General features: G+C 51.2%; 209 protein-coding genes and 1 tRNA gene (2 of these 210 only partly in view). 93 read left to right on the forward strand and 117 right to left on the reverse strand.

Going from position 1 to position 230686, the window contains the following annotated elements:
- The 21 genes from DFER_RS17160 to smpB form a co-directional block, all read right to left on the reverse strand.
- A protein-coding gene (locus DFER_RS17160; protein ID WP_015812915.1) for a glycosyl hydrolase crosses the window boundary here: on the reverse strand, window positions 1–2129 show its 5' portion. Its footprint begins 394 nt before the window's first position; the window shows 2129 of its 2523 coding nt (coding positions 1–2129); the start codon lies at window positions 2127–2129; its stop codon lies off the left edge, out of view.
- Window positions 2130–2255: 126 nt separating this feature from the next.
- Entirely contained in the window at window positions 2256–2537 is a 282-nt protein-coding gene (locus tag DFER_RS17165; RefSeq protein ID WP_015812916.1) for a CAMCR motif-containing small membrane protein, read from the reverse strand.
- Window positions 2534–3073 carry a DUF420 domain-containing protein gene (locus DFER_RS17170; protein WP_015812917.1) on the reverse strand — a complete coding sequence of 180 codons (540 nt, stop codon included), beginning with the start codon at window positions 3071–3073 and terminating at the stop codon, window positions 2534–2536. Before DFER_RS17170 ends, DFER_RS17165 begins: the two co-directional genes overlap by 4 nt.
- Before the next feature lie 6 nt (window positions 3074–3079).
- Window positions 3080–3676 carry a hypothetical protein gene (locus tag DFER_RS17175; protein ID WP_015812918.1) on the reverse strand — a complete coding sequence of 199 codons (597 nt, stop codon included), beginning with the start codon at window positions 3674–3676 and terminating at the stop codon, window positions 3080–3082.
- Between the two features lie 9 nt (window positions 3677–3685).
- Window positions 3686–4021 (reverse strand): cytochrome C oxidase subunit IV family protein, encoded by a 336-nt coding sequence (locus DFER_RS17180; protein WP_015812919.1) that lies wholly within the window; start codon window positions 4019–4021, stop codon window positions 3686–3688.
- Between the two features lie 30 nt (window positions 4022–4051).
- The gene (locus DFER_RS17185; protein WP_015812920.1) at window positions 4052–4822 is read right to left on the reverse strand and encodes a cytochrome c oxidase subunit 3; all 771 of its coding nucleotides are present in this window, start codon (window positions 4820–4822) and stop codon (window positions 4052–4054) included.
- 16 nt (window positions 4823–4838) lie between these two features.
- A complete protein-coding gene (locus tag DFER_RS17190) occupies window positions 4839–5426 on the reverse strand; it encodes a cytochrome c oxidase subunit 3 (RefSeq protein ID WP_015812921.1) in 588 nt (195 codons plus the stop codon).
- A 17-nt stretch (window positions 5427–5443) separates the two neighbouring features.
- A complete protein-coding gene (gene cyoE, locus DFER_RS17195) occupies window positions 5444–6337 on the reverse strand; it encodes a heme o synthase (protein WP_015812922.1) in 894 nt (297 codons plus the stop codon).
- An 18-nt stretch (window positions 6338–6355) separates the two neighbouring features.
- Entirely contained in the window at window positions 6356–7384 is a 1029-nt protein-coding gene (locus DFER_RS17200; RefSeq protein WP_015812923.1) for a COX15/CtaA family protein, read from the reverse strand.
- Complete coding sequence (locus DFER_RS17205; RefSeq protein WP_015812924.1) at window positions 7359–9242, reverse strand: cytochrome c oxidase subunit I; 1884 nt, start codon at window positions 9240–9242, stop codon at window positions 7359–7361. Before DFER_RS17205 ends, DFER_RS17200 begins: the two co-directional genes overlap by 26 nt.
- 29 nt (window positions 9243–9271) lie before the next feature.
- On the reverse strand, window positions 9272–10384 hold the full coding sequence (locus tag DFER_RS17210) for a cytochrome c oxidase subunit II (RefSeq protein WP_015812925.1): 1113 nt from the start codon (window positions 10382–10384) through the stop codon (window positions 9272–9274).
- 21 nt (window positions 10385–10405) lie between these two features.
- Complete coding sequence (locus tag DFER_RS17215; protein ID WP_015812926.1) at window positions 10406–11773, reverse strand: hypothetical protein; 1368 nt, start codon at window positions 11771–11773, stop codon at window positions 10406–10408.
- Window positions 11774–11807: 34 nt separating this feature from the next.
- Window positions 11808–12431 (reverse strand): c-type cytochrome, encoded by a 624-nt coding sequence (locus tag DFER_RS17220; RefSeq protein ID WP_015812927.1) that lies wholly within the window; start codon window positions 12429–12431, stop codon window positions 11808–11810.
- The gene (locus DFER_RS17225; RefSeq protein ID WP_015812928.1) at window positions 12431–12961 is read right to left on the reverse strand and encodes a DUF3341 domain-containing protein; all 531 of its coding nucleotides are present in this window, start codon (window positions 12959–12961) and stop codon (window positions 12431–12433) included. The genes DFER_RS17220 and DFER_RS17225 overlap by 1 nt, the downstream gene beginning before the upstream one ends.
- A gap of 47 nt (window positions 12962–13008) precedes the next feature.
- Entirely contained in the window at window positions 13009–14442 is a 1434-nt protein-coding gene (nrfD, locus tag DFER_RS17230) for an NrfD/PsrC family molybdoenzyme membrane anchor subunit (protein ID WP_015812929.1), read from the reverse strand.
- A 51-nt stretch (window positions 14443–14493) separates the two neighbouring features.
- On the reverse strand, window positions 14494–17589 hold the full coding sequence (locus tag DFER_RS17235; RefSeq protein WP_015812930.1) for a TAT-variant-translocated molybdopterin oxidoreductase: 3096 nt from the start codon (window positions 17587–17589) through the stop codon (window positions 14494–14496).
- Between the two features lie 45 nt (window positions 17590–17634).
- Window positions 17635–18912 (reverse strand): c-type cytochrome, encoded by a 1278-nt coding sequence (locus DFER_RS17240; RefSeq protein ID WP_015812931.1) that lies wholly within the window; start codon window positions 18910–18912, stop codon window positions 17635–17637.
- Window positions 18913–19206: 294 nt separating this feature from the next.
- A tRNA-Cys gene (locus DFER_RS17245) sits at window positions 19207–19277 on the reverse strand.
- Between the two features lie 87 nt (window positions 19278–19364).
- Window positions 19365–21161 (reverse strand): 30S ribosomal protein S1, encoded by a 1797-nt coding sequence (gene rpsA / locus DFER_RS17250; RefSeq protein ID WP_015812932.1) that lies wholly within the window; start codon window positions 21159–21161, stop codon window positions 19365–19367.
- A gap of 407 nt (window positions 21162–21568) precedes the next feature.
- Complete coding sequence (locus tag DFER_RS17255) at window positions 21569–22078, reverse strand: HNH endonuclease (protein ID WP_015812933.1); 510 nt, start codon at window positions 22076–22078, stop codon at window positions 21569–21571.
- 147 nt (window positions 22079–22225) lie between these two features.
- Window positions 22226–22684, reverse strand: coding sequence for an SsrA-binding protein SmpB (gene smpB / locus DFER_RS17260; RefSeq protein WP_015812934.1), 459 nt, complete (start codon window positions 22682–22684; stop codon window positions 22226–22228).
- A gap of 59 nt (window positions 22685–22743) precedes the next feature.
- On the opposite strand from smpB, the gene DFER_RS17265 reads away from it, so the two are divergent.
- A complete protein-coding gene (locus DFER_RS17265) occupies window positions 22744–23223 on the forward strand; it encodes a nuclear transport factor 2 family protein (RefSeq protein WP_015812935.1) in 480 nt (159 codons plus the stop codon).
- A gap of 95 nt (window positions 23224–23318) precedes the next feature.
- Here DFER_RS17265 and accD read toward each other — a convergent pair whose 3' ends face one another.
- The gene (accD, locus tag DFER_RS17270; protein WP_015812936.1) at window positions 23319–24161 is read right to left on the reverse strand and encodes an acetyl-CoA carboxylase, carboxyltransferase subunit beta; all 843 of its coding nucleotides are present in this window, start codon (window positions 24159–24161) and stop codon (window positions 23319–23321) included.
- Window positions 24162–24470: 309 nt separating this feature from the next.
- On the opposite strand from accD, the gene DFER_RS17275 reads away from it, so the two are divergent.
- Entirely contained in the window at window positions 24471–24956 is a 486-nt protein-coding gene (locus tag DFER_RS17275; protein ID WP_015812937.1) for an NADPH-dependent FMN reductase, read from the forward strand.
- Window positions 24957–24993: 37 nt separating this feature from the next.
- Here DFER_RS17275 and ftsZ read toward each other — a convergent pair whose 3' ends face one another.
- The 15 genes from ftsZ to DFER_RS17350 form a co-directional block, all read right to left on the reverse strand.
- Window positions 24994–26439: a cell division protein FtsZ gene (gene ftsZ / locus DFER_RS17280; RefSeq protein ID WP_015812938.1), complete on the reverse strand. Its 1446-nt coding sequence runs from the start codon at window positions 26437–26439 to the stop codon at window positions 24994–24996.
- A gap of 35 nt (window positions 26440–26474) precedes the next feature.
- Window positions 26475–27821, reverse strand: coding sequence for a cell division protein FtsA (gene ftsA / locus DFER_RS17285; protein WP_015812939.1), 1347 nt, complete (start codon window positions 27819–27821; stop codon window positions 26475–26477).
- 14 nt (window positions 27822–27835) lie between these two features.
- Entirely contained in the window at window positions 27836–28612 is a 777-nt protein-coding gene (locus DFER_RS17290; RefSeq protein ID WP_015812940.1) for a cell division protein FtsQ/DivIB, read from the reverse strand.
- Between the two features lie 25 nt (window positions 28613–28637).
- Window positions 28638–29981 (reverse strand): UDP-N-acetylmuramate--L-alanine ligase, encoded by a 1344-nt coding sequence (locus DFER_RS17295; protein WP_229206030.1) that lies wholly within the window; start codon window positions 29979–29981, stop codon window positions 28638–28640.
- A 78-nt stretch (window positions 29982–30059) separates the two neighbouring features.
- A complete protein-coding gene (gene murG, locus DFER_RS17300) occupies window positions 30060–31157 on the reverse strand; it encodes an undecaprenyldiphospho-muramoylpentapeptide beta-N-acetylglucosaminyltransferase (protein WP_015812942.1) in 1098 nt (365 codons plus the stop codon).
- Between the two features lies 1 nt (window position 31158).
- The gene (locus DFER_RS17305; RefSeq protein ID WP_015812943.1) at window positions 31159–32313 is read right to left on the reverse strand and encodes an FtsW/RodA/SpoVE family cell cycle protein; all 1155 of its coding nucleotides are present in this window, start codon (window positions 32311–32313) and stop codon (window positions 31159–31161) included.
- Window positions 32314–32390: 77 nt separating this feature from the next.
- Window positions 32391–33761, reverse strand: coding sequence for a UDP-N-acetylmuramoyl-L-alanine--D-glutamate ligase (murD, locus tag DFER_RS17310; protein ID WP_015812944.1), 1371 nt, complete (start codon window positions 33759–33761; stop codon window positions 32391–32393).
- Window positions 33762–33888: 127 nt separating this feature from the next.
- On the reverse strand, window positions 33889–34221 hold the full coding sequence (mscL, locus tag DFER_RS17315) for a large-conductance mechanosensitive channel protein MscL (RefSeq protein ID WP_015812945.1): 333 nt from the start codon (window positions 34219–34221) through the stop codon (window positions 33889–33891).
- A 26-nt stretch (window positions 34222–34247) separates the two neighbouring features.
- Window positions 34248–35180 carry a DUF3078 domain-containing protein gene (locus DFER_RS17320; protein ID WP_015812946.1) on the reverse strand — a complete coding sequence of 311 codons (933 nt, stop codon included), beginning with the start codon at window positions 35178–35180 and terminating at the stop codon, window positions 34248–34250.
- A gap of 97 nt (window positions 35181–35277) precedes the next feature.
- A complete protein-coding gene (locus DFER_RS17325) occupies window positions 35278–35880 on the reverse strand; it encodes an RNA polymerase sigma factor (protein WP_015812947.1) in 603 nt (200 codons plus the stop codon).
- Between the two features lie 133 nt (window positions 35881–36013).
- On the reverse strand, window positions 36014–36850 hold the full coding sequence (gene tsf, locus DFER_RS17330; RefSeq protein ID WP_015812948.1) for a translation elongation factor Ts: 837 nt from the start codon (window positions 36848–36850) through the stop codon (window positions 36014–36016).
- A 182-nt stretch (window positions 36851–37032) separates the two neighbouring features.
- Window positions 37033–37851: a 30S ribosomal protein S2 gene (rpsB, locus tag DFER_RS17335; protein WP_015812949.1), complete on the reverse strand. Its 819-nt coding sequence runs from the start codon at window positions 37849–37851 to the stop codon at window positions 37033–37035.
- Between the two features lie 79 nt (window positions 37852–37930).
- Window positions 37931–38317 carry a 30S ribosomal protein S9 gene (gene rpsI, locus DFER_RS17340; protein WP_015812950.1) on the reverse strand — a complete coding sequence of 129 codons (387 nt, stop codon included), beginning with the start codon at window positions 38315–38317 and terminating at the stop codon, window positions 37931–37933.
- A gap of 3 nt (window positions 38318–38320) precedes the next feature.
- Entirely contained in the window at window positions 38321–38764 is a 444-nt protein-coding gene (rplM, locus tag DFER_RS17345; RefSeq protein ID WP_041736497.1) for a 50S ribosomal protein L13, read from the reverse strand.
- Window positions 38765–38889: 125 nt separating this feature from the next.
- Window positions 38890–39594, reverse strand: a complete 705-nt coding sequence (locus tag DFER_RS17350; protein ID WP_015812952.1) for a hypothetical protein — start codon at window positions 39592–39594, stop codon at window positions 38890–38892.
- A gap of 96 nt (window positions 39595–39690) precedes the next feature.
- On the opposite strand from DFER_RS17350, the gene DFER_RS17355 reads away from it, so the two are divergent.
- From DFER_RS17355 to DFER_RS17380, 5 genes are all read left to right on the forward strand, one after another.
- Window positions 39691–40395, forward strand: coding sequence for a 3-keto-disaccharide hydrolase (locus DFER_RS17355; RefSeq protein ID WP_015812953.1), 705 nt, complete (start codon window positions 39691–39693; stop codon window positions 40393–40395).
- Window positions 40396–40460: 65 nt separating this feature from the next.
- Window positions 40461–40703: a hypothetical protein gene (locus DFER_RS17360; RefSeq protein ID WP_015812954.1), complete on the forward strand. Its 243-nt coding sequence runs from the start codon at window positions 40461–40463 to the stop codon at window positions 40701–40703.
- A gap of 291 nt (window positions 40704–40994) precedes the next feature.
- Window positions 40995–41798: a Rossmann-like and DUF2520 domain-containing protein gene (locus DFER_RS17370; protein ID WP_015812955.1), complete on the forward strand. Its 804-nt coding sequence runs from the start codon at window positions 40995–40997 to the stop codon at window positions 41796–41798.
- 64 nt (window positions 41799–41862) lie between these two features.
- Window positions 41863–42384, forward strand: coding sequence for a KdsC family phosphatase (locus DFER_RS17375; protein WP_015812956.1), 522 nt, complete (start codon window positions 41863–41865; stop codon window positions 42382–42384).
- A gap of 11 nt (window positions 42385–42395) precedes the next feature.
- Complete coding sequence (locus DFER_RS17380; RefSeq protein WP_229206031.1) at window positions 42396–43514, forward strand: acyltransferase family protein; 1119 nt, start codon at window positions 42396–42398, stop codon at window positions 43512–43514.
- On the opposite strand, the gene DFER_RS17385 is transcribed toward DFER_RS17380, so the two are convergent.
- The gene (locus tag DFER_RS17385; protein WP_015812958.1) at window positions 43515–44342 is read right to left on the reverse strand and encodes a polysaccharide deacetylase family protein; all 828 of its coding nucleotides are present in this window, start codon (window positions 44340–44342) and stop codon (window positions 43515–43517) included.
- Between the two features lie 44 nt (window positions 44343–44386).
- On the opposite strand from DFER_RS17385, the gene DFER_RS17390 reads away from it, so the two are divergent.
- On the forward strand, window positions 44387–45607 hold the full coding sequence (locus tag DFER_RS17390) for a metallophosphoesterase family protein (protein ID WP_015812959.1): 1221 nt from the start codon (window positions 44387–44389) through the stop codon (window positions 45605–45607).
- A gap of 284 nt (window positions 45608–45891) precedes the next feature.
- Here the strand turns inward: DFER_RS17390 and DFER_RS17395 are convergent, their stop codons facing one another.
- From DFER_RS17395 to DFER_RS17415, 5 genes are all read right to left on the reverse strand, one after another.
- Window positions 45892–46278 (reverse strand): TraR/DksA family transcriptional regulator, encoded by a 387-nt coding sequence (locus DFER_RS17395; protein WP_041735245.1) that lies wholly within the window; start codon window positions 46276–46278, stop codon window positions 45892–45894.
- A gap of 190 nt (window positions 46279–46468) precedes the next feature.
- Window positions 46469–47449 carry a pyruvate dehydrogenase complex E1 component subunit beta gene (locus DFER_RS17400; protein WP_015812962.1) on the reverse strand — a complete coding sequence of 327 codons (981 nt, stop codon included), beginning with the start codon at window positions 47447–47449 and terminating at the stop codon, window positions 46469–46471.
- A 207-nt stretch (window positions 47450–47656) separates the two neighbouring features.
- The gene (locus tag DFER_RS17405) at window positions 47657–48532 is read right to left on the reverse strand and encodes a transglutaminase family protein (RefSeq protein ID WP_015812963.1); all 876 of its coding nucleotides are present in this window, start codon (window positions 48530–48532) and stop codon (window positions 47657–47659) included.
- Window positions 48522–51074, reverse strand: coding sequence for a circularly permuted type 2 ATP-grasp protein (locus DFER_RS17410; protein WP_015812964.1), 2553 nt, complete (start codon window positions 51072–51074; stop codon window positions 48522–48524). Before DFER_RS17410 ends, DFER_RS17405 begins: the two co-directional genes overlap by 11 nt.
- A 27-nt stretch (window positions 51075–51101) precedes the next feature.
- On the reverse strand, window positions 51102–54527 hold the full coding sequence (locus DFER_RS17415) for a transglutaminase family protein (protein WP_015812965.1): 3426 nt from the start codon (window positions 54525–54527) through the stop codon (window positions 51102–51104).
- A 223-nt stretch (window positions 54528–54750) separates the two neighbouring features.
- Here DFER_RS17415 and proC point away from each other — a divergent pair, with 223 nt between their 5' ends.
- Window positions 54751–55554 (forward strand): pyrroline-5-carboxylate reductase, encoded by an 804-nt coding sequence (proC, locus tag DFER_RS17420; RefSeq protein ID WP_015812966.1) that lies wholly within the window; start codon window positions 54751–54753, stop codon window positions 55552–55554.
- Window positions 55555–55663: 109 nt separating this feature from the next.
- A complete protein-coding gene (locus DFER_RS17425; protein WP_015812967.1) occupies window positions 55664–56575 on the forward strand; it encodes a DUF1338 domain-containing protein in 912 nt (303 codons plus the stop codon).
- Here DFER_RS17425 and DFER_RS17430 read toward each other — a convergent pair.
- The 3 genes from DFER_RS17430 to DFER_RS17440 are packed head-to-tail and all read right to left on the reverse strand — an operon-like array spanning window position 56572 to window position 59106.
- Complete coding sequence (locus DFER_RS17430) at window positions 56572–56868, reverse strand: hypothetical protein (RefSeq protein WP_015812968.1); 297 nt, start codon at window positions 56866–56868, stop codon at window positions 56572–56574. The two genes, DFER_RS17425 and DFER_RS17430, sit on opposite strands and share 4 nt — an antisense overlap.
- On the reverse strand, window positions 56868–57161 hold the full coding sequence (locus DFER_RS17435; protein ID WP_310586720.1) for a DUF4160 domain-containing protein: 294 nt from the start codon (window positions 57159–57161) through the stop codon (window positions 56868–56870). The genes DFER_RS17430 and DFER_RS17435 overlap by 1 nt, the downstream gene beginning before the upstream one ends.
- A 7-nt stretch (window positions 57162–57168) precedes the next feature.
- The gene (locus tag DFER_RS17440; RefSeq protein WP_015812969.1) at window positions 57169–59106 is read right to left on the reverse strand and encodes an SGNH/GDSL hydrolase family protein; all 1938 of its coding nucleotides are present in this window, start codon (window positions 59104–59106) and stop codon (window positions 57169–57171) included.
- 101 nt (window positions 59107–59207) lie between these two features.
- Between DFER_RS17440 and DFER_RS17445 the strand changes: the two genes are divergently transcribed.
- A complete protein-coding gene (locus DFER_RS17445; protein WP_015812970.1) occupies window positions 59208–59492 on the forward strand; it encodes a hypothetical protein in 285 nt (94 codons plus the stop codon).
- Window positions 59493–59588: 96 nt separating this feature from the next.
- On the opposite strand, the gene mraY is transcribed toward DFER_RS17445, so the two are convergent.
- The 5 genes from mraY to rsmH all read right to left on the reverse strand — a co-directional run bounded on the left by mraY (window position 59589) and on the right by rsmH (window position 65880).
- Window positions 59589–60803 (reverse strand): phospho-N-acetylmuramoyl-pentapeptide-transferase, encoded by a 1215-nt coding sequence (gene mraY / locus DFER_RS17450; RefSeq protein ID WP_015812971.1) that lies wholly within the window; start codon window positions 60801–60803, stop codon window positions 59589–59591.
- A gap of 71 nt (window positions 60804–60874) precedes the next feature.
- Window positions 60875–62350 carry a UDP-N-acetylmuramoyl-L-alanyl-D-glutamate--2,6-diaminopimelate ligase gene (locus DFER_RS17455; RefSeq protein ID WP_015812972.1) on the reverse strand — a complete coding sequence of 492 codons (1476 nt, stop codon included), beginning with the start codon at window positions 62348–62350 and terminating at the stop codon, window positions 60875–60877.
- A gap of 7 nt (window positions 62351–62357) precedes the next feature.
- Window positions 62358–64502: a PASTA domain-containing penicillin-binding protein gene (locus DFER_RS17460; protein WP_015812973.1), complete on the reverse strand. Its 2145-nt coding sequence runs from the start codon at window positions 64500–64502 to the stop codon at window positions 62358–62360.
- Window positions 64503–64526: 24 nt separating this feature from the next.
- Window positions 64527–64937, reverse strand: a complete 411-nt coding sequence (locus DFER_RS17465; protein ID WP_015812974.1) for an FtsL-like putative cell division protein — start codon at window positions 64935–64937, stop codon at window positions 64527–64529.
- A gap of 25 nt (window positions 64938–64962) precedes the next feature.
- The gene (rsmH, locus tag DFER_RS17470; protein WP_015812975.1) at window positions 64963–65880 is read right to left on the reverse strand and encodes a 16S rRNA (cytosine(1402)-N(4))-methyltransferase RsmH; all 918 of its coding nucleotides are present in this window, start codon (window positions 65878–65880) and stop codon (window positions 64963–64965) included.
- Window positions 65881–66020: 140 nt separating this feature from the next.
- Here rsmH and DFER_RS17475 point away from each other — a divergent pair, with 140 nt between their 5' ends.
- The 4 genes from DFER_RS17475 (at window position 66021) to DFER_RS17490 (ending at window position 70842) form a co-directional block, all read left to right on the forward strand.
- The gene (locus tag DFER_RS17475; RefSeq protein ID WP_015812976.1) at window positions 66021–67268 is read left to right on the forward strand and encodes a peroxiredoxin family protein; all 1248 of its coding nucleotides are present in this window, start codon (window positions 66021–66023) and stop codon (window positions 67266–67268) included.
- A 146-nt stretch (window positions 67269–67414) separates the two neighbouring features.
- Complete coding sequence (locus DFER_RS17480) at window positions 67415–67882, forward strand: MarR family winged helix-turn-helix transcriptional regulator (RefSeq protein ID WP_015812977.1); 468 nt, start codon at window positions 67415–67417, stop codon at window positions 67880–67882.
- A gap of 36 nt (window positions 67883–67918) precedes the next feature.
- On the forward strand, window positions 67919–70324 hold the full coding sequence (locus DFER_RS17485; protein ID WP_015812978.1) for a 3-hydroxyacyl-CoA dehydrogenase/enoyl-CoA hydratase family protein: 2406 nt from the start codon (window positions 67919–67921) through the stop codon (window positions 70322–70324).
- 74 nt (window positions 70325–70398) lie between these two features.
- Window positions 70399–70842: an RrF2 family transcriptional regulator gene (locus tag DFER_RS17490; RefSeq protein ID WP_015812979.1), complete on the forward strand. Its 444-nt coding sequence runs from the start codon at window positions 70399–70401 to the stop codon at window positions 70840–70842.
- Window positions 70843–70849: 7 nt separating this feature from the next.
- On the opposite strand, the gene DFER_RS17495 is transcribed toward DFER_RS17490, so the two are convergent.
- The 7 genes from DFER_RS17495 to dctA all read right to left on the reverse strand — a co-directional run bounded on the left by DFER_RS17495 (window position 70850) and on the right by dctA (window position 78363).
- Entirely contained in the window at window positions 70850–72469 is a 1620-nt protein-coding gene (locus DFER_RS17495) for a hypothetical protein (protein ID WP_015812980.1), read from the reverse strand.
- A 4-nt stretch (window positions 72470–72473) separates the two neighbouring features.
- Window positions 72474–73421, reverse strand: coding sequence for a glycosyltransferase (locus DFER_RS17500; RefSeq protein WP_015812981.1), 948 nt, complete (start codon window positions 73419–73421; stop codon window positions 72474–72476).
- Between the two features lie 54 nt (window positions 73422–73475).
- Window positions 73476–74552, reverse strand: a complete 1077-nt coding sequence (locus DFER_RS17505) for an NAD-dependent epimerase/dehydratase family protein (RefSeq protein ID WP_015812982.1) — start codon at window positions 74550–74552, stop codon at window positions 73476–73478.
- 240 nt (window positions 74553–74792) lie between these two features.
- Window positions 74793–75047, reverse strand: a complete 255-nt coding sequence (locus tag DFER_RS17510) for a hypothetical protein (RefSeq protein WP_015812983.1) — start codon at window positions 75045–75047, stop codon at window positions 74793–74795.
- 77 nt (window positions 75048–75124) lie between these two features.
- The gene (locus DFER_RS17515) at window positions 75125–76858 is read right to left on the reverse strand and encodes a M3 family oligoendopeptidase (protein WP_015812984.1); all 1734 of its coding nucleotides are present in this window, start codon (window positions 76856–76858) and stop codon (window positions 75125–75127) included.
- Between the two features lie 30 nt (window positions 76859–76888).
- Window positions 76889–77083: a DUF433 domain-containing protein gene (locus tag DFER_RS17520; RefSeq protein WP_041735247.1), complete on the reverse strand. Its 195-nt coding sequence runs from the start codon at window positions 77081–77083 to the stop codon at window positions 76889–76891.
- An 8-nt stretch (window positions 77084–77091) separates the two neighbouring features.
- Entirely contained in the window at window positions 77092–78363 is a 1272-nt protein-coding gene (gene dctA, locus DFER_RS17525) for a C4-dicarboxylate transporter DctA (RefSeq protein ID WP_015812985.1), read from the reverse strand.
- Between the two features lie 221 nt (window positions 78364–78584).
- Here dctA and DFER_RS17530 point away from each other — a divergent pair, with 221 nt between their 5' ends.
- The 6 genes from DFER_RS17530 to DFER_RS17555 all read left to right on the forward strand — a co-directional run bounded on the left by DFER_RS17530 (window position 78585) and on the right by DFER_RS17555 (window position 85594).
- Window positions 78585–78932 (forward strand): DUF6686 family protein, encoded by a 348-nt coding sequence (locus DFER_RS17530; protein ID WP_015812986.1) that lies wholly within the window; start codon window positions 78585–78587, stop codon window positions 78930–78932.
- A gap of 9 nt (window positions 78933–78941) precedes the next feature.
- Window positions 78942–79772 (forward strand): heme/hemin ABC transporter substrate-binding protein, encoded by an 831-nt coding sequence (locus tag DFER_RS17535; RefSeq protein WP_015812987.1) that lies wholly within the window; start codon window positions 78942–78944, stop codon window positions 79770–79772.
- 6 nt (window positions 79773–79778) lie between these two features.
- Window positions 79779–80885, forward strand: a complete 1107-nt coding sequence (locus tag DFER_RS17540; RefSeq protein ID WP_015812988.1) for a FecCD family ABC transporter permease — start codon at window positions 79779–79781, stop codon at window positions 80883–80885.
- Window positions 80882–81676: a heme ABC transporter ATP-binding protein gene (locus DFER_RS17545; RefSeq protein ID WP_015812989.1), complete on the forward strand. Its 795-nt coding sequence runs from the start codon at window positions 80882–80884 to the stop codon at window positions 81674–81676. The genes DFER_RS17540 and DFER_RS17545 overlap by 4 nt, the downstream gene beginning before the upstream one ends.
- A gap of 27 nt (window positions 81677–81703) precedes the next feature.
- Window positions 81704–82750: a hemin-degrading factor gene (locus DFER_RS17550; RefSeq protein ID WP_015812990.1), complete on the forward strand. Its 1047-nt coding sequence runs from the start codon at window positions 81704–81706 to the stop codon at window positions 82748–82750.
- Window positions 82751–83041: 291 nt separating this feature from the next.
- Window positions 83042–85594 carry an adenosylcobalamin-dependent ribonucleoside-diphosphate reductase gene (locus tag DFER_RS17555; RefSeq protein ID WP_015812991.1) on the forward strand — a complete coding sequence of 851 codons (2553 nt, stop codon included), beginning with the start codon at window positions 83042–83044 and terminating at the stop codon, window positions 85592–85594.
- 82 nt (window positions 85595–85676) lie between these two features.
- Here DFER_RS17555 and purB read toward each other — a convergent pair whose 3' ends face one another.
- On the reverse strand, window positions 85677–87032 hold the full coding sequence (gene purB / locus DFER_RS17560) for an adenylosuccinate lyase (protein ID WP_015812992.1): 1356 nt from the start codon (window positions 87030–87032) through the stop codon (window positions 85677–85679).
- A gap of 154 nt (window positions 87033–87186) precedes the next feature.
- Between purB and DFER_RS17565 the strand changes: the two genes are divergently transcribed.
- The gene (locus tag DFER_RS17565; RefSeq protein ID WP_041735248.1) at window positions 87187–87927 is read left to right on the forward strand and encodes an MIP/aquaporin family protein; all 741 of its coding nucleotides are present in this window, start codon (window positions 87187–87189) and stop codon (window positions 87925–87927) included.
- Between the two features lies 1 nt (window position 87928).
- Here DFER_RS17565 and DFER_RS17570 read toward each other — a convergent pair whose 3' ends face one another.
- Together DFER_RS17570 and DFER_RS17575 are read right to left on the reverse strand one after the other, a co-directional pair.
- Window positions 87929–93388: an alpha-2-macroglobulin family protein gene (locus tag DFER_RS17570; RefSeq protein WP_015812994.1), complete on the reverse strand. Its 5460-nt coding sequence runs from the start codon at window positions 93386–93388 to the stop codon at window positions 87929–87931.
- 140 nt (window positions 93389–93528) lie between these two features.
- Window positions 93529–94752 carry a 4-hydroxy-3-methylbut-2-enyl diphosphate reductase gene (locus DFER_RS17575; protein WP_015812995.1) on the reverse strand — a complete coding sequence of 408 codons (1224 nt, stop codon included), beginning with the start codon at window positions 94750–94752 and terminating at the stop codon, window positions 93529–93531.
- Between the two features lie 182 nt (window positions 94753–94934).
- Here DFER_RS17575 and DFER_RS17580 point away from each other — a divergent pair, with 182 nt between their 5' ends.
- From DFER_RS17580 to DFER_RS17590, 3 genes are all read left to right on the forward strand, one after another.
- Window positions 94935–95498: an RNA polymerase sigma factor gene (locus tag DFER_RS17580; RefSeq protein WP_015812996.1), complete on the forward strand. Its 564-nt coding sequence runs from the start codon at window positions 94935–94937 to the stop codon at window positions 95496–95498.
- 81 nt (window positions 95499–95579) lie between these two features.
- On the forward strand, window positions 95580–96188 hold the full coding sequence (locus DFER_RS17585; RefSeq protein ID WP_015812997.1) for a restriction endonuclease subunit S domain-containing protein: 609 nt from the start codon (window positions 95580–95582) through the stop codon (window positions 96186–96188).
- On the forward strand, window positions 96148–97212 hold the full coding sequence (locus DFER_RS17590; protein ID WP_083769135.1) for a hypothetical protein: 1065 nt from the start codon (window positions 96148–96150) through the stop codon (window positions 97210–97212). The genes DFER_RS17585 and DFER_RS17590 overlap by 41 nt, the downstream gene beginning before the upstream one ends.
- Window positions 97213–97220: 8 nt before the next feature.
- Here the strand turns inward: DFER_RS17590 and bshC (DFER_RS17595) are convergent, their stop codons facing one another.
- From bshC (DFER_RS17595) to DFER_RS17630, 8 genes are all read right to left on the reverse strand, one after another.
- Window positions 97221–98525 (reverse strand): bacillithiol biosynthesis protein BshC, encoded by a 1305-nt coding sequence (gene bshC, locus DFER_RS17595; RefSeq protein ID WP_050774706.1) that lies wholly within the window; start codon window positions 98523–98525, stop codon window positions 97221–97223.
- Between the two features lie 153 nt (window positions 98526–98678).
- A complete protein-coding gene (gene bshC, locus DFER_RS17600) occupies window positions 98679–100229 on the reverse strand; it encodes a bacillithiol biosynthesis cysteine-adding enzyme BshC (RefSeq protein WP_015813000.1) in 1551 nt (516 codons plus the stop codon).
- Between the two features lie 250 nt (window positions 100230–100479).
- Window positions 100480–102294, reverse strand: a complete 1815-nt coding sequence (locus DFER_RS17605; RefSeq protein ID WP_015813001.1) for an acyl-CoA dehydrogenase FadE — start codon at window positions 102292–102294, stop codon at window positions 100480–100482.
- Window positions 102295–102462: 168 nt separating this feature from the next.
- The gene (locus tag DFER_RS17610; protein ID WP_229206033.1) at window positions 102463–105321 is read right to left on the reverse strand and encodes a putative Ig domain-containing protein; all 2859 of its coding nucleotides are present in this window, start codon (window positions 105319–105321) and stop codon (window positions 102463–102465) included.
- Window positions 105322–105352: 31 nt separating this feature from the next.
- Entirely contained in the window at window positions 105353–106468 is a 1116-nt protein-coding gene (locus DFER_RS17615; protein ID WP_015813003.1) for a glycosyltransferase, read from the reverse strand.
- Entirely contained in the window at window positions 106465–107472 is a 1008-nt protein-coding gene (locus DFER_RS17620; protein WP_015813004.1) for a glycosyltransferase family 2 protein, read from the reverse strand. The genes DFER_RS17615 and DFER_RS17620 overlap by 4 nt, the downstream gene beginning before the upstream one ends.
- Window positions 107473–107578: 106 nt before the next feature.
- Window positions 107579–108757, reverse strand: coding sequence for an acetyl-CoA C-acyltransferase (locus tag DFER_RS17625; protein ID WP_015813005.1), 1179 nt, complete (start codon window positions 108755–108757; stop codon window positions 107579–107581).
- Window positions 108758–108918: 161 nt separating this feature from the next.
- Entirely contained in the window at window positions 108919–109152 is a 234-nt protein-coding gene (locus tag DFER_RS17630; protein WP_015813006.1) for a PspC domain-containing protein, read from the reverse strand.
- Window positions 109153–109435: 283 nt separating this feature from the next.
- Between DFER_RS17630 and secA the strand changes: the two genes are divergently transcribed.
- A complete protein-coding gene (gene secA, locus DFER_RS17635) occupies window positions 109436–112780 on the forward strand; it encodes a preprotein translocase subunit SecA (RefSeq protein ID WP_015813007.1) in 3345 nt (1114 codons plus the stop codon).
- A 270-nt stretch (window positions 112781–113050) separates the two neighbouring features.
- The gene (locus tag DFER_RS17640) at window positions 113051–113710 is read left to right on the forward strand and encodes a phosphatidylserine decarboxylase family protein (protein ID WP_015813008.1); all 660 of its coding nucleotides are present in this window, start codon (window positions 113051–113053) and stop codon (window positions 113708–113710) included.
- Here DFER_RS17640 and DFER_RS17645 read toward each other — a convergent pair.
- Together DFER_RS17645 and DFER_RS17650 are read right to left on the reverse strand one after the other, a co-directional pair.
- Window positions 113702–114322 carry a rhomboid family intramembrane serine protease gene (locus DFER_RS17645; RefSeq protein WP_015813009.1) on the reverse strand — a complete coding sequence of 207 codons (621 nt, stop codon included), beginning with the start codon at window positions 114320–114322 and terminating at the stop codon, window positions 113702–113704. The two genes, DFER_RS17640 and DFER_RS17645, sit on opposite strands and share 9 nt — an antisense overlap.
- Window positions 114323–114348: 26 nt before the next feature.
- Entirely contained in the window at window positions 114349–115323 is a 975-nt protein-coding gene (locus DFER_RS17650; RefSeq protein ID WP_015813010.1) for a polyprenyl synthetase family protein, read from the reverse strand.
- A 151-nt stretch (window positions 115324–115474) separates the two neighbouring features.
- On the opposite strand from DFER_RS17650, the gene DFER_RS17655 reads away from it, so the two are divergent.
- Window positions 115475–116305: an aminotransferase class IV gene (locus tag DFER_RS17655; RefSeq protein WP_015813011.1), complete on the forward strand. Its 831-nt coding sequence runs from the start codon at window positions 115475–115477 to the stop codon at window positions 116303–116305.
- 97 nt (window positions 116306–116402) lie between these two features.
- Here DFER_RS17655 and DFER_RS17660 read toward each other — a convergent pair whose 3' ends face one another.
- From DFER_RS17660 to DFER_RS17670, 3 genes are all read right to left on the reverse strand, one after another.
- On the reverse strand, window positions 116403–117260 hold the full coding sequence (locus DFER_RS17660) for a hypothetical protein (protein WP_041735251.1): 858 nt from the start codon (window positions 117258–117260) through the stop codon (window positions 116403–116405).
- A gap of 139 nt (window positions 117261–117399) precedes the next feature.
- Window positions 117400–118422 (reverse strand): thiamine-phosphate kinase, encoded by a 1023-nt coding sequence (gene thiL, locus DFER_RS17665; protein ID WP_015813013.1) that lies wholly within the window; start codon window positions 118420–118422, stop codon window positions 117400–117402.
- Window positions 118423–118503: 81 nt separating this feature from the next.
- Window positions 118504–118959, reverse strand: a complete 456-nt coding sequence (locus DFER_RS17670; RefSeq protein ID WP_041735253.1) for a hypothetical protein — start codon at window positions 118957–118959, stop codon at window positions 118504–118506.
- A 139-nt stretch (window positions 118960–119098) separates the two neighbouring features.
- On the opposite strand from DFER_RS17670, the gene DFER_RS17675 reads away from it, so the two are divergent.
- The 6 genes from DFER_RS17675 to folK all read left to right on the forward strand — a co-directional run bounded on the left by DFER_RS17675 (window position 119099) and on the right by folK (window position 123193).
- Window positions 119099–119335, forward strand: a complete 237-nt coding sequence (locus tag DFER_RS17675; protein ID WP_015813015.1) for a cytochrome b5 domain-containing protein — start codon at window positions 119099–119101, stop codon at window positions 119333–119335.
- A gap of 32 nt (window positions 119336–119367) precedes the next feature.
- Entirely contained in the window at window positions 119368–120237 is an 870-nt protein-coding gene (locus DFER_RS17680) for a hypothetical protein (protein WP_015813016.1), read from the forward strand.
- Between the two features lie 105 nt (window positions 120238–120342).
- A complete protein-coding gene (locus DFER_RS17685; RefSeq protein ID WP_015813017.1) occupies window positions 120343–121593 on the forward strand; it encodes a sensor histidine kinase in 1251 nt (416 codons plus the stop codon).
- Window positions 121593–122279, forward strand: coding sequence for a response regulator transcription factor (locus DFER_RS17690; RefSeq protein WP_015813018.1), 687 nt, complete (start codon window positions 121593–121595; stop codon window positions 122277–122279). Before DFER_RS17685 ends, DFER_RS17690 begins: the two co-directional genes overlap by 1 nt.
- 92 nt (window positions 122280–122371) lie before the next feature.
- The gene (gene rpmB / locus DFER_RS17695; protein ID WP_015813019.1) at window positions 122372–122611 is read left to right on the forward strand and encodes a 50S ribosomal protein L28; all 240 of its coding nucleotides are present in this window, start codon (window positions 122372–122374) and stop codon (window positions 122609–122611) included.
- 90 nt (window positions 122612–122701) lie between these two features.
- Window positions 122702–123193, forward strand: a complete 492-nt coding sequence (folK, locus tag DFER_RS17700) for a 2-amino-4-hydroxy-6-hydroxymethyldihydropteridine diphosphokinase (RefSeq protein WP_015813020.1) — start codon at window positions 122702–122704, stop codon at window positions 123191–123193.
- On the opposite strand, the gene DFER_RS30175 is transcribed toward folK, so the two are convergent.
- Window positions 123190–123345, reverse strand: coding sequence for a hypothetical protein (locus DFER_RS30175; protein WP_187293391.1), 156 nt, complete (start codon window positions 123343–123345; stop codon window positions 123190–123192). The genes folK and DFER_RS30175 overlap by 4 nt on opposite strands.
- A 138-nt stretch (window positions 123346–123483) precedes the next feature.
- Here DFER_RS30175 and DFER_RS17705 point away from each other — a divergent pair, with 138 nt between their 5' ends.
- The 22 genes from DFER_RS17705 (at window position 123484) to tssD (DFER_RS17810) (ending at window position 146349) form a co-directional block, all read left to right on the forward strand.
- Entirely contained in the window at window positions 123484–125847 is a 2364-nt protein-coding gene (locus DFER_RS17705) for a TonB-dependent receptor (RefSeq protein WP_015813021.1), read from the forward strand.
- A gap of 37 nt (window positions 125848–125884) precedes the next feature.
- Window positions 125885–126817, forward strand: coding sequence for a DUF4249 domain-containing protein (locus DFER_RS17710; RefSeq protein WP_015813022.1), 933 nt, complete (start codon window positions 125885–125887; stop codon window positions 126815–126817).
- 90 nt (window positions 126818–126907) lie between these two features.
- Window positions 126908–128026 carry a DmpA family aminopeptidase gene (locus DFER_RS17715; RefSeq protein ID WP_015813023.1) on the forward strand — a complete coding sequence of 373 codons (1119 nt, stop codon included), beginning with the start codon at window positions 126908–126910 and terminating at the stop codon, window positions 128024–128026.
- Between the two features lie 235 nt (window positions 128027–128261).
- Window positions 128262–128912, forward strand: coding sequence for a response regulator transcription factor (locus DFER_RS17720; protein ID WP_015813024.1), 651 nt, complete (start codon window positions 128262–128264; stop codon window positions 128910–128912).
- Window positions 128913–129059: 147 nt separating this feature from the next.
- Window positions 129060–129242, forward strand: coding sequence for a response regulator transcription factor (locus DFER_RS17725; RefSeq protein ID WP_041735254.1), 183 nt, complete (start codon window positions 129060–129062; stop codon window positions 129240–129242).
- A 21-nt stretch (window positions 129243–129263) separates the two neighbouring features.
- Complete coding sequence (locus DFER_RS17730; protein WP_015813025.1) at window positions 129264–130427, forward strand: hypothetical protein; 1164 nt, start codon at window positions 129264–129266, stop codon at window positions 130425–130427.
- A gap of 3 nt (window positions 130428–130430) precedes the next feature.
- Entirely contained in the window at window positions 130431–131378 is a 948-nt protein-coding gene (locus DFER_RS17735; RefSeq protein ID WP_015813026.1) for a hypothetical protein, read from the forward strand.
- A 35-nt stretch (window positions 131379–131413) separates the two neighbouring features.
- Window positions 131414–133888 carry an ATP-dependent Clp protease ATP-binding subunit gene (locus tag DFER_RS17740; RefSeq protein ID WP_015813027.1) on the forward strand — a complete coding sequence of 825 codons (2475 nt, stop codon included), beginning with the start codon at window positions 131414–131416 and terminating at the stop codon, window positions 133886–133888.
- Window positions 133889–133930: 42 nt separating this feature from the next.
- Window positions 133931–134398, forward strand: a complete 468-nt coding sequence (locus DFER_RS29280) for a hypothetical protein (RefSeq protein WP_015813028.1) — start codon at window positions 133931–133933, stop codon at window positions 134396–134398.
- A 43-nt stretch (window positions 134399–134441) separates the two neighbouring features.
- A complete protein-coding gene (locus tag DFER_RS17750; protein ID WP_015813029.1) occupies window positions 134442–135281 on the forward strand; it encodes a hypothetical protein in 840 nt (279 codons plus the stop codon).
- Between the two features lie 43 nt (window positions 135282–135324).
- Entirely contained in the window at window positions 135325–136473 is a 1149-nt protein-coding gene (locus tag DFER_RS17755; RefSeq protein WP_015813030.1) for a fibronectin type III domain-containing protein, read from the forward strand.
- Between the two features lie 45 nt (window positions 136474–136518).
- Complete coding sequence (locus tag DFER_RS17760) at window positions 136519–137343, forward strand: hypothetical protein (RefSeq protein ID WP_015813031.1); 825 nt, start codon at window positions 136519–136521, stop codon at window positions 137341–137343.
- A 4-nt stretch (window positions 137344–137347) separates the two neighbouring features.
- Window positions 137348–138463 carry a hypothetical protein gene (locus tag DFER_RS17765; RefSeq protein WP_015813032.1) on the forward strand — a complete coding sequence of 372 codons (1116 nt, stop codon included), beginning with the start codon at window positions 137348–137350 and terminating at the stop codon, window positions 138461–138463.
- On the forward strand, window positions 138460–139560 hold the full coding sequence (locus DFER_RS17770; protein WP_015813033.1) for an OmpA family protein: 1101 nt from the start codon (window positions 138460–138462) through the stop codon (window positions 139558–139560). Before DFER_RS17765 ends, DFER_RS17770 begins: the two co-directional genes overlap by 4 nt.
- Window positions 139561–139576: 16 nt before the next feature.
- The gene (locus DFER_RS17775) at window positions 139577–140587 is read left to right on the forward strand and encodes a hypothetical protein (protein ID WP_229206034.1); all 1011 of its coding nucleotides are present in this window, start codon (window positions 139577–139579) and stop codon (window positions 140585–140587) included.
- A 70-nt stretch (window positions 140588–140657) separates the two neighbouring features.
- Window positions 140658–140957, forward strand: coding sequence for a PAAR domain-containing contractile injection system baseplate protein (locus DFER_RS17780; protein ID WP_041735255.1), 300 nt, complete (start codon window positions 140658–140660; stop codon window positions 140955–140957).
- A 32-nt stretch (window positions 140958–140989) separates the two neighbouring features.
- Window positions 140990–141439, forward strand: a complete 450-nt coding sequence (locus tag DFER_RS17785) for a hypothetical protein (protein ID WP_015813036.1) — start codon at window positions 140990–140992, stop codon at window positions 141437–141439.
- Between the two features lie 217 nt (window positions 141440–141656).
- Window positions 141657–143024, forward strand: a complete 1368-nt coding sequence (locus DFER_RS17790; protein ID WP_015813037.1) for a DUF5458 family protein — start codon at window positions 141657–141659, stop codon at window positions 143022–143024.
- A gap of 111 nt (window positions 143025–143135) precedes the next feature.
- On the forward strand, window positions 143136–143543 hold the full coding sequence (tssD, locus tag DFER_RS17795; protein ID WP_015813038.1) for a type VI secretion system tube protein TssD: 408 nt from the start codon (window positions 143136–143138) through the stop codon (window positions 143541–143543).
- A 3-nt stretch (window positions 143544–143546) separates the two neighbouring features.
- Window positions 143547–144047 (forward strand): type VI secretion system tube protein TssD, encoded by a 501-nt coding sequence (gene tssD / locus DFER_RS17800; RefSeq protein ID WP_015813039.1) that lies wholly within the window; start codon window positions 143547–143549, stop codon window positions 144045–144047.
- Window positions 144048–145886: a type VI secretion system Vgr family protein gene (locus DFER_RS17805; RefSeq protein WP_015813040.1), complete on the forward strand. Its 1839-nt coding sequence runs from the start codon at window positions 144048–144050 to the stop codon at window positions 145884–145886.
- A 46-nt stretch (window positions 145887–145932) separates the two neighbouring features.
- A complete protein-coding gene (tssD, locus tag DFER_RS17810) occupies window positions 145933–146349 on the forward strand; it encodes a type VI secretion system tube protein TssD (RefSeq protein ID WP_015813041.1) in 417 nt (138 codons plus the stop codon).
- A 102-nt stretch (window positions 146350–146451) separates the two neighbouring features.
- On the opposite strand, the gene DFER_RS17815 is transcribed toward tssD (DFER_RS17810), so the two are convergent.
- Window positions 146452–147219 (reverse strand): TssN family type VI secretion system protein, encoded by a 768-nt coding sequence (locus tag DFER_RS17815; protein ID WP_015813042.1) that lies wholly within the window; start codon window positions 147217–147219, stop codon window positions 146452–146454.
- A gap of 77 nt (window positions 147220–147296) precedes the next feature.
- Between DFER_RS17815 and DFER_RS17820 the strand changes: the two genes are divergently transcribed.
- The 6 genes from DFER_RS17820 (at window position 147297) to DFER_RS17845 (ending at window position 156044) form a co-directional block, all read left to right on the forward strand.
- Window positions 147297–147725, forward strand: coding sequence for a GPW/gp25 family protein (locus DFER_RS17820; protein WP_015813043.1), 429 nt, complete (start codon window positions 147297–147299; stop codon window positions 147723–147725).
- 1 nt (window position 147726) lies between these two features.
- Window positions 147727–149532 (forward strand): type VI secretion system baseplate subunit TssF, encoded by a 1806-nt coding sequence (locus tag DFER_RS17825; RefSeq protein ID WP_015813044.1) that lies wholly within the window; start codon window positions 147727–147729, stop codon window positions 149530–149532.
- Window positions 149533–149602: 70 nt separating this feature from the next.
- A complete protein-coding gene (locus DFER_RS17830) occupies window positions 149603–150493 on the forward strand; it encodes a hypothetical protein (RefSeq protein WP_015813045.1) in 891 nt (296 codons plus the stop codon).
- A 307-nt stretch (window positions 150494–150800) separates the two neighbouring features.
- Window positions 150801–151154: a hypothetical protein gene (locus tag DFER_RS17835; RefSeq protein WP_015813046.1), complete on the forward strand. Its 354-nt coding sequence runs from the start codon at window positions 150801–150803 to the stop codon at window positions 151152–151154.
- Between the two features lie 125 nt (window positions 151155–151279).
- Complete coding sequence (secDF, locus tag DFER_RS17840) at window positions 151280–154270, forward strand: protein translocase subunit SecDF (protein ID WP_015813047.1); 2991 nt, start codon at window positions 151280–151282, stop codon at window positions 154268–154270.
- 124 nt (window positions 154271–154394) lie between these two features.
- Window positions 154395–156044, forward strand: a complete 1650-nt coding sequence (locus DFER_RS17845; RefSeq protein ID WP_015813048.1) for an amino acid permease — start codon at window positions 154395–154397, stop codon at window positions 156042–156044.
- 109 nt (window positions 156045–156153) lie between these two features.
- Here DFER_RS17845 and lhgD read toward each other — a convergent pair whose 3' ends face one another.
- The 5 genes from lhgD to recQ form a co-directional block, all read right to left on the reverse strand.
- Complete coding sequence (gene lhgD / locus DFER_RS17850; protein ID WP_015813049.1) at window positions 156154–157353, reverse strand: L-2-hydroxyglutarate dehydrogenase; 1200 nt, start codon at window positions 157351–157353, stop codon at window positions 156154–156156.
- Window positions 157354–157376: 23 nt separating this feature from the next.
- The gene (locus DFER_RS17855; RefSeq protein WP_015813050.1) at window positions 157377–158618 is read right to left on the reverse strand and encodes an anhydro-N-acetylmuramic acid kinase; all 1242 of its coding nucleotides are present in this window, start codon (window positions 158616–158618) and stop codon (window positions 157377–157379) included.
- A gap of 68 nt (window positions 158619–158686) precedes the next feature.
- A complete protein-coding gene (locus DFER_RS17860) occupies window positions 158687–160213 on the reverse strand; it encodes a PSP1 domain-containing protein (RefSeq protein ID WP_015813051.1) in 1527 nt (508 codons plus the stop codon).
- A gap of 117 nt (window positions 160214–160330) precedes the next feature.
- Window positions 160331–161620, reverse strand: coding sequence for a phosphoribosylamine--glycine ligase (gene purD / locus DFER_RS17865; protein ID WP_015813052.1), 1290 nt, complete (start codon window positions 161618–161620; stop codon window positions 160331–160333).
- A 57-nt stretch (window positions 161621–161677) separates the two neighbouring features.
- On the reverse strand, window positions 161678–163891 hold the full coding sequence (gene recQ, locus DFER_RS17870; protein WP_015813053.1) for a DNA helicase RecQ: 2214 nt from the start codon (window positions 163889–163891) through the stop codon (window positions 161678–161680).
- A gap of 93 nt (window positions 163892–163984) precedes the next feature.
- Between recQ and DFER_RS17875 the strand changes: the two genes are divergently transcribed.
- On the forward strand, window positions 163985–164959 hold the full coding sequence (locus tag DFER_RS17875; RefSeq protein WP_015813054.1) for a KpsF/GutQ family sugar-phosphate isomerase: 975 nt from the start codon (window positions 163985–163987) through the stop codon (window positions 164957–164959).
- Between the two features lie 85 nt (window positions 164960–165044).
- On the opposite strand, the gene DFER_RS17880 is transcribed toward DFER_RS17875, so the two are convergent.
- The 6 genes from DFER_RS17880 to rpmG form a co-directional block, all read right to left on the reverse strand.
- Window positions 165045–165521 (reverse strand): DUF4293 domain-containing protein, encoded by a 477-nt coding sequence (locus tag DFER_RS17880; protein WP_041735257.1) that lies wholly within the window; start codon window positions 165519–165521, stop codon window positions 165045–165047.
- Between the two features lie 72 nt (window positions 165522–165593).
- A complete protein-coding gene (gene rimO, locus DFER_RS17885; protein WP_015813056.1) occupies window positions 165594–166904 on the reverse strand; it encodes a 30S ribosomal protein S12 methylthiotransferase RimO in 1311 nt (436 codons plus the stop codon).
- 116 nt (window positions 166905–167020) lie between these two features.
- Window positions 167021–167632, reverse strand: a complete 612-nt coding sequence (locus DFER_RS17890; RefSeq protein WP_015813057.1) for a PH domain-containing protein — start codon at window positions 167630–167632, stop codon at window positions 167021–167023.
- Window positions 167633–167735: 103 nt separating this feature from the next.
- Window positions 167736–168698: a signal recognition particle-docking protein FtsY gene (gene ftsY / locus DFER_RS17895; protein ID WP_015813058.1), complete on the reverse strand. Its 963-nt coding sequence runs from the start codon at window positions 168696–168698 to the stop codon at window positions 167736–167738.
- An 89-nt stretch (window positions 168699–168787) separates the two neighbouring features.
- Complete coding sequence (locus DFER_RS29650) at window positions 168788–168940, reverse strand: DUF4295 domain-containing protein (protein WP_015813059.1); 153 nt, start codon at window positions 168938–168940, stop codon at window positions 168788–168790.
- Window positions 168941–169038: 98 nt separating this feature from the next.
- Window positions 169039–169221: a 50S ribosomal protein L33 gene (rpmG, locus tag DFER_RS17900; RefSeq protein ID WP_015813060.1), complete on the reverse strand. Its 183-nt coding sequence runs from the start codon at window positions 169219–169221 to the stop codon at window positions 169039–169041.
- A gap of 274 nt (window positions 169222–169495) precedes the next feature.
- On the opposite strand from rpmG, the gene DFER_RS17905 reads away from it, so the two are divergent.
- The 4 genes from DFER_RS17905 (at window position 169496) to DFER_RS30590 (ending at window position 172809) form a co-directional block, all read left to right on the forward strand.
- The gene (locus tag DFER_RS17905; protein ID WP_015813061.1) at window positions 169496–170038 is read left to right on the forward strand and encodes a c-type cytochrome; all 543 of its coding nucleotides are present in this window, start codon (window positions 169496–169498) and stop codon (window positions 170036–170038) included.
- 96 nt (window positions 170039–170134) lie between these two features.
- Window positions 170135–171625 carry an Asp-tRNA(Asn)/Glu-tRNA(Gln) amidotransferase subunit GatB gene (gene gatB, locus DFER_RS17910; protein ID WP_015813062.1) on the forward strand — a complete coding sequence of 497 codons (1491 nt, stop codon included), beginning with the start codon at window positions 170135–170137 and terminating at the stop codon, window positions 171623–171625.
- A 31-nt stretch (window positions 171626–171656) separates the two neighbouring features.
- Window positions 171657–172595 carry a DUF4369 domain-containing protein gene (locus tag DFER_RS30930; protein ID WP_374754545.1) on the forward strand — a complete coding sequence of 313 codons (939 nt, stop codon included), beginning with the start codon at window positions 171657–171659 and terminating at the stop codon, window positions 172593–172595.
- Window positions 172477–172809, forward strand: a complete 333-nt coding sequence (locus tag DFER_RS30590; protein WP_374754566.1) for a peroxiredoxin family protein — start codon at window positions 172477–172479, stop codon at window positions 172807–172809. The genes DFER_RS30930 and DFER_RS30590 overlap by 119 nt, the downstream gene beginning before the upstream one ends.
- 78 nt (window positions 172810–172887) lie before the next feature.
- Here DFER_RS30590 and DFER_RS17920 read toward each other — a convergent pair whose 3' ends face one another.
- Window positions 172888–173766 carry an NAD(P)-binding domain-containing protein gene (locus tag DFER_RS17920; RefSeq protein WP_015813063.1) on the reverse strand — a complete coding sequence of 293 codons (879 nt, stop codon included), beginning with the start codon at window positions 173764–173766 and terminating at the stop codon, window positions 172888–172890.
- 18 nt (window positions 173767–173784) lie between these two features.
- On the opposite strand from DFER_RS17920, the gene DFER_RS17925 reads away from it, so the two are divergent.
- Together DFER_RS17925 and DFER_RS17930 are read left to right on the forward strand one after the other, a co-directional pair.
- Window positions 173785–174795, forward strand: a complete 1011-nt coding sequence (locus DFER_RS17925; RefSeq protein ID WP_015813064.1) for a gliding motility protein GldB-related protein — start codon at window positions 173785–173787, stop codon at window positions 174793–174795.
- A 46-nt stretch (window positions 174796–174841) separates the two neighbouring features.
- Complete coding sequence (locus tag DFER_RS17930; RefSeq protein WP_015813065.1) at window positions 174842–175927, forward strand: complex I subunit 1/NuoH family protein; 1086 nt, start codon at window positions 174842–174844, stop codon at window positions 175925–175927.
- Here DFER_RS17930 and DFER_RS17935 read toward each other — a convergent pair whose 3' ends face one another.
- The 3 genes from DFER_RS17935 to DFER_RS17945 are packed head-to-tail and all read right to left on the reverse strand — an operon-like array spanning window position 175928 to window position 178356.
- On the reverse strand, window positions 175928–176380 hold the full coding sequence (locus DFER_RS17935; RefSeq protein ID WP_015813066.1) for a hypothetical protein: 453 nt from the start codon (window positions 176378–176380) through the stop codon (window positions 175928–175930).
- 59 nt (window positions 176381–176439) lie between these two features.
- A complete protein-coding gene (locus DFER_RS17940; protein ID WP_015813067.1) occupies window positions 176440–177684 on the reverse strand; it encodes an ABC transporter permease in 1245 nt (414 codons plus the stop codon).
- Window positions 177685–177729: 45 nt separating this feature from the next.
- Complete coding sequence (locus tag DFER_RS17945) at window positions 177730–178356, reverse strand: ABC transporter ATP-binding protein (RefSeq protein WP_015813068.1); 627 nt, start codon at window positions 178354–178356, stop codon at window positions 177730–177732.
- 306 nt (window positions 178357–178662) lie between these two features.
- Here DFER_RS17945 and DFER_RS17950 point away from each other — a divergent pair, with 306 nt between their 5' ends.
- The 4 genes from DFER_RS17950 to DFER_RS17965 are packed head-to-tail and all read left to right on the forward strand — an operon-like array spanning window position 178663 to window position 181800.
- On the forward strand, window positions 178663–179610 hold the full coding sequence (locus DFER_RS17950; RefSeq protein ID WP_229206036.1) for a DUF6089 family protein: 948 nt from the start codon (window positions 178663–178665) through the stop codon (window positions 179608–179610).
- A gap of 33 nt (window positions 179611–179643) precedes the next feature.
- Window positions 179644–180336, forward strand: coding sequence for a type IX secretion system protein PorG (gene porG, locus DFER_RS17955; protein WP_015813070.1), 693 nt, complete (start codon window positions 179644–179646; stop codon window positions 180334–180336).
- 1 nt (window position 180337) lies between these two features.
- Complete coding sequence (locus tag DFER_RS17960) at window positions 180338–180880, forward strand: DUF2911 domain-containing protein (protein WP_015813071.1); 543 nt, start codon at window positions 180338–180340, stop codon at window positions 180878–180880.
- Window positions 180881–180906: 26 nt separating this feature from the next.
- Window positions 180907–181800: a trypsin-like peptidase domain-containing protein gene (locus DFER_RS17965; protein WP_015813072.1), complete on the forward strand. Its 894-nt coding sequence runs from the start codon at window positions 180907–180909 to the stop codon at window positions 181798–181800.
- A gap of 11 nt (window positions 181801–181811) precedes the next feature.
- Here the strand turns inward: DFER_RS17965 and DFER_RS17970 are convergent, their stop codons facing one another.
- Window positions 181812–182507, reverse strand: a complete 696-nt coding sequence (locus tag DFER_RS17970; protein ID WP_015813073.1) for a YjjG family noncanonical pyrimidine nucleotidase — start codon at window positions 182505–182507, stop codon at window positions 181812–181814.
- Between the two features lie 383 nt (window positions 182508–182890).
- Between DFER_RS17970 and DFER_RS17975 the strand changes: the two genes are divergently transcribed.
- From DFER_RS17975 to DFER_RS17990, 3 genes are all read left to right on the forward strand, one after another.
- On the forward strand, window positions 182891–183490 hold the full coding sequence (locus DFER_RS17975; protein WP_015813074.1) for an RNA polymerase sigma factor: 600 nt from the start codon (window positions 182891–182893) through the stop codon (window positions 183488–183490).
- A 365-nt stretch (window positions 183491–183855) separates the two neighbouring features.
- Window positions 183856–184518, forward strand: a complete 663-nt coding sequence (gene nth, locus DFER_RS17985; protein ID WP_015813076.1) for an endonuclease III — start codon at window positions 183856–183858, stop codon at window positions 184516–184518.
- A gap of 71 nt (window positions 184519–184589) precedes the next feature.
- Complete coding sequence (locus DFER_RS17990; RefSeq protein ID WP_015813077.1) at window positions 184590–185450, forward strand: FKBP-type peptidyl-prolyl cis-trans isomerase; 861 nt, start codon at window positions 184590–184592, stop codon at window positions 185448–185450.
- A gap of 2 nt (window positions 185451–185452) precedes the next feature.
- Here DFER_RS17990 and DFER_RS17995 read toward each other — a convergent pair whose 3' ends face one another.
- The 4 genes from DFER_RS17995 to DFER_RS18010 are packed head-to-tail and all read right to left on the reverse strand — an operon-like array spanning window position 185453 to window position 190162.
- Window positions 185453–186571: a DegT/DnrJ/EryC1/StrS family aminotransferase gene (locus DFER_RS17995; protein WP_015813078.1), complete on the reverse strand. Its 1119-nt coding sequence runs from the start codon at window positions 186569–186571 to the stop codon at window positions 185453–185455.
- A 15-nt stretch (window positions 186572–186586) separates the two neighbouring features.
- Window positions 186587–187177: an acetyltransferase gene (locus tag DFER_RS18000; RefSeq protein WP_015813079.1), complete on the reverse strand. Its 591-nt coding sequence runs from the start codon at window positions 187175–187177 to the stop codon at window positions 186587–186589.
- Window positions 187171–187743, reverse strand: a complete 573-nt coding sequence (locus tag DFER_RS18005; protein WP_015813080.1) for a sugar transferase — start codon at window positions 187741–187743, stop codon at window positions 187171–187173. Before DFER_RS18005 ends, DFER_RS18000 begins: the two co-directional genes overlap by 7 nt.
- 4 nt (window positions 187744–187747) lie before the next feature.
- Window positions 187748–190162, reverse strand: coding sequence for an alpha-ketoacid dehydrogenase subunit alpha/beta (locus DFER_RS18010; protein ID WP_015813081.1), 2415 nt, complete (start codon window positions 190160–190162; stop codon window positions 187748–187750).
- A 207-nt stretch (window positions 190163–190369) separates the two neighbouring features.
- Here DFER_RS18010 and DFER_RS18015 point away from each other — a divergent pair, with 207 nt between their 5' ends.
- Window positions 190370–190765 carry a DUF1573 domain-containing protein gene (locus DFER_RS18015; protein WP_015813082.1) on the forward strand — a complete coding sequence of 132 codons (396 nt, stop codon included), beginning with the start codon at window positions 190370–190372 and terminating at the stop codon, window positions 190763–190765.
- 71 nt (window positions 190766–190836) lie between these two features.
- Here the strand turns inward: DFER_RS18015 and DFER_RS18020 are convergent, their stop codons facing one another.
- On the reverse strand, window positions 190837–193587 hold the full coding sequence (locus DFER_RS18020; RefSeq protein WP_229206037.1) for a putative LPS assembly protein LptD: 2751 nt from the start codon (window positions 193585–193587) through the stop codon (window positions 190837–190839).
- Between the two features lie 243 nt (window positions 193588–193830).
- Between DFER_RS18020 and DFER_RS18025 the strand changes: the two genes are divergently transcribed.
- The 4 genes from DFER_RS18025 (at window position 193831) to DFER_RS18040 (ending at window position 198268) form a co-directional block, all read left to right on the forward strand.
- On the forward strand, window positions 193831–194628 hold the full coding sequence (locus tag DFER_RS18025) for an N-acetylmuramoyl-L-alanine amidase family protein (protein ID WP_015813084.1): 798 nt from the start codon (window positions 193831–193833) through the stop codon (window positions 194626–194628).
- Window positions 194629–194675: 47 nt separating this feature from the next.
- A complete protein-coding gene (locus DFER_RS18030) occupies window positions 194676–195641 on the forward strand; it encodes an MlaD family protein (protein WP_015813085.1) in 966 nt (321 codons plus the stop codon).
- A gap of 105 nt (window positions 195642–195746) precedes the next feature.
- The gene (locus DFER_RS18035) at window positions 195747–197360 is read left to right on the forward strand and encodes an acyl-CoA carboxylase subunit beta (RefSeq protein ID WP_015813086.1); all 1614 of its coding nucleotides are present in this window, start codon (window positions 195747–195749) and stop codon (window positions 197358–197360) included.
- Window positions 197361–197383: 23 nt separating this feature from the next.
- Window positions 197384–198268 carry an NAD(P)-dependent oxidoreductase gene (locus tag DFER_RS18040; protein WP_015813087.1) on the forward strand — a complete coding sequence of 295 codons (885 nt, stop codon included), beginning with the start codon at window positions 197384–197386 and terminating at the stop codon, window positions 198266–198268.
- A gap of 85 nt (window positions 198269–198353) precedes the next feature.
- Here DFER_RS18040 and DFER_RS18045 read toward each other — a convergent pair whose 3' ends face one another.
- Together DFER_RS18045 and aroB are read right to left on the reverse strand one after the other, a co-directional pair.
- On the reverse strand, window positions 198354–198929 hold the full coding sequence (locus tag DFER_RS18045) for a DUF4136 domain-containing protein (protein ID WP_015813088.1): 576 nt from the start codon (window positions 198927–198929) through the stop codon (window positions 198354–198356).
- Window positions 198930–199011: 82 nt separating this feature from the next.
- A complete protein-coding gene (gene aroB, locus DFER_RS18050) occupies window positions 199012–200046 on the reverse strand; it encodes a 3-dehydroquinate synthase (protein WP_015813089.1) in 1035 nt (344 codons plus the stop codon).
- Window positions 200047–200315: 269 nt separating this feature from the next.
- Between aroB and DFER_RS18055 the strand changes: the two genes are divergently transcribed.
- Window positions 200316–201374: a VOC family protein gene (locus DFER_RS18055; protein WP_015813090.1), complete on the forward strand. Its 1059-nt coding sequence runs from the start codon at window positions 200316–200318 to the stop codon at window positions 201372–201374.
- Window positions 201375–201478: 104 nt separating this feature from the next.
- Here the strand turns inward: DFER_RS18055 and DFER_RS18060 are convergent, their stop codons facing one another.
- Window positions 201479–202483, reverse strand: a complete 1005-nt coding sequence (locus tag DFER_RS18060; protein WP_015813091.1) for a 1-acyl-sn-glycerol-3-phosphate acyltransferase — start codon at window positions 202481–202483, stop codon at window positions 201479–201481.
- A gap of 135 nt (window positions 202484–202618) precedes the next feature.
- On the opposite strand from DFER_RS18060, the gene DFER_RS18065 reads away from it, so the two are divergent.
- Together DFER_RS18065 and DFER_RS18070 are read left to right on the forward strand one after the other, a co-directional pair.
- Window positions 202619–203659: an aminoglycoside phosphotransferase/kinase family protein gene (locus tag DFER_RS18065; RefSeq protein WP_015813092.1), complete on the forward strand. Its 1041-nt coding sequence runs from the start codon at window positions 202619–202621 to the stop codon at window positions 203657–203659.
- A gap of 41 nt (window positions 203660–203700) precedes the next feature.
- Window positions 203701–204549: a TIGR01459 family HAD-type hydrolase gene (locus tag DFER_RS18070; RefSeq protein WP_015813093.1), complete on the forward strand. Its 849-nt coding sequence runs from the start codon at window positions 203701–203703 to the stop codon at window positions 204547–204549.
- A gap of 3 nt (window positions 204550–204552) precedes the next feature.
- Here DFER_RS18070 and DFER_RS18075 read toward each other — a convergent pair whose 3' ends face one another.
- A complete protein-coding gene (locus DFER_RS18075) occupies window positions 204553–205551 on the reverse strand; it encodes an N-acetylmuramoyl-L-alanine amidase family protein (RefSeq protein ID WP_015813094.1) in 999 nt (332 codons plus the stop codon).
- Window positions 205552–205684: 133 nt separating this feature from the next.
- Between DFER_RS18075 and DFER_RS18080 the strand changes: the two genes are divergently transcribed.
- Together DFER_RS18080 and DFER_RS18085 are read left to right on the forward strand one after the other, a co-directional pair.
- Entirely contained in the window at window positions 205685–207226 is a 1542-nt protein-coding gene (locus DFER_RS18080; protein ID WP_015813095.1) for a YifB family Mg chelatase-like AAA ATPase, read from the forward strand.
- 34 nt (window positions 207227–207260) lie between these two features.
- Window positions 207261–207944, forward strand: coding sequence for a Uma2 family endonuclease (locus DFER_RS18085; protein WP_229206038.1), 684 nt, complete (start codon window positions 207261–207263; stop codon window positions 207942–207944).
- Between the two features lie 8 nt (window positions 207945–207952).
- On the opposite strand, the gene DFER_RS18090 is transcribed toward DFER_RS18085, so the two are convergent.
- The 3 genes from DFER_RS18090 to DFER_RS18100 all read right to left on the reverse strand — a co-directional run bounded on the left by DFER_RS18090 (window position 207953) and on the right by DFER_RS18100 (window position 210875).
- Window positions 207953–208768: a hypothetical protein gene (locus tag DFER_RS18090; RefSeq protein ID WP_015813097.1), complete on the reverse strand. Its 816-nt coding sequence runs from the start codon at window positions 208766–208768 to the stop codon at window positions 207953–207955.
- Window positions 208769–208913: 145 nt separating this feature from the next.
- A complete protein-coding gene (locus tag DFER_RS18095) occupies window positions 208914–209744 on the reverse strand; it encodes an enoyl-ACP reductase FabI (RefSeq protein WP_015813098.1) in 831 nt (276 codons plus the stop codon).
- A gap of 111 nt (window positions 209745–209855) precedes the next feature.
- Window positions 209856–210875: an alpha/beta hydrolase gene (locus tag DFER_RS18100; RefSeq protein WP_015813099.1), complete on the reverse strand. Its 1020-nt coding sequence runs from the start codon at window positions 210873–210875 to the stop codon at window positions 209856–209858.
- Window positions 210876–211058: 183 nt separating this feature from the next.
- Between DFER_RS18100 and DFER_RS18105 the strand changes: the two genes are divergently transcribed.
- From DFER_RS18105 to DFER_RS18115, 3 genes are all read left to right on the forward strand, one after another.
- A complete protein-coding gene (locus DFER_RS18105) occupies window positions 211059–211745 on the forward strand; it encodes a response regulator transcription factor (protein WP_015813100.1) in 687 nt (228 codons plus the stop codon).
- 208 nt (window positions 211746–211953) lie between these two features.
- Complete coding sequence (gene hemB / locus DFER_RS18110) at window positions 211954–212937, forward strand: porphobilinogen synthase (protein ID WP_015813101.1); 984 nt, start codon at window positions 211954–211956, stop codon at window positions 212935–212937.
- An 89-nt stretch (window positions 212938–213026) separates the two neighbouring features.
- Complete coding sequence (locus tag DFER_RS18115) at window positions 213027–214547, forward strand: M28 family peptidase (RefSeq protein WP_015813102.1); 1521 nt, start codon at window positions 213027–213029, stop codon at window positions 214545–214547.
- Between the two features lie 53 nt (window positions 214548–214600).
- Here DFER_RS18115 and DFER_RS18120 read toward each other — a convergent pair whose 3' ends face one another.
- The 5 genes from DFER_RS18120 to DFER_RS18140 form a co-directional block, all read right to left on the reverse strand.
- A complete protein-coding gene (locus DFER_RS18120; protein WP_015813103.1) occupies window positions 214601–215347 on the reverse strand; it encodes a hypothetical protein in 747 nt (248 codons plus the stop codon).
- Window positions 215347–217527, reverse strand: a complete 2181-nt coding sequence (locus DFER_RS18125) for a S9 family peptidase (protein WP_015813104.1) — start codon at window positions 217525–217527, stop codon at window positions 215347–215349. Before DFER_RS18125 ends, DFER_RS18120 begins: the two co-directional genes overlap by 1 nt.
- Window positions 217528–217581: 54 nt before the next feature.
- Window positions 217582–217764: a type II toxin-antitoxin system antitoxin gene (locus DFER_RS18130; RefSeq protein ID WP_015813105.1), complete on the reverse strand. Its 183-nt coding sequence runs from the start codon at window positions 217762–217764 to the stop codon at window positions 217582–217584.
- A gap of 1 nt (window position 217765) precedes the next feature.
- A complete protein-coding gene (locus DFER_RS18135; RefSeq protein WP_015813106.1) occupies window positions 217766–218629 on the reverse strand; it encodes an SPFH domain-containing protein in 864 nt (287 codons plus the stop codon).
- Window positions 218630–218764: 135 nt separating this feature from the next.
- Window positions 218765–220234, reverse strand: coding sequence for an energy transducer TonB (locus tag DFER_RS18140; RefSeq protein ID WP_015813107.1), 1470 nt, complete (start codon window positions 220232–220234; stop codon window positions 218765–218767).
- A gap of 173 nt (window positions 220235–220407) precedes the next feature.
- Here DFER_RS18140 and DFER_RS18145 point away from each other — a divergent pair, with 173 nt between their 5' ends.
- Both DFER_RS18145 and DFER_RS18150 read left to right on the forward strand, forming a co-directional pair.
- Window positions 220408–221274, forward strand: coding sequence for a UDP-2,3-diacylglucosamine diphosphatase (locus DFER_RS18145; protein ID WP_015813108.1), 867 nt, complete (start codon window positions 220408–220410; stop codon window positions 221272–221274).
- Window positions 221275–221276: 2 nt separating this feature from the next.
- Window positions 221277–222398, forward strand: coding sequence for a glycosyltransferase family protein (locus DFER_RS18150; protein WP_015813109.1), 1122 nt, complete (start codon window positions 221277–221279; stop codon window positions 222396–222398).
- Between the two features lie 16 nt (window positions 222399–222414).
- Here the strand turns inward: DFER_RS18150 and DFER_RS18155 are convergent, their stop codons facing one another.
- From DFER_RS18155 to DFER_RS18180, 6 genes are all read right to left on the reverse strand, one after another.
- Window positions 222415–222888 carry a hypothetical protein gene (locus DFER_RS18155; RefSeq protein WP_041735263.1) on the reverse strand — a complete coding sequence of 158 codons (474 nt, stop codon included), beginning with the start codon at window positions 222886–222888 and terminating at the stop codon, window positions 222415–222417.
- 11 nt (window positions 222889–222899) lie between these two features.
- On the reverse strand, window positions 222900–223481 hold the full coding sequence (locus DFER_RS18160) for a hypothetical protein (RefSeq protein WP_015813111.1): 582 nt from the start codon (window positions 223479–223481) through the stop codon (window positions 222900–222902).
- Window position 223482: 1 nt separating this feature from the next.
- A complete protein-coding gene (locus DFER_RS18165) occupies window positions 223483–224655 on the reverse strand; it encodes an LVIVD repeat-containing protein (protein WP_143828757.1) in 1173 nt (390 codons plus the stop codon).
- Between the two features lie 305 nt (window positions 224656–224960).
- Complete coding sequence (locus DFER_RS18170) at window positions 224961–226157, reverse strand: serpin family protein (RefSeq protein ID WP_229206039.1); 1197 nt, start codon at window positions 226155–226157, stop codon at window positions 224961–224963.
- Between the two features lie 128 nt (window positions 226158–226285).
- Complete coding sequence (locus DFER_RS18175) at window positions 226286–227851, reverse strand: outer membrane beta-barrel protein (RefSeq protein ID WP_229206040.1); 1566 nt, start codon at window positions 227849–227851, stop codon at window positions 226286–226288.
- Window positions 227820–228389, reverse strand: a complete 570-nt coding sequence (locus tag DFER_RS18180) for an RNA polymerase sigma factor (protein ID WP_015813115.1) — start codon at window positions 228387–228389, stop codon at window positions 227820–227822. The genes DFER_RS18175 and DFER_RS18180 overlap by 32 nt, the downstream gene beginning before the upstream one ends.
- Before the next feature lie 245 nt (window positions 228390–228634).
- Between DFER_RS18180 and DFER_RS18185 the strand changes: the two genes are divergently transcribed.
- Window positions 228635–228931: a muconolactone Delta-isomerase family protein gene (locus DFER_RS18185; RefSeq protein WP_015813116.1), complete on the forward strand. Its 297-nt coding sequence runs from the start codon at window positions 228635–228637 to the stop codon at window positions 228929–228931.
- A gap of 91 nt (window positions 228932–229022) precedes the next feature.
- Here the strand turns inward: DFER_RS18185 and msrC are convergent, their stop codons facing one another.
- Window positions 229023–229508 (reverse strand): free L-methionine (R)-S-oxide reductase MsrC, encoded by a 486-nt coding sequence (gene msrC, locus DFER_RS18190; protein WP_015813117.1) that lies wholly within the window; start codon window positions 229506–229508, stop codon window positions 229023–229025.
- A 171-nt stretch (window positions 229509–229679) separates the two neighbouring features.
- On the opposite strand from msrC, the gene purU reads away from it, so the two are divergent.
- Window positions 229680–230489, forward strand: coding sequence for a formyltetrahydrofolate deformylase (purU, locus tag DFER_RS18195; RefSeq protein WP_015813118.1), 810 nt, complete (start codon window positions 229680–229682; stop codon window positions 230487–230489).
- Window positions 230490–230630: 141 nt separating this feature from the next.
- On the opposite strand, the gene DFER_RS18200 is transcribed toward purU, so the two are convergent.
- On the reverse strand, window positions 230631–230686 hold the 3' portion of the coding sequence (locus tag DFER_RS18200) for a 2-isopropylmalate synthase (protein WP_015813119.1). It continues 1099 nt past the right edge of the window; only the last 56 of its 1155 coding nucleotides appear in the window; the start codon falls outside the window, past its right edge — the gene reads right to left on this strand; it ends in the stop codon at window positions 230631–230633.

A 230686-nucleotide genomic window follows, 5' to 3' on the forward strand; every position in this document is an offset into this window, starting at 1 on the left:
AGTGTCGTCCAGGATTGAAGCGTGGACAGTTTTGCGGGAGCGGGTAGTGAAGGTTTTCCTGATAGAAATGTAACCTCCCAATTGCCTTTTATCTCCAGTTCCTTTTTTGAAGTAGTCGAGAAAGGCAAGTCAGAACCATCTGCCGCACCTTCCAGGAAGCAAGATTCTCCGGGGTGTAGGTCTAAGAAAACCTCATCGTGCCCATTCAAGGTCCGAATGCTCATTAGCGACTCCCCTCGCAACGGTGAATTTCTGGACATCGTTTTTCCCTCCCCGATGCGCACCCAGCCGTACTGAATGGTATTCCCCAGGTTAGCTACAAAATATAGCGGCGAGCCATTTGCATCCTTCTTCCGAATGAATGTGAGTCCTTTTTCTGCCAGTTGCTCCCTTATCACGCCATTTTCAGCCAGATCGGCATTCAGGTCATTGGAAACCTTCACATTACTTTTCTTTGACAATGTGCTCAGGCTTTCAACAAACGACTTCTGCCGCTGCGCGTGGTCCGCATGGCCGGTAACAGTCTTGGGCAGTTGCTGCTCGAAAACGATTTTCGCACCTGCATTCGCAAGTCGTTCCAGCTCTTTCAATGTTTCTTCGGGCAGATAGGTCGCCGAAGGAATCACCAAAGTCTTGTAAATGGCGCTTCCGGAATTTAATGTGCCGTCATTCCCTGCCGACAGCTTTTTCAATTGCAAATCCGACACAAAATCGAATGCATAGCCTTCTTTCCACAGCCTTTCCGACAGCTTCCCGAACGGCAAATCGAGCAGCCATCGATCCACGTGGTGTACTTCCAGCAAATGCACCCCGCCTCCGGATCTCGCTTTGGTAGCCCACAAATCGTGGATCGGGAAGTAAACGAGCACGTCGTTGTCCGGCTTGCTGCCCTGCAACAATCGCTGGCACCATTCCACATAGGCATTGAGCAGCGGGAAATGCTCAGAGAAATGCGAGCTTTTGCCAAAATTCGTCGAGGCGTAGAACAGCCAGCCGGGGAAAGCTTCCTTTTCAGGCGAATAAGTAGAACCGTGGTAAAAAATGTGGTTGATACCCGCCGTAAAAAGCTCGTCGATCTGCGGCTTCACCTGTGAAAGCGACACTTTAAAATGATTCGCCAGCCAGGTGCCGGTTTCGGAGCTCACGAGCTTTTTGCCCGACAAATGCGCCGCTGACGAAGCGAATTTCATCGCCAGCGGATTCGGCGTACCGAACTGGTCGATCGAATAATCGGGATCGATACGCAAACCGGGAATATCGAAGCGGCTGGTCCCGAACGACTCGGTTTCTGGAATATCCGCAGCCTCGTACAGATCGAGCAGGTTACCCGGCGATCCGTGCGCCTGGTAGCGCGTCACAAAGCCGTGCTGGCGGCTCCAATCGGTCCACGGACGGGCATAGCGTTCGAGAAGCAGCTCAGCGAGCGTCTGGTGATAATCTATTTTGACTAATGTAGCTTCGGCGTTTCCGGTGGAGTCGGCTAGCAGGGCCAATTTGGGCAGCAAATCATACTTCCTCCGCGACTGGAACTGCGCCGCGAAATCCGCCGTCCAATTCGCGCCGTACGCTTCGTAGGAATCGTTGTACATTGAGCGCGGTTTTTCCGCTGACTTGGCAAATGCGGAAACGAAGCGGGAAAGGTATTGCTGCATGCCCGCCGCATTGAACGGATCGAGTACAAAACCTTCGCCTCCCGGCGCCGCGCGTTTTACCTTCTGCCCGGTTGGTTTTACCGATGGCTTTCCGTCTACGACCGTCATCGTTTGTGCGGCCATGGCAGGCGTTACATTCGGCCCGCCGAAAGGCCAGCCGGTGCCGGTGGTCATGTCCACACCGAGCCCAAGCCGCTTACCCTCACCGATGGTGTGCTGCATTATTTCCAGCCATTGCGGGGTGAGGTAGGAGATGTTTTCCTTTTCATAGCCTTTCACACCATAAATGGGAATGATATGCACGCCACCGACACCCGATTTGCTGAAATATTCGAGCTGGGCGGTAATGTCGGCCTTGTTCACGGCGCTGCCCATCCACCACCAGTACGTCCATGGCTTGGCAGTGGAAATGCCTTGTGCATTTGCATTGACGAATTGGCATAACAGCAAGGCAAAACAGAGAAAGAAACGGCGCATGATTCGGAAATTTGTTTTTCTTTAAAGACGCGTAAAGCATTATCTACGCCATTACGCGGGATGAATTTATCCACAAAAAAAGGCGAAGCCGCATTGGCCTCGCCCTTACATTTCTTTGTCGTCGGATCAGCTATCGTACGCCGACCGCACGCGCGCGGCTACGAACTGGCGTTCTGCCTGAGCCCTTTTAGAGTTCCGGTACCAGAAGTAGCCAATCGCCGCCACAAGCAGGTAAGGCATCACAAAAAGGAACATAATGCCGGTATTCAGGCCTACGCCCACATTATTACGGCCATTGCCCATCGAGCTTTCCACCGCTCCGCGGCACATTGCACATTGCGCAAAGGCACCCGCGCTGTTCATCACGAACAAAACCACCAATCCGATTATCGCTAAAAACTTTTTCATACGTAATAAGGACTAATCATCAAATAAACGATCACACCGGTAACACTCACATACAGCCAGATCGGCATTGCCCATTTTACGGCCTTCCGGTGTTCGGCGATCCGGTTGGTATAACCAAAATACACCGCACGCAATACAAACCAAACGACCCCGATCGACAACACGATATGCGAGATCAACAAAAAGTAATATAGCGGGCGAACAAAGCCCGTTCCGCCAAACTTCGTCGCCTCGTTTGAAATGTGATAAAGTACATAGCAAACTAGGAACACCGCGCCGAGCAGGAATGCGCCCGTCATAGCCTGGCGGTGCGCAGAAATGTTCCGCTGTTTGATAAAATAAAAGCCCATGATCAGCAGCATGGATGTGAGGGTATTAATTACCCCGATCACATGCGGCAGCGTTTTCGTCCATTCGCCAAGGTCGATTTTCTGCCGGATACCCAGCAGTAATGCCACCACCACCGGAATGACGATCGCCAGGACATTGATAATACGTTCGTATTTTGGTTTTCTTTCGATTGTTAATGTAGCCATACCCGCTTATTTCTCATTCTTCTTTTCATAATCGAGGATCTTGATCTCGGCCATCAGCCGGTCGGTTTCCTCCGCGTCTCCCGCTTTATAAAAGCCTCTCACATGCCTGTTACCGTCGATCAGTACGATTTGACCGGCCGGGCCGTTCGCGGCGTCACTTCCTTTCGCAGCATCGCTGAGGTCTTCTGAAAAGCAGCTAGCAATGGTGGCGCTATCCGCTTTCACCGACTGCCATTCGCCACGCCTTACCGAGTCCGTAGAAACGATGAGCATTTGCAGCGCCGGGATCGAGGTTTTCAATCCGGCAATGCGGCTCAATTCGTCAGCCGCCTTTTCACACGGCTCTCCGCAATTTGCCGGCATACGCGTCACGATGGTAAAGCGGCCTTCCAGGTTCATTCCGCCGAACACTCCGCAGTCCGCAGAAACCTGCCGGAACAGCGTATCGCCGTTCTGCACGATCGCCGAGCCGTTAGCGTCCTTTGCCGGTACAAAATACGGCAGGTCGTAATGGTTCGTTCCGAACAGTTTCAGTAAAGCAAAAATCAAAGCCGGAATTACTAATGTGACGATCAGTAACCCGGCTTTGGGAAATTTCTTCATTGTATTCTATTATCCGAAAATCGCTTCAAAAGTCGCATCTCCTTCCAGCAGGAGTGCCAGGATCAACCAGGCTACGAATATTACCGGTACGAGTATCGACCAGATCAGCGTTTTGGTTTCATGTTTCAAGTGCATAAACTCCCCAACAATGTAGAACGCTTTCACGATCGTCATCACGATGAAGATCGATATTTTCAATGTTCCGTGGGGAATGGTGAACGCGATCAAGAACTCGAGTGCTGTGATGATGAGCAGAATCCAGAAGGTTTTCCAGATTGCTTTACGCTGCTCGGCCCCTGCCTCGGGATCCTGGTTATGTGCATGGTGATGATGTACTTCCGCCATTTTACTTCGATTTTAATATTTTGCTATAATTTAAACCAGGTAGAAGAATGTAAATACAAACACCCAAACCAGATCCACAAAGTGCCAGTAGAGACCTACTTTCTCCACCATTTCGTAGCTTCCTCTTCTGTCGTACAAACCCGTGGCTGCGCGGAAGAAGATCAGGATGTTCAGGATCACACCTGAGAATACGTGAGTTCCGTGGAAACCTGTGATGAAGAAGAAGAAATCCGCAAATGCAGGAGGACCGTACTGGTTTTCCGTCAAGTTTGCACCGTGGATCGTTTTCTCAACCCATGTACCGTTTTCGATCACTTTCATTACAGTACCGGCATCGGTTCCGTGGATGAAGTGACCCCATTCCCAGGCCTGGCAACCGAGGAAGGTAAAACCGCCTAGGATTGTCCAGAGCATATATTTTTCAACATTCGCGCGGTCCATGCGGTGACCGGCCTCTACTGCAAGTACCATTGTTACGGAGCTCGCGATGAGGATGAATGTCATGATACCAACGAATACCAGCGGCAGCGAAACACCGTGCAGGAATGGTACGGCTTCGTAAACCCTTTCAGGTACCGGCCAGTACATGTTGGAGAAGGTAAAATCTTCGTGTTTTCCGGTGAATGCGGGGAAACTGAACCGGGCTGTACCGTATGCCACCAGCAAGGCAGAGAAAGTAAAGGTATCCGAAATGAGGAAGAACCACATCATCAGTTTACCGTAACTTGCTTTCATAGGCTCAATACCCCCCAACCACATTTTGGGTTCTACCGCGCCGGGTGTTGTTACATGTGCCGCCATTGATAAAAGAAATTATTTAATTAAAGGTCAATAAAAAAACAAAAAGGTATAACCAGAGTATATCCAAAAAGTGCCAGTAAGTAGCACTGATCTGAATTCTTCTCAGATTTTTGGAATGCATGTTCAGCTTAAATGCCGAGATCAATGCGAATACCAAAACAATCAGGCCTGTGATAATGTGGAAACCGTGAAGCCCTGTGAACACGTAAAAGAACGAACCGGACGGGTTTCCAACAAAATAAACATTCATCGCCACAAGCTCTTTCCAGCCTTCAAACTGCATGTAAAGGAAGATCAGGCCGAGTACAAAAGTAATAGAAATTGCTATTTTCAATTGTTGGAACTGATCTTTTTTTGCCGAGAAATAGGCCCATTGCATGGCTGCGCTGCTCATGATCAACACCACCGTGCTGTACCAGAATATCTGCGGCATTTCAAATTCGAGCCAGTTACCTTCGGCGCGGCGTACGAGGTACGCACTGCTCTGCGAGGCGAAAAGCATGATGATCGTGACGAGGAATAGCCAAAGAATGAATTTCTTCGGGTCCATCGAAAGCGTCTCCTGCGGCTCTCTTTCCAATTTAATCTGCTGAACGTTTTCCATTTTCTCTCGATGCTATATCACAATTTATCCAACAAAAAAGCAATCTGTACGATGGGCAGGTAAATGAACGATCCGAACATAAGCTGCTTCGCGGTTTTGTCCGTGCATTTGCGCATCAGGTGGAACGTCTGCGCGAGGAACAACACCCCGAAAATCGTCGCGATGAATGCGGAATTGATGCCCGTCATCCCCAATTCGTACGGCAGCCAGCCGATCGGAAGCAGGAACAATGTATAGATCATGATCTGCAATGTCGTATCAGAGTCTTTCAAACCATTGGCGGGCAACAATTTGAAACCTGCTCTCTTGTAATCTTCATCCAAAACCCAGGCAATGGCCCAGAAATGCGGGAATTGCCAGAAGAACTGGATCGCGAACAAAATACCCGGTTCCAGGCCGAAATGGTTCGTTGCGGCCACCCAGCCGATCATCGGAGGGAATGCCCCGGGGAATGCCCCCACGAACACGGCTATGGGACCGACGCGCTTCAACGGGGTGTAAACAAACCCGTAAAGCACGAGTGACAGCAGGGAAATAAGTCCTGTTGTCAGGTTAAAAACCATTACAAATATCACCAACGACGATACGCCGAGGATCACCGCCCATGTGGCAGCCTGCTCAATGGTGATTCTTCCGCTTGGCAACGGCCGTGAAGCCGTTCTTTTCATCATTTTGTCCAGGTCTTTTTCAAGAATCTGGTTGATAATATTCGCAGCACCGGTGATACCGATAGATGCAAGGATAAAAAGCACGAGATCACCGGTTTTCACATCCCGCGAACCAAGGCAATATCCCATTGCTCCGGAGAATGCGATCAACGACGCCAACCGGAACTTCAACAGTTCAAATAAAACTCCTAATCTCTCTCTGATCTTCCCAACCCCGCTTACGCTTTCCTCTACTGAAATCATTATTACAGAAATTGAATATTAAAACTGGCTACCAGCCGTCGCGGCCACGCCTTTGTACTTTAAATACTTCTTGCCATTCACCACCAGCCATACAATGAATTGCAGACCGATGAGCAGTATCGCGAACGTCAGGTGGATCGGCTGGGCAAATGCGGGAACCCCGAAATACGCCATGATGATGCCTGTTGCTATTTCCGCGATCAGGATCCAGAGACAGGCCATTGCAATCTTACCTGCTACTGTTCCCTTGTTTCCGGATTTCAAAATCCGGTTGATCCATATTGCATTCACCACGAATACCAGTATTGAAAACGAGCGGTGAATGTAAAAGTTCGCTCCCAGTTCGTCGATCCACTGTGACCGTGCCCCGTATCCGAGCCTCATGATCACTACGTCCATCGCTTCACGGACCTGCGTTCCGAGCAGGATCTGGAATAACGAGAGCGCCATAACCGCGATCCCGATTCCACTGAGCACTTTTTCGCTGCCTTCACGCAGCGTGATTACTTTTTCGACATAGCCGGCCCACGTAAACACGTAGAGCACGATGAAGATGATCACTATGGCGAGCAGCATGTGTACTGTGACGATCAGCGGGTGCAATTCGAAAGAAACTACTTTCGCACCGAGCCAACCCTGGAAGCCCGTCAGCAGGAAAGCCCCGAGGCTCCAAAAGAATATCTGCTTGTTTCCGGATTTAAGGAAAGGAATGGAGGCCAGCAGCATCAGAAAAATGATGATGCCCGTGATCGCTCCTACAAGCCTGTTTACGTACTCGGTCCAGGTTTTCGTCGCATTAAACTCGACTTCTCCTTTGAGCTTGGCACCGTAAATCTCCTTGTAATTGGCAGGAAGTTGTGATGCTTCGGTAGGAGGGACCCATCTGCCGAAGCATTTAGGCCAGTCGGGACAGCCCATTCCTGAGCCTGTACTTCTCACGACGCCGCCTGCTACTACGACCAGGTACAGCGAAATGAGTGTATTTAAAGCGAATCGCCGGAACCGGCGATTCGCTTTAAGATCAATGATGTGTTTTGAACTGGTCATTAAAGTTTTGGGACTCAATCACCTTTTCGGTTGCGATCAGCTCATTCTCATGAGGGAAGTTCGATTCAGGTGTTTGAGAATACGGAATGTTTTGAGGGATAAAGTCCTCTTTCGCACCCGGTTTGCTGTAATCATACGACCAACGATACACCGCAGGAATCTCGCCTTCCCAGTTTCCGTGACCCGGAACAACAGGAGCAGTCCATTCGAGCGTATTCGAACGCCATGGGTTTTGCGGAGCTCTTCTTCCTTTGAAAATGCTGTAAAAGAAGTTCCAGAGGAATACGAACTGTGCCAGGAACGTGAATATCGCCGCAAGAGAGATAAACATATTCATATCCATGAACTTATTCGTGAAATCGTAGCTGGTGAACTGGTAGTAACGACGAGGGAAGCCCGCGATACCCACATAGTGCATTGGAATAAACACGAGGTAAATTCCGATGAATGTCAACCAGAAGTGAACCTGACCCAATGAGGTGTTCATCATGCGGCCGAACATTTTAGGGAACCAGTGGTAAACCCCTGCGAACAAACCGAATGCCGATGCCGCACCCATTACAAGGTGGAAGTGGGCTACTACGAAGTAAGTATCGTGCAATTGAATATCCAATGCGCTGTTACCGAGGATGATACCAGTCAAACCACCTGATACGAACAGGGAAACCAGACCGATCGAGAACAACATACCGGGAGTGAACACAATGTTACCTCTCCAGAGTGTAGTAATGTAGTTGAAGCCTTTCACTGCAGATGGTACGGCAATGATCAGTGTAAGGAACATGAAGACCGATCCCAGGAACGGGTTCATACCTGTTACAAACATGTGGTGCGCCCATACGATAAATGCAAGGAATGCGATACCGAGCATGGAAGCGATCATCGCACGGTAACCGAAGATCGGCTTGCGGGCGTTTGTCGCGATTACTTCGGATGTGATACCCAAAGCAGGCAAAAGTACGATGTATACCTCAGGGTGACCAAGGAACCAGAACAAGTGCTGGAACAGGATCGGGCTACCACCCACGTTTGGCAGCGCTTCACCATTGATATAAATGTCGGAAAGATAGAAGCTTGTACCGAAGTGACGGTCGAAGATCAGCAGCAATACAGACGAAAGCAATACAGGGAATGAGATCAGACCCAGCACCGCGGTGATAAGGAACGACCAGATCGTCAGAGGCAGACGGTCGAAAGACATACCTCTTGTACGCAGGTTGATTACCGTTGTGATGTAGTTGATACCACCCAGCAGCTGCGATACGATAAAGAATGCCATACTGGCCAACCACAATGTCATACCCATGCCTGAGCCCGGGTGCGCCTGTGGCAATGCGCTCAATGGAGGGTAAATTACCCAGCCACCTGCCGCAGGGCCTTGTTGCAGGAACAAAGAAGCGAACATGATAATGCTGGCCAGGAAGAAGAACCAGTAAGAAAGCATGTTCATAAAACCTGACGCCATATCGCGCGCTCCCACTTGCAGCGGGATAAGGAAGTTACTGAAAGTACCGCTCAAACCGGCCGTCAATACAAAGAATACCATGATGGTACCGTGCATTGTAACCAAAGCCAGGTAGAAGTTCGGGTCGAGCTTACCTGAATCGCTGATCCAGCCACCAAGGACAGGCTTCAACCAGGACAGGTTAGAATCGGGCAAACCGAGCTGGATACGGAAGATTACCGACATGGTAATACCGATAACAGCCCACAAAATACCCGTGATCAGATACTGCTTGGCAATTACTTTGTGGTCTTCACAAAATACATATTTCTGCCAAAAGCTTTGTGCTTCATGGTGGTGGTCATGCTCGTCTGCGTGGTGGTGAGCTGTTTCCAATCCTTCAATAGCTGACATATACTTTTATTGTATTTTAATTAATAGAATTATCGTAGACTAGAACTTGCTCCGGCACCGCCTGCTGAGGTTGCTGCGCTGTCTGCTGGTGCAGCTGTTGCTGCTTCGGCAGGCACATACTTCATCGCTTTCGCTTTCAGGTTCTCAGGAACTTTCGCAAGATACTCTGGGTAGGTCGACAGGAAAGTAGCCTGCTCTGCAACCCATTTCTTGTATGTAGCCTCGTCGTCTACGATCAATCTCATTTTCATTGAAAAGTGACCTTGTCCACATACCTCCGTACAAGCAATCTCATAGTCAAATTTCGGGTTACCGGTTTCGGCGCGCATATCGGCGGTAGTTTTGTCTGCTACGAACCAGAATTTGGTCGGCAAACCTGGCACCGCATCCATTTTCACACGCATGTGCGGGATGAACACGCTGTGCAACACGTCGCGGGCGCGGATTTTCAACAATACAGGGCGGCCCACCGGAATGTGCATTTCTGAAGGGTTGGTAAAGTCATCGAAAGAATTCTCATCCGACAAGTCGATACCTACTTCGTTTTGTGCATCGATCAGTTTATAGTTGTAGTCACCGAGCTTGTTGTTATCCACACCACCGTAACGGGCGATCCAGTTGAACTGCTTGCCGGTGATCTCGATCACTTCCGCATCACGTGGGGCTTCGGCAGTGATGTCCGACCATGCTCTCCAACCTGTGAACACGAGCAATGCCATCACGATCGCCGGAACAATGGTCCAGATCAGCTCAAGCTTGTGGTTTTCAGGATAGAAAGTAGCTCTGTGGCCCTTTTTGTGCTGGTATTTCCACGAAAAGAAGAATACCAGGAAGTTAACGATGATGAATGGAATCGTCAGGATTCCCATCGAGAACCAGAACAGGTCGTCGGTTCTTCTACCGTGAATGGATGAAGCTTCCGGAAGGAAGTACTCACGTGAATGCAGGTATGACCAGGTAATTGCGACAGCACCAATCAACAACACCACGATAAACATGGCCCCGTTGAACTTATTACCAGTTGTTACAACTTCGTCTGAATCGGTCGTGTTGATACTCTTCAAAACACCCTGCAACCTGGATATTACGACCCCGGTGAGGACTATAAATACAAGAGCAACTAATGCGATAATAATATACATGATGATTTACTGGTTTTGCAATTAGGCGATATCGTGATGCAGTGATTCCTCCAACATCGGGTGATTTCTCGGGATCAGATTAGCCTTGGTCAACTGGATTGCGATTGTGTATGCAAATGCACAAAGGAAGATCAGGAAGAAGCCCCACTCCAAAGGTCCAAGTTCAGCGCCAGCGCCAACAGCACCCGGCATAACGTTCGTGTAGAAATCGAACCAGTGTCCGACAATCACACTCCAGCACGCTACTTTCAGGATCGAATGTGTGAACTTCGCGTCGCGGGTCATCAATACGAGGAACGGGAAGAAGAAGTTCAGGAACAATGTGATGAAGAAGGGCGCCTTATAGAATCCACCGTGTCCGCGGAAACGCTCGATGAAGTAGATCGTTTCTTCCGGAAGGTTAGCGTAATAGATCAAAAGGAATTGTGCGAACCAAACGTAAGTCCAGAAGATGCTGAATGCAAATACAAACTTGCCAAGGTCGCGCAGGTGGCTCGCGTTTACGGCTCTCATGTAGCCTCTTTCGCGGAGCATTACAATGGTAAGGGTGATCACCGCCAGACCAGCCACGTGCCAGCTAGCCAATGTGTACCATCCGAACATCGTGCTGAACCAGTGTGTGTCGATCGACATCACGAAGTCCCATGCAGATGTAGAAGAAGTAACACCGAACACTACCAGGAACGCAGTTCCGATACGGATCGATTTTTCGTAGAACTCAGTTCCGCCGATCTCATCTTCCTGCAACGAAAGCGTACGGATCTTTTTCCAAAGCAGATACCAGATCACGAAATACGCTACCAGACGGATCAGGAAGAAAGGTGTATTGAGATACCCCTGCTTGCCTGCAATGATTTTGTCATATTCGGCTCCGCCAACTTCGTAAAGACCTTTATGTGTCCAGTGGAACAGATCGTGCCCGCCCAGCAGGAATGTAATGAGCAACACCGCACCTGTGAAAGGAAGGAACGCAGGAAGCGCCTCAGGTACTCTTTTGAATACCGCCGACCAACCGGCTTGCGCCAGGTAGTTATAAGAAAGGAAGAACATCCCCACAACGGACATTCCGGTAAAATATACACCATTTACCCAAAGGTTAGCCCAGATGCGGGCAACCCAGCTCTTGGCATGGTGACCAGCCGCCGCGCCGTGTTCTGCCGCGCCGTGTCCCGCAGCTGCTCCGTGCTCGGCTGCCGCATGGCCTGCCGCCGCAGCATGTTCTGCTCCGTGCGCAGCCACTTCATGGCCACCGCCGCCATTGGCTGCGAGGTATGCTCCCAATAGTACAAGAGCCAGTCCTACACCGCCACCAATGAGCAAACTTTTCTTAGCTCCTGATGTAAATTCAAACCGTTCTTCAATAGAAGGAATCGAATGTGCTGATGCCATTATTTAAATTATTTCTCTGTTTTCAAAATTGTACTTAGGCCCCTTTCTGTAATTTCTGTACGTAGTGTACGATTTTCCAGCGCTCTTCCGGGTTGATCTGGGAGCCGTGAGGCCACATACGTGCTCTACCATGCGTAATAACATGGAAAATATGGCCCTCATTCATATTCTTGTAAGCATCGCTCGCGTAGTTAGGTACCCCTTTGTACATCGCCGCCACTTTTCCATCGCCGGCACCTGATGCGCCATGGCAATGCTGGCAGTATCTGTCGTACAATACCTTTCCTTCCGCCATAGTTTTCTCGTTCAAAGGAACGGGGTTTTTCAAAACCTTCTCGGCGATCTCGATGCTGTCGGCAGGGATGTTGTACACCATCAGGTCAACAACCGCTGAATCCGACTGACCGAAGCTTGTGGTGTAGTTACGTCTCGCAACCGTACCTGCTACCGGCAAGCGCATGGTTAATCCCTGCGGGTTGATCGGGTTGGCTTTTTCCTGTTTGTACGGTTCGTAACCTACGGGCAGATACATGTTCGGAGCATATTCCTTCCCGGGATTGTTAGGATCCTTTTTACAACCAGCAGCAGCAGTAAGCAATACGGCAGCAACCAATAGATATTTATATAAACTCTTGAATTTCATTGCTTTAAACTCCATTAGAATTGCTTAATGTTGACTTCTTCTGCGCCGCTGTCTTTCAGCGCTCTCGATATCTCTTCTTCGCTCATTGAGTTTCTGCTCATGTCGATCGCCATGATAAACTTGTTATCCGTGGCCCGTACGTCAAATCTCGGGTGGAAATGTGAACCGGGTCCGAGTCCGTTCGAAATCAGGAAGGTGGTCACCATACCGAATGCGGTGAAGAGTACCGTTCCTTCGAATGTAATGGGGATATAGTTGGGGATCGAGATCGGATCTTTACCACCGATGATCATCGGCCAGTCATATCCCATTGTCCAGATCATCAGGGTCAGCACGGCGCAGCATCCTGTTACACCGAACATAAAGGCAGCGATACCAATACGCGTTCTTGGGTGCCCCAGCGCTTCGTCCAACCCGTGGATAGGGAATGGAGAATATACTTCTTTGATTTTCACACCGGCCTTTCTCAACTTGGGAACCGCGTGAAGAACAGTATCGTCATCGTCGTAAACTCCGACCAAATATTTACCAGATAATTCTGCCATACTATTACTTAATTATAATCTCTACAATTCGCTATTACGCAATGCTTTTATTCCTGATCCTTGTTGTAAGCGGGTTCAGCAGTTCCGCGCTGTCTTACTTTCGCTACTCCGGCGATCTTGGCAGGCAGCTGCGCAGATGTCGAGCGCAATACCGCTTTTACTTCTGCCATGTTCACTACCGGCAGGTATTTCGAGAACAGGAGGAACAATGTGAAGAACAAACCGAAGGAGAAAATGTAGTCCCCGATGTCGTACCGTGTAGGCGAGAACATTGTCCAGCTTGACGGGATATAGTCACGGTGCAGAGAGGTTACGATAATTACGAAACGCTCGAACCACATACCGATGTTTACAATCACAGAGATGAAGAATGTAAACGAGATGCTGCGACGCAGTTTTCTTGACCAGAAAAGCTGTGGAGAGATTACGTTACAGGTCATCATAGCCCAGTATGCCCACCAGTAAGGACCGGTCATACGGTTGAAGAATGCGTAATATTCGTATTCAACACCACCGTACCATGCGATAAAGAACTCAGTAATGTAAGCCACACCTACTACCGAACCGGTAAGCGTGATTACCTTGTTCATCGTTTCAATGTGCTCCAATGTGATGTAGTCTTCCAGTTTGTAAACTACACGTGTGATGAGCATCAGGTTTTGTACCATCGCGAATCCGGAGAAGATCGCACCCGCAACGAAGTACGGAGGGAAGATCGTCGTGTGCCATCCCGGGATTACCGAGGTAGCAAAGTCCATACTTACAATGGTGTGTACCGAAAGTACAAGTGGCGTAGAAAGACCTGCGAGGATCAATGAAATGTATTCGTAACGTGCCCAGGTCTTAGCTGAACCGTCCCACCCCATTGCAAATGTTCCGTACATGAATTTCGAAACTTTGCTGGTAGCGCGGTCGCGGATGGTAGCGAGGTCAGGGATAAGACCGATGTACCAGAAAACCAACGATACGGAGAAGTAAGTACTGATCGCGAATACGTCCCAAACGAGCGGCGAGTTGAAGTTAACCCAAAGAGAACCGAATGCGTTTGGCAATGGAAGAGCCCAGTAAGCCATCCAGGGACGACCCATGTGCATCAAAATAAATGAAGCAGCACAAATAACGGCGAAGATCGTCATCGCTTCCGCTGCACGGTTGATGGAAGTTCTCCATTTCTGGCGGAAGAGCAAGAGGATCGCGGAGATCAGCGTTCCCGCGTGACCGATACCTACCCACCATACGAAGTTGGTGATGTCCCAGGCCCAACCTACTGTTTTATTCAAACCCCAAACTCCGAGGCCTTCCCACCAGGTCCAGGCCAGACACACAGACCCATATGCCAGAACGATGAGCGAAAGTCCGAAAGCGATCTTCCATTCTTTCGTTGGAGCTGCCTCCACGTGACGACATATGTCTTCCGTTACGTCCGCGTACGTTTTCCCACCTTGGATCAGCGGTTCTCTTACAGGTGAAGTAACATGCATACTACTATTTATTTATAATGATTGGATCGTCAATAATTCTAAACTCTGATATTAAGCGTGCTCTTTTTCAGCCTTTTCAGCTTTCGCAGCTGCATCCTTGTTACGGACTTTGGTGAGGTAAGAGATCTGCGGACGAACGTTGATCTCTTCCAGCATGTGGAATGCACGTCCTTCTCTCTCCACTTCAAGCAATTTCGAGATGCGGCTTTCCGGATCGTTCATGTCGCCGAATGTGATCGCGTCTGTTGGGCAGGACGATGCACAAGCTACATTCACTTCACCGTCAACGATGCGTCTTCTTTCTTTCTTCGCAGTCAGCTTAGCCTCCTGGATTCTGTGAACGCACATTGAGCATTTCTCGATAACCCCTCTTGAACGTACTGTTACATCCGGGTTAATGACCATTTTACCGAGGTCATTGTTGAAGTTGTAATCGTAGTTGTCGTTATCAAAATATTTGAACCAGTTGAAGCGACGTACTTTGTATGGGCAGTTATTTGCACAATATCTCGTACCTACACAACGGTTGTAAGTCATTTGGTTCAAGCCCTCAGAGCTGTGGGTGGTTGCCAATACCGGACATACCGTTTCGCAAGGGGCATTGTTACAATGCTGGCAAAGCATTGGCTGGAACGTAACTTCCGGATTCTCAGAAGCAATTTCCAATCCGCGAAGATCTTCCACATCCGCGTCGCTGCTGTAATAGCGGTCGATACGCAGCCAGTGCATTTCGCGTGCATTGATGATTTCCTGACGACCTACAACAGGGATGTTGTTTTCGTTCTGGCAGCTGATCACGCAAGATCCGCAACCGAAGCAGGTGTTCAGGTCGATCACCATACCCCACGAGTGGTTCTTGTATTTGTGACCATTCCACAATGACAGGTCTGTTGCGTCAACCTCGCCATCCGAAGTCTGGATTTTCGGAACAAAACGTCCGGCCATCGGATCTTTCTGGAAGTGAGCGAGTACAGTTTCCTGCAAAACCGACTTACGGTTCATTACCGTGTTATGCGTCTGAGTCTGCGCGATTTCGCGGGTATCGCCTGTTTTCGACAGGGTTACTTCGCCTGGCGTGAAGTTCAGGAAGCCTTCGGTGAATGCAGCAAGCGGGAACACGTTTTTACCTACACCGTTTGCAGACTTACCAGCTTTTTCGCGGCCGTAACCAACGGCTACCGCCACAGTTCCTTGTGCCAAACCTGGCTGGATGATCACCGGCAGCTCTACCGATTTGCCTTTGATATCCAATTTCACTACATCACCCTGCGCAACGCCGAGTTCAGTAGCCGTTTTTTGCGAAAGACCTGCGTGGTTATCCCAGGTAGCTTTCGTGATCGGATCAGGGTTTTCCTGCAACCAAGGGTTGTTTGCAGCGAAACCGGTACCCATACCTACGTTCTCGAAGATCGCAAGTTCCAGGCCTGATGACGACGCCTTGTATTTTTTAGCAATGCCAGCCGCAGCAGCAGCGAGGTTTCCGGAGAATGCAGCACCTGCGCCGGTAGCGGTAGAAGCCACATCGAATACGCCGTCGTGCAACGATTTAATCCAGAATTTCTCGAAGTCACCACCTCCGGCTTGCGGGAAGATGTTCTTTCTCCAGTACGCTTTTACATATTCATGGTAGTCAGCCGAAGCGCCTGCCCATTTCAAAAGCGATGATTGTGCCTGGCGTGTGCTGAAAATCAGGCTGATCGCCGGCTGGATTAAGCTGTATGATCCTGCAACAGGCTCTGCATCACCCCATGATTCGAGGTAGTGCGGTGCAGGAAGGATGTATTTCAAAAGAGATGATGTTTCATCAGCGCGATCGTTGAATGATACGCTCAATGAAACCTGTGGCAATGCAGCCGCCAGTTCAGCACCGCGTGGGTGATCATAAACCGGATTGGCACCCCACAAAATCAATGCAGATACTTTACCGCCTTTAACTTCGTCGATCAGTTGGTTGGTAGCAATGTCGTTACCCTGACGGTAGTTGGCAGGCTTATCCAGGTTGATCGTAGTTCCGTAGCTTCCCAGCAGGCTGTTCAGCGCGTTCACTATTACTTGTACCGAAGGATCGTTGATACCCGATACAACCAATGCCTGTCCTTTTGCAGCCACGAGGTCCGCAGCAGCTTTGTCCAGGTTATCGATGTTCAATGCAGGTGTTGCAACAGGAGCTCCGCCCAATTTCGCCGCTACTTTATTATATAGTGCAGCTACAACCAGGCCGATTTGCGAAGGTTTTACCGCAGTACGGTAATCCGAATTGGCACCGGTCAGTGAAAGGGTAGATTCGAATTGGTACAAACGGGACATTTCCTTGTTACCTTCTTTCTCGCTGCTCACGCGACGTGTGTCGGCAAATTGCTTCGAGAATGTATCCGGTGCAAGCCATGTTCCGAGGAAATCACCGTCGATGCCTACTACTACTTTCGCTTTGCTGAAATCGTAGGAAGGGATAACGGCTTTGCCGAATGACAACTCGTTACCTTTTACTAACGCATAGGAAGAGTTGGCATCGTAAACCACGTGGGTAGTGGTTGGATATTTTGCAGTGAAGTCTGCAATAACCGCCTTGGTAGACGGGCTTAGAATCGTAGAAGAAAGGATGCGGATCGCGCCGCCTTTTGCTGCGATAGCTCCAAGTTGATCGGCGATCTCCTTGTCAACAGCCTCCCAGCTTACTTTGGTATCTTCTCCTTTTTTAGGACCTTTCAGTTTCTCATTGTCATACAAGCCGAGCAATGAAGCGTGTGCGCGCGAGCTTACACCGTAGGAAACTTTGGAAAGGGAATTGCTTTCTATTTTAATCGGCCGGCCCTCGCGGGTTTTGACCAGAATACTTGCGTAGTCTCCACCTTCTGCGTAAGTGGATGCATACCAGTTAGATATAGTAGGGAATTCGCCTTCCGGCTTATTTACGTAAGGGATGGCTTTTTTCACCGGCGCTTCGCAAGCTGCGAGAGATACGGCTGCCATTCCAAAGCCCAGTACTTTAAGGAAATCACGACGATGGGTTCCTACGCCATCCACCAGGCTTTCATACTGACTTTCGGTCGGAGCACTTGGGAACTCAGAACTTGCATCTTTGACAAACTTTTCGTCATTCCTCAGCTCTTCAAGTCCCCGCCAGTATCTTTTATTAGTATTTTCCATAAAACTATTCAATACAATGAGTTGTATCCGGTATTAATTTCTTGATTAGTAGTGGCACTTAGAACATTCCAGACCACCAATATCCGCTACTTTCAAAGCCTCTTTGCTTTCGGAAGCGTGCAACTGTACCAGCTTATCGTAGTACTGATTGTCTTTAGTATTTACCTCAGTTTTACGGTGACAATCAATACACCATCCCATCGTCAGTGACGAACGTTGCTGTATTACTTCCATTTTCTCCACCTCGCCGTGGCAGTTCTGGCATTCCAGGCCACCCACATTTACGTGCTGTGCGTGGTTGAAGTAAGCCAGGTCAGGCAGGTTGTGAACGCGCACCCATTCGATAGGCTGGTTGTTCTCGATAGAAGTATAAATCTTTTGAATTTCAGGAGATTCCTTTTTGATAACACCGTGGCAGTTCATACAGATGTTAGCAGAAGGGATGTGCGCCGACTTACCGCGGTTAACGCCGGTGTGGCAGTAATTACAGTCGATTTTATATTCGCCTGCGTGCAATTTGTGAGAGAATGAAATAGGCTGTTTTGGAGCGTATCCTTGCTGAACGCCTACATTAAACGCTCCGTCCAAAGTGGACTTCAAAACAAGGAGAACAAAGATCCAGAGCGTCGCGGAGCGGATGGCAGGATCAACGGCGATTCTTTTCAGCAAACCTCCGAAACCTTCACCGGCAGCAGCCTCCGTTTCAGCGACTCCGCCTTTAACGGCTTTCGACAGGAGAGATACGATTACCAGCAACACGCCGAGCACCAGTACCATTACTACTACCAATGCAACCAGCACAATCACAAACAGATCGGAAGGAGCACCGCCTTTGGCATCAGCCGCAGCAGCACCGCCGGCAGGAGCAGCACCACCCGCAGCAGCGGCAGGAGCAGCAGACGCCTGGTCTACATAAGCGAAGATCGCCTTGATGTCGTCATCCGAAAGGTTCGGAAAGCTCGTCATTTGAGCTTTCGAATATTCGTTGTAAATTTTTACCGCATAAGGATCACCCGATGCGACCATTGCCTGAGAGTTACGTACCCATTTTGCAAGCCAGGCGAAATCGTGACGGGAGCTAACCCCTTTCAAACCAGGACCTACCACGCGCTCTTCGGTAGGGGCGTGGCACTGGGCGCAGTTGTTTTTGAAGATCGATTCACCTTTTGCAGCATCGCCACCACCGGCAGGTGCCGCAGCAGCTCCGGCGGCCGCCGTGCTATCCTGCGCAGATACGAGTGTAGGTACGCTTAATAAGATAGCTAAGAGGATAGCTACAAAGGATTTTGAGTAATTAAAGAAGGAACAAAACTTAGCGTCCATTCGGAATGGTATATTCATAATCAACTATTCATTATTCTTCAACAGACAAAACTAGCTCACGATTCTTTATCCACAAAAGTATTTAAGGGATATTTTACCCCACCATCTTATTTATAATTTGTCTAATTTGCTTGACAAATTTCATACCAGTTACAAATTTCATAACACTTGATTTTCAGGCAACTAGCAAAAAAAATACCATTTGGAGCTCGTCTTAAAAGCTTGTTCCAAATGGTATTTTTCAGGCATTTTATTGTGCCGAAATCCTGGGGAAAAAGGCCACAATTCAAGGGGAGGTTCCGAGCGGATTCGAACCGCTGTACGAGGTTTTGCAGACCTCTGCCTAGCCACTCGGCCACGGAACCATTTTTAAAAATCAGCTGCCTGCACGAGGCTGGCAGCTGATTCCGGGTGCAAAAGTATTAAAAAATTCTTCCGCACCATATTTTATTTTACTTTTTTCCTTTCTTCTCGCTCTCTTCGAACTGCTCTTTCAAAGCAGACAGAACGCTAAGGTCTCCGAAAGTTGATTTCTCAACTTCTTTGTTCACTGATTCAGCAGCAGGAGCTTTGGCAGCTTTTGCTTCTTTTCTTTCCTCAGCAGGAACACCTTTAACTTTAGAGTGAGTCAGAACGATCTTCTTCTCGTCTTTCAGGAATTCAAGAACAGTGAAGTCAAGGCTTTCACCTACCTCAGCAAATGTTCCGTCTTCTTTCGCCAGGTTTTTGATCGAAGCAACACCTTCGATTCCGTAAGGAAGTTCGAGTGTGGCAAACTTGTCACCTTTCGCAACGATAGTCGATTTGTGAACTGAACCTACTTCGAAAATGCTTTCGAAAGTATCCCATGGGTTTTCTTCAAGCTGCTTGTGGCCCAAAGCAAGACGACGGTTGTCCGCGTCCAGTTCGAGTACAACTACTTCCAGCTCGTCGTTTACTTTCACGAAGTCGGAAGGATGCTTGATTTTCTTAGTCCATGAAAGGTCAGAAACGTGTACCAGACCGTCGATACCTTCTTCAAGCTCGATGAAGAGACCGAAGTTGGTCAGGTTACGAACAACACCTTTGTGACGGGTACCGATCGCATATTTCTCTTTCAATGAACCTTGAGTCCAAGGATCTTCGGTAAGCTGCTTAATGCCGAGGGACATTTTGCGCTCCTGACGGTCAAGCGTCAATACAACCGCACTGATCTCGTCGTTCACGTTCATGAACTCCTGTGGATTGCGCAGGTGCTGAGACCATGACATTTCAGAAACGTGGATCAGACCTTCAACACCTGGTTTGATTTCCAAGAAAGCGCCGTAGTCAGCAACGTTCACGATGCGACCTGTAACTTTCGATCCAACCTGGATTGACTCGTCCAGAGAATCCCATGGGTGTGACTGAAGTTGTTTCAGACCCAAAGAAATGCGTTTTTTCTCTTCGTCGAAGTCGAGCACAACCACGTTCAGTTTCTGATCCAGTGAAAGGAGGTCAGATGGGTGGTTGATACGGCCCCAAGAGATATCAGTAATGTGCAACAGACCATCCACACCACCCAAGTCGATGAACACACCGAAGTTGGTCATGTTTTTGATCACGCCTTCCAGTACCTGACCTTTTTCAAGGTTGTTCAGGATCTGCTGACGTTGTGCTTCAAGATCTTTTTCGATCAGGATTTTGTGAGATACTACTACGTTATCGTTCGCGTAGTTGATTTTCACAACTTTTACTTCCATGCGCTTTCCAACGAAAACGTCGAAATCGCGGATAGGCTTCACATCGATCTGTGAACCTGGCAAGAATGCTTCAATGCCGAAAATATCAACGATCAAACCACCTTTGGTTCTTCTCTTCACATTTGCATCGATCACAACATCCTCGTCGAATGATTTCTGGATATTATCCCATGCAGTGATAACTTTCGCTTTTTTGCGTGAAAGTACCAGCTGACCTTGTGCGTCTTCCTGGTTCTCTACATAAACTTCCACTTCGTCGCCGATTTTCAAACCTGGCAGGTCGCGGAATTCATTGGATGAAACGATACCATCAGATTTGAAACCGATGTTCAGGATCACCTCGCGGTCTGTAATACCTACTACAACACCTTTAACCACTTCTTTTTCCGAAACCGGAGAAAGGGTAGTTTCATACATTTGTTCCAGACGGGTACGGTCGGCAGATGAATAAGCGGTTCCGAAACCTTTGTCTGATGCTTTGTCCCAATCGAATTCGGGAAGCGGTTGATTTTGTTTTTCCTTAGACATAAATAGGAATAATGGCCCTTGAATACATCAGCCGACGGGCTAACCGGCTGAAAATTAGTTCAACAAGTATTTTTGAAAAATCAGGACGCAAAATTACGCAATCGAAAGCAATATCCGAACAGTTGGGCGATTTAATTTAACGATCTGAGGTTGAGCGGCGGCGTGAGTGTAGAATGGCCGAGTGTGGTCAGGAAATTGTCAGGTGTAGACAAGTGTTCGGGGCAGTCGAATATGATTGCGGAAAAGTATTATCGGAGGAGAAATTATCTTGACCTGACTGATCAACAGAATTTAACAATCAATGACTAGCACTGACTATTTCTGACGGCATGACAGTACTTAACAACCTCCTGACTATTCTTGACAACAAATGACATTACGCAAACCGGCACTATACCGAACGGACGTTAACAGTGCCGTTCCTTCGACCCAAGATACGGCAGCCACTCATCGTCGGCCATGCCCGAAAAATCCCGGATGAACATTAAAAAAGAAGGCCGGAACGGTCGCTGCTTTAACGGCATGTCAACCTCTTCCGGCGTATGGTCTCCTTTGCGGGAGTTGCATCTTTTACAGGCGGTGGCCAAATTGTCCCAGGTGGTCTTTCCTCCCCTACTTTTTGGCATCACATGGTCCAGCGTCAGATTATCGTGGGTTCCGCAGTACTGGCACCTGTTGCCGTCCCGCTTGAAGAGGTTTTGCCTGGTCATGACTACGCCCCTGTATGGTATATGTATGTAGCGATGCAGGCGTATCACGACGGGCATGGGAAACCTGTCGTTGACAGTCCTGAGATGCTCCTGCTGAGACTCTGCGAGCATTTCCGCTTTTTTCATATAAACCAGCAGAAACGCTTTCGGAACTGTGCAAACACTTAGTGCGCTATAATCTTGATTCAGAACCAGTACTTTACCCATGAGCCCTGTAATAGTTAATTCACACAATATAAGAATATTTCGCCAGAAAAAACGCTCCGGCTTTTTCAAATATTGTTGGAACAAATGCACAGAAAGTCCCGAGGATCACCGGATTAGCACATTTTATATGCCAAACCTACCGCTTGCTCAGTAGCCTGCCCGATCGTTCTCGCGCTTCACGTCGCGCTCCTTGATGCTGTCGCGCTTGTCGTAAAGCTTTTTACCTTTTGCCAATGCAATGTGCAGCTTGGCCAGGCCGCGCTCGCTGGTAAACAACCGGACAGGTATAATCGTAAGGCCTACATCCTTCAAACCTTCGATCAGTTTCTTACGTTCACGTTTGGTAATGAGCAACTTGCGGTCGCGCATCGGCTCGTGGTTGTAATGCGTGCCTTCCGTATAAGGCGAGATGTGCAGGCTGCGGATGAAGAGCTCGCCATCCATAAACAGGCAGTAAGCATCCTGGAAATTGACCTTACCCTGCCGGATCGACTTGATTTCAGTGCCTGTAAGCACCATACCGGTCGTGAACTCTTCCAGGAAGAAGTATTCGAATGAGGCCCGTCTGTTCTTTATATCTACTTTTTTAACTATTTTTTCCGACATATGGATTCCCAAAATTTTACAAAGGGGCTCAAAATTAAGTTTTTGTTAAAACTATACCAATGAAACGTATTAGCCATTTCCTGACACTTGCATTACTCACAAGCACAATCGCCGCAAATGCCTACACACCGCCATCCGAAGAAACGGATGCCCGGCAGGACGCCCGGCAAGTCGTCGACAAGCTCTTCGACGGCATGCGTAATGGCGATTCCACCGCCGTGCGCAGCGTATTTACGAAGCAATGCACATTAACTTCCATTTCCAAAAACGTGGCCGATTCCACGGTTACGCAAAAAAGCACGGTCGATGGGTTCGTGAAAGCCGTCGGCACGCCGCATAAGGACAAATGGGATGAACGCATTTACGACGTCAAGGTTTCCATCGACGGGCCGATGGCCGTCGTTTGGGCGCCGTATAAGTTTTACCTCGGCGAAAAGTTCTCGCATTGCGGCGTCAATGTATTCAACCTCATCAAAACCGGAGCAGGCTGGAAGATCAACGACATTACCGACACGCGTCGGAAAGAGGCCTGTCCATGAGCCGTGCATTCCGCATTTTAATACAAAACATATAAACCTAAATGCAAAGCGGCCCGCCAGATAACCTGACGGGCCGCTTTGCTAAATGCTATTGCCTATTTAAGCATATTCAGCAGGCTTGTCAATTTATCTTTCAAATCCTTGCGATCGACGATGAAATCCAGAAAGCCGTGTTCGAGTACGAATTCTGCACTCTGGAAGCCTTTCGGCAGGTCCTTACCAATCGTTTCCCGGATCACGCGCGGCCCGGCGAAACCGATCAAAGCTTCAGGCTCCGAAATGTTAAAGTCGCCCAGCATGGCGTAAGATGCTGTAACACCGCCTGTTGTAGGGTCGGTTAGCAGTGAAATATAGGGTACTTTGGCCTCGGATAATTGCGCCAGGCGTGCCGAGGTCTTAGCCATCTGCATCAGCGAAAACCCTGCTTCCATCATCCGCGCTCCTCCCGACTTCGAAATCATCAGGAAAGGAATCTTCTTTTCGAGCGAATAGGAAATCGCGCGGGCAATTTTTTCTCCCACCACAGAACCCATCGATCCGCCGATGAAACTGAAATCCATACAGGCGATCACGAGGTCCAGGCCGTTCATTTTACCATGGCCGGTGCGTACCGCATCTTTCAAGCCGGTTTTCTTCATCGTCGACTTAATCCGGTCGGGATAAGCCTTCGTGTCTACAAAACCGAGCGGGTCGCCGGAAACGAGGTTCTCGTCGAGCTCGATGAACTCGTTGTCGTCGAAAAGCAGGTTGAAATACACATCCGAGCCCACTTTTTCGTGGTAATTACAATGCGGACAGGTGAAAGCATTCTGCTTATGTTCCCTGGTAGGAGTGATTTTTTTGCAATTGGGACATTGATACCACAAACCGTCCGGCGCTTCGCGCTTCATTTCAGTCGGTGTATTGATACCTTTTTCTTTGCGAATAAACCAGGACATGTTTGTATGCGGGTTGATTTATGTATAATTATCTGATTATCAGATGATTATTGAGATTTCATGATGAATAACGGGCTCAAATATAAGAATAATTGTTGTGTATCCTGAAAACTGCCTGGTAACGTGTCGGTTTGACGGTTAGTTTTGCCCCTCAATACAGCCGCATTAGAACAATTTTATCCATTATTTGTTTCTAATGACAACTAACATCAAGCCGTCCAGGCCGATGAGCCGGACCCATATGGTTTTCAAATGACACCATCAACCTCGCCCATAGTAATTATTGTCGGCACCAACCGGCCCAATTCGATGTCCCGGAAAATTGCCGATTATTACCAGGGCATTCTCCGGCAGCTCGGCTCGGAGAGCATTATTCTGGATCTGGTAAACCTCCCTGACGATTTCACGGTTTCCGCATTATATGCCAATACCGGCAAGAACGAGGCATTCAACAACCTGAAATCGCTGCTGGAACAAACCGATAAATTCGTTTTCATCGTACCTGAATACAACGGCTCCTATCCCGGCGTGCTCAAAGCGTTCATCGACGGCCTGCCTTATCCCAACAGTTTTTCCAACAAAAAAGCCGCATTGGTAGGGCTATCGTCCAACATGCAGGGCGCTACGATCGCATTGAGCCATTTGAACGACGTTTTCAGCTACCTGGGCATGAACACGCTCGCCATGCGCGTGAAGCTCGGCCAGATCCGTGCCCATTACAGTGATAATGTGATTTCCAATGCATTATATAAAGAACTGCTGGAAATTCAAGCCGGCCAGATCATTCACTTTTAAGCATTAAAAAAGGGAGCCGAAGCTCCCTTTTTTGTGGTCATTTCAACCAATGCTGTTCCATTTCCTGCGCCGGAATGGCTGGCCGCTTCCAGAGCTCTACCCGGCTTCTGCGGAAGGCGGGACCTTCGAGATCGGCAAACTTCACAAGACCATCCTTGAACGAGTTGATCATCAGTTCCATTTTCAATGCGTCCTCGTTCGTCCACTCGTCCTGCGGTTCCAGTTCCGTGAGCGAAATATTGATCGGGTCGAAACCGCGGGTTACGGGTTCGTTTTCGAGTACAATGTCGATTGAGCCCGTCGGGGTATTTTCTTCGAGTTCGCCGGTGAGCACCAGTTCCTCCTCTTCCACCGCCACTGGCTCGGGGATTTCTACCACCGGCTCAGGCACCGCAACCGGATGTACTTCTTGCTTGCCTTTCAAACCTTTGAGCTGAATGCCGGGGATCGGCGACTCGATGCTGTCAAAACCCGCAGCTACGATGGTAACGCGCAGTTTGTCGTCCAGTGAATCGTCGGTGATCGTACCGAGCTTGAACATCCTCGCTTCGCCGCCAACCTGTGAAAGCACATATTGCCAGATCTCACGCTGCTCTTTCATCGTGGCTTCCTTCTTCTTGCTGGTTGCCAATGTCACGAGAATGCGCTTTGCGCCGCGGATATCGCGGTCGTTGAGCAGCGGCGAGTCGAGTGCTTCCTTGATCGCCTTCTGCGCACGTTCCGCGCCAGTAGATTCCGACGTTCCCATTACCGATTGGCCGGCACTTTTCAACACTTTCTCCACATCCTTAAAGTCAGTATTGATATTACCGTTTGTGGTAATGATCTCGGAAATACTTTTCACTGCATTAAGGAGAATGCCGTCGGCCTCAGCGAATGCCTGCGTCAGGGTCATATCCTCGTACAGCTCTTCCAGCTTGTCGTTCAAAACCACGAGAACGGTGTCGCTGTATTCTTTGAGCTGCTCAATGCCTTCGAGCGCCTGCTCCTTCTTGTCCAATCCCTCCCAGGTGTACGGCGCTGTTACCACGGCCACGGTCAGCTTGCCCATTTCCTTGGCCAGCTGCGCAATCACCGGCGCGGCTCCCGTACCTGTTCCACCACCCATACCTGCGGTGATAAATACCATTTGTGTTGACCCGCCCAAAAGACCTTTGATTTCCTCAATGGTTTCCAGCGCAGCCTCTTTTCCTTTCGTCGCATCAGTACCGGCCCCTAGTCCCTGCGTCAAAGTTGCACCCAGCTGGATCTTCACCGGAACCGGACTGTTAGCCAAAGCCTGTCTGTCCGTGTTACAAACCGCGAATTCTACATCTTTGATTTTCTTCTGAAACATGTAGTTCACCGCATTGCTACCGCCTCCCCCGACGCCGATCACCTTGATGATAGCCGGGTCACCGCTGCCCTCTCCATTGGGTTGGTCTTTGACGATTTCGTTCACTATATAGTCCTGGTCTAATGCGTGCAACAAGCTTTTGTTCATATCCTTTCCGGGGTTGAGTATGTGATTTTGGCTGTTTAATAATCTCCAAGACTATCGTCTTTCTTTCCGATAATGCCGGTAAAGCTATCCCAAAACGTTCCATTGCGTTTCGGCGTTTCCTTCACTTCCTTGACGGGCTCTTTCTGAACCACACTGCCTGTATTGAATGCCGTAGCTGGTTTGCAAACCGATTTCACCCGCGGGTCCACCGATTTCAGCCCTGCCCAGGCCAGGCCTATCGCCGTGTTGAACGACGAGTTGCTCACCGCATCCGCCTTGGCGGTGCGTTCGAGGTTTTCGGGGTAGCCTACGCGTACGGACATGTCCGTGATTTTTTCGAACAATGCTTCAATATCCGGAATATTCGCCGAGCCGCCCGTGAGCACCAGCCCGCCGATAAGGCGATCTGCAAAGCCCGACTTGATGATCTCCGCATACACCATCGCCGCGATTTCTTTCAAACGCTCCTCGATGATCAGCGCTACGTTCTTTTTCAATACCGGCTTCGGCTGACGGCCTGCCAGGTAGTTGATCAGGATTTCGACATTTAAAGGCACGTCGGCAGAAACCGCTGCGCCGTATTCTTTTTTCAACTGCTCCGCATTCTCAAACTGGATGCCGCAGCCTACTTCGAGGTCGGCGGTAATGTGTCGGCCGCCGATCGGGAATGAGGCGATGTGGCGGATAATGCGGTCGTGGTAAATGATCACGTCGGTGGTATGGTCGCCAATGTCGACCATCGCGATTCCGGCTTTCATCTCATTGTCGGTAAGCACGGCAAGGCTGGTCGCCAGGGGCGCCAGCACGAGCTTGTCGCATTTCAATCCCTGATCGGCATCGGCGAGGCTCTTTTTGGTACGCAAAATGGACTGGCTGTTGCCCGAAACCACGAGGAAGTTACCTCCCAGCTTGATACCCGTGCGTCCTACCGGCTCGCGTACGCCTGTGGAATTATCCACTGTGAAATCCATCGGCAGCACATGCAGCACGTCGAAGTTCGGTTCGATCTTCGCACGGTACATATCGTCTACGAGCTGGTCCACGTCCCGCTGGGTCACTTCTTCGCCCGAAGACGCCGAAGGACGGATCACGCCGTCGCTTTGCGAGCTTACTTTCACATGCGTGCCGCTGAAACTAACATTCACGATCCCGATGTCGAGATCGGACCGTGAGCCTGCTTCCGCCAATGCTTCCTTAATGGCGCTGCCAACCTGCTTGATGTTCTCAACAGAGCCATTTACTACTGCTCCTGCCGGCACAGGGACTTCGCTGAAGCCCAGAATCTCGATATTGTTCCGACGGTTCGCCGATCCCTGCGCAGCAACCACGGTTATTTTAGTACTTCCAATATCTACCCCAACTACAATCTTATCGTGTGCCATGCTATGGTGAATTATTATTCACAAACTATTTGATCTTGAAACTTAACACTTATTCTTTTATACCGACTCCAATCGCTGCTCAGCACCTTATCGTAAAAGATACGGAGCTTCTTGAATTTGGATTCGAAATCCTCCGCCATGCCCAGCTCAACCCGCTGGTCGCCGAGCAATGTCATCAGGTCTATCTCACCATCCTTATCTACATTTAGTTGCGTCACCTGCGCTTTCCAGAACGGGTCGGTGTTCAGAAAACGCAATAACTCCAAAACCTGAGCGCCCTTTTCGGACCTCAGCTTTTGAGGGTTGTTGAAATACGCCCCTGAAACCAGTAACGTTCTTGCTGAATAACTTTCTGATAGAGGAAAAAAAACGCCCTCGTGGTTGATATAGTATCCCGAGGTGTTCCGCATTTCCCCATTTTCCGAAGTGTTAATCCAGCGCGCGAGTGGTTTCTCCTGCTCTACTTCGACTACTATATTGCCTTTGAGGTCACGAAAAACCTGGCATTTCTTGATCAGTTTGTTGCGCCTGACGCGGTTTTCCAGATCGTGCAGGGCTACATCATTGAGCCTTGCGCCAATCAGCGGGTCGCCTCCGTTTTCGGTCAGCAGCATTTGTACATCCATTTGGTTCAGGAATCGTGTACCCGAATCACCCTGAATCGATACTACGAGATTTGTACAGCGCTGCTGTCCCAGCTTGCTTTCTGCCATGCCGATGCCGGCAATCGGCAAAATGAGCCACAAACTACGTTTCAACAAAAGCCATGAATAGTCAAATTTACGTAACATCTCAGTAATATTAAAAATGCTTTGACTAATTATTCGCAACCGTCTTTTGCAGCAAATCGCGAATCGGGCCCACCAAAGTGTCGATGTCGCCGGCACCGATTGTGACTACAATATCCGTATTTAATTCTTTTAAAAGTTGTAAAACTTGTTCTTTTGCAACCAGTTGTTTATCCGCGACCGTCACTTTGTCCAGGATCATCTGCGAATCCACCCCCCCGATCGGCAGCTCGCGCGCAGGGTAAATATCGAGCACTAAAAGACGGTCGGCAAGCGATAAACTTTCTGCAAAACCATCTGCAAAGTCGCGCGTGCGGGTAAAAAGGTGCGGCTGGAAGATCGCCGTCACATGCCGGCCCGGGTACAAGCCTTTCACCGACGATAAAAATGCCTCTATTTCCGTCGGATGGTGCGCGTAATCGTCGATATACACATTGCCTTTCTCCTCCAACTGGTATTCGAAACGGCGCTTCACGCCTCCGTAGCTTTCCAGCGCCTCCCTGATCTTCGTCGGCTGCACACCGATGTACAATGCCACCGCACTCGCCGCAATGGAGTTTTCGATATTATGATAACCCGGTATTTTCATCGCAATGCCTCCGATCACGCCACCCGGATACACCAGGTCGAACACGAAACGGGCGTTTTCAATGCGGATATTTTCGGAATGGTAAAGGCCGCTGTTCAGTGAGTAGGTGAATACTTTTGCCTTGCAGCTGTCCGCTATTTCCAGGCCGTCGCGGAGGAACAATGCGCCGTTCCCGTCAATTTGCCCCACATAATCGCGGAAGGATTCGAGCACGGCTTCGTGTTTTCCGTAAATGTCGAGGTGGTCGGCGTCGGTGGAGGTTACGATTGCTATTTCGGGGAATAATGTCAGAAATGAGCGGTCGAACTCGTCGGCTTCTACCACGCAAAAGACCTCTTCCAGCTTGTCCGTCGGTTCGTTCAACAGCAGGTTGGTGCCGTAATTTTGCGTAATACCTCCTAAAAACGCCGTGCTGTTCACATGGGCGTGGCGGAGGATGTGCGCTACGAGCGAAGAAGTGGTCGTTTTGCCATGCGTACCGGCGACGCCGATCGTCCGCAGGTTTTGGGTCAATATGCCGAGCACCTGCGAGCGTTTCAGGATCATGAAATTCTCGTCGCGGAAATAATGCATTTGCTTGTGCTGCACCGGCACGGCGGGCGTGTACACGACGAGCGTCTGTTGGGAATCGGCTTTAAAATCCGCGGGGATTGTGGAGATATCGTCTTCCAGCGTCACCGGAATGCCCTCTTCGATGAGCTTGCCCACGAGCGGGGTCATGGTTTTGTCATAACCGGCCACTTCAAACCCATTGGCTTTAAACCACCGGGCAAGCGCGCTCATTCCGATTCCGCCTATTCCTACAAAATAGATATATTTCCAGTTTGTCACTGAGGACGACATCATATGCAATTCTTTGGGTTACTGAATCAAATTTAAAACTTCGGTCGCAATGTCATCGGCTGCGCTCGGCCGGGCTAGCTTGTTGATGTTGGTCTGCAATTCGCGCTGGCGCGTCGGGTCGTCGAGGAGCATGAGTGCCTGGTCCACGAGCTTCTCGCGCGCTTCCGGGTCCTTCACGAGAATGGCCGCATTGCTGTCCACGAGGTTCATCGCATTCTTGGTCTGGTGATCTTCCGATGCATATGGAAATGGCACCAGAATCGCCGGTTTCGCTGCAAGGCAAAGTTCTGAAACCGACAATGCGCCCGCGCGAGAAACCACCACGTCGGCTACGGCATAAGCCAAATCCATGGTGTAGATAAAGTCGAATGCTTTCACCCTGTCGGTGCCCACCTTCTCGATGGCCGCTTTGGCCTTATCGATATCGTTTTTGCCTGTTTGCCACAGCACCTGGTACCCGGCTTCCACCAGCTTATGCAGGCCGTCGGTAATGCTCTCGTTAATCGAGCGCGCGCCAAGGCTGCCTCCCATCACGAACAGCGTTTTCAACCCCTCATTCAAACCAAAGTGTTCCAATGCCGCATTGCGCTTCAAATGCACGTAGGTGATATCGCTGCGCACGGGGTTGCCGAGCATTGTGATTTTCTCTTTTGGAAAAAATGCTTCCATTCCCGGATACGCAACACATATCCTGGCGGCTCTTTTGGCGAGAAATTTATTGGTAATGCCCGCGTAGGAGTTCTGCTCCTGGATCAGCGTGGGAATGCCGGCCATGGAGGCCATCATGAGCAAAGGCCCGCTGGCGAAACCGCCAACGCCCACCGCCACGTGAGGTTTGAAGTCGTTGATCACTTGTTTCGCCTTCATCAGGCTGCGGAACATTTTGAAAGGCAGCGTTAGGTTTTCCAGTGAAAGGCTTCGTTTGATACCCGCAATGGGCAGTCCCACGATCTGGTAGCCGGCGCGCGGCACCTTCTCCATTTCCATTTTGCCTAATGCACCCACAAACAATATTTCGGTGGCAGGCTCGCGGTGCTGCAATGCATTCGCGATCGCGATGGCCGGGTAAATGTGCCCGCCGGTGCCTCCCCCGCTTATAATTACTCTTTTTGCCATGTCAAATTCGTTTTTCCTCCATGATTTCCCCCCGGCTCACGCTGAGGATCATGCCCATCGCAATGCCCGTAAATAGCAGCGACGTCCCACCCTGACTAAAAAACGGGAGCGTTTGCCCAGTCACCGGCACCAGGCCCACCGTCACGGCCATTGCCGAAAACGCCTGGCTCACCACAATGAATGTCAGCCCGGCCGAAAGCAGCCCGCCGAATGGCCTCTTCGTGGCTTCGATCGCTTTCAGGCCGCGGTATAGCAGGATGAGGTAAAGGATAATCAATGCGGTGCCGCCCAATGTGCCGTACTCTTCCACCGCCACGGCGAAAATGAAGTCTTTCTGCGGCTCAGGCAGGAAGCGGCGCTGGCGGCTTTTGGAAACACCTTCCCCGTAAAGCCCGCCACGGGCCATCGCCATGTAGGATTGCTGCGATTGGTACACGACCACGTCTTTATCGAAAAACGTCGAAATGCGGCTCTGCGCGGTGCCCGAGCGTTGCGTTGAGTTGAGCAAAATGGCGATTGTAGCGAAAAAAACGAGGCCCAATGCCGTAAATGCAAGATAATGCAGCGGAACTTTACCTACGAACATCAGCAAAAAGCAAATGCCCGCGAGCATCACGGCCGTCGACACATTACTCACGAAAATAAGCCCGCACACGACGCCCACGAGCGCGAGCGGTTCCATAAACAGTTCACGGGTATTCCAGCCGCCTTTGATGTGCCGAGCGAGAATCAGCGACAAATGCGCTACCAGCGCCACCTTCGCCCATTCCGAAGGCTGAAAGCGCTGTCCGATCACCGGGATTTCGATCCACCGTGCCGCGTCGTTCACCGAGGTTCCGAAAAACATCGTGAAAATGAGCAGCAGAATGGAGCTCCACACCGCCAGGCGTGTTACATACACGAATTTGATGTAAGGCACCCGGTGCACGAAGTACATCACGGCCAGCGACAGCACGCATAGCAATGCGTGTTTGTAAAGATAATATTCGGTATTACCGTCCATCTGGCTGTACGCGTCCTTCACGGAGGCGCTGTACACGACCACGATGCTCCACATCAGCATGATAATGCAAATCCCCCAGATCCAGGGATCGCCTTTGAGGTTTTTGCTGAACCATGCCTGGGTGTCTTCCCTTGTTTTATTCAGGAAATCCATATCGTTTGGCGGATAAGATTGGTTATCTGGTGTTAGTCGGGTATTGTCAGGTATTAGTCAGGTGTTGCCAGGGGCGGTTACTGGGTGAGGTTTCTGACGGCTGCTTTGAACTGATCGCCGCGGTCCTCGTAGTTTTTGAACAAATCAAAACTTGCGCAAGCTGGGGAAAGCAGCACGACATCGCCCGGCACGCCCCATTCACGCCCTTTGTTAACGGCATCCCGGACATCGTCCGTCGCATATATTTGCGGCACTTTGCCGGCAAAGTAAGTTTCCAGTTTCACGGGATCTTTTCCAAGAACGATCAGCCCCTTCACTTTACTTTTAACAAGTGCTTCTATTTGTGAATAATCGTTTCCTTTATCCACACCGCCTGCAATAAGGATCACCGGCTGGTCGAAACTACCGAGCGCGTAGAACACCGAATCCACATTGGTGGCCTTCGAATCATTGATGTAAGTCACACCGCCGATCACTTCTACCTGTTCCAAACGGTGCGGCGCATTGGTGAACGACTTCAAACCTTCACGGATCTTCTCCGGATCGATGCCTAGCAACTGCGCTACCGAAATCGCCGACAATGCATTGATGGCATTGTGCGGGCCCTTGACCGGCAGCTCGGCGAATGCGATTTCGAGTGCATTCCCATTGATTTTCGAAACCAGTGTGCCGTTTTCCAGGTAAGATCCTGCTTCAAGCGCATTATCGAGCGAAACTTCGATCCTTCCGACCGCCGGATTGCGCTTTTCCAGTTCTTTTTGGATTACCTCGCTTTCCTTATAATAAATGAAATAATCGCTGGCCTGCTGGTTGCGGATGATATTGAATTTCGAATCCACATAATTCTGAAAATCATAACCATAACGATCGAGGTGATCGGGGGTGATGTTCAGGAGCAGGGAAATGTATGGGTGAAAATCGATAATGTTATCAAGCTGGAAACTACTGATTTCCAACACATAATATTCAAATTGCTTTTCCGCAACGGCCCATGCGAAGCTATCGCCTATGTTACCGGCCAGGCCGACGTTCAGGCCGGCGGTTTTGAGCAGGTGGTAAGTCAGTAAGGTCGTGGTCGTTTTGCCGTTGCTGCCGGTAATGGCGATGAGTTTCGCGTCGGTATAGCGAGAGGCGAACTCGATTTCGGAGATAACCAGGATGCCTTTTTCCTTCAATGCGACGATCAGGGGCACTTTATCGGGAATGCCCGGGCTCTTCACCACGAGGTCGCTTGCGAGGATGCGCTCCTCGGAATGCTGCCCTTGTTCGAAGGGAATATTTTCTTTGTTCAGAATGTCGGCGTATTTCTGATGCAATTGGCCCTTATCCGATAAAAAAACTTCAAAACCTTTGGATTTCGCAAGAATAGCGGCCCCTGCGCCACTTTCTCCGCCACCCAGAATCGTCACCTTTTTTTGCACAAGAATCAATTTAAAAACGTTGAACAATCTGCCTTAACCACGAAGGTAAATCTTTTGCCGAAAACTTTCTGGAATGCCCTCTCAATAACATGCATAAAAAAAGAGGCACATGAAATATGCCTCTTTTTCGTCAATTATGAACATTTAACTAGTTCTACTCTTCTTTTTTCAATGATTCCGACAAACGCAGGCGGTTGGCCAGTTTCACGATCAGGAAGATCACCCATGCAATGATCAGGAACTGGATCATGGTCTGGATAAAGTTACCATACTTGATCGCCACTTCCGGCGTTTCGCCTACGGCTTCCTTCAATACGATTTTAAGCTGCGTAAAGTCCACGCCGCCGATAATGAGCCCGAGAACCGGGTTGATAATGTCTTCCACTAATGAGGTAGTGATTTTTCCGAATGCGGCACCAATCACCACACCGACTGCAAGATCGAGCACATTGCCCTTTGCGATAAACGTTTTGAATTCCTGAAGCATAACAAGTTGAGGTTAGTTGAAATGGATTAAAAAGCAAACAAAAATCCGATACTGAGTGCCTGAGCAAACTGGATCTTATCGCTCTGGTCCTCATCGTATACCATAATGGCCCCCAGGTTCACGTTGACCCACTTGTTGATTTTCGCCGTGAGCTGGGCATCGAGCCGGTTATCTATGTTCAGCGGTTCCTTGAAGCTCGAAAACAGCAGGTACCGGAATTTCAGGTTTACGTCTTTCGCAATGTCTTTATCGAAGTTGGCCACGAGCTGGATCAGCGCCGCTTCGGTCCGCACCCGTTTGCCGATGGGCACGCCATAGTTTTTCTGGTCGGGCGTGTTCACGTAGAGGTCTTTGTCGACCACGATCGTTTGCCGCAATGCACCCGGCGCCAGGTCCACGAAGAAATACGGAACCGGGCGGTACTCGATACCGATGGCCTCCGTCAGATAAGCGGGAGCGAGAATGCCCGAAACTTTCTTTTTGAAGTTGAGTGAATCGGGGTTGGTGTTGTATTCATAACCGTTTCCAAACTGCGACAGGAAGTTCACATTGGCAAAAAGGCTCCATTTCGCCGTCAGCTCGCGGTTATATTTGGTGTCGAAAAAAATCCGGTCGACGTTCTTGCGGCTTTGCTGGCCTTTGTTGCGGACAATACCATACTGCCCCTGGAAGTCGTTCCGCCATGAGTTCTTGCCCTTTTTCTTTTCACTTAATGCATTCAGGAAAAGGCCCAATGCAATGGAATTGACACCGCCGCCCGTCCAGTTGGAACTGAACGATCCCTGGTTGAGGTTGGCCCCGAATTCGATTTTGTGCCAGGAAGTGTCATTAGCGGTTTTCAGCCGGCCGGAGTTGATCGAGTTGGAAAGATCGACCTTGTTTTGTGCGAGAACCGGGAATGTCAGAAGCGCGAGTAAAGTTAGAGCAATAAAGGATGTACGTTGAAGTTTTTGGCTCATCGTTAATGTGTTTAGTGGACCATACTCATTGATTTTTCCATCTTTTCAGACTAGCAAATGAGGAGGGAACGCTTAAAGTAAAGCAATTTTTGAGGTTTTAAAAAAAATCGTCCCCTTCGGAAAGCTTACAATACCACATGCGGAGCTTTCTCCGGCCACGCAACAACCGCATTTTGGCAGCGCTTTCGGTGGTCTGGAACATGTGCGCGATGTCGCGGATACTCCGGTTATCGAGGTACTTAAGGTAGAGCATGGCCTTTTCGGCGAGGTCGAGCTGGTCGAGGGCCTCTTTCAACGTGCCCAGGTCAATTTCCTCCCGGAAAACGTCGTCCAGGCTGGCTGCCGCCAGTTCTTCCCCTGCTTCGAAAGTTTCGCCGGGCACGAGGATCACCCTGCGCTTGCTCACGCGCGCGAGGTCCATGCAATGATTGTGGGTGATGGTAAAAAGCCAGGTGGAGAATTTGGCGCCGGTCTTGAAGGTGTTCATCTTACCGATCAGTTTCAGAAACACATCGTGCATGACATCCTCCGCCCGCGTGGCGTCCCTGGTGAGTGCAACGCACTTTTGGTAGACCTTCACGGCATAGCGCTCGTAAAGTTTCTGGAAATGACGATTGTCCCTTGATTCGAGGAAAAGCCTAACTAGTTCTTCGTCTGTCGAATTATGCTCCGAACAGGAATTGCTCCGTATTTCGACCATTCTGCCTGATGAAATGCCGCCGATAGCGTGTGTTGAAAATTAAATTGCATTTAACTTTTTGTAAATATGACAAAAAACGCCTGGTATCCAAATTAGATACCAGGCGTCGTCAATATATTTATTAAGAGTTGGCTTAGCCGCCGATCGAAATACGTTTGAAGGTAGACACGGTCAATTCTTTGCCGGTTTTTTCAAGCAACTGACGGATAGTCAGCGAAGAATCCTTCACGAACTCCTGGTTCAGCAGCGTAAACTCCTTATAGAATTTCTGCAATTTACCCTGAGCGATTTTTTCAAGCATTGCCTCAGGCTTGCCTTCTGCACGAGCCTGCTCTTTACCTACTTCGATTTCACGCTCAACGGTAGCAGAGTCAACACCGTCTTTATCCAATGCAACAGGCTTCATCGCCGCGATTTGCATTGCTACGTCTTTGCCCAGTTCAGTTACGTCTGCGCCATTCACGCCTGTGAATGCCACGAGCACGCCCAGTTTACCGTTTGAGTGGATGTAAGGAACCACTTTGTCGGCAGTGACATTTTCGTAACCAACGATTTCCAGTTTCTCACCCAATTTACCAGTCAGCTCAATCATGTGCTCGCTAACGGGACGGCCGTCAGCCAAGGTAGCCGAAAGCAATGCGTCTTTGTCGGAAATGTTGTCTGCAACCGCTTTGTCGAGAATGCTCTGCGCAAGCGTTTTGAAATCTTCCACGTTAGAAACAGGCTCTGTTTCGCAAGCCAGGGCAACCAGTTTGCCGTTTGAACCATCCGCGCTGATGTTGATCAGAACAGTTCCTTCCGATACAGCGTTGTCGGCACGTTTTGCGGCAACTTTCTGTCCTTGCTTACGGAGAATATCAACGGCTTTGTCGAAATCGCCATCTGCTTCCTGCAGGGCTTTTTTACAATCCATCATGCCCGCGCCGGTCATCTGGCGGAGTTTGTTTACATCTTGTGCGGTAATTGCCATGATCGTGATAAATATTATGTATTAATGTTTTGTATTGAAATGGCCTTTAACCGGAGATTATCAATTGGTTAAGGAATTCCATCTCGGAGAATTTTAAAAAAACGTAGCCCATAGCAAGAGGCTATGGGCTACCGTATATGTCAACTATGGCGAGTCATTTGCAAACTACGCCATATTGCCCTTTACTCTTCGTCGGATTCAGCAACTTCTGCTTCTGCCGCAACTTCGGCGCGAGGAGCTGCCTCGTCACCTTTGTCAGCTGCGCGTTTTGCTTCTTCTTCCTCAACCAGGCGCTGATCGTCTTTATCTTGCTTGCGTTCCATCAAACCTTCTTCGATAGCCTTACCGATCGCCAGGGTGATCAACGAGATCGCTTTGTAAGCATCGTCGTTAGATGGGATAGGGAAGTCAACCAATTCAGGGTTAGAGTTGGTATCGCAGATCGCAAAAATAGGGATGTTCAATCTTTTTGCTTCTGCAACCGCAATGTGCTCGCGTTTTACATCAACGATGAAAAGTGCCGCTGGAAGGCGAGTAAGGTCCGCTACACCACCTAGTACTCTTTCCAGTTTCTCCTTTTCACGTGTAAGCATCAGGCGTTCTCTTTTCGCAATATTGCTAACCGTGGCTTCGTCTTTCAGCATCTTCTCGAGAGTCTGCATTTTTTTCAAAGACTTGCGAATCGTGCCAAAGTTTGTCAGCATACCACCCAACCAGCGATCGGTTACGTAAGGCATTTTAAGGCGTTTTGCCTCTTCCGTTACGATTTCCTGCGCTTGTTTTTTAGTAGCAACAAACATGATCTTACGTCCTGAACGAACGATCTGTTTCAACGCAGCTTCCGCGTCGTTGAGGCAGCTCAAAGTTTTGTTCAGGTCAATGATGTGGATCCCGTTCTTCTCCATGAAGATATACGGAGCCATCCGTGGATCCCACTTGCGGGTAAGGTGACCAAAGTGGACACCTGCATCCAATAGTTCTTTATATTCTATTTGTGCCATTGCCAAATTTGATTAATAATGATTTTGAAATTACGCAGCACAATGCATCGGGCACGATAAGCAATGTCTGGACGAAATATTAACGTTTCGAGAACTGGAATCTTCTGCGTGCCTTAGCGCGTCCGTATTTCTTACGCTCAACCATACGTGGGTCACGGGTAAGGAATCCTTCTTTTTTCAATGCGCCGCGGAATTCGCCGTTGTATTGAACCAGTGCACGTGAAACCGCCATACGGATCGCTTCCGCCTGGCCTGAGATTCCACCACCTCTTACGTTTACTTTGATATCGTAACCATTTCCACCGGAGATTGTTGCGAACGGCTGTTGCAACACGATCTGGTGAACTTCAAATGGGAAATATTCTTTGTAATCACGACCGTTTACTTTAATGTCGCCTTTACCTGGTGTAAGGTAAATACGCGCAACGGCTGTTTTTCTTCTACCTATTGTGTTGATCACTTCCATGAATTACAATTGGATTTGCTTTGGTTGCTGTGCGCTGTGCGGGTGTTCTGCGGCAGCGTAAACAAACAGGTTTGTAAATAAACGACGTCCCAAACGGTTCTTTGGAAGCATGCCTTTTACGGCTTTCTCGATCACACGCTCAGGGTGTTTTTCGAGCAACTCGCGAGGAGTCTGAAAACGTTGACCTCCTGGGTAGCCGGTGTGACGAACGTAAATTTTGTCCGACATCTTCTTACCTGTCAACTTGATCTTATCGGCGTTGATAACGATAACGTTATCACCACAATCCACATGAGGAGTATAGCTTGCCTTGTGTTTGCCTCTGATAATTTTAGCAACTTCGCTGGCCAGACGACCAAGAACTGCATTTTCAGCATCCACAACAATCCACTCCTTGTTTACTGTGTTTTTGTTCGCCGAGATGGTTTTGTAGCTTAACGTATCCACGATTAACAAAAAATTAAATTGATTTTCAATAATTTACACTGTAACAAGACAGTCCATCGCAAAATGGGAGTGCAAATATAGAGTTTAACAAATTGAATTACAAGTATGTTTGTGAAATTCATTTGTCAATGCCCCACCGCGAATGCCAGCGCAGCGTACGGAAGGCCGTAAACTTTACTCACATGTCGCTGTTTATTATCGAGGTAAACGTTCACATCGTTGATCTTCCGGTTGGTGTAAGTAACCCTTCCGTACACATAACCCAGCTTGATACCCAGCGTCCTTCCGGCCCTAAACCGCACGAATGCCTCCGACTGCCCGGTATTGTCGCGCAAGGCAAGCGGCAATGCATTAAAAAGCGTTGGCTTCGAACTTAGCCACGTATTATAGTAAGGAGAGCCGGTGCCGGGCTTTTCCGGGATGGATTTCTCGTAAAAACCGTGGCGCCGCGTGCCGTACGTAAGCGCCAGGAGATCGGTATTGGCCCCGATATCGAACTTCCAGAAACTCAGGCTGATGCCTGCGAGGAAGCTTAGTCCGTTCACCGATACGTCGCGATACTCGAGATAATCCTTAAAACCTTGGTTGCGCGCCGTTTCGAGGTTGGTGCGCCCTCCGTAATATCCCCACGCCCGAAAACCCAACCCAAGCCGCAGCCACGGGAGCTTCTGAGGACCGATTTCCTCGTGGTAGGCGATCGAAGGTGCCCAGGAGTCGCTGCCAAAGGCCGTTCCGACATCCACACTGGCTGCGATCGGAGAACGATTCTGCGCGTGTGTGGCGAGGCTATTCAGTAATAAAATCAGAACCAGTACTTTTAAAATTTTCATTGCTGAACCCGTAGTTAGATGATGAATTTGATAAGCAGATCGATGATTCAACTCTTTTTTACAATATTAACTGATCCCCGGAAGAAATCGCGCCTTATGCGTTTGCAAGCGGCTATATTGCTACTTTTCCTGTTTCCGGAACCTCAATTGCTGGCCCAAACGGACGACCGACTTCAATTCGTGCCGCTCTTCAACGGCAAAAACCTGGACGGCTGGGTGGATGTAAATACCTCCAAAGAAACCTGGAAAGTCAAAAACGGCGCGCTGATCTGCTCCGGAAAGCCCATCGGCGTCATGCGCTCCGACCGGCAGTACGAAAATTTCATCCTTGAAGTGGAATGGAAGCATATGGAAGCCGGCGGCAACTCGGGCGTATTTATATGGAGCGAAGGCACCCCCCAGGAGCACGACCCGCTCACGAAGGCCATAGAAGTCCAAATGCTCGAACTCGACTACGCCCGCCAGCACAACGCCACCGACGACTACGTCCACGGCGAACTCTTCCCCACCATGGGCATGACGGCCATCCCCGACAACCCGCGCGGCATCCGCAGCAGATCCCTCGAAAAGCGCTGCAAAGGCAAAGGCGAATGGAACAAATATGTGGTTGTGGCGGTGGACGGCACCGTAAAACTCTCCGTCAACGGGAAGTTCGTGAACGGCCTCCGCGCCTCTGAGCGCAAAAAAGGCTACATCTGCCTCGAAGCCGAAGGCGCCGAGATCCATTTCAGGAACATGCGCATCATGGAGCTACCGGGCGGCATCACCACGCCGGAGCAGGTCGCGCCGGTGGTGCATTGAGAATACTTGAATGGGTTATGTGCAGGCAAAATATTATATTAGCATAATAACAAACTGAAAAGGCCATGCAACAAACATTTCAGGTAAATTCATCCGATCTCGATAACCGTTTTATAAAATCGGTTCAGGAAATTTTTGGCGATAGAAAATTGAAGATCATAGTCGAAGATATTGCGGAGAGCAATGAATACAAAGACGCTCTTTTAGACAGCTTATTTGGCAGTTGGGAAGGTGAGGAAAGTGGGGAAGAACTTGTAAAGATGATTTATTCAAGTCGAAATGATTCACCACGGGACGTTGAACTATGAATCAATATCTATTAGATACCAATATTTGCATACACTATCTGAAAGGACACTTTGATTTGAAAAACAAGGTTCGTCAAATTGGTCGTATTAATTGCAAACCTTGCCCGCTGTTACGGGCTTTTCAATTTATGCCAGAGAAAAGGCCAGACTAAGAAAAAGTGGTCGGACTGTTGGTGACCTTGACTTATTAATCGGTGCCACCGCACTACGATATGACCTTATCCTGGCGACCCGCAACACAAAAGATTTTGCAAACCTGGCTGGCATTCAGCTGGAAAATTGGATAGATAATTGAAAATCTCCTTCATTGGCGCTGGTAATGTGGCCTGGCATCTGGCGCAGGCGTTTGAGGATGCGGGGCATTGGATTTGCGAGGTGTATAGCCGCGACACGCAGAAAGCGCGTCAGCTGGCGTCTTCTTTATATGATACCAACATCCAGCCCGACCTCAATTTCTCGGAAAGCGAAGCCGAACTGATCGTGATCGCCGTTACGGACGATGCCATTGAAAGCATTATCCAACGTATTGTGCTGCCCGAAGGCGTGATCCTCGTCCATACCTCCGGCACGCGCTCGCTCGCTGAATTTCAGAAACTTGTGGAAATTTACAGCGACGTATATGTCCACACGGGCGTGTTTTATCCATTGCAGACATTCACCAAAGGCGTCGAAATGGAATACAGCGAGCTGCCGTTCTGTATCGAGTCGCGCAGTGAGCTGATTGAAGGGAAACTGATGCAGCTAGCTTCCAGCGTGAGCGAAAATGTGACCCGCATGGATTCCGACGAGCGCTTCATCCTGCACGTGGCCGCCGTATTTGCGAGCAATTTCACCAACTACATGCTCACCGTTTCGCACGATCTGCTGGAACGTGAGCAGATCAGCTTCGACCTGTTAAAACCGCTCATTCAAACGACGATTTACAAAGCCATGCTCTCCGACGATCCGTCCATCGGCCAAACCGGCCCGGCCCGGCGCGGCGATTGGAAAACCACCGCCCGGCACCTCGAATATTTACAGGAAACCAACGAGGATTATACCGAAATCTACCGCCTGCTCACCGATAAGATCCGCAACCTCTACATTTCAAAATAATAGGAAGCCGCGCCGTCGCGAAAAAAGTTAGGCTATATTTGCAGGATTCACAATTCGGCTATTCATGGATTCGACTCTTACGGAACGTTTCAAGCGCATTACCACCTTCATTTTTGACATCGACGGCGTCATGACCGACGGCAGCGTCATCGCACTGGAAACCGGCGAGCAGCCCCGCATTTTCAACGTGCGCGACGGCTACGGCATCAATCGGGCGATCAGAATGGGTTACCGCGTGGCCATCATCTCGGCGCAAAGCCAGGTAGGCGTTCGTAAAAGGCTCGAATACCTGGGCGTAACCGATATTTTCATTGGTACATCGCCCGATGGCAAGCTGCCTGTTTTCAGAAAATACCTCGCCGAAACCGGCCTCACCGAAGACGAAATCGTGTTCATGGGCGACGATCTGCCCGATTACGAGGTCATGCGCACAAGCGTGATGGGCGCCTGCCCGGCCGACTCCGCCGACGAAATCCTGGCCATTGCCGATTATATTTCTCCCAAAAACGGCGGCCGCGGTGCCGTCCGCGACCTCATCGAACAGGTGATGAAAGTACAGGGAAAATGGATGGCCTGGTTTGAATAACGAGCTCGGTGGTGGATAAGAAAAAGCGCTATTTCCCGAATCTGAACGGTATCCGTGCCATTGCGGCATCGCTGGTGGTATTTCACCACCTCGAACAAGCCAAGCACGCACTGCACATTGCCAATATTTACGACTGGCCCATTATCCAGCATGCCGGAAGGCTTGGCGTAGGGCTTTTCTTCGTGTTAAGCGGGTTTCTGATCACCTATCTGCTCCTCGAAGAACGCGGCCGGTTCGGTAATGTGGATGCTAAAAAGTTCTATCTGCGCCGCGTATTCCGCATTTGGCCTATTTACTTCCTGATCGTCGGCTTATCGTTCTTCGTCTTCCCGCACTTTCCGATATTCGATTATCCGGGCATTGAAGAAAAGCTCACCGTAGACCTGCCCGAGCGGCTTACGTTGTTGCTTTTGGTGCTGCCCAACTACGCATTCGTCCTTTACGACCTGCCCTACTGGTGCGCGCAAACATGGTCGATCGGCGTGGAAGAGCAGTTTTACTACCTCTGGCCGTGGCTGATCAAATACCCGAAAAAGCGCATTCCGATCCTGATTCTCTTCCTGGCATTAACGGCTGGCCTGCTTTATCTGGGGCTGGAAATGGCTGATCCATCGGCAGAAACCCGCACATCCATGATCACGACATTCCTCGGGCAGTTCCGCATTCAGACGATGGCGCTGGGCGGCTTGTGCGCGTGGCTGGTTTACAATGACAAATTGAAATTCCTCGGTTTCATTTTCCGGAAAGATGTCCAGATCGTTGCCTACACCATCCTGCTGGTGCTGTTCTTTTCAGGCGTACATTTCTTTGGTTTCCTGGAAGTATACGCGTTTTTTTTCGCATTCTTTGTGCTGAATGTCTCCTGCAATCCGAAGACGATCGTGCATTTGGGGCATCCCGTCATGGATCATCTGGGCAAGATTTCCTACGGGCTCTACATTTACCATGTGGCGGTAATTGTAGTGATTATCAATCTTTTCGAAATGTACGCGCCGGGCTGGCGCGATGCCGGTTACCAAGTTGTATTGTATGCGGTAAGCTATATTGCTTCCGTGGCAGTGGCTACTTTTTCTTTTAACTATATTGAAAAACCCCTCCTCGCCTACAAGGACCGCAAGTTCGGCCGCTAGCTATTTCACTTTCGGCAGTTCCGACATCGTGTAGAATTTCAATTGCTGCGCATGCGCCTCACGCAAAACCGCCGCGAGAAAGCTGACATTAAAACCATATTTGCCATTCTGCGGCGCGCTGTACAACGGCTCATGCCCGAAAACCATTAATGCAGTGCCATTTTCCTTCGCTTCTTTGATCGCCTCGGCGATTTCCTCTTCGGTCACCTCGTCATAATCGATCATTAACGCATCGACTTTTTGCGCGCCATCGAATGCATAATAAATCGCATTCATCCACCGCGCCGGCCAGGCGTAGAGTTGGAAGCCTTTGAACTTTCGTCTCGAAATAGCCACATCACGCAGCGTCGTAAAACCTTGCGCTAACAACACCGAATCCACACGCTCGTTGTGGTTGCCACCCGGATGCGCGTAAGAAACCGGTTTAAAACCAGCCGCATGCATGTGCCGCAGTCCCGGTTCGAGCTCGGCTTCGATGTAGCCTTTCGGACCACCGGCGGCCATGAGTTCCGTGGATTTGGCATGTACTGTACCGTGGAAGCCTATTTCGTGCCCTTCTTTTTCCAATTGTTTCAACATTGCAACTTCTTCGGCTTGCAGGCTGTCGGGACAGGTGATGAAGAAGGTCGCTTTGGCATTATATTTCTGAAACAACGGCCTTAGTTCGTACCATTCTTTGATGAAATGATCGTCGAACGAGATGGCAATACCGCCTGCACCGGGCTTGCCCAACGGACTGCCGCAGCCCCAGAATGCGCTGCCGACCACGGCCGTAAGTAACCAAAGAAATGCGTTTGAGCCCGGCGAAGCGATTTTAATGTATTTCAAAACTTCGGAAATGATCTGTTATTTTCGCTAAATTAATGACACGGATGAAAATACTGCACACCGCCGACTGGCATATCGGCAAAAAGCTCGATAACTTTTCCCGCCTCGAAGAACAACGGCTTGTCCTGGACGAAATCTGCGAAATAGCAGAACACGAGGCCGTCGACGCGATCGTGATCGCGGGCGACTTGTTCGACAACTTTAACCCGTCGTCCGAAGCGACCGAGCTTTTGTACAGCACATTGCACCGGTTATCTGCCAACGGCACCCGGGCCGTGATCGCCATCGCCGGCAACCACGATTCCCCCGAACGCATCCAGGTCCCCGACGCACTGGCGAAGGTTTGCGGCATTCTGTTCGTCGGTTTTCCCAATACGGAAATCAGGCCATTCTGCACGCAGGGGCAGGTCGATATTATCAAAACCGCGCCCGGCTTCCTGGAAATCAAACTACCCAATGCCGCATTTCCCCTGCGCGTATTGCACACGCCTTACGCGAACGAGCAGCGCCTCAAAACGTTCCTCGGCGTGGAAGAATCCGAAGAAGCATTGCGCATTCACTTGCAGCAGCATTGGCAGCAGCTCGCCGACGAGCATTTGGACAATAATGGCTTCAACCTGCTAGCCACGCATTTGTTCGTCATGCAAAAAGGCGGCGAAATGCCCGAAGAGCCCGACGACGAGCGTCCGATCCTGCATATCGGCGGCGCCCAGGCCATTTACACCGAGAACTTCCCGAAGCAAGTGCATTACATCGCATTAGGCCATTTGCACCGCTTCCACCAGGTAGATAAGGTGCCCGCCCCGGCCGTATATTCCAGCAGTCCGCTGGCTTACAGCTTTTCGGAAGCGAATCAGAACAAGTATGTAATATTAATCGAAGCCGAAGCCGGAAAACTGGTCGGTTACACGCCTATCGAGCTTTTGAAAGGCAAAAAGCTGCGCCGCAAAAGCTTTCACAGCATTGATGAAGCCATTGAATGGCTAGGCGAGCATTCGGAAGATTTGATAGAACTGACCATTATCTCGGATAATTATCTCGAAGCATCCGATAAAAAGCGGCTGATGGAAGCGCATTCCGGCATTATCCAGATTATTCCGCAGATTAAGAAAAGTGAAGTAGCCGATACGTCGTCGGAAGTGGATTTGTCTTTGAGTATGGAGAAGTTGTTTCAGGAGTATTTTAAATCTAAAAACAAAGGCCAAGAACCTTCGAACGGCCTAATGGAAGTCTTCCGAGAAGTGCTAGGCAGCGAAGCAGAATGACAGCTCCGGAGGAGCACCCTGTTTATAGCAACGGCACTCCACGGCATCGCGCCGGCTCCGTTAGGAGCCTCCTGTTTATAGCGAAACGCGCCTGCAAACCCGCCATCCGACTCCGCTAGGAGTCTCCTATGGAGACCGCATCTCGTGTAGTGTCACCTTTGCTACATGCAGGAGGCCACGCTGTGGCCGCACCTCAATCGTACCATCTATCCAAAACTTTTCCACAAAAAAGCGGGCTACTCCGTTTGGAATAACCCGCTCTCTCCTGTTTGTAAAATTAAATCTTAGCTAGCCCGTTTCAGCTTCGCTTCGATTGTCTGCTGTGTATGGGGTACAATGCGCAAGCGCTCTTTCGGGATCAGTTTGCCGGTGTCGATGCAAACGCCGTAAGTGCCGTTTTTAATGCGTATAAGGGCGTTTTCGAGCTGTACGGAATATTTTTGAAGGCGTGCGGCCAGTTGGCTCAGGTTTTCGCGTTCGCTGGCGTCGGCGCCATCTTCTACCAGTTTTGCTGCGCCGGCTGTTACGTCCGTGCCGCTATCGTTTTTTTTACTCAGTCCTGTTTTAATGTATTCGAGCTCACTTCTTGTCGCTTCCAATTTCCCACGAATCAGCTCCTCAAACTCCTTTAATTCTTCCTCTGAATATCTTGTTCGTTCTTCTTGCATAATCTGAATTGATTTGTTAGTCTACATCAAGGAGCGTTCAAAGCACAAAAGTACTAGTATTCTGCCTATTTCGGAATAGTATTTAATTAATAACCACTTTCAAATGAGAAACTTACTAACACTGACATCAGGGGCTATAACCAACAAAGCCAAAACCTGGTTCGGTATTGGCTTTGCTTTGGTTCTCTGAGGATTACTTGTAAAGCACCGATTTCACGGCGTCTATGGTGCGCTTCACGTTAGGCAGGATCTCTTCGATCAGCGTTGGCGCGTATGGCAAAGGCACGTCGCGGCTCGTTACACGGATCACCGGCGCGTCCATATAATCAAATGCATTGCGCTGGATGTGGTAAGCGATTTCCGAAGAGATCGAAGCCAGAGGCCACGCTTCCTCCACCACCACGCAGCGGTTGGTTTTCTTAACTGATTCAATCACCGCAGGATAATCGATCGGACGAACGGTGCGCAGGTCTATCACTTCCACGTCAATACCTTCTTTTTCCAGTTGAAGCACCGCAGGCATTACCACGCGGGGGATCATTTTACCGAAAGAAACGATGGTAACATCTTTACCCTGACGTTTGATATCGGCCTTACCTAGCGGAATCAGGTATTCTTCCTCGGGAACAGCCATTTTATCGCCGTACATCAGCTCCGATTCCATGAAGATCACCGGGTTGTTATCGCGAATGGACGATTTCAACAAACCTTTTGCGTCGTAAGGGTTCGAAGGAACAACCACTTTCAGACCGGGCGTGTTGGCAAACCAGTTTTCGAAGTTCTGCGAGTGCTGTGCACCAAGCTGACCTGCATTACCGGTCGGGCCGCGGAACACGATCGGGCAACCGTACTGGCCGCCTGACATCGAAAGAATCTTAGCCGCGCTGTTGATGATCTGGTCAATCGCCACCAGCGAGAAGTTGAATGTCATAAACTCGACGATCGGACGGAGGCCGTTTCCGGCAGCGCCCACCGCAATCCCCGCAAAGCCAAGCTCCGCGATAGGCGTATCGATCACGCGGTCGGGACCGAACTCATCGAGCATTCCCTGACTCGCCTTATAAGCACCGTTGTATTCCGCAACCTCTTCACCCATCAAAAAAATACTCTTGTCAAGGCGCATCTCTTCCGACATAGCGTCGCGAATGGCATCTCTAAATGCTATTTCTTTCATTCGTAATTCGATAATTATTAATTCTTAGAAGAAACCACCGCAGCATCAATGCATCTGGTACAGACCGACCTGCGCGGTTACATTAAAAGAGGTTTTGTATACTTATTTCAAAATGATCTGGTAAAATTAGGCAACACCGGCCAATTCTCAAATTCTTTGCCGGAACCATTCTGTTAAAAAGCGCGGCAAACGCACCACAATTTGCTGTTACATGGGAATCACATCTACTTCGACTGCAAGTGTGTGTTTCCCAAAGCTGAAAATGATGCCTTTCAGCGGCGGCACATCGCTGTAATCGCGGCCCCAGGCGGTGACGATATGGCGCTCGCCCGGCACGACATTGTTCGTCGGGTCGAAATCGCACCAGCCGTAATCGGGGATAAAAACCGAGATCCAGGCATGCGACGCGTCGGAGCCCTGCAACTTGGGCTTCCCCGGCGGCGGCAATGTTTCGAGATATCCGCTCACATAGCGCGCCGCGAAGCCGAAACTGCGGATGCAGGCAATGGCCAGGTGCGAAAAATCCTGGCAGACGCCCTTTTTAGCCGCCAGTACTTCTTTGATAGGCGTGTTTACCGTCGAAAAGTCGGGTACGAATTGAAATTCCGTGTAAATCTTGCTGCAAAGCTTCGCAATGCATTCATACAACGGCGCACTATCGTCGAAGCAATCTGCGGCAAATGCCTGAATCTCCGAGTCCCATTTCACGAGCGGGCTGGGTAATGTGTATTCCAAAACAGAGATTTTCGTGGCGCGGTCGCCCGTGAGCCGCTCCCGGGCCTCCCCGCTCGTTACGGACGACGGAATGAACAGCGAGCCCGTGCTTTCAGAAAGACGTTCGACAATGGCCGTCGTAAGCACCGTAAGCGTCTTGTGCGGCGAATGCAGGGAAAAATAATGCGTGGTATTTCCGTAAAAATCGACCCGTTCGGTAATCTGCGCCGGCTCCGGGGTAATTTTAATGCTAAAATCCTGGCAAAGCTGGTCGGGTAGCATGCGCGGCGTGAGGCATACGAGGCTGTGATAATTGTTCACAGCCTCCGCGTATTTGTATTGGGTTTTATGGATCAGCTTATACTTCATCCGTATCGTAGTCCATCGGTTCGAAAGAGTGGTGTATCAAGGTGTGACTGAAATACTGGTTGGTGAGGTAGGTTGACACGGAACTCACCAGTCTCGCCACTTCCGCCAGCAAACTGAAAAGCTCCGCACGCTCATCGGCACCATTGCATTTCGTAAGCTCCTGAATGCTGGCCAGTTTGATTAGCGTAGATGCTTTCAATGCAAGCTTTTCCGCTTCACTCAGCCTTTCGCCACGTGTCGTGGTCGGTAACGCGGCCAGGTTTTTACCTAATTCATCCAGCATATAGGCCAGCGAATACGGCAGCCTGGGTTCCAGCAAGATCATATCGAGCATCGCTTCGACGCTCAGATGCGACTTATAGATCTGCCGGTAATTTACCAGCATGTGGTGGTTGATCAACGTCGCCTCGATGAGCTCATTCTCCACCGCCGCATTGCGCCCCACACCGAAATTCGACTGGATCACACTGATTCTCGACAATATGCGCTCGATCAGCTTGCCCGTTTCGAGCAGCAGATAACTGTTATCCCGCGGCATGCTCTCCGCAATCACACCCAGGAACGTAAACATGTCGTTGAAGAGCCCATCCAGCGTGCGCTGAATATTCGTACTGTTCATATGCGACGCATTGCGGATCTCATGGTAACCATTATCGATCAGGTCCACGATCCGCCAGATTTCCAGCTCCCATTGGTTCCGGACTGCGCCCACGGCATTCAGAAACGAGCCGATATTGGAAGCCACCGTGCCCGCCCGGCAATGGTCGGAGATCAATGCGATAATCTCCTTGTAAGGATCATTCAGCTTTTCATCCCCATCCAGAAAGCCCGGATAAGCAGACGAAACGTGCGTGAGCGATTGCAAAAGCACTTTAATGTGCTCCTGCTTGGCCGATCCGCCGAAATTCCGGTCGAGGTTCAGCACGTTAATGGTAATGTTCATAAACTTGATAACCGCCATCGTCCGCTCGCAATAGCGGCCTACCCAAAACAGGTTTTCGGCGCTCCGGCTGGGTAGTGAAATGTGCTTGTTCACCGCAGCCGGCGTATTGAGCACAATACGCTCCTGCACCTCATCGGTTTTGTCGGAAACAATCCACGTGTCTTTCGAAAACCCGCCCTGCTGATTGGAGATCACAAACCGGTCCTTTACCGCCGAGCTGCGCGTGAGCCCGCCCTGCATGACGTGGTAGCCATCTCCGTCAGCCACCATAAATGCCCGCAGTGCCGCATAGCGCGGCTCGATCACGCCGTCGATCAATGAAGGAGTGGTGGAAAGGCTCACTTCCTGCTGCGCGATAAAATCCTGCGGCCGTTCGATCATCATCGCTTTCAGTTCCGCTTTCTGCGCCTGCGTGAGCGTGCGACCGTAAATGGAACTGAATTTAGATTTGCGGTTGCCCTTTTTAATAATCAGCTCGTCGATATGATCGAGCACGTAATTCAGCTCTTTCTGATGCCCGCACCACCACGTGGCGACGTTTGGCATAACTAACTTTTCACCCAGGAAATACTGACAAACATTCTCCATAAACGCCAGAAACGCATGATTTTCCAGCACGCTCGATCCCGGCGGGTTCATCACCTGCACATTGCCGAGCCGGATCGCCTGCAATAATCCCGGCACGCCGAGGCGCGAATCTTCGCGGAGTTCGAGCGGATCGCACCAATCGTCGTCGATACGGCGCACGATCACGTCTACTTTTTGCAGGCCGTCGATCGATTTCAGCCAAACGCTGCCGTTGCGCACGAGCAGGTCGTCGCCCTGTGCGAGCGTGTAACCCAGGTACGAGGCCAGGTAAGCGTGTTCGAAATAGGCCTCATTGCCGGGTCCGGGCGTGAGGTAAACGATATTCGGTGCGTCCTTGCTCTTGTCGGAAAGGCTCAGCACGGTATTTTGAATGCTGTTAAAAAAAGGTGAGAGCTTGCTCACATACATGCCGTCGGCCAGCTCGGGCAGGAGCTTGCTCATCACAATACGGTTTTCGAGCGTGTAACCCGATCCAGAAGGCGCCTGCGTGCGGTTGTCGACAATCCACATCTGGCCGTCGGGTCCGCGGGCCATGTCGGCGGCGAATAATGTGAGTTGGCGCGGCCCGGGCACTTTCACATCGATGCAGGGACGAAAAAAGCCGGTATTCTCAAAAACCAGCTCGGCGGGAACCACCGCGTCGCGCACGAGGTGGCGGGGGCCGTAAAGGTCTTTCAGGATCAGGTCCATGAGCACGGCGCGCTGCTGCAAGCCTTTCGAAATGCCGTGCCATTCGCGGTGCTCGATCAGGAACGGAATCGGGTCGAGCTGCCAGGGACGGTTCATGCCGTCCGGGCTTCCGTAGACATTGTAGGTCACCCCATTCTCACGCAACTTACTGATAATGTCCTGGTTCCGGTGTTTGAGCTCCTGGATACCCAGCTTTTCCAGCGTCGCGAAAAGTGCCTGCCAGTGCGGTTTCAAGCTCCCGTTGGTGTCCAGCACCTCGTCATACGACGTCAGACTGCTTTGGTAAGATCGTAACAGGTTCACAGGAGCCTCGGTAAGCATATTCAAAATCAGGGTTATACTGCAAATCTACCGCGATTTCCAGAATTTGCGCAGATCGAGCGTATTCGGATATTCGGGGTTGATGAGCTCGATGGGTGTATCGGCGCGCATTTCCTTCTTCGTTTCAGCCACAAACCGCGACACGCCCGAGTCGTTTTTCTCCACCACCGGCACTTCCCGGGTAGCCGATGGCGTATGCCCAAAGCCCTGGAAAAGGCTGATTTTGCGCGATTCGGCCTCGAATGCATTCACCGGATAAGTATCGAAACTGCGACCGCCCGGGTGCGAAACGAAATAGGTACAGCCGCCCAATATACGGTTATTCCAGGTATCGACAATGTCGAAAGTAAGCGGCGCATCGGCCCCGATCGTCGGGTGCAATGCCGATGGCGGGTTCCAGGCTTTGTACCGGATGCCCGACACATATTCGCCCTTAATACCCGCGCTGCGCAGCGGCACCCGGCAGCCATTGCAGACCAGAATATGCCTTCCCTCCACAAATCCGCTCACTTTTACCTGTAACCTTTCGAGCGAAGAATCCACAAACCGCGCCGTGCCCGCATTCGACAGTTCTTCTCCCAAAACATGCCATGGCTCAATACCCAGCCGCAATTCCAGCTGAATGTTATCAACGGTAATGCCGCCATAATGTGGAAAACGGAATTCGAAGAACGGGTCAAACCACGAAATGTCGAAGTTGTAGCCGGCCGCTTTGAGGTCGTTCACCACATCCACCATATCGAGGTAAGCAAAATGCGGCAGCAGGAAGCGGTCGTGGAGCTCGGTGCCCCAGCGGATGAGCTTATGCTTATAAGGTTGTTTCCAGAATTTGGCGATCAGCGCGCGGATAAGCAGCGTCTGCACGAGGTTCATATGCTTGTGCGGCGGCATATCGAATGCCCGGAATTCGAGGATACCCAGCCGGCCCGTAGAAGAATCGGGCGAATAGAGTTTATCCATACAAAACTCCGAACGGTGGGTATTCCCGGTAATGTCCACGAGCAAATTCCTGAAAATGCGGTCCACCATCCAGAATGGCACTTCGCCGTCTTCGGGAATTTGTTCAAATGCAATTTCCACTTCATACAACCGCTCATCGCGGCCTTCATCAATACGCGGTGCCTGGCTGGTAGGGCCGATAAACGGGCCTGCAAACAGGTAACTCAATGCCGGGTGATGCTGCCAGTAGGTCAAAAGGCTCCGTAGCAAATCGGGACGGCGCAATATCGGGCTGTCGGCCGGCTTCGCCCCGCCGATGGTCACGTGGTTACCGCCGCCCGTGCCCGTAGCGCGGCCATCGACCATGAATTTCTCCGTACCGAGCCGCGAGAAAAACGCTTCCTCGTATAATGCGCTGATGTTATCCACCAACTCCTGCCAGTTTTTGGCCGGATGGATATTCACCTCGATCACACCGGGATCGGGCGTCACGATCAGCTTCTGCACCCGGTAATCCGACGGCGCCGGATAGCCTTCAATGCGCACCGGCATTTGCAGCTTTTCGGCCGTGGCTTCGATGGACGCCATCAGGTCTAGATAATGTTCGAGGTAATCCGCTGGCGGGAGGAAAATGTACAGAATGCCGTCACGTTCCTCCACGCAAATGGCCGTTTTTATAACTGGTATATCAAACAGCAGGTTATCCTGCGGCGCTTCTTCTTTCTTTTTACCTGAATCTTCATCCTCATCCACCGGCTGCACGTTCAAGGGCAATTCATAGGCGGGCGCGACGGTGCCGTAACGCGCCTGCACAATCGGCTGGTAATTGGCCAATGCGGGCAAATCCTCGAACGGGCTGCGCTCTACCGGCTGCTCACGATGCGCTTTCGCGATTTCGGGCAATGATTTCAAGGGTAACCGGTAGCCTAATGCCGAATTTCCGGGGATCAAAAAGCAGTTGCCGCGCCGGAACTGCCATGCACTGCTGGCCCAATGCTTGCCTTTCTCGTCCCATTTCACCGGAATGATAAAACCGGCCGGGTTATTCAAGCCCTTTTCTAGCAATTTTGCCAAAGTCCGCCGCTCGACGGAATCTTTGAGATTGACCTTTAACGGGTCCACATTCACCGGCAGCTTACCCTCTTCCATTGCCCAATAAATGGGATCTTCGTAGGCCGGGGTAATGTTGTTGGTGTCGAGGCCGAGGTATTTGGTGAGTTCGCTGGTAAAAATCTCGGCGTCTCGGAATGTGAATTTCGTCTGGCCTTCCTTAGTCACCAGTTCATCGTTTTTCCACATCGGCACGCCGTCGTTCCGCCAGTAGAGCGCATATTGCCAGCGCGGAAATTGCTCGCCGGGATACCATTTACCCTGACCGAAATGCAGCAACCCTCCGTGCGCAAACCTGTTTTTGAGTCTTAATGAAAGGTCATAGGCCAGTTGCCGCTTCAACGGCCCGTCGGCCGCCGTGTTCCATTCCGGCGATTCGAAATCGTCGATTGAAATGAAAGTAGGCTCGCCGCCCATCGTGAGGCGCACGTCGTTTTCCTGCAAATCCTTTTCCACATCATAACCCACCTGCATCACCTGCGCCCATTGTTCCTCGGAATAAGGCTTGGTCACACGCGGGTCTTCGTGAATGCGGAAAACTTTGTTATCAAACTCAAAAGTTACTTCGGCAATGTCGGTAGCGCCCGTCACCGGTGCAGCGCTGGCATAATCAGGCGTGCAGCAGAGCGGAATGTGGCCCTCGCTGGCAAACAATCCCGACGTCGGATCGAGGCCGATCCAGCCTGCGCCGGGCACATAGGCCTCCGTCCACGCGTGGAGGTCTGTAAAATCCGCCTCCGGCCCGGAAGGCCCGTCGAGCGACTTGATATCGGAAGTAAGCTGCACCAGGTAACCTGACACAAACCGCGCCGCAATGCCCAGATGCCGCAAAATCTGCACGAGCAGCCACGCCGAATCCCGGCACGAACCGCTGGCGATTGTAAGCGTCTGCTCACCGGTTTGCACGCCGGCTTCCATGCGGATATTGTAGCCGATCGCCTTGTAAAGCTCCTGATTGAGATACACCAGGAAATCCACCGTTTTGATATCCTGCTGAATGTTAAGCTTTTGTATAAAATCCATCAGCAGCGGGCCAGCCTCGCGGGGTTCGAGGTAAGGGCCAAGTTCCTTGCCTAATGTCGCCTCGTATTGAAACGGATACTTATCCGCATAATCCTCCACAAAAAAATCGAATGGATTGATCACCTGCATTTTAGCAATCACCTCCACATCAATGCTCAACTCCGTGGCTTTTTCAGGAAACACCACGCGCGCCTGGTAATTACCGAATGGATCCTGCTGCCAGTTGATAAAATGGTTCTCCGGCTTGATTTTCAAAGAATACCCCTCAATAGGCGTACGGGAATGCGGGGCAGGGCGAAGTCGGAAAATATGCGGGGAAAGTGAAACACTCCGATCGAACTTATATCTTGTTTTATGCGAAATAGCAACTTTTATAGCCATAATAGGAGTATAATTATAAAATCATATAATTTGGCGCTCTGCGGAATAAATCATCCTAAACAAATGCTTTATGCTTATTTTTCAAAATATTAGGTTAGGCCAAATAACAAATGCAAAATTTTATTTCAATATCAATTTCATGCCCGGATGCACAGGACTGATAATTCCTTAAAAGTTACGACATTCGCCAAAATCCTTACGATACCATAAGTTTAGTTCAAAAATGAAAATTGCTATCATCGGCTGCGGCAACATGGGTATGGCCTTCGCCCGCGCCTTCCTGAAATTTGACCTCGTCAAGAACCAGGATTTTTTACTGGTTGAGAAAAGCACCGACCGTATGGACAGCCTCACCGCCTTCCAGCCGGGCGTGATCACGGGCGTTATCGGCCCGCAGATCGGCGAATACGACCTGATCATCGTTTCGGTAAAGCCGCAGGATTTTCTTTCGGTAGCCAGTTCCCTGAAAGAAGTGATCCAGCCCAGCCAGGTAGTGCTATCCATTATGGCCGGTGTGACCATCGAAGGCATTCAAAGCGCATTGGAACATAAGGCGGTAATCCGCGCGATGCCGAACACCCCTGCAATGCTCGGAATGGGCATTACGGCCTACTCCGCGTCGCCGGAAGTGGATATTCACCAATTACGCAAGATCGAAAACCTCATTAATGCAACCGGCCGCTCGGTGTTTCTGGAAGATGAGGACCAGCTGAATGCAGTGACTGCATTGAGCGGCAGCGGGCCGGCTTACTTCTTTTATGTGGTGAAAGCGATGATCGAAGCGGGTAAGCAAATGGGCTTCGAAGAATCGGTAGCCGCATTGCTCGTGAAACAGACGATGCTAGGTTCCTACCATTTGATCAACAATGCCGACAAGTCGCTCGATGATTTGATCAAAGCCGTAGCCTCCAAAGGCGGCACCACGGAAGCCGCATTGCGTCAATTCGAAGCCGGCGGATTGGACAAAACACTTGAAAACGGCATTTTCGCAGCGCAGGTGCGTTCGACGGAATTGTCGAAAGGGTAAAACGCTTGAATGTCACGCTGAGCGGAGTCGAAGCGCGGTAATAGTACCGCCTTCGACCGCCGGGCGACCCGCCCGCTCAGGCTAACATTAATCATCAAACTTTGAATATATGGGGACCACAGCCCGCAAACTCGCAACCCTAGACATCGTTCTGAATGGCTTAATGCGCCGCTACAAAGAGCGCGTGCCGGACGTGGGCATTATCCTGAATGCGCTGGTGAATGACGGCGTCGTTCCCATCGCCGATGCGATCGAAAACGACCATATTGCCTTCCGCACGATGGGCGTGCCGCAGCTGGGCGTAAAGTCGTTTGAGAAAATATTCCTGCACTACGGCTACGAAAAGCGCGACCATTACTTTTTCGAAGGCAAAAAACTCGACGCGTGGTGGTACGCCCCACCCCGCGAAACCGACCCGCGCATTTTCGTGAGCGAGCTCCGCGTAGGCGACCTCAGCGAAGAAAGCCAGCGCATCATCCGCAGCTACACCGACGAAGTCACCACCGACCCGGTCGATTCCCTCGACCTCGACAACGGCGAGGCGGTGGACGCATTCCTGCATCAACCCCTCTGGCGCACACCAACGGTGGCTGATTACCAATCGCTTCTGAAAGAAAGCGAATACGCCGCCTGGGTGATCTATAACCGCTATTATTTGAACCACTTCACGATCAGCATCCACAACCTGCCCGACGGCTACAATTCTGTCGCTGCATTCAATGAGTTTCTGGAAAAGCACGGCATTAGGCTCAACACGTCCGGCGGCAAGATCAAAATCAGCCCCGACGGCGGCTTACTGCAAAGCGCTACCGTTGCCGAAATGCTGGACGCGGAGTTTGCCAATGGCGAAAAGCTGCGCATTTCGGGCTCTTATGTGGAATTCGCGGAGCGGAAAGTTTTGCCGGAGTTTGTTAATCTCCCGGCCAATGAAGTTAAGAGAAAGCATCGCCGCGATGGTTTCGAAGCGGGGAATGCGGATAAGATTTTTGAGAGTACTTATACTGCTCAGACGGGGCGTTAGGCCGGAGTTGAATTTTGAAACAGAACGTCGGGGCAGAAATCCAGCGGCGCTGGAATCAGCTTGCCGTCGTAATCTTCCATCTCAGTCATATCTCCCCAAAGAATGGTCCTCTCGTCTGTTTTCGCCTGTATGAAAATGTCAGGTTGAAGAATTTTGGCAAACGGGCTTTTTCCGCTTCCTCTGTATTCCGCTAGAAACTTCCCGAAATCCGTAACCCGGACCTTCCCATCCGTCCAAAGTGACGTGATGACGAATGGCTCTGCGGATAATATTTCTTTAACTCTCGGATTCATTATTGTAGCGGCCTGATCTTTCGCAGCCTTCCGTTATCCTTTTGGGATTCCTCGTAGTTGAAAACCAATTCTACCCGGTAAAGTTCCACCCAGGCCTGAATCAGCCTGACCTGCTTTCTAGGTAAATCCCCGACAATCACATTCCCGGTTTCAATCGAAAACTGGGCTTCCTGACCACCGTATTCCGCGTGGAAATGCGGCGGCAAAGTGATCTTTGAAATACATATAAATGACGATTCCGAAAAAGCGGGAGATTTCTGGCATAGTGGATGTGTATAAGTGTCAAAAAACAATTGCTATTTACTCATTCACAAGCAAATGCACAACCCTTAATGCATTGCCTTCACTCTTCTCATTCTTTTCCCCTGAAATTTCCAAATGCAGCTTGTGCTTTCCCGCCGGTAGCTCATCCGCCAGCATTAAATACCAGGGCAAATGCAGCTGGTTGCTCCAAGTAGTGTAAGTGTCCAGCGTTTTACGGTTCTTTCCATCGATCGTGTAAGTGATTTTTCCCGCATCCGGGCCGGAGATGGTGGCGATGCCTACACCGCGGCCATTGAATTCAAAATCCAGCGAAGAGCCTGCTGTTTCGCTGACGAGCATCGGCACATTCACAAAGCCGTCGCGGGTGGAGAATTTTACCTTCGGCTTCCAATCCGGGTCGAGCGTGAAGCCTTTCAGGTTTTTGGCCTCTTCGAGCTTGTGGTAACTGCCTTTATCGTAGGTGAAACGATCCATCGGCGCGGGGAACTTCATGTCTCCGGTCGCGGCGGATTCCATTTTCAGCATTTCCTTGATCGTTTGCACGTAGATTTCCTGACCAAAGGGCGATGGGTGCAGGTCTTTGAAATCGTACTTCCAGCTGAATTCCCCGGCCTTGATGCGGTCGTACACTTCGCGGGCCAGGTTAATGTAAACCGCCCCGTAATGCTTCGCCACGCGCTCGTGCACGGCCACTTCGGCGGGCTCTTTGCCTGCGTCATAGTCATCATTCTTTTTAGGTTCCGCAAAGGCCATCATGACCACATTTGCCTTTGGATTTACCGCATACATTTGCCTCAAAATACCATCCAGCGCCCTGATTTGCGCCTTTTCGCTGAAACCATTACCCCTGTCGTTAACGGCCGCCTCCACAAAAAGCAGGTCGGGCGTGCCTTTGGCGAGGACATCACGGCCAAAACGCATTGAATGCGGCGTGCTGCCGAGCGATGGGATGCCGGCCGCGATGAATGTGAATTCGGTATCGGGGAAATGCTCGCGTAGATATTGCGACGTTTTGTCGCGCCAGCCTGGGTTGTGCGTAATGGAGCCACCGAGGAATGCGACAGTGCCTTTCTTAGTTGTTCTGAATTTTTCGAATGCATTGCCCAGTCCCTTATTCAATGTAATGTAGGGCGTGTGCAGCAGCGGCTTTTGCACCGGCACGCTATGCTGTTCGACGAAATTGGCGAAGAATTTTGGATGCTCGATCGGGAAATGGTGGCCTTCCATACTCTGCTCGCCGCGCGTCATCGGGTACACGCTCGCGGGACCGCCTAATGCAATATAGTTTTTGACCAGTAAGTCGGTATTTTCCGCGGCGGGGACGTGTTCGTCTTTCAAACCAATCACATGCACAATGGGCACTTTAAATGCGGCCAGGCCAGCCAGGTCGTTCAATGGAATGTCGGTGAAGTTGGCGGCTTGTTCTTCGGTGAGGCCGAAAATCTGCTTCCACGCTTCCCAGTCTTTGGGTGAGCCTTTGCCCTTTCCTTTGCCGCCAGGCCAGCTCTTCGGGTCGGCTACGGGCGCTTCGGCGTAAATACAGCTCACCTTGTCGGGATTGCGCTTGGCCCATCCGTACACATACAGGCCGCCGCGACTTACACCTTCGAGCGCCACTTTGGGGGCGAAATGCTTTTCTCTCACGAGGTAATCATAAAACGCGTCCCAAACCTGCATGGCTTTCGGGTGGGCGAACATATCATTGGTGTTCACATAAGCTATGTGGAAGCCGCGCGAAAGCAAAATACTGTCCATTTCGGTGTGCCATGTGGGGAAATGTGCCCGCCAAATCCACGGATTGCCCTCAATTGCTTTGTGCGGTTTCACATACCACGCCGCACGGTCCTGGAATGTGAATTCTGTCTTTTCAAAACTCTTCCATTGGGTTGTCTTCTCAGGCGTTTGAGCGGAAATATAGTGCGCTGACAGCGTAATTACAGCCATCAGAAGCCATGCAATGCTTTTTGTTTTCATAGTTTTCAAAAGCGTTTCCTGCACCGATTTTACCGGCAGGCACAATCGCTTTGGTACGATATTTTAACTAACTCTCTCGAAAACAATCTTGAAAAAGACTTATGGATAAGATCGAAAAGTTTAAGACCATGGAAAAAATCCTGCGCGAAATCGAGGATTTAAAAAACAGCGAGACTGCCGTGATCAAGAAGATTGGTCAGATCGAAACAGAGAATATGAATGTGAACGTCCAGAACCTCGACAAGTCATTGAACGAGATTTACGACGGTGTTTATAAAAACCTTCAGAATGTCGAAAGCCTTCAAAGTTCATTCACAGAAACCGTCGCGGATTTTAAAGACAAAAACAAAATCACCGACGAGATGTTAATGGAAATAAGAGAATAAATTACCCTAATTTCATCAGACTAGAAACCAACAAAAAGCCCCGGATCGCATGATTCGGGGCTTTTTGGATTTTGGGAGGAAAGGAAAGGCTGTCGCCTACCGCAGTTTCAACGTCGCCAGCGTGAGGATCGCGAGGATAATGCCTACAATCCAGAAACGCGTCACGATTTTGGCTTCGTGGATGCCTTTCTTCTGGTAATGGTGGTGCAGCGGCGACATCAGGAATATTCGCCGGCCTTCGCCGTATTTTCGTTTCGTGTATTTGAAATAACTGACTTGTAAGATCACAGAGGCGTTTTCAACAATGAAAATCCCGCACATGACCGGGATCAGCCACTCTTTGCGGATGGCCAGGGCCACTACCGCGATCACCCCGCCGAGCATCAAACTGCCCGTGTCGCCCATGAAAACCTGCGCCGGGTACGCATTATACCATAAAAACCCGACGCACGCCCCAATGAAGGCCGCACAGAAGATTACCAGCTCGCCCGAGTTGGGAATATACATGAGGTTGAGGTATTGCGAAAATTTGGTGTTACCCGACAGATAAGCCAGCACGCCCAATGTGAGCGCGATAATGCCCGAAACGCCCGCCGCAAGGCCATCGATCCCGTCGGTGATGTTGGCGCCGTTGGAAATGGCGGTGATGATGAAAATCGCGATAATGGTGTAGATCACCCAGGTATATTCCTCGGGCAACCAGCCGAAAAGCAGCGTTTTATAATCAAATTCGTTGTTTTTGATGAATGGGATGGTCGTTACCGTGGGGTGGATAATGTCGCGGTAGCGCTGCACTTCGCCCAGGCTCGAACTCAGCACCGGCTGCTCGTAAACGCGGATTTTGACATTGTCGTTGAAAGATAGCGTCAGGCCGACGATCACGCCAAGGCCTACCTGGCCGACAATCTTGAAGCGGCCGTGCAAGCCGTCCTTATTATTCCTGAATTTCTTGAGATAATCATCCAAAAACCCAATTCCGCCCGTCCACACCGCCGTGATGATCAGCAAAACGATGTATACATTGCTCAGTTTCGCGAACAGCAGCACCGGCACCAACAGCGACGCCAGGATGATGAAGCCACCCATGGTTGGCGTTCCGGCCTTCTCCATTTGCCCGGCCAGCCCGAGGTCGCGGATCGACTCGCCCATTTGCTTTCTCCGCAGCAGATTAATGATAGACTTTCCGTACGCAGCGGCAATGAAAAGTGACAAAACCGTAGCGCCCAACGCCCTGAACGAGATGTACTGGAATACCCCGGCCCCGGGAATGTTGAATTGCTTGTCTAAATAATCAAAGAGATAATATAGCATGTAAAAGCTTATTGGGATGACGGCTGCAAAATTGGTTTTTTTAATAGACTACGCCAAAAAGCGTACTGATTTTAATTGCCCGCCCGTTTTGCGAACACTTCCATAAGCACTTCCTTGTCGTCGAAATGGTGTTTTACGCCTTTTACATCCTGGTAATTTTCGTGTCCCTTGCCCGCGATGAGGATAATGTCGCCCGGCTGCGCTTCCAGTCCGGCTTTAAGAATGGCCTCGTGGCGGTCTTCGATCACGGTGGTTTTTTTGTAATCCAATGGCGGCACGCCTTTGCGCATCTGGTCGAGAATGTCCATCGGGTCCTCGAAACGCGGATTATCCGACGTCAATATCACACGATTGCTGTACCGGCAGGCGATTTCGGCCATCTTCGGGCGCTTTTCAGCGTCGCGGTTGCCGCCGCAGCCTACCACCGTCACCACCTGCTCGTTGCCGTTGCGCAAATGTGTGATCGTTTCGAGCACGTTTTCGAGGGCGTCGGGCGTGTGGGCGTAATCCACGATACCCACGATCAGATCTGCCGAATGGAATTGTTCAAAGCGTCCGGGAGGGCTTTTCAGGTTGGATAATTCGGTCAAGACGGCCTCTTCCTTTTCGCCCAGAAGCACCGCCGCGCCGTATACTGCCAGGAGATTGTAGGCATTGAACCGGCCGATCACGCGGAACCATACTTCCTGGCTGTTAATGTCCATATGCATGCCTGCGAGCGTGTCGGAAATGATTTTTCCCTTGAAAGTGGCAAGCGTTTGCAGCGAATAGGTTTCCACGCGCGCTTTGGTGTTCTGGACCATCACGGTGCCGCGGCGGTCGTCGATGTTCACCAATGCGAAGGCCGATTTCGGCAACGCGTCGAAAAAGCCCTTTTTTGCTTTGATATAATTATCGAATGTCTTGTGAAAATCGAGGTGGTCGTGGGTGATGTTGGTAAAAATGCCCCCTGCGAAATGCAAACCTGTAATGCGGTGCTGCGCCACGGAATGCGAGCTTACTTCCATAAATACATGACTGCAATTCCGCGCGGCCATTTGCGCCAGCAATGCATTCAATGCAACAGCATCTGGCGTGGTGTGCGTGGAAGGGATCACTTCGTCTTCGATCTGGTTCTGCACCGTCGAGAGCAGGCCGGAACGGTAGCCCAGCGCCCTGAAAAGCTGAAACAGGAAGGTCGCCACCGAGGTTTTACCATTTGTGCCCGTTACGCCCACCAGCTTCACTTTTTTGGAAGGATGCCCGTAGAATGCGGCGGCAATATGCCCCATGGCCGCAGCCGAGTCCTCCACCTGGATATAGGTAATGTCTTCTCTGACATGCTCGGGCAGTTCTTCACAAAGGATTGCCACTGCGCCGAGGTCGGCAGCGGTGGTAATAAACTGGTGGCCGTCTACCTGCGTGCCGCGCAATGCTACAAACAGGCTTCCGGGCAGTACTTTTCTGGAATCCAGGATAATATTCTTGACCGTGACATCGGCATAGCCATGAATAATGGCCCCTTTCACTTCGCCGAGCAGGCTGCTCAAAATTGGATTGTTTTCCATTGAAGGATTATTGTAATGTAAGCAGGATTGTCTTGCTTCCCGATTTGTTGGTGCCCGGCGGCAGCGATTGCTCGATCACCTTGCCCGAGCCTCTGAACGTCACCCTGAAACCCTTGTTTTCCATCAGATACAATGCATCGCGCATCGACATGCCTTGCAAATCGGGCACATCGCGGGAATCTACCTCGCGCGGGTTCCATTTGGTTTTGCCCTTTTTGTAGAGCGATGCCGTCGCGTATTCGCTGTCGGCCGGCGCGGGTGTCATGTTCAGTGTTTTGCTGATCGCGTTCAGGTCGCTGATGGTGCCGGCCCATTTCACGTCTTCCGATTTTTCGGGGATAGAGTCTTTCACCGGCTTCTGAATGGCCACGTCGTAAGCATAAATGCGGTCGGCCACTTCCTTGAAAACCGGCGCGGCCACGCTGCCTGCGTAACGGGTGTAATCCGCGCCGCTGCTTTTGGGGTTATCGATGATCACGATGCAGCTGTATTTCGGCTTCTCGGCCGGGAAGTAACCCGCAAAAGAAGTGTAGTTTTTGCCTTCGGTATAAATTCCGTTGATCAGCTTCCGGGCGGTACCGGTTTTTCCCGCGATTTGGTACAAATCACTTTTGATGGTTTTGGCCAAACCTGCATTCACCACGCCTTCCAGCATTTTCTTCACTTTACGGATCGTTTCGGGTGATGCTATCGGCTTTTCTTCTACGTACGGCGGGATTTTATCCTCAATTTCCTCCGCATTGCGGATCTCACGCACGATCATCGGCCGCACCCAGTAGCCATTGTTGGCCACGGCATTGTAGAATGCGAGTGTTTGCAATGGCGTCATCTGCATTTCATAGCCGTGCGCCATGAAGTACATCGAGTAACTGCTCCATTGTTTCGACTTACGGTCGCGGATCAGCGGCGGCTTTTCGCCCTTCATGTGAATGCCCGTTGGCTGCGTGAGGTGAAATTGTTTGAGATAACCCAGATATTTGTCCGGCTTATTGGCAAAATAGCGCTGCATGAGCTGCACGATGCCGATGTTGGACGATTTCTCCAAAACTTGCGAGGCGGTGATCGTACCGAAGCCGCCGCGGTGGGCGTCGCGAATGGTGTGGTTGCGGAATTTCATGGCGCCATTGCCCGTGTTGACCATCACCTGGTCGGGGTCCATATTGGTTTCTTCCAGCAAAGCCATCATCGTAGCCAGCTTAAACGTCGACCCCGGGTCGTTGCTGCCAGCCAATGCGTAGTTAAACACCTCCTCATACTTGCCCGGTCCGCGCTTGGTAAGGTTCGCCATTGCTTTGATTTCCCCGGTAGCCACTTCCATAATGATCACCGAACCGAAATCCGCGTCCATTTCGAGCAGTTTCCGGCGCAATGCGATCTCGGTGCGCTCCTGGTAGTTCATGTCGAGCGTGGTGTAAATGTCGCGTCCGGCTTCTGGTTGTACATTAAATGCATCCCCAACCGGGATTTTCAGCCCGCCTTCCACTTTTTCGACCCAGCCAATTCCCGGCCGGCCTTCGAGCTGCTTGTCGAAACTGGCTTCGAGACCAATGTAGCCGCGACCGCTTTTGGGGTCAATGCCGCCGATGGTCCGGTCGGCCATGGGGCTGAATGGCTTGTAGCGCTTGTAGATCGTCTCGAATTTGCCGCCACCGCCTTTCCGGTCTTTGGCAAAAAACGGCCACTTTTTGAGCCGTTCGCGTTCGAGGTGTGTGATTTCCCTGCTTTTCAGGCGCAGGTACCGCTTGCTCTTGCTCACGCGGTAGCGCATGATCTTGCTTTTGTAGCCTTCGGCGCTGTTTTCTTTGAAGTTTTTGGCTAAAAGCGCCGCCAGCTCGTCGATATGGTTATAGAAGTAGGCCGAATCGGCGACTTTTGTATCAAACCCTACATAATAATAAGGCAGCGACGTCGCCAGCAGGCTGTTATCGCTCGCGTAAATATTGCCGCGCATCGCCGGGATCGTGTCCAGTTTCAGGTCGTTTTTCTCTGAGTACTCGGCCCAGGTTTTGCCTTTAAATGTATCATAATATTGAACGCGTATGAGCTTGACAAACACCATGATTGCCAGCACGAACAGCAACCAGCCGACCAGACGGGCCCGGTTGATCAGCGCTTTTTTATTGTTCTGACCGCTTTCGACTTCGTTTTTCATGAGGCGTTGAGAGAAAAAAACGGCTTAATCTTCTTCTTTTAAAATGATTTTCTTCGGGGGCGTCAGGTTCTCGACCAATCCTTCGGCCTGAACTTTCTCCACCACCACCGATTGCTTCCCGGCACGCTCATATTCGGCGTGGATCGAGGTATACTCCGCTTTCAGGTCGTCGACTTCTTTTTTGAGCTTAATGCTTTTCCGCACATATTCTTCCGACTGGAACCCGATCCGCTCATAAGCGACGAGCAGGATCACCACCCATCCGAAATAGTAAAAGTACTTCACCGGCAAACGCTCTTCCTGGCCAGGCAGTTTTTCGCCAAAAACCTTATCGAGCGGCAAAAATTTGTTCAGCCAGTTGAACAGCGAATATTCCCGTTTCCGCTTGGGCGGCTTCGGCGGTATTGGCTTCTGGCGCTTTTTGTTTTCAGCCATGGTTAAGGTCACGTTAAGTATTTGGTCAAGCCTTTTCAGCAATCCGCAACTTGGCGCTCCGGGCGCGTGGGTTCACGGCTATTTCTTCCGCAGTGGCCTCGATGGGCTTCCGCGTAACGCTTTTCAGCGGCTTGATCTCGTTGCCATAAAAATCCTTCTCTACTTCTCCGTAAAACTTCCCTTTCTGAATGTAGTTTTTTACCAGCCTGTCTTCCAGCGAATGGTAGGACATGACTACCAAACGGCCGTCGGGCGCGAGCACTTCGGGCACCTGCGCGAGGAACTCTTCGAGCACGGCCAGCTCATCGTTCACCTCGATGCGCAATGCCTGGAACACCTGGGCGAAATACTTGTTCTCACGATGCTTGGGCGCATAGCGCATGAGAATGCCTTTGAGGTCATTCACGGTTTCGATCTGTGAATTGTAGCGGGCGGCGATAATCGCCTCCGCGGCGGTGCGGGCGTTGGTCACTTCTCCGTACATGCCCAGAATGCGTTGCAATTCTGCTGCCGAACGCGTTTTGAGCACTTCACGGGCTGTTTTTTCAATGTTCGGGTTCATCCGCATGTCCAGGTCGGCGTCAAACCGGGTAGAAAACCCCCGTTCGGGCGTGTTGATCTGGTGGCTTGATACGCCGAGGTCGGCCAGGATGCCGTTCACCAGCGGGGCCTTGTTCAGTTTCAGGTAGCGTTTCAGGTGCCTGAAATTGGCCGGGATGAATGTAAACCGCTGGTCGTCCTTGAATTCGAGTGCATTGGAAGCCGCATCGGGGTCCTGATCGAACACCAGCAGCCGGCCGGTCGTGAGCTTTTCCAGAATGGCCCGCGAATGTCCGCCGCCACCGAAAGTAACGTCGACATAAATGCCATCAGGCTGTATTTGAAGGCCTTCTAGACACTCGGACAACATGACGGGAACGTGGTAGGTACTAGGCGAATCCATTTGTTAAAAGCAATGTACTGAGGAACTATTTCCGCCAAAGCGGCAGTTACAAACTTAGCAATTTTCGGGCGTAGGAATCACGCGGGCCCGGGGAATTAATTTTGACACCACTAATAGCTTTAAACACCATTTCATTGAATATGAGACTCCTGTTATCTTTTGGCATACTTTCAATTTTCACACTCATCGCCGCCTTCCGGCCCTCGCCGGTAACACCGCCGCAGAACGGCATCTGGCGCGCCACATTGAGCCGCGACAAGCAGAAACTACCCCTCATTCTCGACATTTCGAAAAACAGCGACGGTAAAACCTACACCGTCAATATCATCAACGGCACCGAAAAGCTAAAAATGGACAGCAGCTATTTCCAAAACGACTCGCTCGTGATCCCGATGATGATGTTCGATGCGAAGATCATCGCCAAATCCACCGGCGACGAATTGAAAGGCACCTACTACCGTTATGCCAACGGCAAGGTGGCCGGATCATTGCCATTCGAAGCGGTTCAGGGTGAAAATTATAAGTTTTTCAAAAAAGGTGAAGCCAAAAGCAGCCGCAATGTGAGCGGCAAATGGGCTACTACATTTACAAACCCCGCAAGCGGCGACGAAACCATCGCCGTCGGGAACTTCACCCAGCAGGGTACCGACGTCACCGGTTCATTTTTGACACCTACCGGTGATTACCGCTTCCTAACCGGCAGCGTGAACGGCGATAGCCTTTACCTCTCCACATTCGACGGCTCGTTTGCGATGCTATTCAAAGCGGCATTCCAGCCCGACGGTTCGTTAAAAGGCAGCCAATGGTCGGGCATTAAAGCTTACAAAACCTGGACGGCCAGGCCCGACGCTAACGCCAAGCTGCCGGATGCCACGAAAATGACTTTCCTGAAACCGGGCTTCGAGAGTGTTGATTTCTCTTTGAAAGACACGAAAGGCAAAACCTGGACGCTCAAAGACCCGCGTTTCGCCGGGAAGCCGGTGATCATCCAGATCATGGGCTCGTGGTGCCCCAACTGTATGGACGAAACCAATTACCTCGCCCCGTGGTATAAAAAGAACAAAAAACGCGGTGTGGAGATCGTGGGCCTCTCATTCGAGCGCTCGGACAAGCCGGAAATCTCCAACCCGAAAATCGACCGGATGGTAAGCCGCTTCGGCATCGAATATCCGGTGGTGCTTGCCGGAACAAGCTCAGAGGAATCCACCGCGAAAGCGCTGCCGATGCTTAATAAAATCATGTCCTACCCCACCACGATTTTCATCGACAAGCACGGCAAAGTGCGCGAAATCCACACCGGCTTCAACGGCCCCGGCACTGGCCATTATTACGACGAGTTCGTGGCGGATTTCAATACGTTGATGGACAAGCTCATCAGCGAGAAGTAAATCAGCAAAAAACAGAACGGCACACCGTCCTTTTTCGGGGCGGTGTGTTTTTTATTGGCCTAAAAATGGTATGCTTGCATAATAATGCTCACATTGCTTACATTTGTGATAAGGGCATTACCTGATACCAATAGCTTTTTGAAACGATGCGCAAGGAAAAAACTATCGACTTCCAGATCAAATGGGCCTGGCATTCTATTTCGAGGATGTACAATGCCTATGCCGCCCGTTTCGACACAACGATGGCTGTCGGGTATGTGCTGCTGAATATCGACATTGAAAACGGCACGCCAGCCACCAAAATAGCGCCGTTGCTCGGTATGGAGCCGCGCAGCCTGGTGCGGATGCTCAAAAACCTGGAAGAAAAAGGCCTGATCCGCCGCGAAGTGAGTAAGAACGACAAGCGTTTCGTGCGCATCGTGCTCACGGAATTGGGCAAGGAAAAGCGCGAACTGGCCCGCGAAGGCGTGATTTCGTTCAACACGATGATCCGCGATAAGATCCCGCTTGAAAAGCTGGTCGTGTTTTTTGATGTGATTAAAGACATAAACCGATTGGTGGAGGAAGAAAACCAGAAGCTGAAAGCCGGCGAGATCACCGAAGACCTGGAGTAACCATCAATCTCATCCTGAAAACCAACCTTAGTAAAAATGAATCGTTCCATTCGTAAAGTAGCTGTTCTTGGTTCAGGCATTATGGGCTCGCGCATTGCGTGCCATTTTGCCAATATAGGCGTGGAAGTGCTCTTGCTGGACATTGTGCCGAAAGACCTCACCGACGCCGAAAAAGCAAAAGGCATCACCGCCGATCACACCGCGTTCCGCAACCGGATCGTGAACGAATCGTTCCAGGCGACGCTCAAAGCCACACCGGCCTCGCTGTACAGCCCGGCATTCGCCTCGCGGATCAAGCTCGGCAACTTCGACGATAATCTGGCCGACATCAAAAACTACGACTGGGTGATTGAGGTGGTGGTGGAAAGGCTGGATATCAAGAGAAGCCTTTACGAAAAAGTGGACGCGCTCCGCAAGCCGGGCACGCTCGTTACCTCCAATACTTCGGGCATTCCGATCCATTTAATGGCCGAGGGCCGGAGCGAAGATTTCCGCAAAAACTTCGCTGGAACGCACTTTTTTAACCCTCCGCGCTACCTGCGCCTGCTCGAAATCATCCCCACCGCGGACACCGACCAGAGTGTGGTCGATTTCCTGATGCATTACGGCGAGCTGTTTTTAGGCAAAACCACCGTGCTCTGCAAGGATACGCCGGGCTTTATTGCTAACAGATTAGGCATTTACGCATTGATCCAAACCATCCGCGTGGCCGAAGAAATGGGCCTCAGCGTGGATGAAGTGGATAAATTGACCGGCCCGGTTGCCGGGCGGCCGAAATCGGGCACTTACCGGCTTTCGGATGTGGTAGGACTTGACACGACCGTGCATGTGGCGAACAATTTGTACGCTTCCGGCGAGGGCAAGGATGAATCGCGGGATGCATTTGTGCTGCCGGAGATCATGCAAAAGCTGTTTGACAACAAATGGCTGGGAGATAAAACGGGTCAGGGTTTTTACAAAAAAATTAAGGACGAAAAAGGCAAGTCGGTGATCCTGGCGCTGGATTTCAAGACTTTGGAATACGTGCCGTCGGGCAAAGTAAAGTTTGAAACGCTGGAAGGCACGAAGAACATCAGCGACGTGCAGAAACGCTTTGCCGCATTGGTGGCGGGCAAGGACAAGGCCGGCGATTTTTACCGAAAGACATTCGCCGACATTTTCAAATACGCTACATTCCGCATTCCGGAGATATCAGACGAGATTTTCCGCATCGATCAGGCCATTACCGCGGGCTTCGGCTGGCAATACGGCTTATTCGAGACCTGGGACGCCATTGGCTTGAAAGACATGCTGAAGATCATGGAATCGCTCGACCTGAAACCTGCTCAATGGGTTTACGAAATGCTTTCGGCAGGCCATGAGTCATTTTATAAAGTGGAGAATGGGAAGCGGTTGTATTATGACATTCCTTCCAAATCCTACAAGCGCATCCCGGGCCAGGACAGCTTCATTTTGCTGAGCAACCTTTCCAATAACATTGTATGGAAAAACGCCGGCGCGAACGTCTACGACATCGGCGACGGCATCCTGAACCTCGAATTCAAATCTAAAATGAATACGATGGGCGCGGAGGTGATCGAGGGTATTCAGAAAAGCATTAGTCTGGCGGAGAAGGATTTCCGCGGGCTGGTGATCGGCAATGAGGCGGTGGAAGCATTTTCGGCCGGAGCGAACCTCGCAATGCTGTTTATGTATGCCGTGGAGCAGGAGTTTGATGAGATTAACCTGGTCATTTCACAGTTCCAGCAAACGATGATGCGGGCGCGGTACTCATCGGTGCCGGTGGTGGTGGCGCCTCACACGCTTGCGCTCGGGGGCGGCTGCGAGCTTACCCTGCATGCGGATAAGGTGGTGGCGCACGCGGAAACCTACATCGGGCTGGTCGAATTTGGCGTGGGGCTGATTCCCGCCGGCGGCGGTACCAAGGAAATGGCGCTGCGTTGCTCGGATATGTACCAGGCCGGCGATCCCGAGCTGAACATCCTGCAAAATGCGTTTATGAACATCGCGCAGGCGAAAGTGTCCACATCGGCGCACGAGGCGAAGGCGATGAATTATTTGCAGGACAAAGACCAGATCGTGCTCAACCGCTCACGGCTCATCGCCGAAGCCAAGCAGGCAGCGATCGACCTTGCGGAAAATGGCTACACGCAGCCCAAGCCGCGTTTCGAGATTAAAGTACAAGGCAAAACCGGCATTGCATTGTTCCTCGCGGGCATTACCCAAATGCGCCTCGCGAACTACATCAGCGATCACGATGCTAAGATTGCCGGCAAACTCGCTTATGTGATCAACGGCGGCGATCTGAGTTACCCGCAGCTGGTTTCGGAACAATACCTGATCGACCTCGAACGCGAAGCATTCCTTTCGCTTTGCGGTGAGAAAAAGACGCTGGAACGAATGCAGGGACTGCTAAATGGCGGCAAACCGCCGAGAAACTGATATGGGAATTATTGTTTCACCAAATTATGTTTCATATTTACGCTTGCTGACCCCAAATGTACATTTGATCAACAATGATTTCTAAAAAAGCTAAATACGCGCTGAAAGCCCTCAAAGTGCTCGCGGAACAATACGGAAAAGGACCGGTATTAATCTCTTATATTGCTGAAAAAGAGAAGATTCCGAAAAAATTCCTGGAAGCGATCCTGCTCGATTTGCGCAATAACGGCGTGCTGCAAAGTCAGAAAGGCAAAGGCGGCGGCTATCTGTTGCGCGTGCCCCCGGGCGAGGTCAATTTCTCGAAAGTGCTGCGGATCATCGACGGCCCCATTGCGCCGGCATTGTGCGTTTCGATGTTTTTCTACGGTAAATGCGATGATTGTAAGGATGAAGAAACTTGCAGCCTTCGCACCGTGCTCGAAAGATGGCGGGATGCCAACCTTGCGGTACTCGATAAAACCACGCTGAGTGACCTGTTGCAGGCCGAAAACGCCGCGTCGACAGACATTCTATCGTAAACGACGCCTATGGCTGCCGGCTGCGCCGGCCGTTGCGGACGTAAAGCCGCACATCGTCGTACTCGCCTGCCAAAGTATAATTTTGACGGATATATTGATGCAACTCAGGGTAGCTTTCGATGCCCTGAGTTTTTTTGTCCTGCACCCACAGGCTGTTCTTGCCCACGGCATCCAGAACGAATGCGGGTTGCGTCCGCGCGAGGTCCGACATATAGCGCTTACGGTAGGTTTCGCGCATCGGATGTTCGAAAATGGAGCGTTCGGAATGGTTTTCGGCAGTGGCTTCGGCGAGCTGCGCTTCTACATAATAGCTGCAATTCCACCCCCAAACGGCCATGTAATCGCCATTTTTCTTCATTTTCAAAATTTCCGTCACCACGGGACTTTCACGCAGCTGGGTTTTTTCTACTGAATCGAATGCATTCAAACGGCGCTCTTTCACGAAATGCAGGGCATCGTAACCTCCAAACCACAGCACCATCACCGCCGGGAACGCCAGCGACCAGCTCTCGACCGCCGAAACGCCGTATGCGGCCAGCAATGTCCACGGAATGATGCAGAAATTGAGATAATGGATAAAATCATTGCCCGACTTCGTAACCGCGTAAATGCTGGCAAGCACCAGGAAAAGGATGGTGAACGGCACATAAAAATCCATTTTCCCTGGCACATACAGGCGCACAATGCGCACGAGCCCGATCGCCATCGGAACAAGCAATGCGAGGCTGAAAATCTGGAAATCGGTGGAGAGCGACACGATTTTGTAGAACTGCGACGGAATGTCGGCAAATGTGGCGCCGCCGGCGTAAATCGCGTTGCCGAGGATGTAAAAGTTGATCAGATCGTCGAAAACACCGAATATGAGCGTGAATGCGAGGAAAAACAGGGGAACGGTGAGTCCGCCGGCAATCAATGCAATGCCCGGTTTCAGTTCTTTTTCTTTTTGAAATCTTTGATATAAAACTGCAAATGCAGCCACTACCAGCATAATGGCGAGTGGCGTCGCCTGCAACTTACCGAATGGCACCGCACCGGCTGCCAAACCTAGCCCATAGAGGCCGGATATGGAAGGGGCGATTTTAGGATCGAGGCGCGAGAGCTGGTACACACACACCGCCAGCAGTAATACCGGCAGCTGCTCGCTCGAATAATGCACAAAATCAACCTCCTGCGTGAATGCGAGAAACAGCAGCGGGACAATTGAAATGCGCCGGGCCACCGTAGCTCCAAACCAGTTTTTGAGCGCAGAAAACAGCAATAACCAAGCTCCGGCAACGCAAAGCAGGCCCATAAACCGGCCCGAGCTGTAATGGATTTGGAAACCTAAAAGCCTGGGGAGAACGAGCAGGTAATTATCCAGCGGACCGATGGTGGTACCATCCACCGAACGCCAGTAAACCGGGTCCTGAAAAAGGGTGATGGCATGGCTGGCCATCTGGCTTTCGTCCACATTGAGCTCGCGGTTGAACACGATCACCGGCAAACGCATGAAAACGAGCAGGATAATGCCCGCAGACAGGTAGATCTTCGGCTTAATGGAGCTGTTTTGCGAAGCGTAAACGACAAATCCTGCCAGTACATAGCCGATAAACCAGTATACAGTAGGTGAATTGTCGAAACTCAACATACGATTAGCTAAAAGACTCTACTTTCTCGACGAAATCGCGGTAATGTACTGCGGGGATGAAATGCTGCTGGGAACGGTATTGAAGCACCATAAACACAAGAAACAGCGAAATCAGGAAGGATTGCAGCATGAGGATCATGAGCGTGCTTCCGAGCGTCGATGCCCAGCCCGGTGTTGCATTGCCGATCAGTTTCAGGAAAAGAATGAAGAAAATGAATGCAATGGCAATGCCCGACATGAACATCGAGAAGATCAGAATGCGTACCGCCGTGGTATCCACCATGACCGAAATGGCGCTTAAACCGTGCAATACGAGCGAAACGAAGTTCATTTTGCTCTCGCCGGCCAATCTCCTGGCACGGTTGGTAAGCACCGAATCGTACGGGATGCGGGATTTGATGATGCCGCCGGGATAGTTATTCCAGATTTCCGAAACGCGCACCAGGTTTTGCAACCGGCTCTGCGGCACGAGGCTGAAATTCCCGAATGTGATCACCTTGCCGGTCAGCAGTTTGAACACATATTTATAAATCACATAAAAAGAGCGGAAAAGCAAGCCCTCGGTACGCTTGTTGCGCTCCGCGAAAATGATCTTGCCTGGCTCTAAAACGGACTTTTCGACGAGTTTGTTGATATCGCCGGGCGCGTCTTCGCCGTCGGCGTCCATCACGATCACCTTGTCGGCGGCCAGGTGTTCGGCCACGTAGGACAGGCCGATGGCGATGGCTTTCTGATGGCCGAGGTTACGATACAGCCGCAGCAATTTGATCTCTTTCCCACCGAAAACGGCGAATGGCTGGCTTCTTGCCCTTGAAGAGCAATCATCCACAATGAGCAGCGTCGTGTTTTGAAGGATTGGAGTATTTAAATCCGCATTAATCTTTTGAATCAGCAGATTCAGCGCCTCCCAGTCATTGAATTGGGGTATAATAATGACGTAATTTTCTGGCATGGGAGAGAGTTACGAAGCCTCCGGAAGGCTATTCCGAAGGCTCTGAGTGTGATTTTAAACCGTTTTTACACCTAGTCGGGAAGCGATTCCGTCGTGGATCTGCGTGAGCGTTTCCGTGAGGCCGTACTCCCAGTTCCAGTCCGGGTAATGCGACTTGAATTTAGAAAGGTCGCTTACGTACCAGATGTGGTCGCCGATGCGGTTGGTTTCCGAGTATGAGTAAGAAAGTTTGTTTCCTGTGATCTGCTCGCACAATGCGATCGCTTCGAGCATCGAGCAGTTGGCAAAACGGCCGCCGCCGGCGTTGTAAACTTCGCCCGGACGGGGATTTTGGTAATAATGCCAGAACATGTTCACCAGGTCGTGGCTGTGGATATTATCGCGGACCTGCTTGCCCTTGTAACCGAAAATCGTGTAGTGCGTTCCGGTAATGGCACATTTCATGAGGTAAGCCAGGAAGCCGTGGAGCTGCGCGCCGGAGTGGTTCGGGCCTGTGAGGCATCCTCCGCGGAAAACAGCCGTTTTCATACCGAAATAGCGGCCGTATTCCTGCACCATAATGTCGGCAGCGACTTTGGAAGCGCCGAAAATCGAGTGTTTCGTATGGTCGATGCTGTGGTTTTCGTCGATACCGTTTTCGAAGTAAGCATGGCTTTCGTCGATTTCCCAGCGGGTTTCGAGCTCTACCAATGGCAGGTAGTTGGGATTGTCGCCGTAAACCTTGTTGGTAGAAGTGAAGATAAAAACGGCCTCGGGAGCGTGCAGGCGGGTCATTTCGAGCATATTCAATGTCCCTACCGCATTCACACCGAAATCGGTGAACGGTTCACGGGCTGCCCAGTCGTGGCTTGGCTGCGCTGCTGCGTGCACGATCATCTTAATGTCTGTGCCGTACTCTTTGAAAATCGGTTCGAGCTGGCTAACCTCGCGGATATCGGCCGAATAGTGTTTGTAGTTGCCGAATGCCTCTTCGATGCGGTTGCGGTTCCATTCGGTATTTCCGTCGGCCCCGAAGAAGTATTGACGAAGGTTGTTATCGACTCCGATGACCAGATCAAACTTATCAGCCAAAAAAGCAACCGATTCACTTCCAATGAGTCCGGCCGAGCCGGTGACCAAAGCTATGTTCATGTTTTGAATACTTTTTAATCGCTTATATCTTTCTAAAATTTCGGCTTCGCCTTGCCTCGAATACGTAAAGTAAATTAAAAATGTTCAATCGACCCAACATCGCTTAGGCAACGGGCATAATCCAGAAGGATAATACGCGGGATGTGATCTTAAAATTGTTCAATATTCGAAAAAACAGCGCAAAAAAAAGATATCCCCATTTGGTGAGGATATCTTCTATATTTTCTCAAAGAACAGTCGCTATTCTTTTACCAGCGAGCTAGGAATTTTACCACCGTACAACTTCGCACGAATGTCGTTTACGCGGGCGTCAAGCTCAGGCTTTGCATCGTACTTGAACGACATCTGACGCGGCAGGGAATCAGGGCTTACGCCATAAACCCACTCATTACCCACGTTCAGGTCTTTCTGCTCCTTCTGGTTATACTTTTGGTATTCGCAAGACGAAAGCAGCACCACACACGCAACAAAAGCAACTATTTTATTGAATTTCATTTCTTTGATCGTTCATAGTATTGTGCGCAAAAATAACCGCCAATTTCATAACCACCAAATTGCGGGCGATTGAAATACTATTTTTTTAATTCCGCCAATTCATCGCGTACAAACTGCATCAGTTCAGCGATATGGCGCTCCGAGAAATCGAACGGAATGTTAGCCGCCTGGTAAATTTCACCGATCGTAGCCGTGTAGCCAAGCTTCAATGCATCCAAGTAACCCTTCAAACCGGCCGCCGGATTCTCGCGGTAGTTTTTCCAAACGCCAATTGCCCCGAGCTGCGCAATGCCGTATTCGATGTAATAGAACGGCACTTCATAAATATGCAGCTGGCGCTGCCAGAGGTACTTTTTGAAGTTTTCCAAGGTCGACCAGTCCATGACCGAATCCGTGAATTCCTCATAAATGCGCACCCACGCATCAGTACGCTGTTCCGGCGTGTGCTGAGGGTTTTCGTACATCCAATGCTGGAACTTGTCCACCGTCGCCACCCAAGGTAACGTCTCGATAATCGATTCCAGATGTGTGATTTTCGCGCGTTTGAGGTCTTCCTCGTTTGTAAAGAACTCGTCCCAGAAATCCATCGTGATCAGCTCCATCGACATCGAAGCCAGCTCGGCCACCTCCGAAGGCGTGTGTTTGAACGAATTCAATGCCAGGTCGCGCGTTACGAGCGAATGCACCGCATGGCCGCCTTCGTGCAGGAGCGTAACCATATCGCGCAGGTTAGACGTCGCATTCATGAAAATAAACGGCACGCCGATTTCGTCGAGCGGGTAGTTATAACCGCCCGGCGCCTTGCCCTTCCGCGATTCGAGGTCGAGGTGCTTCATCGTTTTCATAATCCGCAGGCAGTCGCCCAGGAACGGGTCTAGGCGCGAGAATGCGCGGATCGTCTTGTCGAGCAGCTCCTCGCCGGTTTCGAACGGTTTCAATGGCGGCAAGCCTTTCGGATCCACTTTCGTGTCCCACGGGCGGAGTGCGTCCAGTTGCAATGCAGCCTTCCGTTCCGCAGCCATTTCATTCAAAATCGGCACGATTGACTTTTTCACAGAACCGTGGAAGTTGAAACAATCCTGCGGCGTGTAATCGAAGCGGCCCATGGCGGCGAACATGTAGTCGCGGTAGTTGCTGAAACCGGCATTGCGGCCCACGTTATCGCGCAGGCTCACCAGCTTGTTCAGCAGTTCATCCAGCTTCTCACGATCCTCGTAACGGCGTTCGGCAATGGCCCGCCATGCTTCCTCGCGCACATTCCGGTCGGTGGATTGCAGGCGGTCGGCTGCGCGCTGGAGCGTCATTTCCTCGCCATCGAGCGTGACGGTCATCGCGCCGGCGATGGCGCCGTATTTACGCTCTTCGGTCTGCATGTCGGTGATCAGCGGGATGTTTTCATCCCGGAAAATCTCGATTGCCTTCTTCATGCCACGCAATGTGATCGCAAAGCCAGGCTCCGTCAATTCACTCAGATAAGGGTTATCCACCACTTTTTTATCGAGCGCATTGCCGTATTCGGCCAGTTTCGGCTGGATTTCGGTGATAAAGAACTGCAATGCATTGATCAGGCCGGTGTTGGCCGTATCGCAGGTCTGGCGGATGTAGCGCCATGCGAAGTTCTCGGAAAGGTAGGATTCGATCTCGCTGCGGTCCGAGAACCACTGTTTCAGGTCTTCGGGCGAATTGATCTCCCTGTTTTTCAAATTTTCGAAGAAAGGCTGCACATCTTCCCATTTCTTCAAATCAAATTCTTCCCCAATAAAAGGCCGTTTCGCCCGGGTTGGTATATGAAGTGTTTCCTGATTGGACATATAAAAGGTACTTTGTTTATAAAATCGAATCTATTTGTGTTTATCAATTATGCATAAAATACATTCACGACTTACACCCGGATACATTGCCATCAGATCTGATACCGTCGCGCCCTCTTTTAATTTACGCAGTATCTGTTCGACAGCTATCCTAGTCCCCTTAATCACGGGTTTGCCTAACATAACGCCTGGCTCCGAGCTAACAAAGTCATCATAGTGCGTCATCTTCAATATTACAGCTTAGTTTCAGAAGGCTGCGTCACATCGCTCAAATTATCCGTTACCACATTCTCTGTTTCCTGGATATTGTTGAATGCGTATTCCATTTTGGCGCGGTCGAATTCTTTTTCGTTGTTGGCGAGCCAGATGGTGGCGACGCCGTTGCCGATGAAGTTGGTGATCGCCCGGGCCTCGGACATGAAACGGTCTACGCCCAGAAGTAGTGCCAGGCCCTCGACCGGGATCACCTTAATGGCCGTTAAGGTAGAAGCCAAAACCACAAAACCGCTGCCCGTTACGCCGGCGGCGCCTTTGGAAGTGACCATCAGAATGCCGATCAACGAGAATATCTGTCCGATATTTAAATGCACATTGAAAACCTGCGCGAGGAAAATTGTCGCCATCGAAAGGTAAATGGTCGTGCCGTCGAGGTTAAACGAATAGCCGGCTGGCACCACGAGCCCCACCACCGGTTTGGAGCAGCCCATTCGTTCGAGCTTGGCCATCAGTGATGGCAGCCCGGCTTCGGAAGACGATGTCCCGAGCACAATGAGCAACTCTTCGCGGATGTATTTCAGGAAACGCCAGAGGCTGATCTTGTAAGTCCTCATAATCAATCCCAAAACCCCGAAAATGAACACTGCCATAGTCGCGTACACGGTTCCCATGAGCTTGGCGAGCGGCAGAAGGGTGTCGATCCCGTATTTGCCTATGGTAAAAGCCATCCCGCCGAATGCGCCGATGGGAGCAAACAACATCACCAGGTGCAGCGCCCGGAAAACGTATTTGGAAACGAAGTTCAGCCCGTCGACCACCTTTTGCCTGGCCTCGATCCTGCTCAAAACCGATCCGAAAATCAGCGCTAAGAGCAAAACCTGCAAAGTCACATTATCGAAGAAAAATTGCAGCCAGCTGAAATCCTGCGCCTTGCCTGCATACTTGGAAATATCGCCTTTTTCCAGCGAACTGGTCACGACGCCCTCGCCTGGCCGGATCACATTCGCGACGATGATCCCCACAACGAGCGCCAGCGTGGTAACAACCTCGAAGTACAGCAATGCCTTCGCCCCTACCTTGCCTACTTTCTTCAAATCGCCCATTCCGACGATCCCCAATGTGATTGTAAGGAAAATAATGGGGTTGATGAACAGTTTGACCACCGAAATAAAGCCCTCACCCAACAGTTTCATTTCAACCGCCTCGTCGGGAAAATAATGGCCGAGCAGCGCTCCGGCGGTGATGGCGGTCAGGACCCAGAAGGTCAGGTTGGTAAATAGCTTTTTCAACGGAAACGGGGTATAGGAATGAAACTGTTCGTGTCGGCGTGCCCGCTGTCGACCGGGCAACCTATCAATTTACAATAATAACAAGTCTGGCAGACGATTCCGGGAAGGCCGAATGAAATATTTCCATACTATTTATACTTGGTCTAAATTAATAACATATATTTGCCTGCAACAAATGGCGGAACCCGGAAAAGCATTTACATCATGATCATTAAGACGCTATGCAGGAAGATTCGCATTCATACAATTCATTACGGATTTTAAGCCAGACGTCCAGGGGCTACATCGGGCAGTGTAATTGCTGCACGCATTTCAACTTCGCGTACGGCAATGTGCTGTTCATTTTTACAGAAGACGGTTTGAGGGGTTTTCAATCCATTTTGTATGACGACTGCCACCTGCACAGCGTAGGCGAACCGCTTCCGCATGGCAAAACGCATTTGTTACCATCGCCCATCCCGAACTTCATGCTCTCCTTCGACGAAATCGAGCTCGAAGAGATTAAAACCATGTTCCAGGAGGCGCTGCTGGTGTTAGAAGTAGACAAAATTTTTTCCTATAAAAAGTAAAATCCTGAAATGCAGTCGGTTTCGAGGTTATTGATTGGCTTGATAATCCTGCTCTTCGCGGCGGGACACGGTAATGCGCGGGCGCTCCGCATCGTATCGGCAAATGGAACGCTAAGCGAAATCCTGGTGGGACTTGGCCTGGAAAAACAGATCGTGGGCGTGGATGTGACCAGTACTTACCCCGCTTCCCTCGAAAAGCTCCCGAAAATCGGGCATAACCGCACCATTGCGGCCGAAGGCATCCTGGCGCTGAACCCGGATGTGATTATTTATACCAATCAGAGCATGCTATCCCCTGCCGTGGTGAAGCAGCTCAGCGGCAGCGGCAAAAAACTGGTCGAGTTCAAGCATGATTATTCCAAAGAGGGCGCCATCAGGCTCATTCGCGAGGTAGGCACTTATTTCAATGCCAATGCGCAAGCCGAAAAGATGGTAAAAGCATTGCAGGCCGATCTGGCGAAAATTCCTGCTCCGGCAAATCCTAAAAAATTGCTCTTCATCTACGCCCGGGGCACGGGCACATTAATGGTTTCGGGCACAGGCACTTCGCTCGACAAAATGTTTGCATTGGCAGGACATAAGAATGCTGTGGGCGGCTTCACAGATTTTAAACCGCTCACTGCCGAATCGCTCATCGCCGCCAATCCCGACGTACTCGTGCTGTTTTCCAGCGGACTGGAAAGCCTCGAAGGCATGGACGGCCTGCTGAAAGTGCCTGGCGTAGCCAACACCAGTGCGGGCAAAAACCGCCGGATCGTGACCATGGACGGCCAGTTCCTCACCGGCTTCGGGCCGCGGCTCGGCAAGGCAGCCGCCGAACTTTCCCAAAAAGTAAAATAGAGAGCGATGCTGACAGAAACGGTAAACGAGCGGGAAGCAACGAAAGCGGAGACCTTTCAAAAGCACATTTTGCCCTCATCAATGGCGAAAATGGTGTGGATTCTCGGCGCTATCCTGCTGGCATGCGTGATCCTGGCAGCCTGCACCGGCGCATTGTCCATCTCCCTGCGCGAGCTCTGGCAGATCATCGCGATGGAGCTCGGCTGGATTTCCGAAACACAGGTCGAGGAGCAGAAGTCCGTCGTTTTCTGGGTCATCCGCCTGCCGCGGGTATGCCTGGCGGTGCTCATAGGCGCTGCGTTGGGCATTGCGGGCGCATCACTGCAAGGGCTTTTCCGCAACCCTATTGCCGACGCCACGCTCATCGGGGTTACTTCCGGCGCGTCGCTTTTCGCTGTTTTTGTAATTATGCTCAACGTTAAATATTTCGGAATGCTGAACGAGCTCGCGGGCGCGTACGGCATTTCGTTCGTTTCGTTTCTCGGCGCGGCATGCACGACATTGCTGGTGTACCAGCTCTCCAAAATCACCAGCGACGGCGGCGTGGCCACATTGCTGCTCTGCGGCATCGCGATCAATGCATTTGTAGGCGCGGTGACGGGCCTCATGACGTACCTGGCCGACGATGCCCAGCTTCGCAACATCACATTCTGGAACCTGGGCAGCCTGGGCGGCGCCAGCTGGACCGCCGTGATGGCCGTAGCGCCGTTTGTCGGAATTTCCGTCATTTTTATGCCCTATCTTTCCAAAGCATTGAACCTGCTCGTACTCGGCGAAAGTCAGGCAGCCAGCCTGGGCGTGAACATGAAATTGCTGAAACGGCAGGTGATTATCCTCGCAACGCTGGGCGTAGGCGCGTCCGTAGCCGTGGCGGGGAGCATTGGTTTTGTAGGACTGATCGTACCGCACATTATACGCACATTGTTCGGGCCTAACCACCGGACGCTGATTATCGGGTCGGCAATTGCGGGCGCCATTGTGCTCACATTGGCCGACACCCTCTCCCGCACCATCGTAGCGCCATCCGAACTGCCGATAGGCATTCTGACGGGCATGCTCGGCACGCCGTTTTTCATTTATATTTTGTGGGAACAAAAACGGAAGCGGCTATGATGGAGGTAAGGAATGCCGGATTTGAAGTAAAAGGCCGCAAACTGCTGGAAAATGTCAGTTTTTCGGTCAAACCTGGGGAATTCTGGGCGATTATCGGGGCTAATGGCGCCGGAAAATCGACATTAATCAAGCTGCTTTCCGCAGAGCAGCCAGCCACGTCCGGCTCGGTGCATTTCCACGACCGCGACCTTCGAAAGTATAAACTGAAAGAGCTGGCTACCAAACGGGCGGTGCTATCCCAGCAAAACAACATTGCATTATCCTTCACGGCGCAGGAAATTGTGCTGATGGGCCGCTATCCGTTTTACGACGCCGATCTATCGCAGCGCGACCTGGCGATCGTAGATATGTGCCTTAAAAAAGTCGGCATCGGCCATTTGAAAAGTCGTTTGTACCCGACCTTATCCGGCGGCGAACAGCAGCGCGTGCAGCTTGCGCGGGCGCTCGCCCAGGTGTGGGAGATCGAAAACGGCCTGCTGCTGCTCGATGAACCCACTACCGGAATGGACCTTTTGCATCAGTACGAGACATTCCAGCTTGCCAAGGAACTGACACGCAAGCATTTCGCGGTGGTAGCCGTCGTTCACGACCTGAACCAGGCGTTGCAATATGCCGACCGCGTGCTGATGCTCAAAAACGGACGCCCGCATGCCATCGGCACACCTGAGACCGTGCTCACCGAGCAGGCCATTCACGAAGCTTTCGGGCTGCCGGTGCAGATTATCCAACCGGACACGACGCCTTACCCGGTAATAGTGCCCCAGGCCTCTGTTTCGTACCAAATTCCCTGATTAATAACTATCAATAATAGCAAAGACATGAAGTCAACCCTATCACCAGACAGAACTGAACTGAAAGAACGCTGGGCAGAATACAAGCTCGCCAACCCTAAAACGCGCATCCGCGACGCCGCCAAAGCGCTCGGCACCTCCGAGGCCGAACTCCTCGCAACGGGCCTGGGCGAAAGCGTGCAGCTGCTCGACGGCGATTTCAGGGAATTAATGAAAGAAATGGGCGCACTCGGGCATGTGATGGCGCTCACCCGCAACGACCACGTGGTGCACGAACGCAAGGGCGTTTACCAAAATATATCGTTCAACAATCACGTTGGCCTGGTGCTGGGCGAGGATATCGACCTGCGCTTGTTCCTTGGCGACTGGAAATTCGGGTTTGCGGTTTCGGAGAACGACCGTTTCAGCCTGCAATTCTTCAACAGCTTCGGCGACGCCGCACATAAAATTTACCTTACCGAGAAGAGCAACAAGGAAGCCTACCACGCATTGGTGGCCAAATACCTCGCCGCCGACCAGGATGTAAACCTTTTTGTAAATGAGAAAAAAGAGAAAGAAGCGGAACCGGAAGAGGCCGCCGGCCTCGCCAAATCGGCTTTCCAGGCAGAATGGCTTGCATTGAAAGACACGCATGATTTCTTCACGCTGCTCCGCAAACACAAGCTAACGAGAAAGCAGGCGCTGCGCAATGCGCCCGAAGGTTACGCGCATCGCATTAAACCGGAAAGTATGAAGGTCTTGTTTGACGCACTTTCCCAAAGCGAACTGCCGATTATGGTATTCGTTTCGAACCCGAATTGCATTCAAATCCACACCGGTCCAATCAAAAAGATCTTCGTCATGGGCCCGTGGCTGAATGTAATGGACCCCGAGTTCAACCTGCATTTGCGGGAAGATGCCATCGACGAGGCATGGGTGGTGCGCAAGCCGACCGAAGACGGCATTGTTACCGGCATCGAGCTGATCGACAAGGATGGTGTGATGTTCAACCAGTTTTTCGGCAAGCGCAAGCCCGGCATTCCCGAACTGGCCGAATGGCCGGCGCTGATCGAGCAGCATTCGATCCAATTCTGACATGAAAATATGATCGTGACAACGATTTAAGATAAAATTTCGCCATAGTAATTAGAAATTGCCGGCTCCGTTCGTGAGCCGGTATTTTTTTGTAATAATTTCTAAAACCGCTTTTCCAAGTCAAGCAAAAATTTGCAAACTTTTCGGACACTATAAAATTTTAATACATTGAAATACAGCATATTATATTGATTTATTTGTAAACTTTTCCCAAAATTATCTTTCATTTGAATTCCAAAATCTGTACATTTGAAACTCTCAACTTCTTCAAAATTTCTCTGATACCAGTCAATGGAAACTATAAAATCTTCACAATCAGAAAGAACCTATACCTCTGACGAGGCCTTTCAGGCATCGCTGGAATATTTTAAGGGCGACGACCTGGCGGCGCGCGTTTGGGTGAATAAATATGCGTTGAAGGATTCCTTCGGCGCCATTTACGAGGCCACGCCGGACGATATGCACCACCGCATCGCGTCGGAGATCGCGCGCATTGAGCAGCGCTATCCGAACCCGCTCAGCGAGGCCGAAATTTTCGATCTGATCAAGGATTTTAAATATATTATCCCGCAGGGCAGCCCCATGACGGGCATCGGCAATCCGTACCAGATCGCCTCGCTTTCGAACTGTTTCGTGATTGGTAACAATGGCGAATCCGACTCCTATGGCGGCATTATGAAGATCGACCAGGAGCAGGTGCAGCTCATGAAGCGCCGCGGCGGCGTGGGGCACGATCTCTCGCACATTCGCCCGAAAGGCTCGCCGGTAAAAAACTCGGCATTGACTTCCACAGGCATTGTGCCGTTCATGGAACGTTTCTCCAACTCCACCCGCGAAGTGGCGCAGGACGGCCGCAGAGGCGCGCTCATGCTTTCAGTGTCCATCAAACACCCTGATTCCGAAAGCTTTATCGACGCTAAAATGGAGCAGGGCAAAGTGACCGGCGCCAATGTCTCCGTACGCATCGACGATGAATTTATGCAAGCGGTGGACGCCGGAACAACCTACCGCCAGCAATATCCGATCCAAAGCCACACTCCGACGCACATTAAAGACATCGATGCGACGGCGCTTTGGAAGAAAATCGTGCATAATGCATGGCAATCGGCCGAGCCGGGTATCCTGTTTTGGGACACCATCATCCGTGAGTCCGTGCCCGATTGCTACGCTGACCTGGGTTATCAGACCATTTCTACAAATCCCTGCGGCGAAATCCCGCTGTGCGCTTACGACTCGTGCCGTTTGCTCGCGATCAACCTGTTTTCGTACGTCGAAGATCCATTTACCGACAAGGCGAAGTTTAACTGGGACCTCTTCAAAAAGCATATCGCGGCTGCACAGCGCATGATGGACGACATCATTGATCTTGAACTGGAAAAAATTGATGCAATCCTTCAAAAAATCGACGAAGATCCCGAAGATGCAGAGGTGAAGCGCGTGGAGCGTAACCTTTGGCTGAACATCCAAACGAAAGCCAACGAAGGCCGCCGGACGGGCATCGGTATCACCGCCGAAGGCGATATGCTGGCAGCGCTGGGCCTTCGCTATGGCAGCGACGAGGGCAATGCATTCGCGGTTGAAATCCATAAAACCGTTGCATTGGAAGCCTATCGCGGGTCGGTGCATACTGCAAAAGAGCGCGGTGCATTCACGATCTTCGATTCGGAAAGAGAGAAAAACAACCCGTTCATCCTCCGTTTGAAAGAAGCCGACGCGCAGCTTTATTACGAAATGCTCGAATACGGCCGCCGGAATATCGCATTGCTTACCATTGCACCAACGGGAACAACTAGCCTGATGTCTCAAACGACCTCGGGCATCGAGCCGGTGTTTTTGCCGGTTTATAAAAGAAGAAGAAAAGTAAACCCGAACGACAAGGACGTGCGCGTGGATTTCGTGGACGAAGTAGGCGATTCGTGGGAAGAATATGTGGTTTTCCACCATCGGTTTAAGCAATGGATGGAGGTTAACGGGCTGGATACCAGCAAGAATTACGCGCAAAAAGACCTCGACGAACTGGTTAAAAAATCGCCTTACTACAAAGCCACTTCCAATGATGTGGATTACCTCAAAAAGGTAAAAATGCAGGGAGCGATCCAGCAATGGGTGGACCATTCGATCAGCGTGACGATCAACATGCCGAACGACGTGACCGAAGAGCTCGTAGGTGAATGCTATATGGAAGCATGGAAAGCGGGCTGCAAAGGCGTTACCGTATACCGCGACGGCTCACGTTCAGGCGTTTTGATCTCTAACACGGAGAAAAAAGAAGAAACGCAAGAAGGCGCTCCGACCCCATTCCCGACCGAGCGCCCGCAGACGCTCGAAGCCGATGTGGTGCGTTTTCAGAATAAAAAAGACAAATGGATCGCATTCATCGGGCTGATAGACGGCCGGCCGTACGAAATCTTCACCGGTTTTGCAGACGATGAAGACGGTATTCTGATCCCTCGCTGGGTGAATGAAGGCCTGATCATCAAAAACAGGGAAGCCGACGGCAGCTCACGCTATGATTTCCAATACAAAAACACGCGCGGCTACAAAACGACGATCGAAGGGCTATCCTACAAATTCAATCCCGAGTACTGGAATTACGCAAAGCTGATTTCCAGCACATTACGCCACGGAATGCCGATCGAAAAAGTGGTGGACCTGATCAGCAGCCTCCAACTCGACGAGGCGATCAACACCTGGAAAGCCGGCGTAGCGCGCGCATTAAAACGCTACATCCCCGACGGCACCGAAGCCGCCAAGCAAAAATGCCAGAACTGCGGATCAACGAATTTGCTGTACCAGGAAGGATGTTTGACGTGCAAGGACTGCGGATCGTCGAAGTGCGGGTGATCGAAATTTTGAATGATTGAATGATTGAATGATTGAATATCGCCTATTCAGTCATTCAATCATTCGGTCATTCAATCATTATTTAAAACGTATCCTCCACAACGCCCAAATAATTGAACGGGCTCAGGGCGCGGAGTTCTTCTCTTATTTTTTCGGACACGTCCAGCGTTTCGATGAAACGTGAGATGGAATCGTGGGTGATTTTTTCGTTGGTGCGGGTCAGCTCTTTCAATGCCTCGTACGGTTTTGGGTAGCTTTCGCGGCGCAGGATCGTTTGGATCGCCTCGGACACTACCGCCCAGTTTTCTTCCAGTTCGGCTTTCAGTACTTCACCATTCAGTTCCACTTTGCCCAGGCCTTTCAGCAGCGAGTTCAGGGCGATAGCCAAATGCGCGACGGGGACGCCGATGTTGCGGAGTACCGTGGAGTCGGTAAGGTCGCGTTGCAGGCGGGAAATGGGCAATTTCGCGGCAAAATGCTCGAATAATGCAGATGCCAGCCCCAGGTTTCCTTCCGAATTTTCGAAGTCGATCGGATTCACTTTGTGCGGCATCGCCGAAGATCCTACTTCGCCGGCTTTGATCTTCTGCTTGAAATACCCCATTGAAATGTACGTCCACATATCACGATTAAGGTCGATCAGGATCGTGTTCAGGCGTTTCAGGCAGTCGAACATCGCTGCAATATTGTCGTAATGCTCAATTTGCGTCGTGTGGCGGCTTCTTTTTAATCCCAAACCTTCCACAAAATGGTGGCCGAAAGCCATCCAGTCCTGTTTCGGATAAGCGACATGGTGGGCATTGAAGTTACCGGTAGCACCGCCGAACTTAGCCGAATGCGGGATTTTGTCGAGCATTTCGAGCTGGCGTTCCAATCGTTCCACAAAAACCAGGAACTCCTTTCCTACGCGTGTAGGTGATGCGGGCTGCCCGTGGGTGAATGCGAGCATCGGCACGTTTTTCCACTCGATCGACATGCGTTTCAACACAAAAAGCACCTGGCGGAACAGCGGCTTGATCTGGCGCTCCATCGCGTCTTTCAGCGACAGCGGGATAGCCGTGTTGTTGATGTCTTGCGAGGTAAGTCCAAAGTGGATAAATTCCTGAAAAGACTCGATGCCCAGCTTCTCGAATTGCTCCTTGATGAAGTATTCTACGGCCTTCACATCGTGGTTGGTCACCTTTTCAATGTCCTTTATATGCAATGCATCGGCTTCGCTGAAATCCTCATAGATTTTGCGCAGCGACGCATATTTTTTCTTGTCAAATTCCGATAGTTGCGGGAGGGGGATTTCGCAGAGTGCGATGAAATATTCGATTTCAACATACACCCGGTAATAAATCAGGGCATATTCCGAGAAATAGGCCGAAAGTTCAGATACTTGTTTGTAATAACGGCCATCAACCGGAGAGATCGCCGTAAGCTGATTTAATGACATGATTTTCAATACAAAAATTGATTATCAGGCAAAGTTAGCAGAATTCATGGTCCTAAAATGGTAAAAGCGGAACGAAAAATTCTTTTTGGGATTGGAAAGAGAATTAATAAAACTATTCGCATATTCGTTCACCAACCTTGATTGTATAAAACACATGCAGCCTTCGCCTTTCATTGGAGAATTAGTCGGAACAATGGTCCTCATTTTATTGGGCAACGGCGTAGTCGCCAATGTCGTGTTGAAAAAAACCAAGGGCGAAAGTTCCGGCTGGATCGTGATTACGGCGGGGTGGGCGTTTGCGGTGATGTTCGGGGTGTTCACAGCCAATGCATTCGGCAGTGCCGTAGCCCATCTGAACCCCGCGGTGACCGTGGGTTTTGCGGTACTTCAAAACGATTACAGCTTTATAGCAACATACATTCCCGCACAGCTGATTGGTGCATTTCTCGGCGCTGTGCTGGTGTGGCTGCAATATCTGCCGCATTGGAAAGCGACCGAAGATGGCGGGTCCAAACTGGCCTGTTTTTCAACCGGCCCGGCCATCAAAAGCACGGGTGCCAACTTTCTGAGCGAGTTCATTGCGACCGTCGTACTCATCGTCGGCATTGTCGCGATCGGCTACGCAGGCACTTCCGATCCTGAAAAAGGAGGTATCCCTTCCGGCGTTGCGCCTTACCTTGTGGGCATGCTCGTTTGGAGTATCGGGTTATCGCTCGGCGGCACTACGGGCTATGCCATTAACCCCGTGCGCGACCTTGGCCCGCGTATCGCGCATGCCATTTTGCCTATTCCCAACAAGGGCAGCTCCGACTGGGGCTACGGCTGGATTCCCGTAGTGGCCCCCATTGCGGGAGCCATTATTGGTGGATTGATTTTGAGAGGTTTTTCTTTCTGAATTATTCAACCGTAATCTTCCCACCACCCGAATAGCTGCGGTATTCTCCCTGGTACATTGCATCCGCAGCGGCCGGGCCTACCGTGAATGTTCCTTTTGAAACTACCCTGACCTGGTAGTAGAAGGTCTTTTCCTGGGCGTCGGCCGTGGTGAAGAAATGAATGCGGTCGTCGCGGATGTCGTAATATTCGGGGACGGATGCTTTGGTAATCCACGGCATATCCCGCGGCTCGGTAATGCGGGGGTTTTCTATTTCAAAACCGGACGGCAGCAGGTCTGTTACCACAATGTTCTCCACCGGCAGGCCGTTTGTGCTCGCAAGGGTCAGCTTTACTACTACCAGGTCGTTTTGCCTGAAAGATTGCACAGGCGCACCGGAGCGCGTCAGGAACTGGCGGCGAATGCTGATTCCCTGGTCTTCCTCCACATAGTTTCCCGTCGCAGACATGCCCGCCGTTTGTGCAAACCAGTACAAATCGCCCTTACCCTGTGTTTTGACCTGCAATTTCTGGTTTATAATGCCTTTCGAAATTTTCAATTCCTTACCAGTAAACTGCCCGAGCGGCTTGCCATTGGCAGAAACCGAAGCCGTGACGGTAGAATTGGCCGTTTTCCTGGCCAGCTTACCCAATGCCAGTACGGCAAATGCCGCTTCCTGGGTGTTCAGATACGAAGCCGACTGGATGGCCTGTGAAAGCTGGCGCCCGAGCACCTGAATCTGCGCATTCGACGGGTCCGATTCGATTAATGTATTCAAAACCAACGACATATTCCGAAGCGGTGACGAATAGCTGTCGTCTGTGTAGCGTCCAGCATTTTCGGCAACATACGTCCTGGGCAGCAGCGCGTTAAAGCTCCGCGCATCGCCCGCGAGCTGGAATGCGCCTGCGAGCAGGTATTTTGAATCGGCCGTGAGCAAATGCGGATTTTGTTTGTAATAATTCATCGAAGCCCGGTTCGGATGGCCGTTCAGGGCGAGTACATAAAGCGAGTAAATCGCCTCGCGGCGTGCCACTGTTTTGCGCGTTTGGGTGCCCGTAGGCTGCGCGTCATAAGCCAGGCCATTGCCGGTGCTGGCAACAACCACTTCCCTGTTGGCCGTCGTCCCGCTTTGGGCAGTGAGGTATTCGACGGCCCGGCTGAGTGTTTTGGCATTGACCTCAAACCCAGCCCTGCGTGCTTCTTCCAGGAAATGAACGGCGTAAGCGGTAGCCCACCAGTCTTCCCGGGTAGCTCCCGGCCACATGCCCACTCCCCCGTTGAACAGTTGCTGCGATTCCACTTTCCGGATCGCCTGCTGCACGTTGGTCATCGGATTAAAGTCACTTTCACCGCTTTTCACCGTATAAACCGGCGTTGCCATGGCCTTGGTGAGGTCGGCGAAGTAGATCTGCGGGAATGCTTTCGACACGGTTTGTTCCAGGCAGCCGTAAGGATAGCCAAGCAATGTTGACAATGCCTTACCTCCGCCCTGCACCAATGGCGACCGGCTCAAAACCACCTGGCTGCTTGCCGTGGCAGGAATGAATGACGAACGAAGGTCAATCTGCCCCTGTTTATCGGCCGCAATAAGTCCCGACACATTCGTTTTCAGCAGGGGCGACGCAGGCCGCACGGTAATCTCGGTCTGATTCACGAAAGTTTCTTTGAATGCATTCACTTTCACCGTTACCTTGCCCACGCCGATCGCCGTTAATGCTTTTAAGGAGAAAACGGCCCTGCTTTCCTTCCCGGCCGGAATGCTGATATTTTGCGTAACCGGCGCCTGTCCCGCTGCCAATGGCCCTGCAAGCTGTACGGAAACCGTGGCGGTAGTTCCTTTCGCCTCCGTGTTGCTGATATTCACAGGCAGTACAAGCTCATCACCAGGGCTCAGGAAACGCGGCAATCCGGCGCTGATCACGATCGGGTCGGCTACCTTCATGTTTTTGGTTGCGGAGCCAAATGCATTGTCTTTATAAGCGACCGCCATAATGCGCAAGTCGCCGCTGAACTGCGGGATGTTCACATCGAAAGTTACATCACCGCTGCCATTGGCTTTGAGCTGCCCGCTCCAAAACGACACGAGTTCCGTCCGGCCATTGCTTAGCGGGTTAATCCTCCTTTCCAGATCGTAGCCATCACCGCCCGAGCTCGATGTGCCGGAGATCGACAGTTCCGGGAACAGCTGCGCGTACAAATCGTAGCTGGTCACTTCCAAAGCCCGTTTTTGGTAGAAATGACCGTGAATATCCGGCGTTTTGGAGTTTTTGATCTGAAGAATGCCTTCATCCACAATAGCCAGCGTCACCTCCGCATTCGGTTCAGTTTTGATCCTGATCTGCTGCTTCATTTTCGATCTCGACTTTTCAACTGCCGTGATGCTGACCGGCAACCTGCGGTCCGGGTCCTCCACCGCAATCGGCTGAAAGCCATGAGCGACCGTCAGCGGCATGTTCGACGCATCCAGCGGCCGGATGAGCGTCGCCGTTACGAATACATTGGGCAGGTGCGCTTCTTTGATTTTAAATGTCAGTTCCGCTGCTTTCTTTTCAGTGGTGAGGATATGCTGTTCCAAAACATTGTTACGCTCAACGGTTACCAGCAGTCGTCCATCAAACGGCGTTTTGAACAGCACCCTGGCCGATTCGCCCATTTTGTAGCTGTCCTTATCGGTTTCCATCAGTACCTGGCCCTCATTGCTCACCTCAAACGACGAATACTGGGTATATCCATAACCGTAAGCATAAAAATTGGCCAGCGTGTAATGCGTAGCGCCGGGGCGTTTTACGCGCACTTCATACTCACCCGATACCGTGGGCACATAGCGGAAAGTGCCCTTTCCGCCTGCCAGGGTAAGTTTGTTGGAATAAACCAATTTCTCTTTTTTACGTGATGTGTATTGCAGGCGCTCATATTTCTTTTCAACAACCGTCTGATATTCAAGCCGTACCACCTCGATGCTGGCCGTTGCGCCGTTCTGCAACGCGCCGCTCTTTCCTACCCCCACAATGTCAACCGGCACCGGTGCATTGGTACCTACATAGCTGTCGGGCAGGCGAATGCCGTAGAACACCGGCTGCGTGTACACGTCGAAACGCTGTAACCTGTTTACGGGCCGGCCATTTTCGTCGAACACCGTCACGTATATCTTGCCTTCCAGCACGCCGATATCCTGCAAGCCGGCCGCCAATGCAAACTGCTCGCTGGCCTGGCCCTGTTCGTTGGTAATGCCCTGGCGGCTGTCGCGCTCGAATGCGGTTTGCGCGGGTATGTTAAAACTGTATTCTGGAAATGCTTTGGCAGTGAACCCTTTACGCTGCAACTGGAAATCCATCTGATAGTTGCGGTTGCTCGCGGGCGGACCAAAAAGGTTAATTGCGGTGGCCGTGAGCGACACTTTTTGCCCCGACATATAATCTTTCGCAGCCCTGCTGAGGTCTACCTTAATGCGATCCGGCATAAATTCCTCGACGCTTACCGCCTGCGAACCGAGCAGCACCTCGTTTGCATTGTATACTTCGAGCACATACGTGCCCGTGAGCACACCTGCGTCCAGCGGGATTTCGGATTCTACCGCACCTTGTTCGTTAGTTGTTTTCCGCCACGTCCTGAATTCCCGGCCGTTCGGGGTCAGCAAGCGCAGTTTCAAAGGTACTTTCCCGGCTGTTTTCCAATCCTGCGTCCGCAGCACGGTGTTGAAATGCATGGTTTCGCCCGGACGGTAAATATCGCGCTGGCCGTAGATAAACACCTGATAGCCTGATGCATTGTCCCGCAAACCCTCCACATCGAAGCGCGAGGTGAGCACCTGCGAGTCTTCCAGTAAGAGGAAATTAAAATCGTCCTGGGTACTGGCCGTGATCATGGCGACCTTGAAGCCCGGCGCTTTTTCGCTCAGCTTGTCCACGTGGGCAATGCCGTCGGCGTCCGTTTTGAACGTATGCACCGATTGATTGTTGGAGCTCACCACCGTCAGTTCAAGGTCTTTGATCGGCTCGTTGGTTTTGATGGAATTGGCAAAAATCCACAGTTCATCCTTGCCCTGCTTCGCAATGAGGCCGATATCGGAAATGGAGACGAGTTTCGTGGCGCCGAGGTAGGCTTCCTCCTCGGAATTCACCGCTACCAGGTACACGCCCTGCCGTTTGTTATCGTCGGGCAATGCGATATTCAATGCGGAAATGCCTTTGTTTTTGGACAAATTTGCTGTTTCTACAATCTTATTCACGATCACATCGCTCAGCTGGCTTTCGCGGTCGTCGCTGTAATTGAAATTGCCGGTAGGCTGCCAGTCGTCGCCCACATAAGCGTAGTCGTTCCAGCGGTTGTTGTGAATATAATGCAGGATATTATTCGCATACAGCTTCGAAATGCGTACCTGCACTTTGGGCACATTCACGATGTTGACGCCGATATTGCGGGAGCTTTTGGTCGATAAGTACAGGCCCTTCTTGTTTGCAAAGGAGATAGCCGCGGGCATTTTCCCAAAAAACAGGTCACGGGATGCTTCTTCCTCCAAAGTTTGTCCCAAAACTCCTTTCAGCGATTGTTTCAGTTGCAGCACATATGTTTCGGTTTCGTTGAATGCGCCGCGCACGATAAAACCGTTTTCGGTAGGCTCCGTTTCCACCGCAGCTTCCGGATTTACGGCAACGCTGCCCGCTATACTTTCCTTGTCCAGCTCCTGCGTGGTGATCACCCTCGCGTAGCCCGCATTGTTTTCAAAGCCGGTTTTAATATCCACGACTTCCAAATGAAGCGGCGAAGGTATGCTCACTGTTTTTGAAAGTGCTTCCTGACTGCTGTAAGAGGTATTTTGCACCTTCACACCCTTGTCGATGGTGATATTGACGGCCGTTTCGTTGTTATCGGCCGCACCCACTTTCGCAAATGCCAGCGTCACCGCCGATTCGTCCTGAGAGGGCAGAATGCGGTATTCCAATGCCTGGTTTCCGGACAAAACCTTCAATTTTTCGGCCACATGCTGTGCATTGACCGGGTAGTTGAAATGCAGCCTTATCCGCGCTTCCTGCCGGCCTGTTTCTGATGACAATGTCCACCAGCTTTCCGTTTCGGCGAGTTGGAGATATGGTGTGTGGAATGTGATCGGGTCCTGGGAAAGTTTGTACTTCTTGTCCTTGTATGACTTTTCAGTGATCAGATCTGTGAGCTGCGCTTTGTAGGAAGTGGCCGCTCCAAAGCCTGCCACCGGCGAAAAAACGAGCTCATTGGGTGCCGTCCATTTGAATTTCCCCCGCACCGCCGGCTCGAAAGTCACGAATTGCGTCGAGTCCCAACTGTTCAGCTCGGCTGTTGAAACAAGGTCTTTGTTAAATGTAAAAACGAGGTTTTGCGATTGCCCCACTTCCTCGGTGAAGTTGGTGCCCGCCACGCGGATTTCGTTGAAAGAAGAGCAGCTAGTGAAAACCCAGACCAAAAAGAGAACGCAAAAAGAACACAGGATGGCAGTCTTTTTCATAGGAAAGAAGGTATAAAAAACGGATGATTTTAGGATCAAAACCATCCGCCTAAATTAGACTATATAACTTAAATCGCTCTAAACAACCTCTTTCAAATGATCCAACGGCGACCGCGTAAAATTTAGCGGTAGCCGGTATCTCAAAATGCCTCCATCACCTCCTCGATCGGCCTCGCGCCTTCGAAAAATGAGAGCAGCCTCACCAGGATTCCCTCCACGACGGCGTCAGGGCATGATGCGCCGCAGGTGAGCATAATGCGCACGGGCGTTTTGTCTGGAATGTAGTTTTCGGTAACCACTTCTTCCTTTTTATGCAGGTCGAAATGACGGATCAGCTGTCTGTCCAGGATTTTATTGACCGACTCGATGAAGTAGGTCGGGAATTTCCGTTCGCACAACTCTACCAAATGCGTAGTATTGGAACTGTTATAACCGCCTGCCACTACCACCAGGTCGGCGTCGTGCGTGAGCAATGCGTAGGTTGCATCCTGGTTATCGTTTGTGGCGTAGCACAAAGTGTCCCGGGTGTTGGCGAAACGGTCCTCCACCTGCTCGGGACGCAGGCTGTAATGGCGGATCATGACGTTTTTGAGGTAATCGGCGATGCCTTGTGTGTCGGATGCCAGCATAGTGGTCTGGTTCACGACGCCGATGCGCTGTAAGTCTTTTTCAGGGTCAAAACCTTCGGAATACTGGTTTTTGAAATCTTCGAAAAACTGCGCCGCAAGTCTTATTCCTGTCATGTATTCGGCCAGGATTTGCGCCTGCTTCATGTTTTCGACCACCACTGTCGGGGCATTTTCCTTGCTGTGCGAGAAGGTAGCGCGGGTTTCCTCATGATTCGGCTTTCCGTGTACCACGATGGTGTAATCCTTCTCGCCGATTTGTGCGGCGCGGTTCCAGACCTTTTCCACAAACGGGCAAGTCGTGTCGTACACATACGCATTCACGCCCAATTCGGAGAGCTTCGCCTGGTTTTCGACCGTCGTCCCGAATGCCGGGACGATCACTATATCCTCTGCCGTGAGCTGATCCCAGCCGATGAGCTGGTTGCCTTTGGTATCCATGATAAACTGCACGCCGCGCTCTACCAGGTCGCGGTTCACATCGGGGTTATGGATCATTTCACTGAGCAAAAAGATCCGCTTGCCCGGGTTCTCGGCAATGGCTTTGTAGGCAATGTCGATCGCATTCTCCACCCCGTAACAAAACCCGAAATGCCGCGCGATCAGGAACTGAACCGGCCCGAAATCGAGCACAGTGGGCGAATAGTCCCTTTTCAGCTTGTCGTTTTTACGACGGAATTCCTTGATCGGCGTGATAATGCGGCTCCGGTAAAAATCGGGGATATTGAAAGTTTTCATGTACTAAAAAACGGTAGATTGCATCAGGGCAACGCAAAGATAACCCTGCCTTTTTCTAAGAACAACACGGTATGCCCCTTTGTTCGGTATGCGGCGTTTTGAAAAAATTTTTTATAAGCAATGCAACATGCCGCAGAAAGCATTGTCTTTGATCCAGAACGTTCAAAATATAAACCTTCTGCTTGAAAACACAAATTTACCCCGACCGGCACGTCGAACTGGTAGAGCGTTGTAAACTCGGAGAGCGCAAAGCGCAGTACGAGCTTTATAAACATTACTCGAAAGCCATGTTCAACATCTGCATGCGGATACTGAACCATCTGGGAGAGGCCGAGGATGCTTTGCAGGAGGCTTTCGTGGATGCATTCACGAACCTCCACCAGTTCAGGCAGCAATCAACATTCGGGGCGTGGTTGAAGCAAATCGTGGTCAACAAGGCGATCAACCACATGCGGAGCAGGAAGGTGAAATGGGTGGAAATGGATGAATTCCATGAGACATTGGAGCAAAGCGACCGGAATGAGGACTCTTTCGGACTGGATGAGAGCGACACGACGCTCGAAATAGAAAGGGTGCGCAACGCGGTACAGAAATTGCCGGATGGTTACCGGGTGGTATTAAGCCTCTATTTGTTCGAAGGCTACGACCACGAAGAAATCGGCGAAGTGCTCGGGATCAGCGAAACGACCTCCCGGACGCAATACATGAGAGCAAAACGGAAGCTGACCGAGATGCTGGTCAGGTAGGTTTCAGGAATTAGAAATGATATTTACTTAAACTCTTACGGATTTGAGACTATTATTTACACTTGACAAGTTAATTAATCTATGAAAAATTCTTCTGATAAAAAGGATCGATTGGAGCGGTTTGTGCGTGATAACAGGGATGGATTTGATACTTTCTTACCGCAGGATTCTTTATGGAGCCAGATTGAGAGCCAGTTACATAACGAGATCCCGATCGTACCCGAGCAATCGAAAAAAAAAATCAGGCGTCTGAATAGCCCCTATTTCGACTGGCGCATTGCCGCCGGGGTGTTTCTGGCGCTAGGGATCGGATTTCTGGTCTACCTCAATCAAGAATATGGCATTACCCGTGATCCTAACGTGGCTCTGAAAGTCCCCGCGTATGCCCGCGAATTCAATCAATACAATGTTGCAATAGACCAAAAAAGGGAGGAGATCATCAAACTGGCCCGGAATAATCCCGAGCTGTACAAAGATTTCTCCGCTGATTTGGAAAGTCTGGAATCGAGCTATAAAAACCTCCGTTCCAACTTGTCGAACGCCCCTAACCAGGAAGCACTGCTGGAAGCAATGGTTCAGAACCTCCAATTGCAGGTGGATTTGCTGAACCAACAACTGGAAATTTTGCAACGCATTAACAAAGTGAAAAATGATAACGATAAAGAAAATAGCGACGCTCCTGTTATTTAGTGTGATCGCCACATTACCCCAGGTAGCCAGCGCAACCCTCAATCCCGACGATTCCGAACAGAACGGTCTGATAGAAAAGCGAAGGAATATTGTGAAAGTGTTCGACGTCAAAAAGAGCGACGCGCTTGAAGTTGACAACCAGTTCGGCCTCGTGAAAGTGAATCTGTGGGCGAAGGAGGAAATCAAGGTGGAAATCGTGGTGACGGCCAATGCCCCTTCCGATGCACGGGCGGCGGAATACCTCAGCTCGGTGAATATTGATGAAAAACGTGTGAAAAACGTCATTAACATCACCACTCGCATTGACCGCAGGCAGTTTGGCAATAACGGCTGGAACAAAAGCAAAGGCGATAAGAACTTCATCCAGATCGATTACACGATCTACATGCCGAAGGAAAATGCGCTTACGGTCCGTAACAAATTCGGCAATACCGACATTCCGTCGTTCCACGCACCGCTGATCGTCGATTCCAAACACGGGAATTTCATGGCTACCCTGCTCGAAAACCCGGATAATGTGATCGACATTCAGTTTGGAAGCGCCAGAATCGGCAAAATGGACGGCGGGAAACTCGACTGCCAGTACGCGAATGTGAAGTTAGATCAGGCCAAAAAAGTTTGGCTGAGCAATAAATTCGGTGAGCTGGCCATCGGCGACGTGGTAAACCTCGATGCGGCGATCGACTATTCAGGGGCCAAAATCGGTACCATTCGTGGCACGGGCAAGATCAAACTCAACTATTCGGGGAATTTCAAAATCGAGGAATTGACGCATTCCGCGCAGAATGTGGACATCCAGGCGCAATACTCGTCGATTGTGCTGCCGGCAGAGCCAAATCAGTTCAATGTGAGCGTGACTTACGGCAAGTTCAGTTATCCCACTGAAAACGTCAATTTCTCCATGCAGCCCGACAAGGACGGTCGGCCGGACAAAATGAAGCATTATCAGGGCAAAGTCGGCTCCGGCGGCGGGACCAAAATCACCGTCACTTCGGTTTTCGGCGATGTGAAATTGAAGAATTAACCCCTCTCCTACTCATCCAGCAGCACATTATACCTGAAATCCAGCGGATCGAAAGTGTTGTAAAGCTTCTGGATGAAATGAGGGTCCTTCCAGTAAAAATCGAGCAAATTTGCAAACCGTTCCTGATCGACCCCGTTCGGGAACAGTTTGTTTTTAAGGGTGGTGAGCTGCTCATTTCTGGATGCCCAACGGCGTTGCTCGGCCTGGTGTATCCGCCTTTCCAGTAGTCTCAAGGAATTGGCAAAATCGGACCGGTAAAGTTCCAGCACCTGCATTACATCTGCTCCAAAATGGCCAACATGATCTGAAATTGCATCGAAAGCTTGATTCGTCAGCTTTTTCTCTTCCGAAAAGCTTGTACTCTTTTTCTTGTCACCTCCGTCATACCAGATGCGCTCACAAAAATTCTGCTCAAAAAACGTCTCCCAAGTGACGTTGAACTTTTGTAACTTTTCTAAATGCGCCGGTTTGACGATCAGCGCCTGGTTTCGCGGCACCAGGGTTGGGAATGGCATATGAAGTTGATCGAAAAGTTTCTTCTGCTCCAACCAAAACCGAAATTGCGTTACATCCCCCACTACCGCCCTTACAGGCAAAATACTGGCACTGAAAAACAAGTTCAGGTTTACATCCGTACTTGGCGGGCGATTGGCTGATAAAAGTCCCTCCATTCCGTGCTGCCCCGTTTTGCTGAACCCGGCTTTCAGCATTGCATTGTCCGGGTCCAGCGTAATAAGGCCATAATGTCCGAACAGCTCATGCATATAAGCCCTCACCGCATTGGAAATGCAGCTGTTTTCGAGATAACTTTTGGCAAAAAGCAGCGGTCCGGCAGGCAACTGATTCAGTATTCTCCGTAATGATGCGGGATCTATGCTGCCGACAGGGCCCTGGTGCGCGTCCTGCCATCTGAACGTATGTCCGAATGCATTAAAAGAGGCAATGGCCCTGAAATCATCGCTTTCCGAGTCCATCACAAACAAAGGAACAAATTGGCATTCTGGATATGCCGCTTGCAATGCGTGGGCAAGCCTGATTGTAGTGATAATCTTGTAAATAAAAGATAAGGTGCCTGTGAAGATGTTCAGGCCGTCGAATGCAGCGACAACGAAGGTATTTTCGCGCAGTAATACTGAAAAGTCCGGCTGGTTGGGCAGCCCTTTGTATTGGTATGAAAGCACTTCGGCAAGCATCTCGCGCTTTGAGCGGTCGAATCCCGTCGGAACCGACATGTGTTCACCAAAACTTTCAATCGTAGGAAGCAGGCTGTAATCCGGCCCGAAGTGTTGGGACGGGGAAACATGGTCGGCCATCAGAAACCGAGCTTGCGCCTTTATTTTTGTGTCCGAAACGCCCACGCGCCGAAAACAGGGAGTATCCGTGTCCCGTAAATTCTTCATTATCCCGATATTCAAAAGATTTAAAACCTTTGAACCGGGGCCGGCGGGATGAGCGACTAAGCAATTTTATTCTTCCAGCAGCACATTATACCTGAAATCCAGCGGATCGAAGGCAATGTATAGCTTCTGGATGAACTGAGGATCGTTGATGTAAAAATTCAGCAGGTTATCATATCGTTCCTGGGCGATTCCGTTCGGGAACAGTTTGTTTTTGAGGGAGAGCAGCTGCTCTATTTCAGACTCGTGATTGCGCTCCTCCGCGCGGATAATGCGCTTTTCGAGGTGTTTCAACGAGTTCAGCAAGCGCTTTTGTTCGGCTTTCACGGCGCCGTGCATCGTTTGGTCTACTTCCGTCGCTTTCGCCAATATCTGATCAAAAATGGCATTGAATGCTTCTTTCTGCTCATTCAGGTTGAGCTCGTGCTCCGTATTGCGTTCGATGAATGTCTTGCGCAATGCGATTTCGTCGAGGAATAGGTCTTTGTAGTCGATTTTCAGCTTTTGTGCCTTTTTGTACTGGTGCCCGTTCATGTACAATGCAAAATTCCGGGGCATCAGCATTGGGTAAGGAACGCCGAAATGCTCGAAAACACCTTTCAGCTGCATCCAATAGGGCACTTCTGACGGCCCACCAATATACGCGAGATTGGGCAGGATCACTTCCTCGTACAAGGGCCTCAGGATCACATTCGGGCTGAAACGCTCCGGGTTGGATTCCGTCAATGCGAGCAATTCCGCCTCACTGAATTCCAATTCGGTATTCAGCACTTTAAACACGTCGCCCTCGCGCACGATGCGCTCGCGGAGGTTGGTATCGAGGTAAAAGAAATTGATTTCGCGCGCGTGCAGGGGAGTGTGGTAGCCAAGCGCATTCAACCGGGAGGTGGTTTCTGTAACGAGCTTTTCCGAAATGGAGTCCTTCAATTCTTCCTGAATAACCGGCAGGAAGTGCCGTTTGAGATCCGCATCATCGGCATCCAGACTAACTAGCCCGTAACGTCCGAAAAGTTCGTGCATGTAACATCGCACGGCGTCGGCCAATGTGTCGTTTTCGAGGTAAGCTTTGGCAAAAAGCAGCGGCTTGTCCGGCAGTTGTTTTAAAATTCCGGCCAATTCCTTCGGATTCAGTTTTCCTACGGCGCCTTTGTGCTCACCCGTCCATTTATGCGTTTGTCCGAAAAGATGGAAAGACGCGATTTCTTCGAAGTCATGATCCTCCGTCGCCATCCAGTAAACGGGCACGAAATTGTAGTCCGGATACTTCGCTCTCAATGCTTCGGCGAGCTTGATGATCGTGACGATCTTATAAATAATGTACAGCGGACCCGTGAAGATGTTCAGCTGGTGGCCCGTTGTTACGGTGAAAGTATTCTCTTGTGATAAAACTGAAAAATCGGGCAGGTAAGGCAGGCCGCGGTATTGCTTCGTGAGCACGTCCACAAGCGTTTTGCGCTTGTCGGCCGAAAATCCTTTTTTGTTCGAAATAGCCTTTTCCGCATTCTCCAACGTGGGAAAAATGCTGTAAAAAGATTCAAGCGTCGGTTTCTGATCGAGGTAATCGAGTAGTAATGCAGGAAACTGGCCTGTGGTACGCAGATCCACGGAATGCAATGTCATGAAAGGTGGCTTTTCAGTAGCTAGTAGAGAATCCAACGTAATTATTTTTGCTATTTGACTCAAAAAAGAAACCTACTATCTAACGAGAAAGGCTCCGTTTTTGGTTTCCCAAAATTGCGCATTTTGACCGATAATCGAAAACCTTTTACCAAGATACAAAAAAGCCGCATCTGAGTCAGATGCGGCTTTCCACGTGTACATTTTGGTTTTCAGTTGTAGCAGGTTATGCACCTGAGGTATTTATGATTTCTTAAAAGACGTAGTCATTTCGGGCGATCAGCTCGTCGGCTATGCGGCGGCGGGCGTCTTTGAGGTTCGCAGGTTCTACCTTGGTAAATCGTTTGAGGCCCATCAGCATTACCCGCAGCTCATCGCTTTCGGCAAAACTGGTGATCGCGGCACGTCCTGCGTTGTTCACTTTCTCCACGGCGCGGTTCAGATAAATGAGCGCTATGTCCTTTGTTAATGCATTCGCGTCGGCGCCTTGCAGTTCAATGCGTTTCTCCACCCTCAACAACACCGATTCGGCCACATAAATTTCAATCACCATGTCGGCCAGGTTCATGATAATCTCCTGTTCCTCAGAAAGTTTCATCATAAACTTCTGCACCGCAGCCCCGGCGATCATCAATGCGGCCTTTTTCAGGTTTTTGATCACCTTTTTCTCCGCTGCAAACAAAGTTTCTTCTTCATCCGAGCTGAAATCGGGGATCGAGAGAATTTCTTTTCCTACTGCCGTCGCCGGACCCATGAGGTCGAGCTGGCCTTTCATGGCGCGTTTGAGCAGCATATCCACGACGAGCAGGCGGTTTATTTCATTGGTCCCTTCAAAAATCCGGTTGATCCGGCTATCGCGATAGGCGCGATCCATCGGTGCATCGGCCGAAAAACCCATCCCTCCATACACCTGCACACCTTCGTCCACCACAAAATCCAGCACTTCCGACCCATGCACTTTCATGATCGCGCACTCAATCGCAAATTCCTCCAGAGCCTTCAATTTCGCTTCGGCATCGTTCATTCCCTTCTCCTTGAAGGCCTGGATGAGATCATCTATATTTTGCCCCACACGGTAGGCCGCCGATTCGGTCGCAAACATCTGCACCGCCATTTCAGCCAGCTTGTGTTTGATAGCCCCGAAATTGGCAATCGCCGTACCGAACTGCTTGCGCTCGTTCGCATATTGAATGGCCTGTGAAGCCACACGTTTGGCACCGCCCAATGCCGCCGCCGCCAGCTTGATCCGGCCGATATTGAGGATATTAACCGCTATTTTAAAACCATTCCCTCTTTCCGAGAGCATATTTTCGACAGGCACCCGGCAATCATTGAAAAACAGCTGCCGCGTATCCGAGCCCTTGATGCCCATTTTGTGCTCGGGCTCGTTCATCGTAATGCCGCCGAACGACTTCTCGATGATGAATGCAGTCAGGTTTTTGTCGGTTTGGCCGTTCTCCTCGATTTTGGCAAAAACAATGAAAACGTCAGCAAAGCCGCCGTTGGTAATCCACATTTTTTGTCCGTCAATCACGTAATGCGTCCCGTCGCCGCTCAGCCTGGCCTTGGTTTTCCCAGAATTGGCGTCGGAGCCGGAATCCGGTTCGGTGAGGCAATATGCCGCTTTCCATTCGCCGGTGGCGAGTTTGGGCAGGTATTTGGTCTTCTGGCTGTCATCGCCATAATAGAGAATGGGCAGCGTTCCAATGCCCGTATGCGCCGAAAGCGCTACCGAAAACGAGTTTCCCGCACCGGTTGCCTCCGCCACGAGCATGGAAGTGTTGAAATTCATCCCAAAACCGCCGAATTCTTCCGGTACGGCCGTGCCCAGCAAACCCAGCTCACCGGCCTTGTCCATCAGCTCCGAGATCAACGCAGGACTTTTGGCCTGGTCTATTTCATCCAACCGTGGCCACACTTCCTTCGAGAGAAAATCGCGGCACGTGTCAGCGATCATTCGCTGCTCTTCATTGAATTCTTCCGGGATAAAGATCTGGCTTGCAGAGGTTTCCTTGATCAGGAACTCGCCTCCTTTGATGGATGTCTGGTTTTCTGCTGCAACGGACATATTAATTACAGATTGGTCAGGAACGTGTTTGAGTATGCTTGCATACCAATTCGGGTTAATGCAAATATAGGTCAATAAAATTATTATGCAAGCATACCATTATCAATTTAACGTAAAAATGACCGCCATCAGCCGGCGGTCATTTTTATATCAAATCGTACAAATGCGCTACTTCTTGAAAATGCGGAACTGCTTCAAAAACTCGCCGTTATTCTCGACCCTGATGAAATAGATCCCCGAGGAAAGGCCGATGGCGTCCAGGTCCACATTCGCCAGGCTATCCGATATTTTGATCTGTGAGCTTACAAGCGGTATGCGCTTGCCAGCCACCGTCACGATTTCCCAGGTGAGATTATCCTCCGGCTTATATTCGGGAAGTTTGATATTCATGATGCTTTCCACCGGGTTGGGATAAAATGCCCAGTTTTCCATGTCTTTCGTGATATCGGACTTGTCGCCTGCTGAAATTCCGAATTCAATGGAATTCGTGACCACCGCCGAATCTTCCTTGAATGCCGTGACCGTCAAAGTATAGCGGCCTACATACGGTGCGAAACCGGATGCATCCTCATACATGGCATATGGGAAAATGGCCGTTGTAGATTTCCTGCGATACGGGCCGTTCAGATCGAACGTGACTTTGTCGTACTCAAAGTTTCCGTAAGCGTACATATTCAGCGATGGCGGCAGCGAATCGTAAGGGATCACGTCATCGCCCGAAAGCTTCCGGATCACACGCTGGTCGACTTTGCTGCCGGCCTGGACAAGTTCAAAGCGGATTTCGGGAATTTGCACAAGCAATATCAAAGGAATTTCGACGTAGGCGCCCGCATTGTCATAAGCGCGGATGATCAAGCGGTACTCGCCTTCTTCCGTAGGCGTTCCGGAAAATTCATTCAATGCAAAATTGAGCCATGACGGCCTGTTTTGCACGGTAATCGACGAAATGTAGCCGTCAGGATCGCCGAAGATGTTGGCGGGCAGGATGTAGTTGAACGGCATGTTGATCTGCGCATATTTGACAGGCAATGTGCTGGTCGCGAACGGCGGTGCGTTCAGGAACTGCGGCTCTACCACTTTGATGGTAAAATAGGTTTCCACAAACGCATTCAGATCGTCGTAGGCTTTGAGGATAATGCGGTAATCGCCCAATGTGGACGGCGTGCCGCTTAGTACACCGTTCGAAAACGAAAGCCAGGCCGGAAGCCCGCTGGCCTCTACTTTCGTGATCTCGCCGTCGGGGTCTACGAAGGCCGTTTTGGGAATGGTGATGGTAAAAGGTTTGTTCACAGCCACCATCTGGTTTGAGAAGTTGCTGTCCACGGTCGGCGGCTTGTTGGCATTCTCGCGGGTATCCACGCGAATGGTGAAAAACGCCTCCGCCGAGCCGTCCTCATCGTCGATGCCTTTCACCGCAATGCGGTAATCGCCGAGCGTGGTGGGCCTTCCGCGCAAAATGCCGTTCTCATATCTTAGCCAGGCCGGCAAAGCGCCCACTTCCATACGGACGATCTTTCCATCGACATCCGAAAACGTGTCAATCGGCAGCCTGTATTCGAAATCCTTGTTCACAGGGATGATCTGCATCGGCACCGGCCTGAATACGTAGGGCACATAGTTGGATGCGTCGTCCCAGTAGCTTGGCGACAAAATGTCCTCGACCAGCCGGATGCGGATCGGACGTGGTTTAGCCGGGTCGGCGTAGGCGCGTTTCGCCCATTCGTCGTAAATCACGCCCTGGGCACCGCCCTTCTCGGTAGCCGCCGACAAGCGGTACGAAACCGAGTCGGCATACACGATCGGTGTCATTGGTTTGGTGAGCCACACGGTTGCACCTTGCCTCAGAAAACCTTCCGCACGGGCCATCTGGTCCTTTTGCGATACCACCACAGCCACCACGTTAGCCCCGTGTTCGAAGTTTTCGTTGATTTGCTTCATGTGGGCATTGTTATCCAGGTAGGAGCTGACAAACAGCTCATTAGCCGTGATAAAACCCGGAGGTGCATCGCTTTTCAGGATATCCACCGACCACCGGTGATCATGCGTGGCGAGGTTGTCGTTGATCTTGATCCCGTCCGTTTTTTCATTCAAATCCCTGAAACCCAATGTCCCCCGCGAGGCCGATTGCGAATCGAATACGGAGCCGTAATCGGATACGTATTTAATGGTAGGGTCAACACTTTTGATAGCGGTCACCATTTGCTCCGTGAACCTTTTGAGCATCATATGACGGTAGATGTACCAATCTTTTCCATATCGCTGGCGGAAAGAAAGGTGAGGCTCCCAGGCAGTTGCCGGCGGATTGGCCTCGTCGAACGACTTGAAAGTCATTCCCCAGAGAAAATTAATCCGCTCGATCTTCTTGTATTTGCTTTTAACAAACTCCTTGAAACCCTTCACCATAGATGGCGAGTAATCGTAAACGGCTGAACTTTCCTTGCCATTCTCGATCAGCCCGCCAGGATATTCGCCCTCTTGCGTACCGGTAGTAGTTACCGACACATAAAGCAGCTTTTTTTCAGTTTGTAAATGTTTGTAGCGGTTGATCACTTCTTTTACAAATGCAGCTCCCTTATCGACAATCGGCTGATTATCAAAACCAAAGGCCGTATCCTGGTAACCGCTGAGCAAAGGTTTGTTGGAATGGCTGAACTGGCTGTCGGACACTTCCCAAAACCCCTTGATACGCGTGCTATGCCGCCCCAGGTGAATGCGGAGCGCGACTTTCATGCCCAGGTCCGTGGCGAGTTTGATCTGCTGGTCGAACTTGCCCCAGAGCGGCGTGTCGGTAGGTGCGTGGAAATATACTTTATCCCAGGGGACTGTGATATAAACGGCATTGAGCCCGTAATCCTTTGCTGAGCGGATCAGGTCCAGCTCCGGACTAGCCTCGTCCGGCGTAGTGAGGTTCAGGAGCATCAGCGCGAGGTAGCGCTGCGTATCGATTTCCGTCGTTCTCGGCTGGCTCTGCGCTGAAACGTTCCCGCCGACCGCCAGCACGGCGAGCAACAACGAAAATCGGGTCAAAAATTTAATCGCACACGTAGAATTGAGCATACTAACGGGTTTTGTCAATTAATTCGATCCACTCATTATATCCGTTTTCCACATTGAACCGGCTTGCCCTTTCGAAGCTCCGGGAGCTGTCAGTCGGGGTTTCCCCACTCATAACAGCACGCATGGCCGCAACCATCTGCCCGACGCTCAGGTCGCCGGTCACAACGCCCATTCCATCTTGAACAAACTCGGAAACACCCCCGGAAGGGAAAGCGACAATGGGTTTACCAAGCAGCGCAGCCTCTATCATCACCAGCGGAAACGGGTCTTGCCGCGAGGTGAGCAGAAAACCATTTCCCATATTAAGGTAGGCATAATAATCCTCTTTTTGCTTACCCACGAGGTGAATTTTAGTCGCCGACCGGTTATTTGCGCAGCGCTGCTCCGTGTAATACACCAATCCGTCGTCGATCGTTGCACCGACCCACACCAGATGTACGCGCGGATCGTTCACTTCCGCCGCGATATCGGGCAGCATATCGAAACCTTTCCGCTCGGAAGTCATTCCTGAGAGTATCCACACAAACGCATCGGCCGGAATGCCGAGCTTCCGCCGGAGTTCTGCGGAGCGATTATCGTCTTTTTTTACGAGAGAAGGATCTATGAATGAGTAAAGTAACCCGACATTTTTTCCACCTGCATCTTTCAATGAATCACAGGTAGTTTGCGAGCAGCCGATCAGCAGCTCCGAGTAGTCCACAATGCTTTTGAAATCGGGCGCGCTCAGGTATGCGTACGTGAGCGGCATTTCGTGAAAATGGGTAATGACTTTAATCCCGAACTCTTTCGCCACCACGATCGTCTCGGGGATCATGGTCGTATTCACGTACCAAATATCCGCCTTGAAACTTTTGGCCAGCTTCCGAAGCGCGCGGAGTGTGGGATTTATGCCGAGGTGAAAGGAAATTTTCTCGATCGTATTGAATTTGCGCGGGGCAATGTGGACGGGAATGTCCTGGGGAAATTCGGTAAGCAATTCTCCGTTCGCAAAGCTGACGATACCGGCGTCGAACCTCGAGCGGTCTAGTTTTTTCAAAATGTATAACAGCATCATTTCTGATCCTGTCCGTGTGGCATAAGGCGTAAAAAAGAGGATTCTTTTCTTGGATTGATTCATGCAGAGGCAGTTAAGAGGTCGATGTTCTCCTGGGGCTTGATCTTGTAGAGCCCTTTTCTGAGTAACAGCGTTTTCCAGAAATATTTTAATAGAACGCGCGTCTTACGCACATATATATGTTGCGTGCGAAGTTCCGAGAATGGGTTTCCGTTTTTTCTCAAATTGAAAAGCATTTTCCAGCCATAAACCACCGGCACCATAAAAATGTAATGCAGGATCAATAAAAGGTATTGAAAAACACCATATTGCTTCCGCACCCAGAGAAAATTCGAAACCTGCATTTGGGTACTGAAACGGTTGATCCACGAAATATGCGTCCGCCTGAAAGGGTTGTCGTTTTCAAGATGGACGAATGTGCAATCCTGAAAATAACACAGCTTGCCCAGTTTTCCCAACCGGCCCGACCATTCGACGTCTTCGCCATACATGAAAAAGTCGTTGCTGAACCCGCCCGTTTTCTCAAAACCCTCTCTCCGCACGAACATGAATGCGCCCACGAGCCAGTCGTGCTGGTCGGGATCTTTGTAAGCGGGGTCGGGATAAAGATTATTGACAATCTTATCCACTAAGCCGCTGGGTGGTAGTATGAAAAAGGTCCTGCGGAACTCGTTAAAACTTCTGTAAAAGGGCATCGGGGTGCCGTCGGGATAATATTGCAATGCGCCGCAGGCCATGATATCCGGACGTTGGTTCATGCGCTCGAAGCACCGGCCGATCACATTGTCGGTCAGCAGCGTGTCGGCATTGAGCAGCAGCAGATATTTCCCGCGTGCGATTTCCATACCGCGGTTATTGGCAATACCGAAACCCGCATTGTATTCCATATCGAACCACCGCACATCGGGATATGCCTCTCTCACCAACGCACCGCCGCCATTTTCTGGGTCATTGTCGACAACGATAACTTCGAAAGTAACCCCGGATGTAACCCGATAGATAGAATTTAAGCAATTAATGATGAGTTGAGGAGTCCTGTAATTTATAATAACAATGGATACATCCATGAAAGCGAGCGTGCATGATGAATGGGCAAAAATAAAGAATCTCCCCGGAAGATGGGTAACACTTCCGGGGAGACGTTCAAATTCGCGCTGAATGTTAGTCAGCGCCCTAGTTTAACCTTTCATAGATACCCGCAACGCCCTGGCCGCCGCCGACGCAGGCCGTTACCATGCCGTATTTCTGGTCGCGGCGCTTCATTTCATTGAAAAGCTGCACCGAAAGCCGTGCTCCCGTAGAACCCAATGCATGGCCCAATGCAATTGCGCCGCCGTTCGGGTTCACGATCTCGGGGTCGATGCCCAGCTCCTGGATCACCGCGAGCGACTGTGCGGCAAATGCCTCGTTTAATTCAACTTGCTGTATATCTTTCAATTGCAAACCCGCCTGTTTCAATGCAAGCGGCACGGCAGCTACCGGACCGATGCCCATCACGCGCGGGTCCACGCCCGCCGTCGCGTACGACATCATGCGCGCGATCGGTTTCAGGCCCAGCTCATTCACCAGCCTTTCCGACATCACCAGCACGAATGCGGCGCCGTCCGACGTCTGGGAAGAGTTACCGGCCGTTACCGAACCGCCCGCTGCAAAAACGGGTTTCAATTTGTTCAATGCTTCGAGCGTAGTGTCCGCACGCGGGCCTTCGTCCTGGCTGATCACCGTCTCCTTCGTTTTCTTTTTGCCCGAAGCCTGGTCGAAATACGTTTCCTTTACCGTTACCGGCACGATGCCTTCCGCAAACCAGCCTTCTTTTTGCGCGCGCAGCGCTTTTTGGTGTGATTGAAATGAAAAATTATCCTGTGCCTCGCGGCTGATCTTGAAATCCTGCGCTACCTGCTCGGCGGTGAGGCCCATGCTGAGGTAGTAATCGGGATTGGTATGGGCTATTTCGTAGTTCAATGCGGTTTTCCAGCCCATTGTCGGCACGAGCGACATGGATTCGGTGCCGCCGGCGATGATGCATTCGGCCATTCCGGCGTGGATTTTCGCCGATGCCATCGCGATCGCCTCCACGCCCGAGCCGCAATAGCGGTTGATCGTGATACCGGATACATTTTTCGGCAATGAAAGCAATGCTACGTAACGGCCCATTTGCATGCCCTGCTCGGCTTCGGGCACAGCATTGCCCACGATCACATCATCCACGCGGGTAGGATCGAGCTGCGGGGTTTTTTCCAGCAAATGTTTGATCACCGCCGCACCGAGGTCGTCGGGACGAGTAAACCGGAAACCGCCTCTCGGCGCCTTGCCTACCGCGGTACGATAGCCCGCAACAATGTATGCGTTCATATTGGATCTGTTTTGAAATCAATTTTAAAGCATGCATTTGCATTTAGTATGCCTGCATACCATTTGTAAAAATAGGTATTAATCCTAAAACAACAAACCGCCGGAGTTTGTTTTCCGGCGGTTTGCAACTACCAAGTCTGTACTGATGGAAGTTTAAAATTTTAAGAAGGAATGTGCCCTTCTTCCAGCGCTTTGGGTCGTTTTGCTGAATCGGGCATGACGATCCAAAGGATGATGTAAAACAATATGACGGGGAAGGTGACCGGAATGAATACAGCGAGCACGAACAATACACGGATAATGGTGACGTCGATTTCGAAGTAATCGGCTAATCCTGAGGCTACTCCGCCGATCATTTTGTTGCTGGTGTTACGGAATAATCTATTATGGTTCATGGCTATGGCTGTTTATTTCGTTTTGATGTTTCAAAGGTACTATGCATTACATAGTAGTGGTCATAAATGTGTACAGGCGGTGCAGGGGCGGTAGCACGGGTCGTTTTTAATGATAATAAAACATTAGATATGCATTAGGATTATGCGGGAAGTTGCGTAATACTATTGGCAATGAATTACCTTTGGGATTATAAATGCGGGTTTTGCTGACAATCTGACACGCGATTTGTGGCAGGCTCAATATTTTATAAGGAAAAACCGGTTAAAAAACATACAACACATCATGTTTAAAATATTTTCCAAGCTATTCGGCACGAAATCGGAACGGGACCTGAAAGAACTGACCCCGTACGTTGAGAAGGTGAATGCCGAGTATGCATTGCTAGCCTCCCTTTCGAATGACGAACTCCGGGCGCAGTCCGCGAACCTGAAACAACATATTGCAGAGCAGCTGAAATCCGTCGACGAGCAGATCGCCGCATCGAGACAGCAGGCAGCGGACGAACCGAATGTGGATAGCAAAGAGGCGATTTTCAAGAAGATAGACGCTCTCGAACTGGAAAGAAACAAAGAACTGGAAAAGGTGTTGCTGGATATTCTTCCGAAAGCTTTCGCGATCGTGAAAGACACTGCGCGCCGTTTTACAGAAAATGATAAACTCGAAGTATCCGCCAACGCTTTCGACCACGAACTAGCCTCCAAAAAGGCGAATGTGACTATTAACGGCGATAAAGCATATTGGAATACCACCTGGGACGTAATCGGCCAGCCCATCAAATGGAACATGGTGCACTACGATGTGCAGCTGATCGGTGGTGTGGTGCTGCACCAGGGTAAAATCTCCGAAATGGCAACGGGTGAAGGTAAAACCCTCGTGGCTACGCTGCCTTCCTTCCTGAATGCATTGGCAGGACAGGGCGTTCACATCGTAACCGTGAACGACTACCTCGCCAAACGCGATGCTGAGTGGAATGCACCGCTTTTTGAATTCCACGGCATGAGCGTAGACTGTATCGACCGCCACCAGCCCAACACCATTGCACGCCGCAATGCCTACAAAGCAGACCTTACTTACGGTACCAACAACGAATTCGGTTTCGACTACCTGCGTGACAATATGTCACGGACGCCGGAAGAACTTGTGCAGCGCAAGCACCATTTCGCGATGGTGGATGAGGTTGACTCCGTGTTGATTGACGATGCGCGTACGCCATTGATCATCAGCGGCCCCGTACCGCGTGGCGACGAGCAGGAATTTTTGGAATTGAAACCACGTGTGTCGAGGATCGTGGAGGCTCAGAAACGCCTTGCGATGGACTTCCTGAATGACGCTAAAAAGAAAATCCAGGCCGGCGATAAAAAAGAAGGTGGTTTGGCATTGTTCCGCGCACACCGCGGTATGCCGAAATACAAGCCTTTGATCAAATACCTCAGTGAAGGCGGTATCAAGGCCATTATGCAGGAATCGGAGTCGATTTACCTGGCTGAAAACCAGAAACTGATGCCGCAGGCAGATGCGCCGTTGTACTTCACGATCGACGAGCGCCATAACAGCATCGAACTCACCGAAAAAGGGATTGACTTCCTCACCGGCGAGTCCGAAGAAACGAACTTCTTCATCCTTCCCGACATTGCCGTTGACCTCGATGCAATCGAAAAAGACCCATCGCTCAACGAGCACGACCGCGTGATCGCCAAAGAAGCATTGATCCGCGATTATTCCGTAAAAACAGCCCGTATCCACACGGTCAACCAGCTTTTGAAAGCATTTACATTGTTTGAAAAAGACGTGGAATACGTGATCATGGACGGTAAGGTGAAAATCGTCGATGAGCAAACCGGCCGTATCATGGAAGGCCGCCGCTATTCCGACGGCTTACACCAGGCGATCGAAGCGAAAGAAAGTGTACGCGTAGAAGATGCGACGCAAACCTACGCGACAGTAACACTTCAAAACTACTTCCGGATGTATCACAAGCTGGCCGGTATGACCGGTACGGCGGAAACGGAAGCGGGTGAATTCTGGGAAATCTACAAACTGGACGTAGTAACGATCCCTACCAACCGTGGAATCGTTCGTAAAGACCAGGAAGATAAAGTATATCGCTCGGTGCGCGAGAAATACAATGCGGTAACCGACGAAATCGTGGAGCTCGTGGAAGCTGGCCGCCCGGTACTCGTCGGTACGACTTCCGTTGAAAACTCAGAGATCATCAGCCGGATGCTTACGCTCCGCAAGATCCCTCACCAGGTTTTGAATGCGAAACAACACCAGCGTGAAGCGGAAGTGGTTGCAGAAGCCGGTAAGCCGGGCACTGTGACGATCGCGACCAACATGGCCGGTCGTGGTACCGACATCAAGCTGACGCCGGAAGCGAAAGCTGCGGGCGGTTTGGCGATCATTGGTACGGAACGCCATGAAAGCCGTCGCGTCGACCGCCAGCTGCGTGGTCGTTCGGGACGCCAGGGTGACCCGGGTTCATCCCAATTCTTCGTGTCACTGGAAGATAACCTCATGCGCCTCTTCGGCTCCGACCGGATGGCGAAGGTAATGGACCGCATGGGCCTCGAAGAAGGCGAAGTGATCCAGAGCAGCATGATCACGAAGTCGATCGAACGTGCGCAGAAGAAAGTGGAGGAAAATAACTTCGGTATGCGGAAGCGCTTGCTCGAATACGACGACGTAATGAACTACCAGCGCGATGCGATCTATACGCGCCGTCGCAATGCATTGTTCGGGGATCGTCTGGCGGTGGATATTGCCAACACATTGTTCGATGTGTGCGATGAAATCGCGACCACTGCCGGCAGCTACGCCGAGCTCGAACTGGCCGCCATTACCACATTGGGAATGGAAGTGCCGTTCACCGAAAATGAATATGCAGCATTGAAACCTGCCGATCGTTCGCAGAAACTTTATGATGCGGCCGAAAAGCAATATCAGGACAAAAACGATGCGATTTCGGGCAAAGCATTACCTGTTCTCCGTTCGATTTACGCGGAGCGCGGCGCGATGATTTCCGAAATCATGATCCCGTTCTCGGACGGCATCCGTCAGGCCGGCGTGGTGGTTGGCCTGCAAAAAGCCATCGAAAGCGAAGGTAAGGACATTACCCGCGAAATGGAGAAGGCGATCGTGCTTTCGCTCATCGACCAGGAGTGGAAAGAACATTTGCGCGAAATGGACGATTTGAAACAATCGGTGCAGAATGCGGTATTCGAGCAGAAAGATCCGTTGCTGATCTACAAATTCGAGTCGGTTGAGCTGTTCAAACGCTTCCTGAGCAAGGTAAACTTTGATATGATCTCGTTCTTGATGAAGGCCGATATCCCACAGGAGGAAGCAGCGCCGCCGACCGCAGTACCGCAGCAGGTGCGCCGCCCTGAGCCAGCGCCCGAGCTGCACACCAACCGTGAGGAGGATTACGACATTGAAACCGATACTTTCCATTCACAGGAGCCTGCTACCAAAGCGCAGCCGGTGCGCACGATCAAAATCGCCGACCGTAACCAGCGCGTGTCCGTTCAGTATCGTGACGGCCGCATTGTACGCGATGTGAAGTTCAAAAAAGTGGAGCAGGAGATCAAAAACGGCGATTGCGTGGTGATCGACGTGCATGAAGACTAGGCATTTTGGGTCAAGGGTGATCAGTGATGGTCGGAGCTGTCAAGTATAGGCAGATGTTGCGGTCCGCCGCGCGGTCATGTCTTGTAAAAAGGCAAAGATAAGTTCTCTTCCTGACTACACTTGACCATAACTGACAACACCTGACCAAAGTCATAAGAGGCGTTACGAAAAAGCCCCCGCGTCAATCGCCGGGGCTTTTTCGTTGCCGGAAAATCAGGATTTATGCGATATTTGCATTTCAGAGACTATCATTAACAAAAATAAACCTTCATGAAACTGCACAGAGAGGGATATACTATCATGGCTATTACGGCCATCATACTGATCATCATTAATTTAGGGATCAACTATCTCCTTCCCGACGGCTACTGGATTCCGCGGTTGGTGCTCATCGGCAGCATTATCGTGTTTTTCCTCGTTGTGCAGTTTTTCCGCGTACCCACGCGCGTAGTCCACAAAAGCGACCGCGAAATTGTGGCGCCCTGCGATGGCAAGGTGGTCGTGATCGAGGAAGTGGTTGAAACTGAGTATTTCAAAGGTCCGCGCCGCCAGATCAGCATCTTTATGTCGCCCCTGAATGTGCATGTGAACTGGAACCCGATTAGCGGGGTAATCCAGTATTTCAAATACCACCCGGGCCTTTACCTCGTGGCCTGGCACCCGAAATCAAGTACGGACAACGAACGCACAACGGTGGTGATCCGTACCATCGAGGGCGTGGAGGTGCTGTTCCGGCAGATCGCCGGTGCGGCAGCGCGTCGTATACGCTGGTATGTGAAGGAAGGCGATAAAGTGGAGCAAAGCACCGAAATGGGCTTTATCAAATTCGGGTCCAGAGTCGATATTTTCGTACCCCTGGACGCCGAAATCAAGGTTAATCTGCAAGACAAGACGGTGGGAAGCGTCACCGTGCTGGCGCAATTAAAATAACCGCCAACTCAGTATTTGCTGAAAAAAGTTAGGTACCGAGCCCGGATACACCACGGCCATAAAAACCATCCCGAAAATAGCCCCGTACATGTGCGCGCTATGGTTGACATAGCTCGTACCGCGCCTCGCCTCGTAAAATGAATAGCCGAGGAACAGCAAGCCGAATATGAAACCGGGCATACAAATGAAGAAATAAAGGCAGATCTGCATCAGCGGCGCAAAAAGGATCGCCGCGAAAAGCACCGCCGAAACGCCCCCCGAAGCCCCCAGCGAATTGTAACGCGAGTTTTTCCGGTGTTTCAGAAACGTCGGAATGTCCGACACGACAATGCCCACCAGGTATAAGAACAGGTAATAAAATGTACCGCTCGAACCGAACAGCATCGCGAAGAGACGCTCGATGCTTTCGCCCACAAACCACAAGCTCAGCATATTAAATATGAGGTGACCGAAATCGGCATGCACGAAGCCTGACGTGATAAAGCGGTAATATTCATTGCGTTGCGTCACGCGGTAAGGGTTCAGGATGAGCTTATCCATCAAACTGTAATTATTGAAGGCATAATAGCTGATCCCGGAAGTAATGATCACTAAAATGAGGGTAATCGACATAAAGCAGGTTATTGATTGAACAAATTTTACTTTTCCCGCGCCACAAGCTGATCCACAAACTGCAAAAGCACGTCCTTCTGAACACTATCTGAACGCAGTTGCTGTAAGCTAGCTATTCCCCGCGAAAAATATTCATTTATTTTATGTTCGGTAAATGCCCTGATACCGAGCGCGTCGTAAATGCCGGTCACGGCTGCTACCTTTTCCGCATTATCGAACGTATCCAGACTTATCCAGCGGTCCAACTCGGTTTTCAGGTCGCCATTGGCCTTCGATAGCGCTTCAATGAGCAGGAACGTCTTCTTATTGGCAATAATATCGCCGCCCACCTGCTTTCCAAACTTGGCAGGATCGCCGTACACGTCCAGCAGGTCGTCTTTGAGCTGGAACCCAATGCCCATGTTTTCGCCCGCAGAATAAAGCAGCTGGACCGTTTCGTCGTCCGCCCCGGCGATGATCCCGCCCAGTTCCAGCGCGAATCCGAGCAGGACAGAGGTTTTCAAACGGATCATACCAATATATTCCGCTTCGGTCACGTCCCAGCGCTTTTCGAAGTTCATATCGAGCTGCTGGCCTTCACATACCTCGGCAGCGGTCCGGTTGAAGCGTGCTAAAACAGACCGTAATTGCTCCTTCGGTATGTCCAGCAGCAGGTCATAAGCGCGGATCAGCATCACATCGCCGGAAAGAATGGCCGTGTTCGCATCCCACTTCTCATGTACGGTAGGCATGCCCCGGCGCAGCGGAGCGCGGTCCATGATGTCGTCATGCATGAGCGTGAAGTTGTGAAACACCTCCACGGCCATCGCCGGTTTTATGGCTTTATCAATATCTGTATCAAAAATAGATGCGGCAAGCAAAGTCAGCAGCGGCCGGAAACGCTTTCCGCCGAGCGACATAATGTAGCTGATCGGCTCGTAAAGCTCCACCGGGGCGTCGCCGTAAGAATGCCGGTCGAATTCAGTTTGCAGTTTTTCAAGTAATGATGCGGGTTGGATCATGCGAAGCGTGATGTTGGCAGGCCCATGGCTGGCCCTACGGGTTATGTGAACCGCAAAGATAAAGCCTAAAAATTGGCATTTACACTTACAAAAGCAGTATTTGCCCGGCCATTATCAATAACTTTACCCCATTCAACCAATCCAGCTTTCAATGCCTCATTACCAGTATTTCAACGGCGAAATCGTTCCGCTCGACCAGCCGGTGTTTCAGACGAACGACCTCGGGATACTCCGCGGCTACGGATTATTTGATTATTTCAGAACCTACAATGGCGTTCCATTCCGCTGGGACGATTACTGGCAGCGTTTTGAAAATTCGGCGCGGTTGCTGAAACTGCCTCTGCCCGTAACGCAGCAGGAAACAGAGAAAATCCTCGCGGATCTGTATGCCATGTCGGGCGAAACGGAAGTGGCATTCCGCTTCGTGCTCACAGGCGGTTATGCGCCCGACAGCGTGCATATGGTGCAGCCCAACTTCCTGATCCGCACCGAAGCATTACCGCAGGATAATCCGGCCGGACGTTTGAAAGGCATTAAAGTGCTGCCCTACGAATATGTTCGCGATTTGCCGGAGATTAAAACCACCAATTATGTGCATATGGTGCTCATGGCCGACGAACTGAAACGCCAGAATGCCGCCGATTTGCTTTTTCATAAAGATGGCGAAGTGAGCGAGCTCACGCGGAGCAATATCTTCATTTTCCACGGCGACAAGCTGATCACTTCGGACCGGAATATCCTCAACGGCATCACGCGCCGCGTCGTGATCGAGCTTGCCAAAGCGGACTTTGAGGTGGAAGTACGCCCGGTAACTTACAAGGAAGTGATCACTGCCGACGAAGTTTTTACCACCAGTACTACCAAATGGGTCATGCCAGTGGTCCAAATCGGTGATCTGCCGGTTGGAAACGGGCAGGCAGGAACCCGTACATTGCATTTGCAGCGCCAGTTTGAAGAGCTCGTAGCACACTGGGGTAAATAGTATCGCCGATAACAGCATTGAAATACCAATACTTAACAAAAAAGTGGCGATCCTTCCGGAAAGCCACTTTTCACAACACACGGTAATAAGCACTTATTTAGTTAGGCGCATTCGGTGATTCCTTGTTGACGATCGGCCAGATGCCCGGCTTGGGTACGCTCACGCCCTTAGTGGCGCCGCGCGTCGTTCCGTCCAGCCCGAAGTAGTAAAGCGGCCAGCCTTTATAGGTCAGTTGTTTTTTACCAAATACATCTATCGTCCCGAACAATGTCTTGTCCACGCCGGTCGGCAGCGATTTCAGCTCGGCGGTGTAGATCGGCCACACATTGTCGTTCGAAAAGTCGGGCTTTGTAAAGTTGTTTTTGTTGTTTTTATCATTCACGAAAGCATATAGCGTCCGCCCCATGCCGTCGGTGAAGAACTGCGTATCGCCGGTTCCCTCCGTGTAGTCCGATTTGTAGGATTTGCCGTCGTTCCCAACGAGCTGGCCGCTGGCGATCATGATGGAATAGTCGGTTTTGGCTGCGAACCATACTGTGCCTACATTCTCTCCATTCGCATCTCCGGCGGCTACATCATCTTTGTAGCGATAAAGCGGCCAGCCTTTGTAAGTTGTTTGCTGGGTGCCGTTGGTTGTAATCGTGCCAAAGTCGGCCTTATCCAGTCCTGTATCGAACTTAATTGCAGCCAAATCGCCTGCCGAGTAAATGGGCCAGTTTACCAGGCACTGACCGGTGCAAGTCGAGACGCCGGAAGCATCTTTCGAGAAAAAGTAAAGGGTCATTCCGTTTTTGTCCGTGAGCACCTTACCGCCCACCTTCGCATTGTCTTTCAATTGAACATCGTTGGTTGGTGTGGGCGTCGGATCGCTGTCGTCATCGTCGGAGCACGACAGGCTGACGGCCATAAGCAGCCCCAGTGCCACCAGCATTCTGGAAGTTGAAAAGATCTTCATCGGATTTAATTATGATTTGTTAGAGATGAATTGGATACGTCGCGATTACGACCAAATCTTTCCGATGGTTGCGTGTATAGGTCAAAACAAAAAGCATAGCCGCTGGGCTATGCTTTTAATGTCCGGTCCGGCGGGAAATCTATGCGTTCCAGCCCTGCGCCGTGAGCGGCACGCGGGTATCGCCTTTGGTGTGAAGCTCCACTTCGCCCTTTTTGTCGGTAATGTAGCCGATGAAAGTGATCTTGGGGTTGTTTTTGATCTGCTCGTAGGCCGATTGGGACACGGTAAATAACAGTTCGTAATCCTCGCCACCATTCAATGCCGCAGTAGCCGCACCGATATTCAGCTCGGAGGCTGCGAGGTACGTTTGCTCGTCGATCGGCAGCCGCTCCTCGAAAATCACCGCGCCCACGCCCGACTGCGCGCAGATGTGCAGGAGGTCGGATGCGAGGCCGTCCGAAAGGTCGATCATCGAAGTGGGGATCACGCCTGCCTCATCGAGTTCGTAAACGACGTCCATCCGTGCTTCCGGGCGCAGCTGGCGCTGGATCACGTAATCTTTGCCTTCTAGCTCCGGCTGCATATTGGGATTGGCCAAAAACACCTGTTTTTCCCTTTCGAGCAGTTGCAGGCCCATGTACGCGCCGCCCAGGTCACCTGTGACGCACAGCAGGTCATTCGGCTGCGCGGTGTTGCGGTAAGCAATTTTATCTTTTTTCACCTTCCCGAAAGCACTTACGGAAATAATGAGCCCCGACCGTGAAGAAGTGGTATCGCCGCCCACGAGGTCTACATTAAAATCCTTGCAGGCCACTTTCATGCCTTCATAAAGCTCATCTACCGCTTCCACCGAAAATCGGTTGCTCAATGCCAGGTTAACCGTTACCTGCCGTGGAATGCCGTTCATGGCGGCAATGTCCGAAACGCCGGCGGCGATGATTTTGTATCCGAGATGTTTCAGAGGAAAAAACGTGAGGTCGAAATGGATGCCTTCGAGGAACATGTCGCTGGTGAGCAACCCAAGTTCTTCGCCCAGGTCAATCACCGCCGCGTCGTCGCCGATGCCGCGCACGGTATCGGGCAATGCGGGGCGTATTCCTTTATTTATTCGTTGTATCAGCCCGAATTCACCCAGGCTGCTGATTTCAGTTCTTGTTTCCATGCCGCAAAATTAGACAAAAAAGCGAAGCCATTCCCGCATTGGAAATGGCTTCGCTCCGGTTATGAGGTATCGACTTTCCGCTTACGGGTTAGTCAATGTATATTCATTGATAGTGCCGCCTGTTTTAGGGCTTGCGGTAATGCGTGTGAGCACCACTTTCGCGTCTTCGAGGCCGCTGATCGTAAATTCGATTTTACCGCCCGATCCTGTTGGAGGCGGGGTGAGGTTGCTCAGGACCAGCTTGGTGTCACCTTCGAGGTCCCAGTTACCGGTAAAAGTTTTGCCGTCCACATCCACGAGTGTGGCTGTTTTCGTTCCGTTGCTGTTGGTGAGCGTTAAACGGAAGCCGGAATAAGCCGCTTCGATATTACCCGATCCACCGCGGGTGTACACGACCGTCGCGCCATGCTTTACAGACTCTGCCGTCCAGGCTTTCGCGATCCTTTCCGAAACCGGTTTGACTTTGTCCTTGCAGCCTGTCGCAATCAATCCCAAAATCATGATGGAACACCAAAGAAGAGCGTAACTTTTTCTCATATTTTATTTTTCGTGAATGTCTTTTCAAAACGCCAAGTTCTTACATTTTAGTCTTATAATCAAAATATTCGTTGCAGATCGTTTTCTAAATTTTCCTACGGAATTCCCTTATCGCTAAATTGCGCGCTAAAACAATACAATGAAAGTATATACCAGGGCACAACTGGCGCTTCGCAACGGACAGGACCGGGAGGAAATCTGGTGTGCTTACAAAGGCATGATTTACGACGTGAGCGCGTCGCGGCTATGGCGAAACGGCCATCATTATGAGCATTGGGCCGGCCAGGACCTCACCAAGGAGCTCGGCGACGCCCCTCATACCGAACGTGTTTTCGAGCGCTTCAATATCATAGGCAAGCTCCAATTGCCCGAATAATCCCGTTAATCACCAACGCCGAAAGACTTTTAATGGCTTCCAAACACATCCTGATCGCCGACAGCGGCTCCACCAAAACCGACTGGGCATTGGTGGATACACGAAGCGGCAATTATCAAACGGTTCAATCTGCGGGCATCAATCCGTTTTACCAAACCGCGGAAGAAATCATCCCCGTGCTGCAAAGCCAGGTGCTGCCGGACGTGGAAGGTGATATCCCGGAAATCCATTTTTACGGCGCCGGCTGTGCGGACGAAAAAACCGGGATGCCCGTCACGAATGCATTGAAACACTGTTTCCCCTCGGCCGATGTTGTGGAAGTGGCCTCGGACATGCTTGGTGCGGCGCGCGGGCTGTGCGGCCATGCGCCCGGGCTCGCATGCATATTAGGTACGGGCGCGAACAATGCGCTTTTCGATGGCAACCGCATTACGCATTCCATCGGCTCGCTGGGCTTCTGGCTGGGCGACGAAGGCAGTGGCTCCTATCTGGGTAAAACGCTGGTGGTGCATTACCTGCAAAACGAGCTGCCCGAAGACCTGCACGAGCGCTTCATAAGCCAGTATCCGGGCCTCGATCGCCTTACCGTGCTCGATCATGCCTATAAAAAACCTTACCCGAACCGCTACTTCGCTGCCTATTCGAAATTCATCGCCGAACATCGCGACCATAGTTTTATCCAGGCGCTGCTGAGCAATGCGTTCGGGTTATTTGTGCAAAAATATGTGTTAAAACACGCGAATGCGGCCGGATATCCCGTCCATTTCACTGGGTCGGTTGCGTATTATTATCAGGATGTCCTCCAAAAAGTGCTTCAAAATCACGGTTTGCAAATGGGCCGCATCCTGAAATCGCCACTGGAAGGGTTGGTCGGTTACCATCTGCCCGATTTGAAAGTTTAAAAAGTTAATGAAATGTTAAACAGCTGCTCAGCGGTCATGTTACGGCTGGCACGACTGTTTAATTGAGCGAATGGCCTTATATTTAATGGTCATTCCGAGTTAGTTATGTCAAGACGTACCATCCAATCCCTCACGGTTTTCTCTGCATTGCTCATTATCGGCGTGGTTATCACGCAGATATACTGGGTAAAACAGGCGCTCGACCTCCGGCACCGGCAGTTCAATCAGAATGCCCACATAGCCTTGCAGGACGTAGCCGGAAAACTCGCCAATGTGTGCGGGGTAATGCAAACCACCAACCCGGTGGAGCAACTTTCACCCGAATACTTCCTAGTAAATACCAATGCCACCACCCAGCCCGAAATGCTGGAACATTTTATCAAGGACAGTTTCCAAAAGCATAATCTGATAACCAATTTCGAGATCGGGATTTACGACTGCACCACCAACCGCATTCGCTATGCCATGTCGCTGAGCACCAAAAACAACGACAAAATCCCCGTGAAAACGACCAACTGGATCAGAACCGACAAGTATCCCTATTATTTCGGTGTGCGTTTTCCCGAGCAGGAAACCTATTTCGCAGGCAGCATCAGCGGCGCCATCTGGTCGTCGGGGCTCGTTTTAGTGGCCGTCTCCTTTTTCGCCTACGCGTTGTTCGTGATTTTAAGGCAGAAACAACTTTCCGAAGTGCAGCGCGATTTTGTGAATAACATGACCCACGAGCTGCAAACGCCCATTTCGACGATCCGCATTGCCGCCGATGTGCTCAATACCGACAATATCGTAGCGCAACCGACGCGCCATAAGCGCTATGTTCAGATCGTCCAGGACGAGATCCTGCGCTTGCAGGGCCAGGTGGAAATGGTGCTTTCGATGGCCAAAGCGGAACGCAATGCATTAACCTTACAGAAAGAACGGCTCGACGCCCGGCAGATGATCGAATCCATTCTGCTGCCTTATGAGGATAAGGTGCGTTTCCAGACCAATGCCTCAAACTATGAAATCGACGCCGATCCGTTCCATTTGCGCTGCCTGATGAGCAACCTGGTGGATAATGCATTGAAATACTCCGACGACGTGCCCGATGTGGTGGTGGAAACATATAATAAAGGAAAAAACCTCGTTATTGCAGTCCGTGACCAGGGCATCGGCATCGCGCCCGAGTACCAGAAGAAGGTTTTCAACCAGTTTTTCCGTATCCCTTACGGCGATGTGCATAATGTGAAGGGCTTCGGGATCGGTTTAAGTTATGTCAAACAGATCGTCCGCGCGCACCATTGGCACCTCGCGCTGGAAAGCGAGCTGGGCAAGGGCAGTACTTTTAAGATCACTATTCCGCAGAAACACGCTTGATGAAAAAGAGAATCCTGTACGTCGAAGATGACCCTAATCTCGCATTTGCCACCAAAGACAATCTCGAACAATATGATTATGAAGTAGTTCATGCTACGGACGGTGCGGAAGCGCTCGACTTTTTCGGCAAGGAACACTTCGACATTTGCGTGCTCGACATTATGCTGCCTAGAATGGACGGCTTCACATTGGCCGAGAAAATCCGCGCTTCCGACAGCCAGGTGCCCATTCTCTTCCTCTCGGCCCGTTCCATGCAGGATGATAAGATCAAAGGCCTCAAACTCGGCGCCGACGATTACATTACCAAGCCATTCAGTATCGAAGAGCTGAAATTGCGGATCGACGTGTTCCTCCGCCGCAGCAAAGCAGATTCGATTTTAGTGGTCAAGCCGGGCAGTAAGCAGATCGGCAAATACGTTTTTGATTTCCAAAAGCTGACGCTCACCCTCGACGGCAAGTCGCAAAGCCTCACCTTCCGCGAGGCAGAAGTGCTCAAATTCATGGCCGAACGTACCGATCAGGTGATTCGGCGGGACGAGCTTTTGAAGGCGATTTGGGGCGACGACGACTATTTTATGGGCCGCAGTCTGGATGTTTTCATTTCCAGATTGCGCAAATATCTGTCCGGCGATCCCGACATTCGCATTGATAACGTGCACGGCGTAGGATTCAGGATGAGATGGTGAAATGACCTTTTTTGAAAATTAATTTTGCCGTTACTTGCTCACAAAAAATTAATTACGCATCTTTGCACCCTCATTTGGAAAAATTGTAAGTCATGGCTAAGGTTTGTCAAATATCAGGTAAAAGAACTCGCGTCGGGAATAACGTTTCTCACGCTAACAATAAAACAAAACGTAAATTCTTCCCGAATTTGCAAAAGAAACGTTTCTTCCTTCCTTCATCAGGAGAGTGGGTTACGTTGAAAGTAGCAGCTTCTGCTCTTCGTACCATCAACAAGAACGGTATCGAAGCAACTATACAAAAAGCATACGACAAAGGAACGCTTACGTTCTAAAAGGAATTTTACGAATTTATTGGAAAAGGACTTTCCTCCATCGGGAAGTCCTTTTTTTCGTGAGTTTATCACTCCAAAAAGGATTTCGTAATGGCAGCAACCGGCCAGGTTTTTCTTCTGCTAGGCTCCAACCTCGGCGATCGCCCGCAGGTGCTCGCAAGCGCCCGCGAGGCCATTGCAGCGCAGGCGGGGACCATCACCGGGCAATCGGGCATTTATGAAACCGAACCGTGGGGCATCACCGACCAGCCGTCATTCCTGAACCAGGTCCTCGAAATCTCCACTTCCCTCCTGCCTGAGGACTTACTCAGAATCATTCTCAACATCGAACATGACCTCGGACGCGTGCGCTACGAGCGCTGGGGCGCACGGGTGATCGATATCGATATGCTCTATTTCGGCACCACCGTCATAGACAGCGCCCGGCTTACGGTACCGCACCCGCGCATTCAGGACCGCCGTTTTGTGCTTGCGCCGCTCGCTGAAATCGCGCCGCGCTTTACTCACCCGCTTTTGCAAAAAACCTCCGCCCAGCTCCTCGACCAATGTCCCGACGACTCTGCTGTTTCAAAAATATCTTAAAAAAATACCATTGATATTTCACCCGCTTCATTTCGGGCTCCGAGCCATTTATTAAGGTTTTTTGCCAGTTCATCATTTTTTACTGTCATTTTAACCTGATTAACACGTGCTTTGTCAGGCCTTAAAAAAACTGTCGAAATATTTTTCAGCATTTACCAGGGGGTATACGCACACTGAGTTGTCAGAGAGAAAAGGAAAAATTCAATTTGATCGTCATCCTCAAAAAACGGCCTCATTTCCTTTTTTCGGCAACAGAATAAACCAATTTGCAGTAACTACCATAAAAGTCCATGAAAAACAGAATACTCAACTGCCTTCTATTAGCCTTGATTAGCCTGCCGGCCCTCGCACAAAACCGGCATTCGGTGAGCGGTTACGTGAAAGACAATAAGAATGGGGAAGGGCTCATCGGTGTCTCCGTTTATGTGCGTGAGGCCGAAACCGGCGTGGTCACCAATCCGTATGGCTTTTACTCGCTCACATTGCCCGACGGGAAGTACACACTGGTATTCACCTACATCGGCTACCAGAAAGTGACCCGCGAAGTGGTGCTCGACGGCGACAAAACCGTGAGCATCGAAATGACCGACGAAAGCAACGAGCTCGCCGAAGTCACCATTTCTACGCAAAAGGAGGATGAGAACGTCCGCAGCATCGAAATGTCGGTGAACAAGGTGGAAATGAAAACCATCCGCAAAATGCCCGCATTGCTCGGCGAGGTTGACCTGATCCGCAGCATTCAGCTGCTTCCCGGTGTCACGGCCGTGGGCGAAGGTGCTTCGGGTTTCAACGTGCGCGGCGGGGATGTTTCGCAAAACCTGGTACTGCTCGATGAAGCGCCGGTTTACAACTCTTCTCACTTGTTCGGCTTCTTTTCGGTATTCAACCCGGATGCCGTGAAGGACGTGAAACTGATTAAAGGTGGTATTCCAGCGCAATATGGCGGCCGGATTTCATCCATCCTCGACGTTCGGATGAAAGAAGGTAATGCCAAAAAACGCGAAATCAATGGCGGTATCGGCTCCATTTTCTCACGTTTGACATACGAGCAGCCTTTTGCTAAGGGAAAAGGGTCGTTCATCGTGGCTGGCCGTCGTTCGTACATTGACGTACTGGCCAAGCCATTTCTGAACTCGGATTTGAAAGATTCGAAATTCTATTTCTATGATCTGACGGCGAAGGTGAATTATCAATTGGGTAACAAGGATACATTCTATGCGTCGGGTTATTTTGGAAAAGACGTGTTCGGCGGCGGCGATTTCGGCTTCGGATGGGGTAATGCAACGGCTACCGCGCGGTGGAACCACATTTTCTCCAACAAGCTTTTCATGAACCTGACCGGTTATTACAGCAACTACGACTATAACCTCGGCCAGAACCAGAACAAGCCTGATGCCAAGGATCGGTTCGACTGGAAATCCAAGATCATCAGCACGAGCATCAAGCCGGATTTTACATTCTATATCACGCCTAACAACCAACTCACGTTCGGCGGCCAGTACATATATTATGACACGCGCCCTGGCAAAGCGACCTTCGTTTCGGAAGGCGATATGCAGGACATCAGCCTCGAACCGCGCTATGCCGATGAATCCGCATTGTATGTAGGCAATGAGCTGAAATTCGGCGACCGCATTTCATTGCAATACGGTGTGCGCTACTCCTACTTCCGCAGCCTCGGCCCGGCCACCGAGTACGAATATGCCGACAAAGGCAAAGGCATCCGGAAAGAACCGGTTTTCCCCGGCACGGAGTACAAACGCGGCGATGTGATCAAGAGCTACGGTAACCTCGAACCACGGGCGGCATTGAATATCGGGATCACCAGCAACGCGTCTATCAAAGCCAGCTACAACCGCACTTCGCAATACCTGCACTTGCTCTCGAACACCGCCGCAAGCTCGCCGCTGGATGTGTGGACGTTGAGTGGAGTCAATATCAAACCGGAAAAGGCCGATCAGGTTGCAATAGGCTGGTTCCAGAACTTCCAGGATAACACTTACGAGGCATCTGTTGAATTGTACTACAAAAAACTATACAACCAGATCGACTACGTGCCCGCTTCGGACCTGCTTTTGAACGAATATGTGCCCGGCGACCTGCTATTCGGCAAAGGCCGTGCTTACGGAGCGGAGTTTTATCTGAAGAAAAACAAAGGCCGCCTCACCGGCTGGGTGAGCTACACATTGTCCAGAACAGAACGTTTGGTAGAATCCATCAACAACGACGACTGGTTCCCTGCACGTTTCGACAAACCGCATAACATCACGGCAGTTGCCATTTACGAGTTGACTAAACGCCTCTCATTGTCTTCGAACTTCACCATTCAGAGCGGCACGCCGGCCACATTCCCGACGAACCGTTACAGCACTGGTGGTTTTGAAATTGGCAATAATTACAATGGACTTCGCAATAATAGCCGCATACCGGCCTACCACCGTCTGGATTTGGCTGCAACCTTGAAATCGAAGAGAAAATTATTCAAGGTCGGCGAGGGAGAATGGGTATTCTCGGTTTACAATGTTTACAACCGCCGCAACCCGTTCTCGGTTTACACGCGGGTGAACGAGGATAACCCGCTCAAAACGGAAGCTGTGCGCTATTCTGTGATCGGGAACTTCATTCCTTCCATTACCTACAACTTCAAATTCTGACACCACCACCGGAATCTATCAAGCCTGAAATATAGCAATGATGAAAAAGCTCAATACATTTAAATACCTCAAATTCCCCGCATTGTTCGCGCTGGCGCTCACGACGCTCACAAGCTGTGAAGACGTGATCGATCTCGATACGGCTGAGGGGCCATCCCAGCTTGTGGTTGATGCCTGGCTTACCAACCAGCCCGGCGAGCAGGCCATTAAGCTCACATGGTCGCAGGCTTACTTCGATAACAATCCGCCCAAACCCGTAACCGGCGCCGAGGTGACCGTTACCGACGACCAGGGCAAGGTTTACAAGTTCGAAGATGCCGACGGCGACGGCAAATACACCTGGGGCAAAACCACCGCCGACACACTCGGGCGCGTAGGCCGCACCTACTCGCTCAAAGTCGTGAACGGCACCGATACATTCACCTCCAAATCCGAACTAAAACGGGTTCCGACGGTGGATTCGGTGGTATACCGCCACGAAAAATGGCCATTTGAGCCGGATAAGGGCCCGCGTGAAGGCTTCGTAGCATCGTTCTACGCCCGCGACATCGAGGGCGTCGGCGATACTTACTGGATCAAGCCGGTGATCCGCGGCAAGGCGGTGGTGGACAAAGCGGTGAATATTTCCATTGCATACGATGCCGCATTCGGCGCTGGCGCCCCTTCCGACGGCCTGATATTCATCCTCCCGCTCCGCGAATCGATCACCACCGATTCGCTGTATTCGGCAGGTGCCGAGGTAGGCGTGGAACTGCACAGCATTACCTACGAAGCATTCGAATTCCTGAAACAGGTGAGCGAACAGGCCTCCAACGGCGGGTTGTTTGCCACGCCAATCGCAAACGTTCGCTCGAACGTGGTGAACGCCGACCCGAATGGCCCGAAAGCACTCGGATTTTTCAGCACTTCGGCCGTGAGCCGGATGGAAACCGTGATCGATCCTGAAAAGGCGCGCCCGGACAACGACTAAAAATTACACTTCAACAGCAGATGTATCCACTGGCGGACTCCGGTTCCCAGTGGATTTTTTGTTATATTTCATCCTGAATCGAACCAACCTATGAAGAACCTGCTCTCACTCCTGCTCCTGCTTCCGCTTACTCTCGCCGCCCAGAAACGTCCCCGCGAACTCGGTATTAAAATAGGCGTGCTGCCCACAGGTGCATTGAACGCGATCACCGATGTGGCGGGTGTGAAGGTAGGCCAGGTAACCCTCACGGAGGGCGCGGACGTGCGCACAGGCGTAACGGCCATTCTCCCGCACGACGGCAATATTTTCCAGCAAAAGGTGCAGGCGGCCATGTACATCGGGAATGGATTTGGCAAAATGACGGGCTACTCGCAGGTTGAAGAACTTGGTACCATCGAATCGCCCATTGTGCTCACTAATACATTGAGCGTCCCCACCGCCGCCGACGCGGTGATTGACTGGACGCTGGCGCAGAAAGGGAATGAAAATGTACGATCGGTGAACCCGGTAATCGGCGAAACGAACGACGGCTTCCTGAACGATATCCGCGGCCGCCACGTACGGAAAGACCATGTGCTGAACGCATTAGCTCAGGCAGAAAACGGCCCCGTGGTGGAAGGTAATGTAGGTGCAGGCACCGGCACGGTTTGTTTCGGCTGGAAAGGCGGCATCGGCACAGCGTCGCGCAAGCTGCCCGAAAAGCTTGGAAAATACACCGTGGGCGTTCTGGTGCAAACCAATTTTGGAGGTGTGTTAAAAGTAAACGGCGTGCCTGTGGGCGAAGAACTGGGCCAGTATGCATTCAAGGAATCGCTCGACAAATCGTCGGACGGCTCGTGCATGATGATCCTCGCCACCGACGCCCCGCTCGACGCCCGCAACCTGAAACGGCTCGCCAAGCGTGTAATGCTGGGCATGGCGCAAACCGGCGGCATTGCAGCCAATGGAAGCGGCGACTACGTGATCGCATTCTCGACCGCCAACAAGGTTTTGCACGAAACCTCGGAACCGGTGCTCAGCGCCGCTTACCTGCACAATGACTACGTATCACCACTCTTCATGGCGGCAATGGAAGCTACGGAGGAAGCCATTATCAATTCGCTTTTCATCGCCAAAACTTCGGAGGGCACTCAGGGACACAAGGTAGAGGAGCTTCCCAAAGACAAGGTGATGGAGATCATGCGTAAGTACGGACGCATTAAGGAATAGCCTGAGAAATACTTTTACGTATATTGTACATAGTCAGTGGAAACCCCTAAGGGAATTACTTAGTTTTGATACAAAGCTGCCAACTACTCAGGATTTTAGCCAAAAATCGCTTATTTTCAACCTGCTACGAAACCAGGTAATCTTACCCTGTTTTTCCTGTACTTTCCCGTATTGCCGGGCCTTTCGCTTAGGATTAATTTTGATGTGTAAATTCTGGTAGTCAACCCCGAAAAGTATGGAACATTCTATTACACACGCGTGCCTCGTTCACCCACACCCATTAGAGTGCGAGGCGGTTGCTGAATGGTTGAGGAGAAGGTCTTACATTGAACTGGTTGGTAAGTGTAACAATCTTGAACAAATCACCCAGTTACCCTACTTGAAGGACATCGACATTGTAGTTGTATTTGCCCACCACGCCGAAAAGACGGCCGACCAGATATTAAAGGTTCGGAAACTCTATCCAAAACTAAAATTCCTGCTGCTCGCACCCAGCCCGTCGGGCGAATCCGTGCGCGAAGTGGTGCGCTCCGGCGTGAGCGGCTACATTGTTTTCGAGGCCGAGCTCGATGAATGGGAACGTGCCATCCGGGCCGTTTCGGAAGGGAAAGTGTATTACGGACAGGAAGTAATGCTCAAACTGGCCGAGTCGTCGATGGACAAGTACATGCAGGAACCGGCGCCTTCCACACGTGATTTTTTGAGTAAAAGAGAAATTGAAATCCTCCGGCTCGTGGCGAGCGAGTATTCTACCAATAAAATTGCCAGCGAGCTTTGTATCAGCGACAAAACAGTCGAAACCCACCGCCGTAATCTTTTTCAGAAACTGGGTGTAAGAAACTCCGTAGGCCTTACCAAAATTGCTGTCCGAATGGGGGTGGTTTAATGAACGAACGGTTTTTTATAGTGGTAAACCCTTAAAAACGTTTCACAAAACCCTTAATAAAATCAGGGTAAAATCCAGGAAAATTCAGGGTATACGCCGATTGAAATAGCGCCCGCGCCGCAACAACTTTGTCTAAGTGTTTTAATTATGGAACTGACAAAGCGCGAAAAGGAAATCCTGGATCTGATTATGGACGAAATGAGCTCCAAAGAGATCGCCGAAAGGCTGCAAGTGAGCATTTCAACGGTGGAAGCCTATCGCAGGAGCCTGTTCAGGAAGTTCGGGGTACGCACGGTGATAGGGCTGGTGAAGGCAGCCATGAAAATGTAATACTCATAATTGCAAATTGGTATGGCAGATATCCGTCGCATGGCCGTCAACTGGGTCGACGGGATGAAAATCTCGCGGCAACATTTCCTGGAAACCGACCACTACCACCTCGATCAGGTCCGGCGCGCCGGGGCCGCATTGCTCTCCCCGATGAGCTACGGCCTGCTGCTTCCGAAAGACGGCATTGATCCCCTGGAAGTGCAGGTGTTAGGCGATGCCGGAAACCAGATCCGGGTGAAAGTGAACCGCTGCCAGGCCATTACGCCTGACGGCAGCCTGCTGGACATCGAAGAAAACGACGACCTGAAACTCGACACATCGCTGGCCGGCATATTAGAACAATACCGGCTCCCGATGACCCAGAACATTGAAATATACCTGGTCATCAGCATTGGGATGTTCGAAAGACAGCCCGCCGGAACGCCCGCCGAATCGGAAATGCCCGTGCGGCATCCGTACACGCTCCCGCTTTACCGCGTGAGCCTGGTGCCGTCGGAGCTAATCAATATAGAACAATGGGGCGGTCCGGCCCTGATCGTCGGTAAGCTCGCATATAATAATGGCGAGATCCGCGTACTGCACGATTTCGTACCGGCAAGCCGCGCCGTGCGCAGCCACAAAAACCTGCGCGAATGGCACAGCCGGTGGAGCGGCTATCTGAACGACATTGAAATGTATTCGTTCCGGATCTTGCAAAAGATCAAGTTGAAGAGCCAGAAAAGCACATTATCCGACAGCGTGCAAATGATGGTAGAGCGGCTGGTGGGCACAATGACGATGGTCAATATCAGCTTCCAGCGGCTGGCCCCCTGGGAACCGCCGGTGCAGATGGTGACCTCCATGATCCAGACCGCCCAGGCCGTCCGCACCTCGCTGGAATGCCTTACCGACCGGGAAAAGGAAGAATTACTGGCCTATCTGGCCGAATGGGCCGACGAGTCGCCGGGGAGCATTGAAAAGCAGCTGCTGGGCGTGGTGCAGGTGGCATACAATCACAACGACATTCTGCCCTGCCTGCGGATCATCGATGGCTTTTATACCATGTGGACGGCCCTTTTCCTGAAACTAAGCCAGCTTGAATTCATCGGCAAACGGAAAGGACAGCAAGTTTTTATCGTCGAAAGTCCTGTACACGAGCCTCCTGTGCAGCCCGAAAAGGCCAAATCGAGGTGGAGCCCTTTGTAACCTATGGAACCTCTGAACAAAAACCAGCGAAAAACGGCCATTGGAAGGTTTGTGGGTATGTACGTGCTCTCGCTCACATTCCCGCTCGCAGCCGTGTACCTGCTCATGCGCGTGCCCGACGCGGTGGCGGCCTCGGAAACCCGCCGTTACCGCGAGATTGTAGAAGAACAAGACCCGATGCTGGTCGACACCGACACACTCAGCCAGATCTCCCGCCGGCTCATCCAGCTCGACGGGCTGTACAGCAGCGCCACCGACGAAATGGCCAAAGCCACGGCGCGCACGCAGCTGGTGGATATTGAAAGCCGGATCAACAGCATCATGAGCCATTTCAACAACCTGGCAGCAGGCGCGGAGCACGAACAGAACAAACGGTTATCGACCGGCATTGCCAAACTCACCGAAGCTTTGGTAACCTACCGGCAGACCATTGGTGAGCTCCGGCGCACACTGGACAGCAAGGGGATCGACATGCAAATGGTGAACGACCTCCGGAACCAGATCAACATGAAGGACCTGGAAATCAAAGGCATGGAACGGCAGCTACTCACCGCAGCCGCAAGTGGTGGCGGCGGCGGAGGAGGTGGTGGTGGTGGCGGCGGCCCTGACAAGGAGCTGCAAGCAAAAGTTGCCTCCCTGCAACGCGATCTTGATAATTGCAGGAGTTCAAAATCGGGCGGGGGAGATATAGCGGCTATTCAGCGGCAACTGGATGAATGCCTAGCAGCCAGAAGCGGCACCGCGGTTACCTATCGCGAATGGCTCAGGTACTCCGAAGCGGAAGGATATTATCAGCTGCTAACCCAGGGAAACCTGCGGAAAAACGACCGCAAAGTGTATTACGATCAGGCGAAGCAGATATTTGACGGCTTACAGGTCTCGACGGCCAACAAGGAAATGAAAACCAAAGCGACAGAGCGGCTATTGGCATTACAAAAGAACCAGCCCTGAAAAAACATTCCAATCCATCCTACTATATCCATTCCATGCAAACCGAAGCACTCAGATATGCGATTACGGTCGCGCAGTCGCTTGCGCGTGAATACCGGCAGGAGCGGTTTGGCCCCGCACACTTGCTCATGGGCCTCTTGCACAACGACGTGGGCCTGGCCTCCGAGCTGGTTATGGCTGGCAAAGACGTCCCGTACCTGCGCGATTGGGCGGAAGTCCGGCTCGAAGAAAGCCCTAAGTCGATGAAGGTACCCGAGGTGCCGCCAGCCGACAATCTGGCATCGGCAGCATTGGAACTGGCCGAACTCATTGCATTACAGCTCAATATCGATACCGATCCGCTTTGCACATTTGCCGCTTTACTCAAACCCGGAGTGGGATTCTCTTCCGACCAGTTGAAATCCCTTCCTATTACCCAAAAAGAAGTACTCGGCCTTCACCAGGCTCCGATGAGCGGAGACAATGCAATCCAAGCCACTAATCATCAGTCAACAACTCCGACGGCACCGGTAGCCGCGGGTTTCCTGGAAAAATACACCTCCGACAAAACGCAACGCGCAGCCAGCGGTAAAACCGACGATATCATCGGCCGCGACCGGGAAATCCGACAAATGGCCGAAATCCTGGGCCGGCGCAGCAAACCCAACGTCATACTGACCGGCGAACCGGGTGTGGGCAAGTCGGCATTAGTGGAAGGTTTTGCCAAACTGATTGCTGAAAAGAAAGTGCCGCAGCTACTCCAAAATGCCCGGCTGCTCGAACTCGACACCGGCGCGCTCGTAGCCGGAGCGGCGTACAAAGGCGAAATCGAAGAGCGATTGAAAGGTATTTTAAATGAGATGAAGGGGTTTGACAAAGCCATTCTGTTCATCGACGAAATCCACATGTTGCTTGATCCGAAGGGTTCGATTGGTGCCGGGGTTGCCCAGTTGCTGAAACCGGAGCTCGCGCGGGGCGAACTTACGCTGATAGGAGCCACCACGCCCGAGGAATACCGGAAGTATATCGAAAAAGACGAAGCATTCTCACGCCGGTTCGAAATCCTGCACGTGGAAGAACCTGACGAGCTTACCGCCACCCGGATGATCGAGCATATGCTGCCGGTTTACGAAGCGCACCACGGCCTGAAAGTCTCCGTCGGAACAGCCGCCGAAGCCGTGAAACTCGCCAAAAGATATATAAAAGACCGCCGCCTGCCCGATGTGGCACTCGACCTGCTCGATCGCACCATGGCCGCCATGCGTCTGATGGGCGAAGTGTCGGAAACCGAGATCGGCGTGTTACAGACCGACCTGGACACATTAATGGCCATCGACGACGCAGAAAGGCTGCACGAATTGAAATGGTTCGCCCGCCAGTTGCCAAACAGGCTAAGTCCGCTGCTCACCGGACAATTGAACGAAAACGAAGCAACCGACCTCGAAACATCTGAGGGAATACACAACCAGCTGACTTCCAAGTTGTCGGCATTACGCGAACTCGCCACACGGCGTTCGGATACCATCGGCAAAAACGACGTGGCCGCCATTATATCCCACAAAACCGGAATCCCGCTCGGTAAACTCCAGAGTTCCGAACGTGACAGGCTGCTGGGCATTAATGAGGTTTTGAAAAAACGAGTGGTAGGGCAAGATCAGGCGGTGAAAGCTTTGAGTGAAGCCATTCTGGAATCGCGCTCGGGGCTGATTAAAGCCGGACAGCCGATCGGTTCGTTCTTCTTGCTTGGCCCGACCGGGACCGGTAAAACCGAAATTGCGAAAGCGCTAGCCGATTTTCTGTTCAACGACGAATCGTTCCTCATCCGTTTCGATATGTCGGAGTTTAAGGAAGAGCATTCGGCGGCATTACTCTACGGCGCCCCTCCGGGTTATGTCGGCTACGAAGAAGGCGGCTTGCTGGTAAACAAAATCCGCCAGAAGCCTTATTCGGTGGTTCTGTTTGATGAAATTGAAAAGGCGCACCCATCCGTGTTCGACCTTTTTCTCCAAATTCTCGACGAAGGTAAGCTCCATGACCGGCTCGGCAAAGAGGGCGATTTTTCCAACGCGGTGATTCTTTTTACGTCAAACATCGGACAAGAGCACATTATCCGCGAGTTCAATAAAGGCGGCGTGCCGCAGTCGTCCGACCTGATGGAGATTATGGCTGGCTATTTCCGGCCGGAATTTCTTGCGCGGCTCACCGAAATCGTCCCGTTCGCCCCGATTTCTGAGGAGAATGTGGTTAAAATATTCGATATCCATGTGCGCAGCCTCACAGACCTGCTCGACAAACAGGGTATCAGCCTGAAACTTACGCCGGAAGCGCGAAAGAGCATTGCAATGCAAGGTTTCACGCCCCGGTATGGCGTCAGGCCGTTGAAAGGCGTCATCCGTAACCTGCTCCGCCGACCGGTAAGCCGGATGATCATCTCGGGCGAAGCGGGCAAGGGATCGGTCATCGAAATCAGTACCGGGGAAAGCGGCGAGGTGGTCTGGAATGTCCATCAGGCCGAAGGAATATTGGAATAACACCCATTTTGAAATAACTATCCACACCTTCCTACATCTACAATGAGTGCACTAGGAAATGCAGTCGCGCAGTTTGCGCAAACCAACATGGGCAGCCAGGTTGGTGACGGAGAATGCTGGACGCTTGCGGAACGCGCCCTTCAAAGCGCGGGTGCCCGGACGTCCACCGAGATCATGGGCAATGTAGGCCTGAATGACAATTACGTTTGGGGCACGGCCATCACCTCGGCCAATCTCGAAGCGGGAGACATCATCCAGTTCCGAAATTACACATTTCGGTTCGATAGCTCGGATGGCTCCTGGCGGACAGAATCCCGGCCGCATCACACGGCGATCGTGTTGTCAGTCGACACCTCGGGAACCGTAGAAGTATACGAATGCAATGTAAACGACAGCCGGAACGTGCAGCAAAACCGCCTGTACCTCCGCACAGGCGCCATGAGCGGCGGAAGCGTGACGGTATCCGGGCAAATGTGGTTTTACCGTCCGCAGGCAAGGCCGACAACCTGACGATGCCCGGCGAGTAGTTATCTATCCAAAAAATTGAGACATTATGCACATTCATCTGTTCAGAAATGCGAGGCGATGGGATTCATGCCTTGTCCCGATCGACGATACGACATTTGGGCTGATCCTGCAATTCAAAGTGCATCTGGCGCGTGTGGAGCCGACCACGAGGTTTTTCATGGGCGATACGTACGCGACCGGTAATGGCATTTTGCATGACACCTACGGCCGTTTTACCCTCGAACGGTGGGGTGATCGGGAGTGGGACGAATACAAAAACCGGTTTGTGACGGTGGTTCAAAGGCATTGGTCCGATAAGTTCATCCTCGATCCGAACAAAGACTGGCACGTTCCCCGCGCCAACTCGACGCGTAATTCCGCCACTATTCAATGCGGATTGTCCATCCAGCTCGTCGATTCGGCCTCGCAGGCGCATCAGACATTCCGGATCATCCATCCGGCGGAAACCAATTTCAGGTCATTCGTTGACGAAGCTAACCGCAGCGGCATATTCACCCAGGCCGACCTCGAACCGCAATGGAACGACCGCCCTACGCGGATCGGTTCGGAAACGCATAATATATCGTTTTTGCAAACGACCATTAACCACGAGTTCGGCCACACGCTCGGGCTGGCCCACGTTAACGGCGAGGGCAACAGCGATCGCCATTACGGCGTGACATTGTCGGAGCGTGAAAATCAGATGGGCATGGGCGGCCTGCTTACGCCGCGCCACGCACAACCGTGGATCAGGCGGCTCCGTAACCACCTCATCCCGCAGACGCATTACGACAGCACCGTTACCTTCCGCGGAAGAGTGGCGAGCCCGCAATTGATCGAATATTGGGATAACGACTGGCGCCCATCCGCCACAGCCGCTTCCTAAACATTATATAGATTCAATACGCTGAAAAACAGCGACTACAACCATGCAAAAGTTAACTCATTTACGCTTCATCACGGGCCTCGCCCTGCTTCTGCAAGCGTGCAATATATTTGCTCCGGTAGACCCGCTCACACCGGCGGCTTCGGAGGTGAGTGTGGAGCAGGTGTGGACGTCGGGCGCGACGGTGCGGGGGAAAATCGATCAGATAGCCCCTAAAAACGACCGTCAGGAAAAGAAAAGCGGCAAAATCCTTGAATATGGATTTGTTTGGGCTACTCAAAATCAGCCAACCCTTGAAGCCGGAATGGTGATCAAGGTAGGTGAAGACAATCCTCCTGCCCCGTTCGAATTTGTAAGGGATATCAGCCGCCTCACCGTGCTGACGACCTATTATGTACGCACTTATGCCCGCAATGAGGGTGGTGGCGTAGGTTACGGGCCGGTGGCGACATTCAAAACGGATGATTATGTGTTTGCAGAACTATCGGTAGGCAAGATTACGACAACCTCCAAGGCGTCCGCCGATATCGTGGTCAATATACTGTCGTTGGGAAATGCGGAAATATCCTCTTTCGGGGTTTGTTACTCGTCCGTCAACAACGAGCCTACGACCAAAGACAGCCGGGTTGCGGTCAGTGGGAAAGCGGCAAAAGGCAGCTTCACGGCCAATGTCGGCGGGCTATCTCCCGGCACGACCTACTTTGCTCGTGCATTTGCCGTCACGCTGGGCGGGATCATTTACAGCGATGCCACAACGGCATTTACCCTGGGCGAGCCGTCGGTTTTTACCCCAAAAAAATCATTCATCATGTATTATTCCAATCCTTATGATCTGGATTTGGGAGAGCTGGTGTCGCAAACGGGTTCTGAGGACTGCAATTGGTATCCCTACAACGATAAGCCAGGCATTTATCCGAAGAACGGAGCAAAGTTCGCGGTTTTAGGTAAGGTGAATTTCGATCAGCTCAAATATACCGACATAGCGCGATCTAACCTTTCCGCCAACTTCATCAACGGCAGCTATACCGACGCCAAAGCCAATCAGCTTGAAAACGGAACGGTAATCGCATTCGTCACGAACCAGGGCAGGTACGGCAAGATGTTGATCGATGCGCACGGGGAGGACCGCACACCCGGCACGGCAGGTGGTGGGGATATGGAAGTGACCATTCAAACCTACGATAAGCAATAAGCGTATACACATAACCGTAAGGCAATTCAACTAAGGGAAAACCTCATGAAAAAGTCGCTGTTCATCCTGGCCTGGCTATTGGCTATCATATTGCAGTCGTGCAGTCTTTTTACGGCCGTAGACCCGCTTCCGCCGGCATTTTCGACGCTGGAAGTTGTGGATATCAAACGCAATGAGATCACCGTGACCGGCACGATCAGGAATCCGGACAGCAAGAACGACAGGCAGGAGAAAAAAAGCGGCACGATCGTCGAATATGGCCTGGTGTACGGAGCCGGACCGTCGCTCGACATTCAGAAAGACAAAGCGATCAAACTGGGCGACACTCCCGCGCAGGTGCCGGTTTCAATTCAAAACCAGAAAATAACCGGCCTTGCTTCCGACACACGCTACTATGTGGCCCTGTATGCCCGCAATGAAGGTGGCGGAATGGCTTACAGTGATGTACTGGACGTAAAAACCACACTTTTGCCCCCGGCGGTCATTACCCAAAACTCGGTAAAAGTGGCTAAAACCGGCTCGCTGTGGTACGACTTCGACGCAGGCAATGCAGTGACGGCCGGTGACCCGAAAACGGATGTGACGATCAATTCCTACTCCATCACCGGTAGAGGAACTGTGCTGGAAATCAACACTACGGGCAGTGTTCAATTTATCAACCTCGGCGTGGCGGACTACGATAAACTCACTTACCTGGATCTTGTCCGCGTTACCGGATACAACAATACCGCCATATCGTACCTGTTCAACGCGCAGACGATCAACACCGTCATCGCATTCAAAACCGGCGAAGGCAGGCTTGGAAAATGGCGGATCGAGGGCGTATCGTCCAGTGAGATCACGATGAGCCTCATCACTTACGAAAACTAGCGGAATGATGAAGAACTGTTTTACCTTATTGATGATGCTGCTCGCCGTCCAGGCACTCGCCCAGGACCGGATATGGCTCGACAACGGCAACCCGGTGCAGGCAAAACTCAGTCGCGCAATGGACAGCAAGCTTGAATGGATCGCTTCGGACGGCATTCCGCGGGTGTATCACCGGAAGCGTTTCCTCGTCGTGTTCGGTGCCAGCGGCCAGTTTATGGTCATATCGGAGCTCAATGAAAGTCCCAACAAGGCCCAGTCGCAGATAGAGGCATTTTACAAAGCGCCGCCGCGGAACGTGAGCCAGGACATTATCATCAAGAGTGTGCCGCTGACGGTCATTACAGGCAACATTTCCTATGAAAGCGACGACGTGATCAACTATCTGACGGTCGAAGGCAATGCGGCGTCAATTAACAAGGAGGAGGTTGCGACGGTCATCTACCGCGACGGACGCCACGAGATTTTGAGGGATGTGGTGGATGTGGCCCCGCTGCTGGCATTGGCACACAAAGAAATCGAGAAGAAGGAACGCGAAATTGTGAGGAAACAACAGGACAAAGTGCCAGCCCAGCCCGTTGTCCAACAAAATGTGCCTCCCAAAGAACCCGCCAAACCGGTGCTAACCGACTCCGAATACAAGGAATATAGCGCCAAGGGCATCCGCCGGGTAGATGAATTCACCTCCTACCTGCGCATTATCGGCGATAAAAGCCTGAAATCGGAAGAAAAAAACAAAGCTGTGCAACAAGCACTTAGCCTGTTCGAACCGCAGGCAACAGTGGCCGTGAGTTCGGCAAAAGGTGTGAAAAAATATCCCGTAAAAGAATACCTCAACCGGCTGAAACTATTGCCTTATTCCAAAATCAACATTACCTGGAACGAGGTGAAATATATAAGCGAACTGAAACAGGAAGCCGACGGCAATTACTACGGGACGATCGCCGGACAGCAGGTTTTTGAAGGCTATGCGGCCAACGGAAAAGTCGCCTACGGGGATATTACCAGAAAAAATATCCGCGTGAAACTCGAATCGTATCAGAAAACCATCGACGGCAAGGATACGGTGAACTGGGAAGTTTTATTGGGAAACATAGGGATTGAAACCAATGAAGGACAATGAAAACCAGGTTATACATCCTCCTGCTCCTGTTTCAGGCAGCCGCCTCGCCGCTGTATGCACAATGCGGCTTCCTGGCTGGCAAAATCACCGATATTTCGGGAGAAACCCCGCTCATAGCCAGCCTCTCGGCCAAAACGGACCAGGGCAAGCTGCGGCTCGGCAAATCCGACAGCCTGGGCACATTCAAAGTGGAAATGCCCTGCCATATTACGGAATTACTGGTGGAGTGCCCGCAGTTTCAGACGCAGCACATCCCCGTAAATATCGACGGCAAGGCCGAAGGCACGTTTTCCATCTCATTAGCCATGATGCCACTGGGCAAACAAACCAGCGACGAGCCCTACGCACAATCCGAACAAAAGCATTTTGAATTGAAGGATTCGCTGAAAGCGGTTTCCATTGTACGGCGCATTGAGGTGCGGGATGCATTGTCGGACGAGCGGCTTCCGGCGGACATTTGTCTTTATTATACCCAAAAACAAAAGAAAGACTGCTTCGCGCTTACCACCGACCGGCCACGGGCAGAAATTGTTTTTACGGAAAAGGATATTGTGGCTATTGAAGTCAAATCGGCTGGTTACCAGGGCTACAACGGCAACCTGATCCTTGACAAAACGGACGAAGAGCCGCGGACTTACATCATCAAACTAAGTCTTCAACGGACGATCAATATCAAAGGCCGACCGATCGCCAGACCGGTTGCGGCTGTGGCAAATGTGGAATCACCGGCGCTGAAAGGCATTTCGGCCTCCGATAAGACCCTTTATTTTCCAAGAAGCGATTACAAGTTGCCTATGCAGTCGCGCACCTACCTCGACTCGGTGGCTATGTACATTCTGGAAAACAAGAACAAAGGCCTCCGCATTACCGGCCACACCGACAACGTGGGCAACCCGAGCCTGAACCTGACACTTTCGGAATACCGTGTGCGGGTGATCTCGCGGTACCTCATCGGCAAAGGCGTGCCCGAGGGCGTGATCGCGGCGGTGGGCGTGGGCAGCAGGTTTCCGGTAAGACCCAACGACAGCGAGGAAAACAGGCGGATGAACCGCCGCGTGGAAGTGCAGATCATCGATTTAGACTCAAAAAGCAATTGAAAACATGATAATGGGAATGAAAAACTGGACCAGCTTCAAATGGCGGATCGCCCTGCTGACGTGGGGCGCAATGGCAATCGCATGGCAGGCAGGCGCGCAGGCACTGACGCGCCGGGACGCCGACGAGATCCGCGTGCTTGCCCGCGAAAAGGTGAAAGGGTTGAACGATCTGCTCAATGCGATCGCCAACGAAGACCTCAGCAACTACGAACGCCGCTACCTGATGATGAACAGCTACATGCCGAGCAATGATCAGATCTTTATCAACGACGGTGTGATCGTGGAAGACGATGTGGACCCGAAACACAAGGCCAGCGCACCCGGCCTGGACACGCCCATCGAAAAGTACCTGAGCAATTTTGACCTTTTTTATGTCAAATCGGAAACCAACACCATTGAGTTTACCAACCTCGTGGTGTCGGACGTGAAAGTGGACAAATACCCATTTGTGAAAGTCTTTTACACCCAGCATTTCAAAGGAAAAAGCAATAAGGATAACACGCCATACCAGCCCATTACCCGCGTGGCCGAGTTGCGGGCCGATAAATCCGGCAACGACTGGATCGTATTCCTGACGCGCGTCGCATTCAATTCTGCCGAAAGTGCGAAGTCGGTGCCGGTTACGCCTAAACCTTCGGCGACCTACGATTCGCTGCAACGCAAAAAAGAACCGGTAGTAAGCAAGGCATCCGACCGCCCGCCGGTAGCGAAACCCGAGGATGCGAAGGAAGGTGAAAGGGTTTTTAAAGAACTCAATAAGCCCAATGCCCAGGCCGCCGCGAATGCCCGTAAATGGGGCGCGATCAAACTGGGTGCCGGCGTGGCGGCCCTCGCATTCGGCGCGGTGACTTACAGCATGCTCAACAAGGATTATAAGGATTACAAAAGCCGGATCGACAATCCTGAGGGGCTGATGAGCTACGCGAAACCGGGCATTTACGTCTCGGTAGGCGCCGCGGCCGTCGGGATCGGCGTCTCGCTCACGTCGCTGTTCGATTTCAAACGCGCCAAACAGCTTTCGCAGTAACGCAAATGCATTCAAAACATAACATTCACCTGGCCGACCGCCCGCGATCGACCGCCAAAACACGAACATTATGCCTCAACCCGCAGCAAGAGTAGGCGATATGCACGTATGCCCGATGGCTACTCCCGGAACACCCCCGGTGCCCCATGTAGGCGGACCCGTGCTGCCCCCAGGCACCCCCACTGTGCTCATAGGCGGGCAGCCGGCCGCTTGCGCAGGCGACATGTGCACCTGTACGGGCCCACCCGACTCCATTGTAATGGGCTCCACGTCCGTCATGATCGGCGGCAAGCCCGCAGCACGCCTGGGCGACCCCACCGCGCACGGCGGGAGCATTGTAGTAGGCTGCCCCACAGTTTTGATCGGCTAGTAACAACAGTAATTACTTAATCTCATACAACTATGTTCAACTACGGAATAGGCGGTAACGAACGCAAGATTGACCAGTCCAGTGAAGGGATTGCTGATATTCCCCAAAACCGCACCCTGTTCGCCACGCAGCTCACCGGCGACCCGTCGCCGCGGCCCGAAATGGTTTACGATCTCAAAACCACCGAAGAAGTTTTCGCGCATTACCAGCCCGAGGCCGAGGTCGAATTCATCACTTCCGACGGCAGCTTTATTAATGAAAACCTGCGGTTCAGAAACCTGGGTGATTTTGGCAAAAAAGGGATCATCGCGCAAAGCGCATTCCTCCAAGACCTCGACGCCCGCAACGAAGCCTACCAACAGGTAGTGAGGCATCTCAAAGTGAACAAAATCCTCAAAGCCGCATTAGAAAAACCCGAAGCTAAAGCCGCCCTCCTGGGCGTGTTCCAGACGCTTATTAACGAGTTGGAGGAGGCGGGGTGATCATAATGAGTGAATGAGTCAATGAGTCAATGAGTGAATTTTGAATGATCGAATGATTGAATGACCGAATACCTCCGGTTGAAGTCAGCGATTCATATACAAAACGCCATTCAACCCCTAATCTATTCACTCATTCACTCATTCACTCATTCACTCATTCGAAATTCAACCATTCACTCATTCAATCATTCAATCATTCAATCATTCAAAATTTCACATGGCAGACAATACAAAAACATCCCAGGAAGCCACCCCGGCGCTTCGCGAACGCGTAGCGGTTCCGTTGGAAACCGGCTTGCCGCAGCTGGCCAAATATGGCAGTTTCGACCTCGTAGAGACGATTATCGAGGGTGCGGCGAACATTAATCCCGAAAAAAAGGCACGCAAGAAGATATTCCTCACCGAGGCCGACAAAAAGAAAGAGCGCCAGCAACTGAAAAAGCGGCTGGAATTATGGTCGGAACTGCTGAGCAGCGCCGAAAGTGTGCCGGATATGATCGAAGCCGGCCAGAAACAGGCGGATTCGGCATTTGAACTGCTGAAAGAAAACTTGGGCAAGGCCGTAGAGCAGGTCCGTCCGCTGGAACAATCGTACCGCTCGGTGGCGATGTTTTTCAAAAATACAGAGCAGGATAAGGTTAAAAACGTCACTTTCCTGAATGCCGCGCCGGACCAGTTGCAGGACCTGGATGTGACCACGTTCATCGACGCCGTGGGCGAAGAGCTGGCTTCGAAATACGACCGCCTCGATTTGCGGGAAAATTATTCGATCCTGAATGTACCCGGCTATCTCGGTTCGGGAAAAGTAGTGGATAAATGGGCGAAAATGGCCCATAAAAACAAGGTAATGCTGCTTACCGACTTCATGCATTTGGATGCGCCGGAGGACGTGATGGAACTCTTCGAATCCGCTAACCTGACCGGCGGCTCGGCGCATTTATCGAATGTGATGATGACCTGCAACTGGCTCGTAGGCCGTGCGAAACACGACGACCTGGGCGAAGAGGACGATCTCTACATTCCCCCATCGACTGCCCTGGCCGGCAATGTTTACAAAACCCTGATGTCGCAGGTGGCGGCGGGTAAGAAACACGGCACGCTGAGCGAAGTGGATGGCGTACGCTTCCCGCTCAAAAAATCGGAAATCGCCGATCTGGAAAAAATGGGGCTGATCCCGATGGTGAATGAATACAGCAAGGTTATGGCTTTCTCTGCCAAAACGCTGTTCAATGGCGATAATGTCGGCTTGCAAACCTACTCAGTAGTCCGCGTTTTCGATTACATCACGAAGGTGCTTATCGATTTCCTGAACCGACGCGCGTTCGAAAACTTCGACTACAACACCAAAAACGACCTGAAAAAACAGATCATCAAGTTTCTCGACAGCGTAACCGGCCCGGGCAAACTGATCGAAAAATTCAGTGTGATGCGTTTTGAGCAGGACAAAAACCAGAAAGACAAAGTGTATCTCGACATCCACATGGTACCCTATTTCCCAGCCAAAAACTTCATGATCGCCCTCACCGGCCAGAAAGGAGACGATCTGGACGCGGCAGCCTGGGCGGCGGAGTATGCGCAGCAGTAGTAATGAGTGAATTTGCGAATGAGTGAATGAGTGAATCGTTACTCATCCCATTCAATGCCTCACCTATTCACTCATTCACTCATTGACCCATTCACTCATTAAAGACTACCGATGCCCTTCAGCACCACCCTAAAAATCGACAACGACCACGAGTACAGCGTCATGTTCATGGAATTTGAGCTGCACCAGACGGTGGATGATGCGATGTCTATTACGTCGCCTATCCAATGGGCGCACCTGTATATGGAGCTGGAAATGGTCCTCGACGACTTTTTGATTGAATGGGCCAACAAGCCTTCACAGAAATACGACCTGACCGTGGAGCAGTTTGGAGAAACAGGTGCGTTTAAAACGCTCAGTTTCAAAGACGCCGTCTGCATTGAGTTTGTAGAAATGTTTGACGACGGCACCGATGACCTCGACAAGGCGCTTACCAACCGGTTACAGAATTTTATCACCTGCATTACCGTAACGGCCGGGAATGTGGAAATCAACGAAGCCAAACTCGAAAACTTCTAGCATATGGCTGAGCAGGACGCTACCATTGGCGTGGAGGCGCATTTGACGCTCGACGGGAAGGCATTTACCGTCCGAAAGATCGCATACGGCTGCAACCGCAACGCCGACGAGCGCGGTAGTCCGACGGATTCTCCGAAGGTCCGGCTCATCCGGATGACGATCACTCCCACGCAGAACGACGATTTCGCATTGCTCTACGACTGGGCATTCAAAAATGACCGGAAACTGAGCGGACAGGTAGAGTTCAAATACGACAACGACTCGCAGATCCTGCGCAAAATGGAGTTTGAAGAGGCCTATTGCGTCGGTTTCCGCGAGGCGTTTCGGGCGAAGCGGTCGACGATCCGCGGACACCAACTCGCGCATGTGCCGGATACGAAAGGTTACCTGCCGCAGCATCGCGGCAAACATTATTTCCTGCGCGACAGCAGCCTCGCATTGGTTTACGAGCTGGTGATTTTGCCGCAGAAAGTCAAAATCGGACAGGTTGAAATAAGCAGTTAAATGGCACGACAGGTTAATACGAGCATTGAAATCGAAGGCGGGATCGAGATTACGCGGCACCTTGGGCTGGTGATCGAGCAGGATTTGTTTGCTCACCACTGGTTCGAGCTACTGGTCCCGTTCGACCAGCTGGAAAACGAAGGTGAGCATTTTTTCAACCGCTCGCACCGGGCGGTAATGGGCAAGAAAATCACTTTTTCGTTCAGTCCGCGCCTCGGCTCCGATTCTTTCGATTTTGTATTTCAAGGCATTGTAACCGAAATCCGGCTGCGTAGCCTGAGCGACATGAGCAGCGCATTTGTATTGAAAGGATTTAGCCCGACTATCGTTCTCGAAGATTCCATTCAGCGGCGGTCGTTCCTGCGCGGGACGGTCCAGGATATTTTCAATGCAGTGCTACAACCCTACCCGCAGAATTTACTCCGAAAACAGCTCAGCCCGGAAAATGGGAGCAGGCAGGTGCCATTTACCCAATACAACGAAAGCAATTACAAGTTCCTCTGCCGCGTCGCCGACCGTTGCTGCGAGTGGTTTTACTACAATGGCCGTGAGCTGGTGCTGGGAAACAGCGGTTCGGAGGAAGTCGATTTTCTGGTGGATGGTTTGCAAAACTTCGACGTCGCATTAAAACTGCAACCGGCTGCATTCAGTTTTGAAGGATACAACTACACCGTTCCGCAGGCATTTACAGGGCAATCGTCGCAGCAGCATGTGGACGGCCTTACCTCGCTCAGCGAGTTTGCATTGGAGCAGTCCGACAGCCTTTTTGCACAAACCTCCCTCCTGCCGTCGCCCGAAATCGTAAGCGGGCAGGGCGAAATCGACGAACTTACCAAAATGGAGCGCTCGGCGCGGGTAACCTCGATGGTCGACTTCAAAGGCTCTGGCGAAACTCCGACCATGAGCGTGGGAACGGTGCTGGCCGTGAAAGGCCGCCGGCTGAATGAGCGTGGAGAGGAATACCAGGAGAATTTCGGCAAATACCGGGTCGTGCATATCCGCCACGAGGTGAACACGGCCGGCAGCTACCGCAACACATTCAATGCAGTTCCCGAGTCGGCGCAGCATCCGCCTAATAATCCATTCGTGCGAAACCCGCTCGGCGAGACGGAACAGGCGGAGGTGATCGCCAACGACGATAGTGCAAGCCTCGGGCGCGTGCGCGTGAAGTTCTTTTGGAGCCAGGCCCGGCAGCAGGACCAGGAGTCGATCTGGATGCGGGTGGGGACGATGCACAATGCAGCGGGCCGCGGCGTCAACTTCGTGCCCGAGGTAGGTGCCATGGTGATGGTTGGCTACGAGGGTAACCTGGCCGAAAATCCGTTCGTGATGACTTGCCTTTATCCCAAACCCGAAGAAGAGATCAGCTACTCGCCCGAAAACAACGATTTCAAAGTGATCGCCACGCGGTCGGGAAACATGGTGCTGTTCATCGATGAAGACGGTGATGCCAAAATCCAGATCAGCAACCGGAACAAAACGGACACATTTCTGGTATTCGCATTCAAGGACGACGGCAAGATCAGGATTCACGTCGAAAACGGGCTTTTCGAGGTCAAATCCAAACAAATAAATATTGAGGCGACCGAGGACATCACGGTAAGCGCGGGCGGGAAATTCGACTTACATGCTGGTGAAATTTCCATGAAGGCCGATCAAAGCATTCAAACAGAGAGCGGTACCGAGACGAAAATCAAGGCAGGGACCGAGCTGGAAACCGAGGGCACCGCATCCGCAAAAATGAAAGGGGCGCAGCTCACGCTGGAAGGCGACGCGCTTGCCGAACTGAAAAGCGGCGGCACAACGGTCATCCAGGGCTCGCTCATTACGCTCAATTAGTCAATATATCCAAAACCAATTCATTCACTTTTAAACACTTACAACTATGCCAGCTTCAAGTTTTGACGCTTATTTTACCTGGGATGGCGGCCCGTCCGGCGACGGTATTGCCGTGATCTCGTGCAGCTACGCCCTGTCCCAATCCATTGACGATAAAGGACGCGTTTCTTCCAAAGTATATGGAGGTACCGTTTTCATACAAGTCGATTCTTCGAGCGCCAGCGACAGCCAGAGCCTCTGGGAATGGATGGTAGACCCGGACGGCAAAAAGCCTTCGGCCAAAATCACTTTCAAAAACGTGGATGAGGAACAAACGCAGAAGGAGCTAGAACTGACCGACGTGTACTGCGTGCAATACAGCGAAAGTTTCGTGGAAACCGGCTCGATGCCCATGACAACCAGCCTGACGCTTTCGGCTCGGGAGATCAAGCTGTTCGGTACGCCGCATACTAACCGCTGGTAGTAGCCTGTCAGCCTGAGCGGAGTCGAAGGCCGGTACCGTACCGTCCTTCGACCGCCGGGCGACCCCGTCCGCTCAGGCTGACAATAAATACAAATTGCGCCCCTACCCTCGCACGGCCACGATTGTCTCATTATCGACAATGTGATTGGCCTGGAAAGTAAGGTCCGGGTCCATATAAACGCGGCGCTTGTACCAGGGTAACTTTTTATAGAACAGCCAGCCGTACGGCGTGCCATCGGGCGCGAGATACTCGACCGGGCTGCCGGGATTGCGATCATTGTAGTCGTTCAGGAAAATAAAAAACAGCTCGCCGAATAGCATTGAATGCGGTGCCTTGGCCCGGAAGTTGGTGAATGCGGGCTCGCCCGCCGTTTTGGTAAATTCAAACTGGATTACCAGCACGCGGGAAAGATCGAGCAGATCCATGTCCGGCAACGGCTGCCCTACCGGGTAATGCCACTTTTTATAATCCCTGAGCGGAATTTCGAGGTAACTCTGATAAACCCGCGCTACAAAAACCGGGAACAAAAAACCCACCAGCGCCGTAGCCATTCCCAAACCTTTAGAAAGCTCCTGCGCGACTTTGTGATACAAAAAAATGACTGCAAGGGCCGTCAGCAGCGTGATCAGCAAGGTAAAACCGATTGCCCGCGCGGAACGGTTTTCAAAAAGCCGGCCAAACCATTGCGAAAGCAGGTAAACGTGCAGGATACCCAATAAGAGAAAGGCGCCCATGGCCATCGGATAGGCGTCGCGGTAGTCGATGATCCAGAAACCGAGCGCCCCTACCAACGTCAGCAAGGCTGTCAGCACGACTGCATACAAAAGTTGAAGGCGTTGTGTGACAGTTTTAACAAACGGAAGGTTCATCGGGGGCTTACAGGTTGGTGATCAGACAAAAATAAGTCAGACTTTCATTAATACAACCACAATTTATTAAACGCCGGATGGAAGATCAAAACTATTCGCTGCCGCTTTCGCTGGACCGGATCGTGGCTGGCCAGCCCCATCCGAAATGCCCCGACAGGGAAGCGATCCACCAGCATTTGTACCTGCTCATGGTCACGCATTTCGATGAAAACCGGTTCGACAGTCGCTACGGCTGCGCACTTTGGGACCATGATTTTTCGGTTTTATCCCAAATCAAATGGAAAGACCTCATCCGCGAATCGCTGGAAGAAGCTGTAAATACCTATGAGCGCAGGCTGACGAACATCAAAATCCGTGTGGAAATGGAAGAATTTGAGGTTTTGACCAAAACCAACAACTACGTCCGCAAGCGTGTCGGCATCGAAATCAAGGCGACCATCCGGCGCACGAACGAACCGTTCATTTTCTTCGAACGCATTTTCATATCACCCTTATCCATCGAATGACATGACAGAGACGATGCGCTACACGAAGGAAAACATTTCGCGCAGGCTGATCAAACGCTGCACCGAGCTTTGGGGCATCGACGACGCCCTGGCCGATCATTTCGACCCGCTCGTACGGCTGCTGGTGGAGGCCTGCTCGGTGGAATTTGAAAAGGTGGGACAGGAAATTGAACACACCGAACTCCGGCTGATGACCCGGCTCGCCGAAATCCTCTCTCCCGAAAGCCATAACGGTCCGCAACCGGCCACAGCCATCGTGCAGGCGCGCCCGCAGGAGCCTACGGGTTGGATTGAGCCCGAGAACCAACTCACGGGCAAGCGCACGAATATCCGCAAGGGCGAAACCACCGAAGTACATTTCGTGCCCACGGGCCGGTATCCGCTTGTAAACGCGGCCATTGTGCAGTTTGCAACGCCGCTGGCGCTTTTTTCGGTTGAAAAAGGCATTAAAACACTCGTTTCCAAAACATTACCGCAGCCCGGCGGTGAGCAGAGCATCTGGCTGGGGCTGGATATCGACCCCGGTATTACAACCTGGAACGGTTTCCGCTTCTTTTTCGACTGGACCGGCGACCCGGCGGAATACCAATACCGGGCTTTCCTCCCGGCCGCAAGCTGGCGGGCAAACGGCAAACCGCTCACCATTGCAAACGGCCTGGACGAGAACTCCGTGGACGACGCCATACTCGTGTACAACAGCAGCTTCGCGCGCATTGAAAGCGACGACTCCTGGGAAAAAGGCAAACTTAAAACCGAACCCTACCCCGATGCATTCGCCCGAATGTTCGATTCGCGGACGCTGCAAACATTGAAAAAACCCCTGGTTTGGATCGAAATCACCTGGCCGACGGTATTTCCGTCCCAGGGATTTGAACAAATGGATGTGTGGCTGAATGCATTTCCCGTCCAGAACAAACAGCTCAACAAAATCACTTACCGCCTCCAAAGCGGGCTGAACGGGATCGCATTACCGAGCGGCGATGCATTTATGGGGGTAAAAAGTGTTATTAACCAAAAAAATGAGGTTTACTCAGCCTCCGAAAAGAACCTTTATAACGAAGAAGAAGACGCTCCCCGACCCAACGCAAGGCGCATTTACACCCTCCGCAGACAGGGCATCGGCCGGTTCGACAAGCGCGACGCCCGGGCAGTCTTGTATCAGCTCATGGAGCTGCTTCGCGACGAGGTTACGGCTTTCAATGCAATCGGAGAGGATTTCCTGGCGTCCATTCTCAGGGAAATTGCGCAGAACATGGCGCGGATCGAGCAGAAGCTGGGCGTTAAAAAAGCCAGCGAAACCACCGCACAACCATTTCTGGTTATCCGGGGTGAAAAAAATCCGGATGTTCTTTTCATATCGTATTGGAGCACGCTGGCCGAACAGGCCAATGGCATTCCGGCAGGTACGCGGCTGCAATCCTATTCGGCGACAGGCGTGAGCGGTGGGGACATTATCCTGCTTACCCGGTCATCGGGCGGCAAAGCCAAGCCGGACGAAACCGATTATGTGAATGAACTTCGCAAGAACATCGTCACGCGCAACAGGCTCGTTACGCTGGAAGATGTACGCGCCTATTGCACCGCCGAGCTGGGCGATCGGCTCCGGGACGTGCACGTAAAACCGCATTTCATACCTGGCCAAATGCCCGGACAAGGCTTTGTACGCTGCCTGCAAATAGGCCTCACGCCCGCCGCACGCCCGAGCGAAGACTGGGCCCGCGAATGCGAATTGCTGCAAATGAAAGTTACCCGGCTATCCACCGGCATGTACCCGATTCAGGTCGTCACACTACCCGCCAACGCCTGACAACAGACCACACCTGACAACACTTGACCACACGTGACAAGACCAAACAACTCCTGACCGCACCGAACTCATGAACCCCCGCCCCGACCTCAAAGCCGAATTCATCGCCAGCTCATGGCTCGAAACCGGCGTGCCTGCCGGACAGATCCTCTTTCGGCCGCTAGGGGATTTCAAAAGACGCAGCCACCTGGATGTGGAGAGCGTTCGCGAACTGGAACTGGGGAATTTCAAAGGGCACGTTATCGAATCCAACCGCAGCGGCATTTACGACCATCTGCCCGAGCAGCTATTTCACCTTCCGTCGTCGGCAAACCTGAATACGGTTAAAAAGAAGGTGGACGAAATACGCCTTCAACGCGAAAATGAACAGCAGTCGCGGCTCTTCTTCCTGCCTTTGGAACAAGAATTCTTTTTGAACCGGGTCACACTCGCCCGGCTGGAACAATGCGCGTGGGAACTGGGGCCGGATTCGGGGTTGCTGGAAGAGCTAAAAGCGTTCTGGCAGGCGCCGGCGACGCTGGATGCGGACGTGTTTGTACAGTTGCTTCCGTTTCTGCCCCTTGTGTCGGAATACCGCGGTAATCTGGATAAGGCAGCGGAGATCATGTCCATTGCATTGCGGCTACCGGTTGCGGTCCAGGCGGTTACGGGCCTGAAATGCTATTGCGAAACCCATGCGAGTATGGGCGATGCGGCGCTCGGATCGGACACGGCGTTAGGCGGCGAGCTGGACGCCGGAATGCCCGCCATCCAGGTGGAAATCGAAATGCCCGGCGCCGCGGAGCTGGACAGGCACCTTCATGATGAGCACTTCAAAGCGCTCGTAAACTGGCTGCTGGGCTGGTTCGTCCCGGTTGAATGCGACATCCTGACCGCGCTGACACTCCCGCCCGGCCAATCCGCATTCATGCTCGCTGACGACGATAGCCCGGCGGTGCCGCTGGGCTACTTTACGATTTGAGGTGTGTAGGCCTGTTTCCCGTGTCTTGATTTAAAAGTATCATATTCAAAATATGCCCAACACAGACACGTAGCACCAGCTAACTTTTTACTTAATTGATTATCATTCTATTATACCGGCAGGTAGGTAAAACCTGCATTTGAATTACAAAAACATACAAAACACAAGTTATTAATAGAATAGTAATATCGCCCCGCCGGAAATTTATCTTGCGATTCTGATTTTTTCGAATCAAATTTGCGGTTTCATTGAAATCCCGAATCTGAAAGTGAAGACAGTACGAGTGATAAACCAGGCCATCAGCTTAATGCTAGCCGTCCTTTTATTGGCGGTGGCGGGAGCGCGGTCGTGGTCGGATCACACGGATCGGGGTGTTTTTGAAGGCGGCAAAACGGAGGCCATCGCCAAAGATCTGGCTAAAAAAGCCCTTGCGCAGCCCGGCCAGTCGGAACAGCCCGAGGTGAGCGCCCTTAGCCTGAATGCGGTCATCACGCCGGCCATTTCCTACGATTTTTACCAATTCCTATATTTTTTACCGCAACCTGTCTGGCATTTCGTTGCCAAAAAGCTCGTTGTCCGGACTGCATTCAGCGAGCCGGTCTTCCTGGTTTCTCATTTTCAGCGGGTTTTCGGCAGATTTATCGTCACCAACGCTCCGTAATGTATGAGCGGGCGCATCAGGCCCGCACGTCCGCATTTTTCGCCGGCAGCCTGTTCCGTTAATCATTTTCGGCAGGCGCTATTCAGTTGTATTTCAAGCATTTCAATTTAATTTTTCATTTCAAAATGACCAACAAGAACGGGATAATCGCGTTGACGATCGTCGTCGCCCTTATTAGCGTCTATTATCTGTCCTTCACTTTTGTGTCGCGCAATATCAAAAGCAAGGCCGTAGCCTATGCGACCGATGCGAAAGGCGAGGTGGATATGACCAAAAAACAGCATTATATCGACTCCCTGTGGCGTGAAGACGTGTACCTCGGCCACACTTTGCAGGAAGTAATGGAGCGCGAACTGAACCTCGGCCTCGACCTTCAGGGCGGTATGCACGTAGTTTTGGAAGTTGCTCCTGCGGACATCCTGAAAGGCATGGCTGGCGGTAACGCTCGCAGCGCGGCATTCCAGAGCGCATTGAAAAAAGCAGGTGAAGATAAATCGGCCAACAACAGCACATTTATCAACCGCTTCGTAAGCGCTTATAAAGAAGCTGCTCCCAACACAAGCCTCGCTTCCGTGTTCGCTACCAGCGCCAACCGCGGCAAGATCAACAGCAACTCGTCGGATTCGGACGTGATTAAAATGCTGAAAACGGAGATCGACGGTTCTATCGACCGCGCGTTCCAGATCACCCAGGCCCGTATCGACAAATTCGGTGTGACTAACCCGAACATCCAGCGCCTGCCGGGTCAGAACCGCGTTTTGGTAGAGCTTCCGGGTGTGGATAACCCCGAGCGTGTTCGCCGCCTCCTTTCCGGTGCCGCGAAACTGGAATTTGCAGAAGTATACCTGACGCAGGAACTTGGCGCAGGTCTGGAAGGCCTTGGCCGTTACCTGACTCAGCAAGCTGAAATTGAGAAAGCCGCTAAAAAATCTGCTCCGGCGACTGCATCTGCAGACACCGCTGCCAGCGACACTACCAAAAAATCAACTGCTGGCGGCCTCGCTGCCCAGTTGGAGCAAAAATCGGATACTGCCGCTACTGACTCGGCTGCATTGGCAGCTCAAAGTGCTGCATTGACCAGCCTTTTTGTGCCTATGCCACAAGGCCTTGGCGTGTACCTGAAAGACACTGCGCGCGCCAGCGAAATCCTGCGCCGCCCCGAAGTTCGCTCGCTTTTCCCTGCCGACCTCGTGTTTATGTGGGACCGCAAAGGCACCGAAGCAGGTGGTAACCAGTTGATTCTGCCTTTGTATTTCATCAAGAAAACCAATGGTGAAGCAGCCATGGAAGGCGACGTGATCGTGGATGCAACGCACGACTACGACGACCGCGGCCGTCCGGAAGTAACCATGCGTATGAACGGCGAAGGTGCCCGCAAATGGCGTTCACTCACTGCCCGCAGCGTTGGCCGCCCGGTAGCGATCATCATCGATAACCTTGTTTACACCGCTCCAACCGTACAGGGCGAGATCCCGAACGGTAACTCTTCGATCACCGGTAGCTTCACCGTGGAAGAGACAAAAGATATGGCTAACGTACTGAAAGCCGGCAAACTGCCTGCTCCAACCCACATTGTGGAAGAAGCTGTGGTAGGTTCTTCACTCGGTGCTGAGGCGATCAACGACGGATTGATGTCGTCGGCAGTAGGTTTGCTGATCGTACTTGTGTTCATGGTGGCTTATTACAACCAGGCTGGCTGGATCGCTGACATTGCACTTTTGATCAACTTGTTCTTCCTGCTGGGTGTGATGGCGTCCCTTGGAGCTGTATTGACGCTCTCGGGTATCGCGGGTATCGTGCTTTCGATCGGTATGGCGGTGGATGCGAACGTACTGATTTACGAAGGTATCAAGGCCGAGCTGGCGGAAGGAAAGCCGTTTGCACAATCGATCCGTGACGGTTTCAAGCATTCATTGACCGCCATTATCGACTCCAACGTTACTACACTTTTGACCGGTATCATCCTTTACACATTCGGTACAGGTCTGGTATTGGGTTTTGCAACTACCCTTGTGCTGGGTCTTTTGACCTCATTGTTCAGTGCGATCTTCATCACGCGTTTGCTGCTTGAACAAAAGCTCAAAAACGGCAAGACCTTCGCATTCGCTACGAACCTGACCAAAAACTGGTTCAAGGACAACGACTTCGACTTCGTTTCGCAGCGCCGTCGCTTCTACGTGATCTCCGGTATCATCATCGCGATCGGTGTGGGTTCGTTCATCTTCAAAGGGTTCGGATTGGGTATCGACTTCAAAGGCGGCCGCTCTTATGTAGTTCGCTTTGAAAACAATGTGGATGCAGATGCGCTTCGTGCCAACATGGACGACGTACTCGGCTCTACTACCGAGGTAAAAACTTTCGGAGGCCAGGATCAGGTGAAAATCACGACTCCTTACCTCATCGAAGACACCACGCCTGAGGCTGACCAGAAAGCGGAAGCGAAAATCCTGGAAGCAACCCAAAAAATCGCCAATAACCCTGCTAAGATCGTAAGCTCGAACAAAGTAGGTCCTACCATGGCGAAAGACACGTTGTGGAGCGCGGTTTACGCGGTATTGCTCGCATTGGCCGCCAACTTCGTGTATATCCTCATCCGTTTCAAACGCGTGGCGTTCTCTTACGGTGCGGTAATGTCACTCGCGCACGACGTGGTGATCATCCTGGCGATCTTCTCATTGTTCAACGGCTGGTTGCCATGGTCACTCGATATCGACCAGGCATTCATCGGCGCGATTTTGACCATGATCGGTTATTCGATGAACGACACCGTCGTAATTTATGACCGTATCCGTGATTACCTGGCCGACGAGAAATCCCGCGGACAAAGCCTTTCTACCGTTATCAACAACGCGTTGAACAGTACTTTGAGCCGTACGGCTGTAACGGGTATCTCGGTAATCCTCGTGTTGATCGTCCTGATGATCTTCGGTGGAGCTGTAATCCGCGGATTTACTTTCTGTATGTTGCTTGGGGTAATCGTGGGTACTTATTCTTCACTCTTCGTGGCGGCGCCGATCGTGGTAGACCTGCTGCAACGTTCGCAGAAGAATGAGCCGGCACCAGCAGTAGCAGCAGACGCTACGGCGCCAGCGGCGACGAAAAAAGTCAAGGCTTAATATAAAAGAATAAAAGAGGGTAAGTTTTGCACTTACCCTCTTTTTATTTGGTGCCTATACGTAGTTAGGAAATTTTCTTTTTAGCTTTATCAGACCATCATTTCTACAACAACGAACCTAATATATGGCAAGTCAACTCTGGATTAAAAAACCACTTGAAAAACTATTACAGGAATCAACCGGAGAAGGGAACCAGCTAAAACGCACACTGGGCCCCGGAAGCCTGGTTGCACTGGGTATCGGTGCGATCATTGGTGCGGGACTTTTCTCCATTACCGGCGGAGCCGCTGCCAACCAGGCGGGCCCGGCCATTACCATTTCATTTATTGTTGCGGCATTGGGCTGTGCATTCGCCGGCCTTTGCTATGCCGAATTCGCATCCATGATCCCGGTTGCGGGTAGTGCCTATACCTATTCCTACGCCACGATGGGCGAGTTCATCGCGTGGATCATCGGCTGGGACCTTGTACTCGAATATGCCGTCGGCGCGGCCACGGTAAGTATCAGCTGGAGCCGGTATTTAGTCAAGTTCTGCGAGGGGTTTGACGTGCATTTACCCACGGCGCTCACAGTAGGTCCGTGGGATGGCGGGATCATCAACCTGCCCGCAATCTTCATCGTAATCCTGATGAGTTTGCTATTGATGAAAGGAACCGAGGAAAGCGCCACCGTGAATGGTATTATTGTGGGCTTGAAAGTAGCTGTGGTGCTGATCTTCATTGCATTAGGCTGGAAATACATCAACGAATCGAATTACGTACCTTATATTCCCGACAACACGGGCAACTTTGGCGAATACGGTTTCAGCGGGATCATACGAGCCGCGGCGATCGTCTTTTTCGCCTACATTGGTTTTGATGCCGTAAGTACCGCGGCGCAGGAAGCCAAGAATCCAAGAAAAGACATGCCTATCGGCATCCTGGGGTCGCTGATCATCTGTACCATTCTGTACATCCTGTTTGCGCACGTGATGACCGGCGTTACCAACTATACTTCATTCAAAGGCCAGGACGGAATTGCACCCGTAGCGGTGGCGATCGAAGCGATGGGTACTCCCGACGCCAGCGGTGCCATTCACCCGGATTACCCGTGGCTGAACCGCGCGATCATCGTAGCGATCCTTGCCGGTTATGCATCGGTGATCCTGGTAATGCTTTTGGGCCAAAGCCGTGTGTTTTTCAGCATGAGCAAGGACGGTTTGCTGCCGCGCGTTTTCTCGGCCGTACACCCTAAGTTCAAAACGCCGGTGAAAAACAACACCATGTTCCTGGTATTCGTGAGCCTTTTCGCCGCATTCGTGCCTGCACGGGTAGTAGGTGAAATGACGAGTATCGGTACATTGTTCGCGTTCATCCTCGTGTGTATCGGTATCATCGTGATGCGCAAGCAAATGCCGGATGCGCCGCGTGCATTCAAAACGCCGCTGGTACCGTTGGTGCCGATCCTCGGTGTTGCGACCTGCTTCTTCATGATGGCGTTCCTACCACTTGATACCTGGATTCGTCTGTTCGTTTGGATGATCATCGGTTTCGATGTGTATTTGTGGTATGGCATTAAAAACAGCTTCCTGTCAAACAAGCTGCCGGCTTCTATTGTAGCTGGTGGAAAAACGGTAGGCTGGGTCGGCATTGTGCTGGCGCTTCTCCTCGCGATTATTGCGTACGTTCACCACATCCAAACCGACGGCAGCGACACGGCCCTCTATTACTTCTCACTCATTTTCGCAGCCATTCACCTCGTGGCTTTCGGTATGACGCAGACGAAGAAGGCGTAATCAGAAGGAAAAAAGGGAAGACGGAGGAGAGGAGAAAGGAAAAAATATCAAACGAAAAGAGGCCATTCCGTAGTGGGATGGCCTCTTTTTCTTTTGTATTAATAGGAATCTAAAACCTTGAAAGCACTTTCTCCGACACCGTCTGGCCGATGGACAACGACGACGTCGCTGCGGGGGAAGGAGCGTTGCACACATTAATAGCCGTTTTGTTTTCAATAATCGAAAAGTCGTCCAGCAGGCCGCCATCGTAGTCGCATGCCTGCGCGCGTACGCCTGAGCCGCCGGGGATGAGATCGTCACCCTGGATTTCGGGGATCAGGCCCTGCAACGCTTTGGTGAATGCGGCTTTGGAGAATGAGCGGTAATATTCGCCCATGCCCGTGCGCCAGTACTTCATGGCTACCTTCTGAAATCCCGGCCAGGTAAGCGATTCGAGCATTTCGGGCACGTTGATATCCAGCTTGTTATAACCCTCGCGCTTGAATGCAAACACCGCATTGGGCCCCGCCTCGATGCCGCCCTCGATCATGCGCGTGAAATGCACGCCCAGGAAGGGGAAATTGGGGTCGGGAACGGGATAAATGAGGTTTTTGACGAGGTAATGCTTTTCGGGGCGGATTTTGTAATACTCCCCTCGGAAAGGGATAATGCGGACATTGATATTCTCCGGCTGCGTGAGCTGCGCCACCTTGTCGGAATACAGCCCGGCGCAGTTCACCAACAGCTTGGTTTCAAACACCTTTCCCGTGGCAGTTACCACTTCCGAATGCGTATTGCGGTTTTTAATGTCGGTCACTTTCTCATTGAAACGTACCTCGCCGCCCAGCAAGCGGAATTTCTCCGCGTATTTTTCACAAACCGCTTTATAGTCGATAATGCCCGTGTAGGGCACCCAAATGCCTTCCAGCCCTTTCACATGCGGCTCAATTTCCCGCATTTCACCTTGTGAGATCATGCGGTTCTCAGTGAGGCCATTCTGATTCCCTCGCTCGAAGAGATTCCGCAGCAGCGGGCGCTGCTCTTCGGTAGTTGCTACCACTATTTTTCCACACAAATCGTAAGCAACACCTTCCTTGTCGCAGAAATCAATGAGCATACGGTATCCCCGAATGCAGTTGGTCGCTTTCAGGCTACCGGGTTTGTAGTACAGTCCGGAGTGGATGACACCGCTATTGTGGCCGGTCTGGTGTTTGGCCACCTCATTTTCCTTTTCGAGGAGCAACACTTTCAGGGATGGTTTCTGCTCTTTGATGCGGAGGGCAGTTGCGAGGCCTACAATGCCGCCGCCTATGATGGTAATGTCGTACATATATTCAAATACTATTTCCTTACTTAACCGGGGAAGGAGATTTTCCCCATCGAAACGCCCGGTACGCCTTTCTTTTCACCGAAATATACCGCCTCGCCCGCAACGGCCTCATTAGCCAGCACAGCAAACAGGACTGCCTCTTTCGCATCGCCCGCCACGCCCAATTCATCGATCAGGCGGATATTCCGGCCCAGCAACTTACCGATCGCGCCCATTAATGCGGGATTATGCGCACCGCCGCCGCTCGCGTAAACTTCAAATACCCCGCCGCTTTGCATTGCATTTATTTCTCCGTTTTCCGTTACTATCGCTTCACCTTTTTGCATTGCATTGTGAATAGCTTCGGAGATCGTCTCTGCGCTGAATTGGGTTAATGTCGCTATCAGATCTTTCGGTTCAATGGCAAGACGGCCGGAAACCTGCATGGCATTTTTCACATAATCCATGCTGAAAACTTCGGGGCCGGTGGTTTTGGGAAATGGCTGTTCAAAAAACGGGGCGTCCTTCAATGCATTCAGCAATGCAGGATCAATGGTCCCGCTGGCGGCGATTTCGCCGTTTTCATCAAACGGCCTGCCGAAATGCAGGCGTGTGAAAGCGTCGATCAATGTATTTCCGGGACCGGTATCGGTGGTGAAAACCACCGAAGCATCCAGGTTGCCGGGCAGGAATGTAAAGTTGGCAATGCCGCCCATGTTCAGCAAAATCCGGTTCTCGTTTTTTTGAGAAAACAGGAAATAATCGCCGTACACAGCCAGCGGGGCTCCTTCGCCACCCGCCGCAATGTGTTTTTGCCTGAAATCGCTGAGCGTAATTATGCCGGTTTTCACGGCGATATGATCGCCGTCGCCGATCTGCAACGTGGCATTGGGAAAGCCCGCAACGCCGTGCTGCTTTTGCGGCGCGTGGAAAACGGTTTGCCCGTGGCTCGCGATAAGGTCGATTTCCTGTGGGCCGATGCCCCATTCGGTCAGACAGTCGAGGATCATTTGCCCATGTTGCAGCCCAATCAGCGGGTTTAGCAACACCAGTTGCTGAAAATCGATCTGCCTTTTGGCAAAAATCTCCCGAATGGCATTCCTGAACGCCTCATCGTAAGGCACCGTTTTGAAATACTCCACCTGCAATCGGGTCTCCGGCCCGCTGCCTTCCGCGCGGCAAAGTGCCACATCCAGCCCATCGAGCGAGGTACCCGACATCAGCCCGATGATCCTGCGCGACGGCTTGCGGCTCAGCGCGTGAAGCTTTTCAACGTGTTCTTTCACAGGTGTATTGCTAAAAAACGGGCCAGCCTTGGAATGAGCTGGCCCGATTGGATTCGTTGGAAACCATATTATCCGTTGCTGTCGCCTTCCGGTTTCGGACTGCCGCCCGACGGTGCGCCGCCCGACGGTCCGCCGCTCGACGACCCACCGCCCGATTTAGGTCCCCTGTTGCGGTTGCGGTTTCTGTTTCCTTCGTTATTATTGCGGTTTCCCCCTTCGTTATTGCCTTTGTTGCGCGGCTCACCGCCGGGGTTATTGTCGTTTCCACGGTTTTGAGGTTCGCCGCCGGCATTGTTGTTACCGCGGTTACGCTGGCCGTCACGCTGGTGGTTGCCCCTGTTACGCGGCTCTTCCCCCTGGTTGTTGCCTTTGTTCTGACGTTCCTCGCCCTGGTTATTTCCGCCGCGGTTCCGCTGGCCCTGATTTGGGTTATTACCCTTGTTCGAAGGCGCATTGCCGGCATTGTTGCCGGCGTTTCCGCTTCCAGCATTGGTATTTCCGGCATCGCTGGCTGCATTGTCGGCGCTGCCCGCTTCCGGACCGCCGTTTCCGCGGTTTTTACCCGACCGGCTTTTCTTCTTTTTCTTTTTCTTCTGCTCGTCGCTGTATTTTTTGTCGAGGTTTTCCAGGTCGCTGTTGAGCTTGCCGGGCACCTTGTCGAGGCTTTTTTCCGGCTCCGGCGTCAGGATTTCTAGTGATTCGGGGATAATATCCTTTTTATTCAAATCAATGATTTCCAACACCTTGTCGATCGGCACAGGATACCAGTTGGTGTCCTTATCGAAGCCGAACCACATGATTTTCTTGAAAATATCCGTTTTCTGCAACGTGGCTACGCCTTTCTTGGTTTTCAATGGCGCGTCCACCGTGGGGATATCCCGCAAGGCATCAATGTAGGTTTCCAGTTCATAGTTGAGACAGCATTTCAGCCTTCCGCATTGCCCCGAAAGCTTTGCCGGGTTCAATGAAAGGTTCTGATAGCGTGCCGCGGCTGTCGAAATGTTTTTGAAATCGGTGAGCCAGGTCGAGCAGCAGAGCTCGCGCCCGCAGGAGCCCAGTCCGCCGAGGCGGCTTGCTTCCTGGCGCAGGCTGATCTGCCGCATTTCGATACGCACCTTAAATTCCGACGCCAGCGTTTTGATCAGCTCGCGGAAATCCACCCGCTCTTCTGACGAGTAGTAGAATGTCGTTTTGGTATTATCCGCCTGATATTCCACGTCCGAAAGCTTCATATTTAGCTTCATATCGCGGATGATCTCGCGCGTGCGGTAGAGCGTGGGCATTTCACGCGCCATTGCCTGGGTGAACTTGTCCAGGTCCTTCTCCGTCGCCACGCGGTAAATCACGTGCAGGTCGTCGTTCATCTGGATGCTTTTGCGCTTCATTTGCAGGCGCACGAGTTCTCCTTGCAACGACACCGTTCCAATATGCTGGCCGGACGCCATTTCACACACCACAAAGTCGCCTGTGATGAATTCCAGCTGATTTATATTCCTGAAATATTCCTTTCTGCCTCCTTTGAACTTGACTTCGATCACATCAAAACGTTGTCCCGACGGCACATCCATGTGGCTTAGCCAGTCGAAAACATTCATTTTATTGCACCCGCCCGTTCCGCAGCTTCCTTTACTTCCACATCCGGCGACGGCCGTACCGCTAGTACCGCACCCCCCGGATGAACATGATCCACATCCCATAATTACTCCGCTTCATCAATCATTATATCTAATTAAATCCACGCCTATATCGTGCCGGAAATACTTTCCTTCGTATTGCACCACCTGTGCAGCCCGCTGGGACTTGTGCACGGCGTTTTCGAGGGAATTGGCAAGGCCTGTAAGCGCCATTACCCGTCCTCCGTTGGTCACGACTTCGGCGTTTCCGTTGAAAGTGGTGCCTGCATGGAACACATGCACGTCCTCCACCTTTTCTGTCCCCGAAATCACTTTTCCTTTTTCGTAATCCTCGGGATAACCGCCCGATACCACTACGGTGGTGACGGCAACCTGCGGCGAGATCTGCAAATCGAAATCCTGCAAGGTGCCTTTGGCCGTAGAGGCCATCAACATGGCAAAATCCGACTGGATACGCGGAATCACGACTTCGGTTTCAGGATCGCCCATACGGACGTTATACTCAATAACATAGGGCTCGCCTTTGATGTTCATCAACCCGATGAATATAAACCCTACATATTTGATGCCCTCGCTTTGAAGGCCATACAAGGTTGGCTTTACCACCTTTTCTTCCACTTTGCGGATAAAATTCGCGTCCGCAAACACGACAGGCGACACCGCGCCCATTCCACCTGTGTTCAGGCCCGTATCGTTCTCGCCGATACGCTTGTAATCCTTCGCTTCGGGCAGGATTTTATAATGCTCCCCATCAGTAAGCACAAAAACCGATAATTCTATCCCTTTCAGGAATTGTTCGATCACCACTTTATTGCCCGCCTTGCCGAATTTGCCATCCAGCAGCATTTCACGGAATGCCTGGATCGCGTCGGCATGCTTCTCGGCGATGATCACGCCCTTGCCTGCTGCGAGGCCGTCGGCTTTCAGTACGATCGGCAATGAATGGTTTTCAATGTATTCCAAACCGATTTCCAGTTCTTCGGCGGTAAATGTGCGCGAAGCGGCGGTTGGAACACCGTATTTCTGCATGAATTGCTTCGAGAAATCCTTGCTTCCTTCGAGCTGAGCACCGGCTTTATCGGGACCGATAATGCGCACTTTGGCCAGATCTTCCCGGCCGTTGAAATAATCGACCACCCCGTTCACCAGCGGTTCTTCGGGGCCTACGATCACGAGTTCGATGTTATTTTCGATTACCGCATTGGCAATGGAGTCAAAATCGTTGTAAGAAATGGATAGGTTCGTTGCTACACTTGCTGTTCCGGCATTTCCCGGAGCCATAAACAGGGTATCGCAAAGAGGGCTTTGGGCTATTTTCCAGGCAAAAGCGTGTTCTCTTCCGCCCGATCCCAAGATGAGTATGTTCATAACTGGTTTTAAAAATTCAAAAAATACCGATTTTACGGTGAGTAGTTCAGGTGGGTGCTAGTTGGCCAGCTCCGACAAGAATTTGATACGCATGAGTCTTAATTCTTCTTCACTCACTTCCTCGCCGTCGAATTCATGCAAGGCAGTAGAGATATTGTCGGTCTCGGCCGTCATAAAATAATCGTAAATGTCCTTCTGCCGCTCACGGTCGATTACCTGGTTAATGTAATAATCCAGGTTCAGTTTCGTGCCGGAATAGCAAATGTGCTCTACTTCTTCGATCACATCGGCCAGCGCGAGGTCTTTTACTTCGGCGATCTCGTCGAGGCTCACCTTGCGGTCGACCTGCTGGATGATGAAAATCTTGATTTTGGATTTGTTCACCGTGGATTTGATCACCACGTCCTTCGCTGTTTCGATCTCGTTTTCCTCCACATACCGTGAAATGAGCTCGATGAATGGTTTGCCGAACTTCTGCACCTTGCCCATTCCGACGCCGTTGATCTGCGCCATTTCCTGCTGGGTAGTCGGGTAGGTCGTCGCCATTTCTTCCATCGAAGGGTCCTGGAAGATCACGTACGGCGGCAGGTTTTTATCCTTGGCCACCTTTTTACGCAATGCTTTGAGCATTCCGAGCAATGCCTCGTCGTACGCATGTGCGCTGCCATTGCCGTTGCCCGATTCTTTGTCGTCGTCGTCCGCTTTTATCTCCTCCTCGTCGAAATTATGGTCTTTATGGAGCGTCACCGGATAAGGGTCGTTCAGGTAACGGCCGCCTTTTTCCGACAGCCTGATCACGCCATAGTTTTCAATATCCTTTTCCAGATAACCAAAAATCACCAACTGGCGGATCGCCGACACCCAGTAATCGCGTGATTCGTTCAGTTCCAGGCCTTTGCCGAATACATCGAGCTGGTCATGTTCGTAGCTTTTTACGTACTGGTTATCGGTGGATGTGAGCAGGTCGGCAATATGGTCGGCGTCGAAGCGCTGTTCGGTGAGGAGTACCGATTTGAGGATCAGGATCACGTCGTCCTGCACTTTGATCTTCTCGGTCGGCTTGTTGCAGTTGTCGCAATAGCCGCAATCTTTTTCAAGATATTCGCCGAAATAGCTCAACAACTGGCGGCGGCGGCACACGCCCAATGTCGAATAGGCGACCATTTCATTGAGCAAATGGCGTGCATTGTCGCGTTCTGTAACGGTTTTGTCCTTGTTGAACTTTTCAAGCTTCTGAATGTCGTCATAGCTGTAAAACATCAGACAGTTGCCTTCCAGCCCGTCGCGGCCGGCGCGGCCTGTTTCCTGGTAATAGCCTTCGAGCGACTTGGGTACGTCGTAGTGGATCACGAAGCGCACATCCGGTTTGTCGATACCCATTCCGAATGCGATGGTCGCCACGATCACGTCACATTCCTCGTTCAGGAACGCGTCCTGATTCGCCATCCGGGTATTGGCATCGAGGCCGGCATGATACGGTAATGCACGTACGTCGTTGACGTTCAGCAGCTCGGCCACCTCTTCCACCGTTTTGCGGCTCAGGCAATATACAATGCCCGATTTGCCTTTATTATTACGGATATAGCGGATGAGCTGCTTTTTGACGTCTTTTTTCGGGCGGATCTCGTAGTAAAGATTTTTCCGGTTAAAGGACGATTTGAAGGTTTCGGCCTCCTCCATTTGCAGGTTTTTGCGGATATCCTGCTGCACTTTCGGCGTTGCTGTGGCCGTGAGCGCGATAATGGGCAAGTTGCCGATATTCTCGATAATGCCGTGAATACGACGGTATTCGGGCCGGAAATCGTGGCCCCATTCCGAGATACAGTGTGCCTCGTCGATGGCTACAAAGGAGATTTTCACCCTTTTGAGAAAATCGAGGTTATCCTCTTTTGTGAGCGATTCAGGCGCAATGTAGAGCAGTTTGAGAGTCCCGTCGAGCGCATCGGTTTTGACGCGCGTCATTTCAGCTTTGGTAAGAGTGGAGTTCAGGAATTGCGCATTGATACCGAACGCGGTAAGCTGGTCGACCTGGTTTTTCATCAGGGCGATCAGCGGGGAAATAACGATGGTCAGTCCGTCGCTCACAAGGGCAGGAAGCTGGTAGCAGAGTGACTTCCCCGCGCCCGTGGGCATAATCACGAATGTATTTTTACCTAAGAGTATATTTTGTATGATAACTTCCTGATCTCCGCGGAATTGACTGTATCCAAATATTTCTTTAAGCTTTCCTTTCAATGTGTCGTTAATGACTTTATCAACCTGCTGTACCATACTCTGTTCACAAAATGGTTATTCCAAACTTCCCTATCTTTGCGCTTTGAAATAAATTATGACGTTTTTGTCTCTCTAAACTGTGTTTCAGAATTGAAATTAATAAAAAATATTCAGTCAATCGCAAAAGAAGTATTACGTCAGGAAGCGGAAGCTGTGCGTGATCTGATTGAATTGATTGATGATGAATTTGAAAAATGCGTATACGCCATTTTACACTCGGGAGGGCGGGTTGTAATCTCCGGTGTGGGCAAAAGCGCGATCGTGGGACAGAAAATCGTAGCCACCCTGAATTCCACCGGCACACCGGCCCTTTTTATGCACGCCGCCGACGCTATTCACGGCGATCTGGGCATGATCCAGGACAATGATGTTGTGATCGTAATTTCTAAAAGCGGCGATACGCCGGAGATCAAAGTGCTCGTTCCGCTGCTGAAACGCACGGGCGTAAAAATGATCGCAATGGTGAGTAATAAGGACTCCTATTTGGCTAAAAACTGCATTCTCACGCTTCATGCGCACGCTCCCGCCGAGGCCGACCCACTGAACCTCGCTCCCACCACGAGCACTTCGGTCACCATGGCGCTCGGCGACGCGCTGGCGATCTGCCTGCTCGAAGCACGCGGCTTTACCCACGACGACTTCGCCCGCTACCATCCCGGCGGCTCGCTGGGCAAGCGGCTTTACCTCAAAGTATGCGACATTTACCCGCATAACGCATTGCCTACCGTGAGCGAGCAGGCCACATTGCAAGAAGTAATTCTCGAAATGACCTCGAAAAGGCTCGGTGCGACGGCGGTTGTGAGCGAAAATGGCCAAATGGCGGGCATTATCACCGACGGCGACCTCCGAAGAATGCTGAAAACTTATGGCGCAGCCGGTTTACTGGACCTGCACGCAAAAGATATCATGACGAAATCTCCGATCACCGTTTCACCCGATGAATATGCGGTGAATGCATTGGAGGTAATGCAGTCCAAAAGCATTACACAAGTTGTAGTGGTGGAAGAAGGTAAGGCGCTTGGATTCGTGCATTTGCACGATTTGCTGCGTGAAGGGTTGGTATAATACAACTGGGAAGGACTGCGCTGCGAATAATTAGCGCATGCCGGCATCAAAAAAGGCAGGTGTTACGACCTGCCTTTTTTGATGATTATCTGAATCGCTTCGATTGCTGTACTTCGCGCTCGTCCTTGCGGATGAAGCGGTTCGCGAACACATTGGCGAGCATAGCACCCACCAGGCCATAAAACCCGATTTCATATTTCCCAGGGAATTCGGCATCGAACAGCTTGGCGGTTTTGTAGAAGGTGAAATAGATCACCAAACCCATCATTACCGTCATCAAAATCGAATTCACCGCGCAAAGCGCCGATTGAAGCACGCGATTTTTAAATTGCAGGATCGCATACGCGGCTACGCCCGCAATGAGGATGGCCAGCCCGACGAGGTAATATACCGGCTGAACGTTGGATTGTACTTCGTTGATCTGATGATGCAGCCTCAGCGCCGTCAGATCGGCACTTTGCCCTCCCTCTACGGCCACCTTCGACCAGATCGGGAAAGCGAGGAAAATACCCATCCCGATGACGACCATTGCCAGGAAGATAGTTTGAATACGTTGTAACATGCTTTTTTAAGAATTGTTCTTTTCAAATGGAACGGCAAATGTAGGCAATGCAGCCATTTGCCGGAAATAGCATCAGGAAATCACTTCACCATAAAGGTCAAATTCCTCCGCCGACGTCACTTTTACCTGCGCATAATCGCCCAGGCGCACATATTGGCTCGCCAGAACGAGTACTTCGTTATCCACCTCGGGTGAATCGAATTCCGTGCGGCCGATGAAATAGCCGCCTTCCTTACGGTCGAACAGGACTTTGAATGTCTTCCCGATTTTTGCCTGGTTCAGCTCCGCCGAAATGCCTTGCTGCAATTCCATAATGGCATCGGCGCGCTCCTGTTTCACTTCCGCTTCCACATCGTCCTCCATCGAGAATGAATGCGTATTGTCCTCATGCGAGTACTGGAATGCCCCCAGGCGGTCGAAACGCATTTTTTCAACGAATTCGTAGGTCTCGTCAAACAATTCTTCCGTTTCGCCAGGGTGTCCGACGATCAGTGTCGTACGCAACGCGATATCAGGCACTTTGTCACGGATCGAATGGATGAGCGCTTCCGTTTTTTCGCGGGTAATGCCGCGGCGCATGAGTTTCAGCATTTCCGTCGAGCCCGATTGGAGCGGCATATCGAGGTATTTGGCAATGTTACTGCGCTCGTTCATCACATCCAGCACATCCATCGGGAACCCGGCCGGATAGGCATATTGCAGGCGAATCCACTCGATGCCCTCCACGTCGGAAAGGTTACGGAGCAGGTCGGAAAGATTGCGTTTTTTGTAAATATCCAGGCCGTAGTAAGTCAGGTCCTGGGCAATGAGAATAAGCTCTTTAGTTCCGCGTTTGGCAAGCGATTTCGCTTCTTTCACCAGATCTTCGATCGACCGTGACACGTGGCCTCCGCGCATGAGCGGGATGGCGCAGAACGAGCACGGGCGGTCGCAGCCTTCGGCGATTTTCAGGTAGGCATAATGCGCAGGCGTGGTGAGCAGGCGCTCGCCCACGAGCTCGTGTTTGTAGTCTGCTTTGAGGGTTTTGAGCAGGCGGGGCAGCTCGTTGGTCCCGAACCAGGCGTCTACGGTAGGTATTTCAACCGAAAGTTCATCCTTGTACCGGTGCGACAGGCAGCCTGTCACATACACTTTATCTACCATCCCTGCCGCTTTGGCATCGGCGTAGCGCAAAATGGTGTTGATAGATTCTTCCTTCGCATTGTCGATAAACCCGCAGGTATTGATCACGACAATCTGCGAATCATCCTTTTTGGATTCGTGGTCAACCGCAAACCCGTTGCCTTTGAGCTGCGTGTACAGCACCTCCGAGTCGACCAGGTTTTTGGAACAACCCAGCGTCACGATATTGACCTTATTCTTAACTATTCCTTTGGTTTTCATTGTAATGAGCTGTCAGCTATCGGCTTTAAGTGTTTTGGAGCGGCGTTCACATCAAAGTGACTGATAATGAACGGCCAAATGGGGTGCAAAGTTCGTAAAAAATCAGACAGGAAGTACTATCGAATGAAAGGAAATACCTTGTGCTTAAATTCTGACGGGATTTTTTTGAAGTACTCCTCGATGACCCATGCACCGGGCATTTTATCTGGCAGGATGAAATGATCCCCATTTGCCAGGTAATAGGTTTTGTACGTGATTGGCATTTTACCCTGTCGTCCTGTAACGAGCACCTTCACAATATCGCCATGCCGGAGTCGGAGTTTAGTTTCACCAAACGTCATTTCCAACTCATGTTCTTTGGGGAACGTCTCAATGCTAACCCCATCCACATATTTCCAGTGGTTGATATCCACCAATATGATGATCAGCGGAAAACTGAAAAACATCATACCGAAGGCTAATACAATGAATTTACCAATGATGTCACCGGACTCCAGAACAAAACGAACGAAGAAAGCAACTTTCAGGAAGAGGAGCCCCATGCCCCCAAACATACACATCAAAAAATTGTCGAATGTTGAGAAATAAGCCCATGGCTTTATCTGATATATCCTTTTCACCTTCAACGGCGAGTTGGCACCGATCGTATCCCGCGTATGGCGTAATAGCCGCCGGACGCCCCATGCAAAAGGCGCAAAGATCAGCAGAAAGATGACGATTGTTTCCATTTAAAAAGGGGTGTCTCTGAACAATCCCGTTCTAAGATACCCCTTTTTAATCTTTCCGGAAACAATAGCGCCCCGATCGGTGACTTAGGCCGATCAGCGGCTATTATCCTATTTTCTTAAACAACGAATCCACAAACTCTGCGCGGTCGAAGACTTGCAAATCGTCCATTTTTTCGCCTACGCCGATGTATTTCACCGGGATTTTGAATTCGTCGGAAATGCCGATCACGACGCCGCCTTTTGCCGTTCCGTCGAGCTTGGTGATGGCCAATGCGGTGATGTCGGTGACTTTGGTGAACTCGCGGGCCTGGATCACGGCGTTCTGGCCGGTGCTGCCGTCGAGTACGAGGAGTACTTCGTGCGGCGCGTCGGGCAGGATCTTTTGCATCACGCGCTTGATCTTCGACAGCTCGTTCATCAGGTTCACCTTCGTGTGCAGGCGGCCGGCCGTGTCGATGATGATCACGTCGGCATTGGATTCAACCCCTTTCTTGATCGCGTCATATGCGACGGCCGACGGGTCGGTGTTCATGCCGTGGTCGATTACCGGCACATTCACGCGCTGGCCCCAGAGTTTCAGCTGGTCCACGGCGGCGGCACGGAAAGTATCCGCCGCGCCAAGCACCACTTTGTGCCCGCGCTGGTGAAACTGGTGCGCCAGCTTGCCGATCGTCGTCGTTTTACCTACGCCATTTACACCTACCACCATCATCACGAATGGTTTCGGCAAATGCTCTGTTTCGAAGCTGTCGCGGATGTCCACCGACTTGTTTTCGGTGAGCAGCGCGGCGATTTCCTCGCGCAGGATGCTGTCCAGCTCGGCTGTTGACGCATATTTGTCCCTGGCGACGCGCTCTTCGATGCGTTTGATAACCTTCACGGTCGTTTCCACGCCCACATCGGAGCTTACCAGTATATCTTCCAGTTCATCGAGAACGTCCTCGTCGATGGTGGTTTTCCCTACGATCGCCCGCGAGAGCTTGCCAAAGAAGCTGTCTTTGGTTTTTTCGAGGCCTTTGTCTAACGTTTCTTTTTTCTCCTTTGAAAAAAAGCCAAATAAACCCATAGTGCTGATTACATTAATGGCCCAAAAATAAAACAAAAAAGTCCCGGAAAGGGACTTTTTAAAAACTCAATATCAAACCGAGGATAACCTTAGTTTTTCAATGCACCCTGAACGCCGTCCAGGGGAACGATCTCTTCTTTGAAGGTATAAGCTCCTGTTTTAGGAGATTTTACGGCCTTGATCACTTTTGCAAATGCTTTACCGCCTTCTTTTTTCAGGGTAGCAACTACTTTCTTTGCCATGTCTGTATATCAGTTAGAAGTTTATATTGTTAATGATAACTGTTGCGCGCTTACCCATTATTGCTCACACGTGACAGTTAACGGGTAACAAAACGAACTTACTTAATTTCTTTGTGGAGTGTATAACGTCTCAGGAAAGAGTTGAATTTCTTCAATTCCATACGGCCTGGCGTATTTTTCCGATTTTTTGTGGTCACGTAACGTGACATGCCTGGAACACCGCTTTCTTTTTGTTCTGTGCATTCCAATATGACCTGTACTCTATTACCTTTCTTAGCCATTGCTTTACATCGTTTTACAAATAGGAGTGCAAAAGTAAAGACATTTTGCATTAATCGCAACAATCGCAGACAAATAAACAAGAAATTTTCCTTATTTTACTAAAAGCCGTTCGCCTGTAAGGAGTTGTCGGACAAGCAAATAGAATTCGGTGTTTTCAAGATTAGTCCGAATTTCTGTTCGGGGCATGACGGAAATCTAACTCAAACTTGCTTTCTTCGTGGTCGATTTGGTATCGCAACCTTAATCTGGCGAAAATTCTTAAAAATTAACACAATGACACTCAAAAAAAGCGCTTCTTTGGCCCTGATGGCCCTGGCAGTTTCTTTCTTCATCGGTTGTTCGTCCAAGGAAGACCGTGACAAATATGATCAATGGTACGGTTCAGGCAGCAAGGCTCGGGAAGAAGCAGCCCTTGTGAAGCTTCAAAACGATAGAAAAATTGCAGCAGAAGAAGCCGATAAGGCAGCAGCTGAAAAAGCGGCAGCACCGGCAGCAACACCTGCAGCAGGAGGCGACAGCGCAGCCGCTCCCGCAGCAGACGCACCAGCAGCAGCACCCAAACGCAAGCCCGTTCCGGCCGACGTTTCCGCATTGCTGAACAAACACGCCTGCTTCGCCTGCCACCAGGCTTATGACAAAGTGATCGGCCCTGCTTATGCCGAAGTAGCGAAGAAAAAATACACCGCCGACCAGATCGTGGAGCTCGTACACAATCCGAAGCCTGAGCACTGGCCTGGCTACCCTCCGATGGCTCCCCTGCCGCACGTGCCAAAGGCGGACATCGTCGTGATCGCGAACTGGATCAACTCTCTTTAATTACGGCGGAAACCGGTTATATTCCATAAAACACGGGTCGTTCATGCTATGGACGGCCCGTATTTGTATCTTTGCGTTAGCATTAGTAATCTAAGTATGAGTCAAACCGCCATTCAACCCGCCGACGTTACCGATGAACTTCTGGCCACTTATGAAACTGTAATAGGGCTTGAAGTGCATTGCCAGCTTCAGACGGAATCCAAGCTGTTTACCCGCGATTTCAACATTTTTGGCACTGAACCCAACACCAATATCGGTCCGCTTACGATCGCATTGCCGGGGACTTTGCCCAAGGTCAATAAAAAGGCTGTCGAATATGCCATCCGCCTCGGCATTGCCTGCGGATGCTCCATCAGCAAAAGGACCATTTTCGACCGCAAAAATTACTTCTACCCCGATCTTCCGAAAGGTTACCAGATCTCGCAGGACAAAAAACCGATCTGCGAGCAGGGCGGCGTGCATATTTCGTTCAAGCACGACGGCAAGTTCACGGAAAAAACCATTCGTTTTCACCATATCCATTTGGAAGAAGACGCCGGAAAATCGGTGCACGACGGCAGCCATACCGAAACCATGCTCGACTACAACCGCGCCGGCACTCCGCTCCTGGAAATGGTATCGGAACCGGATCTGCGCTCTGCCGAAGAAACAGGGGCATTTGTGACTGAAATCCGCCGGCTGGTGCGCTACCTGGGCATCAGCGACGGCAATATGGAAGAAGGTTCACTGCGTGCGGACGTGAACGTGTCGGTGCGCAAGCACGGCGCAGCGCAGTACGGGACAAAGGTCGAGATCAAAAACATGAACTCGATCCGCAACATGATGCGCGCCATCGCATTCGAGGAACGACGCCAAATAGCCATGCTCGAAAACGGCGAGACGATCCAGCAGGAAACCCGAATGTTCGACGTGGACAGTGGCCAGACTTACGGCATGCGCGTGAAGGAGACGATGAACGACTACCGTTACTTCCCCGATCCCGATCTGAGCCCGGTGGTGGTTTCGGACGAATGGCTGGAAAGCATTCAGGCAAGCATGCCCGCATTGCCGCATGAGCTGCGCGAAAAATTTGTGACTCAATACGGTATCCCGGCCTACGACGCCGCGGTGCTGACCGATACCCGCGAACTGGCTGAGTATTTCGAAGCCGTTTGCGCCCAGACGACGCATTTCAAGGCCGCATCGAACTGGCTGATGGGCCCGGTGAAGTCATACCTCAACGACCACCACGGCGACATCGCCCATTTCCCGATCAGCGCGCAGCACCTGGCCGATCTGATCGAGCTCAACGAGTCGGGTGCGGTGAGCCATTCGGTGGCCGCACAGAAGATTTTTCCGGTGATGCTTGCGGAGCCGGAACGTGCGCCGTCGGAGATCGCGGAGTCAAATAACTGGCTGCAAAACAGCAATACGAACGAGCTTGAAACGTTGGTAAATGAGGTGATCGGCGCTATGCCCGACAAGGTTGCAGCATACCGGAAAGGCAAAAAAGGATTGATGGGATTGTTCGTGGGCGAGGTAATGAAGAAATCGAACGGAACGGCCGATCCCAAGCTTGTCAACCAGTTGCTCGCACAGAAACTGTAATCACACTTTCGACAATCAGATACAGAAGATCATGAAGGAATTTATCAAACAGAGTGCATTGGTTTTGGGCGGCGCGTTGCTGAGCTTCCAGGTCATGGCGCAGATCGAACCGAAAGGCTTCACCGTCGCCGGGAAAGTGAAAAGCGGTTCAAAAGGCGAAAAAGTCATTCTGTCGCAATCTACCTCAACCGGTTCTTCTGTTAAAGTCGACTCCACACAGCTCGGCGCCGACGGCAGCTTCCAATTAAAAGGCATTGAAAAAGACCGCGGCAGCTTTTTTACGATCAATATCGCCGACAGGCAAAAATTCCCGCTGCTCGTGGAAGGCGGCGAGAGCTTCAATATCACCGCCGATGGCACCACGAAGGACGACAAAGGCAATGGCGGCCAGGTAAGCATTACCGGCTCCAAAAACATGGAATACTACGCCAAAGTCGACCAGCTTATGCAGTCATTTTCTGCCAAGGTCACGGGCTGGAACGAGGACTATGCCGCCGCGGAAGAAAAGAAGGATTCCAAAAAAATAGCCGAAATACAGCAAGCCTACCAGGCGGCTGAAAAGGAACGGGTAACCGCATTGCGCCAGATGATCCCCGAGATGGGCACATCGCTCATCGCGCTCTTCACGGCAAACAACTTCCTCACGCCCGAAAACGACCTGGACGTGCTCAAAAAGCTCGCCGAAGATTATTCTAAAGTGAAGCCTACACCTACATTGGCGCAGGGCTTCATCGGCTCTGTAAAACGGCTCGCAGGAGTTGCGGTCGGCGAACAAGCGCCCGATTTCACACTTAACAGCCCCCGAAGGCAAGCCTGTAACACTCTCGTCGCTGCGCGGCAAATATGTGCTGATCGACTTCTGGGCATCGTGGTGCGGCCCGTGCCGGATGGAAAATCCGAATGTGGTGCGGATGTACGGCAAGTTCAAGGACAAAGGCTTCGATATTTACGGCGTGTCGCTCGACGATAATGAAAAGGCCTGGAAAACGGCCATCGAGCGCGACAAACTCACCTGGCTGCACGGTTCGGAACTGAAAAAATGGAACTCCGGCGTGGCGCAATCCTACGGCGTCAATGCCATCCCGGCCACATTCCTGATTGATAAGGACGGCAAGATCATTGCAAAGAACCTCCGCGGCGCGGCGCTTGAAAGCAAGCTGACCGAGCTGTTAGGAGCACAGTAATACACTTTTTGGTTTATAAATAATAAAATCCGCAGAGTTGATCCTGCGGATTTTTTGCATTGAGCCCTTTCGGAAATTTCAATCCTGATCTTCCAGCTGATAGTGAAATTGCAGCGGATCGGGATATTTGAATTCGTATTGATAGTTTTTCAAAAATTTATCCCCCGAAATGACCTTAAAAGCAGGCTGCTGCTCCGGCGTTTTGAAAGTCGGTGCCTCCCAGCCGAACTGCGCGCAGGAATCGGTGTATACCTCGCTGCGGGTCGGATGAAACGGGGCCGTTATATTGAAAGTTTTGTTTTGAATGCCCTGCCTGATAATCGCGAGGATGATCGCAGCCGCATCGTCGCGGTGAATGTAGTTCACCGGAAGCTCGCCGGTAGTCATGTCCTTCTGGCCCTGCACATACTTGCCGGGAATGCGGTTATAGCCCAAAAGCCCGCTTAGCCGCAGAATGCTCACCGTTTTTTCGGGCCTCAATGCGGCTATCGCGTTTTCGGCCGCTACCATTTCGGGCTGTGCAGAATGTTCAGGCAATTGCACGTCACTTTCGACGGCGGTTTGGCTCAGATCGCGGTACACGCCGGTTGAGCTGATGAAAATAATTTCCCTGACTGGTGACCGGCGCAGCGCTTCGGCCACCATGCGCATTTGAGCCGAATAGTTTCCGGCCACGTTCTGCGACATGCGCGGCGGAATGGAAATCACGACAAGGTCCGAGTTGAAAAACGGCTCCGCAGTGCCGGGATCGAGCCCGGTTTCCGCGTCCAAACCGAGCAGGTAACCTTCAATTCCCGCAGCCGCAAATTTGTCGAGCTTTGCCCCGGAAGCGGTGCTCCCTTTCACTTCCGATGTAATACCGCTGCCCAGTAACCGTTTAGCTAATGGAAAACCGAGCCAGCCGCAGCCCAGGATGCTTATCCGTTTTTTTTCTACTTTTGAAACTTGTTCCGACATATATTTTCTCTCCGCCAAATGGTTTATTTCAAGTCTTTATTGTGCATTCTCTTCATCGCTATTTTCCAGTTTTCCTGTAAAACCGACCAGCGTAAGGAAGCCGACACGAGCAATATCCGCTTCGAACTGGTTTCGAAAAACCTCGACGAAGAGCTGTTTGCCTGCAAATCGGTCGAAGATGTGCAAAATTTTCTTGATCAGCATCCTTACCTGGCGAAAGGCTACTTTACCGATGCGCCCGCCGAGCCTTCCAAACTGGCCGGGCATTTGTTCTCGATCCTGCAAAACCCCGACCTGCAAGCATTCCGGTCGCAGCTCGATTCGATCATAGGCGACCGCAAAACGCGCATTCTGAACCCACTTTCGAATGCATTCAAGCAAATTAAATACCATTATCCGCAATTCAGGATTCCGGAGGTCAATTTTATCGTCACCGGCTTCACCGGCAATGATCTTTACATTTCCGATTCGCTCATCGTGATCGGCCTCGATTATTTCGGCGGCCCGGCGGCGCGGTACCGGCCCAACGTGTACGATTACCAGCTCCGCCGTTACCAGCGCGAGTACATTGTGCCTTCCATTGTTTTCTTCGAATCCAATCAGTTCAACCGCATGGACGCCGGCGACCAGACGCTGCTTTCGGACATGATCGGCTATGGCAAAGGCTACGAATTTGTGAAGCAGGTAATGCCGCAAACGCCCGACAGCCTCATTATCGGCTATTCGGATGAAGATTTGAGAAAGACTTATAACAGCCAGGCGGATATTTGGGCGTATTTCATCGCCAGCAAGCTGCTTTACGAAAAAAGCGATCTGAAAAAGCGTAAATTCATCGACGAGCGGCCATTTACGACCGAAATCGGCAACAAGGTCCCCGGTGCGATTGCCCGGTGGGTCGGCTGGCGGATCGTGAGCATGTTTATGTCGCAAAATCCGGAGACGAAACTTACCGACCTGATGGCCATCGACAATCCGGGCCGAATTTTGCAGGAATCGGGATATAAGGGGCAGGCGGACGAAGATGAGTAAGTTTTTTACTTACTTTTGCGTCAAACCATTGTCCAGATAGCATTTAATGCCCTTTACGCTCATCGTTTTCCTCCTGCTTGTTCCCGGTTTCGTGGTGATCGGCGTGTACCTGGAACGGAAGGTTTCAGCATTCATCCAGGACCGTCTCGGACCGATGGAAGTAGGGAAATGGGGCTTGTTGCAGCTTTTCGCAGATTTGCTCAAACTGCTTCAAAAAGAGGACATTGTTCCCAAAGCCGCCGACCGCAGGTTGTTCCTGACTGCTCCGTTCGTCATTTTCATTTCCGTTTTCGCAGGCTTTGCCGTCGTGCCGCTGGCGCCGGAATTGGCCGGCTCGGGCGCGGCTGTGGGCGTTTTCTTCCTGCTCACGATCGTGTCGGTGGATGTGATCGGGCTGCTGATGGCGGGTTGGGGCTCCAACAACAAATTCGCATTGTACGGCGCTATGCGGGCCGTGGCACAAATCGTTTCCTACGAAATTCCGCTCGGACTGTCGATTCTGTGCGTAATTATGCTCACACAAACGCTCGATTTACAGGTAATCAGCTATCAGCAAGGCATTTATACCTCCGAAACCATTTATCTTTTCGGCATGCGCGAACTCGGGATCGATGTGAGCGGTGTGGGCGGATTTTTGTCCTGGAATATCGTCCGCAACCCCTTCCTGCTAATCGCCTACGTCGTTTTCTTCATCGCTTCGCTCGCTGAATGTAACCGTGCGCCGTTCGACTTGCCGGAGGGCGAATCGGAACTGGTGGCGGGATTCCATACCGAATATTCGGGAATGCGCTGGGCATTGTTCATGCTGTCGGAATATGGTATGATGCTCCTGGTGTCGCTGCTGGGCGCTATTTTGTTCCTGGGAAGCTGGAATACACCGCTACCGAATATCGGGCCCTTGAAACTGGCCGACTGGACCAGCGGCGAGCCGGGTACGTTTTTCGGCTATGTTACCGGCATTTTCTGGCTGTTATCGAAAGCCATGTTCGGCATTTTGATCCAGATGTGGGCGCGGTGGACGCTCCCGCGTCTGCGTGTAGACCAGCTCATGTACCTCGGCTGGAAAGTCCTCACGCCCGTAGGGCTGGTGTTGTTTTTTATCTCAGGAATCTGGCGCCTCATTGGCGTGTGATCATTTGACGATCTCGGCGCCGTCGAGAATGTAGTTCATCTGGTAAATGTCGTCGGCATTGAGTTTCAACGTGCCGGTGAAAGTAAGCCGCTCGTCGGTTTTGAACTTCCTTCCATCTTTCTTCTTGAAATTCAACGTCATGACCGTTTCAGGACCGGCCCCGCCGCAGAAAAAACATGCGCTGAAAGGGAATGCCGAAAGCACATACAAATTCGCTTCCAGATCCACCGGCAGGATATAACCTGTGATCGAGACCTGCTGGCCTTTCAGCTTCTGCACGCTTGGGCCGAAGGTCGGGTGCAGCATATAGATCGATTCTTCCGCATACCATTTCTTTTTAAAAGTCACGTCACGCAGCGTTTCCCACGTCAGTTTCACCGGTTCAATGGCCGGTTTGAATGCGAACAATGAGACGACGCAGAAGAATAATATGCTGATTTTGAAAGCTTTCATCCGTATTTCAATTTTGTATTACAATCACTTGTACCGGTTTAACAAATTTACACACATTATTATTCCTCTGCCAGTGTGCGCGAGATATTCAACCGGTAAATGCCCAGTGACGGCAATGCCGCAGCCACCACACCAATGGCAATCGCTCCGAAAAACAGATAGATCTCTTCGGGCAGCAATGCGAATTGGCCCAGCGAATAATGAAAATCCTGTTCCGCGGATTTTGAAAATACCCATAACCCCACGCGACTGGCAATAATGCCAGCAAAAAAGCCGATCACTGCCAGCGACAGTCCTTCGATGAGCAACATCAGAAACAGCCGCGTACGCGTTGCGCCCATAGAAAGCATTAAAGCCATTTCGTACTTCCGGTCTTTCAACGAATTGTACAGGGAAATAAATACGCTCACGCCCGCGATGGAAATGATGATCAAAGCAAGCGTGCGCAGCGTTTCAATGCCGACGCCGAGCAGTGAGAACAACCGGTTGATCTCGATGCTGGGCAATGCGGCCTGCATGGAGGTATTGTCGTTGATCTGCCTCGGGATCGTCATGAGGCCCATTGGGTTGCGAAACTGGATCAATGCGCTGGTAACATCCTTGCCTTCCTCGTCCGGCTCGGGGTCCACATGGTTTTGATGGTCGGTATGCTCCACTTCCGAAGCCGGCGTTCCCTTTTCTTCTTCCGCGTGGTCATGGATATCCCAAACGCTCGACAGCCTGGTGACGATCAGCTGGTCCACCACCGTGCCGCTCGGCTTGAAAATGCCCACCACCTTATATTTTTTATCGTCATGCTTTTCACCTTCCGAGTCGAGCCCGTGCGAACCGGAGAATTCATCGCCGATTTTGAGCTTCGAATCCCGCGCGACTTTGCTGCCGATCGTCACTTCCATAGATGCATTATATAAATGTCCTTCGGCCAGCTTGGCATCGAAATGCTCGACGTACTTCGGTGTGGTGCCCAAAATGCGGAAGCCCTGGTAATTATCCCCCATCGAAAGCGGGATTACCGTTTTCACAAACGGGTTTTTGCGCAATGCATTCACCTCCGCGAGCGGAATGTTGCCGGTGGGCGCGTCGATCTGGTAAATGCTCGAAAGGATCACCTGCAAAGGGCTGCCTTTGGCCCCTACCACCATATCAATGCCTTTGAGGTTGCGTTTGAACTGCTCGTCGAGCTGCTTGTTGAGCAGCAGCAGCAGGGAGATCATGCCAATGCCGAGGGTCAGCAATAACGCACTCAGGAAGCTGTTGAGCTTCTTTTCCCTGAGATTGGCAACACTGATCTTGAAAAGATTCATGGGATTAGGATTTTATAGGGCGCCGCCACGGTGCGCCTGCCATTTTTACAAAAATACCTGGTTCGAAAATTCGTCTTTCAGCCGCTGGTCATGCGTTACCACCACCAGGCTCGCGCCGATCTGCGCCGATTGCCGTTTTAGCAACTGGATTACGCGCTGGCAATTGTCGTCGTCAAGGTTGGAGGTCGGTTCGTCGGCCAGGATAATGTTGGGGTTGTTCATCAGCGAGCGCGCGATGCTCACGCGCTGCTGCTCGCCCTGACTGAGCTGGTTTGTTTTTTTACTCAAATGATCGGCGAAACCGAGTTGTTCGGCAAGCTGCCGGGCCTTTTGGCGGTCCTCCTGCTGATTGGCGAGATAGTTGGACAGTAAAATATTATCCATCACCGAAAGGGAGCTTACAAAATGTGGGCGCTGGTAAATGATGCCGATGTGCCGGGCGCGGGTGGCCGTAATTTCCTGCGGAGAAAGGCTCTTGACAGACTTGCCCGCGATCATAATGTCGCCGGACTCCGGTTTCAGCAGCAGGGCCAGCAAGTGCAGCAGGGTCGTTTTTCCCTTGCCCGACTGTCCGAGGATCAGCAGCGTCTCCTTGTCGTTACAATGGATATCGGGGAATGAAAATTGTTTCTGGGCGGAATAGGCAAATCGTAGCCGGGTACTCGAAATCATATTCTGTGGCGCTTTTTGAGTACACAATGATAAGGAAGTTTTATGGCGTTTCCAGTCGAAACGTTTGCATTCGCGCGGTTTCGGAAGCTTCTTCGCAATCTTTTAACATCCGCTCTGCCCGGCGTTTCTAAAAAATCCTATCCACACAAATAAAACTTTCGTAAAATCGTTGAAATGGTGTTGCATCCTGAAGAAAACCAACAACTATTCTATTTTTGCAAAAAAATCGATCTGAAAATGCGTAGAGATTTCGACTTGAGAAGAGTATCCGGAGCACTGGCTTTTGTCCTGGTTTTGGGGCTTTTAATGTCTGCTAAAGACGTGAAGGCACAGAGCCGGGGGTTCTTTGTTCCCTATTCTACGGCAGGTTTTGGAATTGGTACTTCCAACTACTACGGCGACTTTGCACCTTACCGCCGTCCACTGGCCTCCACGTTCAAAATGATGCGGTGGAGCATCGGTGGAAACTACACACGCCACTTTACACCACGCCTGGCCGCACGCGCCAGTTTCATTTACGCCCGGATCGCCGGTGACGATTACATTATGAACCGCGATGCGAAACATGAAACCAGCATTTTTTACGCGCGGAACCTACATTTCCGCAACGACCTGAAAGAATTCTCCGTTCAGGGTATTTTCAAGCTTACTCCCGACAACCGCAGCTACGACCGCCGTCCTCAACTGGGCGCTTACCTGTTTGCCGGCGTTGCGCTTACGGCACATAACCCCAAAGCCCTCGATTCACTCGATGGCGACTGGGTGAAATTGCAGCCGCTGGGAACGGAAGGACAGGGTAACGAGGGTTACAAAAAGCCTTATTCACTCGTTCAGTTTGCCATTCCGGTGGGTATCGGCGTTCGCTATAAAATCAATTCCAAGTTTGATATTTCGGCTGAACTGGGTTTCCGCAAGACATTTACCGATTACCTTGACGACGCACATGGCAATTATGCCGATCCTGCGCTCTTCGCCGACGATCCGCTGGCAGCCAGGATGGCCAACCGCTCTGCCGAGCAGTTTGCCGTGCGGAAAGGTGTAGACCGGACAGACGGCGTGAGAAGGTTCCTGGAAACTAATTACCCGAACCTCGGTGACTATAATAACCCGCTGGCTTTGTTGCCTACCACAGGATTCGGTGCGCCGGGAACTGGTAGAGGAAACAGTCCGACTTACACCGACAACTATCTGTTCGGCATGATCCACATTCATTATATGCTTCCATCGCAAATCAAATGTCCGCCACTGAGATAATTACCTATTCCGTTGAAGCATATTAGCAGACATTTGAATATCCAGCCCTTGTGGCGTAAATACTTGCCGGCGCTCCTGCTGGCAGGTATTTCTTTTTTTCTGACCGTGGCACAAGTCCGCGCACAGCGGGTCGAGATCGGCGCGGGCGTGGGAGGTTTCAACTACCGCGGTGACATTTCGCCCACTTTCCGGTTCCGTTTTTTCAAACCTGCCGGGAGCCTTTTCTTCCGTTATAACCCGAACCAGGCATTGTCGCTGCGCGCGGAAGTGGCGGGAGGATTCATCGGAGCGGACGACAGGCATAGTGACGATCCTTTCCAGCAAGCACGCAATATGTCTTTCCGTACGACGATCTTCGAAGGAAGCGCTGTGGCTGAATACAATTTTCTCAATTACCACGACCGCCGGTTTGCCGTCAATTGGAGCCCTTACGTTTTTGGCGGGCTCGGCTTCAACAAATTTGACCCGCGAACGCAGACGAGCGCTTACAAAACCTCCGGCATTGTGCTTCCATATGGTGTAGGTATCAAATACCAGATCCGCCGTCCCTGGAATATCGGCCTTGAATACGGCACCCGGAAAACCTTCACCGATTACCTCGACAATCTCGGCGGAGAGCCCACTTCCACCGACAAATTGCAGCAAGGCGATCCTTCTATCAAAGACACCTATTTTTACGTGCGCCTCTCGGTGAGCTATACATTCTATAAAATCTTTTGCCCCTAGTATGAAAAAAACTCTACTGATTATCTCTACCCTGATTATCGTTGCGCTGGCAGGCTTCTGGGGAGTCAGAAAATACACCAAATCATTCAGTCCGGAGGCCGTTGCCGAAACCACAAGCAATGGCGTCGATATCAAAGTCTCCTACGGCCAGCCCCGCAAAAAGGGCCGGATGATATTCGGCCGCGAACAGGACAAAGCGCTCCTCCCCTACGGAAAAGTGTGGCGCACGGGAGCTAACGAAGCCACATTGATCGGATTTGCGAAAGATGTATTAATGGGAGGCACGTTGGTGAAAGCGGGGACTTATTCGCTTTTTTCCGTACCCGGGCAAAGCAGCTGGAAAATCATCCTGAATTCGGAAACAGGCCAATGGGGCACGGAATATAACGACGGCAAGAATATCACAAACGTGGAAGTACCGATCCGCATCCGGCCCAGCGTGCAGGAAGTTTTCCACATTTACTTTGAAGAAATCCCTAATGGCGTCAACATGGTCCTGAGCTGGGACCAAACCGAGGCGCTTGTTCCCTTTACCCAACCTTAGTCCGATACGGCTTCGGCCTGTTTTTTATGTTTGTTGATGCTATTGAAAAAATAGATCAGTTTACCCGTCCGGTTCACTTTATCATCCGTTATTACGCTGGGAGCGACATTGTGCCCGGCACCGCCACGTTATTTTTTGTCAATGAAGATGGCTTCGCGGTCACGTGCAGGCATGTTGCGCGGCAAATTCTCTATGCCAACAGCATTTATGAGAACTATCTGAAATTCAAGGGCGAGCTGCGCAAATTTGAAAAAGACCCCGGCCTGGCTACGCAGCGCAATTTGCTGGAAGGCAAGTACAAGATCACGCCCGAAAGCCCGATCCGCATCCTTTTTAACTTTATCCATTGCGTATCCGCCTACAAAGGGCTGACGATCCACCTGCACCCGACGCAGGACCTGGCGATCATCCAGTTCCGCAACTACGAATCGAAAGAATACCAATCGCACGCGCATTTCCTCAAAGATTCGCGGATGATCCGGCAGGGCCGGTATTTGTGCCGGCTGGGCTATCCGTTTCCGGAATTCACCAATTACCGGTACAACAAGAACACGGCAGATATTGAATGGACGGCCGAAGGGAAAATCAAAACCCCCAGCTTCCCGATAGACGGGATCATTACCCGGCATATCGGCGACAACAGCGAGGTGGTAGGCATCGAAATGAGCACGCCGGGCCTGCGTGGCCAAAGCGGCGGCCCCCTGTTTGATCCGAACGGGATTATTTACGGAATGCAGAGCGCTACCCGGCATTTGCATTTAGGCTTCGACCAGGTGAATCGCGAGGTTACCATCGACGGTCACCGCAAAAAAGTCTCGAACTACCCGTTCCTGAACGTCGGGCAATGCGTGCATGTGGATGTGATCAAGCAGTTTCTCCGCGAAAAGAACATCCGCTACTACGAGGCCGATCCTGCCTGACGCGCGCCGGTTCAGAGAATCAGCATCAACTCTTCGAGTCGCCGGATATTAAATGTAGGCTGCTCGTCAAATTGCAGTCCGGCCGGATTGAGATACACCGTATCCATCCCGACTTGCTTTGCGCCGAGGATGTCGGCGATCCAGTTATCGCCCACCATGAGGCTGTCCGACGCGGTCGTGCCGGCAATGTCCAGGGCAAACTCGAAAATCCGGCGCTCGGGCTTTTTCGCATTCGCGGTTTCGAAAGTCACCACATTTTCAAAAAAATGGCCGATTTCCGAGCTGGCGATCTTCCTTGCCTGTACTTCATTGAATCCATTGGTGATGATATGCATGCCGTAACCTGCCTGCGACACGTAGTTCAGCAAATCGAGGGCGCCTTCGAGCAGGTGTTTCTTAGTCGGAAGCGAAGTCAGGTAAAACTCCCCGATTGCCGCGTGTTCTGGCGGACATTCGGCACCGAGTTCTTCAAATACCATCCGGAAGCGGTTCTCACGTATATAGCTATGGTGCAACTGTCCGCGGTCGAATGCATCCCACAATGCGGAGTTGATTTTGAGAAAAGAACACACAAAATCGTCGCAGGAGCTGATTCCGTACCTTGTGAGCTGGTGGTGGTGGAAAATTTCTTCGAGAGACTCGGATGAATTTCTTTCAAAATCCCAAAGTGTGTGGTCCAAATCGAAGAAGATATGCTTGTATTTCATATCTGGTAAAAATTCAATTTTTATAAGAAAAGTGAAATTACGATGTGCGCTGGAAAAAATCCGGAATCGCCGGGTGATTTTCGATCTATCTCTACCCCACCAGCGTAAGTTATTTATTAAATACTATTATTTGTTCTAATAGGTATACGCGTCAGCAACAACGAACCGCAAACTCAGAAAACATGCACAACTTGTTAACATCTGTTAACGGGAAATAATTTTTCAGGAAAAAGAAACTCAAACATTTGCAAATTATTTTTCAAATCTATTTCTTTGATTCGTATAATTCGAAATGCCAAAAAGTCACATCTTATTTATCACCAAACCAGAAAGGAGAAACAATATCGACGAACCGCTCTACGTTAACTAAATCGAATAGTAAAATGGAGAAAGTCCAAGTTAGCGACAGTGAGTTGGTAACATTGTATATCCGGGGCAATGAGAAGGCTTTCGAAAAGCTTGTTCAACGCCACAAGTCGAGAATATACACCACTATTTATTTGATTGTCAAGGATCAGTATGTAGCCGAAGATCTATTACAGGATACATTTATCAAAGCCGTTGACACGATTAAAGGAGGGAGATATAACGACGAAGGTAAGTTCCTGCCATGGATTATACGAATCGCACACAACCTCGCCATTGATTATTTCAGACGCGATAAACGCTACCCCAATGTAGTGTTCGAAGATGGAAGCAGTGTTTTCAACACGCTGGATTTTTCGGAGGATTCCGTTGAGTCGATCCAGATTCGTCAGGAAACACATGAGCAGCTGCGGGAGATGATCCAGCGGTTGCCCGACGTGCAGAAGCAAGTTCTGATCATGCGCCACTACGAGGACATGAGCTTTCAGGAAATTGCCGACGCGACGGGTGTGAGTATTAATACGGCATTGGGGAGAATGCGTTACGCGTTGATAAACCTGCGTAAGCAATTTAACCAACGTGCCCCACAGTATGACAAAAACCTTTACTTACGATGATGTTGTAAGGTATCTATATGCCGAAACAACTGAGAATGAAAATGAACAGATTGTTGAGGCGCTCGCACTTGACGATAACTTGATGAACTTTTATCTGGACTCCCTCGAAATTCGGAACCAGATGAACAAAATCACCCGGACTCCTTCCGAAAAAGTGATTTCAGAAGTTTTCAGATATTCGCGACAATTCTCTTCCAAGAGACCTGCTGCACTCCTTTACTAGGGCGAGTCGGCAGGTTTTTTTGTTTCCAGCTACTGATCCGGTAGCTGGAAATTGTCATTACTTTTTAATGTTTGGGCAGGAATTCCGGCCCACTGATCATTCTGTGTCGGACCGCGGTCCTTCGCAGGAACATGATACTATTATGCTTAAAAAAGAACGCTATAAACATTTCCTGGACTATTTCACGCAGAACTTCCCCGAACCGGAAACCGAACTGCACTATTCCAGCCCGTACGAGCTGCTGGTGGCGGTAATCCTGTCGGCACAATGCACCGATAAGCGGGTGAATATGGTTACCCCGAAGCTATTTGAACGTTTCCCGGACCCCGAGTCGCTTGCTGCTTCCAATACGGAGGAGGTATTTACATACATCCGCTCGATTTCCTATCCCAACAACAAGGCCAAGCACCTGGTCGGCATGGCCCGCATGCTGGTTGAACAGTTCCATTCGGAAGTTCCTTCCACCGTGGAGGACTTGCAAAAGATGCCCGGAGTGGGACGCAAAACGGCCAACGTGATCGCCTCGGTGATATTCAGCATGCCCGCGATGGCGGTGGACACACACGTTTTCAGGGTGTCGCGGAGGCTTGGACTGGTGCCTATGACCGCCAAAACGCCCCTGGCCGTGGAACGCGAACTCGTGACGCATATTCCGAAGCATTTGATTCATAAAGCGCATCACTGGCTCATCCTGCACGGGCGCTACGTATGTACGGCGCGCAATCCGCAATGCTTCCAGTGCCCGCTGTCGCCATTTTGCAGATACTTTGAAAAAAATGTAAAAATCGACGTTTTTCATTCGTGATTACAACCAATTTTGCCCGGACGACGTCTACCTGAAAACTAAAACAGTCCCCATTAATTACTTAGAAAGAAATGAAGCGTATTAATCTGGTGTGGTGTGCACTAATGGCAATGGTAATCGGCCTGTCGTCATGTATGGACGATGTATCGAGCAGGGATGAGGAGAAGATCGCCGAAAACGAAACCGCCATTCAGGCAGCCCTGAAAGCCGACAGCCTGGGCGCAAAAGCCGTGAGGGATTCTTCCGGCCTCTATTATATCATCAAAAAGTCGAACCCGGCTGGCCTGAAAGCTCAGATCGGTGACGCGGCGACGATCAAGTACACCGGCTACCTGCTGAACGGAACGAAGGTGATTTCCTCTACCGTCGATAATAAAACGGAGTTCTCGTTCCCGGCTGGCGGTTATGTGTATTGGGGTGGTATCGAAATCGGTATTTTCAAGATGCGGACGGGCGAAACTGCTACGTTTTACCTTCCGTTCTACCTCGCTTCGGGCGCTGTGGACCGCGTCAATATCCCGGCCTATTCGCCGATCCGCATGGAAGTGGAGTTTGTTAAAACACGTACGGAGGTTCAGCAAATCGATGATTTTATAGCTAAAAAGGGCTTCACTATTTCCGACAGAACGCCGGATAACCTCGTGATTGTCCGTGCCAACACCGTAACTGGCGATACAATTGGGCCAGGTAAAGCGGTGAATGTGAAATATGTAGGCAAGTTGCTCGACGACACCAAGTTCGACGAGCGCACCAGCAGCTTCATCACCGGCAGCGCCAATACCATCCCCGGCTTCGACCGTGCGATCCGCAAAATGCGGAGAGGCGAAAAAGCGATTATCGTTTTCCCTTCTTCACTTGGCTACGGCAAAAACGGCAACAACACGATCCTGCCTTATTCTCCGCTTCAATTCGAAATCGAGATTGAAAAGTAAGGTCAAAAACAACTTCTGACGATGCGGGCTACCAGCTCCCGCCCGGCTTCACCGAGATTTGAACCGGACGGCAGGCACATTCCCCGCTCGAACAATCTTTCCGAAACGCTACCTCCAAACCGGGGTAGCGTTTCGTATATTTTCTGGCAATGCATTGGTTTCCACACCGGACGCGATTCGATGCCATGCGCCAGCAACGCAGTTTGAATGTCGGCAGGACTGGCACGGTTGCCCTCAATGACGAGCGCCGTCAGCCAGCGGTTGGAAAAAGTCTCGGCAATGCCCGTTTGAAAGCCGATTTCAGCAATACCTTCGAAATAATGTTGATAAAACTGAAAGTTTGACCGGCGCTGCGCAACTCTTTCATCGATCACCTCCAATTGCCCACGCCCTATTCCGGCGCACACATTGCTCATCCTATAATTGTATCCTACTTCATGATGCTCGTAATGCCGTGACGGCTCCCGCGCCTGCGTGGCCAGGAACCGGGCTCTTTCCAGGTATTCAGGGGAAATGGAAACCATCGCACCGCCGCCGGACGTCGTGATTATTTTGTTTCCATTGAAGGAAAATATCCCGATCGTACCGAAAGTACCGACCTTGCTGCCGCCATATTCCGCACCCAGCGCTTCGGCCGCGTCCTCGATTAGCGGAATGTCATGCTTTTTGCACAAATACAGAATTTCATCCAGCATAGCAGGCATTCCATATAAATGCACGACGATGATGGCCTTAGGCCTTTTCCCGATCCGGATGTAATGCCGGATGGCATCTTCCAGTGCATTGGGGCACATATTCCAGGTCACCGGCTCGCTATCGATAAAAACGGGCGTCGCGCCCACGTACACGATCGGATTGGCAGTGGCCACGAACGTGAGTGACTGGCAAAGGACGACGTCGCTCAGCCCGATCCCCAACGCCAGCAATGCAAGATGCAGCGCCGCCGTGCCGGATGCCAGCGCGAGCGCATGCTTGCTGCCCGTATATGCACATAACTCCTCCTCGAACACATTGATATTCGGGCCCACGGGTGCAATCCAGTTGCTGTCGAATGCCTCGCGGACGTATTGTTGCTCCCGCCCGCTCATGTGCGGGGGTGAGAGGTAAATCTTGTATTCCATCTTGTCCAACGGTTGTCAAGAGATTACTTTCGCGGGATTGCCCGCCAGTTTTGCAAAATCGGGCAAATCGCGGATCACCACCGCGCCCGCCCCGATCACGCAGCCCTTCCCGACATTCACGCCCGGCGCTACCACGCATCCGGCGCCTGCGAGCGTGCCTGCGCCTACATGCACGCCGCCGCATAACGTTGCGCCCGGGCCAATGTGCACGAAGTCACCCAAAACACATTCATGATCCACAATGGCCCCGGTATTCACGATCACATGCTCGCCCAAACGGCAATCCGCCTGGATAACGGCCCGTTGCACCACCACGCCGCCAGGTCCAATGAGAACCGTCGCATCCACAATGGCAGTAGGGTGAATGGCTTTGCCAAACGAATGACTTACCCGCTCCGCAATGCGCCGACGAATGCTGTTGTCCCCGATCGCGATGATCAGCTCATCTTCCGACCGCCAAGCGTGGTCGTAAGCACGCGGAAGTTGCAGAGAATGCAAATCGACGTATTGCCAATGGTCATCAAATAAGCCATTAACCGGCGTTCCGCATGCGGACAGAATGCTCCATACCACTTTCGCGTGGCCTCCCGCTCCGAATATCAGCATACGGCATTGCCATTGAATGGTGAAACTTCGGTCCCGTCGGTTTTTCGGAGGGAGAATGCTTTGCTGAACGTCGTAAAAATGATCCGGCAGTCGAGCGACAGGGAATGGCTTTCGACATAATATCGGTCATAGTCAAACTTTTCGTTCCAGCTGAGCCCGTTGCCGCCGCTGATTTGTGCCAGCCCGGTTATACCGGGTTTTACATTGTGGCGCAAATGCTGGTGTGAGTTATAAAGAGCCAGGTAGTCCGCCAGCAACGGCCGCGGCCCGACGATGCTCATTTCGCCACGCAGCACGTTCCAGAACTGCGGCAATTCATCCAGCGAAGTTTTGCGGAGCAATTTCCCAAACCTGCAAACCGGACGTCCGTCGGGAAACATCGTCCTGAATTTGAGAATAGTGAATAGCCGCCCATAGTGCCCCGGCCGCTGCTGCGTAAAAAACGGATTGCATTTGAAATACACCCACAAAACCGGCGGTAGCAGCACAAAAAACGGCAACGAGGTAATGAGCCCCGTTGCCGCCATGAGAATGTCTAAAATTCTTTTTCCTTTTGAACGATACATAAGTTCATGCGTTAAACAGCTCCGGATATTTATCTGGGGCCGCTTCTCGCATGATTTCGTAAACTGTTTCAAAAATGTCGTCCATGTTCGGTTTCGAAAAATAGTCGCCGTCCGAGCCGTATGGCGGGCGGTGATCTTTCGCAGCGATGGTTACCGGCGCCGAATCGAGCCAGCGGTATGCCTGCTGTTTTTCCAAAACCTGCTGCATCATATAGCCTGATGCGCTTCCGGGCAGGTCCTCGTCGGCGAAAATGACCCGGTTGGTTTTTCTAATGGACTCCACTATCCGGTTGTCGACATCGAAAGGCAGCAAAGTTTGCACATCGATGACTTCAACATCAATTCCTGAATTTTGCAATTGAGAAGCGGCCTCCATTACAATACGACACATTGAGCCGTAAGTAACAATGGTGAGGTCATTTCCCTCTCTTAAAATTTCAGGCTGGCCCAGTGGAATGCAGTATTCGCCCAGATTGTCGGGCATAATTTCCTTCTGGCGGTATGAATTCAGCGGTTCCACCATCAATGCGGGGTCGTCGCCTTGTATTAATGTATTGTAAAGTCCCGCCGCCTGGGTGAAGTTCCGTGGAACCGCCACGTGCAGGCCGCGCAAGCTGCTGAGCATGGTGCCCATCGGCGAGCCGGAGTGCCAGATGCCTTCGAGCCGGTGTCCCCGTGTGCGGATGATGAGCGGTGCCCGCTGGCCTCCTGCGGTCCTGTACCGGAGCGATGCCAGGTCGTCGGTAAGCGTGGCCAGTGCGTAGTAGATGTAGTCGAAATATTGTATTTCCACGATCGGGCGAAGGCCTCGCATGGCCATCCCTATTCCCTGACCGATGATCGTCGTTTCGCGGATTCCGGTGTCGGTAATGCGGATTTCGCCGTATTTTTCCTGTAATCCTGCAAAGCCCTGATTTACATCGCCGATCAAACCGATGTCTTCTCCCAATGCAACCACCCGTAAATCCTTCTCAAAAAGCGCATTGAAATACGAGCGGATTACCTCGCGGCCGTCCACCGTCGGGCTGCTGTCTGAAAACACGGGTTTCACCGGCTCCACGAGCATGGGTGAGTATTTGGTTTCGCTGTATAAATGGGTATTGAAACGCTCCTTGTTGACGCTCAGGTTCTCCTGTAAAAACGCTTTCAAGGCATTTACCTGCGGATTTTGCTCTTTTCCGATGATCCGCAAAACCTTCCGCACAGCTGCAATCATATCCCTGCGAACGGGCAGATAGGTTTTTTGAAGTTCAAGAATCACATTGTTTACCTCGGCCGCGAATGAACTGCCGCCCGCTACCGATTGCAGCCGCTGAATGGTGTCGTTAAACTCGGCGTCCAGCTCCTTCCGGTAGGCCTGCCATGCCGCGTTGCGCTCATGGAGGGCCTTTTCCTTGGCTTCGCGCTCGATTTCCTCCAACTCGTCGTCGGTAGCATAGCCGTTTTTCAGTATCCAGTCGCGGAAACGCACATTGCAGTCGTGCTCGCGCTCCCATTGCAACCGCTGTTTCGATTTGTAACGCTCGTGCGAGCCGGATGTGGAATGTCCCTGAGGCTGCGTAAGTTCAGTGACGTGTACGAGCACCGGCACGTGCTGTTCGCGGCTCACCTTGGCCGCCTTTTGATAAGTTTCAACAAGCGCAGGATAATCCCAGCCATTCACGGTGAAGATCTCGATACCGTCGCCGTCCTCATTGCGCTGCAAGCCTGCCAACGCTTTTGAAATACTGCCTTTAGTAGTCTGATATTCAATAGGAACCGATATTCCGTAACCATCATCCCAAACCGAAACGATTAGCGGGATCTGCAAAACGCCGGCCGCATTCATCGCTTCCCAGAACATTCCCTGAGACGTGGAAGCATCGCCGATCGTCGAGAAAACCACCTCGCTGCCTTTGCGCGAGAATGTGGTCATGCTGTGCAGATCGGCATTCTCACGAAATAATTTGGATGCATAAGCGAGGCCTACCGAGCGGGGGATCTGCCCGGCGGTGGAAGAAATATCACAAACGGAATTGTACAATTTTGTCTGGTCGAGCCAGTCGCCGTTTCCATCTACCCAGCGGGTGGAGAAGTGGCCGTTCATCGAGCGCCCGCCGGTGTTAGGCTCATGTTCGAGGTTGGCGTGGGCATACATTTGGGCAAAAAATTGCTGCCAGGTTAAGTTCCCGACAGCCGCTTCGATGGTCTGGTCCCGATAATATCCCGAGCGAAAATCGCCGGGCTGAAAAACTTTGGAAAGTGCAATCTGCGCTACCTCTTTACCATCTCCAAAAATCCCGAATTTAGAACGGCCGCCCATGGTATCCTTCCTCCCCAGCAAACTTACCTGACGACTTTCGCATGCTAGGCGGTAATCATCGATAATGTCCTCTTTACTCAAAACACTGGAACCGGTCAAACTATCATTTTGAAGCATAAGCAAAAATCACGGGTTTTAATCCGTAAGTTAAATTACGTTTTTTTGAATGCAAGCCAAAATTAGGCAGGAAAATAATAACCCACGCATCGGAACGTGTAGTTTTGGGCCATTGTTAATATTGGTTAATGATTATTATATTTAGCTTTTTAAGCGTTAATCTTGTTTAACAATAAGTTTTTCACCACTTAAAGTATAGTTACAACTATGAAAGTATTCTTTTCAGCACTGGTATTGATCCTCGGGCTGACCACCGTAAGTTTTGCACAAAAAGGTGTATTGAAATTCAAGGAAGAGACGCACAAATTCGGCAAAGTACCACAAGGCACTCCTGTTACCCACGAGTTTGTATTTACCAACACCGGCTCCGATCCCGTGATTCTTTCCAACGTAACCGTGTCATGCGGATGTACCACACCCGTATGGTCGAAAGAGCCTGTACTTCCAGGTAAAACCGGTTCGGTAAAAGCTACTTTCAATGCTGCTGCAGCAGGTCCTTTCAATAAGCCTGTAACCGTTTTCAGCAATACTGAAGGTGGTTCTATCACGCTTTATCTCAATGGAGAGGTGGTTCCCAAAACAGCTGCCAAGTCTTCCAAATAAACATTCAGCCAATGCATTCAATGGCCGTTCCGATTGGACGGCCATTTTTTGTTGTATTACATTCTGCTGGCTTAATAGGCGGATCTGTCGTAGAACGAGCGGCGGCGGGTCACTTTCAGGTCTTGCAGGATAGCCGATTTCACTTTGAGCGTGAAGCTGTAATTGCTCGCGCGGGCGGCGCTGCCTGCAAACGGTGTCCAGCTGAAACTCATGTCCCAGCAATGCAGGTCGCGCGTGAGCGACAATTGGGTGATTGTGGGCTGGAACGCCACGAAGTCGAAACCGCTGCTGAGCGTCACTTTGAGGTTTTTGGACAAACTCAGGTCGCCCGTAGCCTGCACGGCCTGGATGATCTGCGCTTTCGACAAGCCCGGCTTCGTGAGCCCGAAGTTGTAGTTCAACGACACGTTCCAGGGAATATTGAAATCCACATACAACTCCGGATTTTGTGCGATAAACTCCTTCGCCTGCTGCTTCGCGGCCGCATTCGGGTCGTTGGGATCTGTGGTGGCGGGGTTGGCGGTATTGTTGTTGGACGAACTGCCTTTGGGTGAGAAGCTGGTTCCCAGCGTGAAGCCCAGGCTTTGCAAATTGGCAAGCCCCTGCCCCGACGTGATCGCGTACTTATTGACCTTAGTCCCCACCTGGTTGCCCACCACATTCGGGTTCGCTACGTAGGTGTAAGGATCGAGGTTCATGTTGAAGTTCAGGTTCAGGTTCCGCCCGATGCGCGCATTGGCATTAATGGTAATGTTCGACAAATTGAGCGAGTCGGCCATGAGGTTGTAACTTCCCCCTAAACTCAGGTTATCGAGCAGCGACACCTTTTCGAACTGCTGCGCGGCAGTATCGCTCTTGCTTTTAAGCTTCATTTCAAAAGAGTTGTTCAAACTGAATGAAATGACGCTCGATGCCCGTCCATTGCCTATCCCCGAGCCCACACCGCGGAATTTGGAAAGCGAGAGGTCACGTACATTGCCTTTCTTATCCACCACCTGGATTCTCTCGTAAAACCCGAATGCCTCGCCCGTGAAATCGGGTGTGTAGGTAAATGAAACCGACGGGATCACCGTGTGGCGGATCGCTTCGAGCCGCTTTCCGCCGAAGAAGAACGTGCCGTAAAAACGGGTGTTCATCCCCGCGCCGAAGTTATAGGAATATTCCGTCCCGACTTTCCGCAACGTGTCAATCTTGATCGAATCGCGCCCGGTTTGGGTGTAACGGTATTGTTTCGTAAACACCTCGCCGGATAGTGACATGCTGGGTGTAATGTTCACAAAACGCAGCACTTTGAAGTTCGGCAATGAGATCGGCAGGCTGTACCGTCCGGTAAACTGCGCGTCTTTGAGCATTTCCGGCAGGTTATTCAGGTTGAATGCCACCACTTTGGTCTTGTTGAGGCGCGTGGTGTCAATCTTGGCGTCGGTGATCACAAAGCCCAGGCTGTTATAGGAAGTGTCCACGGCCGTCAATGCATTGGCCAGGGCATAGTTTCCATTGAAATCCAAGCCCAGACGGAAGCTCTCATACCAACGTCCGCGACCGCCTTTCAACGCAAAAGGGGCAATCTGGTTCACGCCGAAACTGAAATCGGACGATACGTTTGTTTTACCGCCCTCGCGCAGCCCGGACTGCGGGTTGATCTGCCCGAAGTTCTGGTTCACACGCAACGAGGCCGCCGCCCGCATATACTGCCCGAATGTGCGGTTGTATTGCACGGAGGAGCTCGCGACGTTGGATGTATACCTGTTTACGTCGAATGCCTGCTGCTGGTTGTAAGTATTGCTGCTCACATTCACATTCGCCGAAAACTGCGAGTTACCCCTCGGCTTCGGTGCATGCGACCACACAATGCTGAAATCGTTGGTCCCTCCGCGTCCGAGCGTTCTCTGAAGTTCGTCGCTGGATTTGTTTTTGTTGAACCGCAGCGAAATATTGCCCGAGTATTGGTAGCGCTTGATATAGGTAGATTGCAACCCGAGCCCCCAGCTTCCGTTGGAATAGATCTGGCCTGTGAGAATCGCATTGACATACTCGTTGATCGCGAAGTAGTAGCCGCCGTCGCGGAGGTAGAAACCACGCCCGTTGGGCTCCTCGCCGTAAGTCGGGAAAATGACGCCACTGGTGCCGTTTTCCTTCTTTTTGGGGAATGGAAAAAAACCGAAGGGCAACGCGATCGGCAACGGCACATCGCTGATCACCAGGTTAAAAGGACCGGAAATCACCTGCTTTTTGTTCACCATCTTGATCTTGGGCGCATTGATGAAGTAGTGCGGGTGTGTGAGGTTACAGGTGGTATAAATCGAATGCCGGATATAGAAATTGCCTTCCGTATCCTTCTTCACTTTCTCGCCCCGGATGTTACCATCCCCTTCCTGGGTCACGATGCCCTGGATAAGCGCTTTTTTGGACTTGAAATTATAGCGGATTTCCTTGGTGTTGTACGTTTCGGGCCCGTCCTGAAAAATCGGTTCGCCGGCCATTTTCTTGGCCGTTGAATCATAAGTTCCGACGGCGTACACCTCATTGGTGACCCAGTTGAGACGGATGTAATTCGCTTTGAGATTAATGGTCCCGTAGTTCACTTCCGCATTGCCATATAAATGGACCTGCTTTAAAACAGCGTCCATAATGGTGGAATCTTCGGCGGTATATTCTACGGTGTTTTCGAGGTCGTCGGGATTTCTGAGCGTGTCGGCGGCTGTGGAATCGGCAGATAATCCATTGTTAGCGAGCGTACTATCCGCATTTACCGCACCTCTCGGAACGGACGCGCCGGGCTGGCCTGCGCGGGAAGTATCCGCACCTGCTTGCTTTTGCACTGTAAGAAGGGAATCCGCTGATTGCTTTGCAGAAGTCGAACTTTTAAGCTTACCCTGATTTTTCCCGGAACCCTTGGAGCGTTGCTGCACACATGCCACAGTGCTGAACAGGAGAAACGCCACAACTACCGACGATATAATAATCGCCTTTCTTTTCAGTTCTAACAATTAGCGTATTTTTGCATAACGAATTTCAAAATTAGCAGAGAAACCCCTTTCGCGTAAGCGCCCAACTAAAAAATAATGTTAAAACTTCTTAAATTAGTAATTGTAGCAAGTTTTCTGCTGACCAGCGTCGCCTTTGTCTTTCAGCAAGAACCGGTTACTACGAAATCGGGAAGCAAGGTTAGTACAGTTGTAATCGACGCCGGCCACGGCGGCAAAGACCCCGGCACCCGGGGCAGGCACACCAAAGAAAAAGACGTCGCGCTCAAAGTAGCGCTCGAACTCGGCAGGAAGATCAAAGAGGAAACGCCGGATGTGAAAGTGCTCTACACGCGCTCTACCGACGTTTTCATCGAATTGGGCGAGCGCTCGGCTTTCGCCAACCGCAACAATGCCGATCTCTTCATTTCCATCCATTGCAACGCCACGCCGCGTTCGCGCACGGTGCGGGGAACCGAGACCTTCGTGATGGGTTTGCACAAAACCGAGGGTAACCTCGAAGTCGCGAAACGCGAAAACTCGGTAATCTTGCAGGAAACCAACTACAAGCAGAAATACAAGGGCTTCGACCCCGATTCGCCGCTGGCGCACATTATGCTTGCCAACTACCAAAGTGCATTCATTTCCAGCAGCTTGCGGTTCGCCGATCTCATCGAAAGGAAATTCCAGTCCATTTCGGAACGCGATAGCCGCGGGGTAAAACAGGCCGGGTTCCTCGTGCTGTGGCGCTGTGCCATGCCTAGCGTGCTCATCGAAACAGGCTTTTTGTCATCACCCGACGAGGAGGATTACCTCAGCTCCGATGAAGGCCAGGAGGAGGTCGCCAAATGCATTCACTCCGCGTTTATGGCATATAAAAAAGATATGGACCGGTAGCTATCCGGTCACATATTGACTTTCTTTGTCAAACAAACTACTAGTCCATGAAATTATCAAGAGAAGCAAAAGTCGGAATTATGGCGATTTTCGCCATTGTGATGCTGTATTTCGGCTTTCATATCCTCAAAGGCTCCGACGTTTTTTCCAGAACTTACAAATACCACGTCATTTACGACAATATCGACGGGCTTACGGCCTCTAACCCCGTGTTGCTGAATGGCCTGAATGTAGGCCGCGTGCAGGAGATCAAACTGCTTCAGAACCGTGGCAACCAGCTGCTGGTAACTGTGGATATACAAAAAGGCATTGTGGTGCCCCAGGGCACAGGCGCTGTACTGGCCGACGGCGGTTTGCTGGGCGGTAAGGTAATCCACCTCGCCATGGGTGCCGGCGCTCCGATGAAGGACGGCGACACGCTTCTTGCCAAAAAAGAGTCGGGTATTTCCGCCGTGTTGCAGGAAAAGGCATTGCCTCTCGTTTCCCATGCCGATTCACTCATCAAAAACCTCGACCTCGTCGTAGGCGGGTTTCAGGAAACGGGATTGATCTTGAACCAGGTACTCAAAAACTACAACCAAACCGGCACCAGCCTGCAAGGCTTGCTCACTGAAAACCGTGCAAACCTGCTGGCCATGACGTCCAACCTGAATAAACTAACGGCATCACTCGTCGAAACGGAGAAAGAACTGAAACCATTGCTCGCCAAAACCGGCACGCTGGCCGATTCATTGAATGCATTGCGCCTGGGCGAAACAGTCACGAGCGCCCGCAAGACGATCGAAGAACTGCACACGTTGCTCGCCAGCGTTGAATCGGGCAAGGGCACGGCCGGCAAGCTCGTGAAGGACGAGACATTGTATAACAACCTGAACCGCACGATGATCAGCATGAACAAGCTGCTCACCAACTTCCGCGAGCATCCGAAACGGTACATCAATGTGTCTGTTTTTGGTAAAAAAGACAAAGGTCCGGCCGAGTCGCCGCTGGATACAGCAACTACCATTAAATAGGGCCTTACATTTTTAAATAAATACGAAAGTCGTTTGCTTACCGGTGAACGACTTTTTACATTTGAAATAAGCCCATTTCAACCATTCACACCATTCTTCATCATCATGACCAGCCAGGAAAGCCTACCACATCTCATCGAAATCCTGAACCAGAAATACGAGCAGGTAAAGCTCGGTGGGGGCCTGAAAAAAATCGACGCACAGCACCAGAAAGGCAAGCTCACCGCCCGGGAAAGGATCGCTTACCTGATCGACGAAGGCTCTGGCCTGCTCGAAATCGGTGCATTTGTGGGCGATGGTATGTATGAGGAGGAAGGCGGCTGCCCGTCGGGCGGCGTGGTGACGGGCATTGGCTATGTGTCGGGCAAGCAATGCATGATCGTGGCGAACGATGCTACCGTCAAAGCAGGGGCCTGGTTCCCGATTGCGGCGAAGAAGAACCTGCGCGCCCAGGAGATTGCGATGGAAAACCGGCTGCCGGTTATTTACCTCGTCGATAGCGCGGGCGTGTTTTTGCCGATGCAAGCCGAAGTATTTGCGGATAAGGAGCATTTCGGCCGCATTTTCAGGAACAATGCGCAAATGTCGGCCATGGGCATCGTGCAGATTTCCGCCATTATGGGCGCTTGCGTGGCCGGCGGGGCCTATTTACCGATCATGTCGGATGAAGCATTCATTGTAGAAGGTACCGGCTCGGTGTTTCTGGCGGGGCCTTACCTCGTTAAATCGTCGATCGGCGAAGATATCGACGCCGAATCGCTCGGCGGCGCGGCCATGCATTGCGAAATCTCCGGCGTTACCGACAACAAATTCCCCGACGACAAATCCTGCCTGGACGCCATTAAAAGGCATATTGATAAAATAGGCAAGCCATTATCAGCCGGCTTCGACCGCAAGACGCCGCAGCTGCCAGCCCGCCAACCGGAGGAAATTTATAATCTCCTCCCCACCGACCGCCTCAAACCCTACGACGTGCTGCCCATCCTGGAATGCCTGGTGGACAACTCGGAGCTCGACGAATACAAGCCCGATTATGGCAAAACACTCATCTGCGCCTATGCGCGCGTGGACGGCTGGGCCGTAGGCATTGTGGCGAACCAGCGCAAAATGGTGAAATCCGGCAAAGGCGAAATGCAAATGGGCGGCGTGATTTACGCCGAGGCCGCCGACAAGGCAGCGCGGTTTATCATGAATTGTAACCAGAAGAAAATCCCGCTCGTGTTTTTTCATGACGTCACCGGCTTTATGGTAGGCAGTCGTGCCGAGCAGGGCGGCATTATCAAAGATGGCGCGAAAATGGTGAATGCGGTGGCCAACTCGGTGGTGCCGAAGTTTACATTCATTATCGGCAACTCCTACGGCGCCGGAAACTATGCGATGTGCGGCAAAGCGTACGATCCGCGGCTGATATTCGCCTGGCCCACGGCGCAAATGGCCGTCATGAGCGGCGCTACCGCGGCACGAACATTGCTGCAAGTACAAACGGCCACTTTGAAAGCCAAAGGCGAGACGATCACGCCCGAGGCGGAAAAGGAATTGTTGAAACAAATCACCGACCGCTACAACGAAGAATTATCCCCTTACTACGCCGCGGCAAGGCTGTGGGTCGACGGTATTATCGATCCCGTGGAAACGCGGCGGATCATATCGGAGGGCATTCGTGCCGCCGACCAGGCACCCATAGAAAAGCCATTCAATGTGGGTGTTATTCAAGTTTGATTTTACTATCTAAACCAATCATTATGTCTGAAAAAATAGCGTTTCTCGGACTCGGGAACCTTGGTACTCCTATCGCTGAAATCCTGCTCGAAGCGGGTTATGAACTGGTCGTTTGGAACAGAACGGCCTCCAAAGCTGAACCGCTGACCAAGCTCGGCGCGACCGTCGTGGAAAACGCGATCGACGCCATTACGCCCGGCGGCATTGTATTCTCCGTTCTGGCCGACGACGCGGCAGTGGAAGAACTATTCTCGATGGAATTAGTCGAAAAGCTCGGGAAAGACGGCGTACACGTTTCCATGAGCACTATTTCGCCGGAAACTTCGCGCCAGCTCGCGCAGGTGCACGAGTGGTACGGTGCGCATTACGTAGGCGCACCCATATTCGCCCGCCCGGAAGCAGTGCGCGCGAAGGTGGGTAACATTTGCCTGTCGGGTAATGCAGGTGCCAAAGAGCGCATTAAGCCTATTGTGGAAAATTTTGTAAAAGGCGTTTTCGATTTTGGCGACGACCCGGGCGCGGCGAATGTGATCAAGCTGGCGGGCAACTTCATGATCGCTTGCAGCCTCGAAATGATGGGCGAAGCATTCACCATGGCCGAAAAAAACGGTATTTCGAGACAAAGCATTTACGAAATGCTGACATCCACCCTGTTTGCCGCGCCGATTTTCCAAAACTACGGCAAGCTGGTAGCCAGCAACACTTACGAACCTGTCGCATTCCGCTTTCCGCTCGGTTTGAAGGACATTAACCTGACACTCCAAACCGCCTCGGACGTAAACGCACCGATGCCATTCGCCGATATTATTAGAAACCGTTTCATTTCGGGCCTTGCCAAAGGCCGCGAGAACCTCGACTGGGGCGCATTGGCCTTAGGCGCTTCGGACGACGCCGGTTTGACGAAGTAGCATTAACGAAACAGCATAAAAAACGCCGATCCCGCGTGTCCCTGACAGAGCACGCGAGATCGGCGTATTTGCTTTTGAAATGATATTATCGGCCTACCTGCTCGCTGTAACGCCGTGGGTCGTAACCTTTCGCAAACAGCGGATATTGGTCGAAAATGCGCCTTACCACGCTCCGGTAATGGTTATTGGAACCTTCCGTTCCTTTAAAGATCCCCGAAGCATACCCTCTCCAAACGACCTGGTCGCTCTCCGCGTCGATGAGCGAAACGATCAGCGTGCCCTTGTCGAGCGCATATTTGATCGGTTCGTAGCGGAATCCCTCGTTCTCGGTATCCACCCAGTTCTTGATCACCGGCTGCATATAGCCCTGGTAACGCAGGTTATCGTAGAAAATCCCGTAGTTGACGAGCAATGTGGGTTTTTCGGCGGTGAGCTTGTAGCCCCTTACCTGCATCTGGCGGCGGATGGCCTCATAAATTTCGGTGCAAAGATTATTGGTATCCCTCTCACATTCCAGAAACGTATAAGAAGAGTAATCTTTAAAATTGGTTTCGTAGCTGTAATCATGCTCCACAAACACTTTCCGGCCACTGGAACACCCTGCAATCACGACTACGAGCAGTAAAGCGGCATAAGTAAAAATAGACCTCAGCATAAGCATTTAAATTTGTCAGGTTGTAAATAAGATATATCAAGAATGTATTTTGAATACTCCTTTACTACCAATAGCTTATGCCTGCCCTCTATCCCAAATAATAAGCTATTGATCTGCGCATTTCAGCCGCTGTTACTACTACATCAAAGGCACATTGCCCGGCTCCACTCAGCAATGAAAACCTGATTTCTTTTCCTCTATTCTTTTTATCCTGCCGCGTGAGGGCGATAATCTCCTCGATATCCTCCGGTGAGATCTTCACCTTGCCATAGGTCGCAAACAGGAACTCTTCGATATCCGTCAGCGTCTGCTGGTCGATCATCTTTCGCTCAAACGACAGATATGCTTCCATAATCATCCCCACCGCAATGGCTTCTCCGTGGAAAAGCCGCTCTTTGGGCGATTTATTCAAGAAGCACGTCTCCACCGCATGGCCTAGCGTGTGCCCGAAATTCAGGATCTTCCGCAGCCCTTTTTCCGTCGGGTCCTGATCCACCACCTGCTGCTTAATCTGCACCGAATGCGCGATCAGGTCGGGCCAGTTCTGCCTTTCAAAATCCTTCGCACGGATTTCCTGCCATTTCACACCATCGGCGATGAGGCAATGCTTGATGATCTCCGCGAACCCGGAGCGTATTTCACGTTCCGGCAATGTTTGCAAAAACACCGGGTCGATGAGCACGCTATTTGGGATGTTGAAAACGCCCAGATGGTTTTTGAAACCCTGGAAATCAATCCCCAACTTTCCTCCCACACTCGCATCCACCTGCGAAAGCAAAGTCGTGGGCACTTGGATAAAATCTATTCCACGCTTGTAAACCGCCGCGCAAAAACCACCCATATCGCCGATCACCCCGCCGCCCACATTGATCACCAATGCATGGCGGTCGAGCTCGTCTCTGGTCATGGCCTCCCAGATTTTCTCACACGTCGCGAGCGTCTTGTGCGCTTCGCCGCTGGGAACGGTCACTACACTATGTTTCGGCAAAACCGCTTTCAAAATCGGATAACAATGCCTTTTGGTGTTGTTATCGGCTATTACTACAATTTTTGAATACTGTTTTGAACTCAAAAAATCCGGTAAGCTCTCGCTTATCGGCGCAATTACTACTGACTGGTTCATTCTAAACTATCATTGAGACGGGCTCATCACAGATACGATGAGTGCAACCAAATGGATGCGTTGATATCCAGGATTTTAAAATAAAATTTTGGAAAACCATTTTAAAGATAGCAATTATTATGCTTATCAAATAATCATTTAGTTTTTGTATCCCGAGAAATTTTTCCACAGGTCACATTCCCGGTTCAAACGCCTGTGCCACGGCTCGTTTGCTTTTTATTTCGTAAAATTGCCGGATTATCCACTTATCCTCTTACAATCCCCAACAAATGAGTGCTCCGCTGATCTCTGGAATTCAACAGGTAGGAATTGGTTGCCAAAACGTGCCCGATACCTGGAAATGGTACCGGCAGGTGCTGGGTTTCGATGTGCCCGTATTCGATGAAAAAGCGGAAGCCCCGCTCATGACGCCCTACACCGGCGGCAAGGTACACGCGCGCCACGCGGTGCTGGCGATTAATATGGCCGGCGGCGGCGGACTGGAAATCTGGTCGTTTACCAGCCGCGTCTCCCAGCCCGCCAATTTCAAAGTCGAGATCGGCGACCTGGGCATTAACGCCATCCGTTTTAAGGCGCCGGATGTGAAAAAGGCGCACGAATGGGTGAAAAATAACTCCAAAACCGCCGTAGGCCCGCTCGCCAAGCTGCCCGAAGGCGAGGGTTTCTGGGGTACCGATCCATGGGGCAACACTTTCCAGATCACCAGCGACGCGACGTGGTTCCAGGCCAGCGGTAAAAATGTCGGCGGTGTGGCAGGTGTGGTGATCGGTGTTTCGGATATTGATAAGGCGGTGACGTTCTACCGCAGCCTGCTGCAACCTTTGAATGTGGTGTACGACAAAACAGGCGTTTTCGAGGATCTGCCAACATCCATTTCAGGCCAGCGCTTCCGCCGTGTGCTCCTCCGCAAGAAATTCTCGCCCGACGGTGCATTCAGCCGTCTCCTCGGCGACGTGCAGATCGAACTCGTGCAAGCCCTCGACCGCACCCCGAAGAAAATCTTCGAAAACCGCTTCTGGGGCGACTGCGGCTACATCCATCTCTGCTTCGACACGCTGGATATGGACACACTGAAAGCTAAACTGCAATCCCAGGGCTACCCATTCACCATCGACAGCGAAAGCTCATTCGGAATGGAAAACGCCGCCGGCCGCTTCGCCTACCTCGAAGACCCGGACGGCACGCTCATCGAGCTCGTAGAAACGCATAAGGTGCCTATTTTGAAGAAACTGGGCTGGTTTATGGATTTGCAGAAAAGAGGACTGAGAAAGCCGCTACCGAACTGGATGTTGAAGGCGATGGGGCTGAATAAGGTAAAAGGCAAATAATACAAATTTTGCACTTGTAAAATACAATTTTCACGAATTAACCATGCAAATTTGCTAGTCATGTGCAAATTTGCATGGTTAATTCATTTTCGGGCGACTAAAATCTAATACTTACTCCCCACCCACGCCAGCAACGGCAAGCCTACAAACAGCCCTAGCCCCACTTCCCAACCCGTAACTGCCACCACGACAATCGAAAGCAAGGTCACGATTACCGGGTACAGATAGAGCAGCATCCCGAACAGCACTGAGTCGTAGAATACCGATCGGGCGGTGAGTTTGGCTGCTTTTTTGCGGAAGAATGAGTATAAGGGCAAATGCACCATTCGGCCAAGCCAGCCGATTGCGCCCAGCAACGGGTTGCTTTGAGTCTTCGGTGCGGCGCATTGGTCGAAAAATGCATTGAGCTGTCGCTGCTGTTCCGCTTTGGGCAGATCGGCGGGGATGGTGAGAATCTCCGCATTCATTTTGCGGTCGAGGATTTCGTTGAATTCCCGAAGCCATTTTTCATATTCCTGCGGACTGGTTTGCAGGTGGTCGGCGGCAATGGCTTCGCCGAAATTGAGCGATACACGCTTGCCGGGGCCGCGGAAGTTTTCGTAGTTAAGGCCCGTCGGGATCACTTTCATGCTCCGCAGGGCATCGTCGCCGTACCAGATCTTATAGGCCATGCGCGCAGTGCCTTTGCCGAGGGGGCGCAGGCGCCATTCATTTACACAAACACCTTCTGAGAACACCACCACGGCATCACCCTGTTTGAGCGCGTCGTGGCTTTCCTGGGCGGTAACGTCATGGTTTTTAACATATTGCCGTCCTTCCGAGCCGCGGAAAACAGGGATCAGATTGATCTGCCGCAGCCAGAATGCCGCCGCCTTTTTGCGGAAAACGTCGCCGCGGGTGAGGGTATGAATGGGCTGTTCGAGCACAGAGCCGATCACGACGGCGTCGAAAAACGAATCGGGATGGTTGGATGCGAGCAGCAACGGCGCCCCTTTGGGCAGTTTGTCGAAATTGGAAACGCAAAGTTTTCTGAGGTAAATGGGCAATGCCAGCCGGACCAGAAAGCGCGAGAAATAGTAAAACAAAGTATCGAGTGTAAGTTTTTGCAAAATTATGCGATTATTTTTTTATTCAATCCTTACAGCCAGGGTATTCTGCTACGCCTAGTTTGCTACCTTTGGTACCTTTAACAACCCCTCCGGGGCGTTGGATCAACATCTGTAAAGCCTAATGCGAGATCAGGAATGCGTTTAAAAGATTATCCCGAAATTATCCGGAAAGCCTGGGCAGGTTTCGATAATTCGATCGGGGTCAAGTTTGTAGAAGATATCAGTGCCAAGGTTTCGACCAACCACGTGTTTCGCGTCACGCTCGACAACGACGATAAAGTGGTGGCGAAGCTTTCCTATTTTGGTAAATACGAACATTTCAAGGAGGATCACCGGATCATTCAGGCGCTTTCGAACAACCTGCTGTATCCGTTCGAAAATGTCCTTGCGAAGTCGCTCGTGAAGAATAACCAGGTGTACACCTATCGTTACCAGGAGGATTTTGTGGATACGTGGGTCGTTTTTTACAACCCGATCCGCGCGATGAACCGTATGCCGCGGCGGCTGGAAGAGGAGCACATCCGCAAGCTGGGCACCGAGGCGGCGAAGTTTCATCAGGCATGTTTCCGGGCGAGCCGGTCCATTCCGAAATCGTCCAAAAACCTCCGTACCGACATTCATCATTTGCTGGAAATCCTCGAAACGGATACCGGCCAGTACGAGCACCGGGGTTATATCAACATCCTCAAAAAGCAATGCGATATTTTCATGAAAAATATCCAGCGCCTGAATGTGAGCTCGTTTGACCTGATGCCGGTTTTTGTGGATTGGAACATCGGGAATTTTTCGGTTACCGATGATTTGAAACTGTTTTCGCGCTGGGATTACGACTGGTTCAGGGTGTCGTCGCGGGTGATGGACTTTTATTTTTTCAGCCGGGTTTGTTCCAATGTCGGCGACCGCACGGTGTTCAGCTACCTCATCGGGCCGCTGATGGAAGAGCGGTTTATGATCTTTTTGCAGGAATACCACAGAGTGTACCCGCTCACCGAGAACGAGGTGCGCTTCATGAAGGAAGCCTACCGCTTTTTTATATTGAATTATGTAATTAAATACGGCAAATACTTCTTCCACCGCTCCTATTGCACCAAGCTGCAGCGGGAAGCGTACGAACTGTATTTCCCTTCTATCGACGGCTTCGACGCCGATAAGATCCTGCGCACACTGAAAATCTAGCAACCTCCTTCGATCAACTTCACTCCAAGACACCAAACTGTATGGTCCTCGATAATTTCAGATCCGTCATCTCCAAATACGACGTTATTTTCTTCGATGCATTCGGCGTGTTGAAAACCTACAATGGGTTGATTCCGGGCATTGAGAACACATTTACCTACCTGCGCGAGCGCGGAAAAGACTTTTATGTGGTTACCAACGACGCATCGCGCAGCCCCGAGCAACTCGCCCAAAGCTATGTGAACCTGGGTGTGAACGACGTTACGCCCGACCGCATTATTTCCTCCGGCATGCTCGCCCGCGAATACCTCGATCTGAAAGTTAGGCAGGGCGTGGTGGCCTATCTGGGCACCGAAAACTCGGCGCATTATATCGAAACATCCGACCTCAAAACGCTGTCCATCCGCCAACTGGATTTGAACAATGTAGCGGATATCAATGCATTGGTGTTTCTAGACGACGAAGGTTTCGACTGGAATACGGACCTGACAAAAACGCTCAACCTGCTGCGGAAACGCAACATTCCGGTGATCGTGGCGAATACGGACAAGACCTATCCGGCGTCCCGCAGCCGCGTGTCGTTCGCCATCGGCGCATTGGCGAAAATGATCGAGGATACCATCGGCCGCCAGTTTATCCGCTTCGGCAAGCCCGATCCGCAGATGTTCATTTTTGCGTATCAACACATTAAAAACTATCCTAATGTGAGCAAAAAGCAGATTTTGATGGTTGGCGACACCCTGCAAACCGACATTCTCGGCGGCAACAAGTTCGGCCTCGACACCGCGCTCGTGCTCACGGGTAACACACAGGCAGAAGACGCCGAGGTGCGTATTCGGGCAACCGGTATCATCCCGACGTACATTTGCGTGTCGGCGGTGGTGGAATAGACACTACTTGCCGTTCATCGGCACATAATATTCCCTGAACCGCTGATCCTCCTGTCCGGCTTCGGTGGCCTTGCCCAGTTTCCGCAGCAGTACGGCGCGGTTCTGATGACTTTGGCCGGCGAGCCAGGAGTCGGGGAAAGAGCGGGCCGAGCGCGTGAACAGTTCGTACGATTCGCGGAGCAGTGCCGTCTCCTTTTTTGTCATAAACACCTTTCCTTCGTCGAAATCCTGCCGCCAGCGCCGGGCAATGGGCGTCATGCGCTCCGCTTCCTGAAAGACCTTGAATGCAGGGATCGCGGGCACTTTCGAGTTCTTTGCGGCAATCGGCGCAACCGGTTTTGCGAAAAATGCCACAATGGCCTCGGTGTAGGCGAGGGCTTCGGCGGTGTTGTATTCAGGCTGTTTCAGACGGCGCTCCTCGGCGGGGTTGGTAAAAAAAGACGCCTCAGCGAGCAGCGCGGGCATGCCATATGTATTCCTCAGCACCGATGCGCCCGCATCAGGAAAAATAGTGAAGTCCGACACCAGCGAAACCGGTGTACCGGGTTTGTACAAATGTTTCAGCAACGTAGCCGAGAGTTCTTTGCCAAAATTGACGCTTGCGACGTTCTCCGACATATTTCCATGAAAATAAATGATCGGGAAGTTCACCGACGAATCGGCCGTCGCATTATGGTGAATTGATACGAAGAGATCGGCTTCGCGGTCGCAGGCGAGCTTTGCACGATCGGCCAGCGGCACTTCCACGTCGGTAGTCCTCGTCATGAGCACCCTGGCGCCCTTCTTTTCGAGCATTTGCTGCAATAGCAACGCCACACGGAGGTTAACCCATTCTTCCCGCTCTCCGCCCGGGCCCACGCGATAGCTGTCGGTAGCGGCGGTGCCGCCATGGCCCGGATCAATGCATATTACTTTTCTTTTGAGCGGCTTTCGTTTCGACTGAGCGACGGCGATCGAGGCGATGCCGGCGAGCAACAATAAGGTGAGGAAAATGCGGTTCATGGGCTTAGAATAATGGATTCATAAATTAAGAATGATCAGGCGGTTGTGCAAGCCTTCCCCCCGGTTCGCGTCCATTATCCTTTTTCATGCTATTTTTACCAAAAATCTTTCTACTCAATCAAAGCACACACTTATGCTTGCCAAAACTTACGGAAGCGCTGTTTTCGGCGTCGATGCCACGATCATCACCATCGAAGTGAACGTCGGTCAGGGACTGGGATTTTATATGGTTGGTCTTGCCGATAATGCGGTGAAAGAAAGTCAGCAGCGTGTAGAAGCCTCCCTGAAACATTTCGGCTACAAAATGCCGCGCCAGAAACTGGTCGTTAATCTGGCTCCGGCGGACATTCGCAAAGAAGGCTCCGCGTACGACCTCCCCATCGCGATTTGTACGCTGCAATGTTCCGACCAGCTCGTGTGCGTCCGCAACACCGAAGATTACATTATCCTCGGCGAGCTCTCCCTAGACGGCATACTCCGGCCCATTAAAGGCGTGCTGCCCATCGCGATCGAGGCGCGCAAGCAGGGATTCAAAGGCATTGTACTCCCCGCGGAAAATGCGCACGAAGCTGCCATTGTGAATAATCTGGACGTCATTCCGGTGGGTACCCTCGCGGAAGCGGTCGGGTATTTCAAAGGCACGCACGAGATAGAACCGCTCCGGGTGGACACGCGTGACTTGTTTTTCACCTCTCAAAACGACTATGAAGCGGATTTTGAGCATGTACAGGGACAGGAAAACATCAAGCGCGCCCTGGAAATCGCGGCTGCGGGCGGGCATAATGCGATCATGATCGGGCCGCCGGGGGCTGGTAAAACAATGCTTGCGAAACGCATTCCAGGCATCTTGCCTCCGCTCAGCCTGCCCGAAGCATTGGAAACTACCAAAATACACTCCGTTGCGGGGCGGCTCGGGAAACAGGCCACACTGGTGTCACGCCGTCCGTTCCGCTCACCGCACCATTCGATCAGCGACGTGGCGCTGGTGGGTGGCGGGAGCTATCCGCAGCCGGGCGAAATATCGCTGGCGCACAATGGCGTGCTATTCCTGGATGAGCTGCCGGAGTTCAAAAGGTCGGTACTCGAAGTCATGCGCCAGCCGCTGGAAGAGCGGAAGGTGAGCATTTCGCGGGCGAAAATGGCGGTGGAATATCCTGCCAATTTCATGCTCATTGCGAGCATGAACCCCTGCCCGTGCGGATATTACAATCATCCCGAAAGAGAATGCGTCTGCGGCCCCGGGGTCGTACAGAAGTACCTCAACAAAATCAGCGGCCCGCTCCTGGACCGCATCGACCTGCATGTAGAAGTGACGCCGGTTTCCTTCGAACAGATCTCCTCCACCCGCAAATCCGAAAGCAGCGAACAGATCCGCGAGCGCGTCATCAATGCCCGCGAGCGACAGACTGAGCGTTTCAAAAATCATAAGGAAATCTATTCCAATGCGATGATGACGCCCGAAATGGTCAAACAGATCTGCACCGTCAACGAAGGCGGCAAAATGCTCCTCCACAAAGCGATGGAACGCCTGGGCCTCTCCGCCCGCGCCTACGACCGCATCCTTAAAGTCTCCCGCACCATCGCCGACCTGGCCGATAGCGACGATATTAAAGTAGAACACCTCGCCGAGGCAATCCAATACCGCAGCCTGGACCGGGAGAATTGGGCTGGATAGACAGTGCCAGTAATCTATTTTTTCACCCTAAACTTTGTTAAATTTGGAAACACTACACTTGACAAAAGAGATGAGTAATCGTATCGTTTCGGAAATCATGAACGTGCCGGATGCATATCTGGTGCTGGAAGCGGTGCAAAAAGCGCTTGATGAAGAGCGGAAGCGGCGGTTGAAATTTTATAATGACATTACGGAGCAGGAGAAAATCGAATTCATTAATGGAGAAATTGTAACGCATTCTCCCGCAACGTACAAGCATGGTAAAATCAGCGGTCTGTTATATACCGCCCTTTCGTTGCATGTGCGGAAGAATGCGCTGGGCTTCGTAGGATACGAGAAAATAATGATCTCATTATCCCGAAATGACTACGAGCCGGACATTTGCTTTTTTAATAATGAAAAATCAAAAGAATTTGCCGATGACAAAATGTTTTTTCCGACACCGGATCTGGTAATTGAGATAATTTCTCCATCTACGAAACTGCGTGATCGTGGAGTCAAATTCAAGGATTACCAGGCACATGGCGTAAATGAATATTGGATCATTGACCCGAGTGATGACACATTGGAGCAATATCACCTTTTCGGCGAGGAATATCAGTTGATACTCAAATCTGCTGTCGGCGACGTCAAAAGCTTCGCAGTGGACGGCTTCCAAATCCCCATCCGTGCCATTTTCGACGATGATGAAAATCTGAAAGCCATCCAAAATCTATAATACCCTGCTCAAAGTTCCTCTACACTTACCCCGCCCAGCTCTTGAAAGAGCGTTTGCCAGTAATGCGTCACGTGCGGGTTGTTTTCCTTACTGGAAGCCGTCGGTTCAAATGGCGAAACGATCGTTACCTGTGGTGAGCCGATCGCGTACCGTTCCAGTTTTTTGGTATCTTCTTTGGCGTCCGTTTCTGCTTCGGCATCACTTTTAGGTGGATTGGTGTGAAAATCGCGGCGGTCGGCGCCTTTTACGCTTTCTACCATATCACTGAAATAATACACTTTCACTTCCGAACCGCTTTCGCCTGCTTTGGCGATGACTGGCAAACTGGCCCAAATGTCGGTCGACAGGTTGGATGATCCGGTATTTTGCTGGTTAAGCTTGGCTAGCAGCTGGCGCAGGTAAATGCCTTTTTCTTTTTGCAATGCCAGCTGGAATGCGGTTTCAATGCCTTCGCGGTCGGTGGCATTGGCGCCTTCAAGGTTATCGCGCTCGCTGCGAACGGTGAGCGACAACGCGCGGGCCTTTGAGGTGTTTTCGTGGATGAAATATACTTCCAGTTTATCGCCCTTGTTCTTCATATTCTGCTCGATAATGTCGGTGAGCGCCTGGCGGTATTTATCATTTACATAGCGCTTATCGACGTGCACGCTTTGGGTTTTGTCGAGAAACACGAGCGTGTACACCGGCGCGTCGGGAACGGCCTGCTGGGTGGCTTCTTTTTCGCCCCCGCATGCAAATAAAGTCAGGAAGAATGCGGCGAATAACAGGTAGCTTACCTGTCCGCCCGGTTTGCTGAGAAAGGGGTGATGCGTCTGATGATTCATAAATGGATTTTATTTGGCTAAACTAATTGGTTCTTCAAACATTACACAACGCCAAACGGTGTGTATACGCATTTATTTCAATACAAAAAGAAAACCCTTCAAAACGCGTGCCTTGAAGGGTTTTCTTGAAATGCTTAACCAATTGTTATTGCTGCTGCTGCGCCTGCTGCTGGATCATCGTTACCAGTTCTTCGGAAATACCGGTTGATGAATAACCGCCGTCGTGGTACAGGTTCTGCATTGTCACGAAACGCGTCAGGTCGGAGAAGAGTGTGATGGCGTAGTTTGCGCAATCATCTGCCGAAGCATTGCCCAGCGGGCTCATTTTCTCTGCGAAATCGTAGAATGCGTCGAACCCTTCGATACCCGAGCCGGCCTTGGTTTTAGTAGGCGACTGTGAGATGGTGTTTACGCGCACACTTTTCGCTTTTCCATAACGGTAACCATAGCTGCGTGCGATGCTTTCGAGCATGGCTTTGGCCTCGGCCATATCGTTGTAAAAAGAGTAGGTCCTTTGCGCCGCGATGTAGGATAATGCCACAACCGATCCCCAGTCGTTGATCGCGTCGAGCTTTTCGGCTACTTGCAGGAATTTGTGCAGCGACAATGCCGAAATATCCACGCCTTTCTGAAACCATTCGTAATTCAGGTCGCCGTAGGACTTGCCTTTGCGCACGTTGAGCGACATTCCGATCGAGTGCAATACGAAGTCGATCTTGCCGCCGAGGATCTCGGTCGATTTGGTGAAGAGGTTTTCGATATCTTCCAGAGAAGTAGCATCGGCAGGGATGATCTCGGCGTCGCATTGCTTCGCCAGGTCATTGATAGCCCCCATGCGCATGGCGATAGGCGCGTTGGTCAGTACAAACGTCGCTCCTTCTTCCTTCGCTTTCAGCGCTACTTTCCAGGCAATGGAATTTTCGTCCAATGCACCCGATATAATTCCTCTTTTTCCTTTTAATAAACCGTAAGCCATGTTTCCTTTTATTGTTGATTAATTAGGATGTCAATTCAAGGCGGCAAAGTAAAGCATTTTTAGCGGGTTTAACCACAAAACGCGCCGTGACGATGCCCTCCGCGTACGCGTTCAAGGCTGGGCAACAGGCATTTCTACTGGTTTCATGTGCAGCTTTTCCTGAAAAAACCGGTCTGTGGCCTCGTACACACCCTTTACGTCCTTCGACCTGAGCCGTGACGCGATCACATGGTCGCCGCTTTCCGGAAATGCTTTTTCTTCTTTCTGAGCCGCCGCCGTCCCCAGTCCTTCGTACATCTTGCGGATCGCCTTTACGGACACCACTTTGTCCTGCTCGTCTTCATTTTTATAATAATACCCTACAAATACCGGCATTTTGATCTCCCGGTAAATTTCCGGCCTGGCAATGGCGTCCACCATCTGCTGCAACGTGGTGAGGCCGTTGGTATGATAGCCCTGCAACCAGAACTGCGCCTGATCGGGAATCGAGTCCTTGCCCATGTTGTGCGTGCCCATTACATTATGCAGGATCTGCTGGCCCCAGGGGCCCGTGATGAGCTTCATGGCCGGGTTGGCAATGGCCATGCAGGGCGAATAGAGTACCAAACCCTTGATTTCCGGATGAGTTGCGGCCAGGTACACGGATAGCAACCCGCCGGCCGAAGTACCGATTACGATCACGCTGTCGCCCAATACCTTTCCGATGGCCAAGGCCCTTTTCGCTCCGGCGAGGAAATTGGCGGGCGTGAGGTCGTCGAATGCATTCGTGTCGGCGATACCGGCATCGTGCATACGTGAGAGGTAAAGATTCGCTCCGTATCGTTTTGCGAGGTCTTTGTGAACGGGATCGCCCTCTGCCCAGCTGGCGCCGAAGCCGTGGATGTACACGATGCTGTACGTTGTTTTTTGCTTCAAACTGTCGTTAGCCCACACAATACGCGCCTCATTGTCGGGTTTGAGCATTGGCGTGGCCTTTTCGGTGCGGTTTATTTCCTCTTCCAGCTCGGAAAGGTCAGTGGCTACGGTGGGCAAAACAGGCGTAAGACGTGCTTCCGGCACTTTTGGCCCGGCCAGGAATACGACACCGAGGATCACGAGGATCGCGGCAACCCAAAGGATGAATTTTAACATTTTTTATGAGGTAAGAAGGTTTCTTGGATACGAAAGATCGCTAGTTTTATCGGGTTAATTTACGCATGTTGTAACCATTCAGCAATTTTTCCTTAAATCTGTTATTCCGCGGCGGGCTGTCCCCGGCCTCCGCCTCACCAGAAATAGTAACTTGCATGCCTCACCGATTTACCCGTTTTTCCGATGCCCAATCTCCTACTTGTTGAAGACGACGCCAACCTGGGAATGCTTCTTCAGGAATATCTGACCGATAAAGGCTTCCCGACCGACCTTGCTACCGACGGACAGAAGGGCTGGCAGCATTTTGTGGACAAACAATACGATTTGTGCATTTTCGATGTAATGATGCCCAAAAAGGACGGCTTTTCGCTGGCAAAAGAAGTACGGATGAGCGGACGTGACGTGCCCATTATCTTCCTGACCGCGAAATCGATGAAGGAAGATACCATGCAGGGCTTCCGCGTAGGCGCGGACGACTATGTGACCAAACCGTTCGACCGGGAGGAGCTGCTCATGCGGATCCAGGCGATTCTGAGGCGGTACACCCGGCAAACCGACGTGCAGGAGGAAACGAAAGTGTTCCAGGTGGGCAGATATACCTTTGATTACGACCATCAGCAATTATCCATCGGCGAAAACTCCGCGCGGCTCACCAGCAAGGAGTCCGAACTGCTCCGGTTGTTCTGCCAGAGCCTCAACCAGCCCATCAGCCGCAGTTTCGCGCTCAAAACCATTTGGGGTGACGATTCTTATTTCAATGCACGCAGCATGGATGTGTACATTACCAAGCTCCGCAAATACCTTCGCGAAGATCCCTCTATCGAAATCATGAATTTGCACGGGGAGGGTTTTAAGTTGATGGTGGGTTAGAAGGGAGGAAAGGGGGAAGGGAGGAAAGGGGGAAGGGAGGAAAGGAGGATGGGGTAAGGGCGGCCCGCGTAGGGATTTTGGGTGATGGGCTGCTAAAAAGGGGGGGTTTGGGAAACTCTGCGTTTCTTTGTGTGGTTTTTCTTGTAGTATTTCAATAAGCTTTTTTAATGGCCGATGGCCGAGTGCCGATCGCCGACTGCCCAATATCATGATCGAATTATCTCGTCGTCCCCGACGCAATAGAAAATCCGCAGGTGTGCGTGACCTTGTTCAGGAAACCAATTTGCAGGTGTCCGATTTCATTTATCCTATGTTCGTCGTGGATGGAACGCGGCAGAAGTCGGAGGTGAAATCGATGCCCGGCATTTTCCGCTATTCGCTCGATAACCTGCTCGAAGAGCTCAAAGCTGTAACCGATCTCGGGATCAGGGCCATTGATCTTTTCCCGAATTACCCCGAAAGCAAAAAAGACCGTTACGCGTCCGAGAGCTTCCACGAAGATACATTTTACCTGAAAGCCATTACGGCGATTAAGGAAACGTTCCCCGAGTTGGTGATCATGACCGACGTGGCTATGGACCCTTACAGCTCCGACGGCCACGACGGGCTTGTCGAAAACGGCAGGATTTTGAACGACGCCACACTCGAAATCCTGGCGAATATGTCGCTCGCGCAGGCCAAAGCCGGTGCCGATATTCTCGGGCCGAGCGATATGATGGACGGCCGCGTGGGCTACATCCGCAGGCATCTCGATTCGCACGGCTTTACCGACGTGAGCATCATGTCCTATTCGGCCAAATATGCCAGTGCATTCTACGGCCCGTTCCGCGACGCGCTCGAATCGGCGCCGAAATTCGGGGATAAGAAAACCTACCAGATGAATCCCGCCAACAAGCGCGAAGCCCTGCTGGAAGCGCAGCTGGATTTTGAAGAAGGTGCGGATATGCTGATGGTCAAACCGGCATTGTCGTACCTGGACATTATCCGCCTGCTCGACGAAAACTTCAATATTCCCATCGCCGCCTACAACGTATCAGGCGAATATGCAATGGTGAAAGCAGCGGCCCAAAACGGCTGGCTTGATGGCGAGCGTGCCATGATGGAGGTGCTCACTAGCATCCGCCGTGCGGGCGCCAAATGCATTCTGACCTATTTCGCGAAAGAAGCCGCCGTGATACTGAACAAACGGTAGCGAATTCCGATTGTCGCAATACATAATGTGAAGATGTCTGATTAACTTACGTCTTCACATTTTCTTTTTGAAATCATTTCCAAGCAGTCATGAAACTATCATTACTTCTGTTACCACTCGGTCTGGCCCTTACCCTTCCTGCCGAAGCCCAGAAAAAAACACAGTCATTACCTGAGTTTCAGGTCAAAAAATCGGAAACCGAAGCGCATATCCGCTTCCTTGCAGGCGACGAGCTGATGGGCCGCCGCACGGGCGAGCAGGGTAACTTTGTAGCAGCGCGCTACATTGCCGAGCAATTCCGGAAAATGGGCGTGGTACCCGCGCCAGGCAATACCGAAACGGGCACATCGAGCTATTTCCAACGCGTTCCTTTCGAAAAAATGGGTGCTAACGGCACCGGCGAGATCGCCGCGGATGCCGAGATCATGAAAAGCGGCACCGACTGGATACTCATGGCCGGCGAAGCCGTAGAGCTCAAAGCGCCGATCATTTATGCCAGCTACGGCCTTGAAAACGCAGCCAAAAGCTGGGATGACTACAAAGGGTTGGATGTGAAAGGAAAAATCGTGCTGGTGGAAAGCGGCACGCCCGAGAACCAGACACCCTCGGAAATCTTCGCTACTTCTGCCGAAAAACGTACAATAGCTATCGACAAAGGCGCTATCGCGGTGATAGAGCTTTTTAACGCACCTATTCCCTGGAATGTGGTGAGTAAGTTTTTTGCAGGAGAAAAAATATCGCTGGCCGAAGGCACGGCTTCCCAATCCATCCCGCATGCGTGGGTAAACGGCAAGGAGGCCAAATTCGCCCGGGCATTGCGCGCGGTGAAAGAGGTGACGTTCAAAACCTCGGGCCGTGTTGCAAAACCCATTTACAGCTATAATGTAGCCGGCTACATTCCAGGCACCGATCCCAAACTGAAAGAGGAATATGTGCTCCTTTCCGCACATTACGATCACGTGGGCGTAGGCAAGCAGGGCGGGCAAACGTACACGCCGGAGGACAGCATTTTCAACGGCGCCCGCGACAATGCATTCGGCGTTACCGCGTTGCTCACCGCGGCCGAAGCATTGGCCAAAAATCCGCCTAAACGCTCGATTCTGCTCGTTGCGCTGACGGGCGAGGAAGTGGGCTTGCTAGGCAGTAAATACTACGCGTCACATCCGATCATGCCTCTGAACAAATGCATTTTCAATATGAATTCCGATGGTGCAGGCTATAACGACACCACCATCGTATCGGTAATGGGCCTCGACCGCACCGGCGCGCGCGCGGAGCTCGAGGCGGCTTGTAAGGCATTCGGCCTGGGCATTTTCGCCGACCCATCACCGGAACAGGGGCTTTTCGACCGTTCGGATAATGTGAGTTTTGCCAGAGAAGGCATCCCCGCACCCACGTTCACACCCGGTTTTAAAGAATTTAACGGGGATATTATGAAAAATTACCATCAGGTAACCGACAACCCCGAGACAATCGACTTCAACTACCTGTTGAAATTCAGCCAGGCCTACACCTACGCCACCAGGCTCATCGCCGACCGCAAAACAGCCCCGCAATGGAGCCCCGGCGACAAGTACGAGCCCGCCGCGAAGAAGCTGTATGGAAAATAGGTTAGTGATTACAAGAGAAAGACCTCCGGAAATAAATCCGGAGGTCTTTTGCGTCATTTGGAATTGTAGAATTGAACTAGGGCCGCTACCTGCGTTTCATCTTTGAAATCGAGGTTCCGCTCTTTCGTATATTGTTCTACCGCGACCTTTTTGTCGGACATCAGCGGCAGGAAGCTCTTTTTACTTAAACTCACCTTTTCCGCTCCGGAGGGCGTCAGCAGGTAATAATCCGAGGAGATTCTTACAATGGTGTTTTTCTCGCCGGTACCAAAGCCCGGATTGTAGTTTGGCTTCGTGATTTTGGTTTTAAAAGCCTTTACCAAAGTCAATTTTCCCGATGCCAATACCGCGCCGAAGCCTTTCAGTTCCCCTTTCGGATCGTGGTCCGCTAGGTTAATGTATTCCACCGTTCCCAAGTCGCCATTGCTTTTGAAACTTTTCAGTTGGCTGCCGCGGATTACCCTGATGTCTTTCTTCGCCACGTCGGCTAGTAATTCGAGCTCGTCGTTCAGTACATTATAACGAATATCGATGCCGGCAATGCTGTCGGATTCGAGACCGCCTACCTGAGCGACGGGCTTCATCAGTTTTACGTGGCCCTTCCGCCACAGCGAATCGATGTAGAAGTCTCCGACCACCCCGGAATTTTCCGTGGGCGTGGTCCAGAAAACGCCCGATCTAGGCACGTTCAGGCCCTTACCAGTAACTATGCTCTGCTTGGTGGCTTCGCTCACCTGGGCAAGGCAGCCCAGCGGCAACCCTGCCGACAGACCTATGATGCATAAGATTTTTCCCAACATTATCTCGCTCCCGGAGGGCAGTTCTTTTTCAAATAATCGGTGAATAGTGAGCGCAGGTGGACCATCGTTCCTTCCCCTTCTGAAATGCTGTGCGAGCGGTTGGGATAAGGCATGAATTGGAACACCTTATTGGCACGGATCAGCTCATTTACGAGCATTTCGGCGTTTTGGTAATGCACATTGTCGTCGCCGGTACCGTGGATGTACAGCAGGTTACCACGCAGGTTTTTGGCGTGAGTGATAGGCGAACCTTTCACGAAATCTTCCCGGTTTTCCTGCGGGATGCCCATATAGCGCTCCTGGTAAATGTTGTCGTAAGTAAGCTGGTTGGCCACTGCCGCCACCGCGATTCCGGTTTTGAAATGCTGCGGATATTGGAACAGCAGGTTCAGCGTCGACGAGCCGCCTCCGCTCCATCCATGAACCGCCACGCGGCTGGTATCGATGAATGCAAACTGCCTGAACATGGCCGTAGCGGCTCCGTCCATGTCTTTGATGTTGATGCGGCCGATATTGCGGTAAATCGCCTTGCGCCATTTCGCACCTTTGGGTGAAGGCGTGCCCCGGTTGTCGATGGAGGCGTAAATGTAGCCGTCGTCGGCCATGTTGCCTGCGTACAGGCGGTTTTTGCCTGTTCCCCAAACGTCCTTCACGGTGCTTCCGGCCGCTTCGCCGTATACGGTAAAAACGATCGGGTATTTTTTATTAGGATCAAAATTCGTCGGTTTCACCATCCACGCGTCGATTTCCACTCCCTCGTCAATTTTTACCTTGAAGAATTCGATGTTCGTTTTAGACGCGTTGATTTTATCCTTTGATTGGGCAATGGAGTTGTTCGGGTCGATGGAAACGTGTTTTGGGAAAGAAATCCATTCTACCAGGGGGGAAGTTTTGGCATTCGAAAACTGGTGTCTTCCAAACTTCGCGAGCGGCGAAATGTCGTAGTTATGTGAACCGGCCTGGTCGGCGGGCGTAATGCGTACCAGCGTGCCTTTGCCGTCCAGGGTGGTTTTGTAAAGGTAGCTCTGCGTCGCATTGTCGGGCGAGGCCATAAAGTAATAGGCATTGTTCTTCTCGTCGATGCGCACGGGGCTGATCAGGTCAAAATTGCCGACGGTGATCAGCGTTTCCTTCTTGCCGTCGCGACTTACGCGGTAGGTGTGGCGCCAGCCGTCTTTTTCGCTTACCCACAAAAACTCCTTACCTCCATTGATCCAGTCCCAGCCCACGGGGTCATTGTCCCAGCGGCTTTTGATGTCTATCCATGCCTCGTCCTTTTCGCTATAAAACGGCTTCGCGCTGCCGTCAGTGGTATTGATGTAAAACAATGTGCTCTCATTCTGCTTGCGGTTGAGCTGCTGGATCACGAGCTCGTTCGGCATTCCCGACCACTCCATTCTCGGAACATAAGTGTTTTGCGGATCGCCGGGAATATTCATCCACTTCGTTTGTGCAGAAGCTACATCCACCACCCCGATTTTGTACGGGGACGGCGTTTCGCCCACTTTCGGATATTCAACAGGCACATTAAACGAGTAAATCGAATCGGTGGTGTTGATCATCAAAAAGTTACGGATTTTGCGGGCGTCGAGTTGCCAGTAGGCGATAGACTTGCTGTCGTCGCTCCACCGGAAGCCGTCGCGGCAGTCGAATTCCTCTTCGTAAACCCAGTCGAATGTGCCGTTAATCACGCGGTCGGTGCCGTCGGTAGTAACCTGTTTCACTGTGCTGGCCGCGAGGTCTTCCACGTACACATTATGCTTGCTCACATACGCTACTTTTTTACCGTCGGGCGAGAATTTGGCGAACATCAGCGAGGATTCGGGCAAGCCTTTTCCGAGCTGTTTCAGCGTTTTGGCCGCAATGTCGTAAACCCAGTAATCCCCGCGCGTATCATAACGCCACACGCGTTTTGAATTGGTATACACCAAAACCTTATCACCTGCCTTGCTGATAGAATAACTTCTGATCGTCAGCGGCTTGCCCCCCTGAGGCGTAAGCTGGTCGGCCGAAACGATTACTTTTTCCTGATTGCCGGGCAATGTTATTTCTACGATCTGGCTTTCGCTGGCATCGCGGAAACCGCTACCGTCGGGAAGCCATTGAAATGTGTCGGGAATCTGCGCAAAAAGCTGAAAAGAGAGGATTGTTAATGAAAGTGTCCTGAGTATTTGCTTCATGTGAGCTTTAAAAATTAGTACGACAACTATATGAATGCAAGTTTAACATTTTAATTACTCTTTTGCACCGTCGCCGCCGCTTCCCTTTGATTTTGAGCGCTTTTGTTTTTTCAATGCTTCGCTCAGCAAAAACTCGATCTGCCCGTTCAAACTGCGGAAATCCTGCTGTGCCCAGGTTTCGAGCTCCCGCAGCATATCAGGATTGATCCGCAAAACAAATGCTTTTTTCTCCGCCATATTATGGATACAAAGTGCCGGCGTTCAGAATTGGGGTCGCCGCTTTCTCACCGCACAAAACTACCAACAAATTACTCACCATAGCCGCTTTCCGCTCTTCATCGAGCTCCACAATCTGCTTGTCCGACAGCATTGCCAACGCCATGTCCACCATTCCGACGGCGCCATTGACGATCTGTCGGCGGGCCGCCACCACCGCTGAGGCCTGCTGGCGTTGCAGCATCGCGCCGGCGATCTCGGGTGCATATGCGAGGTGACTGATCCGTGCTTCGAGTACGTCGATGCCGGCACGACTCAAACGCTCGGTCAGCTCGGCCTCGAGCATTTCGTTGATCTTGCCGCTGCCGTCGCGCAAAGTCACCTCCTGGATGTTTGCCTCCTCATCTTCCATTGTGTCGTAAGCATAAATGCCCGCCAGGTGCCGCACGGCCGCCTCCGACTGGATTTCTACATATTTTACATAATCATCCACTTCAAATGAGGCCTTCGCGGTGTCACCCACGCGCCAAACGACTACTGCTGCGATCTCGATCGGGTTTCCGAGCTTGTCGTTGACTTTCAGCTTCTGGCCGTTGAGGTTACGGGCGCGGAGGCTGATCTTCTTCCGGCGGAACAGCGGGTTCACCCAACGCAGGCCGTTCTGCTTCATGGTGCCCATGTAATCCCCGAAAAACGTGGTCACCACACCCTCGTTGGGGTTAATGACCGTCAGGCCGATCAGAATGATCAGTGCGGCCGCGATAATCAGCACGCTGGTGAGCCCCTGGCCGGACGACACGATATTCACAAAGCCGCCTAGCAACAGCAGCAGGCCAATCACAAACAGCAGATAGCCAGACATCGAGCGTAATTCTTTTTCAATCATAGTTGGTTTAGTTTGATATTAAATTGATATCACAATATTATCAAAACCGATGATAATTCCCAGTTTATTTTGGACAAAAAAATTCCCGGCGCCTGTAACCGGCGCCGGGAACGGATGAATGGCGGCAGCGGATTGCTACCTGAATATCATTGCTCTGCTCGTTTCCATTTGAAAGTTGATCGGGACATTGTATTTCACCCTTACTTTCTGCCCCCGCATCGTACCGGGGTACCATTTTCCATTCATGAGTTTCACGACGCGCAGCGCTTCCTCGTCCAGGCCAAAGCCTACCCGGTTTTCGACCTTGTATTCGCACATTGAACCATCTTCGCACACCACAAAAGAAAGCATTACCCTGCCGGTAACGCCCCTGCGGGAAGCCTCGGCCGGATACCGGATGTTCATCGCCAGAAACTTGTAGAGTTCATTAATACCCCCTTTGAAAACCGGGCTTACCATCGGATTTGTATATTCCACCTTCTCTCCATTCACCCACGACACGCCGCTTTTGAACTCGCCCAAGGCATACTCTTCTTCATAATATCGCGCACTATCGGCTAGGCCGCCGATCCACTTCCCGTCTTTCAGACCATTCACAACCTTGCCCTGCTCAAAAAGCGGCTGGCCATAGGGCGTTTCCGAAATCGCGCGCCAGTAACCATTTCCGTTCTTCACATACTGCGTCCCATCCGGCCCCCAGGCGTTCATCAGGTAGGGTTCCGCACGACTTCCCGTTGCCGAAGTGTGTATTTCGCGGTGGTTCCTGATCTGTCCGTTGGCGTCCCACGCCACTTCGACGGTTGTAGAATCGGAGATGATTTGCTGGTACCGGACCATGCCGTTCAGGTCGTAATTTTTAGTCAGCGACGATTTCCCGAACACATCGTATTCCACATACGAAAGCATATGGCCATCCTTGTCGAATGTCACCTCGGTGGCGTGGCTCGCCTCGTTGTAATCGCGGGCCGAAATGCGGTAAGCGGTAATCGAATCGGAAACGGGGTTCACAAACCCCGATTTGAAGCGTATCGGTGTTCGCGCGAATTTTGCCTCTCCAAGCCGCTTCCATCGCTTGCCCTTCGATTCCTCGTAGGCCACGTCCCCGGCCACGAAGCCGCGCTCGTCCACGGGCGTTGTCCGGCGGTATTTGGCGCGCGCGGAGTCAATAGGCACGAATGTCTCATTGAAATATTCAACAAATGCCTTCCGGGCATCGTCGTAGCCTGGCCTGGCATTCGCCTTGAATGTTATCGGGAAAAAGACCGTCTGCCTCACCTTTTGGCCTCCCAGCACGGCGGGCTTCCAGGCGCGGTACAGGCCCAGCACCTTCACGGCCTCGGCGTTGCACAGGGTATCCAGCCCGCGGGTCACCTCTATGTCGCCCATGCTGCCGTCGGGCTGCACCACGCCTTTGAGATAAACCCGGCCATTAATGCCCTTTACTGATGTTTCGAACGGGATTCGGAGGTTTGTACTGATAAACTGATTGAGCGCCGCCAATCCTCCTGCCGGCTCGGCCTGCTTTTCTACTTCATGCGGCAAATACACCTGCTGGGCAAGTACAGGCGCGCAAAAAAACATCAAAAGAGGGAAGAGTTTTTTCATAGGAGTTGATGCGTTATGGTATTGGTAAAAATCGCGTTTTTCTTTTAAATAAACTTATAGTTACTCTGCAAATATTTCAAAACGAGTTTGTAGAAGTAGTTTTTACTTCAAAGTTAACCTACTGATAACCTGTGAATAATATCCAGGTAATATAAAATGAGAAAATTTGTAACATGGGAGAAGCAACACACTTTCGGACTATCATTATTTCTGACATTCACCTCGGCGCAGGGGGCTCGAAGGCAGAAGAAGTCACCAATTTTCTGAAAAGCTACACATGCAAAAAACTCATCCTGAATGGCGACATTATTGATGCGTGGCAGCTGAAAAAATACGGTGTCTGGAAACGCAAACACACGCTTTTTTTCAAACGGGTGCTGAAAATGATAGAGGATAACAAGACGAAAGTGGTCTACATCCGCGGTAACCACGACGATTTTCTCGACCAGATCATCCCGCTCCGCCTCGGCAAGCATTTCCAGATCCGCAAGGACTATGTGCTCACATCGGGTACCCAGCGGTTTTACGTTACCCACGGCGATGTTTTCGACTCCATTACCACGCATTTGAAATGGCTCGCCTACCTGGGCGATATCGGCTACACGTTTTTGTTGTGGGTCAATAAATTCTACAATAAATACCGTGCATGGCGCGGACTCTCCTATTACTCCTTGTCGCAGCGGGTGAAACAGTCGGTGAAAATGGCTGTCAACTACATGACCGACTTTGAAGAGAAACTCACTGAACTCGCCCGTTCGCGCAGCTGCGACGGCGTGATTTGCGGGCATATTCACCACCCGGCCATTCGGGAGATCGACGGTATCAAGTACATGAATTCGGGCGACTGGGTGGAAACACTGAGCGCATTGGTCGAAGACTTCGATGGCAACTGGAGCCTGCTTTACTATGACCAGCAGGCGGCCATTGAAAAACCAGTTAAGAAAACCAGCACTAAAAAAGTCGTTGAGAACTTCCCCGGCATCGAAAAGCAGGTGGCATTTACCGGTTTCCTGACGGGGCGGAACGAGCGCTATCTTTAATTATGAGAATCCTTTTTCTCGTTCAGGGAGAAGGCCGCGGGCATTTGACACAAGCCATTTCGCTCGGCCAGATCCTGCGTGGCGCAGGGCACAAAGTGGTGGGCGCGATGGTAGGAACATCGCCGGGCCGGAATATCCCTTCATTTTTCCACGAGCAGATTTTTGCCCCCGTGCATCATTTTGCCGCGCCTAATATCATTTATAAAGCACACGGCGGCGGCATGAACGTGGGCCGCACTATTGCCAAACATCTGGCACATTTGCCCAAATACCTGAAAAGCCTGCATCGCATTCACGAAACCGTCCGGCAAATCAATCCAGACCTGATCGTGAGCTTTTACGACACTTATGGCGGGTTATACAATACGATTTACCGCTCGGGCATACCGATGATCTGCATCGCGCATCAGTACCTGCTGCTACACCCGAAGTTCGTATTCCCGGAAAACAGCAGGCTTAACCGGTTCCTCATCAATCTCAACTCCAAATCGACTTCGTGGCTTTCGGCGAAACGGCTTGCATTATCGTTCCGCGAAATTCCGTCGGCGCCGGAACTCAAAATCAGCGTCTTGCCGCCATTACTCCGCAAGGAAGTCACCCGTCTGACGCCGCAGAACGGCGCGTTCATCCTCGTGTACATGACGCACCATAGCCTGAGCAAGCAGGTGATCAACTGGCATTTGAAGCACCAGGAAGTGGAGCTGCATTGCTTCTGGGACAACCCGGACGCTTCCGAAGAATTTACCTTCGACAGTACCCTTACTTTCCACCAGATCAACAGCGAAAAATACCTGCGCATGCTCGCAACCTGCCGTGCGCTCGTCACGACAGCCGGTTTCGAATCGGTGTGTGAGGCGATGTACCTCGGCAAGCCGGTCATGATGGTGCCCGTTCCCAACCATTTTGAGCAGGAATGCAATGCCATCGACGGCGTAATATCCGGCGCAGGTGTCATGTCCCGGTCGTTCGACCTTTCGGTGATCTTCGATTATCTTCCTAAGCACATCGACCAATCGGCGAAGTTCCGAGCCTGGTACAACTGCGGACAGGAAATGTTTGTAAAGGAGATTGGGGAGTTTGAAAAATCGATCGATATGCGGCGGAAAATGCAGTCGGAGATCTGACATCTCCCGCTGTGCATTACCTGGATTTTTCGAACACCATTTGTTCGGGATTTTGGTCAAATCGGAGGATGAGCTTCTTGTCCGTCACGTGGTAAGTTCCTTTCCCGCCTGTTGAATCCGACGGGAGCCACGCCTTGCCGCTCCATGTGGGCTCGCCTACTTTACTTCCGCCAAAACTCACGATCCGGAATGTACAATCCGGCCCGAGCGTGTAGGCTCCGCTGACGGTATTCACAAACGTGTGGCCGGAAATGGTGCCGCTCTTCTGATCGTCCAAGAAATTAAAAACGACGCTTTTATCCTTCTCGCCGGGATCTTTGTCGATAGCGCCGGTTGCTGTGTTTTGAAAATAGTCGAGGCGCCACATTCCATTTAACGAAGCGATCTCGGAACACGGCGGCAGTACACAGCATTCTTCCCGACTACCGCATTCAAATGCGGTGGAGGCCAGAAAAATGAGTCCGGCGCACCAGTAAGCGATTCTTTTCATGGCTTTCTGTTTTAAAAACTGATACCTAATCTCAGTGCAAGCCTGTTGTAAACGCGGTCTTCGAATCTTTCCTTCTGATCCCACATAGGCGGCTTGTCAACGTGCGCTTCCTGGCGTTTGTAGGTTAATGCCATCGTAAATGCCGCAGCACCCGGTTTGCCGACTTTCAGCCCTATTCCCGGGTTCACCATCATCCCTCCTTTGGTATTATAATTCTCGGAATCGTCGTGAAACCAGGCGAATGCATAGCCTGCGTCCAGCGTACCGTACAACTGCACATTTTTCCTCCCGCAGAGATCGTACCGGATGCCGGCCGCGATGGGGTTCAGCAGTGCGGTTTTATACCAATCCATTCCTAATGTAACACCGGCCGACAGCCTTTTGGTGACCAGCAAGCCATTGAATGTCTGAACGGTGAGACTGGTTTTACTGTCCGTTCGTTCTTCATTGCCTGTGTAGATGTTATTATATTTCACCCGTCCGAACAACCCTCCAAATTCGGTGTGATTGACGAACTTCATGCGCGTGGCCGTCTGGGCATATGAGCCCATACCAGCCAAAAGCATTATCGAGAGCAAAGCAATCTTTTTCATATCAAATCGCTTTACCGACAGGGATTTTACTCAATAACCTCAAATCCTTCGGGTTCGACGAGTCATATTGATAAAAACCGTCTTCACCGATCAGCAGCAACGTTTTGCCGAGCGAAATCACGTCGTAAGCATGCATATCCTTGAAATGCGCCAGCAGTTTCCGGTCAACCGTAAACTTGTCCGTCACATCGAAAACTTTCAGCCCGTGCTTTCCTTCACACAGGAAAAGCGTCGGGAAGTCCACGCTCAGGCCATGCGGATTTTCCATTTGGTAACTTTTGATAAGCTGCGGGGCGCTCGGGTTGCTCACATCCACGAGGTCCAACTGGTTCTGCGCTCCGGCACATGCTGTGCCCGTGCGCAGGGTCACATATGCAATGTTCTCATGCACCACCACGGGGTCGCAAGCCCGTCCGTGCTGAAACATAGAGAGTTGCTTGGGCTCGGCCGGATTGGTGTTGTCGTAAATGAACATACCCGTCGCCGAGCCGATGAAAAGTTTGTTGTCGTAAGGGAAAATGGTTTCGATACCCCAGCCGAGATTGATTGTCGCGAAGTCGACGGGCTGCGCAGGTTTCGATATATTGAAAAGGTGCATCTGGCTTTGTCCCACGGCATACAGGAAATTCCGGTCGAGCGCGAAACGTGCCATGGAACCCGCCTGACCGTTGGAACCTGATGATTGCGGCGCAGCAGAAGATGAATTACTCAGAAATGCCCTGTCGGCAAATGCGATGATCCCGCCCCACCACCATCCGGGAGAAACGTTCTCCTCGCAATTGACTGTGATGGTTTCGGTCTCCCATTCCACATTCTGGTCGTTGATAGCGCCCACCGATTCGTTGAGTGACCAGCCACCGCCGTCGAAAAGGCCGTTTTTGAATACATTCTTAACCCTGCCTACTTCCTTCGGCGCGGCGGGATCGGTGATATCCAGCGAAACCAGGTCGGAGAAACTATCAGCGTAGAGGATATTGTCGCGGACCGCGATGTCGCCATTGCCGGGAATATTGATGAATGTTACAAACTTCGGGCTGGCGGGATTGCCATTGTCGATGATATGAATGCCCTTTTTGATTTCATTGACATACAAATACTTGCCTTTCACGTACATCTTTCCCGGCTGTTCGAGCGCACGCGGCGACTCCGCCTTCACCATTGTCCGCAATTCCATTAAAGAATGTGTAACCGTGCTAATACGGCGCACGACGCGTGTCTCTTTACATTGGTCATTGCATGACCAGCAAAGCCATGCCAAAGCACACAGCAGTAAATATTTAAGTTTCATACGGTTAGGTTTTAGAGGATAGTAAAAGTTATATTTCAACTACGGTAAGTGCATGACACTCCGTTTTCGCAATTAGTTGGAATAAAAACAAAATCGTCCGAAAGCAATGCCATCGGACGATAACGCACCCCGAAAATACCGGCGGACCGGTATTTTTTATCTTTGATATTTTTAAATGCCTGACCGCATACTTATTTCGATTCCGGATTATTGATCCTTCCAACAAAAAGAATGGTATTGGAAGTATTTTCGCTTATAACCAGTGCAAACGGACGGTCGCAGATGAATCTCGGCGGCTCTGGCCCAGCGGATGTAACTCCTACACCGATGGTCGTGAGGGCGGCAGCTTCGGTGCCCTGCTCGTCGATGCCCAGGTATGCATCCTGTTTCACGAAATCAACAAAAAGATTATTCGCTTTATTGATCTTTCCGAGATCGGCACCTTCTGAAAATACTTTCCGGATGCCCAGGTTTGTCAATGTCTCTTTTAACTGAGCCGTGTATTTGAGGGTGAATTTCGGCAAACCTACCGTCACACCGCGAACAGCCATTTTGCTATTCAGCTCCGTCCAACCTTCGCCGGTAACACCGTTCAGCACCTGGTTTACCGTATTCTGACCTCGCGGAATGAGCAATGTCATATTAAACTGTCCGTTGGCGTAGGGAAGCTGAACGGCATCGTAATTACTTCCGGCGCCTGTTTTGAAGTCGGACGACACGTACATCATCTTCACATTCTTGCTTTGCCCACCGGCCAGTTGAAATGGCGCATCCTGCGTTTTATTTGCATCAAATCTGGATTGCCAGTCGCCTTTGAAATACAATGCATTCAACAGGAACATGACGTGGTTCGGGCTGATCTGGTCGATCACTTTTTCTATCTTCCCGTTGGTTTTATCACTCGCCCATTTATTAATCCGGCTTTTCGCGGCATCGTCAAATGGCAGACCGATAATCTCTGATTCAAATGAATTCTTTAAAACAGATCGAAAATCGGCTTCAACAGAAAAATTATTTTTATACCAAACCGAATTCGCCAACCCTAAACTGACCTTCGAATCTGCGACTGGTAAATCGTTAATTAATGCTTCGTAAGCTGCATTCAGTTCCGACAATGCAACCGCATCCATTTTCAATCCTTTTTGAATTTCCTGCGCCGTTTCTTTTTCTGCGCCATTCAAAAGCATTCCTAATGCCATGTGCAGGCTGAGTGGCGAAACAAACAGATTGTCGTCTGCCGGTTGAGTTCCTTGCAATGCATGAATGAAATCAAAAGCGAAAGATGTAGTCCCATTGGAAACCGAGGCTGGTATTGCTACCGGATTTACCTCGTTACCGGGATTAACATCGTCATTCGTGCAGCCAAACAGCATCGCTGCTGCAAGCATTGGAACGCAAATTGATTTCTTTGAAATTTTCATGGCTAACAGATGCAAGAACTTTCTCCACATTCAAATCCACAATTCAATAGATTCAATTCAACCGGAAATGGTTGGAAACTTTTTTTGATTTTATATTAAAAAGAATAGCGAACAGACCACGACACACCATATAAATAAGGATGTGAATCGAGTGTTTGATTAGATCTGAAACCCGACGACACTGCTTTTTGATATGAGCCGGTCAAATTTGCGCCCCATTTCGAAGAGAGTTTGTAATTCAATCTCAGCCCGGTGGTAGCGGCCCAACTTGTTCCGCGGTATATTTCATCGCTGGCGGTTGTCCTGATGATCTCGCCTGATGCGGATTCGAGTTCATTTGTCAGGAAGAAATTCGCCATCATTCCCCCGAGCAGCGAGTAACTGAATTTTTTGTCGGGATTCAACGTAAATCCGGCCTGAACGGGCAGTTGCAAGTATTGATAGTTGTTGCTTACCTTTTTGGCCACATCAATATACAATGCACCATTATTGAACGACGACGACTTATCCGCCAGGGCCGGGCTGGTGGCTGCCAGCGCATTTTCCAGCACATTGGCCGCGGCGTTGTTATAGGCACTCAACATGTAGCCGCCGCCTTCATAAGCCGAATTCCCCCGGAGATAGCTCAAACCCGTTTCCACCGACCAATGCTTTGACAGCCGGACGCCGCCCTGTGTTTGCACCGCGTAAGAAGCACGGGCCTCGCTGGAACCCGACACCGACCGGCGCTGGCTCACCGACTGCGCCGAAAATGCCATCGGCACTTCTTTCAGCTGCACATCGGGGTTAAAAGACGCGGGCATCACGCCTATTCCGGCATAATATTCTTTCGGCTTTTTGGCCTTTACAGGATCTTCTATGATAATTTCAGCACGGAAGAATACGTGGCGTTTCTGAACGTACACATCCAGATCGCTGTACGGTAACGACGCCAGCAGTTGCGCCGACACGGGAAGGTTTTCGTCCGCCGAAATCGCCTGACCATTTCCGGCAACTTTTGCCGCCGCTATTTGCGCAGACTGCGGATCAGTATTAATTGCCTCGCTGGCTGCATTAACCGCGCCAGCTGATTCAACTGTTGCAGCGGGTTCAACTTTGGCAGCGGGCTGCTCTGCGGCTGCTATTGCTTCAATATCTCTAAATCCGGCATCCGGCCGCACTTTGGCCGATGCATTTGGCTCACTTTTGCCCGCCGTGCGGGGTGCAGCTGCAATTTCGGCACCCAAATCCTTGGTCGCCACGCCATTATCGTTGGTAACCACGGCATTTCCAGCCGCAGGCGATGGACTTTTTGGCTGTTCCGTGGCTGCGAGTGCTTCGTTGCGCTGGCTTTCAATTGCGTCGGGTTCGGCCGTTACCGTCTCGGTATCTTTCCTTTCAGGCTCGTGCGCAGCTTTTGTGGTTACTGCCACATTCACATCACCATTCGTTCCGGTGTTGGAATACCACAATCCTCCGCCAACCACCATCAATGCCGCCAGTGACGCCGCCGCATACCAAATGCGGCGCGACTGCCACCACATCGGCACCACTTTCGCCTGCTCATTGTCCAGGCGCGCCTCTATACTCTCCCACACAGACGGCGGAGGAGTTTCGGACGCCTCCTGGAAGGCCTTTCTCCACTGATCCTCAAAATTGTTTATGTTGGACGGATCCATCATCAAATCTTTTTTCTTTGTTCAACTTCTGTTGAAGTAATGTCCTGGCCCGCGAGTATTGCGATTTGGACGTTCCTTCGGAGATACCCAACATCTGGGCGATCTCATTGTGCTGGTAACCTTCAATTGCGTACAGATTGAAGATCGTCTGGCACCCGGGCGGCAGTTCACGGATCATTTCCATCAGCTGCTGCATCTGGAAATTCCCCAGCGTAAACTCCCGGTCCGACAAACCGTTGTGATGTACATCGATATCGTCCAGTTCTTTCAGATACTTCTGCTGCCGTAAATGGTTCAGCGCGGTGTTCACTACCACCGACCGGAGCCAGTATTCCAGCGGGCTATCGCTCCTGAACGAATCGATATTTTCGTAAATCTTGATAAAGGCATCCTGCAACACGTCTTCCGCGTCGGCGCGGTTTTTCGTGTAGCGCAGGCAAATCGCGAACAACTTGCCGCCAAAAACATCATATAGCTGTTTCTGGGCGATCCGGTTGCGCTGCTTGCAGCCTTTCACCAATTCCTGTTCGTTAAAGGTCATCCGAAGTTTAGGGGTGCTTCGTTCGGTTCGTAAATAAATTCAGCACCTCTATCCATAAGATAGCCGATTACTGTTGCGTTATGATCCGGCCCGCCATCCGGCGTCCGTCGTAAATTGCTTGACACGCTCATTATCAAAATGGTTGGAACACTTTGAAAAACTATATGCATTAGCACGATACCATGCCGCCGGAACTATTCAGCAGCACATATCATTTAATTAATACAACCTAAAATCTATCGCCCATGAGCCAATATATGGTTGAAATCCAGCTTCCGGCTGTCATGTCGGAAGATTTCACAGCAAAAATACCCGCTCAGAGAAAAAAAATTAATGAATTGATGGAGCAAGGAAGGCTGATGTCTTATGCTTTGTCCGATGATTATTCGCGGCTCTGGTGTGTGGTGAGAGCAGAAAGTGAATTTGAAGTAATGTCTCTCGTTTCGGAATTCCCGTTGATCGATTATATGGATCCTAAGATAACCAAGTTGATGTTTAACAATGTGGTTGCCCTCCGGCTGCCCATGTTCTCATTAAACTGACACCCATAAATGACATTTCGTGACGGAGAGCTTTTGCAAATCCGCCGTATAAGCCTCGCAGCACCTTCCTGCGAGGCTTTTTTGTGGTATATCAAAGCTTGCGCGTGATCAGCTTAGCGACTTTTTCAAGTGCTTCACGGTCTGTTTCGCTGAAATCGTCGAGCTGGTCGCTGTCCACATCCAGCACCATCGCTACCGTGCCGTTCCGGTGAAATACCGGCACGACGATCTCCGAACGCGACGCCGAACTGCATGCAATATGCCCCGGAAACTGCTCCACATCCGGCACAATGATGGTTTCCGCGCGCGAATAGCTCGCCCCGCACACACCCTTGTGGAACGGTATGCGCGTACACGCGATCGGCCCCTGAAACGGCCCGAGCACGAGCTGCCCTTCCTTTGCCAAATAAAATCCGACCCAGAAAAAGCCGAATGCTTCTTTCAGAACCGCGGCGATGTTGGCCAGATTGGCCGTCAGGTCGCTTTCGTCGGCTACCAATGCTTCTATTTGCGGCAGAAGCGCGTCGTAAACGGTCGCTCTGTTGGTATCTGCCGGTATAAATAATGTTTCTGCCATAATTAAATGCTCCTCAATTCCTGATTAACACACTTGTCATTTGAATAGTTACAAATCAATATTAAAATGCGCTCACATTCAGCGGCAACAGCGCTGCTTGTGTTGTATATTTGAAACTTTGCTTTCGTAACGAGTAAAATGCCCTTCATGAGTCAGAGACATATTTTATTAATGGACGGCCCCGATCACAAGGGTTTGATCTACCATGTGACCCGCATTCTTTTTGCCCATAATCAGAATATCATCAGCAATGACGAATATGTGAGCCCTTCGCGCTACTTTTTCATGCGCACGGAGTTCGAGGGCGATACCGATATTCCGCAGTTGCTGCATGCCCTGCAATCGGAACTTCCGCCGGGCCTGAACCTGCGCATTAATCCCAAAAAGAACAAGGATATTGTGCTGATGGTCACCAAGGAGCACCATTGCCTCGGCGAATTGCTGATACGTTATGCATTCAACGAGCTCGACGCAACCATTCTCGCGGTAGTCAGCAATTACAATTCGCTGCAACCGCTGGTAGGCAAGTTCGGGATACCTTTCCATTTTATTTCCCACGAGAACAAAACCCGTGAGGAGCATGAGGAGGCGATTTTAAGGACGTTGGAAATCTACCGCCCCGATTATGTTGTGCTCGCCAAATACATGCGCATTATCACGCCGCAATTCGTCGAACGCTTTCCGAACCGGATTGTGAACATCCATCATTCGTTCCTGCCTGCGTTCATCGGGGCAAACCCTTACCGGCAAGCGTACGAACGCGGAGTGAAGATCATTGGTGCCACTGCACATTTTGTGAATAATGACCTCGACGAAGGTCCGATCATAGCGCAGGACGTCAAGGAAGTCGACCACAAGCTGACTGCCGCGGATATGGCAACGTTGGGAAAAGACACGGAGAAGGCGGTGTTGTCGAAGGCATTGAAACTGGTTTTCAACGACCGCGTATTCATTCATAACAACCGCACGATCATTCTGTAAACAAAGAAAAAAGCCCTTAGTCAGAATCACCGAGGGCTTTTTGCAATCTGATGGATGTTATTGAATGTGTAATCTTACAAAAATTTCTTCAAAACATCAAATTCAGATTCAATGGGTTACCTATTTCTAAGGATATTCTAATTAAACCGCTTCGGCTGTCTTCACGAGTTCAACCAGGTCACCGTCGTTCACTTCTT

The sequence above is a fragment of the Dyadobacter fermentans DSM 18053 genome (assembly GCF_000023125.1).
Taxonomy (GTDB): Bacteria; Bacteroidota; Bacteroidia; order Cytophagales; family Spirosomataceae; genus Dyadobacter; species Dyadobacter fermentans.

Coding starts and splice junctions, on each gene's coding strand:
- DFER_RS17475 (WP_015812976.1), top strand. CDS start 66,021: ATGAGACTCCTGTTATCTTTTGGCATACTTTCAATTTTCACACTCATC.
- DFER_RS18015 (WP_015813082.1), top strand. CDS start 190,370: ATGAAAGTATTCTTTTCAGCACTGGTATTGATCCTCGGGCTGACCACC.
- DFER_RS17625 (WP_015813005.1), bottom strand. CDS start 108,757: ATGAACGCATACATTGTTGCGGGCTATCGTACCGCGGTAGGCAAGGCG.
- DFER_RS17775 (WP_229206034.1), top strand. CDS start 139,577: ATGAAAAACTGGACCAGCTTCAAATGGCGGATCGCCCTGCTGACGTGG.
- DFER_RS18115 (WP_015813102.1), top strand. CDS start 213,027: ATGAAACTATCATTACTTCTGTTACCACTCGGTCTGGCCCTTACCCTT.
- DFER_RS18130 (WP_015813105.1), bottom strand. CDS start 217,764: ATGGCGGAGAAAAAAGCATTTGTTTTGCGGATCAATCCTGATATGCTG.
- DFER_RS18165 (WP_143828757.1), bottom strand. CDS start 224,655: ATGGAATTGCGGACAATGGTGAAGGCGGAGTCGCCGCGTGCGCTCGAA.
- cyoE (WP_015812922.1), bottom strand. CDS start 6,337: ATGATTTCAGTAGAGGAAAGCGTAAGCGGGGTTGGGAAGATCAGAGAG.
- DFER_RS17755 (WP_015813030.1), top strand. CDS start 135,325: ATGCAAAAGTTAACTCATTTACGCTTCATCACGGGCCTCGCCCTGCTT.
- DFER_RS17165 (WP_015812916.1), bottom strand. CDS start 2,537: ATGAAAAAGTTTTTAGCGATAATCGGATTGGTGGTTTTGTTCGTGATG.
- recQ (WP_015813053.1), bottom strand. CDS start 163,891: ATGGTACAGCAGGTTGATAAAGTCATTAACGACACATTGAAAGGAAAG.
- DFER_RS17540 (WP_015812988.1), top strand. CDS start 79,779: ATGCTGACAGAAACGGTAAACGAGCGGGAAGCAACGAAAGCGGAGACC.
- DFER_RS29650 (WP_015813059.1), bottom strand. CDS start 168,940: ATGGCAAAGAAAGTAGTTGCTACCCTGAAAAAAGAAGGCGGTAAAGCA.
- DFER_RS17180 (WP_015812919.1), bottom strand. CDS start 4,021: ATGGCGGAAGTACATCATCACCATGCACATAACCAGGATCCCGAGGCA.
- DFER_RS17890 (WP_015813057.1), bottom strand. CDS start 167,632: ATGGAAACAATCGTCATCTTTCTGCTGATCTTTGCGCCTTTTGCATGG.
- DFER_RS18055 (WP_015813090.1), top strand. CDS start 200,316: ATGAGTGCTCCGCTGATCTCTGGAATTCAACAGGTAGGAATTGGTTGC.
- DFER_RS17645 (WP_015813009.1), bottom strand. CDS start 114,322: ATGTCGATTACCCTCATTTTAGTGATCATTACTTCCGGGATCAGCTAT.
- DFER_RS17780 (WP_041735255.1), top strand. CDS start 140,658: ATGCCTCAACCCGCAGCAAGAGTAGGCGATATGCACGTATGCCCGATG.
- DFER_RS17550 (WP_015812990.1), top strand. CDS start 81,704: ATGAAGTCAACCCTATCACCAGACAGAACTGAACTGAAAGAACGCTGG.
- DFER_RS17290 (WP_015812940.1), bottom strand. CDS start 28,612: ATGTTACGTAAATTTGACTATTCATGGCTTTTGTTGAAACGTAGTTTG.
- DFER_RS17320 (WP_015812946.1), bottom strand. CDS start 35,180: ATGAGCCAAAAACTTCAACGTACATCCTTTATTGCTCTAACTTTACTC.
- DFER_RS18035 (WP_015813086.1), top strand. CDS start 195,747: ATGACCAGCCAGGAAAGCCTACCACATCTCATCGAAATCCTGAACCAG.
- DFER_RS18160 (WP_015813111.1), bottom strand. CDS start 223,481: ATGAAAAAGATTGCTTTGCTCTCGATAATGCTTTTGGCTGGTATGGGC.
- DFER_RS17460 (WP_015812973.1), bottom strand. CDS start 64,502: ATGAAAAACGAAGTCGAAAGCGGTCAGAACAATAAAAAAGCGCTGATC.
- DFER_RS17575 (WP_015812995.1), bottom strand. CDS start 94,752: ATGAAAACTTTCAATATCCCCGATTTTTACCGGAGCCGCATTATCACG.
- DFER_RS17570 (WP_015812994.1), bottom strand. CDS start 93,388: ATGAAAAAGACTGCCATCCTGTGTTCTTTTTGCGTTCTCTTTTTGGTC.
- DFER_RS17175 (WP_015812918.1), bottom strand. CDS start 3,676: ATGAAGAAATTTCCCAAAGCCGGGTTACTGATCGTCACATTAGTAATT.
- DFER_RS17210 (WP_015812925.1), bottom strand. CDS start 10,384: ATGTATATTATTATCGCATTAGTTGCTCTTGTATTTATAGTCCTCACC.
- DFER_RS18095 (WP_015813098.1), bottom strand. CDS start 209,744: ATGGCTTACGGTTTATTAAAAGGAAAAAGAGGAATTATATCGGGTGCA.
- DFER_RS17500 (WP_015812981.1), bottom strand. CDS start 73,421: ATGCCAGAAAATTACGTCATTATTATACCCCAATTCAATGACTGGGAG.
- nrfD (WP_015812929.1), bottom strand. CDS start 14,442: ATGCATGTTACTTCACCTGTAAGAGAACCGCTGATCCAAGGTGGGAAA.
- DFER_RS17555 (WP_015812991.1), top strand. CDS start 83,042: ATGGAAACTATAAAATCTTCACAATCAGAAAGAACCTATACCTCTGAC.
- DFER_RS17715 (WP_015813023.1), top strand. CDS start 126,908: ATGAAGAACCTGCTCTCACTCCTGCTCCTGCTTCCGCTTACTCTCGCC.
- DFER_RS18040 (WP_015813087.1), top strand. CDS start 197,384: ATGTCTGAAAAAATAGCGTTTCTCGGACTCGGGAACCTTGGTACTCCT.
- DFER_RS17930 (WP_015813065.1), top strand. CDS start 174,842: ATGCCCTTTACGCTCATCGTTTTCCTCCTGCTTGTTCCCGGTTTCGTG.
- DFER_RS17170 (WP_015812917.1), bottom strand. CDS start 3,073: ATGGCTACATTAACAATCGAAAGAAAACCAAAATACGAACGTATTATC.
- DFER_RS18170 (WP_229206039.1), bottom strand. CDS start 226,157: ATGCTTGCAGCAGCGATGCTGTTTGGCTGCACGAATGACGATGTTAAT.
- DFER_RS17965 (WP_015813072.1), top strand. CDS start 180,907: ATGTTTGTTGATGCTATTGAAAAAATAGATCAGTTTACCCGTCCGGTT.
- DFER_RS17400 (WP_015812962.1), bottom strand. CDS start 47,449: ATGAAAGAAATAGCATTTAGAGATGCCATTCGCGACGCTATGTCGGAA.
- DFER_RS17680 (WP_015813016.1), top strand. CDS start 119,368: ATGGCTTCCAAACACATCCTGATCGCCGACAGCGGCTCCACCAAAACC.
- DFER_RS17350 (WP_015812952.1), bottom strand. CDS start 39,594: ATGAAAATTTTAAAAGTACTGGTTCTGATTTTATTACTGAATAGCCTC.
- DFER_RS17490 (WP_015812979.1), top strand. CDS start 70,399: ATGATTTCTAAAAAAGCTAAATACGCGCTGAAAGCCCTCAAAGTGCTC.
- DFER_RS17740 (WP_015813027.1), top strand. CDS start 131,414: ATGCAAACCGAAGCACTCAGATATGCGATTACGGTCGCGCAGTCGCTT.
- purU (WP_015813118.1), top strand. CDS start 229,680: ATGGACGGCCCCGATCACAAGGGTTTGATCTACCATGTGACCCGCATT.
- DFER_RS17990 (WP_015813077.1), top strand. CDS start 184,590: ATGAAGCGTATTAATCTGGTGTGGTGTGCACTAATGGCAATGGTAATC.
- ftsA (WP_015812939.1), bottom strand. CDS start 27,821: ATGGCACACGATAAGATTGTAGTTGGGGTAGATATTGGAAGTACTAAA.
- DFER_RS17430 (WP_015812968.1), bottom strand. CDS start 56,868: ATGAATCCGAGAGTTAAAGAAATATTATCCGCAGAGCCATTCGTCATC.
- hemB (WP_015813101.1), top strand. CDS start 211,954: ATGATCGAATTATCTCGTCGTCCCCGACGCAATAGAAAATCCGCAGGT.
- DFER_RS17830 (WP_015813045.1), top strand. CDS start 149,603: ATGAACCCCCGCCCCGACCTCAAAGCCGAATTCATCGCCAGCTCATGG.
- DFER_RS18145 (WP_015813108.1), top strand. CDS start 220,408: ATGGGAGAAGCAACACACTTTCGGACTATCATTATTTCTGACATTCAC.
- DFER_RS18030 (WP_015813085.1), top strand. CDS start 194,676: ATGAAATTATCAAGAGAAGCAAAAGTCGGAATTATGGCGATTTTCGCC.
- DFER_RS17785 (WP_015813036.1), top strand. CDS start 140,990: ATGTTCAACTACGGAATAGGCGGTAACGAACGCAAGATTGACCAGTCC.
- DFER_RS18100 (WP_015813099.1), bottom strand. CDS start 210,875: ATGTTAAAATTCATCCTTTGGGTTGCCGCGATCCTCGTGATCCTCGGT.
- proC (WP_015812966.1), top strand. CDS start 54,751: ATGAAAATTGCTATCATCGGCTGCGGCAACATGGGTATGGCCTTCGCC.
- rpsB (WP_015812949.1), bottom strand. CDS start 37,851: ATGGCACAAATAGAATATAAAGAACTATTGGATGCAGGTGTCCACTTT.
- DFER_RS17425 (WP_015812967.1), top strand. CDS start 55,664: ATGGGGACCACAGCCCGCAAACTCGCAACCCTAGACATCGTTCTGAAT.
- DFER_RS17205 (WP_015812924.1), bottom strand. CDS start 9,242: ATGTCAGCTATTGAAGGATTGGAAACAGCTCACCACCACGCAGACGAG.
- thiL (WP_015813013.1), bottom strand. CDS start 118,422: ATGGAAACAAGAACTGAAATCAGCAGCCTGGGTGAATTCGGGCTGATA.
- DFER_RS17455 (WP_015812972.1), bottom strand. CDS start 62,350: ATGGAAAACAATCCAATTTTGAGCAGCCTGCTCGGCGAAGTGAAAGGG.
- DFER_RS17725 (WP_041735254.1), top strand. CDS start 129,060: ATGGAACTGACAAAGCGCGAAAAGGAAATCCTGGATCTGATTATGGAC.
- rimO (WP_015813056.1), bottom strand. CDS start 166,904: ATGAAAACCAAAGGAATAGTTAAGAATAAGGTCAATATCGTGACGCTG.
- DFER_RS17925 (WP_015813064.1), top strand. CDS start 173,785: ATGGTTTATTTCAAGTCTTTATTGTGCATTCTCTTCATCGCTATTTTC.
- DFER_RS18070 (WP_015813093.1), top strand. CDS start 203,701: ATGGTCCTCGATAATTTCAGATCCGTCATCTCCAAATACGACGTTATT.
- DFER_RS17750 (WP_015813029.1), top strand. CDS start 134,442: ATGCACATTCATCTGTTCAGAAATGCGAGGCGATGGGATTCATGCCTT.
- DFER_RS30930 (WP_374754545.1), top strand. CDS start 171,657: ATGAAGGAATTTATCAAACAGAGTGCATTGGTTTTGGGCGGCGCGTTG.
- DFER_RS17760 (WP_015813031.1), top strand. CDS start 136,519: ATGAAAAAGTCGCTGTTCATCCTGGCCTGGCTATTGGCTATCATATTG.
- DFER_RS18155 (WP_041735263.1), bottom strand. CDS start 222,888: ATGAAAAGAATCGCTTACTGGTGCGCCGGACTCATTTTTCTGGCCTCC.
- DFER_RS17535 (WP_015812987.1), top strand. CDS start 78,942: ATGCAGTCGGTTTCGAGGTTATTGATTGGCTTGATAATCCTGCTCTTC.
- DFER_RS17410 (WP_015812964.1), bottom strand. CDS start 51,074: ATGCTTACCGAGGCTCCTGTGAACCTGTTACGATCTTACCAAAGCAGT.
- DFER_RS18080 (WP_015813095.1), top strand. CDS start 205,685: ATGCTTGCCAAAACTTACGGAAGCGCTGTTTTCGGCGTCGATGCCACG.
- DFER_RS17590 (WP_083769135.1), top strand. CDS start 96,148: ATGATAACGATAAAGAAAATAGCGACGCTCCTGTTATTTAGTGTGATC.
- DFER_RS17730 (WP_015813025.1), top strand. CDS start 129,264: ATGGCAGATATCCGTCGCATGGCCGTCAACTGGGTCGACGGGATGAAA.
- DFER_RS17515 (WP_015812984.1), bottom strand. CDS start 76,858: ATGTCCAATCAGGAAACACTTCATATACCAACCCGGGCGAAACGGCCT.
- aroB (WP_015813089.1), bottom strand. CDS start 200,046: ATGAACCAGTCAGTAGTAATTGCGCCGATAAGCGAGAGCTTACCGGAT.
- smpB (WP_015812934.1), bottom strand. CDS start 22,684: ATGTCGGAAAAAATAGTTAAAAAAGTAGATATAAAGAACAGACGGGCC.
- DFER_RS17305 (WP_015812943.1), bottom strand. CDS start 32,313: ATGGATTTCCTGAATAAAACAAGGGAAGACACCCAGGCATGGTTCAGC.
- DFER_RS18120 (WP_015813103.1), bottom strand. CDS start 215,347: ATGTTGGGAAAAATCTTATGCATCATAGGTCTGTCGGCAGGGTTGCCG.
- DFER_RS18005 (WP_015813080.1), bottom strand. CDS start 187,743: ATGTATCGTTCAAAAGGAAAAAGAATTTTAGACATTCTCATGGCGGCA.
- DFER_RS17485 (WP_015812978.1), top strand. CDS start 67,919: ATGAATCGTTCCATTCGTAAAGTAGCTGTTCTTGGTTCAGGCATTATG.
- DFER_RS18180 (WP_015813115.1), bottom strand. CDS start 228,389: ATGACCTTTAACGAACAGGAATTGGTGAAAGGCTGCAAGCAGCGCAAC.
- ftsZ (WP_015812938.1), bottom strand. CDS start 26,439: ATGAACAAAAGCTTGTTGCACGCATTAGACCAGGACTATATAGTGAAC.
- DFER_RS17845 (WP_015813048.1), top strand. CDS start 154,395: ATGGCAAGTCAACTCTGGATTAAAAAACCACTTGAAAAACTATTACAG.
- DFER_RS18135 (WP_015813106.1), bottom strand. CDS start 218,629: ATGATTGAAAAAGAATTACGCTCGATGTCTGGCTATCTGCTGTTTGTG.
- mraY (WP_015812971.1), bottom strand. CDS start 60,803: ATGCTATATTATCTCTTTGATTATTTAGACAAGCAATTCAACATTCCC.
- DFER_RS17605 (WP_015813001.1), bottom strand. CDS start 102,294: ATGTCCGTTGCAGCAGAAAACCAGACATCCATCAAAGGAGGCGAGTTC.
- DFER_RS29280 (WP_015813028.1), top strand. CDS start 133,931: ATGAGTGCACTAGGAAATGCAGTCGCGCAGTTTGCGCAAACCAACATG.
- DFER_RS17520 (WP_041735247.1), bottom strand. CDS start 77,083: ATGACGCACTATGATGACTTTGTTAGCTCGGAGCCAGGCGTTATGTTA.
- DFER_RS17705 (WP_015813021.1), top strand. CDS start 123,484: ATGAAAAACAGAATACTCAACTGCCTTCTATTAGCCTTGATTAGCCTG.
- DFER_RS17235 (WP_015812930.1), bottom strand. CDS start 17,589: ATGGAAAATACTAATAAAAGATACTGGCGGGGACTTGAAGAGCTGAGG.
- DFER_RS18105 (WP_015813100.1), top strand. CDS start 211,059: ATGCCCAATCTCCTACTTGTTGAAGACGACGCCAACCTGGGAATGCTT.
- DFER_RS17735 (WP_015813026.1), top strand. CDS start 130,431: ATGGAACCTCTGAACAAAAACCAGCGAAAAACGGCCATTGGAAGGTTT.
- DFER_RS17185 (WP_015812920.1), bottom strand. CDS start 4,822: ATGGCGGCACATGTAACAACACCCGGCGCGGTAGAACCCAAAATGTGG.
- DFER_RS17655 (WP_015813011.1), top strand. CDS start 115,475: ATGCCTCATTACCAGTATTTCAACGGCGAAATCGTTCCGCTCGACCAG.
- DFER_RS17480 (WP_015812977.1), top strand. CDS start 67,415: ATGCGCAAGGAAAAAACTATCGACTTCCAGATCAAATGGGCCTGGCAT.
- DFER_RS17825 (WP_015813044.1), top strand. CDS start 147,727: ATGACAGAGACGATGCGCTACACGAAGGAAAACATTTCGCGCAGGCTG.
- DFER_RS17995 (WP_015813078.1), bottom strand. CDS start 186,571: ATGGAATACAAGATTTACCTCTCACCCCCGCACATGAGCGGGCGGGAG.
- DFER_RS17585 (WP_015812997.1), top strand. CDS start 95,580: ATGAAAAATTCTTCTGATAAAAAGGATCGATTGGAGCGGTTTGTGCGT.
- DFER_RS17510 (WP_015812983.1), bottom strand. CDS start 75,047: ATGAAATTCAATAAAATAGTTGCTTTTGTTGCGTGTGTGGTGCTGCTT.
- DFER_RS17225 (WP_015812928.1), bottom strand. CDS start 12,961: ATGGCAGAATTATCTGGTAAATATTTGGTCGGAGTTTACGACGATGAC.
- DFER_RS17360 (WP_015812954.1), top strand. CDS start 40,461: ATGCAACAAACATTTCAGGTAAATTCATCCGATCTCGATAACCGTTTT.
- DFER_RS17880 (WP_041735257.1), bottom strand. CDS start 165,521: ATGTTACAACGTATTCAAACTATCTTCCTGGCAATGGTCGTCATCGGG.
- ftsY (WP_015813058.1), bottom strand. CDS start 168,698: ATGGGTTTATTTGGCTTTTTTTCAAAGGAGAAAAAAGAAACGTTAGAC.
- DFER_RS18025 (WP_015813084.1), top strand. CDS start 193,831: ATGTTAAAACTTCTTAAATTAGTAATTGTAGCAAGTTTTCTGCTGACC.
- DFER_RS17770 (WP_015813033.1), top strand. CDS start 138,460: ATGAAAACCAGGTTATACATCCTCCTGCTCCTGTTTCAGGCAGCCGCC.
- DFER_RS17905 (WP_015813061.1), top strand. CDS start 169,496: ATGACACTCAAAAAAAGCGCTTCTTTGGCCCTGATGGCCCTGGCAGTT.
- nth (WP_015813076.1), top strand. CDS start 183,856: ATGCTTAAAAAAGAACGCTATAAACATTTCCTGGACTATTTCACGCAG.
- mscL (WP_015812945.1), bottom strand. CDS start 34,221: ATGCTTCAGGAATTCAAAACGTTTATCGCAAAGGGCAATGTGCTCGAT.
- DFER_RS17545 (WP_015812989.1), top strand. CDS start 80,882: ATGATGGAGGTAAGGAATGCCGGATTTGAAGTAAAAGGCCGCAAACTG.
- DFER_RS17820 (WP_015813043.1), top strand. CDS start 147,297: ATGGAAGATCAAAACTATTCGCTGCCGCTTTCGCTGGACCGGATCGTG.
- DFER_RS17720 (WP_015813024.1), top strand. CDS start 128,262: ATGGAACATTCTATTACACACGCGTGCCTCGTTCACCCACACCCATTA.
- DFER_RS17445 (WP_015812970.1), top strand. CDS start 59,208: ATGGATAAGATCGAAAAGTTTAAGACCATGGAAAAAATCCTGCGCGAA.
- purB (WP_015812992.1), bottom strand. CDS start 87,032: ATGTCATTAAATCAGCTTACGGCGATCTCTCCGGTTGATGGCCGTTAT.
- tssD (WP_015813041.1), top strand. CDS start 145,933: ATGCCAGCTTCAAGTTTTGACGCTTATTTTACCTGGGATGGCGGCCCG.
- rpsI (WP_015812950.1), bottom strand. CDS start 38,317: ATGGAAGTGATCAACACAATAGGTAGAAGAAAAACAGCCGTTGCGCGT.
- DFER_RS17690 (WP_015813018.1), top strand. CDS start 121,593: ATGAAAAAGAGAATCCTGTACGTCGAAGATGACCCTAATCTCGCATTT.
- tssD (WP_015813039.1), top strand. CDS start 143,547: ATGGCTGAGCAGGACGCTACCATTGGCGTGGAGGCGCATTTGACGCTC.
- rsmH (WP_015812975.1), bottom strand. CDS start 65,880: ATGGATTCGCCTAGTACCTACCACGTTCCCGTCATGTTGTCCGAGTGT.
- tsf (WP_015812948.1), bottom strand. CDS start 36,850: ATGGCAATTACCGCACAAGATGTAAACAAACTCCGCCAGATGACCGGC.
- DFER_RS18065 (WP_015813092.1), top strand. CDS start 202,619: ATGCGTTTAAAAGATTATCCCGAAATTATCCGGAAAGCCTGGGCAGGT.
- DFER_RS17440 (WP_015812969.1), bottom strand. CDS start 59,106: ATGAAAACAAAAAGCATTGCATGGCTTCTGATGGCTGTAATTACGCTG.
- tssD (WP_015813038.1), top strand. CDS start 143,136: ATGCCCTTCAGCACCACCCTAAAAATCGACAACGACCACGAGTACAGC.
- DFER_RS17325 (WP_015812947.1), bottom strand. CDS start 35,880: ATGGTCGAAATACGGAGCAATTCCTGTTCGGAGCATAATTCGACAGAC.
- DFER_RS17630 (WP_015813006.1), bottom strand. CDS start 109,152: ATGAACCATAATAGATTATTCCGTAACACCAGCAACAAAATGATCGGC.
- DFER_RS17220 (WP_015812927.1), bottom strand. CDS start 12,431: ATGGAGTTTAAAGCAATGAAATTCAAGAGTTTATATAAATATCTATTG.
- DFER_RS17815 (WP_015813042.1), bottom strand. CDS start 147,219: ATGAACCTTCCGTTTGTTAAAACTGTCACACAACGCCTTCAACTTTTG.
- DFER_RS18075 (WP_015813094.1), bottom strand. CDS start 205,551: ATGAACCGCATTTTCCTCACCTTATTGTTGCTCGCCGGCATCGCCTCG.
- DFER_RS17615 (WP_015813003.1), bottom strand. CDS start 106,468: ATGAATCAATCCAAGAAAAGAATCCTCTTTTTTACGCCTTATGCCACA.
- DFER_RS18150 (WP_015813109.1), top strand. CDS start 221,277: ATGAGAATCCTTTTTCTCGTTCAGGGAGAAGGCCGCGGGCATTTGACA.
- DFER_RS17495 (WP_015812980.1), bottom strand. CDS start 72,469: ATGTTGAGTTTCGACAATTCACCTACTGTATACTGGTTTATCGGCTAT.
- DFER_RS17935 (WP_015813066.1), bottom strand. CDS start 176,380: ATGAAAGCTTTCAAAATCAGCATATTATTCTTCTGCGTCGTCTCATTG.
- DFER_RS17640 (WP_015813008.1), top strand. CDS start 113,051: ATGAAACTGCACAGAGAGGGATATACTATCATGGCTATTACGGCCATC.
- msrC (WP_015813117.1), bottom strand. CDS start 229,508: ATGGCAGAAACATTATTTATACCGGCAGATACCAACAGAGCGACCGTT.
- murG (WP_015812942.1), bottom strand. CDS start 31,157: ATGGCAAAAAGAGTAATTATAAGCGGGGGAGGCACCGGCGGGCACATT.
- DFER_RS17465 (WP_015812974.1), bottom strand. CDS start 64,937: ATGGCTGAAAACAAAAAGCGCCAGAAGCCAATACCGCCGAAGCCGCCC.
- DFER_RS17970 (WP_015813073.1), bottom strand. CDS start 182,507: ATGAAATACAAGCATATCTTCTTCGATTTGGACCACACACTTTGGGAT.
- DFER_RS17530 (WP_015812986.1), top strand. CDS start 78,585: ATGCAGGAAGATTCGCATTCATACAATTCATTACGGATTTTAAGCCAG.
- DFER_RS17650 (WP_015813010.1), bottom strand. CDS start 115,323: ATGATCCAACCCGCATCATTACTTGAAAAACTGCAAACTGAATTCGAC.
- DFER_RS17405 (WP_015812963.1), bottom strand. CDS start 48,532: ATGAAGTATAAGCTGATCCATAAAACCCAATACAAATACGCGGAGGCT.
- DFER_RS17390 (WP_015812959.1), top strand. CDS start 44,387: ATGAAAATACTGCACACCGCCGACTGGCATATCGGCAAAAAGCTCGAT.
- DFER_RS17975 (WP_015813074.1), top strand. CDS start 182,891: ATGGAGAAAGTCCAAGTTAGCGACAGTGAGTTGGTAACATTGTATATC.
- secA (WP_015813007.1), top strand. CDS start 109,436: ATGTTTAAAATATTTTCCAAGCTATTCGGCACGAAATCGGAACGGGAC.
- rpmG (WP_015813060.1), bottom strand. CDS start 169,221: ATGGCTAAGAAAGGTAATAGAGTACAGGTCATATTGGAATGCACAGAA.
- DFER_RS17505 (WP_015812982.1), bottom strand. CDS start 74,552: ATGAACATAGCTTTGGTCACCGGCTCGGCCGGACTCATTGGAAGTGAA.
- DFER_RS17240 (WP_015812931.1), bottom strand. CDS start 18,912: ATGGACGCTAAGTTTTGTTCCTTCTTTAATTACTCAAAATCCTTTGTA.
- DFER_RS17940 (WP_015813067.1), bottom strand. CDS start 177,684: ATGAATCTTTTCAAGATCAGTGTTGCCAATCTCAGGGAAAAGAAGCTC.
- DFER_RS30175 (WP_187293391.1), bottom strand. CDS start 123,345: ATGCTGAAAAATATTTCGACAGTTTTTTTAAGGCCTGACAAAGCACGT.
- DFER_RS17685 (WP_015813017.1), top strand. CDS start 120,343: ATGTCAAGACGTACCATCCAATCCCTCACGGTTTTCTCTGCATTGCTC.
- DFER_RS17375 (WP_015812956.1), top strand. CDS start 41,863: ATGGATTCGACTCTTACGGAACGTTTCAAGCGCATTACCACCTTCATT.
- DFER_RS17275 (WP_015812937.1), top strand. CDS start 24,471: ATGTCCCGGAAAATTGCCGATTATTACCAGGGCATTCTCCGGCAGCTC.
- DFER_RS17355 (WP_015812953.1), top strand. CDS start 39,691: ATGCGTTTGCAAGCGGCTATATTGCTACTTTTCCTGTTTCCGGAACCT.
- DFER_RS18185 (WP_015813116.1), top strand. CDS start 228,635: ATGAGCCAATATATGGTTGAAATCCAGCTTCCGGCTGTCATGTCGGAA.
- DFER_RS17200 (WP_015812923.1), bottom strand. CDS start 7,384: ATGACCAGTTCAAAACACATCATTGATCTTAAAGCGAATCGCCGGTTC.
- DFER_RS17265 (WP_015812935.1), top strand. CDS start 22,744: ATGAAACGTATTAGCCATTTCCTGACACTTGCATTACTCACAAGCACA.
- bshC (WP_015813000.1), bottom strand. CDS start 100,229: ATGACATTGCATTCCGTGGATCTGCGTACCACAGGCCAGTTTCCTGCA.
- folK (WP_015813020.1), top strand. CDS start 122,702: ATGGCAGCAACCGGCCAGGTTTTTCTTCTGCTAGGCTCCAACCTCGGC.
- DFER_RS17950 (WP_229206036.1), top strand. CDS start 178,663: ATGTCTGCTAAAGACGTGAAGGCACAGAGCCGGGGGTTCTTTGTTCCC.
- gatB (WP_015813062.1), top strand. CDS start 170,135: ATGAGTCAAACCGCCATTCAACCCGCCGACGTTACCGATGAACTTCTG.
- DFER_RS17660 (WP_041735251.1), bottom strand. CDS start 117,260: ATGAAGATCTTTTCAACTTCCAGAATGCTGGTGGCACTGGGGCTGCTT.
- DFER_RS17945 (WP_015813068.1), bottom strand. CDS start 178,356: ATGATTTCGAGTACCCGGCTACGATTTGCCTATTCCGCCCAGAAACAA.
- DFER_RS17415 (WP_015812965.1), bottom strand. CDS start 54,527: ATGGCTATAAAAGTTGCTATTTCGCATAAAACAAGATATAAGTTCGAT.
- secDF (WP_015813047.1), top strand. CDS start 151,280: ATGACCAACAAGAACGGGATAATCGCGTTGACGATCGTCGTCGCCCTT.
- DFER_RS18140 (WP_015813107.1), bottom strand. CDS start 220,234: ATGAAAAAACTCTTCCCTCTTTTGATGTTTTTTTGCGCGCCTGTACTT.
- rpmB (WP_015813019.1), top strand. CDS start 122,372: ATGGCTAAGGTTTGTCAAATATCAGGTAAAAGAACTCGCGTCGGGAAT.
- DFER_RS17765 (WP_015813032.1), top strand. CDS start 137,348: ATGATGAAGAACTGTTTTACCTTATTGATGATGCTGCTCGCCGTCCAG.
- DFER_RS17960 (WP_015813071.1), top strand. CDS start 180,338: ATGAAAAAAACTCTACTGATTATCTCTACCCTGATTATCGTTGCGCTG.
- DFER_RS17790 (WP_015813037.1), top strand. CDS start 141,657: ATGGCAGACAATACAAAAACATCCCAGGAAGCCACCCCGGCGCTTCGC.
- DFER_RS18010 (WP_015813081.1), bottom strand. CDS start 190,162: ATGCTTCAAAATGATAGTTTGACCGGTTCCAGTGTTTTGAGTAAAGAG.
- DFER_RS17565 (WP_041735248.1), top strand. CDS start 87,187: ATGCAGCCTTCGCCTTTCATTGGAGAATTAGTCGGAACAATGGTCCTC.
- DFER_RS17255 (WP_015812933.1), bottom strand. CDS start 22,078: ATGGGTAAAGTACTGGTTCTGAATCAAGATTATAGCGCACTAAGTGTT.
- DFER_RS18000 (WP_015813079.1), bottom strand. CDS start 187,177: ATGCTGATATTCGGAGCGGGAGGCCACGCGAAAGTGGTATGGAGCATT.
- accD (WP_015812936.1), bottom strand. CDS start 24,161: ATGTCCTGGTTTATTCGCAAAGAAAAAGGTATCAATACACCGACTGAA.
- DFER_RS17710 (WP_015813022.1), top strand. CDS start 125,885: ATGATGAAAAAGCTCAATACATTTAAATACCTCAAATTCCCCGCATTG.
- DFER_RS17805 (WP_015813040.1), top strand. CDS start 144,048: ATGGCACGACAGGTTAATACGAGCATTGAAATCGAAGGCGGGATCGAG.
- DFER_RS18175 (WP_229206040.1), bottom strand. CDS start 227,851: ATGATGGATCCGTCCAACATAAACAATTTTGAGGATCAGTGGAGAAAG.
- DFER_RS17860 (WP_015813051.1), bottom strand. CDS start 160,213: ATGAATGTTTTCGACTGGCTAAGCCACATGGATGTGCCGTCGGGACAA.
- DFER_RS17670 (WP_041735253.1), bottom strand. CDS start 118,959: ATGAGAAAAAGTTACGCTCTTCTTTGGTGTTCCATCATGATTTTGGGA.
- rpsA (WP_015812932.1), bottom strand. CDS start 21,161: ATGTCTAAGGAAAAACAAAATCAACCGCTTCCCGAATTCGATTGGGAC.
- bshC (WP_050774706.1), bottom strand. CDS start 98,525: ATGGCCGACCATGTTTCCCCGTCCCAACACTTCGGGCCGGATTACAGC.
- DFER_RS17295 (WP_229206030.1), bottom strand. CDS start 29,981: ATGAGCGCGCTTGCCCGGTGGTTTAAAGCCAATGGGTTTGAAGTGGCC.
- DFER_RS18090 (WP_015813097.1), bottom strand. CDS start 208,768: ATGAATCATCAGACGCATCACCCCTTTCTCAGCAAACCGGGCGGACAG.
- purD (WP_015813052.1), bottom strand. CDS start 161,620: ATGAACATACTCATCTTGGGATCGGGCGGAAGAGAACACGCTTTTGCC.
- DFER_RS17620 (WP_015813004.1), bottom strand. CDS start 107,472: ATGGATGTATCCATTGTTATTATAAATTACAGGACTCCTCAACTCATC.
- DFER_RS17920 (WP_015813063.1), bottom strand. CDS start 173,766: ATGTCGGAACAAGTTTCAAAAGTAGAAAAAAAACGGATAAGCATCCTG.
- DFER_RS17675 (WP_015813015.1), top strand. CDS start 119,099: ATGAAAGTATATACCAGGGCACAACTGGCGCTTCGCAACGGACAGGAC.
- DFER_RS18045 (WP_015813088.1), bottom strand. CDS start 198,929: ATGCTTATGCTGAGGTCTATTTTTACTTATGCCGCTTTACTGCTCGTA.
- lhgD (WP_015813049.1), bottom strand. CDS start 157,353: ATGTACGACATTACCATCATAGGCGGCGGCATTGTAGGCCTCGCAACT.
- DFER_RS17190 (WP_015812921.1), bottom strand. CDS start 5,426: ATGGAAAACGTTCAGCAGATTAAATTGGAAAGAGAGCCGCAGGAGACG.
- DFER_RS17215 (WP_015812926.1), bottom strand. CDS start 11,773: ATGGCATCAGCACATTCGATTCCTTCTATTGAAGAACGGTTTGAATTT.
- DFER_RS17835 (WP_015813046.1), top strand. CDS start 150,801: ATGCTAGCCGTCCTTTTATTGGCGGTGGCGGGAGCGCGGTCGTGGTCG.
- DFER_RS18125 (WP_015813104.1), bottom strand. CDS start 217,527: ATGAAGCAAATACTCAGGACACTTTCATTAACAATCCTCTCTTTTCAG.